Consider the following 230,686-nt stretch of genomic DNA (forward strand, 5'->3'; position numbering starts at 1 on the left):
GAACGCTCGGCTTACGGCATTACGATGTGCAGCTCATGGGCGGTCTGGCGTTACTTGAAGGACAAATCGCCGAGATGGCGACCGGTGAAGGAAAGACGCTCGTTGCTTCACTCGCGAGCTTCACTCAGGCGCTTCACGGAAAAGGTGTCCACGTCATTACCGTCAATGAGTATCTGGCACAACGCGATGCGGAGCAAATCGGTCAGATTCACCGATTTTTAGGGTTGCAGGTCGGAATCAATTCCGCTGAAGCTACGTTTGAGGAAAAACGGATCGCCTACGCAGCAGACATTACATACGGTGTCGGAACTGAATTCGGGTTCGATTACCTGCGCGATCATCTGATCATGGAGCCGACGGAACGTCTGCAACGTCCGCTTCATTTCGCCTTGATCGACGAAGTCGATAGCATTTTAATCGATGAAGCGAAAACGCCACTCATCATGGCGGAACGAGACAGTGTCCACGAAGGGTTACAGCAACTCGTCCGTCATGTCGTCCAGACATTCGAAGACGAGCGGGATTATACGTTCGACGAAGAGATTAAAGCGGTCGCCTTGACTGACCATGGGATCGAGACGATCGAGGAGGCGTTTGCGATTGATCATCTGTTCGCTGCTGAGCACTCCGTCCTTTTCCATTACGTCATTCAAGCCTTACGTGCCCATGTCGTCCTCAAGCGAGATGTCGACTATATCGTCAAGGATCAAAAAATCGCGCTCGTCGACCTCTTCACAGGTCGTCTGATGGAAGGACGCAGTCTATCCGACGGGTTACATCAGGCACTTGAAGCAAAAGAAGGTGTTCCCGTCACGGAAGAGAACCGGACGACGGCACAAATCACGATTCAGCATTATTTCCGTCTTTATCATCAGGTGGCAGGAATGACGGGTACAGCGGCGACGTCACGGGAGGAGTTTCAAAAGACGTACGGCATGGATGTCGTGACGATTCCATCGAACCGTCCGAAAATCCGGATCGATGCGGAGGACGTCATCTTTGCGACGCGTGACGAAAAATTAGAAGCGATCGCGCTGGCGACGAAATCGGCACACGTCACGGGACGACCAGTTCTGATCGGTACTTCATCGATTGAACAATCCTTACGCGTCGCGAAGACACTTGATGCACACGGACTTACCTACGAGATCCTGAACGCAAAAACCGTCGACCAAGAAGTTCGGATCATCGCTTCAGCCGGACAAGCCGGTCGAATCACGATCGCAACGAACATGGCTGGTCGCGGAACGGATATCTTACTTGATGAAACGGCACAACAACAAGGCGGTTTGTTCGTCATCGGAACGGAACGCCATGAATCGATCCGGATCGATAACCAACTCCGTGGTCGGGCAGGTCGCCAAGGCGATCCCGGATTGACACAATTTTATCTCTCACTCGAAGATGAACTGCCTCGTCGTTTCGCGCGCGACCGTCTCGCACGCGTGCAACAAAAAGTACGGGATGCTTCCGGTCCATTGGCTTCACGTGACGTTCGGGATCTATTGCAGTTCGCTCAGTCGACGTGTGAATCCGTCAATCGGAGTGTTCGAGATGAACTCGTCCAGCTCGAAGAAGTCATCAGCGAACAACGGCAAGCAATCTATCATCTCCGCAACAGAATCGTTGATGCGACGTCACTCGAAGACATCGTCCAACCGTTTGCCGGACGTGTCTTGCCGTCGATCATCGACCAAACGCTTTCTGACGATCTCGTCCCGGAAGAATGGCCGCTGTCTCTCGTCACGACGGAACTCGAGCAACTGTTACATCAACCGGTCACGTTAGAACGACTGGAAACGATCGACGAGATGAAACGCCAACTTGAACCGCTGATTGCTGACACTGAAGCCTTGCTCGTTGCCCATGTTGCGGCTGAAAAAGAGACCGTCAAACGCTTCATCCTCCTTGCACTCGATGAGCAATGGACGCGCCACTTAACAGCCATGAACAGCTTAAAAGAAGGAATCCACCTCCGGAGTTACGGACAAGAACAACCGGTCCGCATCTTCGAACGGGAAGGCATGGATTACTTCGAATATGCCATTGCGAGTTTCGAAAAGCAGGTCCTTTCTGGCATCTGCCGCGTCGAACAGACATACGATAGCGAAGGAGAACTGAACCATGCACACGTCGAATGAAGTGTTTCGTCCCCCACTCTATTTCACGGAGGACATGCCGATCGTCAAGGAAGACGAATACGTCTTTCGTCACGTCGCGAAACAACTACCTGAGTTACAGGTCAATCAGATGGCGATCCATCTGTTTCAAGTCTTATCGCGTCGTCCGCTTCAAGTCATCGCCTTGTTCCAAAACACGTTGTCTCGGTCGTTCCATCTGAATGATCTTGTCATCCTTGCGCTCTCCGGTGACGAACTCGTCGCTCGGAAAGTCCTCAGTATCGAAGAAGTTCCCGTCATACTTCCGATGGCGACGTTGCCACTCTGGTTGACGTTCGAAGAAGATGATTGTTTCGTCGACCTCGAGCAGTTGACGGAGCCATTGCAGCTCGTCTTCTCAAGTGAGACGCTGACCGAGCTGTTCATCGACGAAGACTTCACGGAATCGGAACGACGCATCATCCGTCAAGTCGCTTATTCGCACCCGACACCCCCAGCAGATGGCTGGTCTCTCTTACCGGTCTCGATCATGCGCGAGCCGGATACTGTGACCGCGACCGTCCTTGTCCGTAATGCCAGCGATCAGACACTGACGCTCGAGGCGCTGGCGTTCGAATTGATGAATGACGAGACGCCACTCGCAGACGTCATCCATCCTGGATTGTCCTTACCCGCTCATAGCCAACATGCGATTCGTCTCCGTTTCTCCTGCACCGCAACAGATGTTCCTGCATTCGGTCTCCGTTATCTTCCTCCCTCTTCCTAAAAAAACGTCTCGGCACACAAGATGCCGAGACGTTTTACTTATCCTTTTAAGAGTCCGATGACGCGGACGTTGATCGCTTTTGGTTGGAACGCAAGCATGTTTTCCATGTCTTGCGCAATCCGTTCTTGGACTTTTCCAGCTGTCTTGATGATCGACATGCCGTATTTGATATGCACGGACAGACTGACCGTGATGTCGCCACCGACATCTTCGACTTTTACGAGTTTGACCATCTGTTTTTCCTGCAGTTTCGAATCATCTGCTGTAAAGGCGATGCCTTCCGTTTCTTGAACAGCTACCCCTGCGATGACCTCGATGACTTGTTGCGAGACGTTCACGACACCGTCCGCATTATTTAAATTATATGACATACCTTCCACGCCCTTCGTCTAGTAATCCATCTATCTTAAAGTGTAATGCATTCCGCCTTATTTTGAAAGGTCTTCCCGTTTCTCGACGATCGGGCGAATGTCAATCTCAATCAAAGGACGGAGGACACGGACGACGAGTGGGTGTATGATGATACCAACGATCAACAAGGCGACGCCAATCATGATCAGTAAAGCGAGCCACGGTTGCGGTACGAATGCATCCGTCACATATTGACGCCACGCCATGACGAAGAAGACATGGAGTAGATAGACGTAGAGGCTGAGTTCCCCAGCTCGTGTGATGAGCGGAAGACGACGCATCGGGATCAACATCATGAAACCGAGCGAGGCCGCGATCGACAAGACATAGATGACGCTATGCTTGAGTACACCAATCCACGTGTCACTGTCATACTGTTCAGCGTACGGGAAACGATGCTTGAAGGCATTCGCGAAATCGACGATCTCTTGCGGTGTGTCACGCCACGCCTCGAACAATAAGAAGCCCATGACGGCTGCGAACGTCACACCACCAATCAAGCGGACGTTCATCCGGCGCTTGAAGTTCTTCGGCATCTCGAAGATGCGGATGAATTCGTGTTCCGATAGGTAGTTCCCGAGCAAGAAATACGGATAGAACATGATCAGCTTCCGAAGTGCCAAGAATCCCGTGTTCTCGAGTTCGAATCCATACAGCAAGGCGAAGGCAAGACCGAACCAGACATATCCACGCAAGTGAACGACATACGGCGTCACGATATACCAGACGACCATGACGAACAGATACCAAAGTGCCCAGTAGGGACGTAGGAGATGCGTACCGATGTTTTCACCAGAAAAGAGCGGCAATCCTTCTCCAAGCGTCGCCCAAGATCCAATTAAGATTTGCCAGACACAGTAGACGGCAAATAGTTGGATGACACGTAAATACTTGTTTTCGCGGAAGAAATAACCGCTTAAAATAATGAATAATGGCATATGAAACGAGTAAATCAACAGATAAACCGTCTCAAGCAACTTTCCGTCATAATCAAACCGTAAATCCGTCAGCATGTGACCAATGACGACGAAAATGACAAGAAAACCTTTGATATTATCAAACCACGGATTCCGATTCATGTTACACTACCCCTTATACTCCCTCGAAAGGAACGAATGTTTATGAAAAAGACACTCCTGATTCTATCTGTCGTCTTGAACGTCGTTCTCCTTGCATTGTTACTGGGACGTAAACCGCTCGAACTATTCGAAAGCGTCTTACCTGCAACGAGTACGACTCCAGTCACGACCTTCCAATACGATAAGAACCCGAACTATGTCCGTCTGAATAGTCTATTCCATACTTATCAATACCCAAAATCAGCGAACGCTGTCATGTTAGGCGACTCGATGACGAATTTTGCTGATTGGCGTATCTTGATGGAAGACCCGACGATCGTGAATTTCGGGATTCCTGGTGATACGACAGAAGGCTTTTTGACCCGACTCGACTTGATCATCGAGATGAAACCAAAACGCGTCTTCCTGATGGGTGGTATCAATGATATTCGTCACTATACACCGATTCCGCAAATCACTGAGAACATGACGACGATTGTGACGACACTTCGAAAAAATAACATCGACGTCGTCATTCAGTCAACCGTTCCTGTCGCACCGAAGTATTCGGATTCCGTCCGAATCAATCGGGACGTCGAAGCGTTGAACCGAAATTTACAAAACCTTGCTCAATCGGTGGATGTTCCATTTGTTGATCTACGACCTGTCTTGACGAATAAACAGGGATACCTGCAAAATCGGATGACGTACGATGGACTCCATCTCGTCGGTGGCGGTTACCTGCGCTGGAGTGATGCGCTGAAACCCTATGCGCTGAAAACCGATTTGACAGCAAATAACTAAACGAAAAAGCGGCTCATCCCGATTTCCGGGATGAGCCGCTTTCGATTATTAGTCTTCTTGGTTTTTGACACCCATGTACGCTGCGACGCTCGATGCTGAGAAAACTGCAACGGCAACGATACCGACAGCAATCCAAATCACTTGATCCATCATTTCTTTATATCCCCCTTTATGTAACCGCTCACTTCTACATTTAGCGTACACGAATTTCGTCAAGAAAGAAACACATTTTCCATGTCTAATGACTAGACGATTCGGGAAAAAGTAACTATAGTAGAAGGACAACTACAAATTGTCAGAAAATTCGATTATTTAACAAGGAGGTGTTTCTGATGGCCACTTCATTGCTTACGCCGAAAGTGACGTTACGACATCGAAGTACTCTCAACTTTGGATATTGGCTTGTCATCGGATGCATAGGATGGGTGATGCTTGCCCTCGTCACGAATGTTGGTACCGTTCTTGGTCGTCTTCCTTTATATGAAAGCATTCCCCTCGCCATCCTTGTACTTGGCCTCACAGGTGTCGTACTAAAAATGGCGCGTGACGAGTGGTGGATTCGTTATCTTGAACGTCAGACCCAGTATTACATCGGACACGAAACCGTGACCGGTTGGTGTACCACGATTGATAGCATGTGGCTGATCCGTAAGACGATGCGCCGTGAACTTCGCCTGCTCTACCGACAACTTGCCAAGACGAAAGCATCGGAAGAAGTGAAACAGACGCTCGCCCTCCAGCTCGTCGAGCGTGGTGTGCTCATCGTCTATTCTCGACCAAAAAGCGATCATCCTGCTTGAAACGAAAAGAGGACTGCCCCATCATCTTCTATGAAAGAAGTAGATGGGACAGCCCTTTTTTTACTGTTTCAGCCAATCCGTTGCTGCTTCAATCGTTGGCATGACAAGTTGGTGACCATAATTCGACCACGTGACGTCGACTGATGCACCGGCTTGCTTCAAGAGTGCTGATAACTCTTCTGTTTCCTGAGCCGGACAGATTGGGTCATTGCTACCAGCGCCGATGAAGACACGAACGCTTGATAAGTCCGGTAACGTCACACCGCGACGTGGTACCATCGGATGCAGTAAGATGGCTTGTTTAAAGAGGGCTTCTTCAAACAACATGTTCGCCGCGATGTTCGCCCCGTTCGAGTATCCGACTGGAATCAGACGATCGAGCGCGAAGTCACGCTCCGCTGCCTGATCACGTAAAAACTGAATTAAACGTGCTGTCCGTAAAGCGAGATCTTCTTCATCGAAGACGCCTTCCGCGAGTCGTTTGAAGAATCGTGGCATCCCGTTTTCCGAGACTTCCCCGCGGACGGACAAGTAGCCTGCTTCCGAATCGAGCAACGAGACGAGTCCGACGAGATCTTGTTCCGTTCCGCCTGTGCCATGTAAGAATAAAAAGATCGGTGCGTCTGCTGTTTTTGGTGCTTGGTATAAATGAATCATACGAGTCTCCCCTTCGGTACAGTAATAGGTGTTACATGATTTGTGATTGCACTGCGATGTGCTTCGAATTGTTCCGGTAACTTCAAGTCTTCTCCGAGCATCTCGAACGCTTCATCGATTGCGAATCCTGGATTGTCGGTCGCAATTTCATGGAGGATCCGACCGCGGTCATGGAAGTAGATCGATGTGAAGTAATTGCGGTCCTTCACTTCAGTCGTCAGCAAACCGAACGCGTTGATGGCGTTCATCCAGTCGAGTTGTTCCTTTTGATCCGTTGCCCGCCACGCGATATGGTGAACCGTTCCCGTTCCCGGACGACCAACTGGCATTTGACCATGAACGACATCAACGACATTCCCGAACTCGCCTTCTGCGATGTACCGGTCAACGGTTTCCGTCCGTTTGCTGAGTGTCAGGCCGAATGTGTCTGTCAGTAATTTTGCTGTGTCTGATGGATTCCGTGACAGTAACGTCGCTCCCGCGAATCCTTTAATCGCGACCTCATGTGTGATGCCGTCGATTTCATAGCGACTGTCTCGTCCTGCCTCGCGTTCGACGAGTTCAATTTGAAGACCATGTGGATCTTCGAAGGCGATCTGCTGCTCTCCGAATCGAACCGTCTCTACAAACGAGACGTTTTTTTCTGTCAGCCGCGCTTTCCAAAAATCTGCTGCACCGACCGGAATCGCGTACGCTGTCGTTCCGACTTGTCCGGCACCGACTTTCCCTTTTGCCATGCCTTTAAACGGAAAGAACGTGATGATCGTTCCCGGTGCTCCGGATTCGTTTCCAAAATAGAAGTGGTATGTTCCTGGATCATCAAAGTTGACCGTTTTTTTGACGAATCGTAGTCCGAGAATGGTTCCGTAAAAATCGAGATTTTCTTGTGGATCGCCGACCATTGCTGAGATATGATGGATGCCTTGCGTTTTCATATGATGCGTTCCTCCTTCAGTCGTATCTATTAACACAATAATAGTAACTAAAGAACAAAAAGTAAACTAATAAGCCTTTCCTCGTTTTTTCTGGAACCTTTATCCAATTTAAACCGTAGGACACTAGGTAACAATGGTACACTTGTCGTGCAACAGACGTCTTTAAAGGAGGTTCATATGTTAGAAATCAAACACATCACGAAGCGTTTCGGCGATTTTACAGCCGTAGATGCTCTGACGATTGAGGTGCCACGCGGGCAAATCTTTGGTTTGCTTGGTGCGAACGGTGCCGGGAAGACGACGACGTTCCGAATGCTGCTCGGTCTACTGCAACCGACTGAAGGATCGATTACCTGGAATGGAGAGCGTATTCCGACTTCAAAAATCGGATACCTTCCGGAAGAACGAGGTCTGTATCCAAAAGTCCGCGTCGATGAACAACTTTTGTTCCTCGCAGAACTCCGTGATATGAAACGGAAGGATGCGAAGCGAGCCTTAACGGAATGGCTCGAGTACTTCCAAATTCCGCAGTATGAAAAAATGCGTGTTGAACAACTCTCAAAAGGAAATCAACAAAAGATTCAGTTGATCTCTGCTGTCCTACATAAACCTGAACTGCTGATTTTAGATGAACCATTCAGCGGACTCGACCCGGTCAACGCTGAACAATTAAAACGTGCTGTCAAAAAGTTAACCGTCGACGGAACGACGATCGTCTTCTCAAGTCACCGAATGGATCATGTCGAAGAACTCTGCGAACACGTCGCGATCCTCGATCACGGAAAACCCGTCGTTGCTGGCTATCTCCCTGACATCAAGGCGGGATACGGAAAAACACGTGTCCTCTTGACGACAGATGCCCCGCCACTACTATGGGATAGCTTGCCAGGTGTTCTACAAGTCGAGTCAGACAACAATGGGCATATCGTCCAAGTCTCTTCAAAAGAAACGGCTGATCAACTTCTCCAACATATCGTCAGTCAAGGACATCATGTCGATCGTTTCGTCTGGGATCAGTTATCCCTGCAGGATATCTTCATCGAGGAGGTCGGAAAACGTTATGAACCGTAAATTCCTGACTTTATATCGCTTCAATCTACTACAGAAACTGCGTGCTAAAAGTTTTTTGATCTCGACGGTCCTGATGGTTCTGTTCCTCGTCGGCTTCGGCAACATCGAACGGATTCTCGACTGGTTTTCAGGTGACGATCCGAAAGTTGCTCTCGTTAGTGAATTGTCGACCGATCTTCGTCCGGCCTTGAAGAAGGCTGGTGTCACTTCAGACATCACAACGAAGGAATATACGGTCGCACAAGCACGAAAGGCAGTCGACCGCGGAACATTCGATGCTGTGGCAATCGTTCAGGATTCGTATGACGTGACACTCGTCAGTGCTAGTCCTGAGTCTGAATTACAGACACAGGTCGCAACGGTCGTCAAACAAGTCCGTGACCAGGCCGTCATCACGGATGCTGAAATCGATCCGAACGTCCTTGCCTCGCTCGCTGAACCTGTTCCTGTCAAACAGGAGTTGACGTCGACGGGTGGGAAAAGTGAGGATGAACTCTTTGCTGCCTCGGCGCTCGTCTATGTCTTGTTGTTCTTGATGTACTTCACGATTGCAATTTACGGTGGGATGATCGTCACGGAAATCGCGAACGAAAAGTCATCACGCGTCATGGAGTTGCTGATTTCAGCAGCGAGTCCGATTCAACATATGCTGGCGAAGATCCTCTCGATCGCGACGGTCAGTCTCGTACAATTATCGATCCTCGTTGGTGTCGGCTACTACAGTGCTCAAAACAGCAGTTTATTCGATCAGTTATCACTTGATTCCTTGAGTGCCCGGACGATCATTTATCTGTTCGTCTTCTTCCTGCTCGGATACTTCCTGTACGCAACGTTACTCGCGGCACTCGGTTCACTCGTCAGCCGGGTCGAGGATGCGCAGCAAGTGACGTTACCGGTCATCTTGTTGATCGTCGCTGCTTTCATGATTTCGATGTTTAGTCTGAATGCACCGACGAACCAAGCCGTCGTCGTCCTGTCATTTGTTCCGTTCTTTACACCGATGGTCATGTTCCTGCGCGTCATGTTGACCGATGTACCGCTATGGCAAGTGTCGATTTCGCTCATCTTAATGCTGATCAGTATCTCGCTTGCCTTATTCGTCGGAACCAAATTCTACCGGGGTGGTGTTCTGTTCTATGGATCGAATCCACTCAAACAGTTGCGCCGGATCTTAAGTGGTCGCCGGTAACAGTTTACAAGACGAATCGTTTCCGCTATCGTTAGGTGAGAAAAAGCCTTTAGGAGGAACTACGTTATGCGGTCTCGTTTTTGGGCAGCGATCCTTTTCACAGCTGCTGCCATGGTCTCGTCACTTGTCATGTTCACGAAATTCCCGCAAGCGAGTGCGACATGGGAACTCGTCCTTGCCTATGGAGGCATGGCGTTCATCTCTAGCCTCTTTTGCTGGTCCTTCGTTGCGGTGCGCCGCCACTCTTCTCGTTTATACGGAAGCTGGGTCGGTGTCTTCATCGCCGGACTGACTGTCTTACTCGTCTGTATCGCGCGATTCGTCTTGCGTGGTGATGTGATGATGATTTTCAAATGGCAAGCGATGCTCGGTAGCTTAACTCTCAATTTCGGCTATGTCGGTTGGGTACTCGTCATTGCAAATGCGATCATTGGTTTCATCATCGGTCGAATCCGTCAAAAGACGCGTCGTCCACGCCCGATGCCACAACGTTAATAAAAAGTCGCTGTCTTCTGAACGTCAATCAGAAGACAGCGACTTTTTTTATTTGCGATGGTAGCGAGAACGACTTTTCCGGTCGCTGTAATCCGCATAATAGGTCGAACTGGATAAAGAAATACCGTCCGTCATGCGGTCGAGGTATTCATCGAGTTGCATCATCGATGGAAGTTTATCCTCGAACAACTCATACGTCTCTTCCGCTTGATCGCGTTGCAATTCCCCTGCTTCCATCACGGCTTCGACGAGCTCATGGAAGATCCGTTGCTCGGTCGCACTCATCGTCTGCTCAATCCGTTTGACGTCCTCGTCATACATTAAATCAAACAGACGCATCCGTTCTTCGAGCTGTTCTTCGACCCACGTCCCGTCTTGTCCGAGTGTCTGTTCATAAGCAAGCTTCATCTCTTCGAGCGGTGTGTTTTGCTGCATGATGAACTTCAATGACTCCCCCGTCCAGATATGCCGTGCCAAATAACTAGCGTCGATGTTCAAGACGTCCGCCAATGCTTCGATGTAGGGTTTGGTTGGATAGACTTCGCTGAGCTCCGTCCGGCGGATGAAGTATGGTGCGACGCCGAGTCGTTCAGCCAACTGTTCGATCGTAATCCCGGCACGCTCCCGTAAAATACGAATCCGGTCACCGTAACCCCGATATGGTGAATGGTCTAGCATACGATTCCCTCCCTTATTCCTATGGTATCATCATACCCTTGAATCCGGTGTCGGATACATCGAACTTTCGGATGAATTCCGGAACAGATGCCGTGGGTAACGCAACCAAATCGGTAGGACACTCAAGAAGTACCCGACCGTGACGATACTGATCCAAAAGACAGCTAAGTTAAGAAAAGATCCCGGCTGTAGTCCGGCTTGTGTGACGACGACTTGGAACAATAAAAAGGCATGAAAGACAGAAATCAGATACGGAATGAGCAGAACAGCGCCATACTTCATTAATAAGTAGCAGCGGATGTTCCTGGAACCGAACCCTAGCGCAAACAACGTCTTCATCCGCTTTTGTTCCTGTTCCGCCGTCATCTGCATCCACACATGCAAAAAACTGGCATTGATGACGAATAACCAGATCGTCAGGAGAACGACGACGAACGTGACGAGTCGCACGATTCGGATCCCGTCAATCTCATCTTCCGTCTCATTGATCAGTTGATAGGGCACCGGTTGCTTCTCATCTAGCTTTGCTGCCGACTGGATGTTGCGGACGATTTTCATCCACTGTTTCCAGTCCTTCGTTCCGTAATCATGGTAGGCTGGCGTATCGAAGACGACGATTTGCCGGACGGGTTGCTTGAGTGTCTGAAAGACGGCATCACTGACGACGAAGATCGTCTCGATTTGATAATTGTAACCAAATATTAAATCGTGAGAAGCAGCGGGAAGTAATTCAAAGTCTTCTTTCTCCATCGCCTGTTTCTCTTTTTTCATCGTCGGTGTATTCTCTTCGAGTTGTACCGGACGTGCTGGTACAAAGAAACTTTGACGTCCCGTCGCTGTCCGCTCCTTAAGATCCAGTTGCCGCATCATCTTGTTGTACGACGAGATCGGTAGGAGGATGCGTGTTCCTTCTGCCTTCACTTGGATATCCTGCTGGTAGCGATCCGGGAATGCCTCGGTCATCGTCTGCTTGATATCCTTCAATCGTTTCGTCGGTTGAGCGGATTCTTCGTAATAGACGAGCCCGAATTGGTTCTGTGATGATAAGTCGAGTCCAATCAATTGAAACAAGAAGACGAGTCCGACTGCTGTTAGCGCACACGATGTTAGAATCGTTCCGAGGGCAATGAGCGTACTATTCGTTCGCAATTGATTGGCGATTTCCGAGACAATCAGTTTCCGCAGCGACAAGCGACGTGGTCGATATAACTTGGTCAACCACGGTAAGACATATCGACAAATAAAGAAGGACCCGATGAAGATGACAAGCGGGAAAAATATATAAAATCCTTCCGTCCGAACAAAGGCTAAGGCATAACCATAGATCAACAGGAGTAACGCTCCGATTTGCGTCAGAATCCAGGCTCGTTTTCGAAATAGCGAACGGGAACGTGTCGGTCGATCGGGACGAAAGCGGTAGATCGCAAGGACCGTTGCCGTCAGCAACACAAGGAAGGCACCACCAATCAACGCAAGAATCGCATAAAAGGATAGTTCGAATTCGATTGCTGGTAAGAACATGACTTTGACAACGGACAGCAACAGCATCTTCGTCAAGACATTACCTAAAATCATTCCCGCAGTGATGGCTAAACCACCAACGATCAAGACTTCAATTAAAAAATACTTTAAGAAGTGTGACAGTCCACTGCCGAGCGTGCGCATCGTCCGTAAATCGTTCTTACGGTGCTCAAGCATCGTATAGGTCGTCGAATAAATGAACAAGACACTAAAGAAAAGGATGATCAGCTCCGCGATGAAGACGAAGAAGATCGTCATCTCGATGACTTGGTTCAATTGACTGAGGATTTTGGCGACGTTTTGGAATGATCCATTCGTCAACAAGTTCCAATAACTTGTCACGATCGTCATCGCGATGATGATTGTCAAGGCATAGCCGTAATACAAGCGCTGATAGCGCCGGATGTTACGTAGGGCGTATTGCAGATAATTGATGCTCATCCCCTCCTAACAACGATAGCGATTCGATGACCCGTTGGAAAAAGACACGGCGTGGTTCATCGCGGAACAACTCCGTTTGAATACTACCGTCTTTTAGGAATAAGACATGATTACAATACGACGCGACTTGCGGATCGTGGGTCACGATGACCATCGTCATGCCCGTCGCGTTTAACTCGGCTAGGACATCCATGACGTGTTTCGTCGCTTGGAAGTCGAGTGCTCCCGTCGGTTCATCCGCAAGCATCAGACGTGGTGTATGGATCAAGGCGCGACCGATCGCTGTCCGTTGCCGTTGTCCACCACTGACCTCATCGACCTGTTTATCAAGCAGATCATCAATTTGTAGACGACGCGCCAACTCTTCCATCTCTTCCCGCGCGAGCTTTGCTTTTTTCCCTGACAGCATCAACGGGACGAGCATGTTCTCACCGAGCGTCAACGAATCGAGTAAATTGAATTCCTGAAAGATGATGCCGAGCGTCTCGCGTCGGAAACGTGTCATCTCTTTTCGTTTGAACGTCGCTGTGTCGACGCCGTCAATCAGAATTGATCCCCAACTTGGTTCGTCGAGAGTCGCAAGCAAGTTAATCAGCGTCGATTTCCCACTACCGGACGGTCCCATGACCGCGACCATCTCACCTTCTTCGACTCGGAAATTCACATCCGTCAACGGTTGTTCCGTCACCTTTCCGGGATAGACCTTCCCTAATTGTTTGACCTCAATCATGTGCGCGACCTCCTACTAATCGAATCCGGCATGTCGTGCCGACCCCTTCCTCACTCTCGAGTTCAATCTCATGCCCAAGCTTCAAGCAAACTTGCTGGACGAAATACAATCCCATTCCGGTCGATTCCCCGTAACGTCGTCCGTTTTCGCCAGTGAAGAACGCATTAAAAACACGTGGGACGTCTCGTTTTGGAATCCCGACGCCGTCGTCTTGAACGGAAAGGACGACTTGCCCCTTTGTCACTTTTGCTGTCAGAGCGACTTCACGACCATGTCCCGTCGTGTACTTGATGGCGTTCGTCACGAGCTGTAGGACGAGGAAACGAAACCACTTCGCATCCGTGTAGACGTACACGTCTTCAGCGATATCAAGTTTCGGAAAAACCTGATTTTTGACGAATAATCGTTTTTCTTGATTGATGATGCTCGTGATGAGCGGCTTCAGTGCCAATCGTTCTGCCTTCAAATCTGTCTCGATTGCTTCTAAACGTGACGAATAGAGCATCTGGTCGAGTCCACTGCGCAATCGATCGACCTCTTGCCGTAAATCGGCCTGATACTGTTCTCCTGGATGTTCGAGGATCAGCTCGATGACGGACAACGGTGTCTTCATCTGGTGAATCCATTGGTCGACATACCGATGGCGTTCCTTTTCCTTTCGTCGTTCAGCAAACAGACTGTTTCGAAATAAGGTCTGTTGTCGCTCTAAAAATTGTTCGACGGCAACGGAAATCGGTTCTTCACTATCACTGCGAATCGGTTCTGCGACCGACTGGACCGGCTGTTGCATCCGTCGTAGTAACGGAAGCATGCTGAAGAAACGATAACTGAGATAAATCAAGAGACCGATACTGTTCAAGAGCACGATATAAAAGAAGGCTGCTGGGCGATAAAGATCATAGAGCCATAAGACGGCATATAAAATGAGCATTTGTCCAGTAAAGAAGATGATGCCTGGTATCGCGTGCCGTAAAAAGAGCTTCATGGTTCAAGGACCAGTTTATAACCGACGCCTCGCACCGTCTCAAGTCCAGCGACACCGATCTCGGCAAGCCGTTTGCGGACACGCGTGATGTTGACGTTCAATGTATTCTCATCGACGAATGCTTCGTCATCCCAAATCCGTTCGAGTAAATCGCCCCGACTGACGATTCGTGGACTTGCCGTCAGCAACATCTCAAGGATCAGTCCCTCTTTTTTTGACAGCTCAATCGACTGTTCCCCGTACTCGACGATATAACGGTCCAAGTACAGCGTGACACCTTCTTTCGTCACGGTCCGCTCATCTGTCTCGTTCGAGAGCGTGCCATAGGCCCGGCGAATCTGACTTTTAATCTTCGCGATGACGACCGCTCCTTGGAACGGCTTGACGATGTAATCATCCGCTCCGTATTCAAGCGCCATGACTTGATCCATCTCCCCGACCCGTGCTGAGATGAACAGGATGGGTGCCCGTGTCTTCATCCGCAATTGTCGACACCAATAGAAACCGTCAAACTTCGGTAAATTGACATCCAATAGAATGACGTCCGGATTCGTCTCTTCAAAGACCGCGACGACATCCCCTCTCCCATCTTCAACGACGACTCTAAAATCATAGCGTTCAAGTAATTCTCTCAATAATGTAGCAATCTTCATGTCATCTTCGACTAATAAAATCGTATGCATCGTTCCTATCAACTCCTTCTCCCTTTATCATAACGAACTCAAAAAGGACTGGAAACGATTATTCCGTTTCCAGTTCGGTGTACCCCTTTTTAGTTCATCACGTGACGATGCGGCGATACGCACGGACCGTAACGATATAGTAGATCAGATAGACGATCGTATAACAAACAATCGCAAGTAATGTCGGACGAACGATGTTGTAGTTCAACAGTTTCTGCAAGACTTGCATCGCAACTAAACTATGAACGAGTCCGAGCACGTACGGTAAGGAGAAGACGAATCCGACAAGGCGACGGATGATGCCCGTCTGTTCTTTCTCATCGACACCGATTTTCTGGATGATGGCAAACCGTTGTTTCGATTCTTCTGCTTCCGCGAGCATCTTGAAGTAGATGATTGAACCCGTCGCAAGCAAGAAGACGAGACCGAGGAAGCCGGCAGCAAACGCGAGTAAGCCGGTCGTTGCCGTCGTCATCGCATAGACAGGATAGTACGCCGCCATCTCCGTATCCGCTTGTTTTCCATATAGTTGTGTCAACTGTTTCATCAATCCATCGTCATGACGTTCATCCGAGAACTGATAATTCGTCAGCGTGAAGCCTTTTTCCGGCATCTTCGCGAACGCATCATCGTTTACGACGAAGGCGAGCCGCTGTTTCTCATAAAGTTGAGCGATTGGTAGATTCGTCGCAGCGGTGATGCGAAAGGACTCATGAACGTCCTTAATTTCAACACCGACCGGCGATTTGACTTTCATCTTCAACAAATCGTTTCCTTTGAATGTCTCAAGGACGATCGCTTCGCCTTGTTTTGGTTCTTTGATGACCGTTTTCCCGTTCGCTTTCGCGAGCTTGACGTAGTCCGAATAGTTGACGTAGCTGAATTGTCCCGGCTGGTCTTCATACGCATACGTCGCGTAGTAGCGTGTGAACGTCAGCGGGTTCGGCAGATCGGTCATCTCATGGTCAACGTTCTTGACGTTGACCATCGTCCGGCTGTCGATTTTCTGGTCGGACTTGGCAATTAGCTGTTCCGCTTCTGCTTGTTTACTCGCAATCGATAGACTGTACGGAACTTGCTCCTCAACAGTCTGATCGATGAAATAATAGATCGATGTCGCTGTACCGACCGTCGTCAATGTCACGGCAGTGATGACCGTGATCGTCGACAGCATGACGGCATTCGATTTGATTCGTGACAACAATTGCCCGTGCAGAATCAAATTCGTTCCTTTGAAGTGCCGCGCTTGATTACTTAAGACGCGCAATAAGAAGATCGTAAAGTAACTCATCGTTCCGAACGTCCCAAGAATGACGCAGAGCATCAAGAGCGGGGCAACGATTGTAAAGTGATCCATCAACGGTTGTCCGGTCAAATAGTAACCGACACCGATCAAGATGACGGAAAGGACAGCTAAGATCGGATGCACTTTCGGAAGCGATTCCGCTTGTTGTTCTGCCTTGAACAGTTCAATTAATGTAAAACGATAAATCGTCCGAGCAGAACGTAAAGCAATGATCAAGAAAATCAACAGGAAGACACCAATCGTCTGCATGACGGAAGTTCCGCTGATCGTAAAGGTCGCATCGACTTGCATCGCCATGACGGAAGCAAGGAGCTGCACGAAGTATTTCGAAGCGACGGTACCAATCGCAATTCCGAGAATTAGACCAATTACTCCGTACCCCATCGTCTCAAGGAAGATCAGGCGGGCGATCTGCCCTCGCTCTAGACCGAGCAACGCGTAGAGCCCGATTTCCTTCTTACGACGACGTAAGAAGAAGTCACTTGAATACCAGATGAAGATGGCAGAAAAAAGCGCTAGAATGACACTTGCTCCCGTAAAGACCGTTCCCAGTTTTCCGTACAATTCGTTCGCCTGAAGCATCGCTTCATTCGATCGAATCGCGAGAAACGTATAGTAAATCAGAATCGCAAACGTGACGGCACCGAGGTACATCACGTTTTGACGGATGTTCTTCAAATTTTGAAACGCCAGTTTAGACAAGCTCACGGACGGCACCTCCGAGTTCGCGTTGGACTTCCATGATCTGCTCGAAGAATTCCTTCTGCGAACCGAAGCGATGGACTTCCTTAAACAGCTCTCCATCCTTGACGAACAGAATCCGTTCCGCATAAGACGCTGTCATCGGGTCATGCGTTACCATTAAAATCGTCGCGCCTTCGTCGTTGAGCGCTTGCATCGCTTCGAGCAATCCTGTTGCCGACTTCGAGTCAAGCGCACCGGTCGGCTCGTCGGCTAAAATGAGCGACGGATCATGAATGATGGCGCGAGCGGCAGCCGTCCGTTGTTTTTGTCCACCTGATAGTTCGACGGGACGTTTATCGAGTAAGTCGTGGATACCAAGTTGACGCGCCACACGATCGACACGTTCTAAGATCATCTTTTTATCGACGTTCGCGAGTGATAGCGGTAAGGCGATATTTTCTCGAACCGTCATCGTATCGAGGAGATTGAAGTCCTGGAAGATAAAGCCGAGTTGCTCCCGACGGAAACGGGCTAATTGTTTTTCCTTCATCGCTGTCACGTCTGATCCGTTGATTAAAATCGAGCCGTCCGTCGGCTGATCGATCGTCGACAGCAGATTGAGTAATGTCGATTTCCCGGCACCGGATGGACCCATGATACTGACAAATTCTCCTTCGTGAACACGGAGCGTCGTCGGACGCAGTGCTTCGTGGCGCGCTGTTTTCGTTTGATACGTTTTTGAAATCTGTTCTGCTTGTAAGATTGCTTTCATCTGTAATGCCTCCTGTGTTTGATTCGTTACACTCAGTCTAGTCCTTCCATACTTTTCTCAAAATGGACTTTGCTTTCACTTCTCTTACAAAACGGTAAGACACGGGATGAGACGACAAAAAAGCCCCCATCCGCAAGGAATGGAGGCGTATCGTATCTTATTTGTGTGTTGCTTTGAAGAGCTCTGTGTCGCCTGCGACAACAGAAGTTCCTTCAGCTGGTACAGCTGAAAGCGTGAATTGATCGTGGTTCGTCACGATGATCGGTGTGATCGTCGATGGTGCGTTCGCACGGATGTAGTCAAGGTCGAACTCGACGAGGACGTCTCCTGCTTTGACTTTGTCACCTGACTGGACGTGAGCCGTGAAGCCTTCACCTTTAAGGTTAACTGTATCAAGACCAACGTGGATCAACAGTTCAAGACCATCTTCACCTTTTAGACCGATTGCGTGTTTTGTTGGGAAGATCGTTTCAACCGTTGCGTTGATCGGCGAGACGACTTTACCTTCAGTTGGTTCGATCGCGACACCGTCGCCCATCATTTTTTGAGAGAAAACTTGATCGGGTACGTTCTCGATGTTGACGATTTTACCTGTAAGTGCAGAAGCGATTTTCGCGTTTCCTGCGTCGTTACCACCAAACAATTTTTTTAAGAATCCCATGATACTATCCCTCTACTTTCTCGATCGTTTTTCTTCCGAATGGAAGTTTCGATTTTTTATAGGAGTAAGCTGTCAGACAGCTCGCTCACGTTCTCACAAAAAGCATACGTTTGTCCCTCTGGTTTTGCAAGTATTTTTGTGTGATAATAGTTAGAAATCATAAGGAGGCGCTTACATGTTACCATTTTCAGAAATTACATATGTCCGTCCTGACCTTGCCTTGCTTGAAACATCAATGAATCAAGCGATCGCTCGACTGACGGAAGCCACACAGGTAGATGAAGCAAACGCAGCCATCACTGAGATTAATACCCTCAGAAATCAATTTGAAACGGCAAGCCAGCTCGTCGAGATCCGTCACACGATCGATACGCGCGATACGTTCTATGAGACGGAACAAGGATTCTTTGATGAAGCGAGTGCGATTTATCAAGGATATGTCTCAAGCTATTATCAAGCGTTGACGACGCATCCACTCCGCAGTGAACTCGAACAGACGCACGGCAAACAGTTATTACTGATTGCGGAAGCGAGCCTGAAGACGTTCTCGGAAGAGATCATTCCGAAACTCCAAGAAGAGAATCGTCTCTCGAGTGAATATACGAAACTGATGTCTTCTGCTCAAATCGAGTTCGATGGCAAGACGCTTAACTTATCGCAGTTCGGTCCATATCTTCAATCACCTGATCGTGATGTCCGTAAAGCAGCTTCTGAAGCACGCTATGGCTACTTAAACGAGCATGGTGAAGCAATCGATACGATCTACGACAAACTCGTTCGCATCCGGACAGACATCGCGAAGACACTTGGTTTCCCATCGTTCGTCGAGCTCGGATACGCACGTATGCTCCGCGTCGATTATAACCAATCGATGGTCGAACAGTACCGCGAACAAATCCGTGAGACGATCGTTCCGCTCGCGACACAACTTAAAGAACGCCAGCAACGACGCATCGGTGTCGATCACTTGTACTACTACGATGAAGGATTTGCCTTCAAGTCTGGTAACGCGACACCTAAAGGCGAAGAGTCGTTCATCATTGAAGGTGGCAAAAAGATGTACGCAGAGATGTCACCGGAGACGAACGAGTTCTTCAACTACATGCTCGACCGGGAAGCACTCGATTTAACAGCGAAGCCTGGGAAAGCCGGCGGTGGGTATTGTACCTACATCGCAGACGAAAAACTCCCATTCATCTTCTCGAACTTCAATGGAACAGCAGGCGACATCGATGTCCTGACGCACGAAGTCGGTCATGCGTTCCAGGTTTATGAGAGCCGTCACCTGACAGCTCCAGAGAGTGCTTTCCCAACGTATGAAGCGTGTGAGATTCACTCGATGTCGATGGAATTCTTCGCTTATCCGTGGATGGAAGAGTTCTTCGGTGAAGAGACAGCGAAATACAAGTTCAATCACCTCGCAGGAAGCGTCACATTCCTTCCGTACGGCGTTGCGATTGACGAGTTCCAACACGTCATCTACAACCAACCTGAACTGACACCAGCAGAACGTCGTCAGACATGGCGAACGATCGAGAAGAAATACCTGCCGCATCGTGATTACGAAGCGAACGATTATCTCGATTCAGGTGCATGGTGGCATCAACAAGGACACGTCTTCGGTAGTCCGTTCTACTATATCGATTACACGCTCGCTCAAGTCTGTGCCTTCCAGTTCTATGCTTGGATGGAACAAGACCGGGAAGCGGCTTGGAAGTCGTATCTCGATCTCTGTCGTGCCGGCGGATCGGAAAGCTTCCTCATGCTCGTCGAACGTGCTGGATTGAAGTCTCCGTTCGCACCAGGTACGGTCGAGGCAGCGGTCGCACCGGTCAAAGCCTATCTTGAACAAGCAGACGACCTCGTGCTCGATCGCGTTTAATTCTTTGCGTGCAAGGTCGTACTGACTAAAAGTCAGAACATCTCGAGCAACATCAATAAAAGAAGAGGCGTTTTCCAGAATATCATCTGGAAAACGCCTCTTCTTTTTTGCTACATGATTATAGAACGTATATGTTCATCCTTGACTCCTACAGGAAAAGAAAGCATGACTTCCGCTTTCGTCAGGGTTAGGTAAGACCTGGCACACCGCATGGAGTGCGTGGTGCCGCGGCTTACCCCCCGCCTGTGGAAAGCAAGGATGACAAAACGTTCGTAAAACGACCACAGGGCTCATTTCATTCAGATAGAAGCTTTTCATGGTACCTCCCGTACCAGACCCGAAACTCGTCAGCTGGAATCGGTCTTGAATAATAGAATCCTTGCGCATACTCACAGTCAAGCACTCGTAAATGATCCGCTTGTTCAAGTTCCTCGATTCCTTCAGCGACGACGTCATACTTCAACGTATGAGCAAGCTTGATGATCGTCTCGATGAGCGGTGCGTTCGAACACGCATCCGGACCACTGATGAACGAACGATCAATTTTCAGTCGCTGGATCGGTAATCGACTTAAGTACGACAAGGAAGAATACCCCGTACCAAAGTCATCGATCGCAAGACGATATCCCATCTGGTGCAACGTCTGTAAGGCGTCAAATACGCGTGTGTCTGAAAAGACACCAAACGATTCCGTGATTTCAAGTTCCATCCGTTGTTCAATCCCCGGATGAATCTCTCGAACATCGGTCAGGTAATCGACGATCCGACCAGAGACGAGCTCTTTGACGGATAAGTTCGCCGAGACACGCAGTACCCCGAGTTCCGTGTCCTTCCACTCCTCGACTTGCCGGACCGTTTCGGCAACGACCCACATCCCGATTTCTTCAATCAACATCGATCGTTCGGCAATCGGAATGAAAATTGCTGGACTGATCATCCCACGTTCAGGATGGAACCAGCGCAGGAGAGCTTCACAGCCATCGACTTGACCTGTCGCAAGATTGATTTGTGGTTGATAGAACAGTTGAAGCTCGTTCTTTTCAATCGCTTCTCGTAATTCACCTTCGAGGACGACCGATTCAAGATACTCGGCACTCATCCAGGACTCGAACCAGACTGGTCCACCCTCTGTCTGTTGTTTCGCATGCTGCATCGCGATATCAACCGAGGACAACAAGGAAGTAACGGCTACTGCATCATCGGGATAGCGGACCATACTCATACTGATGCTGACATTGACGTATTCTCCGTTGATCTCATAGACATGTTCGATGACTTGCTTTAATTTTTGGTAATCGACGATATCCTGTTGTGCGACTAATACGGCGAATTCATCTCCACCGATTCGCGCCGCTTGTCCTGTTCCGATGAAATGATGCTTGAGGCGATTCGCGAGATCTTTTAGAATCTGATCCCCTGCACCATGTCCATAGATGTCATTGATCCGCCGGAATTGCCGGACGCTGATGGTGACGAGCTCTCCCGGTTGAGGTGCTTTTAACGCGTCTGCCATCTTTTGCTCGAAACCATTCCGGTTCAACAAACCCGTCAACATATCGAAGAGTGCGAGTTGTGTAATCCGTTCTTCCCGCCGGAACTGATCCGTTTCATCATGACAAGATAAGTAGAGCGCAACACCTGTATCGTCCTCTTTATTGGTAACGTGGATGATGTTGACGAACATATTCAAAATTTCTTCATTGAAGAGCATCTTACAGCGAATCGTTTGACTATGTCCTTCAAGCGATCGTCTCAATGCTCGCCGCATCCGATTCAAATCAGCCGGATGGATCAATTCTTCAATCGTCCATCCTGCCGTTGCCTCCGTCAATTGTCGAAAGCGTTCGTTTCCGTTTAATATCGTATAGTCGGATGATAAGGCAAGGATCGGGTCGGTATTCTGCGAAAAGAGTGACTCGATTTCTGCTTTCTTTTGTTTGATTTCTTTTGTCTTCGCATCGCTATGGTCTAATAAACCAGCAATGATAGCTGTCATCGTTCGAAACGCTTGAACGACGGGTTGAAAATCATTTCGCTCCGGTACGTCATAACCAGATTGCCGACGGTCTTCAGCAAAGGTATTCGCTTCTCCCTTCAATAAAGAAAGATCTTGGCGGAACGCACGTAATAACGATAAGGTCAACATCAGTAATCCAAGAATCAAGATGCTGGTTGCGCCAAAGAGGAGCCAGGCATTACGAATGATTTGATTTCCCCGATCCTGCATTTCTTGTGCGACTTGGTTGAGTTCTTGATCATACAGACGATACATGCTGGATTCATACTGTTCAGCTTGGTTTGCTAACGCAGCATACGTCCAGCTTTCTGGAGCGCGCAATAGGTCATCGAGCGTTTGTGTATAAGCATCCATCTGTTCCCGCATGATTGCGATATCCTGACGTCCTGAATCGTTGTGAAGCGGAATCACATCATACAGGGATTTAATGAGCGATTCCTGTCGCAATGGCAAATCAATCCGCATCTGTTGAATCCGTAACCGATCAATTGAGCTAGGTTCTTCTTTTTGTCGAGCATCCTTCAAGATTTCAGCGGACTTTCCAAGCTGTTCTTCCATCAGAATCAGATTGGAGAACACATTATAATAAGACCCCGTCTCTTTACTCAATACGAGCTGATTAAAGATGATTTCACTTTTGAAGTTCGTCATCGTCGTGAAAAAGCGATGATTCGATTCGTATCCTTGTCGTTGTAGTTTCTTAATCTCTGTTAGGACTTCTTCGCGTGTCGACTCGGTCGCTTTCATATTCGGAAGTCGATCCGTTAGTTGTTCTAGTGCTTGGTCGGCCCGCTTTGAAGCTTGCGTCAAATCGGCGTCGTCATTCAAAGATGAAAAATAATAGCGCGTCACTTCTTGTTCGGCATGATTAAAAGGTGTCACTTCAGCAATTGTTTTGCCCGATGCCTTGAAGCGATACCCTTCATCCAATGTTTTCGTCAAATGCTGACACGCGACGATCAATGCTAACAGACCGATGATCGCAATCATCCATGAGAACGTTTTATAGTAGGAGCGTCTTCGAAAAGCTTCTACGATGAAGACTGGTGATAAACGTCGCAACACATCGTCCTCCCTAAATTGTCATTATGCTTCTATATCGTCGCCTCCTCCCATTTCCTGAAGTCGTTTTGGGTCAATAAAAAGCACTTCTTTCCACATTTCTGTGAAAATCAGTGCTTTTTTTACTAGTTTTATTTTTTTTTAATAACTGACGTTCTCCCGCGCTACTTTTTTAGCAAAATAATCGATAATATCACGTCGACGGATGATCCCGATAAAATGTCTACCATCATCAATGACGGGCACGAAATTTTGATCCGTGATGACTTCAATCATCTCTTCCATTTGTGCTGTAATCGAAACTGGTTTATAACGGACACGTTGTTTAATATCAGTTAATCGTGTCTGCAAGACGTGGTCGTAATCGGCATGCTCGAGATTTGCTTCGAGCGCCCACAAGATATCACCTTCTGTCAGCGTTCCTGCGTATTTCCCTTTATTGTCAACGAGTGGGACCGACGTAAAACGATGATGTTTCATCTTTTCTAGTGCTTGTCTGACCGTTGACTCAGGATCTAAATATTTCACCTCATCTTTAGGTAATAAGAAAAAAGCAATATTCATTTCTGTTCCTCCCTAGCCACTCTGTGACACCCTTTTCATTTTATCATGAACCGCGCGTTGATTCATTTCTCAAATGATGAAAATCTCTACATAATTCCTTCATATTTAGTCATGCTATATGCCGCTATTCCAAGTAGAGAAAAGAACTGATCGTTGAACGACACGATTCAGATTCAAAAGACTCCTCAGTTCCTTCCGATCGACTTGATAGTGAAGCCTTTTTCGGAAGGCTTCGTTTTTTCTTGGTTCGTTCTCGACTATCCGCGAAAGAGGACATACACTAGAAGCAATCCACTTTATTTCGAAAGGAGTCGTGTCATGAATCGCTTGTCGACATCCGACTTGACGCAAATCGCAGAGCACCTTTACGGAATGACCGGTTTTTTCGTCACGTACCGAGATCGTAATGGTACTCCGCTTGCTCTACGTCCAGAAGCTCCACCTCATCCGGGAACCTTGCCGATTGAGAATGAATGGCCCGTCCTTAAAAAGACTCCTTTACTCTATACCCTGAAAGACGGTACAGCCTACCTCTTTTTGGACGTTCCAAAACAAGGTATGTATCGAATCGGTCCTGTTCTATTACAATCTGCTCTCTTTCGGGCGCATATCCAAGATGAAGCCTATCACCAGTTTTATAAGGTCTTGCCGCGTACGACGGAGAACCGATTGATTGACTGTGCTCACCTGATGTATCGCTTGTTGCACGGGGAACCATTGCCGAAGCGAGAAATCGAACAACTATCTGATATTCAGGAAGCTGAAATCCCACTCGTTGCGGATGCACCGTCCCATACAGGGGTGACCGCATACCGAAAAGCATGGCAACGGGAGCAGCAAATCATCGACTGGATCGCGACGGGTCAAAGCGAGCGACTCGCAACAACCTACTCTTTACCTGCATACGGTGAGTTCGGCACACTCGCACGGCATCAACCGTTACGCGCAGAAAAGAATCTGTTGCTCGGAACCGTCCTATTGAGCGCACGCGCTGCGATTCGCGGTGGACTAGAACCGGACGAAGCGTTCTCCCTAAGCGACCGGATGATTGAGACGATCGAAGCCGCGACGAGCATTGCCGAACTCCGGAATCGTCATGTCCGGATTACAGTTTCGTTCGCAGAAGCCGTCAAGGAACTCCAAGCGCTGCGGCACTCGCCTCATGTACTCGCTGCGATTCGCTATATTCAACAACACCTGTATGAACCGTTGTCCGTCTCATCAATCAGCCAAGCCATTCATGTCTCGTCCAATTACTTGTCCGTTCTGTTTAAGGATGAGACCGGTCTGCCACTCGCCCGGTATGTCATCCGGGAACGCATTCGGGAAGCGAAGCGTCTCCTACGCTCGTCCGACGACTCGTTGCTGACGATCTCAAATAAGTTGCACTTCTCAAGCCAAAGTCATTTCAGTCAAGCCTTCAAACAGACGACTGGCGAGACACCGACACATTACCGGCAACGAAGTGAATTTTAAGAGAGTCGTGCCTTTTTTTCGTTTTGTGATATCCTATTCAACAGGAACTATTTTCGTGAATCCGTTTTTGACGGATTCTTTCATCAAAAAGGAGAATCAACATGAACTCAATTAGTGTCATCATTCCTGTCTATCAAACTGAATCACAAACGAAGGCAGCCATTCAATCCGTTCTCGACCAGAAGGTGTCGATCCCGGTGGAAATCGTCGTCGTCTTTGACGGACCAAGCACATACATCGATGAGCTCCGTTCTCTCTATCCGACATGTACGGTCGTGGAACAGGCGCATCAAGGAACTTACGCAGCACGTCGACGTGGTCTTGAAGTCGCAACAGGTGACTACGTTACCTTCCTCGATAGTGATGATATCCTCGCACCACGTGCACTCTATACGTATATCAAAGCCTATGAGAAATCACGCGGTGAAGTCATCATCGGTAAGGTCTCACCTGTCTACAACAAGAAAAAATGGCTCATGCCGATCGATGATGATCGTTATTTCTTCTATACTCGTACGAAGTTCAATTCGCGTCATTTGACGACGATTCACGGCTGGATGATTAAAAAGGACTTGCTCAATGATCTACCTGTTCTTGAGACACGATGGTTCGCCGATACGATCATCGCCCATACCATCATTTCGAAACTGACGAACCTGACATCGGTCAGTTATGTCGTCTATGGTCGAAACTCACGTAGTACGCCACTTGAAGGACAATCGCTCTACCAAGCGCGTGATATCACGACATTATCCGATATCTCACGGATCTACGGTATGTTATCTGCCCATACGAAGGATAACGACGTTCAAAAATTCTTAAATACGTGGTACAAACGTTTCATCTCAAAACGTGGTCGAGCATTGCTTGAGCGCAGTACATCAAAAAGCCAGCAGACCGACGTCTTCCGTCATGTCGCTTACGATTTGAGACGGGCGAAGACACAAAGTAAGTATTTGCAGGCATGGTCGACGGGTTCGTATATCATGTTCCGTTCATATATCACTGCTGTTAAGACTAAACAGACATTACGGACGGCACGGCGTAAAAAAATCAAGAACGGTCTCATGCTCTATCGTCTGTTCCAAAAGATGCCGGTCAAAGAGAACCTTGTCTTATTCGAGAGTTTCCTTGGACGAAGCTACTCCGATAATCCGAAGGCTCTTTATCTGAAATTAAAAGAACAACGCCCTGAACTTGAGCTCGTCTGGATTTTCGCGAATGAGCCTTCAGATGACGTCAAGGAAGCTTGCCCAAACTGGGTGCTCAAAAACAGCTTCGCGTATTACCAAGCGATGGCACGTGCGAAGTACTGGATCTTCAATACACGTCAACCGCTCAGCTTAACGAAACGCGAAGAAACGATCTACCTTCAAACGTGGCACGGCACACCATTAAAACGACTAGGTCTCGACATGGAAGAAGTCCACATGGCAGGAACGAACGCGACACGCTACAAACGGAACTTCTACAATCAAGCACAGGAATGGAACTACTTGATTTCTCCGAATGCCTATTCGAGCGAAATCTTCAAGAGTGCGTTCGGGTTCCAAAATACGATGCTTGAGACAGGTTATCCGCGAAACGATCTCTTGTATGCGGACGATCAAGCTGGTCTCATCAGCGAAATCAAAGCACGTCTTGATATCCCAGCTGACAAGAAAGTCGTCTTGTACGCACCGACATGGCGGGATGACGAGTTCATCGCGCGCGGAAAATACCGCTTCGATCTCCAACTTGACTTGAATGAGATGCAGGCCCGACTCGGTGACGATTATGTCGTCTTGCTCCGGATGCATTACTTGATTGCGCAAAATATGGACATCAGTGGACACGAAGGCTTCGCCTACGACGTCTCTTCGTATGGCGATATCGCAGAGTTGTATTTGATCAGTGACGTCTTGATCACTGACTACTCGTCTGTCTTCTTCGATTACGCCCACTTACAACGTCCAATGATCTTCTTTACGTACGACCTGGAGAAATATGCGTCGACGTTACGTGGATTCTATTTCGATTTCGAAGAAGTCGTTCCAGGACCACTATTGAAAGAGACGGACCAAGTCATCGATTATATCGAACAAATCGATACGAAATCCGTCGCTTACCAAGAAAAATACGATCGCTTCCTCGAGCGATTCTGTAGTTTGGATGACGGTACGGCAAGTGAACGTGTTCTTGCTGAGTTGTTCCCGAATGCAAGCTCAGCAGATGCTGAAGATGCTGAATAAGGAGACACAATGAAAAAGGAGAAAGATGCGCTTTTGCGCTCTTTCTCCTTTTTCGTATCATCGTCTACGATACGGTGCAATCCGCTCTTCAAATTCAGGGTGAACGAAACTAGGGCGTAACGATAAGACGACCTCACCGAGGAGATGTTCTACCACGTCGTCCCATCGTTCGACGATCTCAGAAGAGGTCTTCGCAGATACATCCCCCTCTTCGAGTAATGCTGTCTCATCCGTCGTTCTCATGAAGACCCACGTATCATCAGATCGTTTGCGCCCCATCAGGGTGATACGTCCACCTTCCATCCGGTACAGAAGGATTCGCTCCCATTGATGCTTCCGACTCGGTACCATGACTTCACGATGTCGCGCGATGATTTGCTCTTTGATCGTTTCCCGGCTAGCAACGAGATTCGGACACAGATGATAAAAATCATCTATTCGTGGATGCTTGATACCAAAGTGCGGAATACCCGACGCTTCAAGACGCTTCAACCATTCTTCTTTCGCTTGTCGCAGATGTGTCCAGCAAACAAGATGACTTCGGACGCCCCATCCCGTGATCAAGAAAGGATGTCGACGCAATTCTTCGACTGACGCAAACAACGTCTGCTTTTCAAAAGAGGTTTCCTGACAGAGTTCTTCGAAACGATTGATCGATGTGACATCATTGCCATGTTGCATCGGGAATAGATTGTATAGATGAAAGCGTCCCGATAAGGCTTGTCCTTCGTAGATACCTTCTACGATCCAGATGATTTGTCGCATCGTCTCATCCAATCGACCAATTTGACCCGTCGCTTGTCCTGCCGTATCAAGTTGCTGACGTAATGTAGGATCCACCGTCGCAGAACCTGGATTCAACATCAGGCACGCACCGAGAGACGTCTCACTCTCACCCCACTGGATATATGTATGATAGCGATACAATACGTCTTGCTCTAGCCGGAATGTCGCATACACTTGAACATCGTTAGTCGTCATCATGAACCCTCCTATACTTTTATATACAACTTGATTATTTTACCATATAGAGGTTCTTATTTACTTTCATTTATACATCAGGTCAATCAAAAAATGAAGCTGACCCACAAGTCATTCTCTACAAAGATAAGGGTGGCAGAATGATGATCTGCCACCCTTATCTCGTAATAAAAAGAATGACGCGTCACACGCCACTCCTACAGGAAAAGCGCATTTATGCGCTGTCAGAGACGAACAAGACCCACTTTCCTGCTCAAACGAAGCAGGAAAACTGGCTTGTGTCTCGCCTGAGGAAAGGGCGTGAAAAGACGCGTCATTCTTTTTTAAGTCAGTCATATGAACGTTTTAGTTACGGACGAACAAGGCAACGCTCTCGACGTGTGTCGTATGTGGGAACATATCGACCGGCGTCACTTCGACGAGTGTATAACCGAGCTCTGTCAACAACTTCGCGTCACGCGCTTGAGTCGACGCGTTACATGAGACGTAGACGATCCGCTTCGGTGCAACATCCGCAGCAGCACGCAAGAATTCTTCGTCACAGCCTTTACGTGGTGGGTCGACGACGATGACGTCCGGTTGAATACCGGCTTTAACGAGATCCGGCATGACCTTCTCAGCTGCACCGTACTCGAATGTCACGTTCTTGATCCCGTTCGCTTGTGCGTTCCGGCGTGCATCATCGATTGCTTGCGGTACGATTTCGATACCGTAGACGTGCTTCGCTTGTTTAGCGAGTGACAAGGAAATCGAACCGATACCACAGTAAGCATCGACGACTGTCTCATCGCCTGTCAACTGAGCGTACTCGAGCGCTTTCGCGTAGAGTTTCTCTGTTTGCAACGGGTTGACTTGGAAGAACGAATGCGGTGAGATCTCATACGTCAATCCAGCGATTTGATCGCGGATGACGGACGGTCCGTACAAGACGACGTTCTTTTTCCCAAGGATGACGTTCGTATCATCCGGGTTGATGTTGTGCTGGATCGATGTAACGTTTGGTAACGCCTTTAAGATCCCTTCAACGATTTTATCAATCCCACGTAATTGTTTGACCTTCGTGACGAGCACGACCATCAACTCGTTCGTGTGATACCCATGACGTGCCATGATATGACGAATGACACCTGCTTTTTTCTTCTCGTCGTACGCTGGTACTTTTAAATCAGCAAGGACTTTACGAACCGCTTGGACGGCTTCGTCGTTTTCTTTGTTTTGAATTAAGCAGTAGTCCATATCGATGATCCGGTGACTCCGTTTTTGGTAGAAGCCAGCCATCAATTTGTTTGATTGGAATGCGACCGGAACTTGTGCTTTGTTACGGTAACCCCATGGATCTTCCATCCCGATCGTCTCGTGGACCGGAATTTCAAGACCTGCTAGGCGCGCGAAAGCGTCACGGACACGGTTGTGCTTGAACTTGAGTTCTGCATCGTATGATAAGTGTTGCAATTGGCAACCGCCACACTGGTTGTAAACCGGACAAGGCGGCTCGACACGATCGACACTCTTCGTCTTTTGACGGATGATACGACCGAATCCGTAAGACTTCGTCGTTTTCGTGATTTTGATCTTGACCTGCTCCGTCGGCAATGCGCCCGGGATGAAGACCGTATATCCATCGATGCGCGCGACCCCTGATCCTTCATGCGTCAGGTCGACGATCTCGACGACGTGTTCATCGTTCTTTTGTACTGGAATCATGAATATCCTCCTTAAAAACCTCGCTTCACGCGAGGTTCGTTTCTGCTTCTTGTAGTTGTGTATTGATTTGTTCCATCTCTTCGATCCGGAACTTTGGTGTCATGACTTCGAAATGAGAGCGAAGATTCGTCATCTCGCCTTCGCAAATGCCGCCAAACTCACCATCGATGTTCAAGCTCATCTCTGATGTATTCTTCATGCGGACGAATGAGGTCGTGACATGCTCGATGCAAGGGTCCGAGAAATGATCCCCTTTTAAGGCAAGACGCATGACACGAATCAGTTCGACGAGGTTACATTTCTTGAGAATGAAGAGATCGAACCGACCGTCATTGAGTGACGCGTTCGGTGACAATTTCTCGAATCCGCCGACAGAGTTCGTATTGGATGTCAAGAACAGCATGACTTCTCCTTTGAATATACCCTTTTCATGCTCCAGTTCGACATATGTCGGTCGGATTTGCGGAAGTTTCTCCATCCCTTTGACGTAGTACGCGAGCTGTCCGAGTGCCGTCTTCAGCTTCGAAGGCACTTCGTACGACAGTTCTGTCATGATGCCACCACCAGCGATATTGATGAAGTAATGGACGCCTGCCGATCCTTCGATCTTACCGATATCGACCGGCATCGTATGTCCTGTGCAAATGACATCCATCGCTCCTTCGATCGTCAATGGAATACGCATCGCCCGACCAAAGTCATTCGTCGTTCCAACAGGTAGTACACCAAGCTTCGGACGTTTGTTGTAGGCAGCCATTCCGCTGATCACTTCGTTCAACGTACCATCGCCGCCTGCTGCGACGACGAGATCAAAGTCTGCTTCGCATGCTCGTGCTGCTTCATACGTCGCATCGCCGACCGCTTTCGTCGAGTAGACAGATGTCTCATAACCCGCTGCTTCGAGTCGGTCGAGGATATACGGTAAATTTCGTTTAACCATCTCTTTCCCGGAAGTCGGGTTATAAATCACGCGCGCTCTAGGTCTCATAAGATTTTCTCCTTTTTGACTCAACCGTTCATTTGATACATAACTGTTTTATTTTACATGAACTCTCGAGACATTACAAAGCCAAAAAAGACAGCGTCCGTTTCCTCGCAGAAGTAAAGGAGGAACGAACGCTGTTTGATCAGGTACTTATTTTAATTTTTCAAGCTCTTCATAGAAGAGTTGATCAAGGAGGGCAGGGTTCGCCATTCCTTTTGTTTTCTTCATGATTTGACCGATGACGAAGCCTTTCTTCCGGTCACGTCCACCGAGTAATTCCTCGACGACGGCTGGATTCGCTTCGAACATCTCGACGATGAGACCACGTAGCAATCCTTCGTCTGAAATTTGTGCAAGACCGTTTGCTTCGACGTATGCACGTGGCTCGACACCTTCTTCGATGACGGCTGTGAAGACTTGTTTGGCGATTTTCGAAGAAATCGTACCGCTTGCGATCAAGTCGATCATCTCTGCCAGACGAGCTGGTGTCATCTTGACTGTTTCGAACGTTTCCGTCGATTTATTCAAGTGACCTTGGATCTCACCGATCGTCCAGTTGGCTGCTGCTTTTGGCTCTGCGCCTGCTGCCAGTGTCGCTTCGAAGTACTCTGCCATCTCACGTGTAACCGTCAATTGCTTCGCATCATACGCCGAAAGACCGAGTTCTTCTTGGTAACGAACGCGACGTGCATCTGGAAGTTCCGGGATACCGGCACGAATCGCTTCTTTCCAATCGTGATCAAGTACGAGCTTGACGAGGTCAGGCTCTGGGAAGTAACGGTAATCCGACGCCCCTTCTTTGACACGCATGAGGACGGTTTGTTTTTTCGTCTCATCGAAGCGAAGTGTTTCTTGACGCATCACACCACCTGCAAGCAACAACTTACGGTGACGATCTTCTTCGAACTCAAGACCTTTTAAGACGTTTCCGAATGAGTTCAAGTTTTTAAGTTCTGTTTTTGTACCGAACTTCTCTTGTCCGTATGGGCGAACGGAGATGTTACAGTCACAACGAAGTGATCCTTCTTCCATCTTGACGTCCGAGACGCCTGCATATTGCAAGACTTCCTTGAGACGTTCGAGGTAGGCGACTGCATCTTTCGGTGAACGCATGTCCGCTTCACTGACAATCTCGATGAGCGGCGCACCTGTCCGGTTGAAGTCGACGACTGAGTGATTAGCACCCGTATGGTTCATCTTACCAGCATCTTCTTCCAGATGGACACGTTCGATTCGGAAGCGTTTCGTTTCGCCATCGACTTCCGCATCAATGTAGCCATCGAAGCCAATCGGTTGATCGAACTGTGAAATTTGATACGCTTTTGGCGTATCTGGGTAGAAATAGTTCTTCCGGTCGAATTTCGTTTGATCGGCAACTTGGCAGTTAAGTGCCATTGCTGCACGAACAGCGAGTTCAACGGCTTTTTCGTTGATTTTCGGCAAGACGCCCGGATGTCCAAGACAAATCGGACACGTTTTCGTGTTCGTCTCCGCGCCGTATTCCCGAGCACAACCACAGAACATCTTCGTGTTCGTGCTCAGTTCGGCGTGGACCTCGATCCCGATGATTGTTTCAAAGTTCATGATACATTCGCTCCTTATAACTTCGGAAGCGCGAATCCACCTGTCGCAAGCTCAAACGCATGCGCAGCGCGATAGATCGTCGCCTCATCGAAATGTTTTCCAATGATTTGTAAGCCGACCGGAAGACCGTCGACGAATCCAGCTGGAACCGAAATTGCTGGGACACCCGCTAAGTTGATTGGAATCGTCAAGATGTCATTCGCATACATCGTGACGGGATCATCCAGTTGTGCACCGAGCTCGAATGCTGGTGTCGGTGCTGTTGGTCCGATGATGACGTCATAATTCGCAAGGACATCGTCGAAGTCTTTTTTGATCAACGTCCGAGCTTGTTGTGCTTTTTTATAGTAGGCATCGTAGTAACCTGAGCTGAGCGCGTACGTTCCGAGCATGATCCGGCGCTTGACTTCGTCTCCGAATCCTTGTGAACGGGAATACTTGAAGACATCTTCAAGTGCATCCGCTTCCGCACGGACTCCGTAACGAATGCCGTCAAAGCGCGCGAGGTTCGATGATGCTTCCGATGAAGCGAGTAAGTAGTACGTCGCAAGCGCATATTTCGAGTTCGGAAGTGACACCTCATCGACCGTCGCACCGAGTGCTTCTAGTTTTTGGATCGCTTCACGGATGTTGGCTTTGACGCCTTCACTGACACCCTCACCGAAATATTCTTTCGGAACAGCGATCTTCAACCCTTTGATATCACCTGTCAACGCTTGTGTGTAATCCGTTGTTGCGACGTTCGCAGACGTCGAATCCATCTCACAGTGTCCTGCGATCGCGCTCAAGAGATACGCATTGTCTTCGACTGTTCGTGTCAACGGACCGATTTGGTCAAGAGACGACGCGAACGCAACGAGACCGAAGCGTGAGACGAGACCGTATGTCGGTTTCAACCCGACGACACCACAATAGGCAGCCGGTTGACGAATCGAACCACCTGTATCCGAACCAAGGCTGAACAAGACTTCGCCTGCTGCGACAGATGCTGCTGAACCACCTGAAGAACCACCTGGAACGTGTTTCGTATTCCATGGGTTGCGAACCGGTTTGTACGCTGAGTTCTCGTTTGAAGAACCCATCGCGAACTCATCCATGTTCAATTTCCCGATCGTGATCGCCCCTGCTTCATGCAGACGCTCGACGACCGTCGCGTCATGCGCTGGTACGAAGTTCTCGAGGAATTTCGAACCACATGTCGTCGTCATCCCTTTCGTGACGATGTTATCCTTGACGCCGATTGGAAGACCAAACAATGGATTCGCTTCGTGTTTCGCGACATCATCCATTCGTTTTGCTTGCTCGAATGCTTCTTCGTTCAATGAAAGAAACGCACCGATTTTTCCATCGACGCGGTCGATTTGATCAAAGGATTCTTGGACGAGTTCAGAAACTTTGACTTCGCCATCCTGAATGAGTGTGTGTAGTGTTTTGACACCATGTTCAAAAAGTGACATCGGGTCATTTCCTCCTTATTCGAACACCGCTGGGACGCGGACTTGTCCGTCTTCCCAATCCGGTGCGAGTCGTTCTACTTCCGTACGAGGAAGTGATGGACGTACTTCGTCCTTACGTAGGACGTTCTTTAAATCGAGGACATGAGTCGTCGGTTCGACGCCTGTCGTATCAAGTTCATTTAATTGTTCAGCGAACCCAAGAATCTTCTCGAGTTGTCCTGTGAATTGTGCTACTTCTTCATCTGTCACGGCAAGGCGTGCCAAATGCGCCACGTGGCGGACTTGCTCCTCATTAATCTTTGCCATGTCATTCCACCTCCGGAACTTTTGCGATATATTTTACACTATTTCTAATCATAGCACTTTTCGTCCAGACAAAAAAGACGATGGTGCATCGGGGGGAGGTCCGCACCATCGTCCTATAGGGGTAGCAAAGCTTCCGGGCGGAAAGCTTCTAGTTATGAAATACCCGCTTTAAATCAGACGAAACAAAAATACTGAATATTCATACTAAGACATCGATGAGCAGATAGATATTGAAGACGATGACGATCGAGACGATCACCCATGCCAACGCGTTCATGAACCGACTGTTCCGATGTTCTCCCATGTACCGCTCACTCGCAGTCGCCCGAATCAAGGGAATCAAGGCGAACGGAATCCCGAACGATAAGGCGACCTGACTAAGGACAAGTGCCCGTGTCGGATCAAAACCGGAGAACAGCAACACAATCGCCGGCAACATCGTCACGGTCCGTCGAACGAACAATGGCAGTTGAAGATGAAGAAAGCCGCGCATGATCGCGTCACCTGACATCGTCCCGACGCTTGAAGAAGCGAGACCCGAGACGAGTAAAGCAATCGCAAACAGATATGGTGCGCTACCACCGAGCGTGACATGAAGCCCCTCGTAAATTGCTTCAAGCGAACCCGCTTGGTATGACGTGCCATAAAAAACACTTGCTGCGATGACGAGCATCGCTCCATTGACCGCTCCGGCAATCAACATCGCTCCCCAAATATCGAAACGCTGAATCCGTAACATCGATAATTTATTCGCAACGTGCCCCATCCGTCGTTTCGTTAAATCGGAATGGAGATAGATCGCATGCGGCATGACGGTCGCTCCGAGCATCCCGGCAGCAAGGACGATGCTCGACGTACCTTCAAATCCCGGTAACAATCCTGCCGATAGATCACGAAAGACCGGATGAACTTCAAATACTTCAATCGCAAAAGCAGCGGCGATGATTAAGACGAGTACGGCGATGACAGCTTCGAAATGCCGGAGTCCTTTTTGCTCGAAGCCAAGGATGACGAACGACAAGACCGCCGTCAATAATGCCGCCATCCGTAAATCAATTGCGAACAGTAAATGAAATCCGAGTGCCGCGCCGACGAACTCCGCGAGATCGGTTGCCATCGCGACAAGCTCTGCTTGTACCCAGTAGAAGAAGCGCGTGACCGGCGATAACTCCTCCCGGATTACTTCCGCTAAACTGAGATTACTGACGATTCCAAGCTTGGCTGATAGGAACTGAATGACGACGGCCATCAAGTTCGATGCAACGATGACCCAAAGCAGCAAATAGCCATACTGAGCGCCTGCCGTCATATTCGTCGCGAAGTTTCCCGGATCGAGATACGCGACGGCAGCGACGAACGCTGGTCCAATATATGTCCGTTTTTTCGGTAAATCTTGTGTAAGTGGCTGTGTCGCCATCTCGTTCACCTCACTTTTTGTTTTCATTATACGCTCATTTTGCACAAGCGCAACAAATATGTTTATGGTAAATAACAACGTATGAAGTGAATTAAAAAGGGATGTTTCCTGTAATCAGGAAACATCCCTTTTGTTAGTTAGACGATCTTCCGCTCTGGTTCTGCACCTTTTAGCTGTGCTTGCACTTGATCGAATTCATCATAGATCGCTTGACTCGGTTCCTTCGTCACGAGACTACCGACGACGAGCGCAACAGTCGAAGCGAAGAAGGCTGGAATCATCTCGTACATCTCAGAAATGTAGAATGGCAACCCTTCGACATTTTGTTTGATGAGAATCCAGGCGATGACGACGACAGATCCCGTAATCATCGAAGCAAGTGCTCCTGTCTTGTTCATCCGGCGCCAAAGCAAGCTGAACAGAACGACTGGTCCGAACGCCGCACCGAAACCAGCCCACGCATAACCAACGAGAGTCAAGATTGACTTCTGTGCACCGAACGATAAGAGAATCGCTAGAGCAGCGACGACAAGGACCATCACGCGCCCCATGACCATCAATTCACGATCCGAAGCATTACGCTTGAAGAAACGTTGATAGAAATCATTCGTTGCCGCACTCGAAGAGACGAGTAGCTGTGTCGAGATCGTCGACATGATGGCAGCAAGTAAGGCTGCAAGCAACAGTCCCGTAATGAAACCAGGGAAGAGATCGCGTGATAATTGAATGAAGACATTCTCTGGTTCTCCTAAAGGACTATTTTGTTGCGTGAAGTAGGCATATCCGATCAAACCTGTCACCATCGCTCCAACGATTGAGAACGTCATCCAGATCATCCCAACGCGACGTGCTGACTTCATCTCGTGTAAGTTCCGAATCGCCATGAAACGAACGATGATATGCGGCTGACCAAAGTAGCCGAGTCCCCATGCGAGTAGCGAGACGATCCCAATGACCGTCGTACCTTTGAATAACTCGAGCTTTGAACCGTCCGTCGACCGGATCGTTTCGAGCGTCTCGTTGATCCCACCGCTTAAAGCGAGGGCAACGCCTGGTACGATCAGCAACGCGATGACCATGATCATCCCTTGGACGACGTCCGTCCAACTGACGGCAAGGAAACCACCGAGGAAGACATAAGCGATGACGACGCCCGCTAAAATCCAAAGACCTGTCGTATAATCCAGTCCGAAAACCGCTTCGAACAAACGACCACCTGCAACAAAACCACTTGATGCGTACATTATAAAGAATATTAAGATAACTCCAGCTGAAACGGTACGCAAGACACCACTTTTATCGTGGAATCGTTTTTCAAAGTAATCGGGAATCGTGATCGCATCCCCTGCATGTGCCGTATAAGCACGCAGACGCGGCGCGACGAGTAACCAGTTGGCGTAAGCACCAAGCAATAAACCAACGACGATCCATCCACTGGACAGACCAGTTGCATACATCGCACCCGGTAATCCCATCAACAACCAGCCACTCATGTCACTTGCTCCAGCAGAGAGCGCCGTGACGACGGGACCAATCGTACGTCCCCCAAGCATGTAGTCATTCATGTTCTTCGTCCGATAATACGCAATGACGCCTAGTGCGACCATCAGTCCGAGATACAGCAAAATCGCAAACCACATTCCGTTCATCCTTGCTCCCCCTTTTTTTCGTGATATAAGAAAAACGGGCATGCAGGTCGCACACCCGTTTCATCTATTAAACACCATTTCAGAACATTTCTGAAGTTGTTTTTGCTTGAAGATGTAAAGTCAAGTAATCCGGTCCGCCTGCTTTCGAATCCGTTCCAGACATGTTGAATCCACCGAATGGTTGGTAGCCAACGATTGCGCCTGTGCACCCACGGTTGAAGTAGAGGTTACCGACGTGGAAGTTCGCACGCGCGTACTCTTGGTTCGTCCGGTCTTGCGTGATGACGGCACCTGTCAATCCGTATTCCGTGTTGTTCGCGATGTCGATTGCTTCTTTGAAATCTTTCGCTTTCGTGAACGCGACGACTGGTCCGAAGATCTCTTCTTGCATCAAACGATCCGTTGGTTGAACGTCAGCGACGACTGTCGGTGAGACGAAGAATCCTGTTGAATCATCTGCCGTACCACCTGCGACGATACGTCCTTCTTCTTTTGCGACGTCGAAGTACGACGTGATTTTCTTGAACGCTGCTGCGTCGATGACCGGTCCGACATTGTTTGAGACATCTGTTGGGTTACCGATGCTCAGTTTGTTCGTGTTCGCGACGACTTTTTCGAGCAACTCGTCATAGACAGAGTCGAGTGCGACAACACGTGAACAAGCTGAACATTTTTGACCCGAGAATCCGAATGCAGCTTTCGTGATCATGTCCGCTGCGTAATCGAGGTCAGCCGACTCATCGATGACCATCGTATCTTTTCCGCCCATTTCCGCGATGACGCGTTTGAGCCAGATTTGACCTTCGTTTAGTTTCGATGCCCGCTCGTTGATACGAAGACCGACATCACGTGATCCCGTGAAGCTGATGAAACGTGTTTTCGGGTGATCGACGAGGTAATCACCGACTTCTGCTCCTGAACCGGGTACGAAGTTCAAGACGCCAGCCGGAAGACCAGCCTGCTCCATCACTTCGACGAATTTCGCCGCGACGACCGGTGTCGTCGATGCGGGTTTCAAGAGGATCGGGTTCCCTGCCACGATTGCTGCGACAGCTGTTCCAGCCATGATCGCGAGTGGGAAGTTCCATGGTGAGATGATGACACCAACACCGAGTGGAATGTAATCGTAACGGTTGTATTCGCCTGGACGACTCTCGACTTTTTTGCCGTCTTTTAAGACGAGCATCTGACGTGCGTAGTACTCGAGGAAGTCGATTGCTTCTGCTGTATCGGCATCGGCTTCATTCCAAGGCTTCCCTGCTTCTTTGACGAGGTAGGCAGAGAACTCATGCTTCCGCTTACGGATGATGTTCGCTGCTTTGAATAGGACGTCCGCACGTACAGACGGATTGACGAATTTCCATGTTTCGAAAGCTGTGACTGCTGCTTGCATCGCTTCTTCTGCATGTTTCTGTGTCGCTTTCGAGACACGTCCGACGATCTCTTCTTTGTTAGCCGGATTGACGGAGACGATTTTATCTTCCGTCGTCACATGTTTTCCACCGATGACGAGCGGATAATCTTTGCCGAGTTCTTGCGTGACGAGTGCAAGTGCCTCTTCGAACGCTTTCTTGTTTGCTTCTTGTGAGAAGTCCGTGAATGGTTCGTGTTTGTACGGAATCATCTCTATTCCCCCTTTAATCTCTACTTTAAATCGCTTACATTCTCCATTGTACAGAAGCATGAGTCCGCTTACAATTATTCTAGTCAAAAAAATAGAGGAGCGACCGATTTGGTCGCTCCTCCGTTCTCAATTATTCCTTCGCTTGTGAAAAGACGATCTCTTCGTGTTCAATTGAAACTTTGACGTCTTGCCCTTGGAATAACCAATCATCTTGATCCGAGACGACGAAGTGAATGCCATCGACGACTTCTTCGACTGCTACCCGTTCGACTTCTTCCATATGAACACCAACCGAGAAACCTTGTGTTAAATCCGTTGAGCCACCATATTTTGCGAAGAAGCGAATCGTATCGCCTGATTTTGCTTCCATCTCATCTTTAAAGTATTGCAATGCCTCATCTGTAATATGAATTTTCATATCTATCACTCCCCTTTCGTTTAGTGTACCGATATCCTACTCAAAAAAGCGAATTTCCTGTATGGTAGAGACAAGATTAGCTATGGAAGCACCATGAAACATTCATCTTAGGAGGAATTCGAATGAAACGATCGCTCGTAGTGCTGCTTGCGACCAGTCTCGTACTCGTCGGTTGCGGAAACGATTCCCCGTCTTCTACAGATACCAAATCCCCGAAGACGACGGAAACGAAACAACAGAAGGCTGAACAAGCCGTTCTTGACGTCTATCAAACATACGAAAAAACACTCGGTCAATCCGGACGAGCAGATGCAAAAGACCTTGCATCGATTGAATATACGGGTGACGAAAAACAACTTGAACCGCTTGCCGTTGGTGCGAAAAACTTGAATGTCGTTCCCGGTAAGGTCGTCAAGTCGTTCCAAAAGGGCGACGTCGCCTATATCATCCACGAATTCAAGGATGCGAAAGGATCGATTCTCCCGAACCGAGGATCGAAGCTGTTATTGAAGAAAGACGACGAGTGGAAAATCGTCCTGACACCGACGACATTCGATCCGTCCGTCTTCTCGACACTTGGTGACATGTTCACTGGATTTAACGCTGATGAGTATGGTGTCAATGCGAAGGCGGCTGATGAGATCGGAAAAACCGATGAAAAAGAGCAAGATGCCGTCTTTTCTCGCGTCAATGCGCAAACCGATTATATGGCGCTCGAGATGAACAGTAACATTCTGATGATTTATGGTGAGGCGCTCAAGAACGAAGGAAACCCTGAGACGCTCGTTGATTACTATCAAGACTACGCAGACTGGTATGAAGAAGAACAGCCACTCCTCATGAAGACGGCGAAAGCCGGGACGGATTATGAGAAGTACTTGATCGCACTCGATCCATTAAAAGAGAGTCTTCAAAAGAAGCTTGAGAAATATGCGGATCAATTAAACATGGAATTAGGATAAGGAGGAATTTTTCATGCAAGCACCTACATTCACCCTTCCGAATGCACAAGGAGAACCGATTTCCCTCGAGGATTATCGTGGAAAAAAAGTCGTACTCTATTTCTATCCGAAGGATTCAACGCCTGGCTGTACGACCGAGGCATGTGATTTCCGCGATGCGACGCAAGCGTTCGAAGAGAACAACACCGTCATTCTCGGTGTTTCTGCCGATAGTCAGAAACGGCATCAAAACTTTATCGCAAAATATGAATTACCGTTCCAATTGTTATCAGATGTCGATCACGAAGTGTGTGAGCAATATGGTGTCTGGCAACTGAAAAAGAACTATGGAAAGGAATATTTTGGAATTGTTCGTTCAACGTTTTTAATTGATGAATCTGGTGAAATCGTCAAAGAATGGCGCAGTGTGAAAGTAAAAGATCACGTCGCAGAAGCACTTCAGTACGTCCAAAAGCAGAAATGAGATTATGAACCAGTTGTTTCATACAACTGGTTCTTTTTGTATTCAATAATTTTAAAAACTCCTAATTTTATCCTTACATAAAAATAATTTTTCGTAAAAAAACGTTGGTATTACACATAAATTTAATAATTTTGAAATAATCTGAAAATATTCTATTGATTTTTCTGAATATTGTATTTATTATTGATAACAAGTTGATCCGGTGCTTTCCACAGCTTAAGAATAAAAGGCGATGACCCCTCTTATTTTTAGTCGGACACCGGATCGCTATCCTATCGGTTCTTATCGTTTCACCAGATATATCTATTTCTTTTGGGAGGGATTTACTTTATGGAAAAGAAAAAGGCACTTGCACTCGTTGGAGCACTGACAATCGCTGGCTCAAGTCTTGCAGCATGCTCGACGACAGATGAAGGTTCAAAAGAAGGCGGTTCGACATCTGGAGAAAAATCTTCAGACAAACAAGTCTTGAATATCATCAGCGGTTCGGATATTCCAGCACTTAGCCCAACCGTCGCAACAGACTCTGTATCCTTCACAGTCTTGAACAACGTTCAAGAAGGTCTGTTCCGTCTAGACGAGAATCAAGAAGCAACACCGGGTGTCGCAGAAAGTGTTGATGTTTCTGAAGATGGACTTACATACACGTTCAAACTTCGTGATTCGAAATGGTCGGATGGCAGCGATGTCACAGCAAAAGACTTCGAATACGCATGGAAACGCGTCCTTGATCCGAAGAGTGGTTCACAGTATGCGTATATCATGTATATCATCGATGGCGCTGAAGCATACAACACAAGTAAAGGAAAAGCAGACGATGTCGCAGTCAAAGCGGTCGATGACAAAACGCTTGAAGTCAAGTTGACTCAACCGGCTGAATACTTCAAATCGTTGACTGGTTTCGGTTCATTCATGCCACTGAAACAAGAATTCGTTGAGAAACAAGGTAAAAACTTTGCTTCGAAGCCGGACACATTCCTTTACAACGGACCATTCGTCCTCTCGGATTGGAAGACGGATGTTGGCTGGAGCTATAAGAAAAACGATCAGTACTGGGATAAAGATAATGTCAAACTTGAAGAAATCAACACGAAAATCGTTAAGGAAGTCTCGACAGGCGTCAACTTGTACGAAAAAGGTGACATCGATCTAGCTGGTTTAACAAGTGAGTTCGTTGATCAATACAAAGACAAAGAAGACTTTGATACACGTCTTGATGCAGCAATGTACTATATCCAAATGAACTTCAAGAATGACCTCTTGAAGAACAAGGATATCCGTAAAGCGATCGATTCAGGATACGACAAGAAGCAGATGGCTGATGTTCTCTTGAACAACGGTTCAATCCCTGCTTACTACTACGTACCAAAAGACTTCGCGAAAGGTCCAGACGGTAAAGATTTCCGTGATGGCAACGAAGGTTTCGGTTCATATGACGCATCATCTGCAAAAGCATCATTCGAAAAAGGACTGAAAGCCGTCGGCAAGAAGTCTCTCAAACTCGAACTTCTTTCATACGATGATGACAACTCGAAAAAAATCTCGGAGTACCTCAAAGGCGAGTGGGAGAAAAACCTTCCAGGTCTTGAAGTTACAATCAAACAACAACCATTCAAGAACAAGTTGGATCTCGAGTCTAAAGGTGAGTTCGAGCTATCGTTCGCAGGATGGGGACCTGACTACCAGGATCCGATGACATTCCTCGATATGTGGGTAACTGGTGGACCATACAACCGTGGTAAGTACACGAGCGATAAGTATGATTCACTCATCAAGTCAGCTCAAAAAGAAGTAGATGCTGAGAAACGTTGGCAGGCCCTCAAAGATGCTGAGAAAACACTCCTTGAAGAGGATCAAGCGATCTCAGTTATGTACCAAAAAGGTGTTTCGCTTCTTCGTAAACCGTACGTCAAAGGAATCGTCAACCACAAAGTCGGTGCCGATACTTCGTACAAATGGGCTTACATCGAAGGAAAATAAGTCATACCCCAAGACCAGATTCGCTGACGAGCGTGTCTGGTCTTTTTTTCCATATGAGCCGTTTGTCCTATTTTTCTGAATAGAATTAAAATTTCGTGTCATTCTGTTTTCATTTCCATGACTTCCATTTATACTAAGCAAAGAATCCGATTCACTTTATTTACAATATTTTGCGGGAATTATTCATAATTAATGGAAATGTACCGATATATCTAATACAGAGGACTTTTGCCTCAATACTACATCGAACTAGGAAGGAGGACTCACTCATGAAGCAACGTGTACTTACGAGTCAACAGAGTTATACAGAAGAGCAGCTTGAGATGATTGAAGCCATCCGTGCGGTCGGTGAACTCATCCAGGACCGTCCACGCCGTACTGTCTATCGCCGTTATGCTTTAGTTAATGACTGGCCTCAGCCAGAAAACATCATCCGTCAATTTGGTTCGTGGCCAGAAGCCTTGTCTGCTGCTGGATACGAGTGGAATGTCGATCAACAGCCGGAGGAGCTTGAGCGGGCACCGAAATACACGAAAGACGAAATCTTAAAGTCGTTCGAACGGTACGCACAAGACGTCGGCTCTACGATCACACTCAAGAAGTACCAGATGTGGCGTAAATCCGTCCATCATGCACCGAGTCACTATCACATCGTTAAGATGTTCGGTTCGTGGCACGATGCTTGTACCGCTGCAGGACTCGAAGCGAGCGTCACCTATTCAAAAGCTGAACTTGCTGCTTCTCTGCGTCAAGCAATCGAGGAAGTCGGCTTTGCCCTCTCTTTTGAAGCATACCGGGAATGGGCAAAACGAAACAACAAACCATCGACGAAAGCCTTACTTCATCGTTACGGCTCTTGGTCAGCCGCGATTCATGCGATTGAAAACGAGATTCGCCTCAGCAAACAACAAGCTCAATGAACTTATTCTTTTTTGATCCTTCTCGTTCATCCGAACTGGGAGGATTTTTTACATCAAAAAAGAAGATAGCGTCTCTGCTACCTTCTTCTACTTGATTTAAATGACCTTCTCTTTCCACTCTTGATACGATGCGACACGGTCGCGTCCTTGGAACTTCGCTCCGACGTACATCGCACGGTCGGCATTTCGAATCAAACTCGCGAGATCACCAAGTTCTTTTAATGTATCGATGCCGATACTGGCCGTGATTCGGAGCGTATGCCCTTCGACTAAGATCGGATTCGCATGCAACGTCTCGCGGATTCGCTCTGCGACGATTTGGGCAGAATCAAGATCCGTATTCGGTAGTAAGATGACAAACTCCTCTCCCCCGTAACGCGCGACAAGATCTGTGATACGTGTTGCCTGCATCAATAACTTCGCAACTTCAAATAGGACGACGTCTCCGACTTCATGACCATACGTATCATTGATTTGTTTGAAGTGATCTAAATCGATCATTAAGGCCGAGAACGGATAAAGGTCGCGTTGTTTAATTCGACGATCGCCCCACTCTTGCAAGGCACGATAGTTCGGTAATTTCGTCATCGCATCTGTCCGGCTGTCAGTCAACAAGCGTTCTCGCTCGTGTGCCCGTTCCACTGCCCACGACAGGACACGAAGGGCACGGTATAGCTCATATCCAAAATCCTGCGTGAATTCACCACTTGCGTTCGAGGCAAGGAGCAACGAGCAGTTGATCGTCTCCGTCGCTTCCGGTTGAATGAAGAGGACCGACTGTGTCTCTTCCGGCAAGCTATCGTAAAGACGAATATCCCACTCCTGTTGCATCCCGTAAAGAAGGACTTCTTCTTTTTCGATGATGTCTTCAATGATTCGTCCTTCGACATGATCGGCTTTTAACTTTCGTCCGTCCTTCAACGAATAGTACACGCTTTGCTTTCCTTCTTTGAAATCAAACTTAATCCAAGCGATATCCGGTTTGACGAATTGATTGAGCTGTCGTAAATACCGCTCGATGATGAACTGGGCATCACCGTCTTTCCAAGCCGCCTCTTTCAATCGCTCGATCTGCTCCCAATGTTCGATCCGGTCTGTCGCTTCAACGGAACTTCCCAGTGCGCGCTTGATGATGAATAAGGCAAACGCCGCCATGACGAGTCCGCTATTTCCGTTCCCTTGAACGACAAGTGTACTGAAGATTCCGTATAACAATTCTGCTGTGATGACGACCGCTTCGAAACGTAGGAGTTGGAACATGACGTCACTTGGAATGTTTTCTCCAAGAAGAAATCGGGATAACTGATATTGCAATAAGAGGACGATCCAGAGAATCGCAACCATCGCCAGTAACGGAACGATGTTTTCTGTCAGCACGAATGCTTCGCCATGTGTCCCGCCAAGTGCATTATAGGCAAGACCTGCTGGAACGATTAAAAACAATTCGAGTGCGACGTTGAAGGGATAGTTATGTAACATCCGCCGACGTCCGATTGGTGTATGAATCGTTCGCAACTGATAGATGAGCATCGTCAATTGCCCAACACAAATCGCTGATAGTAATCCATACGTCAAAAATGTAAAGAGGACGAATCCAAAATGGAAAGTAAAACTCATATGACGACGACGGACAGGATCGACGACGAAAATCGTCGATAAGGCGGCAATCAATAAGAACGTAAACAAATCGACGCTGAGACTATAATCTCTCGACTTCGCAAAAAGATCGATGCCTATGACGATTACGAAAAAAACGACCCAGCTTCGAAGGAGATATTGTTGAAAACGACGCACAAAACATTCCCCTTCCTTTAAGTTATGTAGTTGTATATTACTGGAAATCGATATGTCCATTATTCTACTTTTCGAGCAAAAAGTCGAACTTCGATGGTCTCCTTTGATACAATTGACGCGAGGTGATTTTTTTATGACAAATACATTCACGCAACACGCATTTGATACATTTCAGATCGATGGACTAGAACCACGGATGGAAGCGATTCGCGAACGCATCCAGCCGGTCTTTCGAGACATCGGTCAGGAAGTCGCACCTGACTTAACGGTCGCAACAGCAGAAGATCTCCATGTTCACATCGCGCAACATGCACGTCGGAAGGTCAACCCTCCGAAGGATACATGGATGGCATTCTCACCCGATAAACGTGGATACAAAAAACATCCGCATTTCCAAGTCGGTCTGTTTGATGATCATCTGTTCATTTGGCTTGCCTATATCTACGAGTTACCGAATAAACAACAATACGCATCGAAACTGTTACAGCATACAGAACTGCTGACATCCCTTCCGGATGATTTCGTCGTCTCATACGATCATATGAAAAAAGACGCCGTCTCCGTTCATGAGACGGATATCGAAAAAGGATTACAACGTTTTCACGACGTCAAAAAGGCAGAATTCCTTGTTGGTCGTCATATTCCGGCAGAACAAGTGCATCACCTGTCACGCGAAGAATTACTCGACATGATTCGAAATACCTATTCGCATCTCGTACCACTCTACAAAACGATTAAATAAAAAGGATGGCCGAATCGGTCATCCTTTTTACATTAGTTATATTTTACTAGAATTGACATGACTTGTGTACGGTCGGAATTCAAATTTAGATAAATGTTGACCTGTTTTGAGGAAACGGTCATGACGTTGAATGTTTTATCGAGTTTCGCTGTCGGATACGCTTTTTTGACTTCCTTGACCGTCACAGTCCGCTTGACCTGCTTCGGATCATAGACGATGGCACTAACTTTCGCTTTTGTGTCCTTCACCCCATACGTGGAGCAGTAATGAAGGGCACGATCCGCTGAGGCAAGACCATTTCCGCTTTGACACCAATTCGAGTTCTTTTCCCCCTTATAGGATTTATGTACTTGGGCGAGTGTTGTTTTCTCAAGAACGACTTTTCCATCGAGTGAACGTGCTTGTTTCGCTTGTGTTTGAATTTCTTGCAGCCATTTGACGTCTGTCTGTTTTGTTGCTTCGACCGGTTGGTTATATGAAGTGCCTGACACGATGCTGACAGTGAGTGCGGCAGTTAAGATGATTCCTAAGACTTGTTTCATGATGATGTCCTCCTCGGCGCCTATGAAAGGCGTTGATAATAAACTGATTCCCCTATTTCAAAAAATTATTCAGTTTTTATAGTTTTTTTCTGGGAACTTATATTTATTTTTTTGATGAGAAATAAAAAAAGAACCTAGTGTCGCATGACACTAGGTTCTACCTCATTTCTTATGCATCTTAAACTCTAGGAACAACTCATTGTAATGCGCGAGCATTTTCTTTCCGAGGTTCTCATAGACTTCAAGTGTATCGGTAACTTGTTTATCAGGATAGAATCGCTCATCGGTCCGAACCGACTCGTCGAGCAGTTTCAAGCCTTCTTTGTTTGGTGTCGAATAGCCAACGTAGTCTGCGTTCTTCGCTGAAATATCAGGACGTAACATGAAGTTGATGAACTCGTGTGCCCCCTCGACGTTTTTCGCAGTCTTCGGAATGACGACATTATCGAACCAGACGTTTGATCCTTCTTTTGGAATGACGTAGTCGAGATTTTCGTTTTCGCTCATGATCTCGTTTGCATCACCAGACCAGACGACACCGAGTCCTGCTTCTTCGTTCGCGAGCAATAACTTGATTTCATCCCCGACGATTGCCTTGACGTTTGGTGTCAGGCGCATCAAGTTCGCTTTTGCTTCCTGTAGTTTCGACTCATCCGTTTCGTTCAACGAATAACCGAGACTATTCAAGCTCATCCCCATGACTTCACGGGCACCGTCAGCGAGTAGAATCTGATTCTTTAGCTTCGGATCCCAAAGATCCTTCCAGCTCGTCGGTTTCTTCCCATCAATCAAGTCTTTATTGTAGACGATACCGACCGTTCCCCAGAAATATGGAATCGAGTACTTATTGTTCGGATCGAATGATAAATCTAAAAAGCGTGAATCGATGTTTTTGAGATTCGGAATTTTTTGATGATCAATCGGAACGACGAGCTTCTCATCGATCATCTTCGCAATCGCATAGTCGGACGGAACAGCGATATCGTATGTCGTTCCTCCCTGTTCGATTTTCGTCAGCATCGCTTCGTTCGAGTCGAACGTTTGATAGACGACCTTGATGCCGCTCTCTTTTTCAAACTGTTTGATCAGTGCTGGGTCGATGTAATCGCCCCAGTTGTAGATGTTCAGGACATTTTTACCCGAATACCCTTGTGTCTCATTCAACTGATTCAAGGTGAATAGGATAACACCTGAAATCAAGAAAATCGCGGCGAACAATTGAATCAATTTTTTCAACGGTCATTTCACCTCCGGTCGCGAAAGCTTCGTAGCAGCACGTTGGTTCAAGAAGTAGTAGCCGATGACGAGTAGGAACGTAAACAAGAAGATGACAGTCGACAGGGCGTTGATCTTCATCGAAATCCCTTGACGGGCGAGTGAGTAGATCTCAACGGACAACGTTGTGAAGCCATTTCCTGTCACGAAGAACGTCACCGCAAAATCATCCAATGAGTACGTCAATGCCGTGAAGAATCCAGCAAAGATACCTGGTGTAATGTACGGTAAGATGACTTTCGTCAAAACATCCCAACGGCTTGCGCCTAAGTCACGCGCTGCATCAACGAGCGTCGGACTCATCTCCTGCAACTTCGGTAAGACGAGAATGACGACGATCGGTACCGAAAATGCGATGTGGGACAGTAAGACCGACGTAAAGCCGAGCTGGATGCCAAGTAGCGTGAAGAAAATCAAGAACGATGCCCCGATGATGACATCCGGACTGACGATCAAGATGCTATTTAGCGTCAACAACGACGTCTCGACCCGTTTCTTGCGGACGGCTTGAATCCCGATCGCTCCGAATACGCCAAGGATCGTCGAGATCGCAGCTGACAACAAGGCGATGACGAGTGTGTTTAAGACGATGATCAACAAGCGTGAATCTTGGAAGACTTCCTTGTACCAATCCCACGTGAACGAATCGAAGTTCGTCATATTGTCAGCGCTATTGAACGAATAGAATGCCAAGTAGAATATCGGAGCATACAAAATGATGAAGACTCCGATCAGATAAAGATTTGCTAGTTTCAGACGTTTCATCAAGTCGTCGCTCCTTTCTTCCGTTTCGTACTCGTCGAGGCAAGGATGATCGCCATCGCGATGATGAGGAAGACGGCGATCGTCGCTCCCATGCCCCAGTTTTGTGTCACGAGGAACTGCTGTTCAATCGCTGTACCGAGCGTGATGACGCGGTTCCCGGCAATCAGACGCGTAATCATGAACAGCGATAATGCCGGAATGAAGACGAGCTGACAGCCTGACTTCACACCGTCGAGCGTCAACGGGAAGACGACGCGCCGGAACGTCGTGAAGTTCGACGCCCCAAGATCACGTGCAGCGAAGACGAGTGACGGGCTCAGTTTTTCAATCGCGTTGAAGATCGGCAGGATCATGAACGGAATGAAGATGTACACCGAGACGAAGACAAAACTGAAATCGGTAAAGAGAATCTGTTGTCGTCCAATCCCAATCGCTTCAAGCGTTTGGTTCGCAAGACCATACGTACTGAACAACCCGATGAAAGCATAAGCTTTCAACAATAAGTTGATCCATGTCGGTAAGATGATCAAAAGTAGCCACAGCTGTTTATGCTTCGTTTTCGTCAACAAATAAGCGGTCGGATAACCGATCAAGAGCGAAAACACCGTAATCAAAAACGCATACCAGAACGAGCTGAGTGTCATCGTCAAATACGTCGACGTAAAGAAGTTCTGGTAGTTCTCAAATGAGAAGTTGCCGTCCAAATCAAGGAATGAATAGTAGACGACGAGTACGATCGGTGCGATGACGAACAAGGCAATCCAGAATAGATACGGGATGAGATACCAGTTACGTGATTTTTGCATCATAACACCCCGTCGTAGGATTCCAGACGCTTATCGAATTCTTCTTCCGTCTCGTTCAGTCGCATGACGTGAATCGCTTCCGGATCAAATGTCAGTCCGATCTGCTCACCAACCGTCGCCTTTTTCGTACTGTGGACGAGCCATTCGTTACCGACTTCATCCATACAAGCGATCTCGTAGTGCACGCCACGGAAGAGTTGCGAATCGACGGTGACTTGTAGTTTCCCCTGTGTCACGTTCGTGATTTCAAGATCCTCCGGACGGATGACGATCTCGACCGGTTCGTTCAATTCAAGACCACGGTCGACACATTCGAATTCCTTTTCTGCGAACCAGACCCGGTAGTCTTCCACCATGCGCCCTGGAATGATGTTCGACTCACCGATGAAGTCAGCGACGAAGCGGTTGATCGGTTCATCATAGATATCCGTCGGTGTGCCCGATTGTTGAATGACACCGTGATTGAGGACGAAGATTTCATCTGACATTGCCAGTGCCTCTTCTTGGTCATGCGTGACGAAGATGAACGTGATGCCAAGACGACGTTGCAAGTCGCGGAGCTCATACTGCATCTCTGTTCGCAATTTCAAGTCGAGCGCTGATAATGGCTCATCGAGCAAGATGACTTCCGGCTCATTGACGATTGCCCGGGCAATCGCGACACGTTGCCGTTGTCCACCTGACATCTCGGTGATTTCTCGTTTCTCATAACCGGACAAGTTGACGAACTTCAATGCGTCCGTTACACGTTTTGCGATTTCTGCTTCTTTCACCTTCTTGATGCGAAGACCGAAGGCGATGTTTTCGAAAACGTTCAAGTGCGGGAAGAGTGCATAGTCTTGGAAAACAGTATTGACTTGACGTTTGTTCGCCGGTACATCGTTGATTCGTTTTCCGTTGAAGATGATATCTCCTTCTGTTGCTTCCGAAAAGCCAGCAATCAGTCGTAAGATCGTCGTTTTCCCACAACCCGATGGTCCGAGTAACGTATAGAACTTCCCGCGTTCGATTTCAAAGCTGACTTGGTCGAGGACGGTCTGATCGTCATATCGTTTCGTAACGTCCTTGAATTGAATGATCGTAGTATCTGCCAATCTAGTTCCTCCTTTATAAGTATGAGTCAGTCGCGGTCACGAGGACCTTCGTCTCTTGTGTTGACTCATTGCGTAGTTGATGGATTTCTGAAGCCTTATAGTAAAGTGTCTCTCCTTGTTTCGCTACAAAAGACTGACGACCAAGCGTCAGCGTGACGTTTCCGGCGAGCACATAGACGAACGTCTCGGCACCCGATGGTTCATACGTCTTGAACGCTCCCCCCGGCGCGAGTGTCAATAGGACTGGTTCCATCTCTTTCTCATTCGATTCTGGAATGAGCCATGTGACATGATATCCTTGTTCCTCATCGGCATACGTCGTGACATCCTCTTCACCGTAGATGACTTTTTGATTGAGTGTGTCCTCATCAAAGAAATCCTTCGGTGAGATACCGAGGACTTCGAGGAGATGAAACAGCGTCTCGATCGACGGTGAACTGAGTTCCCGTTCGAGTTGCGAGATGTACCCTTTACTCAAGTCTGTTCTTTCCCCTAGTTCCTCTTGCGTCAATCCCTTTTGAAGACGGAGGTTCTTGATTTTTTGACCGATTGAGTACAATCGACGTCCTCCTCTCATCGGCTTAGTTTAGTATAAGATGACTAAAAGTTTACTAATCACGTACCGATTATAGCGTATTTCATTATTTAATCAACTAAAACGTTCAATATTTATTAATGTTCATTTGACAGCGAGAACGCTTACACCTACAATTAATATCAGGTACTAATTTAAGGAGGAACTTGTTATGCGGATCGCTTGGATCACTGATAGTACAACGATTTTACCGGATACGATCGCTCATCGTGATGATCTTTCGGTCGTCCCTTTACTCGTCATGAAAGATGGCGAAAGTTTCATCGATGGTGTCGACGTTGATGCGGAGACCGTCTATAGCTGGATTGACTCAAAACACAAGGTAACGACGAGCCAACCTTCGATCGGTAGTTTCACTGAGCATTATGAGCGGTTGAAAGAGGATTACGACGTTGGCTTCGCTGTTCACTTATCGAGCGAACTGAGTGGAACGTACAACGCCTCCGTTCAAGGGGCAGAGATTGCTGGCTTTCGTCTGATTGCGATTGATTCCCGTTGTGGCATCTACCCAGCTGGTCAACTTCTAGCGGAAGCGATTGAACTCGTCGAGGCGGGACACTCGATCGAATCCGTCGAACAGATCATTCTCGAGCGTCGTTTCGACCATCACATCGAATTCACGGTCGCGAACCTCGATCAATTACAAGCAGGCGGACGGATTTCTTCGACAAAGGCATTCGTCGGTAACTTGTTGCAACTTCGCCCGTTATTTCATTTCGAAGAAGGAAAGATCGTTCCTTACCAAACCGTCCGGACGTTCAAAAAAGCACATTCTAAGATTTTTGATCATCTTGTCGCAATCATTGAACGGGGGCAGGTCACGGATATTTCACTATTCCACGCGACAGCGTATGAACTGGCACTCGAGTGGAAACAACGACTCGAATCGCAATACGATGTGCATGTCCGCATCGATGACTTAACGCCGGTTCTCGGTTCGCATACAGGAAATCCAGCGATCGGAATGTCCTTTTTGAACCCGACGCGCCGACCGTGATGACTAATGAAAATGATTTTTGGGTAAACCTTCTTTAGAGAATAAAGGAGGTTTTTTGTTTGAAAACTAATAAATGGATTTGGCTCAACTGGGTCGGCTTCATCTTCACGATTGCCGTGAACGCTCTCGATGGTGGAAAGACAGGACGAATTTCCGATTCGATCATCACATTGTTCAAACCGGCTGGGTATGCGTTTTCGATTTGGGGATTGATTTATACAATTTTACTCATCTGGTTGATTTTGCAATCGATTCCGAAATTCAAGGAACACGAACTGGCGAAGAAAATCGGACCGTGGTTCTTGATCAGCTGTCTGTTCAACGCTGGCTGGATCGTCTCCTTCACGTTTGAACTGTTCGTCGTTTCCGTCGTCGTCATCGTCGGTCTTTTGCTGTCATTGATCGTCATCTACTCAAAAATTGATCGTGAGACGAAAGGATTACGCTTCAAGCTACCGTTCTCGCTTTATCTCGGCTGGGTATCGGTCGCGACGATCGCTGACATCTTCCTGACGATCAACGCAGAAGGTGTGACATCTTGGCTTGGAATTGGAGATGCAGGCTGGACGATGATCATGCTCGTCGTCGGAGTCGTCGTCGCTCTTCTCTTCATGTTTGCGAACCGTGATCCGATTTATCCGCTCGTCTTCGTCTGGGCGTATATCGCGATCAATTTCGAGTCCGATAACGGTCTCGTCGATACGACGGTTCTTGGTAGCGTCGTCTTATTGTTAGCCGGTTATATCTTCCTTCTCGTCCGGATGCGCCGCCAAGTCAGCGTGAGCAAGTGACGTTCCTTTCTTGTTCAAACGGCGTATACTAAAGGAAAGGAGTGAATGACCATGAATATCACATTTACACCGTCTGCTCAGGAGCGGATCCGCCAATTACGCGGTGAAGTATCCGGTCAACTGCACCTCTATTACGATACAGAGGGTTGTGGTTGCGGAAACTCTGGTATTTTCAGTATTCGCATCGTCGATGAAGCGACACCGGAAGACATGACGATTGATTCAAACGTCGGTCCCGTTCTCGTCAAGCGGTGGTCGAGTCATTTCCTCGATCAAGAAATGACACTCGATTACAACGCGGAGAAAAAAGCGCTCATCCTAAAAAGTGATGGACAATACTTTAATACGAATGTGCTCGTGACGGATCAAACAGGCTGCGTCCTAACGGTTCGTTCATAAGCGAAAATGAAAAAGGCAACTTCCACCGTGGAAGTTGCCTTTGTTTGTGTTCGAACAGACAGGTGCTGCGTCGAAAGCTGAGTTGATCGAGTATAGTCGAATGTACTGGATGTCTGTCTGCATCGTGCACGAGCTGGTGAAAACCTCCAGCGCTTGCTTTGCGTCCCCCCAGACGTCGCATGCACAATCCTCGCATGCTTATCTAGTATACGAACGGAAGTCACGTTTGGATTGCCTTATCCGACATTTAGAACCGTTTCTTCGATCGTCCGCTGGTTTAGATCCTTCACGTGCATCGGCTTACTGTAATAGTAACCTTGACCATAATCGCAACCGAGACGCTTTAAGAAAAGATGCTGTTCGAGTGTCTCGACACCTTCCGCGACGACTTCGATTCCAAGACTCTTCGCAAGCTGAATGATCATTTCTGTGATCGCTGTTCCCCGTTCGTCATGTGGGACTTCATCGATGAACGACTTGTCGATCTTCAGGATATCAATCGGAAGATGCTTTAAGTGTGTCAGTGAAGATAGACCCGTTCCGAAGTCATCGAGTGCAATCGTCAGACTGAGTTGCTTCAGTTCACCGAGCATCATCATCGCTCGGTCGAGATTCTCCATGACGGATGTTTCTGTGATTTCGAGCTGTAGTTGTAACTCGCTTCCACTCTTTAAGGAATGGTGAACGATCTCTTTAATCATCACGTTATGTGACTCGGATCGGAAGTGCATCGCGGATAAATTGACAGAGACTTGGCGAATGAAATAATCTTCCTTCTTCCAAATCTCCATCTGTGCGACGGTCTCCTTCAACACCCACTCGGTTAAACGATGAATCAGACTGTATTTTTCAGCAAGCGGGATGAACTCCGCCGGTGAGATGAAACCGAACTTCGGATGATTCCAGCGAATCAGAACTTCCGCCTGATCCACCTTTCCTGTCGCGAGTGCGATCTTCGGTTGATAGACGAGAGCGAACTCCTTGAAATCCGTCATCGCCCGGCGTAAGGAGCCGACGATCAATTGCTCCCTGCGATCGGAGTGTAGCGCATCATCGTACACGATGAATCGATCACGTCCCTCGTTCTTACCAGCACGTAGCGCACTTTCCATCTGACCAATCCGCATCTCAAGCGATTCCTTTGTGTTCGGTAAAATGACGCCCATCGTCGCTGTCAGATGGACTGCCTGATCTTCGAGGTCGATCGGTTGACGCACGTCCTCTAAAATCTGTTCGAAGACCTCCGTCATATCTTCCTGCGAGACACGTTTGATCAGGAAGAACTGCGTACCATTGTAACGGATACATGCTTCATCTTCCTTTAGCGTCCGTAGCATCCGTTCTGCGAACTGCCGAATGACCGCATCGCCCTTATCAAAACCGAATGTGTCATTGACCCACTTGTATCCATCCAGATCAAGCAAGGCCATCGCCATCTCCTGTTTCGCTCGACCGTAATGGGCATCGACCTTCGTCATATGATGGTCAAGCCACCTCCGATTATGCAGTCCGGTCAAATGATCCGTATACGCCATCATTTGTAGAGCACGTCGCTCCAAATGAATATAGAGTCCAGCAATCAAGATGACAATCAAGAAGACGGGGATTGCGACTTCGTTTAAGATGTTCGATGTGATGGGAGCGTCACCGATGATTCCGGCATTGGAAGCTGGGATACAAAACGATGTACCGAGCATTCCGACATAATGCATCGACGAGATGGCAAACCCCATCACGACCGCGATGGGAATCAAGATCCGTTTCTGATTGACATGTCTTAAGCGATGGAGCAGTAGCAAAGCGATATAAGCGACGGTAACGGCAATCAGAACCGATAAGAGGAATAATCCTGTTTCATACCGAACGGTTCCACCGAACTGCATCGCCATCATCCCGAGATAATGCATCGTGGCGATTCCGCCCCCCATCAGTGCCCCCGCTAAAATCACCTTATTTCTCGTAATCGTCGACGAGTACAAGAGATGGAAGGCAATGAAAGCAGCTAAAATGGCAGGAATGACGGATAAGAACATTAAAAACCAATCATAGCGAACCGTAACCGACAGGGCGAATGCCCCCATCCCGACGAAATGCATTCCCCAGATTGATAATCCCATCGTCAATGATGAGAGGAACAAGGCACGCTTCTTCAAGGAAGTCGCCTTCGCTAGACGCCGATTTAACTCTAGTGAACCATATGATCCGATGATGGCAACGAGCACTGACACTACGACGAGTGTCACTTCATAATGTTTCGTTAAGATGATCCATTCATTCATTGTATGAGGCCTCTCCTTAATAGACTGTCATTCTCCTAACTATCGTCTGCTCGGTCTCATTTCTTCAGTAAAAATTAGAAATTCATTCGATTTCTTATCATTTCAACGCGCTTTTGCTTATTCCATTGAGCACCTTGCACAAAAAAAAGCGAATCCGTAGGATACGGATTCGCTAGAGCTATCGATTATAATGCGACCGATGCGACGATTTCGCCCGTCGGTTTTTCTAAATCCGGTTCTGGTTCGACCGTGATGGCGACCGCGTCCACCTTGCCGTCTCCTTTAAGTGGGAAGACAGCTGCTGCTTCTCCATCTTTTTCGATGACACCGTTCGCAGTAGGTGTTTCCCCTTCGATCGTCCATAACTGATAAAGTTGCCCTTCTTGAAGCGGCGGTAAATCTTTCAACTGGACCAGCATGTACGATTTATCGTTTTGTGTGAAAATCATGCTTGATCCTTTAATGGACTCGGTGCTTTCGAAGTTCCCCATCCCTTTGATCTCATCCATCGCTAACGTCTCTGGTGTATCCGTATTTTCTTCCTGCGAGAGGAAGTAGGCATTCGCACCAAGTGAGAGAATCAAGGCGGCGGCGATACTCATCAACCAGCCGAGTGGGACACTCTTTTTCTTCGTTTGTTGCTGACGTGCTTGTTTGATGTCTACCGGGGTAGTCATCGGTGCTTCCTGAGGAGACGCCGTCTCTGCTGAACCAAGGACTTCTCCAAGAATTCGTGCTTTCATGCCTGCAGGAACGGGTCGCTCTGGGAGCGATTCAGCGATGGGAAGCATGAGTTCTTCCATTTCTAAAAGCGCTTCGCGACATTCTTCACACGTCGCAAGATGCGCCTCGAACGCGTCGTGGTCTGCTGCGGATAATGTTCCATTAAAATAATCGATTAAGTCATGACAACGTTCTTCCATCTCGTTCCCTCCCATCCATTCGTTTTCGTAATGCTTGAATCGCGCTCCTGATTCGCGTCTTGACCGTTCCAAGAGGTAAATCGAGCTGCTCTGAAATCTGTTGCTGCGTCATACCCTGGAAGTAAACGAGTTCAATCAGCTCTTGCTGTTCGGGTTTCAATTCACTAACCGCCCCGCGCACTTCAGCAGCTGTTTCCCGCTGCATGACCGTCCGCTCGACCGGCTCGTCGTATCCACCATCTCGTTCTTCGACTTCGATTGTCGGCTGTCGTTTTTCACGACGGAGACAATCAAGTGCCGCGTTACGTGTAATCGTTAAAATCCACGATGAAAACTTTCCTTTTTGTGTATCAAAATCAACACGACCATTCCAAATCTTCATCCACACTTCTTGTATGACTTCTTCGGACAACCGGTCATTATTCGTAAAGCGATGGGCGAATGAAAACAATAACCGCTCGTATTTATCGTACAATGTCTCGAGGGCTTGCTCATCACCGCTACGCATCAGATGATAAAGCGATTCATCGGATTGAGTGTGCATCCTTCTCCTCCTTCTGACGTCAGCCTTATCATATAGTATACGCAAGCTGACACCAAATCGTTTTCTATTTTATTCATTTTCTAAGTAAAAATCTTCACCACATCCATATTCCCTAATTCTAATAAAAGTATAGCTTAAAATTCTGCTGAATTGACAGTTATACCGTAATGGGCATAGCATAAAGATACTACATGACGTCAGGTCAACGGGAATCGGAGGAATAAAAATGGATTATGATCGGAAAATGAAGAACCGTGTTAGTCGGATTGAGGGACAGCTACGGGGGATTTTACGGATGATGGAAGAAGGGCAAGATTGCCGCGATGTCATCACCCAGCTCTCCGCTGCCCGTTCTGCGATTGACCGGACGATCGGCGTCGTCGTCAGTTCGAATCTAATTGAGTGCGTCAAGGACGCAGAACAAAACGGCGACGGACAAACTGAAGAACTCGTCAAGGAAGCGGTCAACTTGCTCGTTAAGAGCCGCTGATATAACGCTCGTACGGATAGTCTGCTTTGATAGCAGGCTATTTTTTAGACGTTTATTTAGTATACCAGCCGTTTGATCCAGGTTTGATTGCGCGCCAAAACAGGTATACTAAATTGTTATTATCTGGACTGCTCGTAAAAGGTGTCCACTTAGGAGGAAGAGTACTTATGACCGTTTCCCTATTCATTGATGTCGCATGTAAGACAGGCGAATCTCCTGTTTACGACGCAAAAACAAAGCGCTTTTATTTCGTTGATATTCCGAATCAACTCCTCTTTTCATATGACCTCGTCACAGAAGCACTTAAACCGTACACGTTACCAAGCGCCATCACATCGATTGCCTTGACCGATGCACCGGATTTATTACGTGTCACGGCTGAACACGGATTCGGGACGTTTGATCTCAAAGAAGGACACCTGTCTCTTGAGCATCAACTGTCGCTACCCGATTCCGACCGAATGAATGACGGAAAGCTTGATCCAACCGGTCAATATGTCGCCGGTAGCATTAATGAAGAAGACGGTAAGACCGCTGGATTGTTCCGTCTGCGTCACGATGGCTCCATTGATGTCTTACATGAAGACTTGACGAACTCCAATGGACTCGTCTGGTCAGAAGATGGCAAGACGCTTTATCACATCGATACACCGACGAAAAAAGTCTATGCCTTTGACTACGCTCCGGACGCACCACTTTCGAATAAGCGTGTCGCCGTTGATCTCGAAGAAGAAGAAGGGTTCCCGGATGGTATGACGAAGGACGCGGAAGGTCACGCTTGGATCGCGCATTATGCTGGATCATGCATCACCCGTTGGAATCTTACGACTGGTAAAAAACTCGCTCATGTCGACTTCCCGGTCGCAAATCCGACGTGCCCGATTTTCTATGAAGATCGATTGCTCGTCACGACGGCTGCAAACGGAGATGATGCGCCACACGCCGGTGCCGTCTTCGCTGTAACATTTGAATGATTCGTAGAGGAGGGATCATCTTTTTAGAGGTGATGCCTCTTTTTCCACACAATTCGTCTAGACGCCTATTCAAAAACAGACGATACTAAAGAAGAAGACTATTCATTTTTTGAAGGAGTGAAGCCGATGCGTGTCACGACAATCGAACGTTTACACCAATTGCAGACGACCCCATCCTTTTTCCCGGTCAACTGCTACCTGTTTGAAGAAGCAGACAGTTTAACATTGATTGATGCTGGACTCGGAATCAACGCAAAGGCGCTCTATCACTATATTCGAAAGCAAGAGAAACCACTCGGTGCGATCATTCTGACTCATGCGCACGCCGATCATGTCGGCTCACTGGACTTCCTTGCGAACGCCTTCCCTCTCGCTCAAGTCTGTATCAGTTACCGAGATGCTGCATTGCTCAGCGGGGATGAGACGCTACGAGAAGGCGAAACGACACCCTTAAAAGGGGGTATTCCGAAAAACATCAAAACACGACCGGATCGATTGCTCGAGAGTGGTCAACAAGTCGGAAGTCTCAGTGTCATCGCCTCACCCGGTCATACACCTGGTTCGATCTCGCTTTGGCATGAAGGAAGCCGGACGTTGATCGCTGGGGATGCTTTTCAGACACAAGGGGGACTTGCCGTCTCCGGTGATGTCCGTTGGCAATTCCCGTTCCCCGCACTCGCAACATGGGATCCGGACGTCGCCCTTCGCTCGGCTGATCAACTGACGGAACTATCTCCAGATATTCTTGCCGTCGGACACGGTCCCCTCATTCTCGGACCGAGTTACGAGATGCGCCAAGCTGTCGATCGATTCTCTCAGGTCTTACAGACGAAAAAATCATCTCTATTCAAATCACACACTTAAAACGGGACTGTATCATAAGTCAGTCTTTCCAAAGATAAGGGTGGCAGAATGAAAACCTGCCACCCTTATCTCATAACAAAAAGAATGACGCGTCGCACGCCACTCCTACAGGAATAAGCGCATTTATGCGCTGTCAGAGACAAACAAGACCCGTTTTCCTACTTGAATGAAGCAGGAAAACTGGCTTGTGTCTCGCCTGAGGAAAGGGCGTGAAAAGACGCGTCATTCTTTTTTTGAGTCAACCCCATTTTTTCGTCCAGTGGTTCAATTCTGTTCTGCAACAGAATAACGATAGACGCGTGCTTCGTAGGGACGCAAGATATCCGGGCTATCCGGATAGCTTGATACGAACAATTTTTCATGCGGTAAAATGAGGGCGGTCTGCATCGGTTCATCATGTACGTTGAGGACGATCCGCCAGACCTCTCCCTCTAGTTCCCGTTCATAAATATAGAGATACGGATCATGGAGTGCTAAGTCTCGGTACGTGCCGTAAACCATGATCGGATGTTGCTTTCGCATCTGAATCAGCGACTTGTAAAAAGCAAGCACGGACGATGGATCGGCTTCTGCCTGCGCAACATTGATGTCCTTATAATTCGGGTTGACGGCTAACCATGGTTTCCCACTCGTAAAGCCAGCTGCATGTGTACCGTCCCACTGCATCGGTGTGCGGGAGTTATCACGGGCGAGTAACTGCATCGATGAGAGTACGACCTCCGGGTCCTCTCCGCCAGCGACGCGCTCCGCGTATCGATTTCGAAAGGCGACGTCTTGATAGAGCGACGGATCCGAGAAGCGAATCCCCGTCATCCCGATCTCTTCTCCTTGATACACGTATGGAATGCCCGGTAACGTATGCAACATCAAACCGAGTAGTTTTGCGCTCTCGACGCGGTATCGTTCACTGCCGAAGCGCGTCACTTGTCGTGTATGATCATGGTTGTTGAGAAACTGTGAATTGACGCCTAGTGGGTATAAGACATCGTACCAGCGTTTCTGAATTTCCTTGAACCGTAAAAGATCCATCGCCTCCATATCGTCCGCGATCTCGAAGTGAAACAGCGTCCGAAGTTCTTCTCGATCTTCACTGACATATAACAGCCCGTCTTCTGGACCAACGAACGGAATCTCACCGACTGTGAATAACTCTTTCCCCGCAAGGACGTTCGCATGCATCTCCTGCAAGAAGTCATGTACGCCGGGCTGATTTCCAAGGTACGATAGATCAAACGGATTGGCGACATCCTCGAACGACCGTTTTTTGATCAAGTTGATGACATCCATCCGGAAGCCGTCGATCCCTTGAGCGATCCACCAGTTCATCATATCGTAGATCGCTTGCCTCACAGCTGGGTGCTCCCAGTTTAAGTCGGGCTGTTCTTTTGCGAAGGAATGAAAATAATACTGCCCGCGCTCTTCACTCCACGTCCATGGGCTTGGCGCAAAGTACGAGCGCCAGTTGTTCGGAGGCGTCTCTTTCGTGCCATCCTGCCAGATATACCAGTCATCCTTATCGTTGATCCGCTCCCGCGACTGACGGAACCAGTCATGCTGGTCACTCGTATGGTTCACGACTAAATCGAGAATGACCTTCAATCCACGGGCATGAGCGGACATGATCAACTCCTGGAGATCCCCCATCGTTCCCGCTTTTTCCATGATCTCGTAATAATCGGCAATATCATAGCCGTTATCGACGTCCGGGGAACGATAACACGGATTCAACCAAACGACATCGACACCAAGTGAAGCGATGTAATCGAGCTTGTCGATGACACCTCGCAAATCACCGATCCCATCTCCGTTCGAATCCTTAAAGCTACGCCAGTAGACTTGATAGACGACTGCCTCTTTCCAGTTAGCTCGCTTCATCTTCCCACTCCTCTCCCTACTCTTTATTCCCGCTCCACTTATCTGTACCTGTTTATCCGACAATTTTTTTGAATTTCGAAAAAGTTCTTTTCTTTTGACTGAATATTCGTTATCCTTGACGACAATACCACGAAGGAGGCATTCATCCATGAAACATTTCGCTCCATCCATCGCCATTGATCGGCTTCCTGCTCCCGTCTTCGCTGAGCTCGCAAACCGAATCGGTGCTGTAAAAGCTGCCGGACACGATGTCATCACACTTGGTCAAGGAACACCCGACCAGACGACGCCTGTACATATCCTCGATGCCTTAAAACAAGCCATCGACGAGCCAACGAACCTTCAATATCCACCGTTTCGTGGACATGATTTTCTAAAACAAGCCGTCGCTAGCTTTTACGCGACTGAGTTCGGTGTCACAATCGATCCAGCAACGGAAGTCGCGATTCTGCTCGGCAGTAAAGCCGGAATCGTCGCTTTACCGCAGACGATCGTCAACCCTGGAGAAGGAGTCATCGTTCCGGATCCAGGATACCCGGATTACCTGTCTGGTGCCGCACTCGCTGGCGCTTACCCGATCACGCTTCCGTTGCTCGAGAAAAACGGCTTCTTACCCGATTACGACTTACTTGATACGACGGACGTCGAGCGTGCCCGGATGTTGTTCCTCAACTACCCGAGTAATCCGACGGGTGCGACCGCGACGGCAGAAGCATTCGAACAGACAGTCGCTTTCGCCGATGCCCATGATATCTGTGTCGTCCATGACTTAGCATACGGCGGCATCAGTTTCGATGGTCCGACGCGAAGCTTCCTGCAGACGGAAGGGGCAAAAGACGTCGGGATCGAGCTATTCTCACTCTCAAAACGCTTCAACATGTCCGGCTTCCGGATTGCCTTCGCGATCGGAAATCCGTCCGTCATCTCAAGCATCGAAACATACCAAGAACATCTCTACGTCAGTGCCTTCACACCGATTCAGCATGCGGCGACCGTTGCCCTCACGAGTGACCAAACGTGCGTCCGCGAGTTAAGTAGCTTGTATGAAACGCGACGCGATGCGTTGTTCGCAAAACTCGATGCGATCGGTTGGAGTGGACCACGCCCGGGCGGTTCCTTCTTCGTCTGGCTTCCTGTTCCAGAAGGTTACACGTCCCAAAGCTTCACCGATCACCTGCTTGACGAAGCACACGTCGCCGTGACCCCTGGATCATTCTTCGGCGAATACGGTGAAGGCTACGTCCGGATTAGCTTGATTGCTGACGTCGAACGTCTCGAAGAAGCCGTCGATCGAATTGGAACGCTCAACCTGTTCCGGACACCTGTTGCGGAATAATTCTGAAAAAACATTTGACAGATGGGAATCATTTCCGTTAAAGTAAATCCCAACAGCATAACTACTTATCGAGAGCGACCGAGGGATTAGGCCCAACGACGTCCGGCAACCACCTGTAAGGAACGGTGCCACATCCTACAGAATGATTTTCATTCTGAGAGATAAGTTACGAAATCTTACACTTTCGTCGCTTTTTTCTGGTTGCTCTGCTACTAGGAAAAAGCGACTTTTTTTGTATGAGGAGATGAGCGGATGATTGAATTCAAACACATTACAAAACGGTTCGTTCGAGACCGGACCCCGATTTTTGCATTACGGGATGTCGATTTGACGATCCAAAAAGGAGAAATCTTCGGAATCATCGGTGAGTCTGGTGCCGGTAAAAGTACGTTGCTTCGCCTGATCAACGGGCTCGAGCATCCAACACAAGGAACCGTCAAGGTCGACGGTGTCTCGCTCGGCGGGATGTCAAAAGCAGATTTACGTCAACTTCGCTTGCGGACAGGAATGATCTTTCAGCATTTCCAATTGATCCAGTCACGCAACGTCGCGGATAACATCGCTTTTGCACTCAAGGCCGCTGGCGTCAAACGTGCAGATTTCCCGGAGCGAATTCGCGAACTCGTCTCGCTCGTCGGACTTGAAGGATTTGAGACGAACTTCCCGAGTCAATTAAGCGGTGGGCAGAAACAGCGCGTCGGGATTGCCCGGGCACTCGCAAACAATCCGACCGTCTTGTTATGTGATGAAGCGACATCCGCTCTTGATCCCGTTACGACACTACAGATTCTTGAACTGCTGAAGGATTTGAATGAACGACTCGGATTGACGATCGTCCTCATCACGCATGAGATTGATGTCGTCAAACAGATTTGCCATCGCGTCGCGGTCATGTCGCAAGGTGAAGTCGTCGAAGTCGCCTCAACCTATGACTTGTTCAGTCAAGCTAAGCATCCGGTGACGCAACATTATGTCGATACGGCATTACAAATCGAATTGCCGGAACGCATCTTACAGGCAACCCCAGGTAAGATCATCCGCTTGCAGTTCACAGGCGAGAAGACCGGTGAAAGTACGTTATCAGAAGCGATCCGCCGTTACGATATCTCAGTCAGCATCTTGCACGGCAAGGTCGACTACATTCAAGACGTCGCCTTCGGTGTCCTGATTGTCAGCTTGACGGGATCATCCGATCAAATCGCTCCTGCCCTTGACTGGCTCGCGACGGAACTTCACGCACTCGAGGTGATTCAGGATGTGGCTTGATCGTATTCAAACGATGTTACCGGAGCTCTTGAAGGCACTCGGCGAGACAGCATGGATGGTTGGTATTTCACTTGCTTTCGCATTGGTCGTCGGGATTCCGCTCGGAATTCTCTTGTTCGTCACCGACCGGGGATTATTTTTTCAAAACCTTGCCGTCCGCCGTGTTCTTGACTTCGTCGTCAACATCGTCCGGTCGCTACCGTTCATCATCTTGCTGGTTGCCCTCATTCCATTAACGAAGTTCTTACTCGACAATACGATCGGTCCGACGGCAGCGTCCGTCAGCCTTAGTGTCGCAGCGATTCCGTTTCTCGCGCGCCTTGTCGAAACATCACTCCGCGAGATTCCTCCTGGTTTGATTGAAGCAGCAGAAGCATGTGGGGCGAAACCCTTGCGGATCATCGTCAGTGTCCTCTTACCGGAAGCACTCCCTGGCATCATTCAGGGCATCACATTAACGACGATCAGCTTAATCGGCTTCTCAGCGATGGCTGGTATCGTCGGCGGCGGTGGTGTCGGTGACCTCGCGATCCGTTTCGGTTACTATCGCTACGATAATCTCATCATGATCGTGACGATCGTCGTGCTCATCGTCATCGTTCAAAGTATTCAAGCACTTGGCAATCAACTGGCGCGAAAAACAGATAAACGCTAATCATACATACAAAGGGAGAGTGGAATCATGAAAAAACGATATGCCTTTTTAGCAACAGCCTTACTTGGTGCAGGAGTCCTCGCGGGATGTGGAGACAGCAGTGCTGATGAAAAAGACAAGACGATCAAGATTGGTGCGACGAGTGGTCCGTATAGCGACATGGTCAAACAAGCGATCCAGCCGCAACTCGAAAAGAAAGGCTATAAAGTCGAAATCGTCGAGTTCAGCGATTACATCCAACCGAATATCGCCCTCGGTAGCGGGAACATCGACGCCAACTTGTTCCAACACTCGATCTATCTCAAGACGTTTTCTAAAGAAAAGAACCTCGATTTAAAAGGACTCATCACGGTTCCAACAGCACCGATGGGACTATACAGCAAGACAGCGAAGACACTTGACGACGTCAAGACAGGTGCTGAAGTCGCGACGCCGAATGATCCGACGAACCAAGCACGAGCACTGAACTTACTTGCGGAACAAGGCTGGATTGAACTGAAGCCGGATGTCGATCCACTAACCGTTTCAGAGAAAGATATCGTCAAGAATCCGAAGAAACTCGTCATTAAACCACTCGAGGCGGCTCAATTGCCACGCGCCGTCGAAAGTGTCGACATTTCAGCCGTTCCAGGGAACTTCGCACTTGCTGCGAAATTCGACTTACTTGATGCGTTAGCGCTTGAGACGATGGACGAACAATACCGTAACCTCGTCGCTGTCCAAACGAAAGATGCGGACAAACAAGTCGCAAAAGACTTAAAAGCAGCCGTCGAATCGGACGCTTTCAATACAGTCATCGAAAAATCATTCAAGGGCTTCAGTAAACCTGAATGGGCAAACTGATGTAAAAAACGACCGGAATTCAACGAGATCACCTCTCTTTGAATTCCGGTCGTTTTGTGTTAGAACCGATACCACATCAGTTCTTCATCATGATAGGTATCATCGATTTTCAGCGCCCGCGGTTCAATCGCGTATGATTCAAAACCAAGTGATCGATACAACGCTTTAGCAGCTTCATTCGTCCGGACGACCGAGAGATGGACTTGCTCAATCACAGGATGCTGCTTTAATGTACGTAATGCCTCTTGTACGAGTTGTCGTCCGACCTGTTGCTTTCGGGCGCTTGGCGCGACGTACATCGCAAATAGATTCGCTCGATGTCGCATCTTGAACGGCTCTAAGTTGACGATCGTGACGACACCGACGAGTTCATTTTCATGAAACGCACCGAACGTCATCGACTGTTCGCTTTCAAGACGAGTTGCGTACCGTTCGATGGGTCGATCTTTTTCTGCTTCGTAATCAGAACCGAATGCTTCCGGATGGTTTCGTAAGGCTTCTAACCGCAATGCTTTGTAACGAGTTGCATCTTCAACCGTCAATTGATGTATTTTCAACTGCTCCACCCCCTGCCTGTAGTATAGTACAAACCGCCCTACGAAAAAGAGGACGACATCGAGCGATATCGTCCTCTATTCTTCTATTTAAGGTGTTCGGAAATTAATCGTGAAGTACGGTGAATTATCTCGGAATGCTACACCGACATCCGCCTGCTTGAAGCTCTTTTGAAGGATGTTATCGCGGTGTCCTTTCGAGTTCATCAAGCCCCAATGCGCAGCAAACACGTTCGGATAGCCCATTGAGAGATTCTCACCGGCTCCCATGAACTTAATACCACCTTGTTCCATTCGATCGAACGGGTCACGCCCTTGTGGATCCGTATGCGAGAAGAAATTATTCTTCGCCATGTTTTCGCTGTGACCACGTGTGACCGGCTTCAGTGCCGTGTACGGTGCTAACGGATTCAACTTATAGTCGGCCCGTTCCCAGTTCATCAACCGAAGCATCAGTTTCTCATCTGTTGTTCGCAACGCATTCGATGCAGTACCGTAGAAGCCCTTTTTCTTCGCTTCGACGTCTTTTGGAATCGCAAGCGTTGCTTTGACCTTATTGCCGTCATGTTGATCGAAGAAATATGTCACGTAATTGCCTTTCTTCTCATAAACGGCGGCATGATCCAGATTCAACATGTAGTTCGTGTTGCCTTTACGGTAGGACTTCACTGCAGTCCACCCTTTTTTCTTCAAGGAAGATTCCGTATCCTTATTCAAGACCGCGCCTTGCGTCGTCACCCCGTTCTTGAAACGATACTTCCCGTAGTCCTTACCATCCTTCGTCAAGGCGACGAATTCCTCCGTTGATGTCCGTCTGACTTCCCAGTCGTATCCCGGATACTCACTGCTATATCGATCAATCAGCTTGCCGCCGCTTTTCGGGTAATCGGCTTCTGCTTGTTCCATTGGAATGTTTTCGTAGCCGAAAAAGGCTACTGCTGCTACTCCGATGATTAGCCATTTTTTCATGCCCTCGTTTCGCCTCCTTCTATTTCATTACCTTTATTTTAAAAGAAAATCATTCCTTCGAACAGTCATCGGCTCTCATTTGTCTAAATCACATCTTTCGTCCATAAATCCGACACATTTCATGAGAACGCTATCATTTAGACGTAATGCTTTTGTTTAGTCGATTCTTGAAAATATTTAGTACACATAATAAATGATTTTTCCCTTTTATTAAAATGTGTGAACATTCTTTTATTTCATTCTAAATGATTTTTGATTGCTCTCCGATTCTCGACTCGGTATCATTAGAATTCGTAAGCCAAACTTTCAATGCTTTTCCAAATAACATAATGATATGAAGGAGTTGACCTATGGTTTTACTGTATTTCATTTATGAATCCATTGCTTTTTTACCGATTCAACAATACTTATTTTCCGGCTGGATGATCCTTGTCGCGTTGACCGTATCGTTTAGCTTGGCTAATGCACATGAAGATGTCCGACTGAATCAACGGCTCGGTTTCGAGTTACTTGTTCCTGGATCGGGTATGCTACTTTCTAAGAAATTCATTCCTGGTCTTGCCATCATCCTTTTTTTAATCTTGATCCACTTCACGTATATGTTCCGCGTCATTCCTCTACCGATTGCTTTAATTTCGACGCTCTCCATCAGCACGCTCTCACTTCTTTCACTTTTAATTCCAGCACGCAAAAAAGCGGACCGCTAAGTCCGCTTTTTGATTTATTGATATTTTGTTGTTTCAGTTAGTTTATATTTGTTCGACAGTTCGAGCCAAATCGTTTTTCCTTTGATCGTCTTCACTTGAATGTATGGACGACCTTGTGAAACACGAAGTGCGAGCAATTCACCTTGTTGGTCGGCATGTGTTTCACTTGCTTTATCCCAGTTGCGTCCTAGTTTCCGTTCAATGAAGATATGTTTTCCTTTTTGAACAGCACGCCAGATGCCGACTTCTGCTTTTCCTTTGACAGGTACGACCGTCTCTGCACCTTGAATCGAGATGATCGCTGGATCATGGTCACTCGCGCTACCGTCTGCTTCCATATATTCTGAGTTGATGTTGACGATATCCGACGATGTATACGACTTCAAGTTGTTCGAAATCAAGATGTGGTCAAGCACTTGTGCGTTTCCGTTATAAACATACGAGTACCGCTCTGATTCCGGCAGATCGTCGACTGTGTTCCACAAGTTATCGCCTTTTAAGATATCAAGCGTCTTCGAGAACTGGAAGTCGTTCAAGTCACCAAGAACGACGACGTTTGAGCCTTTGACTTCCGCCTTCAATTCAGAGACGAAATCTTGAACGATGTTCGCAATCGCATGACGCTGGACTTCACTTTTTCGCACGACCGGTTGGTTCTTACCGAAGTCAGCTCCGTCGCCACCTTTTGAGTTGAAGTGGTTGACGATGACATGGTACGAATCACCGTTGAAGAGGAATTCCGCGACGAGCGGTTTCCGTGAACTCGCGAAGTTCGGATCCGTCGGCTGGATGCGACCCGGGTTTTTCGTCAGCTTGCCGTTCTCAACTCCCACGGCTTCCGTCGCGCCACCTTTTTCTCCTGGTGCGAGCGATACACGTGCTGGATTGTAGAGGAATCCGACACGGATGTTTCCGCCTGGCTGTCCGCCATCCTTCTTGTCTTCTGGTGCGATGTCCGTATAGGCATAGCGAACACCCGTTTTCGCTTCGATCGCCGCGATCAATGTCTCGAATGATTTCGAAGCATCGACTGTGCCGCTATCCGTTGCACCATCGTTATCCTGCATCTCTGTCAAACCAACGATATCCGGTGTCTTGAGGAACGTCGCAATCCCTTCTGAGACACGATCGACTTTTCCAATGTCTGCCGTTGAGGCAAAGTTCTCGACGTTGTACGAAGCGACAGTTAAACGTGATTCACCGGTTTCGATGTTCGTTGGTTGACGATCTGCTTCACGCGTGACGAGTGGCGGAAGGTCCGCTGCTTTTGAAAGGACTTTATACGCCGAATAGTTGTAGCTCATGACACCTTCGATCGTACCATCGAACGTATCACCAGCTTTTGCGCGATACGACGAACTGCCCATCTCGACAAAAAGACGCTCCGGATTGACATTATCCTTCGTCAGGATCGGCGTTCCGCGTTTCGTGTAGACCTTATCCGCCGTCTGCGTCCGAACTGGAATCGTCCGGTTTGCTTGCGGACCTGTGACGACTGCGTTCGGTAAAGCGACCCGCATACCTTCTAAGCTTTCGTATAAGTCGATCGCATCTTCTTCCGGATCAAACTGGGCGAACGAATCGTTGTCGACGACTTGCGTCGGAATCAAGACGCCTTCATCACCAAGAACGATACTTGCTGGTAATCCTTCGTTGAGTGCACCCTTCACGAGATTGACCGTACTGATTTCCGTGACCGCTAAGTCTGTATCGAATTTATCGCTGTAGCCGCCAAGCAACCACTCTTTGACATATCCTGTCGTCGCGACTTTTTGTCCAACGGCAGCACCATGGTTTTTCGCATAGACGAGAATCCCTTCTGATGTCCGGCTGTCGTTATCCGGATTCGGATCCTGCATGTAGAAGTTATTCGCATCGACGACGTACGTGACGACACCTGTCGTCCGGACGAGTTGATCTGCATAAGGCGACGTATGCGCAACGCCTTGGATGTTGCTGATTTTCGTGATTGGTGGTGCGATGTAATACTTGAATGTCGAAACCGCTGACGTTTTACCGTCCTTGACGGCAACTGCTTGAATCGTCACTTCATCGTTGATCGTGATGGGTGACGTGTACACTGGACTGTCGACAGTCGGTGTCGTGCCATCGACCGTATAATGAATCGTTCCTTCACCTGATAATGTCACTTGGTCTCCACGTTCGACTTCACCGACTGGAGAAGCTGTAGGTGCTGCAAGAACGTCGCCCGCTTCTGTCTGATGACTGCCGAGATTCGTCAGTGTATCAACCGGGAAGCTCGTCCACTGTGATGGTTCGTACGTTTTAGCACCTGATGTGACGCTAGATTTCCGGACGAGTGTCGTATCTTTTGCGAAATCTGTTGATGAACCGAGTGGTCCGATGATATCAAGAACGACGTCTCCTTTTTTAAGTGCGATTGGATCATTTCCATTGAAGTTCAATGATCCCGTCGTCAATTGTGCTTTTGCTTTGATGTCCGCATTCGCACTCGAATTCGCGATGACGAACGTCTTCCCTGGATCCACTTTCCCCGATAGTGTGATTTTCGCTTCTGACGGTCCACCGTTCGTATATTGAACAAGGGTATAGTCTGCTAAATCAATGATTTGCCCCGATCCATTGTACAGCTCGATTGCTTTGTTATTACTTGTTCCTTCTATGTATTCAGACAAGATGACGCCTTCGCCTTCTGCCCCGACAAGACCCGCTTGTGGAAGGATTCCTGCTGTTAACACTCCGGCCAATGCCCACTTTCCAAACGTACTGCCGTATTTCATGATGAGACCCCCTATTGAATTTTCTGACACTTCTTAATAATATCAGATTATATTCTCAATAGTGTATATTTTTCGTAAAAAAAGATACCATCCTTCGTAAATGAAAGAAATGGTATCGCTTACAACTTTTTATTGTTCGTCTTTGTGACTTTCGTACCATTTTTCAGCTTGCGATGTCGCGATCGGAATAGCGCGTCCCTCTTCATATCCGTCTTTTAATAACGCGTTCGCGATCTCGATCGCTTTCTTTCGAAGTGGCGGATCAAAGTTCTTGAATGACTCCGGATAGTCGTTCTCATTCCATGGCATGTCGTCACCCCCTTCTTTCAGCATTACCCGAAAAAAGGCACAAAAAAAACGCCTCATCAGCGTGTCGTTGTTTTGGTTGTCATGAGAATCGAGGATTACAGGTGATCAAAACACCTGAAACGACGAAAGCCCTACCTCTCTTTCGTTGTTACGGCTCCTTGGCCGCGCCAGCTGAATCAAGCATTTTAGCAAGAATCGTGATGCGTCTGCAACGGACGCATGATACTGGGATTTTTAGAAATAGCTCGGGAATGAGCGGAAAAGTATCGATTGGAAGGTTTATCTTGCTGGGTCAACTTCTCCTCGTAGTATGAAGAAGGACAAAATAAAAGCGATGACTTATGTCTGACTCATTTGTCAGTAGCGGTCTAAAAATCCTGACCTGTCGATTTAATTGTATGATATGGATTGAAGATTCTCACATGAGTGATCATCCCCGATTCATGACTTATATTAATCTACCACACTTTCTTTTATAAAGTCAATCTTTCTTTTGAAAAATCGTTTTCTCCTGTCTCAGAATTGGAGTTGCACCTGCCGTAAAAGCCGAGTATCGTGAAGAGGACTCATTACTATAGAAGAAACGAGGGAAATCCATCATGTCGAATCGACTTATCCATGAAACGAGTCCCTACCTATTGCAACACGCTCATCAGCCTGTCGATTGGTACCCGTGGGGCGAAGACGCCTTCACTGCCGCTCGGGAAAGCGGCAAGCCGATCTTTTTATCGATTGGTTATTCGACGTGCCATTGGTGCCATGTGCTGTCTCACGAAAGCTTCGAGGATGAAGAAACGGCACGCCTCTTGAACGAACGCTACATCGCAATCAAGGTCGACCGGGAAGAACGTCCTGACATCGACCATGTCTACATGACGGCGGCTCAAGTCATGAACGGACAAGGCGGCTGGCCACTGAGCGTCTTCATGACAGCGGACCAGCAACCGTTTTATATCGGTACGTATTTTCCGAAGACGCCTCAGTTCAACCGCCCGAGTTTTCGTCAGGTGACGCTTCAGCTCAGCGAGCAATTCCGCCGTTCACCAGAAAAAATCGCACAAGTCGGTCAGAACATGTCGCAAACGCTTCGCGACGTATTGCAGCCTACGACGTCTACCCATACTTGGAATGAATCCATCATTCACGAGACGTTTGATCAAGCGATGCGCCAATTTGACCGTCAACACGGTGGATTCGGGGGGGCACCGAAGTTTCCGTCGCCAGCCCTGCTTAGTTTCTTGCTTGATTATTATCAATACGCGGAAGACGAAACAGCGCTCCATATGGTCATGCGTTCATTAATCGCGATGCGTGACGGTGGGATGACCGATCAAGTCGGCTACGGTCTATTCCGCTATACGGTCGATGCCAAGTGGGAAATTCCTCATTTCGAGAAGATGCTGTACGACAATGCTTGGTTTGCGACCTTATGCATCGAGACGTACCAAGTGACCGGACAGATCCGTTTTCGACGTTACGCGGAAGAAGTCCTCTCGTTCACAGAGCATGAGATGACTGCACCGGACGGCACCTTCTACGCCGCACTGGATGCAGATAGTGAAGGCGGCGAAGGACACTATTATACCTTCACGGCAGCTGAACTGACGGACTTGCTCGGACCAGACGCACTGTTCCCGCGCTTCTATCATGCTTCATCATCAGGAAATTTTGAAGGACGAAACGTCTTTTACCGGACGGGACGAACACTTGAGGCATTCGCATGTTCTGTTCACTTGTCGCCTGCTGAGACAGCGGCGCAACTCGAACGCGAGCGCCAGCTTCTTCTTCGTGCGCGAAATGAACGTCCGCGTCCGTTTCGTGACGATAAGCGCTTGACATCGTGGAACGCGATGATGATCTCGACGTTCGCTAAAGCCGGTCGTGTCTTTGATGAACCGCATTATACACGTGTTGCAACGCGTGCGATGACATCACTCGAACGATTCGTTCGTACCGAACAGCAGCTTGCCGTTCATTACCGCGAAGGACAAGCGACCGGACACGGATTCCTCGATGACTATGCTTATTTGATTGACGCACATCTTGAACTGTTTCAATCGACACGACGAGCGCTTCATCTAAAGGAAGCCTTAGTACTTGCAGATGTGCTACAAGGTCAGTTCCAGACAGTAGATGGCTATTTTTATCTGACATCTTCACGCTCCGACGAGCTACTCGTTCGTCCACTTGATCTGTATGATGGGGTCACACCGGCTGCAAACAGCGTTGCCTTGCATGCCTTCTTCACGCTCAGTCGCCTCACTGGGCGTCTCGTCTATCAGGAAAGTGCCGAACGTGCTCTTACGGCATTAGTAGAAGAAGTCGAGCAACAACCAACGGGCTTCGCCTCACTTGTCAGTACGTTCACCTATCGGCAGATGGAACCGAAGGAATTGATCATCTTGATTCCTGAAGAGTCGGAGATCCCAATCGAAATCAATCAACTGCAACAGATGCGCTTACCGGAAGTCGCCTTGTTGATTGGGACGAAGCGTGACCTTCTACCGCTTGTACCACTGATCGTAGATTATCCTGAACCAAACGTACCTACCGCTTATCTCTGTCATGATTTTTCGTGTGAACGACCAACGACGAATCTGACAGAACTCCTCGCTCGTCTCAACATCTGATCATATCCCCTCTTGTTTAAACAAACAGGAGGGTTTTTCAAAAAACCAGACCCCTTTTTTCAAAATAATTCAATATCTTATTCATAAAAATCCGATATTGTCGATAGTAAGGATAGGCAATAGATTCCACAACTTAGACTTAGACATCCTAGAAGCCGATTCCGTCCATCCGGACGAATATCTACTAGGAGGAAAGATACTTTGAACACGACATCATTCTCGAAGACCTTGAAGGTGTTCGCGAGCTTTCTCATCGTTTTCAGCATCGTTTTAACATCTTTACCCGTAGCTGAAGCAGCGACGACGAAAGCAACGACCTACCGTCTGTCTACCGATAGTTATCTGTACGACAAGACGGCATCTTCTCGGAAACGCTTGTTGACGATCAAGACCGGAACTGTCGTTTCATCCACGTATGCTTCTGGCGCATTCAGAAGAGTGACATACGCTGGAAAAACGGGATATGTCGCGTCGAAATACCTCACGCTGTACGAAAAGAAACAAACCGTTTCTGGACAGCGCTACCTCGTCCTCAAAAAAACACCGATCAAAAAGACGGCAGTGGATACTGCAGCGACGATCGGTACGTTGAACGAAGAGGATGTGTACTACACGTCACAACGTGTGACAAATCCATATGGCGAAACATGGTACCGCGTCAAATATGACGGGAAGACGGGCTATGTCGCTGCTGGTGCAAAAGCAGTTGCCTATAAAAAGGTGACGAACACGACGTCAAGAACGGTCGACGCTTATATCTTGCGCCAATACGCTGGAACCGGTTATCCAAAAGTTCAGACCATTCCATCTGGAAAAAACGTCAAAATCGTCGGTCGGATCGAGGACTGGGTCAGCGTCCAGTACGATGGGAAAAAAGGCTACATGCATCAAGAGGCGTTCGCCTCTTCTGAAAAGCAAAGTTTGACCCTGATCCCAAAAACACGGTATCAGACGAAAAGTGTGACACCCCTTTACAGCCAAGCGGAAGCGAAGAATAGCTTAGCCAGTCTTCCGAAAGGCACGATTGTCACATCTAGCGCTAAGACGGCAACGTATCATCAAGTCACATACGCTGGTAAGACGGGTTATGTCTTATCCGCTACATTGGCAGAGTACACAGAAAAGACGAAACTTCCGTCTTCACGCTTCTTGTTGACAGCATCACTCGCCATCAAGACGACACCTGCAACCAATGGAAAAACACTTGCGACACTAAGTGCCGGAAACGTCTACTACACGAAGACTCGTGTGACGAATCCACTCGGTGAAACATGGTATCAAGTATCGAAGGAAGGTAAGACCGGTTTCGTATTAGCGAATCAGGCAACACCAATCGCTTACGAATCACAATCAAACCTTTCATTGAAAACGACAGCCGCAACAACGATCCGCTCGTATGCAGGTCCATCGTATGCAACAGTACAAACGATCCCGAACAATACAGTCATCAAGATTTCTGGACGGATCGGCAATTGGTACCGGGTCAGTTATAACGGTAAAACGGGATATGCTGCTTCTAGCACCTTTACGACGCTTGCAACGAAGCAGAAAATTGCAGGTGCACGCTTTGAACTTGAAAAAGCGGTTTCGATCAAATCTTCACCAGATGCAAAAGCATCCACGCTTGCAACACTTCAGAGCGGTGACATCTACTACACGACACAACTCGTCACATCAAACGGTCAGCAATGGCATCGTGTGAGCAAGGATGGAAAGACAGGCTACATTCCTGTCGGTCAAGGCAAGAGTGTTCGTTATCAATCGGACCGGATCGTCATGCAGACGACGACTTCGACTCCCCTCCGTTCATATGCTGGAAACACTTACGCGACCGTCAAAACGATTCCTTCTGGTACGAGCATCACGGTCACTGGAATGATCGATGATTGGTATCGTGTGACGTACAACGGGAAAACAGGTTATATCGCTTCACGTTACGCTAAGGAAAAAGTCATGACGCAATCGATTCCATCTTCTTCTTATCGCCTTGGACGTACCGTCGAAGTAAAAACGTCGCATCAAGCGACAGCTGACACTCTCGTTCGCCTCTCTTCTGGAGACGTCTACACGACGAATCAAGTCGTCACGACTGGTCGTTCGGAGCAATGGCATCGCCTGACGGTTGACGGGAAAACCGGTTACATTCAAATCAATCAAGGTTCACCTGTCACATACGAAAGTGTCAATAACCACCGCTATCAAGCAACGACGGATACGACACTCCAGTCGGATGCCGGTTCAGCTTATGCGACGGTGACGAAGCTGCCAAAAGCAGCCGTCGTTCAAGTAACAGGTAGTCTCGATCAATGGTTAAAAATCAGCTACGCTGGTAAAAACGGCTATGTCTTAAAATCAACACTGACACCGTACACGGAAACGAAAAAGATTACGGGTGCACGCTTCTTGGCGAACCAATCACTTGTCGTCAAACAAGCACCGGACGATCAAGCAGCAACTGTAACGACACTCTCGTTCGGAAATGTCTATTACACATCTTCTTTGATCACGTCCTACACAAACACCTCGTGGCATAAAGTGACAATTGATGGCAAAACGGGTTACATCCGGACGGGACAAAACACGTCATCAATCAAATACGAAGCAAAACAAAAATTGTACGTACGGGCTACATCAAACGTTGCGTTACGCTCTTACGTCGGTAGCTCATACAATGTCATCAAGACGATTCCTCAAAATCTCGTCGTCACTGTCTCTGGTCAAATCGGTGATTGGTATAAGATTTCCTACGATGGGAAAAGTGGATATGCGTATAAGGGGGCGTTCGTGACGACTTCTTCTAAATTAAACGTCTATAACTCCGTCGCGACACCGTATACGTTCGATAGCTTCATCAGCGCACAGATGAAACTGAATCCACCACCGCAAACGGATATCTACAAAAACAAATTGATGTACGTCAGTACGGGTTACGTCCGTCTCGGTGGTGCACTCGATCCAGTCAATGGAACGATTGCGACTGTCACAGCGACGACACCGCTCAACATTCGTTCAGGCGCTTCGACAGCAAGTCACGTCTACGGTCAATTCCAGCCTGGTCGGATGATTCGTGTCTATCAATCCGTCAGTGGCTTCTATACGACGTACCCACGTGTCTATTCGAACGCAACGAATTACTCGACGATCCAGTGGTTAAATGCACTCGAAACAGACGTCCGTAACGCTGCTGACCCACTCAAGGTCGACCGAAATTCTTCAGACTTCTATCAGTTCCTTGATCTATCGAAAACAACAGGTGCGACACCTGCGACACTCGATAAGATGTTAGCGAACGTGACGAAAGGCGAAGGAATCTTTAACAAGTGTAGCAATGGTAGTTGTGGTCAAGCGTTCATCGATGCTGGTCAAAAGTACAGCGTCAACGAAGCTTACTTGATCTCCCACGCTTTGCTTGAGACAGGTAACGGAAAATCGACACTCGCAATGGGTGTGACATGGAATGGACGCAAAGTCTACAACATGTACGGCATTGGTGCGTATGATTACGATGCAATCAACACCGGTGCTGCTTATGCGTACAGTCAAGGTTGGTTCACTCCGGAAGCCGCAATTGTCGGTGGTGCTGAATTCATCAGCACGAAGTACATCCACAATGTCTATGGACAAAATACGCTTTACAAAATGCGTTGGAGTCCGATGCGCCCTGGTAGCCATCAGTACGCAACAGACATGGGATGGGCCGTCAAACAGACGTCACGGATCTATTCACTCTATCAACAGATGGATAGCTATACAGCAACCTTCGATATTCCGGTCTTCGCTCGTTAAGGGATAGTTAAAAACATACACGCAAAGGAGTAGTTCTTCTCTTGATAGAGAAAGACTACTCCTTTTTCGTAATGTTTATTCATTGAAAAGTAAATGACGTCACTCTCGTTTTTATGACAGACGTTCCCGACATCCTCGCTTTCCACAGGCGGGAGGTAAGCCGCGACATCTCGCACTCCATGCGATTTGTCGGGTCTCACCCATCCCTGACGGAAGCGCTAACCGCACTTCCTTTTCCTGTAGGAGTCAAGGATGTACGGTTGCGTCCTACTAAAACATAACGAAATGAAATCGATAAGCGCATCATTTTTACGGCTAAAGTGGTCCTACAAAACAAGGTGTGCTGATGTGATGATGATCTCTCTTATCTATCAAAAGAAGTCCTTCTCCTTCTTCGTTTCTACTTTCTATACCCGGAAGAAAAAACGCGATTTGTTCACTCGAAATCGCTTCCTAGGGAAAAACAAGCAGGAGCGACCCTGCAACGAAGTGAAGCGGCGCGACGCTTGTCCCAGGAAAACGATGCGAGGTAAACAAAAAAGTGCAATCTTTCTCACTAAGAGAAAAACTACACTCTGCCTTCAGTATGAACAATGCTCCGAGATACTACGAAGCACTGTTACCTTTGAATGATACGAAGAGAACCCCTGCATTTACGCGGAAGGGCTCCCCTAGCGTTCCATGTCATCGGCAACGATTTGAATATCGATCCCGCGGACATGACGCATGATTTCATTGATGATCGATCCACGCCGGACTTCCTGCCAACGGGTCCGTGCAGATTGACCGAGGACGATTTGGGTGATGCGATGATGCTTGGCAGCTGCCGTGATTGCTTGGGCGATCGAGCGCTCCCCTTGGATTCGGATCAGAACTTCTGCTCCGAACAAGGAACCACTCTCGCGTACCATCGCTAAGACTTCTTTTTGTTTGGCATTCAATTGATTCTCTGCCGTCGGTAAAATCGTCAGCACATAAAGATCCGCTTTCAGACGACTCGCCATGCGAAAGCCGCGATAGATCAACTTCCGTGCGTTGTCGTTGAGCTGGATACAGACGAGAATTCGTTCTTGTAGCGACGCCGGATCCTTTTCAATCAACAAGCGCGATTGATAGACTTGATCGTCGACTTCGTCCGCGACCTGACGTAGTGATAGCTCACGTAAGCTCGCAAGATTCTGAAGCGAAAAGAACGAATTCAAGCTCTGTTCAATCTTTTCCTTCTTATAGATCTTTCCTTGCTCGAGTCGTTCCCGCAACGTTTGTGGCGTGACATCGACGAGTAGAATCTCATCGGCTTCCCCGAGAAACGGATCCGGGATGCGTTCCCGTACTTCGACACCCGTCACTTCTTTGACTTTAAAGAGCAAGCTTTCGAAATGCTGGATGTTGACGGCCGAATAGACATTAATTCCTGCTTCAAGCAATGCTGCGACATCTTGATAGCGCTTCTTTCGTACCGATCCTGGCGCATTCGTATGCGCCAGTTCATCAATCAGTACGATATCCGGGCGACGGGCAATGATCGCGTCCACGTTCACCTCGGGGAATGTCTTGTCCTTATAGATGACTTCAAGTAGCGGGACTTGTTCGAGTTGCCCGACCATCTCCGCCGTCTCTTTTCGACCATGCGTCTCAATCAGACCGATGACGACATCCTTGCCTTCAAGCGTCAATGTTCGTGCATCGGCAAGCATCTTATACGTCTTTCCGACACCAGGAGCTGAGCCGATGTACAGCTTCAGCTTTCCTCGTGTCATGACTTACTCCGATCAAGTGCTAAGTTCAAGCGCAGGACATTGACGTAATCATGGATTCCCGCTTCCTTCGTGATCAATTTCCGTACTTCTTCACGCGACAGGTCGCGCGCGATTGCGATACGCTTCGCCTGAACCAAAGCATAATCGACTGAGATGTGCGGATCGAAGCCAGAACCGGATGTCACGAGGGCATCGTCCGGAAGCGAAGCGCCGTCCACTTGGTTCTGTTTCTGTAATTCCGCCATCTTCGTGCCAAGCTCCGGGTTCGATGCTGCTAGGTTATCCCCAGCAGACGCTCCCGCTAATTGATCGACCGCTGATGGACGTCCGTGAAAATACTGTTTCGACGTGAACGGCTGGGCAATCAATTCCGATCCGATGAATTTTCCGTTTTCTTGTACTAAAGAACCTTCAGCTTTATCCGGTACGAGTAGTTGACCGAACAGGGTCAATAAAGCGGGAAAGACGATCCCGCATAACGCCGTGACGAAGACCGTCACACGAATGGCTTGTTTCATAATTCGTTTTCTCCTTAGAGGATGCTTGCAAGCAAGACATCGATGATTTTAATCCCAATGAATGGAACGACAACACCGCCCAGACCATAGATCAGTAAGTTACGACCGAGTAATTGATCCGCCGTCATCGGTTTGTAGGTAACCCCTCGCATCGCAAGCGGAATCAACATCGGAATGATGATCGCATTGAAGATCAAGGCAGACAAGATTGCACTCGTCGGGGAATCAAGACGCATGATATTGAGCACTTCCATCTGTGGAATCGCCACCATGAACATTGCCGGGATGATCGCGAAATATTTCGCGACATCGTTTGCGATCGAGAACGTCGTCAACGCCCCTCGTGTCATCAAGAGCTGTTTCCCGATTTCGACGACTTCGATGATCTTCGTCGGGTTCGAATCAAGGTCAATCATGTTCGCTGCTTCTTTTGCAGCTTGCGTTCCACTGTTCATCGCGAGACCGACATCGGCTTGAGCGAGTGCTGGTGCATCATTCGTACCGTCTCCTGTCATCGCGACGAGGTGACCGGCTGCTTGTTCCTGCTGAATGACACGAATCTTGTCTTCCGGCTTACATTCGGCGACGAAATCATCGACGCCTGCTTCGCGGGCAATCGTTGCTGCCGTCAACGGGTTGTCACCCGTACACATGACCGTCTTGATCCCCATCTCACGCAAACGATCAAATCGTTCGCGCATGCCCGGTTTCACCGTATCTTTCAAATAGATGACGCCAAGGATCGTTGCATCGATCGCAACGACGAGTGGTGTGCCGCCAAGACGAGAGACCGCATCTACTTTCTCTTGCAAATCATTCGGAATAGCGCCGCCTTGTTCCTTGACCCATTCTTGAATCGCTTGCCCCGCCCCTTTACGTACGCGGCGACCATCTCTTAAGTCGATTCCGGACATCCGTGTCTCTGCGCGGAACGGTACGATCTCTGCGCCATCTAACCAGTGTTGTTCCACCGGCATCGCACGAAGTTCAGCGAGTTCAAGAACAGAACGTCCTTCTGGTGTCTCGTCAGCAAGTGAGGCGAGGATCGCCCCCTCGAACGCCTGCTCAGCAGTACGTCCACCGACTGGCGTGATCTCCGACGCCATCCGGTTACCGAACGTTATCGTTCCTGTTTTGTCCAGGATGATCGTCTGGATATCGCCTGCTGCTTCGACCGCTTTCCCGCTCATCGCGATGACGTTGAAGCGGGTGACTCGGTCCATCCCGGCGATTCCGATTGCTGACAGTAAGCCACCGATCGTCGTCGGGATCAAACAGACGAGTAAGGCGATCAAGATTGGACCCGAAAGATCAAATCCAAGATAGTTCGTAAAGACCGGTAGTGTCATGACGACAAGTAAGAAAATCAACGTCAAGCTCGTCAAGAGCGTTGATAACGCGAGTTCGTTCGGTGTCTTCTGACGACTTGCGCCTTCGACGAGGGCAATCATCTGATCGAGGAATGATTCACCTGGATTACTCGTGATCCGGACTTCGATCTCGTCACTGACGACGAGTGTGCCGCCGATGACCGAGGAGAAATCACCGCCCGCTTCCTTGATGACGGGTGCGGATTCACCGGTGATCGCCGATTCATCAATCGAAGCAAGTCCTTTGATGATTTCACCATCACCCGGTACATACTCCCCTGCTCGGACGAAGACGATATCGCCCTTACGAAGAGTCGCAGACGAAACGCTTTGAATCAGTTGTCCGACACGTTTGCGTGCCATGACATCTGCTTTTGACGCTTTCAATGAGTCCGCCTGTGCTTTCCCGCGTCCTTCCGCGATCGATTCCGCGAAGTTCGCGAATAAGACCGTCAGGAAGAGGATAATACTGACCGTTAAGTTAAAGCCACGCATCTCGTCAATGAAGATCGTATAGCCGATCGCGAGCAAGCAGCCGATCCAGACGACGAACATGATCGGTTGTTTGACCATATTGACGGGATTTAATTTTTTAAAGGCATCGATCGTCGCTTGACGCGCGATCGAGCCACTGATTGCTGATTTGGATTGGTGTTCCGGCTCCCCGTTCGGTTGGTGTTCCTCGGGCGTCGGATGCATGATTCGTTCCATCATATGATTTTATCTCCTGTTCACATCGTCAGCCAATCCGCGACTGGTCCAAGTACGAGCACTGGCAAGAATGTCAATGCACCGACGAGTACGACCGTACCGAGGAAGACTGTTCCGAAGAGTGGTGTGTCTGTCTTAAACGAAAATTCATCTTGCGGAACCGATTGCTTCGCTTTAAGCGAACCTACGATCGCAAGCATCAAGATCAATGGGATGTAGCGTCCGAAGAACAACGCGAATGACGTCGAGACGTTCCAGTAGACGTTTGCGTCGCCGAGTCCTTCAAAACCGGATCCGTTGTTCGCCGTCGCGGATGTGAACTCATACAAGACTTGCGACAGTCCGTGATAACCTGGGTTCGAGATGCCGGCGACGCCTGGTGCAGCGTACATCGAGATTGCCGTTCCGACGAGAATCAGGAATGGCGGCACGAGTAGCGCGATCGCGATCATCTTCACTTCGAACGTCTCGATTTTCTTCCCGAGGAACGTCGGTGTCCGACCGATCAAGAGACCTGTCAGGAAGACTGCGACGAAGGCGTAAAGTAAGACGTTCAGGAATCCTGCACCTGCTCCACCGTAAACGACGTTGAGCATCATATTGCCGAGTTGGATCAATCCAGCAAGTGGATGCAGTGAGTCGTGCATAGCGTTGACCGCACCAGTTTCAGCTGCCGTCGTGATTGAACTGTAGAGCGCCGTTCCGATTTGACCGAACCGTAGTTCCTGACCGTGTGCCGTTGGATTCGCAAGCAAGCTCCCTGCCATCCCGACCGTCATCATGATGAAGAGAAGCTTCATGACACCAAGGAACAGTCGTCCTTGTTTCGCTGAACCGATGATTTTTCCGTAAGCGATTGGAAGTGACATCGGAATCAGCAACATCAAGAACATCTGGATGAAGTTGACGAACTGGTTCGGGTTCTCGAATGGATGAGCACCATTGACACCAAAGAAACCGCCACCGTTGTTCCCGAGCTGTTTGATGACTTCAAACGCAGCAACCGGTCCACGGTAAATCAACTGCTTCGCTCCTTCGAGCGTCGTGACGCTGACCGCCCCTCCGAACGTCTGTGGTACACCGAAGACGATCATGACCATCCCGAACACGAGTGAAATCGGAATCAGGATTCGCAAGATGAAGCGAACGAAGTCGGCATAGAAGTTACCGAGTGGTTTGTTCGCAAGACCACGAATGACAGCGATACAGACCGTGAACGCCATCGTTGGAGCGACGAACAACATCGTTCCAAGGACGAACGTTTGCGAGAGATATGAGAGTGCCTCGCCTGAATAGTGTTGTTGATCGGTGTTCGTCATGAAACTGATTGTCGTATGCAACGCTGTCGACCAATCGAGATTCACAGCACCGTTCGGATTCAAGGGTAGACTGCCTTGGAAACGAAGTAGCAAATAACCACCGATGAAGAAGAAAATATTTACAAGCAACAAACTTTTCGAGTAACCGACCCACGATTGATCGTGTTTCTTTTCATCGACGCCGAGTAACAAAAGAAGTCGTCGTTCGACCTTACCGATTTTATCGACCCGACGCTCTGCGACAGGTGCGAAGTATATCCCGATGTAGCGACCAAGCAAGACCGCCGCGCAAAGTGCGATGACGAGTAGGATCCAAAATTGGATCATGAATTGAGTCCACATGTTTTTCTTTTCTCCCTATGCGATTAGAATTTTTCTGGATACATCAGACAATAACCGAGATACAAGAAGACGAGGCAGCCCGTCGCTAGTAAAAACCATGTCATTTACGGTCACCTGCTCTCCACTGGACACGTTCGATCAGATGAATCATCCCGAACGTCGTACCGAAGAAGAAGGCAAGCAATACGATACTCCACAGCTCTCCCATTATGAAATTACCCCCATATTATTCAATATTTTTACAATTAGACACGACAAAAAGACGATGTGAGGCAATAAACGGCCCCAGCATCGCCTTTATACTTTGGCATACTGAAAAAGAGTCGTTCCCTCCTAAAAACGCCTGCGAGGTTAGCTGTCGGATTCGGGCATACCTAGGAATTCGCCCTACCTTTCCCGTTCGGAAAGGATTCACCCCGTGTCACGTGTCGTGACGGTTGGGTCCCCCGCTTCAATCATGAATTCGGCGTACTTTGAGATCGAAGCATTAACATGTTAGTGTTCGTTGATGAGATGGATATTACTCCGATTTTTTCGGGTTGTAAATAGAAAAGTTGAAAAAAAAATAGTCTGATTTTTTAATGACTTACTTTCGAAAAATAGCGTTTTTCACCTCTATGCTATAGAAGAAAAAAAACCGCAGAAATCGATTCCTTCATCTAAAATGGAGGAGCTCCATTTTAGCGAGAATCGTTCCGCGGTTTCATGAACGAACAATGATTATGATTGCTGATTCATTTTGGCATGGACCGTCAAAGGAGCTAGCATCGTCACCCATAGGGCAACCACTCCAGAAACAAGAATCACAATATCGCGTTCGAACCCAAGCGTCAGTAAGGTAATACAACTACTGACCAGGACGAGACAAAGCGTCGCGATCATAACGAACCGCGATTGTTTCAACATTTTTCTCATGTGGCATCTCTCCTTTCCTTCCATATTCCTTTTCATCGTAACAAAGATTCATCGAAAAAGCGTCGCTGACACCCGATTGTGATGTTTCTGTCATCTCGCAAGTAACGATAGAAGACGACGAGAAAACGGATTTGTTACACTGGAGAAGTACTTAAAAAGGGGGAATCGATATGTTACAAGATCATTCATTTCAACGCGTCGACGGAACGTCGGCATCCTTAAGTGACTACCCAGCTCAAGCATGGCTGATCGTCAATACAGCCAGCAAATGTGGCTTGACGCCACAGTTCGAAGGACTCGAGCAATTGCATCAAGACTATCGTTCGCAAGGGTTGACCGTACTTGGTTTCCCATGTAATCAGTTCGCGAATCAAGATCCGGGAACGGACGAGGAGATCCAGTCGTTCTGCCAAGTCAACTACGGCGTGACATTCCCCGTCTTCTCAAAAATTGATGTCAACGGTGAGCAAGCGCATCCGTTATTTGAGGAACTGAAAGCACAAGCACCAACGACGGACGGTGCAACAGACGTCGAGTGGAATTTCACGAAATTCCTCGTGACCCGTGATGGAGAAGTGACGCGGTTCTCACCAAAAACGAATCCAACTGATTTGACGGCTGCGATCGAACGATTGCTCGTTCAAGTCTAAAAAAATAAGCTTCCTTCCTTCTCTCTTGAAGGAACGGAAGCTTATTTTCATGTTGTTCCCGGCTCAAGATGACGGCTGATCATCTCTTCCGCCAATCGTTTGACGTCATCGATGTCGCGCATTTCCGTGAACGGATGTCCCCAGACGATCAGCTCTTCGATTTCTTCAATCGGTTGCGTCGTATAGCGTGTACCATCGGCAACGAACTCTTGCGCAATCGTAGATTCAAAAGCTGCGTATTTCAGGAGCCACGGCTTTTCACTTAAGATTTTTTGCGCATGTTTTGCTTGCTTGAACGCAACATCGCCGACGAGGACGACCGGATCGAATCGTTCATGGAGCGGATGCGTATATTGAACAGAGATCAGCAATCCATGTTGGTTCGTTTTTTCTTGTTGCCGGACATACGTCCGTGTTAAAAAGTGCGGCACGAGTGACTCCGCACTCTCCTTCGTCTGATGGATGCTCAAACCATGTTCCGTTTGGACGACTTCCGGGAGAACCGGTTCGTATCCACGGTTTGCTAATTGTTGATCGAGCTCTTTGAATAATAGCAGGGTATGTTCGACCAGTGCTCGGACTTGGCGAAACGATAATTGAATCGATTGATTGATCATACGATGACCTACCTTCTCTAAAAGTATGGCAATATACAGTTATTTACCCAAACTTTTCCGACTTCATCCCTGTTTCAGTGAAAGTTCCTCGAGCCACTTACGTGCTTGCTCGCTCATACGAGCCATCGTCTGTTCTCGCTCCAGCGTGATTGCTTGTCCGGCATGGATCGAGCGACAATCGAGTGCGTGCGGCATGTTTTCTTCGACGATTCCGGCAAGGATCAGACAAGGAACGTCAGCTGCTTTCGCCATCCGCGTGACCTCACCTGGTAACTTACCGATTTGACTTTGACGGTCGACGCGTCCTTCTCCTGTCCAGACATAATCGGCTTGCTCCATCCGCTCTGCTACGCGAAGATGTTGCAGGATCGTCTTGGCTCCCGGAACGATCGTGCCGCCCAGCGCATAGACCGCTCCCCCGAGTCCACCGGCTGCTCCAGCTCCTTTAACATTCTCTAGTCCAAGTAACCGCCCGATCCGTTCAAGTTGCTGATCGAACTTTACGATGTCTTCTCGAAGCAGTCCTTTTTGGGGACCGAACAGATACGCTGGACCATCTGGACCATGATAAAGGGCTGTCACATCGACGAGCGCTTCCAGTTGAACAGGATACGCCGGGCATTGAATAGCATACGTCTCAAGTAACGGATTCGTTTGAAACGAAATCGGATCACCAGACGCATCTTCAAGCCGACAACCGACTTCCGCGAGTAAACCGAGTCCGCCATCCGTCGTACCAGTCCCGCCTAAAGCCAGTCGGATATGCGTGATTCCCTGATCGCGTAACTGAGCAATCAAACGACCGACACCACGCGTATTCATTCGAACGGGATCATCCTCGCTTCGCCGCATCGGCAGTCCACAAATACGCGCGACTTCGATGACGGCATCTGTCCCCTTGACAGCGTACTCTACTTCACACGGACGACCTGCTAGATCGATCGTCATCGCCGTCTTCACGTCATATCCGAGTGCAAGATAGACATCGAGCGTTCCCTCCCCGCCGTCCGCAACAGGCAAGGAATCGATGATCGCTGTCGGATCATACGCCCGGATACCGGAGGCGACAGCTTCTGCCGCCTCGCTCGAAGAAATACTCCCTTTGAATGCATCCATCAAAATCAAGTGACGTCCCATCTGTACGTTCCCCCTAAAAAACTCATATCAAGTTTTGATTGCGTTTCCAATTAATGTTACGATGATACTAATTTTAAATTACCATTACCTTATCTGACATTTCATTTTACATACACAGGAGGTCTTATTTCATGGAACGCTGTTCGTTATGTGGTACACCACTTCGTCAACACGATACGACTTGTTCTCATTGCCAACATCCTGTCATCAAGAAAGAACGACCAGCTGAACCACCCGCTCCGTCCTCTTCACGCACTTGGCTCATTAGCACCTGTCTTTTGCTCTTTCTCGTCGGAGGAGCCGGTTTCCTGTGGTATTCGTTAAAAGATCCCGTTTCGCCGGAAGCCAATCAGACGCCTAGCGTCGAAGCACTCGCTCTTTCTGAATGGTCCGATGAACAAACGGCTTACAATCAAACGTATTCGAAAGATCGGCCTCCGACGTCCTATGATGTCCTTCGTTTCGTCCGCCAATACACACGAACGATTCCAGAACTAGCGACGTATTCGAAGAAATACGATTCCATCGAGACATTTTCCGCCATCCAGTTTACGACCTTGAAGGTGTTCGAATCCGAGTTCGACCATCTCGAGCGATTGACGAATGCCGCTGATGCCCCTGTCGCTCCAAGTGTTCTTGCCGTGACATTCCAAAAATTTACGTCAAAAGGTACCACGTATCACTTGCGTACACAGGAAACGTACCAAATCGCGACAGCAACGGGTTCAAAGCCTGTGACCTACCGCGTTCATTATCGTTTGAAAGTGCATACGGATCATCTGCAAATCATTGATGTCAATCGAACGGAGGTGACCTCATGAAACGAGTGCTCCTCTGTCTGCCCCTTTGTCTCCTGATGGCGTGTTCGCCCGAAACATCCAAAATTCAAGATCAGTTCGAACAGCAAACTTACACCCGCGCCGTCGAACAATCGAAACAAGACATCGACGAACCGGCTGCTCGGCTAATGGTTCAGCTTGAGCGACAGCTTGCCGGTTATCAACTGCGTGATGTCTTAAAAACGGCGGAGGCGATCGAACGTCTTCAACTCGCAACGGATCACCCTGTCCGAAAACGAGCAGAAGCCATTGCCCTCAGTGCAAGAGAGACGTTGCAACAGGTCAAACAGTTCGAAGGTACGTATGAAGTTGAACGAAGCACGCTCGAAGATGAGCCGTTCGACGGAACCGGGCGCATCCATGTCTCTTTTGATGAGCAAGATACGTTCATCGCGACGCTTCGCTTTGATCAATTCGGTCTCCCGGACGCGCTCCGAAACGATGAAGAAATCATTCGTTTTGAACCCGATCTCTCCGCTCGTGTCAGTTTATCTGGAGGACAAGTCAGCTATCGCTTCGTCCGTTCGACACTCCGCGTGACGTTCGAAGGACCAGGCGGTAAGCGAATCTATCAACTCAAACAACTGTCAGATAAATAACCAGTAAAATGCCGCTTCACTTGAGACAATCCTCGAGGGAAGCGGCGCTTTTTTTATGATTTGAATTTAACGTGTTGCTTGAACCTGCTCATACACCTGTTGGCATAATTCATGTGTCGCGAGGCTGTCAGAAGCTACGACCGACTCGGACGTTTCCCCCTTGACTGTCCGGAGGAACGCGTCCAGCATATCGACGAATCCACGGCGCTTTAATGTCGCTTCCCAGTTATCGAGCGGATATCGAAGCGTGCCTTGTTTCGTCAATTGATCGAGTGTCGTCACGTCCGTTGCGATTCGTTTTTCTTCCGGTCCCATCACTTCGACGCGTTCTTCCGTAATGCCGTTATTGCGGTTCATGACACCGATTGCCGTGATTCCGTTTGAGACGAATTGAATCGTCACGTGATGCAGACCGCTTGCGTCTTGCTTACTCTTGACGTGTAGGTCTTCAATCTCGCCGCACCCTGTCAAGAAACGAAGCGTATCTGCGACATGGATGAAGTCGTCGAACAGAAACGGCTTAGCATCTTCGATGAACGACGTTCGATTCTTTTGCATGAGGACGAGATTTGGATCGTTCACCTCAAGCAAGCGCTGATGCGCCGAAGCGAAGCGTCGATTGAATCCCGTGATGAACGGTAACTGTTTCTCCTCTGACAGACGTGTCAATTCACGAATCTCTTCGATTTCCATCGAGACCGGCTTATCAACATAGACGGCGATTCCTGCTTCTAACGCTTGCCGTGCTTGCTCCGCATGGACGATCGTCGCTGAATGGATCATGACCGCATCGATTCCCTCCTGTACGGCGTCAGCAAATGTCGCGTATGTTCCTGCAAAGCGATACGCCGCTTGCAATCGTTTTGCTTTCTCTTCATCTCGCGAGATCAGATACACCTCGATATCGGATCGTTCGGCATAGACGGGTAAGTAGGCTTTTTGTGCGATGTCCCCTAGACCAATGACTGCTAATTTCATGTGAACTCCTCCTTTTCCTCTGTTGCTTACATTCCCTATGATACGTCAATTGACACGAAAAGATGGAAATTGGCTCGTTACAGGATTCGAATTCCTTTTTTTGAAAAGAAGTGAATTTCCTTTTTTTGTTTTATGATAAAACCATATTTGAACAAGGAGGGAATGAGTTTTTATGAAGCGCTTGCTCCGTACTAGTCTTACGCTCTTATTATTGTTCGCTTTATGTCTTCCTGCCATACCTGCAAAGGCAGCCAGTTACCAAGTCGTCGTCACTTCGACGATTGGGGCGAACATCCGCTCAAAGCCGAGTACAGCCTCGTCTGCGACAATCGTCCGACGTGCCGCGTACAAGGCAAAATTCACAGCCGTCTCGTATACGAATGGCTGGTATAAGATCAAGGACGGAGGTACATATCGTTATCTATCGAACCAAGTCGCTAAAAAAGTGTCGAGTAGTTCCGTGAAGACGTACAAAATCGTCGTCTACTCGAAAGCTGGAGCGAACGTCCGGACATCACCAAGCACGGCCTCATCAAAGAACATCAAACGACTCGCATCCTACAACTCGAAGTTCAATGCAGTCTCTTACTCAAACGGTTGGTATAAGGTCAAAGGGAAAGTCAATTATTATTACGTCTCTAGCCAAGTCGCCCGTAAAGTGACGACGAGCAGCCCTAAACCGTCAAGCGGGAGTTATCCGGTTGCCTCGATGCGGTATTTCAAGCTTGGATCGTCAAGTTATCAATTGACGAAAGAAAGCTTCGTCCGCCGTTATCCAGCGAGTACGACTAAACTGTTGACGGGAATCGTCGCGTATGACGAAGCAGCACGTAAAGGCACGCTCGATCAAACGTTCACCCTGACGTCTTCGATGTTATCCGTTCCTGCAGGTAGCAGTGTCGCTGGCTTCCGTGCTGGTGATAAAGTCACGATGCGTCAACTCTTGAACGGGATGCTGATCCGTTCTGGTAATGATGCAGCAAAAGCGATCGCTGTCCGGACAGCAGGTTCTGAATCGAAGTTCGTCTCGTACATGAACAGTCGCGCCCGTTCGATCGGGATGAGTGCGAGCCATTTCATGAACCCACATGGCTTCTATCATCCAAGTCATTACACGACGGCTGCTGATATGCAAAAACTCGCGAATACATATGCGAAGTACAGCGCGCTCATGACGATCAGTGGACGAAAATCATACCAGACGACCGTCAAAGGACCGTATGCACGGACGTTGACGTGGTATCACACGAACACCTCACTTCCAGGTGATACACGTGTTTATGCGAGCAAGACCGGTTACACTCCGGAATCTGGCTACACACGTGTCTTCTTCATCAAAAAAGGCTCGACGCGATATGGTCTTGTCACACTGAAAGGATCGTTGTCTCAAACCGAGACGACACTCCGTTCTGTCTTGAACCAATGATCTTTTAATCAACAACCTGATTCCCTTTCCGGGAGTCAGGTTGTTTTTCGTTTTGTCTCTAAAATTATGCTTGCGCTGAAAACGAATTCATCTTAGAGTTAAGTTTAGAATCAGACGTCTGACGTCTTAATGAAGGAGAGTTTTACGTGGGAAATGTCAGTTTGTTATTTGGGGGCGTCGCGCTCTTTTTAAATAGTTTGACCTTGTTCGGAAAAGTCGATCTCCGTAGCGCGGGTGTCTTCAGTCTCATCACCGGTTTATTGCAGACGTTCATCGCGACCTATCTCGTCATCGGTGCCGCTGGAGATCCAGCGTTGACGTTCGGATACGCGAGCATCTATCTGTTTGCCTTTACGTACGTTTACGTCGGGATCACGTTCTTGTTCAATCTCGACGGGAGCGGGGTCGGTTGGTTTTCCTTGTTCGTTGCGATTGCCGCATTGTTTTATGCGTTCGTCAGTTTCACGACGAATGACATCATCGGTGGTGTGACCTGGTTGTTCTGGGCATTGCTCTGGAGCCTGTTCTTCCTCGGCATGGGAATGAATCGTCCGATTGATGCGATCACTGCCCGTGTTGCTCTCGTCTTGAGCTGGTTGACGTTGATCGTACCGGCACTGATCGGGCTTCGATTCGGCTACTTCAGTTCGGCATACCAGTGGTTATGGAGCGGCGCTGCTGTTCTGACTGCTGTCTATTTCCTCTATACGATGATGAAATTCTCGATGCTTCGGACGATTCGGTCGTCGTGATACGCTAATCGATTCATCAAAAAAAGATGTCCATTTTCGGTTATGAATCGGAGATGGACATCTTTTTTGTTCTATTTGCAGTACACGTCAAACGAAAAGCAAAGTAATTTGTTCGCTCGACATCGCTTCCTAGGGAAAAACAAGCAAGAGTGACCCTGCAGCGAAACGAAGCGGCACGATGCTTGTCCCAGGAAAACAATGCGAGACGAACAAAATGTACGTTCGTTCTTCCCTCATGTCATTTCAATGCTTCCTGCAGTTGAGCCTGAACTTCTTTCAATGACTTATCCGTCGGATGCCAATAGTAGATGCCATCCGATTCGATGCCACCTTTTCCGTCGAGTGATAAGGTCTCGACATTTCGTAAAGCATCCCGGTAATCTGTCGCGACGGTCCGGGCAACGGAAAACGGTACGTTCGTCTTAACGTTTTTCCCGAGTGCTTCCAGGACAGCATTGAAGCGACGAATCGAAAAGTCCTCCGTCATCTTATCAGCGACCGCCTGAACGACTTGCCGTTGACGAATCTGTCGTCCGAAATCTCCGCGTGGATCATCATAGCGCATCCGCGCATAGGCGAGTGCTTCCTTCCCGTTCAACGACAGTTCCCCTTTTGGAAATTGCATCTCATAGTACGAGAAATTGATATCGTTCTCGACGGTGACACCATCGACGGCATTAACGAGATCCGTGAAACCATCTAGATTGATTTCTGCGAAATAGTCGAGTCGGATATCAAGTAGATGACTGACCGTATCGAGTGCCATCTGTGGACCACCGAAGGCATAGGCATGATTGATTTTATCGTTCGAACCATTGCCGATGATTTCTGTCTTTAAATCACGTGGGATACTGATCATCTGGCTCTTATTCGTCTTCGGATCAATCGTCACGACGATGATCGTATCACTGCGTCCCGTCTCGTTTTTTCGTTGATCCACCCCGAGTAAGAGAAACGAGAGTCCTTTTTTCTGTTCGACGGCCTTCTCTGTCTCGACGCTTGCCTTGACGGGCACCTGTACTTGGACTTCTTGCATCGTCCGACTCGCTTTTTGATAAACGTATCCGCCTGAACCGAAGAGAAGGAGCAGGCATATCCCCGTCAGTGTCAACACGATCCATTTCCACTTCTTCATCATCCATTCTCCTTTTCTTCGATCTGAATTCAGGACGGTCTCTGCGCTTCAAGTACGAGCAAAGCATTGCGCCAGCTACCGAACAAGGCGGTGATGACACCGATGCTGGGTGCATCACGACCGATGCTGAATCGTTGGTAACTTGCGATCGTCAGATTTTCCGTTTCTTGCGCGGCTGTAGCAAGTACGTCGAGTACTTCCTCTTCTCGCCAGCGTTTCCGCGGGAATTCGATGCCGATGATTTCAAGGGCGTTTGACCAAGAGCCGTACCGGCGGGCAATCGTTGCGACGGTCGGACGATTTTGACCAGCCGCCCACTTCGTGTAGGTCTGGCTCGTCAAGACCGGCAAGGCACCTTGCGCTTCAAGTAATGACTCGATGATCCGCTGTTCCATTTCCTGGACGCGTTCCTTCAAGATATCTGCTTCTGACAATGCCTGCTGCCACGAGTTGAATTGATGGACGATATCCGTCAGGCTTGGTGCTTGCTTTTGTTGCGCCCATTCGCGGTACGTCGCGCTCGTGAAAGGATCGAGTTCCTCCCGTGCCTGACGCAAGGCGTCAATGATTTCCGACTTCGTGAACGTCAAGCGGGCATGTCCGATGCCAGCTCGTTCCAAGGCGATCTGCCACGACCCAAACAGCATCAGGATTTCCGCGACGCTTGGATGAGTGGTGTTTAGTTGCCAGCGGAAATAGGTATTGGCCGTCAATTCATTTTTCCCGTTCGCAGCGAGACGGAGTGCGTGGATCGCTTCCTCCATATCGCGCATGACGATGTCCCCTTCCCATATATTCATGACTGGACGTTCCGGCGTACGGTCGTCTGCAAGGCGTGACGAACGTTTCGGATGACGACGGCTTGTTCGGTGAACGTCATTTGTGAAGCAGACGGAAGGCAGATTCCGTCTTCAAATAGGCGACGACTGATATCATCTCCTTCTGCTGTGACGAATGGTACGTCGCGATAGACGGGCTGTAAGTGCATCGGCTTCCAGACCGGACGGGATTCGGCATTCGCTTGTTGGAGCGTCCGGATCATTTCGTCGCGTTGCACTTGACCGCCTGGTAAGAGAAAAGCACTGAGCCAACGGTTGGCGAATGTTCCGGTCTGCTCGACTTGCGACGTGACGCCGTCCGGTGCAAAGGCACGATCGTAACGATCAAAGATTTTTCGCCGTGCGTCGACGCGTTGATCGATCACTTCGAGCTGTCCGCGTCCGATCCCAGCAGCGACGTTGCTCATCCGGTAGTTATAGCCGACTTCCGTATGCTCGTAATGGATGACCGGTTGCCGTGCCTGTGTTCCGAGATAGAAGGCACGTTCGATCAAGGCTGGATCATTTGCGACGAGCATCCCGCCGCCTGACGTCGTGATGATCTTGTTGCCATTGAAGGAATAGATCCCGAACGTCCCGAACGTTCCCGTCATCCGTCCGTTGACGCGTGTTCCGAGTGACTCTGCCGCATCTTCGATCAACGGAACATCGTATTCTTCACAGAGCGCAGCGATCTCCTCAATCTGCGCTGCAACGCCGTACAGATGAACGACGATGACGGCTTTCGGAAGTTTTCCTCGTGTTGCCGCCTGGATCAACGCGCGTCGGAGTGCGACGGGTGACATATTCCACGTCTCTTCTTCCGAATCGATCAGGACAGGACGGGCACCAACGTAGCGAATCGGATTCGTCGAAGCGATGAACGTCAAGGACTGACAGAAGACATCATCCCCCGTCGTGACACCAAGCGTCGCGAGTGCCAAGTGAATGGCTGCAGTACCACTGCTCGTCGCAAGCGCTGCGCGAGCTCCCGTGTAGGCGCGCATCTCTCGTTCGAAGGCGTCGACGTTCGGTCCAAGCGGTGCGACCCAGTTCGTCTCGAGTGCTTCCGTGACGTAACGTGCTTCTTGACCACTTAAGTGCGGGATGGAGAGCGGGATGTGTTTCATGATGTTTCCTCCCTTCGAGGTGACAGCTGACGGAGCGGCGTCCGGTAGATCGGGAACCACTGTCCTGTCTCGACTTCCGGATGTTGTCGTTTGATTTGTCGTGCGAGCCGGTCATAAATCGTCGGATCAAGAATCGATGTCCCGAGTCCGAAAAACGTTCGATTCGCTTCACCAAAAGATCGTTTGTAGGCGAGTAAGCTATCCTCATCGGATCGTGTCGTTCCGCCACCGAGATGCAGCGCTTGAAGACCAGCTTGTTTTGCCCAACGAATCATCTCCGCAAATAAGAGGTGATTCGGGCGAAGCGACAAGTAGGCAGGATCTGAAGCACCGAGATGATAATGTGCAAACTGGCGACCCGTCAAGACGATGCATCCAGCGATGATCCGTCCCTCTTGTTCGGCAAGCAACAGGACATTTTTGATCCGTCCTTCGGCGAAGTGATCGAAGTAGGTCTGATTAAAGTAATACCGCGCATCGGCTTGGTGTTTATCCATCGTCATCTGGTAAAGACGGGCGAAGTCCGAGTACTCTTCCGGACGTCCGAGGCGAATCGTGACCCCTTCGCGGCGCGCCTTCCGGATGTTACGGCGTGTCATTTGCGAGAATCCACCTTCGATCGTCTCGAACGGATCCGTCAGCTCAAGGGTCACGGTCGGCTGCAGGATATCCGTTTGATGACACCAGTGTTGACCAAGTTCCTGGTTGTGTAGCAAGGGGTGGAAACGAACCGTCTCGGTGACGATTCCAGTTTCACTACAGTATTGTTCGAATCGCTCACGGGCTTCGCGAATCTGATCGAGTGACCAGATACCCGTGAAATAAGGACCACCGTAGCCGTACGGTGTCGTGATGTCTTCAAAGCGTGTGCCTGGAATCGGTCGCCGCAAGTACGGATAGATCAACGTTCCGAACTCCGTCGGATAATAAAATAATTCAGGAATCTCACCTTGCTCTTTTGCGAGTTCGAAGTAAGCATGTTCGTAGTAACAATCGAGTTGATAGGTTGCGACGAGCGCGTCCCATTCGCGCGGATCCCGAATCAATCGTTCATCGCTTAGCGACATCATGGGGAACACCTCCGTCGAGACCCTTGAACTCACCCATGCCGGTCTGGTGAGCTGTTGAGTTCCCTTCTGACGAGATGACCATCTTAAACGTCTTAAACAGGATGTAGAGATCGAGTCGGAACGTATGATTCGCCGCATACCATTGATCTTGCTCGAGACGTTGTTGCCACGTCGTTGCGTTGCGGCCGTGAATCTGCGCCCAGCCTGTCAGACCAGGCAGGACATCATGCCGTGTCATCTGCTCCTTCGTATAGTGATTAAGATAACTGACGAGCAACGGACGCGGTCCGACGAAACTCATCTGTCCGCGGAGGATATTAACGAACTGCGGAATCTCATCAAGGCTTAAGCGACGGATCCACTCGAGCGATGCTGGAATCCGGTCCGCATCCGGAAGGAGATTCCCCTCGGCATCTGTTTCGTTCGTCATCGTACGGAACTTGTAGATTTTAAATAACTCGCCTTTATAGCCAGGGCGGACTTGATTGAAGAAGATCGGTCGTCCGAGTTTCGTATAGATGACTAAGGCGACGACGGCATACACAGGAAGTAGAATGAGGATGGCGATAAGACTAACCGTGAAGTCGAATAGGCGTTTCATGATGACGTCCTCCTTTTACATAGCTGAAAAGAGATCAAGTTGTCGTTTGATGACGTCGGCTTCGTTGAAATGTTTCATGGCACGGTCAAATCCATTCCGCCCCATCTCATTGGCACGGTCCGGATGTTCGACAAGCGTGTTCATTCGTTTGGCGAGCTTCGCGATGTCGCGGACTTCGACGAGATAACCTGTTTTCCCCTCGACGACCTCTTCGCGGCAGCCACGAATGTTTGTCGCAATGACGGGCTTTGCACTCGCCATCGCTTCAATGATCGATCGTGGGACACCTTCGCGATGCGACGGTAAGACGAAGGCATCGACTTGTTGGAACAAGCTCGGTACATCTTCGACGAATCCGAGGTAATCGATATTCGGAATCTCACGGATCCGCCGTAAGAAGAGATGTTTCGTCGTCTGATCGCGCTCGCTTGCCATCATCTCACCGGCAATGACGAGACGGGCTTCCGGATGACGATAGACGACATCCTCGAACGCATCGAGCAGTTCGAGAATCCCCTTCTCTTCGACGATCCGACCGATGAAGAGGAACGTAAACGGTGCGCCTGCTTCACGCGGGCGTGGATAGAAGCGCGTTAAGTCGATCCCATTTCCAAGGTGCATCAGACGCGTATTTGCTTTGAAGCGTTTGCGCTGGGCGAGTTGATAATCTTCCTCGCTTTGAAGGAGCAGATAATCGGTTGCGAAACGCGCAAGCCACTTCTCGACGGAGTATGTCAGCTGATACGTCATCCGCCCCATCTTCTCGTGAAAGTAAAAGCCGTGTGCCGTATAGACGATATGCTTCGTTCCGGCCCGTTTCGCGGCAACGCGTCCGAGGGCGGCTGCGACCGGTGTGTGGACATGGACGGCGTCGTAGCCGTCCTCCTTCAAGATTCGCGTGATTTCACGGATCGTCCGCCAATTACTCGTCCAGTCGATCCGGCGCTCGATCGGAATGTCATGCATCCGGAATCCATTCGCTGCGAGTTTTGCTGAGGCACCGGTGTCGGCACAGGCGATACCGACGTCGTGCCCGGCGTTTTGTAAAGCGAGTAAGAGCGGCTGCAACATCGTCTCTGCCGTCGTATCAAGAGCACAGACTTGAAGGATTTTTAGAGGCGCCATACGTGGACCCCCTCTGGCTGTTCTGACCGTGGCAACATCCCTTTGATGTCGACGACGATGCCGCGTCCGACTTTGAGTAGATGTTGTGCAAGATTCCAACCGCCTTCGACGTATTCTTCGTGTGAGACAGCGAAGATGACGACGTCGGCTGGTTTGAGTTCGCTCATCTCGAGTAGATCAATCCCGTACTCACGTTTCGCTTCACTCTTTTCGACGAGTCGATCCGTCACCTGGACGTCGATGCCGAACTCTTCGATTTCGCGGACGAGGTTCGCGACTTTCGAGTTCCGGATATCGCTGACGTTCTCCTTGAACGATAAGCCGAGGATCGTGACACGGGCGCCGAGGACCGGCATGTTTTGTTTAATCAAGTTCTTGACGAGCGCTGTTGCGATGAAGCGTCCCATCGTATCGTTGATCCGGCGTCCGGCAAGGATGACTTCCGGATGATAGCCGAGTGACTCGGCTTTCATCGTCAGATAGAATGGATCGACGCCGATACAGTGACCACCGACGAGACCTGGACGGAACGGAAGGAAGTTCCATTTCGTTCCGGCTGCTTCGAGAACTTCGAGTGTATCGATGTCCATCCGGTCAAAGATGATTGCTAGTTCGTTCATCAAGGCGATGTTGAGATCGCGTTGTGTGTTTTCGATGATTTTTGCCGCTTCCGCGACCTTGATCGACGACGCACGGTGGACTCCGGCTTCAACGACCGCTTCGTAGACTTCTGCGACGATGTCGAGTGTCTGTTCATCCTGGGCAGATACGATTTTTTTGATCGTCTTGAACGTGTGCTCATGGTCGCCCGGGTTGATCCGTTCCGGTGAGTAGCCGACGAAGAAGTCAACGCCAGCGCGTAAGCCGGATGCTTCTTCAAGAACGGGGATGCAATCTTCTTCCGTCGCTCCCGGGTAGACCGTCGACTCGTAGACGACGATGTCGCCTTTATTGAGCTGGCGACCAACAAGATGTGAGGCCCGCAAGAGTGGCGTTAAGTCCGGCTGGTTCTGCGCATTGATCGGTGTTGGAACGGCGATGATGATGAAGTCGCTTGCTTGAAGAGCAGAAGGATCCGAGACGTAATCGACGGTTGCGTTCTTCAACGTAAACGGACTCAGTTCGAGTGTTGCGTCGATGCCTTCTTGCAGTTCTTGGATTCGTTGTTCCTTGATGTCAAAGCCGACGACGCCTGTTTTTTCACCGAACGCGACGGCGACGGGAAGTCCGACATACCCGAGTCCGACGACGGCAATCGAACGGTTGGCAATGGGAAGTGAACCAGTTTGGGCTGCTGTCGTATCTACGATGTGTTTGACTGCCTTGTTCATGGTGGATTCCTCCTATTTCATCGACTGTTTGACGATCAACGTTTTTCCGTTTGGCTCTTGTTTCACTTGTTCGACCGGCTCAAGGACGATTTTCATCTCGGAGCCGAGTAGCTTGCGCATCTCGTTTAAAAGAATCTGTTCGTGTTTCGGATGGAAACGTTTGGCGTCTGGAATATACCGGAGTGTCACGTGATTCAACGCGTGCTGCTCGACTTGAAGTCGCAAGACCGAGTTCGGTAATTCGCGGGCAATCGTCGTGATGTCCCCTTCGAACACTTTGCCCCGCTTTTCGCTGACGATGTAACTCGTTCCCCGTCCATCGATCGAAGCGATGACCGGTCCGTTTAGTCCACAACTACATGTCTCGTCACTCAGTGTCATCCGGTCACCGATCCGGTAACGAATCAGTGGCGTGCCGCGTGTCGTAAAACACGTGACGACGACTTCGCCGTCCTCTCCATACGGTTCGATGATGCCCGTCTCATGATGCAGATGAAGTTTTCGATGACTGCATTCTGAAATGATCGGTGCGCCTTCCGATGAACCGTATTGATCAAAGACCGGTGCGTTGAAGGCTTCCTCGAGAACCGAGCGCATCTCCTCCGTCACCGTTTCCGAAGTCGGGAAGATGGCAATCAGCGGGCTCTCCAGTCGAATGTGATGCTTTAGCATATAGCGTGCGATTTCGACCATCGCCGTCGGTGTGCCGTCGAGCGCTCGTGGCTGAAAGCGATTCAGCTCCTCGATATAAGCTGGGAAGTTTTCTTCCTTCATGTGAAAGATGGAGACGAGCAACTGATTGAGTGGTCGGTTCATCCGCCAGAAGATTGGTTTCTTTTGATCGACGGCCGTCAGCGTCCGACCGGTGAAGCTCGCTCTGCGCATCCCGGCATGGAAGCCATGACGTTCCTTGAAGTAGTCGAGATGCGCCATCCGTTCCTGGACGTCCTCGCGCATGAACGCGACTTGGAGCGACTTTCCGCTCGTTCCGCCCGTCCGTCCTCGAACTGGTGCATCGACGCGGGACATGAACGCATCGTTGTTTTGGCGAAGCGTCTCTTTTTCAAGGATCGGAATCGTCTTCAGCTGCTCGAGTGACGTCAACGGTAACTGGATGTCATGTTCGTAAAAGAGTTGTGTGTAGTACGGTGTATGCGTCACGACGAAAGCGAGGAAGGCATTCAGGCGATCGAGTTGTTCCGCTTTATAATCCTGCGTCCGATCCTTCATTCGAAGTTCCTTCATCTTCTGTTCATAGAAGGGACCGTATCGTTCTTGCATCAACTTGCGACCGTATAACGATGTCAGCCAATTTTGGATGAAGATCGGAGAGCGGTAGTAGAATTCCTCCTTAAGCGCCATCTTGGATTTCCCCCTTCAGCAAGTAGTGACTCTCGTACCAGTCGATGAATGCGTTGACGCCGGCTTCGACCGTCGTCTGTGGTCGGTACCCAATCGTCTCGAACAGTGAGGAGACGTCAGCGAAACTTTCCGGAACATCACCCGGTTGGAGCGGCATCCCGTTCTTGATCGCGGTCTTACCGAGGCGTCGTTCAATCAAGGCGACGAATTCATTTAAGCGAATCGGGCTATGGCTGCCGATGTTGTAGACGCGATACGGGACGTTGCTGCGATCCGGTAAGGGATTCGAGGCATCGAACGCTTCGTCGACTTCCGGTTCAGTCTGGAACAGGCGATAGATGCTTTCGATGATGTCGTCGACGTAAGTGAAGTCCCGTCCCATCTCACCGTAGTTGTAGAGATCAATCGGTTCGCCCTTCGCAATTGCCTCTGTGAACTTGAACAATGCCATATCCGGGCGTCCCCACGGACCGTAGACGCTGAAGAAGCGAAGTCCTGTCGTCTTGATCCCGTAGAGACTACTGTAGGTGTGAGCCATCAGTTCATTCGCTTTCTTTGAGGCGGCGTAAAGACTTAGCGGATGATCGACGGCATCCGTCGTCGCAAACGGCATCTTCGTATTCGATCCGTAGACGGAACTTGAGGAAGCGTAAATCAGTTGTTCGACTGGGTAATGCCGACACGCTTCTAGAATCGAGAGAAAGCCGACGATGTTTGACGTCATGTAGACGTCCGGTCGATCGATGCTGTACCGTACCCCTGCTTGTGCTGCCAGGTGGAGAACGAGATCGATCGATTCCTGTTCGAAAATCTGCGCGACGGCTGCCGTCTCTTCGAGTGAGACCCGGTAAAACGTGTAGTTCGTTCCGAGTTCAGCGAGCCGTGCTTCTTTTAACGTCGGGTCGTAATAGTCGTTCACTTCATCGAGTCCGATAACCCGGTAACCCTCCCGGATGAAACGACGTGCGGCGTGAAATCCAATGAAGCCTGCGATACCTGTAATTAAGATCGTTTTATTCGGCACGGTGTTCGACCTCCTCGAAGTAGTGGCGCGCTTGCCAGCGCATGTAGTGAACGGATGTGTAGACGATGAGTAACATCGGGAACAACTTATACCGGTGTCGGATGGCCGTTCCGACATTGCCGGTTCCAAGACCGAAGATGACGGCGTTAAGGGCGAAGAGAAGGAAAAAGAAGAAGAGGACGCTGCCGAACGGATGCTGACGGATCAGTTTAAAGGACCGGACGATCGCAAAACAGGCGATGAAGTAGAAGATGGCGTCAAGGAAGAAAATCAGAATGTTCATGACGCTCGACCATTGCCACGGGAACGGTGAGAACAAGAAGTAAATCGTCCGAATCGGCGAGTAGAGAATCATGTCAGCTGGACCTGTCACCATCAATCCGTTCAGATAAGCGGAGCCGCCACGGTCGTAACTCATCCCGCTGAATAACTGTCCGTTTTCTGAGACGTGAGTGAACTTCGCGAACAAGACGTCCTGGAAGCTGTAGACGATGAAGCCGACGATCAGTACTTGAAAGATCAGTCGCTGTACCTTAGTCGGTTCAAAGTCCATTCGTCGTGTCTCATGGCTATAAAATGAGAAATAGACGAGTAAGACGATAATCCCGACAGCAAGACCGGAGTGGAACATCGTACTGACGAAGTAGCCGAGATACGCGAGCGCCATATACCATCCGGACTTCTCTTCCGTCCAGCGCACCATGTAGTAAAGTGTGTAGACGATACCAAGGGCGACGATCTGGTCACGCAAGAGAATCGGTGAGAGCAACAATCCTTGTGGGAAGAACGCGAAGATCAGTGTTGCTGCAAACACGTAGCGTTCCGGTAAGCGTAACCGTTGCAGCGTCTTCGCTAGGATGACGACAGCGACGACACCGAGGATGACGTTCAAGAACTGAGCGAGAATCCGTTCCGGACCGAACATCAAGTAGAAGATTCCGAGAAACTTGGAATAGGTGCCGCGAACGACATCATTGAAGGTCGACGGATCGGTGAAGATTTGGACACCTTCGAGATGAAAGGCTTCCGTGTCGTCACCACTGTGTGGCGGTAAGCGGAACAGCTCGAGATCGATGAACATCAGGACCAATCGGACGAAGAAAGCTGTGATGAAAACGAGAAAGAGTGGCGTCGTCTCTGCCTGATGGAGCAGATAATACAGAAACAACACCGCGTTGATGAGCAGCAAGGCGGTCACGTAGGTGTCCGGGAAGAGCGACCGGGCAAATTGGCAAGCAAGCGCTTCGAGAACGATGAGTAGTAGGATTGGTCGCATCTTCTTCCCTCCTTAACTGCTTTGTTCGACGACGAGCGTAACGTCCCGTGGATATAAAGACCGATACAGTGCTGGTAATAGCAGGACGATCTGAGTGACGGCGCAGAGGGTGTAAGCGATCGTCGCACCGTATAGACCATACAGCGGAATCAACAGGCTACAGGCGATGAGATTGACGACGACACTGCCGAAGATCGAGATCGTCTGGATCCGGAACTGCTGGAAGCCGGTCAAGAGTGCCTGAATGACGGTCGAGTTGTAGAAAAAGAGTGAGGCGACCATCATCAAGACGAAAATCAGATGATATTGAACGAACGACGCGTTATAGAAAATCGTCAAGCCCCACTTACCAAAGAAGATTGCTCCGATGATCAACAGGATCCCGACGACGTTCGTCATCAGTAACATCGAACGAGTCAGCTTGCGCAGTTCCGGTAAACTTTGGCGTTCACCCGTCTCAGACGAGAAGTTCGGTAGCAAGACGGCAATCAAGGAGTGAATGAACAGACTACCAAGTACGAGTAGATAGGCGATGCTGGCGTAATAACCGAGCTCTTCCGTTCCGATTGCGTGACCGACGAACAATCGTGGGATGTTTGCGTTCAAGGCGATCAGGAGAGCGACGAATCCGAGTGGCATCGCCTTAAGGAACAGCTCCTTACCTGATCGGTACCGTAAGTCGAGTGCTTGATTGTCAAAGCCGCGACCGACGCGGCGAATCGTCGGTAAGTCGTATGCGAGTAGCATGATCAAGTTTCCGGCGATCAAGGCGAGTACGAATCCATGAATCGAATGGGTCGTAAAGAGGACGAGTGCTGCGCCCGAGACGTTCAAGAGACTCCGGAAGATTTTCGAGACGGCGACTTCCTTGAAGGCAGTGTGTCCTTGCAGGAAACCATAAGCGAGATCAGCGAATGACTCCATGTATTTATTGAGGTAGACGAGCAGTGTCAGGAGTAAGATGTCCGCTTCACCGAAGAAATAATAGACACCAAGGAGGACGAACACACCTGCCGAGAGGAGTGAAAAACGAGTCTTGATGAAGAGCCAGAAGTTCGTCAGACCAGCCCGTTCTGCCGTCAGGATCGTACTGGCGTTCAGCCAACAGAACATGACGATCGGTGCGGTGATGGCAAGGGCGTAGTTGAAATAACCGATGTTGAGCGGTGTACTCCATTTGATCAGGAGCGTCAAAATCATCCATTGATGAAGCGAATACGCCGTATCGGCAATGAAGATGAGATTGAAGCGGGACAGCCGGGCCGTTTTCATCGTTCTCCCTCCTCTCTATTTGCGAGCGATCCGCATCGTCGGTGCGACCGGGTCGGCATCGGTTTCGTTCGTGACGTCTAACAAATACTGGCGAAGTACCTCGTCCTGTCCGAGCGCTTGGGCGATCTCACGCAAGTACGGGTCGACGGATCCGAAGGGACGTGTCTTACCGACAAGAATCTTGTCGAAGACGAGTTCGTCATGCACTTCATCGCGAGCGAGCAGTTCCTCGTATAGTTTCTCGCCTTTTCGAATGCCGCTGTAGACGATTGGGATCTGCTCTTCCGTGAATCCACTCAAGTGAATCAAGTTCTTCGCTAGTGTCGTGATGTGGACCGGTTCACCCATATCGAGGACGAACACTTCGCCACCTTTCGCGAGGACACTCGCTTGAATGACGAGACGACTCGCTTCCGGGATCGTCATGAAGTAACGTGTCATCCGGGGATCGGTGATCGTAATCGGTCCGCCTTTCGCGATTTGTTCTTTGAAGAGTGGAATAACGGAACCGCGGCTCCCGAGGACGTTGCCGAATCGGACGACAGCGAACGTCGTCTCGCTGTTACGCGCCATCTGCTGGATGACCATCTCGGCGATTCGTTTCGTCGCCCCCATCACACTCGTCGGATTGACGGCCTTATCGGTCGAAATCATGACGAAGCGTTTGACACCGGCTACTTCCGCCGCTCGAGCGACGTTGCGTGTTCCATAGATGTTGTTCTTGACGGCTTCGCTTGGGTTATCCTCCATCAGCGGTACGTGCTTGTGGGCTGCCGCGTGATAGACGAGATCTGGTTCGAACCGTCGCATGACTTCAAGCATCCGGTCACTGTCCTGAACATCGGCGATGACGGATTCGAACTGGATGTCTCGACTGAGACACTCGAGCTCCCGGCGGATCAGGTAGATGCTGTTTTCGCCGTGTCCGAGAAGGATGAGCCGTTCAGGACGGAAGCGAATCAGTTGCCTGCAAATCTCGGAACCAATCGAACCACCAGCACCGGTGACGAGGACGGTCGCGCTATGAACGCTTCGTTCGATTTCCGTAATATCGAGTTCGACCGGTTCTCGACCGAGTAAATCGGCGATTGAGACTTCACGGATTTGTTTGATCGAGACCTTTCCGGACGCCAGTTCGACGAGCATCGGTAACGTATGCGCTTCGACTTGGGTTTGTTTGATCCGGTTCAGCAATTCAACCCGCTGCGGATAAGGTAACGATGGGATTGCCAGGACGACCGCTTCAATTTTTTGTTCCTCGATGATGCATTCGAGTTGGTCGATTGCTCCGATGACGGGAACACCGTGAATCCGCATCCCGCGTAGTTCAAGCGAATCATCAAGTAAGCCGACGACGTTTAAGATGTGCGACTTCTTTTGCTTCAGTTCTTTTGTGATCATCTGACCGGAAGCACCGGCACCGATAATGAGTGTTCGTTTGCCGAGCGTCTTATTGTCAGGAACGAGTCTTAAGCTACGTCCACGAATCAACAGACGGACGAATAAGATACCGTTCAAGACGAGTCCGGTCTGCAAGAAGATCGCTCGTTCGACCGCGAAGTCGAACAACGCGTATTCAAGACCAAGTAAGACGAAACTGCTGGCGAGAACGACGACGAGGAGAACGGCGAGATCACGAAGACTCGCGTAACGCCAGATGATTTGATAGAAGCGCATCCAGTGTGCAACGAACGTAAGGGCGACCCACTGGATGAGAGCGATTTCGAGTGCGTCCTGCAACTCGAAGTTGACGGTGAGATGGAGCGGATTAAAGAAGTAGAACGTAACGACAGTCGCGAGTGCGATGATTCCGGCGTCGATCAGGCGAAGGAGTCCGATCTTCAACTGCCGACGGTACGGGGTGAGCGGGGAATGCTGCATGACGGTGTCTCCTCTCCTCTCTCATGAATGACTGCGGGGAATCGCTTTCGGATAACTATCAGTGGATTCACGTGTCGCTTCCTTTTTGCTTAACGAGCGAGAATAAACGATCAAGAGTCCGAGCATCAGACCAAGGACGCCACCGATGCCTGTATTCATCAGAATGTTCGGTGACACGGGTTTCGTTGGAATCCGTGCGCTCGAGAACACTTCCGTCTTACTCGTGTTGATCAGTTGCGGGAGGTAATCCTGGAAGACTTCCGTCATCGTATTCGCCTGGATAGCTGCCTGCTCCGCTGAACGATCCTTGACGGATAAGGCGATGACTTGCGAATCGAGATTGCTCGAGACCGTCAGACGATCCGTCAAATCGAATAACCGCTTGTCGGTGACGTTCATCTTTTGGGCGACCTGATCGACGACCTCTGGGCTTCGTAGGATATCTTGATAGGTACTGACGAGTGTCGGCGTCGATGTCGCCTCTGCGTTCGCTTGAGGAACGACGAGGATGTAGGCTGTCGCCTCGTATGTCTTCGGGATGACATACGTGCTAAGCGCATATCCGGCTCCCGCAAAGAGAATCATGAAGAGTGCGAGTAACCACCAGCCGCGTCGGAGCGTCGTCAAATGGTCTCCGAAGGTTTTTCTTTGATGCATCGAGCTCACTGTTGTTCACCTCTTTCTGACTTGACCGAATGGATGGACATTGGTTATGTCTACACCTTATTTCCAATCGGTTCCTAAAACAATTAGAGCTTGGTGGAAATGATTATATTTTTTTCGGTAGCTATCTCGCTTGCGTGACACTAGTTCACAGCATGAATTCATATCACAAAAAAAACGCGATTCACGAAAAAATGATCACGGTTTCCTTAATATTTTTTCATTTATCTGCATGATGTTTTGAAAGATAAGGGTAAATACCAATTTGATGATTAAAAAGTGCTTAAATCGGTAATAAGTCCTATATGAAGGGTGGATAGTCTTTAGAAATCATGTTAAAATCAGCCAATATACCCACATCGTTTGCCTTATCCATCCTAGTCGTTTGGATCATGCTCGATGCTTGGATTCGTCCCTTATCGTTTACGGACGAAGTGTTGCCGAAACAGTGGTCTCTTTGGTTGCTTCCCATCTATATCGTTCTGTTCAGCGTCTGTTGGTTCATCTTACGACCGTTCTATCGTGCCAATCGAGCGACTGGGCATCAAATTGTAATCATTTTTCTGATTTATCTGACATTTCATATCATTTTTTTCTTTTTTAACGCGAATACGGATCGTGTTCTCGCTTCGCTTTACCTCATCTCGACTTGGCTATTCGTTGGCATCGTCTCTTCGCTCTCGCGTACATCGATCGAACAATGGCAACGGCTTTTGTGTCACTTTCTTTATGGACAGGCCGTCTTTCTCGCTTCCTATGCCCTCATCGTCTCATTTGGTTCAGAGTATATCCCGGTCGAAAACCTGCAATGGCTTCGGATCGGTCCCTTATCGTTTCCACAATTGTACGTCGGGGAACAAGGCTCATTCCTTCGCCTCGCTGGTCTGATGAACAATCCGAATACGTTTGCAGCGTGGCTTGTTCCAGGCGGACTGTTTGCTTGGTTCTATCTACTCAAACAGTTCCCACGTCGGCAAAGCTTTCTACATGCTGTTCTCCTCCTTCTCATCACCATCGCCCTACTTCGAAGTGGTTCGCAGACAGGAATCTATTCTTTTCTCCTCCTTGCTCTCTTGACGAGTATTCGAATGGTTGAAGGGACGAGACGCAGGATGCAGGTGACAGCATGTTACGTAACGGGAAGCTTGATTCTCCTAGCTGTCTTTGTGTTTCAAGGACTGCTTCCCCGTTTGCTCAGTCTCAACGGACGATTTACGCTTTGGCAAGCAGGATGGCGCGCTTCCACTGATTCGCTTTGGTTCGGACACGGGATTGGAAGTGCCCCACGCGGTCTGCAGGAACAACTGAACGAACAAGTTCTCTATACGTTCCACAGCACACCGATCACCCATCTTTATGAATTCGGACTCATCGGTTGTTTGCTGTACGGTGCAGTCTTTCTGTATCTGTTCTATCGACTGTTTCGGATTCAGACGACGGATCTCACTTTTCTCGCCCTGTTGCTTACTGGCTGGCTCGGACTACTTCAATTCACGGAAAGCATTCTCGTAAGACCGAGTGGATTTTATTTCATTTGGCTCAGTCTTCTCGCTTATACGTCGCTTCGTCGACTTCCACCTCACGACAGTACCCACACCTAGAGCACCTACACGAAAGGGGTATGACATCATGAAGAAATGGACAGAACAACAAGTCATCGATAGCCTAATCGAAGCTAGTATCGAATATCCCGCTCTCGACGCAAAGACGTATGCACGTTGGTCGATTGGAAAAGATATTCCGTCGATCACGACGATCATCAATGTATTCGGCTCTTGGCGTGAAGCACTCCAAGCGGCCGGTCTCTCATCGATTCGTCCGTACTTTTCAGATGAAGAGATCCTTGCTTTCATCAAGGAAGCATCGACACGCTTACACCCTTTCCATAGCAACAGCTACCGGGAATGGGCAAAGGCGAAACATGGACCATCCTTGACATTGATCAACTTACGTTTCGGTTCTTGGTCACGTGCGCTCGAAGAAGCACAGATCGAGATGACACGTTCCATCTCGATGACGGAAGAACGCATTATCACAGCCTTACTCGAAGCTTCCGATGTCCTCCCCCGTCTGACGACACAGACGTATGCAATTTGGGCACAGGAAAATGGACATCCGACAGTCGCGACGATTGCCCGTAAATACGGTTCATGGGCAGATGCCCTCGCTTGCCTCGACATCGCACCGCCTCGCCGGAAATGGGTCGAAGAAGATGTCCTTGAAGCACTGCGGCAGGCGCAAGAAGAATTACCTTCCCTCAGTATCATTCATTACCGGAAATGGGCAGAAGGTCGCTCGGTTCCGAGTACCTCGACGATCAACGCCCTCTTCGGTAGCTGGACCTCCGCCGTGCAATGCCTCAAGCGTGCACGCGTCTCTCTTTCTTGATTCTGCTCTTCTACCTAAAAGGAGTGACCCGGTATCACTACCGGGTCACTCCTTTTTCGCGCGCTTATGGTTTTTTAATTTGCTCAAGCAGAGACGCAGGCAACAGCGTCACCGTGTCGTGTTTCAATAAATAGATGTCTTCCGCATAAGCTCCGATGCGTCGGGAATTACGTTGTCCCTGCAGATTGTTTCGGATCGCTTTCGGAAAATTGACGCCGCATTCATAAGCATGTGGATATCCCCCACCGAATCGCGGATTGATCTCTGATAAGTAGAGCGTTCCGTCAACATCAAACAGGTCGAAATCAAGCGGACCGACAAGACCGGTTCCATGTAAAACGTGTTCGACCAGTTCAAAGACATCGTCGCGTTTGATGGAGCGACTCTTATCCGTTTCCCCTGCACGCATGACGAGTTTCTCCTTAATGAAGATATCCGTCACTTCATGCGTCAACCAGTCGACATAGACGTCAACACCGAGCTCCTGTCCTCTTAAGTATTCTTGAATCAATAAATCCGGATGAACAGCAAACAGTCCTTCAACGACTTCAAGGGAGGAGACCGCCTGGACATGGAGACTGGCACTCCCATTGCGTGGTTTGACGAAGACCGGGAACTGGACCTCCCCTTGCGCAAGCGCGCTCCGGAATGCTTCGAGCGTCACATATGTCCGCGCATGCGCAATCCCTTCCGCGACACAATACGTATACATCGCGTACTTGTCGAAACAGAGACGACAGGCATCCATCGGTGAGACGAGGACCGTGACACCGATGGCTTCAAACCGTTCCGTCGCCGCTGCGAGCAATTCCAGTTCAGGATCAATCAATGACAATAGCGCCGTCACCTGTTCGCGCTGACACAACTCTAGCAAATGATCGATATAATCCGGTGCATCAATGCAGGGAACGAGATGATGGCGTTCTGTCATATAGAGACCCGGTGCGAGTGAACTACAATCCGCAGTACTGACGTGACCGTCCGGCATCTCACGGACGAAATACTCGACTAGCTTCGTCCGGCGACCGACGCTCGTCATCAACAAATGGGAAGTCTTCATAGGGCAGTCTCCTTCGTTAAAAGTGATGCCTGTTCTTTTCGTGCTGGAAGGAAACACTTCCTGCTTGGCGTCGTACTTTTTTCCTATAGATGAGTAAATAACATCCGATTCCAATCAAGGCGCCAGTTCCATCGAGTAAGACGTCTTGGATGAGTCCCGTCCGGTCCCCTGTCAAGATTTGATGAAATTCATCAAAGACAGCGACCATGATCGCTAACGAATAGGCGAACAAGACGGCAAGTCCTGGTGTCAGACGACGACGTGTCAAATCAATCAATCCGATCCCTAATACGAGAAATGTCGAGACATGGGCAGCTTTTCGGATGAAAAACTCAATGAAGCCACTTCGTCCAAGGGCAGCGACACTAACTTCTCCATGATAGGAAAAGGAGATGAAACGCAGATGATCGACGAATCCTAACGGAATGAATCGTGATAACCCTGGTTTGATGGATTGCGCTTGATACGGCATCGAACTTGAGATGAAGAGGATCAATAGAACGGCAAGGACGACGTAGCCGGACCACGTGATTTTTTTCATGAAGACACTCCTTTTTTAATATCATTTTACAATAGCATAGACCCCAGAAAATTGGCGGATTCTTTCTAAAATTCAATTTCTAGTTTAACCCATTTCATTTTTTTAGTTTCCTTGAAAAACGATATTTTACATTTCACAGGTTTCTTTTATAATGAAAGTGGTTAATTAGTACTATACACGATGACCTGAAGAATAGGAGTGGAGTGCCATGAATCGTGCACTAGGTAAAAAAATCATGCAATTGCGCAAACAACACAAGTATACTCAAAAGTTTTTAGCTGAACGGTGTGGGGAAACAGCAACGGACATCTCCGCTTACGAACGTGGTCAGCGCATGCCCTCTCCTCAAGTCCTAGAACGATTAGCTCTTGCTTTAGACACGACGGTCATTGATCTCATCGATCCGAAGTATGTACAGCATCCTTCGTTGAATGAATTCATGCAACAAGCGCTTGAACCCTCGCAACCGCTTGATCTGAAGCTCATTCTCGAGGACTTACTCGTTCACCTGAGTTTATCGAAGGAAATCTATTTTGATGGTCGCCTCGTCTCAGCGGACGTCCGAGATGAGATGGCGACGTCCATTGATCAGGCATTAAAACGAGGGCTTTCCTCCATCGAGGCGTAAAAAAAGGAATCAAAATCAGCAGATTTTGATTCCTTTTTCTTATTCCGTTTGAACGATATGGTCAATGTACAATTGTCCGTCTTCATATGTCGCTTCTAGTAACTGACGAAAAAACGTATTCTCACTTGTTTTCTCGGATACGAATACGCGTGCGTAGCGCTGATGCGCCTGCGCGAGTACGCTGAATTTCAGGGTACGGACCGGTGAAGAGAAGAACAATTGTCGACCGGGATGCCCAAAGGCGTCCGTTGCTTTCGATTCTTCTAAGAAGTAAAAAGATTCATCTGGAAACAAGGTCTCAATGAACGATAAACAGCTTTGCTGAAAGGTACTTCCGCTCTGATTTTCCATGATGTGTCCGGCTCCTCTTTCTCATGATGTACTTCGAATCGTGAAAAGGAAACTACTGTATCCAATTACCCAGTCTTTAGACCTATTCAAACCAGTATATTACATATATTTTTCTTTTTATTATCACATTATATTTTATACTTATTGTTTTTCGAACTCCAGCACGAGTGTCGTCTTTCCTTCGTACAAAAATTGTCCACGATAGCGCGATAGCGTCGCAAATTCAAACAGCGTGTTCGGTTCATACAAATATTCGACCGCATAACTGATTTTTTCCTCATTCCCCGATTTGAGATAGGCGTTGAACAATAAACGTTCACCGTCGACTTGATAGCCATAGAACAGCAAAGTTTTTTGAAAACGTCGCGTCGCGATCGGATGAGCGATCGATTTTAGATGATCGACGCGATACAAGGACACGAGCAAGCGTCCACTTGGTCGCAGCAATTGACGGATGTTTCGAAAGAACAACAGCAGTTCCCCGCGCGTATAACGTAAAATCGTCGTTCCCGGTAAGATGATCCGGTCAAAGTACTCCGGCCCGACGACGTCCGTCACGTCATGACTCCAGCCGTAAATCTTATGTTGATACTTCTCCGCAATCTGTTTCGTCCGGGCTGCTTCCGGTTCGATCAGGTAAAGATCGTATCCTTCATCCGACAAAAGATTAAAGAGCGCCGGATCAAACGTTCCATGAAACAGGATTCGCTCGCCTTTTCGTAAATAACGCCGATACAGCATCAGCTCATCGACTTCATTTAACTGTTGCGCTTCCTGATACAGTTGACCGAATCGTTCATCTGCCTGAACATGATTCAGTACCTGGACGCGCGAGTAGCTCCCTTTACGCAAGAATGGACCAAATAAGACATCACCCATGATACATCAACTCCTTGTAGTGCTGAATCGCTTCTGCATAATCTGCGCCGAGTCGCTCCGGTAATACGTCGAACTGTTCCTTTTGATCCGCTTCGAGAATCCAGAGAAATGCTTCGTTCGTCTCAAATAAACGTAACGTCGTCCGGTCAAAAGCAAAACAGCCTTCCTCGTTTTGAATACCGATTAACGTCAATGGTCCGATTCGCCCGGACGTCCGAGGCAATTCGAGATCAGAGTACGGTGTGATGAAACGGCTCGTTCCCTGAAACGTTCCTGCCAGTTGATACAGTAGAGGAAACAGCTCCAGTTCAGTTTGTGATGCAAGCGCTTCAGGTTGAGGTTGCTGTTCTCGGAATGACTCGATATCAACGGAGATATCTGCACTCAACTGAATCGTCTTCTGTCGATCGGCGTAAATCCCGTCCGCAAAGAAGAACAGTCGATGCGAAACACGTATTCCACTTAACGTCGCATAGTCGAGGATTCCCATCGACTGATCGTTTTGAATCCGTCCCGTTTGTTGCCAGTCCGCTAGTCGCTCTGCTAGCGCGTCACGCGATAAGACCGTTAGTTGCGAATCAAGCGAGGGAGAAAGACGATCGGAAAACGTCAACAGAATCGGTGTCCGACTCATCAGTTCGATGATCGGTAGATCGTGGCGCATCGGATGATCAAAATAGATGACGCTGTTGATCGTCATCGCATGAAAGCTACTAGCTGGAATCCGCTCTAGTAATGAGCTGTCCTCGATGTAGACATGACGTAACGGTTGCGGATGATGTGGCACCGACGCTGGGTACACACCTGTCATCAACGAGAGGAGCGCATGATGGACAGCTGGAACGGATGCAGAATCAGGCATGTCTTCCTGCGGTAAGAAGAGACCATTCAGGAAATCCGGTTGGCCAAACAGGACTTCTCCATTTGGACGAATCAAGTGGAACTGAACATGCAACATCTCGTGTTGCAAATACGCAACGAGTCGTAACGTCCGTTCGCCTTCCCCTTGGAGGACGAAGACGTAATGCTCATACTCCTGAAAATCCATATAGTCGAGTAAATCATGGAACGTATGTGTGTCGTAATCAAACGCGTCGAGCGAAATACGGTGCGTCTCACAAAACGTTTGCAGATCAAGCGATGGTAGAGAACGTTGCAGCCAGCCGTCTTGTTCCGATAAAAGCGATAATCCGATCATGTCCTCTCTCCTTTCTCATCAAATGATTGAAAAAAGGGCTTCATTCTAACATCCGAATGAAGTCCTTTTGTGTGGATTAAGCCGATTTAACGTTTGCCTTAGGTTTCGTAGCAGTCCGGTCCATTTCCCGATGAGCGAGGGGGGCGACGGAGACGGTAGCAGGATTGAGACACCAAGCGCATGAAGTCATGTTACGTCGCGTTTCTTTTAAGATGAGTGTCATGGTTGTACCCCTTTCTGAATCAAGTGTGATGGTCTTTGAAACATTGATACGAAATCAAGTAAATCAGTAGTATCTCGTCTTGTTCGCTTCTATAATAGAAGTTGATACCCTATACCAGTTCAATCTCCACGAAAGGACGAGGAGCCGATGGATCAATTCATGTCACCGCAAATCGGCTTAGCATTACGCCGATTGCGGAAGAAACACAATCTGACCCAAAAAGATTTAGCAAACGGAATCTGCAGTCAAGCAGAGATCAGTAAGATTGAGAGTGGCACACATTCACCGACAGTCGAATTGCTGTATGCTTTATCAAAGCGATTACAAGTTCCATTATCAGCGTTCTTAGACCCTACAAATCAACAAACGAATTTACGAACGATTGACGAAGAATTACTTTATAAATTTAGAAATCAGGACTTTGAAGGCATTTATAAACAAAGTAAAGTCGCACTATCTAATGCTAATACTTCATTTGAACATTCATTATTGTATAAATATTACTTCTTCATTTGCTCATATCGTCTAGGAAAAATCGATTACCGTACATGTATAGTAGAACTTCAAAATCTATCTAATGAATACTCCACTTCATATTATTCACCAAATATGCTAATTCGAATTAAATCTGCGATTGCGAATCTATATTCTGAAAATAGAAGTTTTCAATATAGTATCAATGTTTATGAAGAAATATTAAATCTCAACTTTGACAATGATGATTTAATCGTCGATCGAATTAGAATTTCGTATAATTTTTCAAAGATTCTTTTAGAATTCCAAAAACATAATCGAGCACTTACTATAATTGATGAAGCAATTGAAACAAGCTTAAAATTTAAAGATATGTCGTTACTCGGACAATTATACTCTCAAAGAGCTGCTTGTTTAGATAAATTAGGTGCTCCATCACAAGAAATCATTAGAACTTTTGATAAATCATATTTTTTGTTTGAATTATTAGGAATGAAAGAGTATCAAAAAATTATCACAACGATGAAAGAAGAATATCTAGCCAAATAGCTGTATCAGTGTATGAATTTCAATTAAGCTCGTTTTACTGCGTACTCAAGTGGAATTCCATCAATAGCCACATCTGTTTTTTGTGAATATTCTAAAGGCAATCCTTTAATCGCTACATCGAAAGCTGGAGCATACTCAAGTGGTAATCCTTTGATCGCTAGGTCTGTTTTTTCTGAATACTCGAGTGGCAATCCTTTAATCGCTACATTAGTTTCAAGCTGACTAGCAACGCCAGCACCAACAGTAACAGATAATGATAAAGCTGCAATCGCTAAACCTAATTTCTTTTTCAAGTTCATTTAAATAACCTCCTATTATTTTTCGTATGGCTTCGTAACAACATCATATAACCTTAGACCCCCTCTGAATATTCGAATACGAATAATTATGGTATTTTACACATTATCTTCACTTTGTATGACTTTTGACTCGAGTCATATGTCCTGATTACTGCTTGTTTTTTACAAATCATCCATCAATGTGTCGAACTTGTGTATGAAAATAGATTTTTTTGAATATTCCATCATGATGAAATTCCGTAACAGACAAAAAGAGAGCTCATCCAACTCCTACGAGTCGAACGAGCTCTCTTTATTTTGAGGATTGTCGTAACGCGATGACGTAAAAGATACCGAGGACGACAATCACACCTAGTAGTATTGAACTAATCGTCGTTCGCGTTGACGTATCCGGCATCCATATCCCAAGTCCTAAATTGATTGCTGCGATAATTAGGACGAGCCAAACAATCGTACGTGGTCGCATATCAATCTCCTTTCTGATCTACTCTGCCGTCCGATCACCGAATATGCTATGGTGAAGATAACGAAGGAGGTTCTGTTTCATGAATAGACTTGCTGTATTTTGTGGTTCCAAAGATGGTGCTAGCCCAGTCTTTCGCGAGGCAGCGGGTACGCTTGGTCAAGCGCTCGCCGCGCACGGTATCGGACTCGTATACGGCGGTTCCCGCGTTGGAACGATGGGGGCTGTCGCGGACGCTACGCTTGCTGCTCAAGGTCAGGCCATCGGTGTCTTACCTCATTTTCTACAAGAAAAGGAACTTGCTCATCCAGGATTAACTGAATTACATCTCGTTCACTCGATGCACGAGCGGAAAGCGAAGATGTCAGAACTCGCTGACGGCTTCATCATTCTTCCGGGTGGTCCCGGTACGATGGAAGAGTTTTTTGAAGTCTTCACGTGGGCGCAACTCGGTCTACACGAAAAACCGTGTGGTGTACTCAACATTGAAGGATACTATGATCCCTTGATCGCCCTATTTGACACGATGGAACGTCAAGGATTCCTGATTCCAGAACACCGTGCGATGCTGATCGTCGAGTCAGATCCTGATCGTCTTCTTGAACGCTTCGCGACGTATGAAGCTCCACACGTCAAAGCCTATATGGATCGCTCACAAACCTGATGCAAACGGAGTCCTCGACTCCGTTTTTTTGTATGGATTCCCAGCTCTTGCGATTCTACTTCTCTCTCGTTACTCATTTTCTCTACACTGACGTAAGAATCCTACTTTACAGCACAAAAAAACCAGATGCACGTTGGCACCTGGTTTAACATTAAAAGAACTTCAAGATCGCGTCACTGAGGTTCGTCAAAGACGGTGTCTCGTCAATGACCATCAAACTCCCTGCTGCGAGAACGATGAGACCAAGACCCGACAAAATCCAACCTGGGTGTTTGACCGTGTCCGCTGAATCTGCGTTTTCTTTACCAGACCGCGCATTCGCTGCTTGTTCTTTTAAGCGATCGCGACGGTATTGATGTTGTTCCTCTTTCGTCCACTTCTTATATTCAGCGAGAAACTTCTTATACTCCGGCAAGACATCCTTCGTCGTTCCGTCGAGGCGGACTTGACCGTATTCGAGCCAGACGACCCGCTCACAGAAGCTCTTGATTTGCGAGAGCGAGTGACTGACGAAGATGATTGTCTTCCCTTCCTCCTTGAATTCGTTCATCTTATCGATACAACGGTTGTAGAAAGTTTGGTCCCCGACCGATAACGCTTCATCGACGATCAGGATGTCGGCGTCGACATTAACCGCGATCGCGAAGCCGAGGCGCGACTTCATCCCACTCGAGTACTTCTTGATTGGCTGATCGATAAAGTCACCGATATCCGCGAAATCGATGATGCCGGGCATCCGACGCTCGATTTCTGCGTCGTCCATCCCAAGCATGAGACACTTCAAGCGAATGTTCTCCCGCCCCGTCAGGACGTTCTTCAACCCTTGTGAGACGGCGATGATCGCAACTTCACCATTGATCGCGACGTCTCCTTCGTTTGCATAGATGATACCTGAAATCAAGTTCGATAACGTCGATTTACCGGATCCATTGATACCGACGAGTCCGACAACTTCTCCCGATCCGATCTCGAGCGAGACATCCCGTAATGCAGTAAATGTTTTAACGCTCTTGCTTTGATTCTTGAACAAGAGCTTGAATTTTTCTTTCGTAGTCGTGACCATGTCGAAGCGTTTCGTGACATGGTCGAGTTTAATCATAGACATGGCGATTTCCTTCCCTTAAACGAGCTCAGTGAATGATTTACGGAACTTAATGTGCAAGAATGTTCCCGCTGTGAACAACAGGAGCGTCACACTCCAGAAATACAGACCGGTCGGCCACTCCTGCCAGACCCAATGCCCTCCGAGCAAGCTCGCCCGGTATCCCTCGACGAGATAAAAGACAGGGTTCAAACGAAGGACGCCGTGTAAGAAGTCCGGGAACCGTTCAATGTTCCAGAGGATTGGTGTCATATAAAAGAGCATCCGCATCATCGACTGCAAGAAGAGCTGGATGTCTTTAACAAGTGTGATGAGTGTTGAAAAACAAAGTGAGAACGCATAGACGAAAATGTACGTCGCGATCATATAATACGGCAACTGGAGTAACTTCCATGTGATCGGGATACCGTTTGCGATGATGACGATGAAGACGATCAAGAGCATCGCAAAATGTTGATACATCCGCGATAAGATGACATACGATGGAATCGCGCTCATCGGGAAACGCATCTTCGTTACCATCGCGAGACGACTGTTGATCGAGTTTGATCCACGAAGTAACGCGTCATTGATGAAGAACCAGACGACGATCCCACAAAGGAGCCAGACGATGAATGGAATATCGCCATCCACGTTCTTATTTCCTTTAAGACCGACCCCGAAGACAAACCAATAAATGAAGATTTGGAGACCCGGATTGAGGAGCTCCCATAAAAGGCCAAGGCGTTGTTCTGCATGCGCTGATTTGATTTCATATCGCGCCAACCGGCGAATCAGTGGGAAATTCTCCACCTGTTCCCGGATGATACTTCTCATTTCTTTCAGCATAAGTGTAAGTTCCTTCCGATTCATGATACATGTATTTTATTTTCATATTCGTTGATTCCACTCAAAAAAAGACAGATGCCGTCCGCGATTGCTCAAACGAACGCTCTCTCTGCGTGAACGGGTCCTTGCCCGGTCGATTCCGACTCGCCTCCTTTGTCCACTCATTCGTGCATGGCAGAAGCAATACTTCCTATATACACTTAATCAATTCTAGCTATCGTGAAAAAGCGTGTCAATGTATTGGACGAACCGACACCAAACTGTAGTTTTTCAGGCACGACAAAAACCGGCGGGTCCACCACCGGTCATCTCCTAGTTTGTTTCCTTACGCATGATTAAAATGTGGAAACTCAATCGTCGTCGGTGGTGATGCGAGCCCCCATACGAGGAGGACGGTGATCACACAAATAATGCCGACGAGGACACCGCCTCGAATCGTATCATTCATCTATCGTTGCCTCTTTTCATCCGAACTGTCTGTATACTGATATCATACAATATTTAGCAATTCAGGACCACTAAAAAATCGACATTTAATGGGAATGATTAACGATTGGTAATATTCTTTCGTTTCATTTTTATTTGAGACAAGATATAATGAAAGCGTTATCATTTATCTATGAAGACGAACGTTCGGATTCTAAAGCTTACGAGCAAACGACTTCCGTGGGTTGTCTTGTCGTCGGACCTAAGAATTTACGTTATTTACAAAAGGTTCATCCCACGAAGCTTTCCGAACCCTTTATAGTAGAAGAAGAGGTCAACGATCGCATCGCGACCTTGCATTCATACCCCACTCTTGAAGGAGGATTTTTACGTATGTACAAATCAAAACCGCTTTACGCGGCAGCTGTTGCTGTCGCCCTGACGACATCGGCAATCGTGCCAGTTGCTCAAACGACAGTTTCGGCTGCAACACATGTCAAAGTCAAAACGGTCAAACTCAAGTCACTCGTCTTCACGAAAGGTGCTCCGGTCAAACTCCCTGCTACATATAAAGGTGAGAAGATCACGTGGAAATCTTACGATCGCCATGCGTTCAACCGTTATCAAACGGTCAAAGGCACATACGGCAAGAAAAAGAATCCAATCGAAATCAAAATCTACATTCAGAACTACGCAGTGAAGTTCGTCGAGAAGGTCGCAGATCAGACAATCTATGTCGATCAAAAACCAGAATTGCCGAAAACACTAGCTGTTCTTTATGCAACAGGTCGCATCTATGATAAGCCAGTCCGCTGGTCGAAAGTTGATACGAGCGAAGCGGGTGTGAAATATGCGGTCGCAAGTTATACGCGTCTTGGTAAGACGATTACATTAAAAGCAAAAATCACGGTGCTCGACGTCAACACGGATGACTTCTCGATTGGTTTGATGCATACGAACGATACGCATGCAAACCTCGATAAAGCACCAAAACGGGCAACTGTCATTAAAGAACTACGCGCTGCTTACCGCTCAGAAGGTAAACCATCGCTTCTTTTAGACGCTGGTGACGTCTTCTCCGGATCACTCTACTTCAACAAGTTCCTTGGACAAGCTGATCTTGAACTGATGAACTACATGAAGTACGACATGATGACATTCGGTAACCACGAGTTCGATCTCGGTGATACAGACAACAACATCGCTTTGAAAAACTTCGTCACGAAAGCGAAATTCCCATTCATCACGGCGAACGTCGATTTCAGTAAAAACGAACTCTTCAATGGTCTACAAAAGAAAACGATCACAGCCGGACCAGAGCGTGGCAAAATCTATCAAGGGATCATCAAGGAATACAAAGGACAAAAAATCGGCTTCTTCGGTTTGACGACTGAAGAAACTGCTGATATCGCAAGCCCAGGTACGGTGGCGTTCGCGAACTACATCACGAGTGCGAAAGCGGCCGTGAAGAAACTCGAAGATCGTGGCGTCAATAAAATCGTCGCCTTGACACATATCGGATTCGATGACAACGAAGCAATCGATAACGATCAACTGCTCGCACGTAACGTCGACGGGATCGACGTCATCGTCGGTGGTCACTCGCATACGAAACTTGAAAAACCAGTCGTTGTCGACGAAACGGTCGTACCAGGCAAAACAGAACCAACGATCATCGCTCAAGCATACCAATACGGTGATTTCCTCGGAAATCTTGATTTGACGTTCGACTACAAAGGGAAGTTGACGGAGTACAACGGATCACTGATCGACGTTTCAAAAGCAGTTGAAGACGTTCGTGCAGCTGAAATCCTCAAACCATATGCAGATCAAATCGCTGAATTGAAAAACGAAGAAGTCGGTGCGAATATCGTTAATGCTCTTCCAAACCCACGTGGTGAAGTCAGTGTCCGTAACAGCGAAACAGCTCTCGGAAACTTGATCACGGACGGCATGCTCAAAAAAGCAAAAGAATACAATACAGATACAGTCATCGCGATGCAAAACGGTGGTGGTATCCGTGCTGCTATCGATGCCGGACCACTCACAGTCGGTGAAGTCTTAACGACGCTTCCATTCGGTAACACGCTTGCGACAGCTAAAATGACAGGAGAAGAAATCAAAAACCTTCTTGAAATCAGTGTCGGGATTGCACCAAAAGAAAATGGTGGTTTCCTCCATGTCTCTGGTATGAAATTCGAATACGATAGCACAAAAGCGGCCGGTGCACGCGTCACGAAGATGGAAGTGAACAATAACGGCACATTCGAAGTCATCGATCCAGCGAAGACATATGTCATCGCAACGAATGCCTTCACAGCTAAAGGTGGCGATGGTCTCACACCATTCGAGACGGCTTACAAAGCTGGTCGCGTCACGGACCTCGGTCTCTCTGACTGGGAAAACCTACGTGATTTCACGAAATCACTCGGTCAAGTCGACTACAAGATTGAAGGTCGCATCGTCGATACATCAAAACTTCCAAACTAATTAGACACAACAAACAACCGCAGGTCTTCTCGATTCGTTCGAGAACGCCTGCGGTTGTTATGTTATAGTGTCTGCGCTGAGTTTTGCTTCAACAGCTCAATGATTTCATCGAGTTCATACTCTTGTGCCAACATAAGTGGCGTGAAGCCATCTGCGTTTTTAATCGTCGGATCAGCGCCATGCTCAAGTAAGAGTTTGACTGTCTCTTTCCCTTCCCCTTCAACAGCATGATGAAGAGGCGTGAACTTGTCGGCATCTTGTTGATTGACCTTTTCGCCTCGCTTCAAGTACAGGTCGACGAGTTCATCGTTGTTACTGAAGACTGCCGTAATGAACGGTCGCTCGCCGAACTCATTGACAGCATCGACATCACTGCCTGCTGCAAGTAATTCCTTAAAGACCGATTCGAGTCCCGTGCTGGATTTACGATATCCGAGGTAATGCAACGCCGTATCGCCATCGGCATCGACTGCCTTCATATCACTTTCCGGAATCAGTCGATGTATGTCTTCGAGCTTCCCTTTTTGAATCGCTGCCATCAACTCTGTCTCGTTGAGATCCTGACCATTCGTCTTCGTCGTGACGTTCTCGTCACTCGTTTCTTTTTTTGCCTCAATCGCCCCTTCGTCTAACAGCATACCTGCAGTCGTGCTGACAAGGAATATTGCCATTAGAATGCTACCTGCGACGACGAAGCCTTGACCATATCGAAAGAGTGGGCGCGGACGTTCGATTGGCTCACCCGTTAAGTGCAACCGTTCGAGTAAAGAAAGTTCGGTTCGTAACGCTTCATACAATAAGATGGAAAACGTCCGTCGCTGCCGTTTCTCCTCGATATAGACCTCTGTATCTGTCGTTGCTAGAAGTGTTGGTCCGAGCACATCCTCAAACATGGCTTGTCGCGCGTATATAGGCGAAATAAGTGGTAGGACCATCTGATGACGGGTTCGAGCACATGCCCGCATGTAAACCGGACGTAAAAACGGAATCCAGCTGCCAATCCATAGTAAGATTTGCTTTTCCTGATGGTTCCGTTTGATCCGTGCCAGTTCAAGCAGTAACCGAAAACGACGTGTTTCTGTCAACTCCAGATACGACGTCGGTAGGACGATCAAATACTTTTGGAATAGTCCAATGACGTGCGGTCGTTTCACGTCATCTTGGAAATAGATTTCTGGCATCCGCCATAGTTGCAACTGTTCTGTATGTATACGGACTTGCTCGAACAACTCTGGGAACTGCTCGGCACTCAAGCGAACCCCTTCACTTCGAATCCGTGACACCCGTTGCCACTGGCGTAACCAAAGTAGTAACAATAGGATCACTAGCGCAAACATGGCATAAATACCGCTCTCGCCGGTTTCAAACACTAACCCAATGATGCCACCCACTGTCAAAATGGCGATGCCTAACAACAAACTAAAGTAGACGGTTTCTTTGCGGGTCACCGCTTGCCTGATCCGGTGCGCGGGATCGATTCGTTCATGCATCTCCTGCTCCATGTGTCATCTCCCTCATCTGTCACGTAATTCATCGTTTTCTCTTCCTTCTTATCTTAACGGTTATTCCATTGAAGTTCCAAGGGAATCCTTTCCTGACATACCAAAAGACTATTCAGATAACTTATATTTTCGTCAATCTGTTGATAACGCAATATTTTTTCCTGAATATTCATTATATATGTAATAAAATTTCATATATTCTATTTTAGAGCGGTTTTTATTGATTTTTCAGCATTTATACGCAATTCACACAATAAAGCAACCTGTCATTCGAACCACTAACATTTTATTGATGGGTAGGACAATAGTCACTTTTTTTAGATTGCAGAAAAATTTGGAATACCATATAATAACTAACAGGAAGAAGAATATGGGAGTGAATTTCTTGGGTTTATTTAATTTAATGAAAAAGGACTATACCGTCCAGTATCAAGTATTACGCGGAGATGAGATCGTTGATACGGATCGACTCAACATCCGGGCAGGCGATCACACGACAGCACGAAAGAAAGCCGACAACATGTTAAGAAAAGAATTCGGACGTACTCAGTATAAGATTGAATGGGTACAACGGTTCTAATCGCTAAAATAACCCATCGCCTCAGTCATGATGATTGAGACGATGGGTTATTTTCATGCACGCTGTTGTTCTTGCTCTCGCACAATCTGGTCAGCTTTCAAATAAAGACGAATCGCTGTATACAATACGATACCAATCAATGCACCACTGCCATCGATCAACACATCGCCGACGAGTGGGGTTCGTCCACCCGTCAATTGCTGATGGAACTCATCCATGACACCAATCGTCATTGCCGTCGTAAAGGCAAAGAAGGCAGCTGATAATGCCGCATAGCCTCGTCCACGCAAAAAATGAACGATACTAATCCCAAGAATGAGGAACAAACCAGCGTGCATTCCCTTTCGAATGAAAAACTCAAGGAACGCCGCAGGTCCAAGCGATGCAACGCTAATCGGAACTTTATAATGAAACGACACGAAGGAAAATGCATACACCCAGTCGAGTGGGATACGCTGTGTCAAAAACGAAATCAAGGATTGTTGCTGGTACGTCATCGAACTGAAGACGAATAAGGAAAGTAAGATGGCTACTCCTACATAAGCAGCAATGGGTATCCGGCGCATCAGGCACTCTCCTTTCTATTGTACATCCTACCATGGATGCTCATCGTGAACATACGCCAAAAGACGGACTTACCTTACTCTCATTACCTGTTGATTCCCTCTTTTGCTTCAAACACAACAAAAAACACCTCGTCCAAGTGGACGAGGTGCAGTTCCTTACAACGATGACGTCTTCGGTTCGCGTAAGAGATGTTTGATGTCATGGAACGTCACGAACGTTCTGTTCTTCGCATCATATAGTTTATAGCGAAGCGACTTCAGACTCGAGAATAAACCAATCTTCGTCGCCTTCTGAAGCGGTGGCGTCGAGACGTGTGCTTTTTCGAGATGATAGTTCGGAACACGTGGGCTGAGATGGTGGACGTGGTGGAAGCCGATGTTTCCTGTCACCCATTGCAAGACCTTTGGTAACTCGTAATACGAACTACCTTCGATTGCTGCCTTGACGTAATCCCATTCACTTTCATCTTCAAAGTACGAGTCTTCGAACGTGTGTTGAACGTAGAATAACCAGATCCCAAGTACGCCTGCTGTGAACATCGTCGTTCCTTGGATGATCAAGAAGGCCTGCCAGCCGATGAAGTAAATCAGGATACCGTACAGGACGATAAGCGACGCATTGATGACATGTGTGTTGACTCGTTCTTTTTTGCGAGCATCCTTCCGGTTGAATCGGCTCGATACGAGAATCAACAAGAGCGGTCCAAGACCGAACATGACGAGTGGGTTCCGGTACAGACGATACTTGAGACGTGTGAAGCGTGACGCTTCGATGTACTCCTCAATTGTCATGACCCAGATGTCACCGACACCGCGCTTATCGAGATTTCCACTTGATGCGTGGTGGATTGAATGCTCTCGCTTCCATTTCTCATACGGGAATAACGTCAATATCCCAGTGATCGTACCGACGATGGCATTCGCTTTCTTATTCTTGAAGAATGAACCGTGCGTACAATCATGGAAGATGATGAACATCCGGACGACGAATCCAGCGGCGAGGATCGCCACAGGAATCGCGAGAAACACAGATAGCTTCAGGGCCTGATATGCCAGAAACCATAGGACGAGAAATGGCAGGATCGTGTTGATCATCTGCCGGACGCTGGCTTTGATGTCTGCCTTTTCAAACGGCGACACATGTTTGCGCAGCTGGGCAATCTTTTCTTTACTCATAGTGGTGCTTCCTCCTCGGGTTGTTTCAGCGTTCACGACGCTAAGTAAAATAGTGAAACTAAAATATGAAACCAGTGAACGGTGGTCGTGACGGTGCCTCTACAACACGATTCAAAAGCGGCACTCTAATTGTTTAGCACTAAAATATTTTTATTACCAGGTAATTATAGCACATATTATAAATCGACTCCGAATTATTTTAAAAATAAAAAAGCAGAGACAAGTGCCTCTGCTTAATCGATTGATTTGAGTGGGTTGACGGCTGGTCCTTCTAGTACCTCTCCTGTCGGACCAAATCGTGAACCATGACACGGACAATCCCATGACCGTTCTGCTTCATTCCATTTCGTATCGCACCCCATATGGGTACAAGTCGTCGAGACGAGGTGAAGATTCCCTTCCGAATCGCGATATCCACCGACCGTCTTCCCGTGATGAGTAACGAGTCCTCCTTCGTCTGGCTGTAACTCGTCAGCATGACGACGTGCTTTGGTCAGCTTCCCTTTGACGAGCTCAATGGCGACGTCCGCGTTGTTCTTGACGAACTGAGTTGCATCCTTCGTTTTTAGCTTCGAACGGGTCGGGTCAAATAAATGGCGAAAACGATTAGGTGTTCCCGTCAATAAATCGCTCAGCAACAGTCCGGCTGCGATACCGTTCGTCATCCCCCACTTCGCAAAGCCGGTCGCAACGAACACGTTCGGGTCATTCGCCGCCATCTGTCCGATATAGGGAATCTTATCGAGCGTGATCAAGTCTTGCGCTGACCAAAACTGCTCGAACGCCTCGACATGGAACTCACTTCTCGCAAAGTCAGCAAGATGCTCATACCGTTGCATCGTCTCCGTCTCGTGACCGGACAAATGATTCTCGCCACCGAACAGACCAAGCAGACGACCATCGTCTGTTCGCGTGTGACGTAAAGAACGACTCGGTTGATCGGCACTCATGAACATCCCGTCCGGAAACGCCTCGTCGACCTGACCCGACACGATATACGAGCGATGGACTTCGAGTTTTGAAAAGTATAAGCCCTTGAAGTCATGAAACGGAAAATGGGTCGCGATGACGACCTTCTTCGCCTCGATCCGGTGACCGTTTTCCAGGATGACAGTTGGGGTGCGATTCGACTCGAGTGATATAGCACGTGTCTGTTCATACAATTTTCCACCTTGATGGACGATTTGTTGCGCAAGTCCTTGAAGATATTTGACGGGATGGAACTGCGCTTGATCGCGAAGGACGACAGCTCGTTTGACATCGTATGGCAACTTACTTCGGACTTCTTCCGTTGCTTCGCCACCGTTTAATCTCAACCGTTCATAGGCACGGACTTCCCGTTCCATCGCTTGCTCTTTTGATGTTGCCGCGTAGAGATAAGCGTCTTGCGTTTCAAGTTCGCAGGCAATGTCGAGTCGTTCCACCTGATGACGTAAAAACGAGATCGCTTCCTCGTTCGCTTCATAATATAGTCGCGCTGACTCCTCGCCGACGGTGCGTATCAGCGTGTCATAGATCAAACCGTGCTGTGAGGAAACTTTAGCCGTCGTATAACCCGTCGTACCGGCAGCCACGTCACCTGCTTCGATCACCGCGACGTCATATCCTCGTTCCGTCAATTGCATGGCCGTGACGAGTCCAGCAATCCCAGCCCCAATGACGACAACATCATGCTTAGCATCTTGATTGAGAGCGGGATATGAAGTAGCAGGTGCGCTTTGTTTCCAATAAGACGACGGAAATCCGGATAAGTAAGGCATCAAAAAACTCCCTTCAAAAAAGAAAACCAACAGATCGACATGGTTAATCGTTCCCTGAACGACGCAAAAACATGCAGAAATCGTATTGTTTTTAAACAATAACGCTAATTAAGAGGAATTAATTTACTTTAACAAAATACAATATGGGATAATTAGGTTAAATTTTAGTTATACTAAGGTTAAGAATCATAAGAAAGGAATTTACTTCATGAAACTGGGGCGCCATATAATTGAAACCTTTCGTCGTTTTACGCTTGCAACAAGTATTGATGAATACGACCTTGCAAGTGCGCTGACAAAGGAAATTCCAGAGCTGACAGATATTTGTGTCACGATTCGACCGACGCATCTTCACATTCAAGCCGCTGTACCATTGATACGTTATGGTATAGAGCGTGACTTACCAGTCGAATTGACGCTTCAATTGCGGGCAGTCGATAAACGTACCGTCACGTTCGAAGTCTTTGACGTCTGTCCTCATGATACCGAATCCTTTAATGAAACCTACCTCATTCGTCCTCCTTATCTGCGTTATGCAAATCGACTTCTGACTGTTGATCTTTCCTTCTATCTTCCTTTCCGTCATGCCCGTTACCGCTCGATTCGTCACGTTAAACTTGAAGAAGGTTTGCTGCTTGCTTATTTGTCTCATTAAAAAAGAGAGCACCTTCTCCTACATTAGGCGAGGGTGCTCGTGTCTGTTACGAACTCAACTTATCCGCTTGACGCTCTAGCAATCCGAGGCGACGAATCTTTTTCTCCTCGACGACAGCGACGATCGCAAGGGCGATCAAACCGAACAGTAACGCCGCATTGAAGATGATGAACGTATCGCTCCAGCCGTGTAACGTAACCGAACCAATCGTTAGACCGTTCGTCTCCGGATCAGCGATTTTTGCTAGACCGACTTTTGCGATTGAATCACCGAACAAGTAACCGAACGTACCGACCATCCCGTTCGTGACCGTCGTCGCTTGTTTTGGTGCGAAGCTGATGACCGAGACACCGATCAAGAGCTGTGGTCCGTAGATAAGCGCACCGAGTGCAAATAGTGACGCGTAAATCATAAGTTCACTCGTACCGTAACGATAACCGAGGACCGCGACGGCCGTCAGTAAAAGACAGATCGCTGCGACGAGCGCCCGGCGTCCTTTGAGTAAATCGGACACGTAACCCCAAATCATACTGCCGCATAACGCACCAATTTCAAAGAAGAAGATCGTATTGACAGCACTCTCTGTGCTGAAGTGCAAGTGTTCCGTGACGTAGAGTGGTGCCCAGTTATCAATCCCGATCCGGACGATATAAACGAAGACGTTCGCGATACAGAGCGTCCAGATCCAGGGGTTCGAGATGACGTACGTTTTGAAGATTTGCCACTTCGTCATACTTTCAGCAGCGATGTTTTCCGGTTCGATCGGTTCCTCGAAGATTTCTTCACTCCGATTCCACCCGAGTTCCTCCGGATCATCCTTCCCGATGAATAGACCGACGATCCCGATGATGAGCGCGATTGCAGCTGGGAAGATGAACATCCCGACGACACTTCCGTTGAAGAAGACGTTCGCTCCCCACAGTGCGAGACCACCGGCAATTGCTCCACCGATGTTGTGCGAGACGTTCCAGAAGCCGAGGTAGCGTCCACGTTTTTCAAACGGTGTCCAGCGGGCGATCGTCGAATACGACGATGGTCCCCCGACCGATTGGAAGAACCCACTGAGTCCCCATAAAACCATCAATAAACCGACCGGACTTCCGCCGGCACTCATCAAGAGTCCCATCGCGGTGACGATTAAGGACGAGAGAATCAATAAGAACGAGATGACGCGTTTCGTATTTTTCCCGTCAACGAAATAACCGAGCAACGTTTTCCCGATTCCGTATGTAATTGAGAAGGCGAAGCCGATATATCCAAGTTCCGTCGTCGTAAAGCCCAGTTCTTCTTTCAAGAGCGGTTGCGCTGCTTTGAAGTTGTTTCGGATGAGATACATCGCCATATATGAGAAGAAGACGACTAAGAATGCCTTTAAGAATTGTTGTAACCATTGTTTCCGTTGTACTTCGATTGGTATGCCGGCATTCGGCAATTTTTTGATGCTGAAGAAGCCCATCTTCCATTTCCCCTATCTGAATCAGAGTCTTCGCATCATTTGTCCTGGAGCTGATTGAATCGACGGAGGTAGTCGCGGTAATCGGCGACGATGTCCTGCCCGACGTTCTGCTGGATCGGTTGTGTCTTCGCGATCGCATAGGTCGGCGTACCGAATGAGACCTTCCTCAGAATCGCCTGACCGTCCGCCGAGAGTACGAAACGCATGAAGGCGTTCGCCTGCTTTTGTTGCGTTCGTCCTTTCAGCTTTGAGATCGCGTTGATCGAGTACGTATCGAGCGGGATGCTTTTGACCGGATAATACTTCTCGCGCAGTGATTGTTGATCCCCGATGAAATTGACCCCAAGCATCGCTTCCCCACTGGCGACGTACGACGTCGGTGCAAAACCGTTCGCCGTGAATAGTCGCGTTCGCTCGATGAGCTCGCGTAAGACATTTTCAGCTTTCGTCCCGTATCCGTCAAAGACCGCTTGCAGGATCGTCGCACCGGTACCAGAATGATTCGGATCCGGCAAAATCAACTCGTTCTGATATCGCTTCGCCGTCAAGTCAGCGAGCGTTTTCGGATAAGTTGCTGCCCCGAACCGCTCGTTCCAAACGTCTGTATTGATGACGATTGCTAAGCGTTCGACTTCATAGCCGATCCAGTAGCGGTCCGGATCTTGTAGTTCCGCTTGATCCATGCCGCTCGGGAACGGTGTCGACAACCCGCGTTGCTTGAGCGTCTGGTGAGCATCCCACGTTCCGCCGATGATGACGTCGGCGCGCGGATGATCCGCTTCCTTCGTCACACGCCGGACGAGTTCTTCCGTCGACAGGCGCACGAACTCATACGTACAACCCGCCTGCTCACAATATGACGACAGCAAGGCGCGACCGATATCCTCTTTCGCAGAGACGTACGCCGTCAAATGCGGAACGGTTTCCCGCGCGGCTGTCCCCTGCTTCGTCTGTTCATTGTTGCGGACGATCCAAATGCTCATGAGACAAATGATACTCAGCAAGAAGAGCATTCCTTTTCTCATCGATCTGCCTCCTTCCCGGTCGGCAGGAGTTGTCCTTTTAAATAGAAGGTGTTTCCATTGTCATCATCCATGTACTGGACGCTGAACAATGTCTCATACACAGTAATATTCATTAAGTTGGCACGCGTATTCTGCTCATTCTTGAACCGCTGAAGCTTGAGAATGCGCGGCTGTCCCTGACTGGCATCGAGCGCTTGACCGACCTCTTCATAGTCCGTCATCGGCTCTGCTTGCGTCAGGCGACGCTTAACGTCTTCTCGTTCGCGTGCAGTCAAAGAACGAGAACGTCCTGCTGCATACACGGTCACGACTTCCCCCTCAGCGAACTGATGCGCGAGCTGTTCTGGTTCGTGATAGGCGTTCAAGAATCGTGCTTTCAGTGACGTCGTTTGGGTGCTAGGACGTTTTGCGACACATTTTCCATTTAGCGTCATACTTTCTCCGAGCGAGAACGTCCACGTCGTTCCGTTTAAGAAACGGAGCGTCCCGTTAAATGTCGCCGTTCCCGCCGGACAAGTCCCGTTTGTCACCGTCTTCATTTGCTTCAATAGCGTCGTGATGCGCTGGACTTCCGTTCCGTCTTCTACCGTCTGCTCCCCCCATGCCCGGTGACGTAACGTCAACTCGGTCGGGAGCGAGTCATCGGAAGCATTCAGTCGTTTCGGTCCATCAAGGACGTGTAAGCGTCCGAAGACCGTCTGCTGAAGCAAAAGAAGACCGAGGGCAAACAAGATGCCCATCAGGAAGAGATAAGCGATGGTCGATGCTTTCATGATTCCTCTCCTTGCTTGATTCTTAGATTACGGGGCAATTGTTTCGTAAATCCGGTCGAATTGTTTCGTAAATGTATCATTTGTAAGCGATTACATTAAGTCTGATTCGCTAATCGAAAAGTTAATGTGATACGTGTGCCGCTTACATCACTTTCAAGTTCAAAATCGCCACCTTGTTCCTGCATCAGACGCCGGCAGAGCGGTAGACCGAGTCCATTCCCACTCGCCGTCGTCAGACTATGCTGCTCCTTCTCCCATTCGGCAAGCACTGCTGGATCAACACCGATCCCATCATCCGTCATGATGAATTGGAGGGTCGTATCTGTACTGACGGTCGAAAACGTCACCGTCATCGCGTCACTGTATTTGACGGCATTCTCGAGAAGATTCAACAAGACTTGTTTCGTCTGATCCGGTTGACCGAGCACGTAGATTGACGGAACATCCTGTTCAACTTCAATTCCTTGTCCATTAAGACGCAATTGCATGATGAATAAGGCGTCGGCAAGCAAGGCGTCGAGCGCGAACATCGTCGACGTCACGTGACGTTCGTTGCGCTGTTGTTTCGCCTGTTCGAGATTATGCGAGACGAGTCGTAACAAGCGCTGGCTCTCGACTTCGATGTAGTGATAACAATGCGCCGCTTCATCTGGGGGTAGCTTGGGGATCAACTCGACATAGCCCATGATGGCCGTCATCGGTGTCCGGAGTTCATGAGTGATGTGATCGATGAACGTCTGTTGGTCGCTTCGTTGTTGTTCGAGCTGTCCGATGTTGTGCTGAATCGCGTCAGCCAGCGTCGAAAAGTCAGCCGCCAGTCGGTTCAATTCCTCATATGGATACGCTGGTAGCACGTTTGCATAGTGTCCTTTCGTCAAGGCGTGCGAGACGCTCCGTAAATCATCGATCGGTCCAATCAATGTCTTCGCCATCCGACGCGCTGTCCAAACAGCAATCACGATCAAGATCAGAAATACGCCAGTGAAGACATAGGTGAATTGCCGCAGCAGTTCGGCTTCCGTCCGCAGATCGACGAGAAAACGGACCGAGCCGATGACGTCCGTTTTGCCATACAGCGGACTCGAGAAGAACAACACCGGAACATCGGTTTCTTTCAGAAAGAGATAACTCGACTTCCCTTTTAACGCTTGATCGATGTCTCCCGCGAGAAGCGGCAATTGATCGCGTTCGGAATCAGCGAGCAGTTCTGCGTTTGGTCCAAACAGTTGGACGCGCGCATCGAATCGGTCCGCGAGATAGGAAGCAATCGGGACTGCCGTATCGGCGAGCGAGTCCGTCTCTTCACTTGCAAGGTAGTTCATCGTATAGAGCTCCGCTTCCCGACTCAGTTTTTGGACGGACTCGACGGCGTTCTCATATAGGTTCGATTGGATGAAGGCATAGAGAATCAAGAAGAGGACGAGCAGTGCCGGAACGAGGAGCAAGACGAAGTTTTCCGTGATGACTTGGCGTAGCTTCATGCGTCGATCCACTTGTAGCCAACACCGTAAATCGTCTTGATTCGTTCGCCTTGCGCTCCGAGTTTCTTCCGTAAGCGCTGGACCATGATATCGACGGCTCGGGTCTGACCCGAGAAGTCAAAGCCCCAGACTTGTTCGAGCAGTTCATCTCGCTCGAAGACCCGTTTCGGATGCGTCAGGAAGAGTGCGAGCAATGCATACTCCCGGTACGTCAGTGGCAATGGTTGACCGTCGAGCCGAATGACTCGTTCTTCGGAATCAACAGATAAGAACGGGTCGGTCGCGACAGGCACTGGTGGCGCGACCGTCTTCGTGCGTTTCAACAGGTTTTTGACACGCAAGACGAGCTCCGTTCCGTTAAACGGTTTAGTCATATAGTCATCCGCTCCGAGCTGTAGCCCGATGATCTTATCGTTCATCTGATCACGCGCTGTCAGCATCAAGATCGGTAAATCAGGCGTCGTCTGTCGAAGTTTTGGAATCAATTCGAAACCGGTCGTATCCGGTAGCATCAAATCGAGGACTATCAAATCAAAGGTTTGTGTCGCCTGTAGGGCAAGTGCATCAGCTCCATTGGCTGCCGTCTCGACCGTCTGACCATCGAGTTCGAGTTGAAGTTTGACGAGATGCTGGATGCTCGCCTCATCATCGATGACAAGAATATGCATAGGAATTCCTTCTTTCTAGGCAGGTTTTTCTGTCCCCTAGCGTATCATGAAATCGTTTGCAATCACACCGAGAGAACAAATGCAAAAACAACAAACAATATTACAGACAATGAATCTGTCATTTGAAGCGATTCGAGATTTATTCTTATCAGATTATGACAAAAGAACTTTAGCTACAGAATCGAATTTTGATGACATCCATCCTCAATGATCGTATCAGCATAAAAAATACCCCTTGATCATTAAATGACCAAAGGGTATCAAAAAACTTTCTTATTCCATTACAAAATAAAATGTTAAACTACTCTATCTCTTACGGTATGTGTAACAACGTCAGTTTCTCAACTGGGACACGATGTTGTCGTTAGACAACTCTTTCTTCATTTTCCGAGTAATCAATAGCTTCACGAATCGTTTGTTCAACACAATCAAGAGTGACAATAGAACGACTAATCCAGCGACCATTATCAGAAGTGGCTGAATTCCCATGTATTTCCACATCCCTACTGCAAATAATGCAATCAGAGCATAGGAATACAGATATATTTTTTTATTCATGGATTCGATGGTTGAATAAAATTGTCGAGAAATTTCTTTACTCGATAACCCGTTGATATACAATGACAACAAGTCTCTATTTAGTGTTTTGATCAGTGCATTTAAACTATTTCTATAGAAGATAAAGACGATAGCAAGTAACACTACTTGGAAGAGTATCAACAGATACATCGACATTTTAGAACCTGTTACAAGTTTTTCTAATCCTTCCGCTTGATAGTATACATATGCTTTTTCTTCATCAAACATGTTATTAAAATCTTGTACAAAATCGTAGATATACTCTGTTTTCGTAATATTGACTAACAACGACTTAGCACTAGAATAATTATCTGATTTACTTATTTCTTCAGCTAATTTCGCGCTAGTTTGAGGTGCTAGATAACATTTATCCTTTAAAAAGAAAATACCTGACCCTTCGTAGTAGGATTGTTTTAAGGATAGTGGTTTGTTCTCCATATCCGTGAACTTCAACGTGTTCCCTTTAAATGAATCAGGTAGAATGATTTCGTTTCCTTTGACCGGTTTATGATAGTTGATAGCATCTCGTGTCGTTGGATTTAGCGTCAGACAGTTCATGAAATCCTGTTCACCGTCGCCATTTGAATACGATAATGGAATCTCATATTCGTACGACAAATCTTTAACATTATCCAACTTTTTTATCTTTTCTGTATCGTACGTAAACTCACCGTTTTTAGTGTATCCGTTAATAAGTACCATGGAAAGCCGCTCATTGTTTAAAATGTTATTTCGAATATTTTCTGTTGATATAAAAATTGTAAAAACAGAAAATAACAGTAAAATGATAAGGAGAAAATTTAATGTAGTCAATTTTTTTAGCTGTTTCATATACTTCTTCTTCATGTAATGAAAAACGGTCATTTTCATACTGCAATTCCTCTATTCAATTCATTGAAGTTAAATGTTTGATCCGATTGGCAAACTACATAATTAGAATGCGTAACGATTAAGATGATTTTATCAGACTTAATTTCCTTTAATAAATCCATGATCATTTCAATGTTTTCTTTGTCTAGATTATTTGTTGGCTCATCTAGCAAAATCAATTTGTATTCAAAAATCATTACTTTTAGGAAAGCAGCCCGTTGCCGTTCTCCTCCTGAAAGATTGTTGACAGGTACATCTAATTTCTTCGACATTCCGATTTTTTCACTGTATCGCTTTAATCTTTCTTCATCAATATTTTGATGATTAATCAACGATATGATTTCGAGATTTTCACGCACGGTTAATGCTTCAATGAGATTTAAATCCTGAAAGAAATAAGCGATTTGTTTACGCGCCTCATCAATCTTTTCTTTATTCGAAAAATCTAGCGTTTGATTGAACAATACTACTTCTCCATGCGTAGGAGCCTGTATCAACGACAAGATGTTAATCAAAGTCGTTTTACCGCAACCACTTTTACCAAATAGTGAATAAATGCCTGGCTTTTGAATTTCTAAAGAAAAGTCATTTAAAATTTCTTGATTTCCATAGCCGAAACTTACGTTATTTACGTTTATTGACATCATCGAATCATCGAAACCTCCTAGCAATTTCGTCACCCTCTAAAATATTTAAGATATTATTCAGATAGACACTCATTTCGAATGAATAGTTTCCTGCTTTCTCACAATAACCAAGACCGCATTCTTTCTCTTTTATACGCTCTTTGATCTTCTCAGTATCCACTTTTAATTCATGCTCCGTGATCATACTGCTATACACATTCAAAACGACATAATCATCTTTCCCATCATATTTCAAGACAGTTGGAAATAATGACTTCACTTCTTTTTTCTGTGAAGAGGTCAATGTAACGCTATCATAAATCAACAATTTTGTTAATAATTTGTTTTCTTCTAATAAATTCTTTTCATTAAAAAGATCATTTTCATCTTGGTTTTTCCCACAATAATATCTCTCCGATAGATTGTTCAAATCGTTACAATTCACATCTGGAAACTCACTCAAATCTCGATTTTCATTTTTTAAAATTTGATCTATGACAGATATGAAGTACAAATTTTGTTGCGTCTTCTTTTCGCTTCCTAAGAGGGTATCGAGGCGGGAATTAATCACCTCGATGTATTGTTCTGTATGTTTCAATTTATTACTAGCAAATAAGTTAGACATCAGATACAGATTTCGAATACTGTCTAAAGAATGATAAAAACTAGTGTAAGGTTTATTTTGATTCAATAAGTTTACGAATGCTTTTTTTCCTGCATCGTTCTCCATAACCATCTCGACAATTTGTAATTGTATCCAGTATGTGATTTCATCACAAAATAGTAGTGTGATTTGGTTTTGTTCATTCTGATAGAGAGATTGGAGACGTTCTAACTTTATTCCCCATTTATGACTATCGTTTAATTTTAATGCTGCATACAACAAGATAGGACGGTTTGGATCCATCAAATCTTGACTAGAGTATTCGTCAATGATTGTTTTTATCGTTTCTTTTGTCAGAGAAGTGCTTATATTAGAATCAAGTTCAAGCGATAGGAGTGTAAAGTATAAATATTCAATTTGATCACCTTGAACGGGTTTTCTCATTTGGTGAATATGCTCTTTTATGTCTTGAATCATGCTGACTTCTTTGATTGAATTTGCAGTTTCGTATAAAAAATAGAGATCAAAAAATGAGTCGATTTTTGAAATTTGTTTGCTATTCAATGTACCTTCACCGTTAATTTGCATAACAATCAAGTCACAATAAAACTTGTTTCTCTTTTCATTACATTTTTGAATCGAATAGTTCTTTGACTTCTTTTTTAGAAAACGATAGGTACTGTTATTTTTAATAGCTGAAGATTCACTAAACTGACTATCTACTTCAAAGACAGAGCCACCATCTGATGTTTTTAGATAAGAAGATGCAGTCTTCACTAAGTTTGAATTATGTATATCTCGATTGATGAACGTTTCACCTTGGCTACAACCAGCTAATATGAATAAAAAACTGATACAAATAAGGATTATTTTTTTCATATGGTTTCGATACTCCTGTTCATAATACGAAAGGTTAGTGTAAAAGGAATGATTAAATTATGTTCGAATGATCAAATCTTTGCAGTAGCTGTATACGTTCGGTTGCTATAATCCACATGTGTAGTCGTGTTCATCCCTAAATAGAGTGTCAATCCACTACCACACACATTTCCTGAACTATAGTATGATTTACTCTTTGTTGATTTCGTGTACCCTGGGCTTGTTCCGCTACCGCTAACGCCGGCACCTGAGAATGAAACACTTCCTCCAACTGTCGTAAATGTGACGTGGTGCTTTAAACTTTTAAAGCCTGTCCGTGTAGTAGAGCTATAGGCTTTATAATTTCCGCAGCCACTAAAATCAGAGAAGTAAGGTAAATCTGCTTTTGACGTGACACTGCTCACAGTTTTGGTCGCTCGGTAAGCATCTGCTTGAGGTGCGAAAGCAAGCGTACAAGCGAGTGTCGATACTGCAGTTAACGTAAGTACTTTTTTCATTTTACATTTCCTCCTAAATTTTCATTTCCTTTTACACTTACCCTTTCGTAAAAATCCTATCATAAATTTTCAGATAACAACCATCAAATTAGAAAAAAATTTCCATTTTTCGTTTTTCTACCATCATTTATTTACCTTATAATTTATTTGTTTTTATATATTATTTTGAAACACCCTTTAGTAATGGTGCTAAACTTTTTCTTCTGACAAGCAATGGATAACTATAAATAAAAAAGAGCCTCCCATTATGGAACCAAAAGTCACTCCTAATGCCTTAAATGAATGTCATCAATTCGTTGCAGACTTACCATTTTCTCTTATGGTGAAGCAATCATACAGCTTTGCCTTCGCATAAAAGAAAAGTTCTTTTTTTGCTGCTGTAAATTGTTTTTTAGTAATTAGTATTTGACATGGTTTTGAAATAGGGACGAGCAACACCAAGATCATGACGAGTATGATGAGCCCTATCCATCTCATTTGACGATTCCTTCTTTGTCACGGATTCCGACCAATTCAAAATTTATCCGTTTTTATTCCATCGCTGTGTTTCAAATAACATCAATCTACTTTTGAAATCTATTTTCTGTTTCTAATGAAAAAAACTCTCCCTAAAAAGGAGAGGTATCTGACGATCAATCAAGCGAAAAAATGCTCACGCGTTACTTCTTTCAAATATTTTAGACTTGATTGATTACAAAAAGTACTAGAACAACTCCAATCAACAACAGCGAATCGTTCATTCCGTTATCCTATCTCCACCAGCCTTTTCCCTTGTTGTTTAATCGCTTCATCATGCGTGACGAGGATGATCGTCTTTCCTTGATCGTTCAACTCTTGTAAGAGCGCCATCACCCGCTCAGCATTCACTTGATCGAGCGAGCCCGTCGGTTCATCCGCTAAGATGATGTCACACTGCTTCAGCATCAATCGAGCTAATGCGACCCGTTGCTGTTCCCCACCTGACAACATGAAGACTTTTCGATCGATTTTGTCGCTTAATCCAACAGCAGTCAGCACTTCTTCGATCGTCTTACCGGAGCGATAGCGTTTTTGAACGATCTCGAGATTCTGCCGAACCGTTTTTTGGTCGACGAGTGCGAAGTTCTGAAACAAGAAGCCAAGCTTCGTCCGAAAGTATGCCAGTTGATTGTGCTTGTTCGTGATATCCTTTCCGTCGACGACAATCGTTCCGGTATCGATCGGCTCTAGCGCCCCAATCATGTTAAGCAGCGTCGTCTTCCCGCATCCACTTGGACCGGAAAAGATGACGAAGTCGCCCTGAGAAATCGTTAACGATAGGTTTTCGAATAAGGTTTTCCCTTGAAACGACTTGCTCAGTTGCCGGATTTCAATCATAGATTTCCCCCCTTTAAAATGCGCTGGACATTTGCCCGTTCAATCTTTCGAATCAGCCAAATTAGCAAGACGCCTTCTGCCACTAGTAAGGATCCTCCGCCAGCTAACAGTAGCCCGGGTGAAGAAAACTCAAGGATATAGGCAGTAAGCGCTACAGCCAGTGTACTGACAAGCGTAATCCCCATCGTCGATACGATCAGGCGTCGGTTTTTCTGCCAAATGCTGTATCCCATCACCTTTTGAACCGACAACTCAATTGCGTTCACTTGATACTCGAGTCGTAGCACCGTCCAGATGACGAGTAACTCCAGACTAAGAATCAGAATGACAAAGATCAGGTTCATATTCATCAATCGTTTCGCTGCTTCCCAGATGCCAAGATACTTCTCCCACGCATTCGTCTGCAAAACGAGTTCATTTGTCATCTGTTTCTCCGCCACATAGTCTTGAAAGGCTCCTTGATCAAGCTCATACATGACGTCAGCGAGTAAGACATTCGACAGTTGTTTCAATGCTTTCGGTTGCTTTGCTTCATTGACGACGATGAGTAACGGATTATTGATGAGCGTACTCCCGCTAGTAAGATTTTGATCGATCGCGACGGTTTCGACATCTTCTTTATAATGGACGACCGGGTAGGAATCTGCGAGATACGCCCCGAGTCCGAGTTCACGAAGTCCACTATCAATGGTCGACTTCGCTGGAATTGATACCCCATCGGGTGCAAAGAACGTCAGCTCATGCTTCAAGACGGAAGAACTATTCGCAAATTGCCCGGCCACTTCATTAAATGCTGTCCGGTTCATCAAGACAGTCGGTTGGTCTGCCGTCGTGAAGCTATTAATCGGGGTACTCAATGTCACTTTGAAGTCATCATAAAAGCGTGTGTACAGTTCCGTTTGGATTCGTTCCGCGATGTCGGAACTTTTCTCGTCCAAATAGTGCGGAGAGGTTACTTTGTGACCGATGTAGGTATACGAATAGGTTTTCTTCGCTTCAAAGAACGGCCGTTGTTTATAGATTGTCACGGCTTCAGCGATGACCGTGATACTGGTTGAGAGCATCAAGATCGTCAAGAAGGTTGTTGCGAATTTCATGCCATATGTAAAGACAAGTAACTTATTCGACCGCTGACCGTTTGAGAACGCTTCTTTGATCGTCAAACGTCGCAATCGAAGATAGACCAGTCCGTTGACGACGAGTAATCCAACCATCAAACCACTGAACAGCATCAGGTATGGATCAATCGGTGTGAACGAACGGAGTGTCAAAAAACTAACGATGAACGCAAGCAACAAAATGCCGGAGTCCATCAGAATCGAACGTGTTACCCATCGCGCTAACGATTCGCCCATCGATAGACGAACGAGTAATTCCTTTCTGACGACAGCCAGCTCATAGAAGGTCAGTAACACGGTGATGATCGCGACGAGAGCGAATACGCCTAAGATACGGTACAGTTCTGCTGACTCGTTATAACCCGGTTGCGGATGATTCCCCGCGTATGTATCAATCAACTCCATCTTAAACGCTTTTACGGCAGCAGCTGAACCAATCCCGTAAAAGTTTGGTGTATAAGCAACGGCAGGATGCTCGGATAACGGCTTGAACTGGAACGTAATATCACCGAGAAAGACGCTTTGATAGACCTGCTCTTGGATTGAGCGGGTAGCAAACATCGCTTTAGTACCCACCGTTCCGTAAATCGTCTTCGTACTTGAGAACGTCTGATTAGGCGTCTCTTCATAAGTGAAGACATCGACTTGATGTTTCTTCGCGGCTCGCTCGATATCTGCTAGCATCTGTTGTTCCGAAATCTTCGGATTCGGATAGATCGTCGTCGACACGAATGATTCAGCGAATCCTTCAAGTGTCAGCATCCGACTCTCTCCAATGATGAACAGACTCGTAAACACCATCACGGTTAGAATCATTAACTTCAAGCGTTTCATCCGGTTCCCTCCCATCTTTTAGTAATACGTTCAGATTACCTTGAAACATGAATAACCAAAAGATGTAATTTTATCAAGCCATCCGACAAAACGCGTCTTTTAAAAACAATAGCCATCTATTCCTTAAAATCAGCAGCTTCGCTTCTCTTTTGCGACTAGGAATCTAAGAACTATAAGCGAATTAGGAAGATCGCTTCTTTAATTTTCTTTTCTCCCATGACTTACTCCCTATCTTTCGATTGGTAGAACGATACTGATTTCTTTTTTTCCGAACACCCCAGCGGATAAGTAGAGTTATCCTGAAAGCGATCGCGCTAGAATGCGGGTTTATCTGAAGCGAATGGACGGAAGGATGGGAAATCACATAGCTTACGCTCATCGAAAGTTAAAGAAACCGTTGGCATGATTGAAGAAATGGAGCGTTGCGCCCAGCGGATAACTCTACTTATACTAAAACTACCGCGGAATACATAACAGATATGCATATCTGAAGAAACGGATACCCATGAACGATTTACTACGTAACTGGATTCCCCTCGTCAACTCCCTCCTGTCCCGCCTCTCGATCCACCCGAACGAACATGATGAATGCCGGCAAGCTGCCCTACTACGACTTTGGAAATCAATTGAAGAAGGAAAGGTCATGACCGTCACCTTCGCCCGGATCCGGGCAAAAGGGGCGATGCTCGATTACTTAGCGACCCGCAACCGGACGCTTGCGACTGAAGTCGCGGTCGAGACGATGCCGGAACTCCCTCGGACCCCGAACGTCTCCTTTCATTATCTCCTCAGCGAACTCAAACGGGATTTGTCGAATAAAGAGTACACGTTTCTCGAAGCCTTGATGCACGGCACGGAAGAGACGCTCGGTTACTCCCCGGCGCGACTGCGCTCATTGAAGTCGGAACTCCGGCAGAAAGTCCAATTCCTCCTCGGATGATGACCTATTATCAAGAACGCTTACTTGCGATCATCGAACAGGCGGACTATCGTCCCTTGACGAAAAAAGCCTATCGCTCGGATGTACGGCATCTCTGTCGCCATGTCGAACGGATCGATGTTCCGTCGCTCCAACGCTACGGTAAGTTCCTACGCGATACTTACGCTCCAGCAACTGCCGCTCGACGACTGCATGCTCTCTCAATCCTGTTCGATCAACTGGTCGCTGAACGTTCGCTCCAGACGAATCCATTGGTGCGTGTCAAAAAACCAGTTCCCGCACCCTACCGACGACTTGCCTTCACGTATGACGACGTCCACCGTGTCCTCGAGACGATTCGTGACGAGGCTGTCTACGCCTTTAGCTTTCTTCTCCTGCACACGGGACTGCGGTTTTCGGAAGCCCGTGACTTACAGCTCGCAGATGTCGACTTTGCGCGCGATCAGGTACTCGTCCGGAGTGGTAAAGGCGATCAATCACGTCAAGTTCCGCTGCATCATGCATTGCGTGATGTCCTGACGCGTTACATCGAGACGATCCGTCCTGATGTCCTGCCGTTGTTTTGTGAAGATAGTGGACGACCGGTCAATCCGGCAAAGTTTCGTCGTGTCTTAAAAGAAGCAAGTGAACGATGTCTCGGACGGATCCTGCGACCGCATGACATCCGGGTCACGTTCGCGACGACACTTTATCACGTGCATCAGACGGACATTCTGACGATCATGCGCTTACTCGGTCACAGCGATGTTCGGACGACCCAACACTACGTTTTACCATTGCACGATATTGCCCATACGTCAGTCAATCGCCTCAAGCGGACAGACGATTAAGAACGTCCCGGACGTGATTCGTCTGGCTACGGATATATCCTTCCGTCGTCGAGATGCTGGCGTGACCAAGCAGACGCTTTATATCGAGTAACTTCAACCCTGCCTGCTGATAGAGATAGGTCGCATAGGCGATCCGGAGCATATGCGGACGGACGTGACGCTTTAAGGACGTAAATCCGACCTCGCGAAGCGCCTTCCTTGCCGCATGTTCATTGATCATCCGTTCCGTGACGGATTGAAACAAATAGCCGGTCGTACGATTTGCTAGAAACAGAACGATCTTTTCGCAAAGGGTCTCTCCGATCGGAACGGTCCGTGTCCGCCCACCTTTGCCGTGACGAACATACAGTTCATTCTTCGCTAAATCAAAATCCTGCACCGTCAACAAACGGGCCTCCATGAAGCGGAGGCCCGTTTGGCTGAGCACCTCGAAGAAGAGGCGATAGGTTGGATCTTGAATCTGTCGAATTACGGGGATCAACTCTTCACTATCATAATAGGTCTCATCTTGAAGACGTTGATGGACGATCGGACGGATCTCGACCATCGGATTCTTTTTGATCCGTCGTCGCTCAACGAGGACATTTCCGAGCCGGTGTAAGGCATGATACCGTCGCAGGATCGTCGACGGCTTATAATGTGCTTTCATCCAGTGAAAGTAGCGTCGTAAGGACGCGACTGACCAATCGATTTGATGCAAACGCATTTGCCGAAGATCACTCCGATATGCTTTGATCGTATGAGCTGACCGCGAGCAGTCGGTCAATAAATACTGATCGAGATAGTCATAGTGGGTCATAGCTGGTTCCTCCTTTTGTAGGGACTGACATGACAGCCGATGGAGTACACGATTGATTTCTGATGAAATATCAAGAATCGCTTTCCCTAAACAATCAATGAACGAAAAACAAAAATAAGGAAAAAAGTTACAATCATATTGAATCTATGTTCTGCAGATCAGGAGAAAAAGCATACCTTTCTTTACCCTGAACGACAGCGCATTGATTCCCTCCACTAATCGATAAAGGAGCTTACATATGAATACGGATAACGACTATCTTGGCAATCCAACAGATATTCTCGTCACGACGTATGTGACGGAAGAAGACTTGCGCGACATCATCGCAACCGAATTTAAAGATTTTTGGCACCCGAAACTACGCATCACCCCACATGAACTCGTGATTAGCGGATCGACCGTCTCAACAGAACATCGATTTGCCCATCATAAATCGTTCACCCTCACGATTGCCCCGTTTCGCATCCGTCATAACATCATCTCGTTTCATATCTATGACATCAGCCCAGCATCCCAAGAACAGACGATTTTGAATCTGCTAAAGGCAAACCCCAACTTGTCTTACAGCTATCACATGATTCATGTCCATCTTCAACCATGCGACTTCGGAAATCCGTTTTTCCATACGCTTCAGTATACGAAATTAATGGATCATAAAATCCTCGTCGGTCTTCATCTATAATTGATATGCTTTGATGTTTCCTCACCTGCAGATATTATTTGAAAAAAATGTATATGATTGAATGAAAAAGGGTATCTAGATTACACCTTTACCATTCGATTAAACATTCCACTCTGCCGAGGTGACTCCATCCATCATGCCAAACCATACGATGCATGCTCATACTGACTTTTTACTTGTCACGTTATCTTATCTGATTGCTGCAACATCCGCCTATATCGCAATTGAACTCTCGGGACGCGTCAAAACGGCGACCGATCGTTCGAAACATCTTTGGTTGATTGCTGGTGGATCGATTTTAGGTCTTGGTATCTGGTCGATGCATTTCGTCGCGATGCTTGGTCACGGTACCTTGAAGGATGCGACCTACTCGTTCCCGCTCGTCTTTCTATCGGTCATCATCGCGATGACAGGATGTATCCTCGGCTTTTATCTCGTCGCCCGCCGCATGTCCCGTGAATCGTTCGTTCTTGGCGGTTTTTTGATGGGAAGTGCGATTGCCGGCATGCATTATGTCGGGATTGCTGCTTTACAGGGAATGACCCTGCAGTATCATGCTGGGTACGTCTTACTCTCGATCTTGATTGCGATTGCTGCTTCTTGGACCGCACTCTGGATCGGTTTCTTTTCGCGTTACGCAAAACAACAGATGCTGGTACAGACGAAAGTCTTCTTTGCTCTCATCATGGGCATCGCGATCTCCGGGATGCATCACGTTGGGATGCTCGGTTTAGAGTTTCAGATGATTCCATCATTCACGAGTGATCAAGTCATCGAACCAGCGATGCTGTTGACACTTGTTTCAATCGTCACGCTCTTTTTATTCATCGTCTTCTTCGCTTCCGTCTTGTTTGACCTCCAGTTACGTAAGCGTGACTTCATCCAAGCGACGATTCTTGAATCCACTGAAGATGGTGTCGTCACGACGAATCCTGATGGTCTAATCCAATATGCGAACTCGCTGTTCCATGATTTTTTCCCGGAACGTCATCCATACTTAACGGAGCATGACGTAGCTTTACGTCTTGATGTACCCGATCATACGAAACAGATGCTACACGTCGACGAACGTATCCTTGAAGTCGTCAATCATCCGCTAAAAGGAGAGAACTTGAATCAGACACTATGGTTCTTCCGCAACGTCACGGATCAAGTTTCGTCTCAGCAGCAACTCGAACACCTTGCCTTTCATGACCGGTTGACGGATTTACCGAATCGAGACAAGATCACGCTCTTCATCGAAGAACAGATTAGACAAGGAATTCCGGTATCCTGCCTTTCGCTCAGTATGGACCGTTGGCGTTCTCTGAGTGATATGCTCGGACATAAAGGTGTTGAGAGTCTATTGCTGCAGATTGCAGAACGTCTACAAGCAACGATTCACGCGCGTGATGTTCTGGCACGTCTTGATTCATCGGAATTCCTTGTTCTCCTCGTTGACGAACGCAGTCATCTGGCGACTCAAAAAGCTGAGAAGTGCTACACTGCCTTATCGCAACCATTCGATATCGATGGAACGGTCATTACGCTGACGATGCGCGCTGGGATTAGTCATTACCCAGAAGACGCAACAACAGCAGAAGAACTGATCGAGTATGCAAAACTAGCACTACATGCTTCGTTTACTGAAGCGCAAAACACGATCAAGGAATTTAAGGTCGAGAATCGAAACGATATCTTACGGACCGTCCAGATCGAAAAATTCATGACCGAGGCACTCGAAGCAGAAGCCTTCGAGCTCGTCTATCAACCAAAGATTGCAGTAGCTACGGAACGCATGACGGGTGTTGAAGTGTTAGCACGCTGGACGCACGATGAGCTTGGGTTCGTCTCACCGGCAGAATTCATTCCAATCGCTGAAAATACCGGAGCGATTCATGCCCTAGGTGACTGGGTGTTACGTACCGCCTGCCTACGCTGGGTCGCGTGGCAAGACTTGACACCGGAACCGTTTTCGATTGCTGTCAACGTCTCCCCACTTCAGTTCGCGAGTCAAAAGTTCTTACGTCGCGTCGAAAAAATTCTCGAGGAGACAGGAATGAATCCAGCATACCTCGAGCTCGAAATCACGGAGTCCGCCGCCTTATCGTATGAGACGGCTACCTATGAAAAATTAGCACGACTACAGGAACTCGGTATTCGTGTTTCCCTTGACGACTTCGGTACTGGTTACTCGTCCTTTAAACAACTTCGTTCATTACCAATTCAGTTATTGAAGATTGACCGTTCATTTATCAGTTCGTTATTTGATGGTAAGAACCAACAAGCGATTGTTCAATCGATGATCCAACTTGGTCATAACTTAGAAATGGAGGTCTTGATTGAAGGAGTAGAGACAGTTGAACAGGCAGACTGGCTTGCGCGTGAAGGTTGTGATTATTTCCAAGGCTATTATTTCAGTCGACCACTAAAAGAAGATGATTTTTTCGGATATGTAAACATGTTGCGGTCGAACGGAAGCGCCTAATTTATTAACCATGAATTCCGCAGTGAAGCTTTTTTGATAATCACCTTACCATTATAATAAGAAAAGCACCTGAATCTGTATATCCAGGTGCTTTTCTATAAGTACTGATAAATTAACCAAGCATCAACAACAATTCAATATCTTGATTCATACCTATATATAACTCATTAATTGATTTTTTGATATCTGCTTTACTAGAAAAAGAATCTTCGATAGTTTGATTTGTATTGTATGAATTCACTTGAAGATGGTTTTTTAATTCTATGAGGTAAGATCGCTGATTTTCATTGAAGTACTCCGGTTGATATCTTACATGATGTCCGATATTTTTGACTAAATCGTTCATCTCACTCAATAATTTTAGTAAGTCCGATTTTTTAATTTCTTCTTTTTTCAATGTTGAAGAAGCGAGAACGTTCTCAACCTGAGCACTTATTTTTTCGTTGTATGATTGATTTTCTGACAGAGTTGAAACATTTGCAGACAGTTTTTTTAGATTGTTCATATAACGAGTTGTTGTTTTATTTTGATCTACTTCAATTTTCTTATTCACACTTAAAGCGCTATACGGATACATATAATTAATTACTAGTGCAATAACAATAACTATGATCATAGCGATTCCTATGTATTTTTTTGTATTACTTTTCAATTTCCCCACCATCCTTTTCAGAACAACTACTATGTTATGAAAAATGTAACACGTATTAATTTGATTACAAAGCTAACCTTATTAATAAAATCATTCTTTTTTATTAATAATCTACAGCCATAGAGATAAAAAATATAGATACTAAATTGGAGTGATTCTTGGTCAACGTGAAACACTTGATATTTTGATGAATATCGCACAGTTCAATTAGTCTAGTTAACAAATGGTATCCGTATTACGTACTCAAAAACAATGGAGTATAAACTTTTCAAACTTCCTTGGAAATCCATACAAAAAGAGTGCACTTGGGTGAACAGTTCGTTTCATCCAAGTGCACTCTTTCGATTATTCTTTAATCTCTACTGTACAAATCCCGCGTATAAACCTTCTCTTCCACATCACTCAACTCTGGATGCATCCGATTCGAAATAATGATATCCGATTCTTGCTTGAACGCTTCAATGTCACGAATGACACGTGAGTTGTAGAACGTATCTTCCGTCAAGACTGGCTCAAAGACTGTCACTTCGATTCCTTTCGCCTTGATCCGTTTCATGATACCTTGGATCGATGACGCACGGAAGTTGTCCGAATCTGTCTTCATCGTTAGACGATAGACACCGACGACTTTCGGATTTTGTTTAATGATTGTATCCGCGATGTAGTCTTTCCGTGTCCGGTTAGCTTCGACGATTGCACCGATGATGTTATTCGGAACATCCTCATAGTTCGCAAGCAGCTGCTTCGTATCTTTCGGTAAGCAGTACCCACCATATCCGAACGAAGGGTTATTATAGTGATTCCCAATCCGGCTATCGAGACCAACACCTTCGATGATTTGCTTCGTATCTAAATTTCGTACTTCCGCATATGTATCAAGTTCATTGAAGAACGCGACACGCATCGCAAGATAGGTGTTCGAGAAGAGCTTGATCGCTTCTGCTTCCGTCGAGTCAGTCAATAAGACAGGAACGTCTTTCTTCACTGCTCCTTGCAGTAATAAGTCAGCGAACTGTTGCGCACGCTCTGACCGTTCACCAACGACGATACGCGATGGATAAAGGTTGTCATGTAACGCCTGTCCTTCACGCAAGAACTCTGGTGAGAAGACGATGTTCGGTGTATCAAATTTTTCTTTTAATTCTTCTGTATAACCGACGGGTACGGTCGATTTGATGACCATCGTCGCATCCGGATTAATCGCAAGTACCGTAGCGACGACGCTTTCAACTGTCCGTGTATTGAAGTAATTACGTACTGGATCATAATCCGTCGGTGTTGCAATAACGACGAATTCTGCTTCTTTATAAGCTTCGAAGTTGTCCGTCGTCGCATGAAGATTCAACTCTTTATGTTGAAGGAAGTTTTCGATTTCTGCGTCAACGATTGGTGATTTACGGTTGTTGACGAGTTCGACTCGCTCTTTAATGATGTCAATCGATGTGACTTCATTATGCTGGGCGAGTAATACGGCCATTGAAAGACCGACGTATCCAGTTCCTGCAACGGTAATTTTCATAATTTAATACCTCGTTTGCGATAAATTGTTGTTTTTATATATTTTAAAAGTAAAAAACACACTAAATAAAATCATATAAAGCAATAAATCAGAGAAAAATTGAGTTATTCTCAAATTCGAAAGTTGGAAACTTATAATAATATTTGCATAAATAAGGATAGAAAAAAGGTTATATTCATTTTTTATCATGTATTCGTACGATTGTCTGAATATAAGACCTAATAAAAACATACCAATCAATACTCCTATAAACCCGAAATTCAAATACATATTCCCAAAAGTTTCAGGAGGTAAAGAAGATTTATACAGAGTGGTGTAAGGGGCATTTGGAGCTATGTTCATTCCCTCTACTAAGCTTTTAACGTAAACCCCATCATCAACAGGCGGTTTATCAGGATAAAAACTTCTAGGAATCACAACAAAAAATAAATCCTTAAAAGTTTTTCCTAACCAAAATTCATGATTATCAAAATAATTAATAATAAACAAATAATGTCCTACATAACTAACTTCAGTAATAATTGATGTTAGATTAGATAATACTTCTTTAGAGAACCCTCCTATATCAGTTATATATCCCATAATATCTTGACTAGTTCTTAATATTGGAATTGCAATCATATAAAAAATCGCTAAAGGTGATAAAAGTAATATTTTTTTCTTTAAATTTTTTATTTTTCCTATTTTGTAATTCCAAATTATTATACAAAATATTACAAACTCTAAAGACGATTTTCTTCCTCCTAAAGTTGTTAAAATTATAAAAGTAAATAACACTAGTGAAATTAATATGATTTTTTTCAACATATTGTTTTTAAAGTTAAATGTTCCTATGTAAAAATAAACACTGATAGGTAGTAAACTGATAAATAAAGTAGAGTACCCATTACCTGTAGTAAATGCAGCTCTGTTTGCGATATTATTGAGCCAAAAAGTAAATCCACCTACAGATTGAATAAAATCGATATAAAAGATCAATCCTAATGAAAAAACTAAAATCGTAGCAGTTAAATATCGAGCTTCGCTTTCAAGATTAAAAAAGTGAAAACCTCTGTTTTTATTTATTTTTTTCATTTTTCTTTTTCTAGAGAAGTTTATACCGAGATATAAAGCAAAGACACCAAAAATCATATACAAAATATAAATAATCATAGTTGAATCTAAATCTTCTACTTTTGCATCAATTCTTGAATCAATAATGTTCTTATCAAAATAATAATTAATTATAAAGGGAACATTGTAAACAAACAAAAATAAAGTGGATAATTTTACAGGGGAAAAAATATCTTTATTTTTTTTGCTATCTACTACATACATTAAAACTAGAATTAAAGACAAAATTAAACTAAGAAAAATTATCATTTCATCATACCTTTTTTAGAGTAATACTCTAATTTCTCTACTGGAATATATCCTATATACTCTTTATCATCTTTCCAATTTTCACACTGATCGATATCTAGCTTTTTTATAATTTTCGCTGGATTACCGGCAATGATGCAATAGCCCTCTTCAAAACTTTTAGTGACTACTGCCCCAGCACCTACTATTGTATGATTACCAAGAGTTACTCCAGGTAATACAACTGCATTCATACCTATCCAACAATAGTCTCCTATTATAACTTCTGATTGTTCATGTTTGTTATAGTTATAAACACTATGATTAGCACTTACAATTCCAGAATTCTGAGCCATTATAGTGTAATTTCCAATGCTTACTTTGCCAATTCCTTGAACATAGATACCTTTATTAGCTCCTACATTACTGTTAATACCAATCGTAACATCTCCAAAAACGTGAGATGTTTTATGAACTGGCCAAAATACATTTCCTTTGAAACGAGTGAGCTTTAAAAAAATATATTGAGGTATATTCACATAAATTTTGTTATCTAATACATTGAACATATCTTTAAAAAACGGTATCTTCCTCATTATAATTTGTAGTTTTTTTTTCATTTTTTTACTAAAACCCTCCATAAAAATTCGACTATTTCTTTATTGATAGTAAAACTGTATACAATAAATAAGAGAATTACATTTATGAAAATAAAAATTAGTGAAGTTAGTGGATCATAGCTATACAGCAGTTTATAAATGATGAATATACTACCAGATATAATTAATCCAATTAAAAGTGCCTGAAGAAATTTTTTTAATGGGTATATTTCAAGGATTGAGCAATCCAAATATTTTTTTAGTTGGATATTCTGACGAATCATTAAGCTGATATTTGTAAGTAGCATAGCTAGTGCTACTCCATAAATACCAAAAATCCATCCAAAGAATACGATTAAAATACTGTTAACAATCAAATTTATTACTGTATTCATTAAATAAACTTTGTTTTTTTCAAGTGCTAAAAAAATAGTGCTATAAATATATATTCTAGAAAGAGCACTTAATTGATACATTATAAATACCAAATATGCAGCCTCGTATTCCTCCGAAAACAGAATCGATAAAGTTTCTTTTGAGAAAAAAATTAAGGGAATTATTATCGAAAAAATAATTACTATCATTATTTCTCCAACTCTATTCCATAAAATTGTTACCTCTCTTTTATTATGTTGTAAATTTCTAATTTTTGGTATTAAAGTATTAAACACTGCGTACCCTAAAAGTGACATTATAGGGATTTCGTAAGAAGCATTTGCTAAAAAAGCAAATTCTTTTTTAGTGAAAAAAATAGAACCATATATTTTATCTATATTCATATTAACAACTGTAACTAAACTCGCTATAAATAGAGGTATTATAAAAGCAATAATTTTATTTAAATCACTTTTATTAATTTGTACTTTTAAGTCTTTTTTTACTGAAATTAAGAAAATAAAAAAATATATTAGTTTAATTAATTCTCTGATTAACATTGCAATAAACACTTCTTTTAAATCCCAATTAAAAAAATATGTTCCTATTGCTATAGAACATATTAAAAATCCATTAGCAGAAACATTACTAGAAAATAACAATCGAATTTTATCATAAATAATGTAAAAATTATCTTGCCATAAACTTAATAAATTTAAAAGAAATACTAAAATTAATACTATCATTAAACTTAAACTATAATCTCCAATTAACAACAAAAAAATTGTATAAACGACTGGTGATACAAAAGAGATCATTGTAGTCAAAAATAAAAGTTCATTTAAGAATGCATTATTATTTTTATTCAAGAAGTACATAATAGCAGACGGTATACCGAAAGTTAAAATTGTATTCAATATTAACAAATATGTTGTTAATAATCTATATTCACCATATTCATCAATAGATAAGCCTCTTGATAAAATCATTAGCAATAATATGTTAGAGGATAGAATTATTACTTTATTAACCCCTAGAAAAATACTTTTAAGTTTCAACGAATTCATAATTCTTCCCCTAACACACATTAATATTTATTGAAAAATTTTTTTTGATAATTCTATATTTCTATTTCTTTCCGAGTTCAGTTTAACGATAAACTTCTCAATTGCTGAAATTCTTTCGTTATATTTTTCTTGATTCTCAGATAAACATAAATTTATTGACTCAACCCATTCTTTTTTATTTGTCAAATCGATATCGAATCCTATATCTAAATCTTTAAGATTTCGCCAAGGAGTTTGATCGCTAATAATTACAGGAGTTTTAGCAAGAAAAGACTCAATTATAGCGTGACCATAATTCTCACCTAGTGTTGGTAAAATAAAATAATGATAGTCTCTAATAGTATTGCTTACTTTAGAATTTTCTATATGACCTTTGTAATTAACACTCAAATTTTTATTACTTTTTAACATTTTCATTGTTTCATTAAAATACTCTTGACTCTCAATAGGTCCAAAAATATCTAAATTGACTTTACCCTTTATATTTTCAAAAATACTATTAAGGAAATGTAAATTCTTTTTTTGACTAATTCTTGAGATGAATATTAGATTAAGTTCATTCTCATTTTTTGTTATTATTTTATCGATGTTAGTGTAAGGATCAGGTAAATTAGGTGCCAAATAAATTTTCTTATTATGAAATTGATTGGTAATGTGTTTTGTTTCTAATTTATCTGTAGAATGAAATTTAAAATTAAAAGGAAGCAAATTAAAAAAACTTAGGAATATTCTTTTTTTATTCTTTTTTATATTTAATGCTCCTGGAGAAAACTCACCACGAGGCGCTATTATAATCTCCGGATTTATTCCTAATAGTAATCTACACAAATAAACTTTTACACTTAAAGGAGAAAAAAAACTATTTAAGTATATATAGTCAGGATTGACCTTATTAATCATTTTTTTTATCTCAATAATGTTTAATTTTGTTAAATCAGTGTACAGTATATTTCCCCATTCTCGATTGTAAAAAATATCAGAATCTATATTTGAATAACTGCATTCATCACCTAAATCTTTATTTTTTGTGATAATGGTAAAATTGAAGTGGTCTTTTAATGAATCAACCATGTTTTTAATAGATTTAATTGGTCCGCCAGCTTTATAACCAGGTTCAAAATACTCTGTGAAAATTAATATTTTTCTCATTAAGCCTTTCTCCATATTTCTCTATTAATAATTGAAGTATAGCTTTGGATTATTTTCACAACCTTAATTGATACGTTCTCATCTTGATAATCTACCGGAGACTTTGTGATTTCTTCATACTTTACTGAATTCGATGCGATATTTATACTATTTTCAATAGTTTCCTTGTTCAAGCCACTAATGACGATAGATCCTTTATCTAAGACTTCAGGTCTCTCAGTAGAAGTTCTAATCAAAACACCTGGAAAACTTAAAATTGATGATTCTTCTGATAACGTTCCACTATCTGATAAAACGCAATATGCATTTTTCTGTAAAGCATTGTAGTCATTAAATCCAAATGGCTTTAACTTCATAATATTTTTATTTAATTCGACGTTATTTTCCTCTATCTTTTTCCATGTTCTTGGATGAGCAGAGAAAACTATTTTTTTATCGAATTTTTTAGCAATATAATTTATAGAATCTATTAATTGATTAAAGTTTTGCTTATTGTCTATATTTTCTTCTCTATGAGCAGACAATACCATGTAGTTATTTTGTTCTAAGTTTAGTTCTGCTAATATATTACTAGAATTTATTTTGCCTTGTTGATTTTTTAAAACCTCTGCCATTGGAGAGCCAGTTACCATAATATGATCTTTTCGAATTCCTTCACTAATTAAATTACGTCGGCTATGCTCCGTGTATGTTAAGTTAATATCTGATGTATGATCCACTATTTTACGATTAATCTCTTCTGGAACATTTTGATCATAACAACGATTTCCAGCTTCCATATGGAATACAGGAATTTTTAAACGCTTAGCAGAAATTGCTGCTAGACAGCTATTCGTATCGCCTAAAATTAATAACGCATCTGGTTTTTCTTTTTTCATTACCTCATATGATTTTTCAATGATGTTACCCATGGTTTCACCCAAATGATTACCAACAACATTTAAAAAGTGATCTGGTTTTCTAAGTTCTAAATCTTCAAAAAACACTTCATTTAAGCTGTAATCCCAGTTTTGCCCAGTATGTACTAAAACTTGATTGAAAAATTCGTCACAACGTTTGATCGTTGCTGATAAACGAATAATTTCAGGTCTTGTTCCTATGATTGTCATTACTTTTAATTTAGTCATTTCATTACCTCATTCATATAAGTATCTGGTTTTTGCGTATCAAACTGCTCATTTACCCAAAACAACGTAATCATTTCAGTTGATCCAATATTCTCGATAGAATGTGTGTATCCTGGTGGAATATCCACTACTGTTACATTTTCGCCAAAGACCTCATATTCTAATACATCATTTCGCTCTATATGTCGAAAGCGAATCATTCCTCTACCTTGAATGACGATAAATTTCTCAACTTTCGTATGATGATAGTGATTTCCACGAGTAATCCCTGGCTTAGTGGTCGAAACAAACATTTGTCCCATATGCGGTGATTTGATTAATTCGCTTAGCCAACCACGATTATCTTCATGCTTCGTCAAAGAATATGAAAACTTTGATTCTTTTAGATAAGATAGATATGTTGTATATAGTTTTTTAACGAAAAAATCACTATAATCCGGAAGTTGTAAATTATCTCGCATAGCTTTAAAGCTTTGTAATAAATCAACTATTTCCTGAAGCGTTTTTGTGTATGTGAAAGTCACATCAGCAAAAATCGCTTGAGGTTTTTTTACTTCTAAATCATTAAATAACACGTTTATTATTGCTTCTATAACGTCATCAATATAAGCGAGTGTCACTTTGATTGAAGGGTCGTGTACATTGATTTCTAAATCATTTGCAATGTTGTTGCAAAATGTGGCAACTGCTGAGTTGTAGTTCGGTCGACACCACTTACCAAACACATTGGGCAATCGAAAAATATAGGAATTGGCTTTAGCATCTTGACTATATTGAATGACCGCTTTTTCAGCCGCATATTTACTTCGACCGTAAGCATTATCTAAATCAGCTTGAATTGATGAGGACAAAACAATCGAAGGTTTTTGTTCAGATTGAAGAGCATACTCAACTAATTGACTCGTCAATTCTTGATTGCCTTCAGTAAATTCCTTCTCGTTAACGGGACGATTAACGCCTGCTAGATGAACAATCTTATCTGCTTGATTGACAAGTGCTTTCAAATCATTCATTGTCTCATTTCGAGTAAATGACAGCACTTCTATTTCTTGATTTTCTTTTAAATGAGCGACTAAATTTCTACCGATAAATCCATTTGCACCAGTTACGAGTACTTTCATTTTCAAACTCCTCACATTAACTCAATAATGCTATCTGTTTTGACTGTTTCTTGCTTCCATTGACGTAATTCATGTTGGATATATGGTAACTCCATCAACATCTCTTTTACTTGATCTACAGTGACACGATTCGTATTATCAGAATTATATTCTAAATGATCTCGAACCATTTCATTTCCTTCTGTAAAGAACTTTTCATAGTTTAGATCGCGAGTGTCAGCTGGAATTCGATAATACTCACCATGGTCTTCTGCTTTTACGAACTCTTCTTTCGTTAATAACGTTTCGTATGATTTTTCTCCGTGACGAGGTCCAATGATTTTAAATTCGGCTGTTGAATTAAAAAGCTCTTTTAATGCAGTAGCTAATTCGAAAATAGTGCAGGCAGGTGCTTTCTGAACGAATATATCTCCTTGCTTTGCATTGTTGAAAGCGTATAAAACAAGATCAACTGATTCTTCTAAAGACATTAAATAACGCGTCATACTTGGATCTGTAATCGTTAAATCTTTTCCTGCTTTCATTAAGTCTACAAAAAGTGGAATGACAGATCCACGTGATGCCATTACATTTCCGTACCGTGTAGAACAAAAAACTGTTTCGTCTTCAGATACATTTCGTGAAGCTGCGACCATACACTTCTCTGCCATTGCTTTTGAAATCCCCATAGCATTAACTGGATATACTGCTTTATCTGTACTTAGTAAAACAACTCGTTCTACTCCATGATATTTAGCGGCACGAAATACATTGTCCGATCCTTGAACATTTGTTTTAATTGCTTCCATTGGATAAAATTCACATGAAGGCACTTGTTTTAGTGCTGCTGCATGAAAAACATAATTAACACCCTTCATTGCATCTTCGACACTATTGTAGTCACGTACATCACCAATATAAAATTTTACTTTTTCATTGTTAATTAATTTTCTCATATCATCTTGTTTTTTTTCATCACGGCTAAAAACTCGAATCTCTTTGATATCTGTATCAATGAAACGCTTTAGAACTTGATGTCCAAATGAGCCTGTTCCACCTGTAATAAGCAATACTTTATCTTTAAACATTATATTTACCCCATTCTAAATAGTTTTTTCAAGTTCTCGATCCATTTGGTCTAGTAACATGTCTTTATGAAAATGCTTTTGATAGTATTTTTTTGAAGATATGCTCATTTCATTCAAATCTTGTTTAGATAAATTAGCAAACGAATGTATATTATGTACAAAGCCTTCAATATCTCCCGATGAACTACTCATCCCTGCTTCAGATTCTTCAATAATTTTTGCACTTTCACCATTTACAGACCCAATTATCGGCATTCCACATGCCATATATGATTGTAACTTCGCTGGAATAGTCATTGAAAATAACTTATCGTTTGCCAATGTGAGTAATGCTATATCATGTTTACTCAAAATCATAGGAATTTGTTCAGCTGGTTGTCGATCAATAAAAGTAAAGTACTCCTCTACTTTTTGATTAATAATTAACTTTTTTAGTTCACTTTTATATCTTCCGTCCCCAACAAGAGTAAATACTATTTTTTTAGGTAAGTTCATATCTTTTAATTTAGCTGCTACCAATGGTAATATTTCTAATCCTTGAGCAGTACCAATATTTCCAGTGAAAATAATTGATAATTTTTCTGCTATTTTATTATCAGATTTATTGCTAATTTCTTGATAAAAATCCTCTGCATACTGTGGCCAAAATTGTATTTTATCTCTTGGTACTCCACGATTTTCGATAGCGTTTATAAAACTATTTGAAGTTGTTAATATTTTTGTTGAATGCTTATATATATAATCAACCATTTTCCCTATTGATTGAATAATGAGCGGATTTTTAATCCCAGTTACAATTTCCACGTTTTCCGGCCATAGATCTTGAACGTATAAGAGACATGGAATATTTTTTCTTTGCGCAAACCAGACTCCAGGCAATGCCTGTGTCATTGGAGATACTTCAAAAATGAATACGTGTGTCGGTTTCACTTTGGAAAAAAGGGACCAAATTCCTCCACTTATAACGAAAGACAAGTAATTTAAAACTAATCGAATCGAGGAATTACCTCTCGCAATAATTGGTAAACGTATAATGTTAATTCCTTCATACACTTCATTTCTTTTCTTGAAAAATCCGTACCCTTTGAAGAATTTACCTTGAGGATAATTTGGAATTCCTGTTACTACTGTTACCTTATATCCTTTAGAAACCCACTGCTTGCAGATATCATTGATCCGAAAATTTTCCGGAAAAAAATACTGACTAATTACTAAAATATGCTTATTTTTTTTCATACTTTATCCCTTCGGTTATAAAAATACTTTCATGAAAATCATATATACAATAATCCGTATTTCCATTTAGTCGAGATAGTTCTTGATCATAGATGAATGTACCAAATAATTTGTTTGCTACTTCAAACCTTTTAATCATGAGCTTTATAAATAGTTGAAAACCAGGAATTAGGAACACTTTTTTATTCTTACTTTTAGCTATCACTTGAACCATTTCTGACGTATTTACATATGAGTTATTCTGTGGAAAAAACAATCCTTCCGATTGACTCTCAATAATTTGATATAAAAACATCGATAAATTGTCTACGAACAACATACTCCGTTTGTTAATAAAATGAGGAAATAAAGGTGTAATACTTGCTAAACGAGATAGTCGACTATAATTACCTTTAGATCCTTCACCATAAATCATTGGCGGTCTAATGACTGCTACTTTAAATTCGTTATTTTTAAGAGTATTTAACAAACTTTCTGCCTGTAGTTTACTGTCTCCATAAAAAGTAGCTGGGTTCGGAACTGTATGCTTGTCAATTATCGTCTCCCTTGAATCGGCGTCTCCGTAGACAATAATGCTACTCATAAAAATGAATTGCTTTACACCATATTTTTTGGCATGTGTCGCTACTTCAAAAGTTAAATCACGATTTATTCGATAATATAAATCCTTATTACTAGCATGTCTTGAGGAATGAGCTATACCAGCTAAATGAAGCACTGAATCGTACATAGAAAAATCTTTAGTTCTCCATTCATCATTTCGAACACTTAAAAATTCTACAGAAATTTGATTTGGAAAATTAGCTAAAACCCAGTTACTGAATTGATTTCCTATATATCCATTTTCACCAGTAATCAATATATTTTTCATCAACTTACTCCTTTGTACTGGCAACTTCTTTTTTAGAAACGGCACCCGTTCCACCTTCAACTACTCCATCACTTTTCAATACGCTAAAGATTGTAGCAATGAAGCAATGTGAGTCCATTAAAATCCCCATACGTTGAACATATTCACCGTCAAGTTTTGCTTTTACTTCAATCGGTAATTCATCACGACCATTGATTTGAGCCCATCCTGTTAAACCCGGTAATGTATCGTTCGCTTTGTATTTATCGCGCTCATCAATCAAATCATATTGATTCCATAACGCAGGACGCGGTCCGACAAAGCTCATCTCACCCTTTAAGATGTTAAACAGTTGTGGTAGTTCATCTAAACTTGTTTTTCGTAAGAACTTCCCGACACGCGTAATATAAACATCCGGATCAGCAAGCAAATGAGTCGGTGTATCTTGTGGTGTTTCAATATACATGGTCCGGAACTTCAAAATGTTGAAATGACTTTTCTTCAACCCAACTCGTTTTTGTTTGAAGAAGACAGGTCCTCTTGATTCAATCTTTATCGCTCCCATGATGCATAAAAACACTGGTATCAATACGATACATGCCACAAGTGCTAGGATGAATCCTAACAACCGTTTCACTTTCATATAACTCATTTGCTTTAGCTCCTTATGTTCATACTAATTTTTGTTGTTTCATCGCAACGTCATTGGCGATATCCAGTAACGTATTGCGTAACTGCAATGGATTTAGTTGATGATTTTCTACCATCAGTAATATTTCTTCGATTGGTTCAGCTTGTTTCGTTCGACCGACGAAAATTTTCGGATAAATCGCTTCTGGATCGACTTCTCCATCTTTTAGTAATTCTTCATACATCTTTTCTCCAGGTCGGATTCCTGAGAAGACAATTGGCATCTCGTCTTCCGTAAAACCACTTAACTCAATCATATTTTTTGCAAGATCAACGATTTTGACTGGTTCGCCCATATCAAGGACGAATACCTCTCCACCGTCAGCTAGAATACCGGCTTGAATGACCAATCGACTCGCTTCTGGAATCGTCATGAAGAATCGTGTCATTTCTGGATGAGTCACCGTAACAGGTCCACCGGCTTCAATTTGCGACTTAAAGAGTGGAATGACAGACCCTCGACTACCAAGGACGTTACCGAAACGAACGACAGCGAACTTCGTCTGACTTCGTTTCCCCAAATCCTGAATGATCATCTCGGCAATTCGTTTCGTCGAACCCATGACGTTCGTCGGATTGACCGCTTTATCCGTTGAAATCATGACGAATCGTTCGACCTGATGACGGTCGGCTACTTCTGCGACGTTCTTCGTTCCATAGACATTATTTTTAACTGACTCATACGGATTTGCTTCCATTAAAGGCACGTGTTTATGAGCCGCTGCATGGAAGACGACATCCGGTCGATGTTGTGCAAACACTTCATCTAAACGCATCTGGTCTTGCACATCGGCAATGATTGGCACTAGATTGATTGCTGTCTGTAAACTACGAAGTTCCCGTTCAATCAAATAGATGCTGTTCTCACCATGACCGAGTAATACTAACGTCGTCGGATTGAATTGAATGATTTGGCGACAAATTTCTGATCCAATCGATCCACCGGCTCCTGTAACAAGGACCGTCCGTCCTTCAATCTCACTTCGAATCCCCGAGATGTTCAGTTCAACCGGTTCGCGTCCGAGTAAGTCTTCAATCGATACATCGCGAATCGCGTTGACCGAGACTTTCCCCGTCACAAGTTCTTCAATCATCGGTAAGGTTTGAACGTTCTTACACAGTGTCTTTGCCTCGGTGATCAGTTCGATCCGCCGTTGCTGTGACAACGATGGAATCGCTAAGACGATGGCTTCAATTTTATGTCGCTCGATGACTGCTTTTAAGTCCTCCGTCGTTCCTGCAACTTCGATTCCTTGAATCACGAAATGCATGTTTTTTGGATCATCATCGACAAAAGCAACCGGCTTTAATTCATGGAATGGTGATGCATAGAGTTGACGAACCAATGCCCGTCCTGCACGTCCTGCCCCGATGACCAACGTCCGCTTTCGCGACTTGATCATACGACGAGGTAAGGCATACTTCCGCCAATGTTGACCGATCCCAAGGAGACGTAAGCCTACTCGGATTGCTCCAAGTAGCAGTAAAGAAATACAAAAACTTAATAGCGTGATGCGTTCTAAGACTTGTCCGAAGAATAGAACTTGATACACTATTAAGCCGATTGAGCTGAGTCCCAGGGACAATGATAATGTCATTGCTTCCTGTACACTCGCATATTTCCAGTTAACACGGTACAGTTTCATGAGAAACGCGACAGTGATGAAGAGTAGGGCAAATACCGTCGCTGACTGAATTACATCACGACTGTCGATCAATAAAAATAATTCCTTTGGATACAAGAAAAAATATGTAAAGCTCATCGCCACCATCAATGCACAGGCATCCATACATGCCAGTAAAATCGTCCGGTAATAATAATACTTCTTCACGAACATTCACTCCTTTCAACTAATATTTGACATACTGATTTTCAGACAAGCGATTGTGATTTGTGTGCCTGTAACAACTCTTCCATCATCGCTGCTACGTCTTCCCCTAAATCTTCACGGTTCAAGGCAAATTCGAGTGTTGTTCGAATGAATCCTAATTTTTCACCAACATCATACCGTTTACCATCAAATTCGTAGGCAAAGACCCGCTGCATTTCATTGAGTCGTGTAATCGCGTCCGTCAATTGAATTTCGCCACCGGATCCGATTTGTTGTGTTTCAAGATATTTAAAGATTTCTGGCGTGAGTAGATAACGCCCTAAAATCGCTAAGTTCGATGGGGCTGTTCCTGGTGCTGGCTTTTCGACGAAAGATTTTACCTTATGTAATTGCTCTGAGATGCTCGTACTTGGATCAACGATTCCGTAACGATGTGTATCTTTTTCTGGAACAGGTTGCACACCAATGATCGAACTATTCGTGATTTCATATTGTTCGATTAACTGTCGCGTACAAGGCACTTCAGCCTGAACGATATCATCACCAAGCATGACGACGAATGGTTCATTACCAACGAATGCTTTCGCTTGAAGAATCGCATCCCCAAGACCTTTTGGTTTTGATTGACGAATGAAATGAATGTTAATCTTCGTTGTCTCTTCGACTAAGTAAAGTAATTCTGATTTATTTTTCGAAATCAGGTTCGCTTCTAGCTCCGGTACGGAATCAAAGTGATCTTCGATCGCGCGTTTCCCTTTACCAGTAATAATCAAGATGTCTTCGATTCCTGATTCGATCGCCTCTTCAATGATGTATTGAATCGTTGGTTTATCAACGATCGGTAACATTTCCTTTGGCATCGCTTTTGTCGCCGGTAAAAAACGTGTTCCGAGCCCTGCTGCTGGAATGACTGCTTTTTTAACTCGCATCATCTAGTTCACTCCTCATTCCAAATTCTAATTGGAAATTTATATTATCAATCCCATTCTTTATGTAAAATACAATAACACAGGAAACATGTCATTTTCCATAAAGTTTTCCATATTTTAATAATGTAAGCGTTAACATAGAAAAAAGAGAGTGCCAATTCACTCTCTTTCCCTTACCTTGACAAAAAATGTTACACCCACTGTCCTTTCCAATTCTTCTCGACAGGACTCGGGGGATTGATTGTCACGAGTTGGTTCAAGAGAACGGCTTCATTGTTTTCATAAATCTCATCGATCAACCAATCTTCGAATGTTTTCTCAAGCATCCGTTCGCATTGCTTCCAGTAGAATGGACGTTTCTCGAGGTGATGCGCATCACTTGCCACAAGATGGGCTAGCCCATTCTCAAGCAAGGCAATCGCAAATCGCTGAACATCCTTTCCGTACTTCCCGATCAAACTGGCACACGTCACCTGACTGATCGCACCGTTTGAAATCAATTCAAAAAGTAACGATGGATTTTGAATGATTGCTTTATTCTTTTCTGGATGGGCAACGACCGGGATATAACCATCGGAAATTAATTCTGCAAAGACTTGGCGCGCATACGATGGAATTCCGCTTGATGGAAACTCGATCAAAATATAGCGTGAATCGTTCAGCGTCAGCGCTTGTCCTGCTTCTAACGCTTCCATCAACTCACCGATCAACCGGATCTCATGACCTGGATAGACGGTTAACGGAATATCACGTTGTTTCAACAAGACATTGAACTCATCGACCGTCAACTGGACATCGACATCTTCTGTTTCGAATTGTGGATGATAGAGGTGTGGAGTCGCGATGATCCGCGACACCCCCTCTGCGACGGCTTGTTCAGCTAACTGCAAGGCATGTTCGACACTGGCCGGACCGTCATCGACGAGCGGCAAGATATGACAGTGGATATCAACCATATAGATGTCCCTCACTCATAGGAATAGTAGTATTGGTATGCTGAATCATCCGTCAGTTCACGACGGTTCAAGACGACACCGAGAATTTTCGCTTCGGCCAGTTCAAGCTGTTCTTTCGCTTTTAACACTCGTTGACGATCAGATGTCGTACAACCGACGACAAGGACAACACCATCCGTTAGTTTCGAAGTAATCCGACTATCGGCGACTTGTAGTAATGGCGGTGCGTCAAAGATGATGATGTCGAATTCTTCACGTAGTTGTTCCGTTAGATGCTCCATCGCACGTGACGACAAGAGCTCCGCTGGATTCGGCGGAATCGGACCGGCTGTCAAAATTGATAGGTTATCGACTTTCGTTGGTAAGATTGCCTTTTCTTTTTCCGCTTGGCGAGTTAAAAGACTCGAAAGTCCAAGACCATTCGCAACACGGAACGTATAATGAACCGTTGGGCGACGCATATCTGTATCGATAATCAATACTTTTTTCCCTTGTTGCGCGTAAGCGACGGCCAAGTTTGATGACGTCGTTGATTTTCCTTCACCTTGTGTTGCGGAGGTGACAAGAATTGCTTGAATCTCACGATCGACAGCCATGAATTCAATGTTCGTCCGGATCGTTCGATACTGCTCAGCAACAGGTGACTTCGGTTGCGTGACCGTAATCAGTTTCCGTGCATCTTTGTTCATTTTGCTCTTCTTAGCCATATTGTTTGACCGCCTCTCGTTTTGCTGCTTTTGACGATGACTTGAATACTTTACTGTCGATATCCGGGATACTACCGAGTACCGGGAGATCAAGAATTTGTTGGACCTGATCTTCTGTCCGGATGCGACGATCGAGTACTTCACGTAAGAAAGCAAGACCGACACCGAGTAAGAATCCAACGACTGCTGCTATTACTGTGTTCAAAATAATATTGGGACTGACAGGTGACGTTGGGATACCTGATGTCGACAAGACCGTAACGTTATCAACACTCATTAATTCTTGAACGTCTGAACTAAAGACTTCAGCAATCGAGTTCGCCAAGTTGGATGCTAATGCTGCATCGGTACTTTGGACCGAAACGTTAATGACCTGAGAGTTTTGCTCACTTTCGACCGTGACCATGTTGTTCAAAGCATTCATATTCGTTGGTGCGTTCGGAACTTCCTTTTGAACCTGTTCTAAAATCGCCGGGCTCTTGATGATGACCCGATATGTATTAACCAATGTGACAGACGACTGGACAGACTGTGCATCAATGACTTCATTGTCTTGTTTCTTCGGTGTGACGAGAATTTGCGTCCCTGCTTGATACGTCGGTTTAATCAAAAAGCTACTGACGGCAAATGAGATGAGGGCGGCGACAATCGTCAACGCCAAGATGCGCCAGAACGATTTACGTAAAATCGAAAATAATTCCTGCAAGCTAATCGTTTCATTCATGGTCTAATTATTCTCCTTTATTTGTCTAATTCAGTGACTTTCCTACATCAACTAGGACTCAGTATAACAAATATTTGGGAAATGGTTGATGTTTTTTTAGGAAATGACATACGTTTATTGAAAAACATTGCGTATAATAAAAGATGAATTGTTACTTTTTACATTCATTTCCGTATCTCGACATAGGAGGAATTTCTTTATGCATCGCTCGTTACAAGCGCTACAATTCTATACATCTCACTCGAAGGAAGATATCGCACGACTTCATGAACGGATTCGTTCGAGTCTTGCTTCGACGGAATCCTTGACGGATACGATGATCCGAATTACCGGTCAACCGCCACTGATTCCTTATGACGAAGATACCGTCACGGTCGACGAATGGAATGCATTTCTCGCCGGAAAACATCATGCGACATTAGCTGACTTTTACGGTACATTAGTCGCTCGTCCAATCTTGGACGAAGATGGTCCACTCCCGGACGAGGCAGAAGAACCACTTCCGACTCTTTCACGGAGTCAACGCGAACCGGAACCAAAACGACGTAAAAAAGAGAAAGAAATCAAGCATGCTGGAGCAAAACGACCGTTACCTTGGGGCTGGATCGCGCTGTTGATTCTTTGTTTCTTACTTGGAGCCGGTGGAACTTACGTCTACTCGACATACTTCGTAGGATCTGCAGATACGACACCAAAGGCTACTGTCGAAAAACCGGTCACAGTTGAAAAAACGAAGGAAAAGAAACCAACAGCACCAGAAGAGACTGCCGCTGTTGATGATGTCCTATACGTCAAAACACGTTCGAGCAACATCTATCGGGAAGAGTCGATGACGACATTGCTGTACGAAGCCGATTTCGGTGACGGATATCGCATCGTCAAGAAAAATGACGGCGTGACTGAAATCGAATTGTCGGATGATTTAACGGGGTATATTAAAACGTCCGATACAACAAAACAGCTTGAAGGTGAACCACTTGCTGATGAAACGCTTTTGACGTGGGTCAACGATCAGCTCGATACGAGTTTTGTTACCGGGACCCTCATTGACCTTATCGGCAAAAGTAGTGAAGAACTGAATAGTCTTTATGGACCAGCCGATCGGACTTTCAATGATGAATTGCATGACTACCTGTTTTACGGAAATCACTTTTTTGTCTTGAAGGACAACAAGGTCATCGCCATTGACTGGACGGAGACGACTATTACGAATGAGCAATTAGCCTCACTCGCCCCACTTCAACTAGAAACGGAATCGACAGGACTCGTCACGAGTAACTCGTATCGTCTCCAACGTTTTGCAAAAGACGGAACGATCAGTCGGATTCGTCTAGCGGAACAATCGTTCTAAACGAAAAGCACCGAATCCGTGAGATTCGGTGCTTTTGTTCATTCCATATCGAGTGAATAGCGTAATGCCGTTTGTGTCTCTTTTAATGAATCTTCTGTCGGGTGCCAGTAATAAATTCCGTCGCCTTCTTTTCCACCCGTTCCTTCGAGTTTCAAATTCTTCTGGTTACGGAAGGCATCCATGTAATCAAATGCTAAAGTACGCATCGGTTTAAATGAAACGTTCGTTTGTGCGTTCTTCCCGACGACATCCATGATTGCATTAAAATTACTGACTGATACATCGGATGATAATTTGTTTGCGACTTGGGCGATGACTTCCCGTTGACGCATTTGTCGACCAAAGTCTCCACGTGGATCTTCATAACGCATGCGTGTGAATTTCAATGCTGATTTTCCATCTAAGTTAACTTTACCGACCGGGAAGTGTGTCCCACTGACCGTAAAGTCGATGTCGTTATTGACCGTCACCCCACCGACTGCATCAACTAGGGACGTGAACCCTTCCATGTTGATTTCTGCATAGTAATTGATTGGGATATTAAGAAACTTTTCGACTGTCTTGATTGCCATCTCCGGTCCACCGAATGAATACGCATGGTTGATCTTATCATTTGTTCCTTTTCCGACGATATCAACCTTCGTGTCCCGAGGAATACTGATCAATCGACTTTCGTTTCGTGTCGGGTTCAATGTCATGACCATGATTGAGTCACTGCGTCCGCGCTCTCCTGGACGTTGATCGACACCAAGTAACAGAACCGAAACCGGCTTTTGCTCTTCGACGACTTTGTCTCCCGTATTCTTGACGGGGGATTGAATTTTTTTGACCGTTTGGTCGACTTGATAATATGTATAGCCGATGAATCCGCCGACACCGACGACGAGGACAAGTGCAATCAATAGCATGATTTTCAGTGGTGTCCAGCGTTTTTTCACCTTACGTCTTTTTTTGACTCGTTCCAACTGCGTCCATTCCCTTCTGTGTTTTGCTTCTCGTTAGTATCGGTCATCCATGAAAAAACTTACAGTCCGAGTATAACGAAATTTGAGAGCGATTTGTCAAAAACGGGAAAAGATGAAAAAAAGAGCCTATCGTTCAGATAAGCTCTTTCGTTCATTAGAGTGATGTTTGACTTTCTACCGTATATGTTTTTTTCTCATAGTCATAGTTCATAATGACGAGTTTACGTTGTGTTGTCGAAGTCGGGAATACGTATGTTTTAGAGAGTGCCTTGATTCCGAGTCCATAGTCTAGTTCTTGTTTCGTTTGAATCGATGTCCAGTCAATCGAGTCTACTCCTGTCCACTCGCCAAGACCTGAACCAGATAATACTGCATCCAATTGTTTCTCCGTCATACCCGTCTTGATTTTCTTTCCTTTGAGCAGTTTCATCTTACTTTCACGAGCACCTGAGTAACTATCAACACGAAACAGATCTAGTGATTTTCCTGTCAAACGATAGACTGAACTATTTTTTTTCGTCATGAACTGAAACACAGATATGTTCGTAAAGTTCTTTTCATCAGAGAACGTGTATGCCGTTGTTTTTTGACCTTGTGATACGGTCGTGAATTCCGCCTTTTTCTTTAGTACCGTCGAACCACTTTTTTTCGTCAGTTGTTTCTTATAATCTTTCCCATAGATGACTTTTGCTGCTTGCTCGATTGTCATCCCCGCTTTTAATGCGGTGTAACGATCGGTTACTTTCGTTTCGTCTTTCGTCGCAGCCGATGCCGCTCCTCCGAATAAAGTCGTTCCTGCGAGTACTGTTGCTACTGCAACTTTCGTAAATGTCATTTTCATGTTCCTATCTCCTTTTTAGAATGTCTCGTGATTTTCAATAACGTAGGCTTTCTTTTTCGTGTCATAACTCATCTCAACGTAAACACGTGATTTCGTCGATTTTTGGAAGACATACAATTTTCCTTTAAACGCTTCAATCTCATAGTCTTTGATTTCTTTCGCACCGAAGACGCTTCGTGCATCTTCCTCAAGCAATCCAGCCCATTCCCCAAGACCAGACCCCGAGAGCACACCATCGAGTTGTTTCTCCGTCATTCCTGTCTTGATTTTAGCGCCCGCGTTTAACTTCCGTGTACTCTCTCGGTATTCGGAATATGTATTCCGTCCCATTTCGACTTGTTTCGAAATAAGACGATACACGGAATCGTTCTTTTTCGTCATGAAACCGAGCGACATCAAAGTCGGAGGAATCTTTGCCTTCCGATCATAGATTTCGTAATAAATTTCTTTACGCTTATCTTCAACGTCCTTAAACTCTTCTTTCGTCTTCAATACTTGTGAACCGCTTTTCGTCGTTAATTGTTTTTTGTAGTCTTTGCCGTATAAGACTTTTGCGACCTGCTCCATCGTCATACCCGCTTTGAGTGCTGTGTATTGATTTGTCGCTGTTGTCTCGACTTTCGTCGCCGCCGATGCCGTTCCACTAAAGAGTGTTGATCCCGCGATGATTGTTGCCACTGTGATTTTCATGAAGGTCGTGTTCATACTCTACTCTCCTTTTTAGTACTGACTATGATCTTCGACACGATACGCTTTCTTTTTCGTGTCATAGATGAAAAAGATGTATTGCCATTTATGTGTTGCTGTCGGAAAAACGTATGATTTCGTATGAATGATCGTTGCTTTCCCTGCTTTGACTTCTTTTTTTCGAAGAACGGATGTCGTATCGACGTGACCGAGTGTCCCGAATGCTCCGAGCCCTTTCCCCGTCAGTAATCGATCAACTTGTTGCTCCGTCATCCCGTTCTTGATTTTCGCACCTTTGATCAGTTTACGATCGCTCGTCCGGAATCCGGCTGCCGTGTCACGTTTGAACTCCATTTGTTTCATCGTCAGCCGATACTTCGTTCCGCCCGTCTCCGTCATGAACATCAGGACACCGATCGCTGACGGGAATTCCACTTTTCGATTCACAAGATCATAGAGAAGGACGTTCCGATCCCATTCCTCCATCTCAATTTCTGTGTTCAATCGTAAGACTTGTGAACCGTTTTTCATCTTCAGTTGTTTTTTATACGTCTTGCCATAGAGGACTTTGGCGACTTGTTCCACCGTCACCCCGGGCTTTAAAGCACGATATTGTTTCGTGGCGATCGTCTCAGCCTTCGTTGCAGCACCCGCCGTTACTGGATGTAAAGAAACTATTGCGACAAGTACCATGAGAAGCCATCGTTTTACGTTCCACTTCTGCATCCATTTCACTCACTTTCTGTTGCACGTGCTTTAGTTTTTTGTCTTAATCGTCCGAATATCACTGACCTGGTAGGTTCTTTTTTGTTCGCTATACGTCAGTTCGACATGTTTCCACTTGTTCGTCGTCGATCTAAAGACATATTCTTTGATCCGAGACACTTCAGCAAATCCTCTTTTTTGTTCGTCCAGCGTATAAGCAGACGCTGTATCCATATGACCGAGCATCGTCCAGTTACCAAGACCTTTCCCCGTCAATTTCGCATCCAGCTCTTTTTCCGTCATCCCGTTCTGGAGTACGGCACCTTTGACGAGCGTCCGTGTGCTTTCACGATATCCTGTCTTCGTCTTCCGTTCGATGAACAAGGCTTTCGTCACCAAGCGATACTTCGCACTCTTCTCTTTCGTCATGAATTGTAAGACCAGTTCAGTCGGGAGATGGGGTGTTGCCGAATCGGAGAGGACATGGATCAATTGTTTATGTCCTTCTTCGTCTCCTTCGAAGTTGATTGGAAGTTTAAGAACAGTCGATCCGTTTCTTTTCTTCAGGTGTTTCTGATACGACTTGCCATACAGGACTTGCGCGACTTGTTCCATCGTCATTCCATTTTTCAAGCCTTTGTACTGTGACGTCGCAAGCGTTTCTGCTTTTGTTGCTGCGGATACTGTTCCTGGAACAAACAGACCAAGCAACAGTACTAAACAGAGTGACCATATCATGATGCGTTTCATATCTGTTTCCTACTCTCCTCGATGACTCCATGAATCATCCTTATTCATTTTTCGTATTTCAATGAAATCCCGATTTCTGTATCAACCTCATATCGCTTTTTCTGCTTGTTATAGGACAAGGTGACGACCTGCATCTTTTTCGAATGTGGTCGATGGAATTGATAGATTTTGTAGCGCCCCGTTTTCATCGGACTTTCTTTGAAAACGGACGAAACGTTCCAACTAAAATACATTGACACCTGTCCAAGCTTTTTGCCGGACACCAGTTGGTCGAGTTGTTTCTCCGTCATCCCGTGGCGTAATGACGCTGACTTCATGAGTGTCCGGCTATTTTCATACAACCCGTTTTCCGTATCGGCTTGATAGTACAGCGCTTTTTGTGTCAGATAATATGTCTTCTGGTGCTGTTTCGTACTAAATTCAAGAAGCGTTGTCGTTGGAAGGTTTTTAGAGGGGCGATCAAGTACGTATCCGAGGGACCGATACCCTTGTTCGTTATCGGTCGTTCCCGGTTTTTTCGTAAAGACGACGCTACCATTTTGTTTCTTGATGTATTTCCGGTACTCTTTTCCGTATAACGTCTTTGCGACTTCCGTTAGCGTCATACCGAACTTAAGTGCTTTGTACTCTTGTTTGATCTGTAGTGCTTCTTTGGATGCTGCCGATGCTGTAGTTGGAGCAAAAATTGACATCACTATGATTACGAAAACCATCAGTTTTGCTAGTACTTTCATTTCTATTTTCCCCTTCTAATTGTTCCTTCATGATGACTGTTAGACATGATTGTCTGCTTATTTTGTTTTAGGAGCTTCAATCGGAATGAGTCTATAGTTGTTGACCTTATATTGCTTCTGCTGATCATCAAACTTCATCGTCATATCGATTTGCTTCTTTGGATTAGAGCTTTGGAAGATATAAATCTTGATCCGTCCCTTATACTTATACGCTTTCCGTTCCTGTTTCGTCTGGACGGATGTAAAGTCCCATGACCAGCGCATTCCAACCTGACCTAATCCTTTTCCTGACAACAGTGCGTCGAGCTCTTCTTCTGTCTCATCTCCCTGAACATACGTCACATGCTTCAGTGTCCGCGTGCTCTCCCGAAGTCCCGTATTCGTATCCGCTAAAAATTGAATCGCTTTTTGAGCGAGATAATACGTTTTTCCATTTTTCTTCGTATAGAACTCAAGTGTCGTCCGACTCGGAAGGGTCTTCGACTGATCCACGAATGAATACGACCGGGACCGATATCCTTTATCCTGCTTCGCCCAATTCGCTTTTTGTTTCAAGACCGTTGCACCATTCTTTTGTGTTAGATGTTCCTTGTATGATGAACCGTAGACGACTTTTGCGATTTGCGTCAGTGTCAGTCCGAACTTCAACTTCCGATAATCGTTTAATGTTTGCTGTTCTTCTTTTGACGCTGCCTGTCCTTCGAGTGTCCCGCTTATACAGAGGACACCAATCAGAAAGACACATAAGATACGTTTCATCGTTTAACCTACTTTCCTTATTTCACGAGTTGGACGGCACGATCAGCATTCAAGCGACCATACCCGTACGTCGTGTCACGGCCTTTTTTGCCGAGGTCCTTCGCTGACTTACGAAGAATCGATTCGACGTCCATCACTTTGATACTTGGCTTTAAGCTATAGAGGACACTCGCGACGCCGGCGACATGCGGTGTCGCCATCGATGTGCCACTCCAAAAGATCGATTCGCCGTCTTGTAAATAACTCGCGATATCTTGCCCTGGTGCGACGAGATCGAGTCCTTCGCCGTAGTTCGAGAACGACGCTCGTTTATCGAATCGGTTCGTCGCCCCGACTGAGAACGCATATTTCGAGCGTGCCGGATAGGACAGTTTCGACGCGCCTTCATTGCCGGTTGCTGCTGCAACGAAGATTCCTTTCTTGCGTGCTTCCGCTAGCGCATCTTCAATCGCTAAGGAAACACCGCCACCACCAAGACTCAAGTTGATGACTTTTGCTTTTTGTTTTACAGCGAACAGAATACCTTTAGCGATATTCGAGTTCGACGCATAGTTATTGCGCGAGATGACCTTGATCGGAATGATGCTTACTCGATCGTTGATCCCCGTCATCCCATACCCATTGTTTGATGTTGCAGCAATGACACCGGCAACGTGTGTTCCGTGCCCGTGATCATCGTAAGCAAGTTGACGTTTATGAACAAAATCATATCCGAGATCCATCCGGACGCGTCCGGCGAAATCCGCATAGGTCGGATTGATCCCCGTATCGACGACTGCCACACGAACGGTTGAACGTGACTTGTTGGCAATCCGCTTGACCATCGCGTGATAACCGATGTCCGCTCCTTTGACGCCTCCGCGTTGTCCGGTGTTTTTTAATGCCCACTGGACGGACTGGAACGGATCGGTGCTGAGTAACTTCATCGGTTGATCGAGTTCGACGTAACGCACGCCCTTCATTTTTTCGAGTTGCCGTTTAGCTGCCATCGCTTGGATGAAGCTGTTGTAGGAGAACTTCTCGAGCCGTAGCGTACTGTCAATCGTTTCGTGATCAGTAGCCCGTGACGTCTGTGACAACGTACTTGCTTTCGTCGCCCCGTTCAGACGGACGACGAGACTCGTCGCTTGTCCGGTTGTCGTTGATTTTGTCGCGTATTCGCGAATGGGTTCGAGGCGTTCGAGTTTATAGGGAATCGTAAATGCTTTATTCTTCGTTCCCGTCACTTCGATGTATTGTCGTCCACTCCATGTCAGTGGGAAAAAGAGTGTCTTTTTACTATTCGCATACCGCGCATATGGATCTTTTTGTTTGTATTCCGTCTGCGACGTATAAACGGTCGCTTTTTTGGAAGCGTCAAAGGCGAACTTCAAGTGTGTTCCACCTGACAGATACGTCTTCGTATCAAAATAGAACAAGGCTTTCCCGCTCGCATCGAACGTTCCTTTGATGTAGCCTTTTTTCGTTTTGGCTTCGATGGCTGGGACTTTTTTCGCCGTTGTCGCTGCCTCTGTCGTATCCCATGTATATGTACCAAATGCACTCACGAGGAGAGCACTGACGATGACCTTTTTCATTTGATTTCACTCCTTATCGTTGTATCCTTTTTCATTATAATGGAAAAAATTGATTTTCCTAGTTCTTTTTACCTCTATCAATCAATGAATTGACTGAAAAAAAGAAGCCCTGTTCGCACAGGACTTCTTGACTGCATTAAGGGATCAGTTTGACGGCGTTATCGGCATTCAAACGACCGGCACCATAACTCGTATCATAGCCTTTTTTACCGAGATCCTTCGCTGATTTCTTGAGGATACTTTCCACACTACCTGCCTTCAAAGAAGGCTTCAGACTGATCATAAGACTCGCGACACCTGCGACGTGTGGCGTCGCCATCGAAGTCCCACTTCCATATAACAACTCTCCATCTGCGAGGTAGCTTGGAATCGAGACGCCGGGAGCGACGAGGTCTAGACCCGTTCCATAATTCGAGAACGACGCTTTTGTATCCTTTCGTCCGGTTGCACCGACCGACAAGACATATTTCGAACGGGCCGGATATGCGACCGTTCCGCGTCCTTCGTTCCCGGAAGCAGCGACGATCAGGATGTTCTTCTTGACCGCTGCGGCTAATGCCGACTCGATCGATTTCGAAGAAGAACTACCACCGAGACTCATATTGATGACTCGGGTACCTTGTTTTGTCGCATGCTGGATGCCTTTGACGAGTCCCGAGACCGAACCAGCCCCTGACTCATCGAGCACCTTAATTGGAATCAACGTCGTCATCGGATTGATACCGGTCATCCCGTACGTATTATTTCCACCTGCTGCAATGATCCCGGCGACGTGTGAACCGTGTCCGTTATCATCCCAGGCTGTCTTATCGCCATTGATGAAATCATAGCCGAGATCCATCCGGACTTTACCAGCGAAGTCGGCATACGTTGGATTGATGCCGGAGTCGAGGACTGCGACTTTCGTTGCAGACAGCTTCTTGCCTTTGATGCGTTTTTGCATGGCGACGAAGCCGATGTCTGCTCCCTTCAGTCCCTTCTTTTGTCCCGTGTTCTGCAGCGACCACTGATGTTTTTGATAGGCGTCGATACTGAAGGCTTGGATCGGTGCGTCGAACTCTGCGAACGCAACGCTATTCGATCGCTCGAACTTTTTCTTCGCTGCTTCAGCGTCAGCATAGGAATTATAGACGAGTCGTTCGATGCGAAGCTCAGACGCTAGTGGTTCGACTTTTGAGGCACCGAACGATTGCGCCCGCATTGCACCAGGACGTGTCTGAACAAGTAACGCTGGTTTGACTGCTTTGACGGCAGCTGTCATCGATTCCTCGATCGGTTCGTAACGTGAGATGTAGGCAGGAACAGAATAACGATCGCCCGGATAGCCTTCGAGAACTAAGTATTGGCGTCCGCTCCAACTGAGTGGGAAGTAGAGTGTATCACCCGTAACTTGATAGTAGCGGTTGTAGACGCGACCTGCTTCCGCGTCCGCTTTACTGGCGAACATCGTTCCGTACGTATCGTAGTCGAGCTCGAACTCAAAGTGCGTTCCTTTTGCGACAAAATTCTTCGCATCAAAATACCAGACCGCAAATCCATCCGAGTCAAAGCGACCTGTTAAGGCGCTGCCGGCTTGTTTCGAAAACGTGGGGACTTCCTTTGCCTTCATTAGTGTTGCCGGACGAATCGTTTCCTGCTTTTCAAACGCATTGACTGGTACCGTACTACAGATCAAACCAAGTGCTAAGCTCCCTGCTATCCATGTTCGCATCATTGTTCCTCCCTCTAGGTCTTTCTTACTAATACCCGGATTAGATGGAATTATGTGGAATATAGTAAAACATTGATGTGAATCAAAAAAACATCACTCTCGCAGGGAGAGTGATGTCTAATATTACTTGACTGTGACTGTGAATGTTTTGACGACTTTGTAGTTTCCTACTGTCGTGTATGTGACACGGATCGTCGTCTTACCTGCTTTGATTCCTTTTACGTTACCACGTGACGAGACTTGCGCGACTTTTTTGTTTGCTGATGTATACTGAACAGATTTGATCTTATCCGTTGCTGACGTATACGCGATACGTGTCGTCTGGTTCTTCTTGAGTGTTGCTTTTGTTGCTTTCAGCGTGACGCTGTTTGCTTTTGTTTCGATCGGTAAAACTGTTTTCAAGACAAAACCGTCTTTTAACGTAACTGTTGCTTCAACCGTCGTCTTACCTGTTGCTTTACCTGTCAGGCGACCTTTTGAATCAACTGTCGCTTTTTTCGTATCAAGGACACGGTAGCGTGTTGACGCAACTGCTGATGTCGTGTTCGCGACTGTCGTTTTCAAGTCGAGTGCTTTTCCTTGATAAACTGCACCGGCTTTGGTCGTTGCGACTGGTGCCTTTGTTGCTTGTGGAACGAAGACGCCGACGTAACCGTTGACTTCAGCTGTTTTGATGCCTTTGACTGGAACCGTCAAGATACCGTTCTTATCTGTGACGAGTTTCGTGTTCGTGACGCCACTAGCATCGACGAAGACTTGGTTCGCGTGTGTTTTACCCATGTTGACTTGAACTGTCGTATCAAGCGCTGCGTTTTTCCCGATGACTGTCGCGACACCTGTGTTGCGGTCTTTTCCGAAACGGACGCTTGAGATCAAGTCTTTACCCGCTTCTTTTGACGTGTTCGACGTGTGGTACGCAACGTGTTGTTTACCATACGCATACTGTTTACGGACTTTTAGGAGATTCGTGATTTCATCATAGTACGGTGTCGTTTTCGACATGTACGATGCATCCGTCTGGTAGAGATCACCGTAGTAGACCGTTGGCACCGTGTTTTTGTTCGAAAGAAGGAACGCGTATTGCGCGACGATGTTTTCCGTCGAGTATTTCTTTGTCGGACTAGCAAGCTCTTTGTTGTAGATTGCCAATGCTTCTGCTTCTTTTTCTTTCGTGTACAGCTTCTCAAACGACTTCGGCTGATCCGTTTTACTGTATTGAGCACCAGCCTTGATGCCAAACATATCGAGCATGATTTGGTTGACGCGGTTTTTCTCTTGGTCATGGTTATTGACGAACGACCAGTTCGGTTGAACATCCGTCGCTCCATAACCTTCACGGTCTACGACTGAAAGTTTCGTAAGATCACGAAGTGGACGTTTTTGCGAAGCTTTTAGTGCCGAACGTAATGTGAAGTACAAATCAGAGTCCATGATGAGTTGTTCGTTGTTGTTTGCTTTCATGTATGAACGTTGAGATGCTTTATAGCTTTCAATATAGCTCAAGTAATCTTGTTTTCCGAAATGCGCTTTCGAAATTTCCGCTTCTGCTTTGAGAATCGCTGTATCATAGTGCGACGCCGCATCAATTCGGAATCCGTCGAACTTATACGTTTCAAGCATCCACTTCATCCAGTTTTTCTGCTCCTTGATGACTTCCGGGTTCGAGTTCGCGAGGTCAACGCCGACTAGGAATTCATCATTTCTTGCCATCGTGTTGTTGATCGTCTGCGTCGGCGTTCCCTTTTCATCGACGAAGAGGAACTGATCTTCTGTATCGATTCCTGAGTTATCGTTTTGGAACGAACGTTCTTCCGAACCGTAACCATACTCCGCTTTTGTACTCATGTATTGATTTGTTAAATCTGCAATTTTTCCATTATCCCCAGATGCTAACAATACTTCTTTTGATGCAAAGCCATTCTTGAGCATGAACGGAAGGTAGCCTGTATCTTTTGTATACTGCGTCAACATTGGCTTCCAGTTATCTGGCGATACTTCATACCAGCCATCTGTCGCAAGATATGAATCGACCGTGTTGATATGTCCCGTTTTTGCCGCTTCAAGCAACCATTCTGGTAAATAGTTGTCTGCGTGATCGACACCAAAGAAACGATATGCTTTCCCGTCTTGGTCTGTCATGATCCGTCCAAGCCCCTGCCCTTGAAGAGAGGTTCCGTTGAGATATGATTTGTTCCATTCTTTGATGTAGCCATATTTCGCTTGCCCCATACCGCCACCTTTTGTGTAAGCGAGGTAAGGAGTCGCAAGGGTCTTCGTCGTTTCGCCACCTGTGAATGGATTCGCGAACGGTTTACCTGAACCTGTCGCACGACGAACGTAAACCGCTTCCCGTTGACTTAGACCAAGCATTTGGTTCGGTACGAGATCCATTTGGACTTTGATGTTATCGTCATGCAACATATCGACCATCATCTCGAGTTGTGAGGCTTTTCCGTACTTTGTCGGAATCGTACCACCCGGTCCTTGCGGGAATTCACCGAGGTCATATCGATCGGCAATCGCATATCCTTCTAAATAACGAGCCATATCAAATGAACGATACGCTGGTGGAAGCCAGACATCTGTCACGCCCCACGCGTTCAGTAAATCTCCTTTTTTCGCAAGCGTCCGGTACATGTTACTTTCATACGGTTGGAAAAGGCTAAAGCTTTGGAAAATGACACGGTTGTCGAGTTTTTCACCTGCTGTGAATGCTTGGGCACGTTCGGATGCGTATGTGAGCCCACTTGTCGCGACGACTGCTGCTAACAACCCAGCAGATACTTTTGTTGTTTTGCTCATGGATTAAATCTCCTTTATCTCTGTATGTTTTTAAATATTTATACCTGAATTTCCAAATAACATCACATAATTTAACATTTTATAATGATGAATATACGCCCGTTTTTTTAAAATAAGTAAATAGGTTTTTTAAAATGCAATCGATTGCGCTAATACCTCGAAAAAACCTCCTCCTACCGAAGTAGGAAGAGGTTCGCATTTCTTAGTTCAGTCCGAGAAGAACTGCTTTCTCGTAACCACCAGTCAAGACAGAGTTGTCATACGACTGAAGCTCTTTGTTGACCGTGATGACGTTCGACAATGTTTTAAGTGTCCCTTCTGGAACTTTGATCTTAACGATGTCGAGACCGTTCGTGATATCATCATCCGAATCTGCAAGCGAGATGCTTGTGCCGACTGGGAGATTTTTTCCGTTCAACGTGTACTGTGCAGTGTTCGTTGCATCGTACATTCCAGTGTATTGAACACCTTCAGAGAACTTGATACGGATGACGTCTTTTTCATCTTTTGCGTTAGCTGTGACTTTAGCGATTTCGAATGGTGAAGCCACTGGTGTGACTGGCGTTTTCGAAACTTTGAAGTCGTGTGTCGCTGTAGCGACAGTGTTTCCGACATCGTCAGAGAGTGACTTGACGACGACTTTCCACTCTTCGCCGTATCCTTCTTTGTCGACGAGATACTGAAGGTTATCATTCGCAGCGACGCGGAAGTTCATATCTGAGCTATCCGTGTAACCAACGACTGATCCATCGATCGTAACGGTTTTACCGTTTTTATCTTTACCGATGAACTCAACTGTTGTTTTTGGCGGAAGTACTGTACCTTCTGCGTTGATGAGTGGTGTATCCGACTGATCAAGACCACGAAGTTTAACCGGCTCGCTCATCATGACTGTGAAGTCGTTCGTCAAGAGGTAACGGTCAATCGTCGTGATTTCCGCACTCTTCAGATCTGGAGAGTTGAGCGGTGAACCAGCATAGTTGAGATCAAGCGACAACGCGTCGTTTTTCTCGCCGTTTGCTTCTGCTTTGACAGAATCTTTTGCGAGCGAAAGTTTGAACTTATCGTTGTAGTAGTTCTCTTTCGTGTTGACTGTATCGTAGATTTCCGTCCAGTCCTTATTGAGTTCGAGGAGAACTTCGCCTGTCTCTTCATCGTAGTACGTGACATCAGCATACTGGCTGAAGTCTTCGTACAACTTCGTGTTCGAGTTGTAACGCTCGAGTTTCAACTTCTTCGAAGCAAGCAATGCTTTGACCGCATCAAGATCAAGACCTTTCAGCTGTTTGCTGAACATGATACGGAACTGTTCTGGCGACTCAACAACGACACCAGCTGTCGGCTTGACTGTATCAGCAGCGACTGTGAAGTCGAGGTTTTGTGTCGTTCCGATGTTCGACTCATCCGAAAGGGCTGCGAAGTCCATCGCGTTCCAGATCTGGAGTGAGTGTTTACCAGGCGTGAAGTAGCCTTTCTTCGGTCCTGGGTAAGCTTCTTCTGCTTTTGCACCCATCATCATCTGCTCATCGTTCAACGTGATGATGACTGTATCACGGCGATCGACGCCTGTTTTGTTATCAAATCCGAGGTATTCGACTTTGAAGTACTTCTCGCCGTATTGACCATCGATTTTGAACTTCGCGTCTGCGATCGCTTCAGAGAATTTCACTTCAAGTTGGTTCAGACCGACTGATTTGACCGAAGTGACTTCTGGCTGACGTGCATCCGTCAACTTGAAGCTTGCTTTTGACTTCACTTCTGTATCCGTGCTACTTGTGATTTTCGCAAGTACTTTAACAGTTGCGTTGTCTTGGAGTGGTGTTTCTTTATCAAGGATCAATTCGAATGCTTTTGGATTCGAAGGAATCGATTTGATACCGATAACACGTTTCGAACCGTCGAACTGCTCGATTTGGATGTTGTCGTTTGCGAGGTATTCGCTCTCGTCAACAGTCGGTAATTTCTTATCGAGACCGAACGATTTCAAGAGAAGATCACGTGAGACCGCTTTATCGAGGAAGATCGTCACACGATCCGCTTGGTTCGATTCCGCTGCAAGGACGTTGATCAATTCAACTGGTGCTGGCGTAACCATGACCGTGCTGAACTTGACTTTCGCTTGTCCATCGATCTTACCGATCAAGTCTTTGTACTCACCGTTGACTGTTTCGATGATTTGCGCGTCGATTGTTGCTTCGATGTCTGTGTTGCTGAACTCAGACGTCAAGAGAACCGTCGCTTTACCATCTTGAATCGTGACGCGTTCTTTCGCGAGTGAACCGAATGATGTCGATAATTTCAAGACGATATCGTCTGCTTTCGTATCGACTTCACCTGTTGCTTTGTTTTTCAACTGGAATGTGACTTCCGTGTTGTCTGATCCGTTTGCAAGGATCGAAGACGCTTTTGGTGTCACTTCAAGCATCCAGATGTTTTCGACGCTTTGCGTCATGAAGCTGAGTGAACCGAGGTCTTTCGCAACGCCACCAATCAAGATGCCTTTTGCGTCAACTGAGTAGTCCATGCCGTACTCGAGTCCTTCGACTTCAAGAACTGCTGACTTCTTGTCTGCGCTAAGTGTCGCTGACTTGACTGTCGCACCTGCGATTTTAAAGTTGTCTGCTGATACAGAGTCAACGGCACGCGAGAATGAAACTTCGACTTTCTCTTTGCCGATTGCTTTCGCTGAAGCGAGGACCGTGTTTGCGATCGTGAAGTCCATCGGAGCTGATTTGACATCGCCGACTTTGACGACGTAGCTGTGCGTTCCTTCTGGAATGCCACCTTGCGACGCCATGAACTTCCCTTTCGAGAGCGTTCCTTTTGCAACGATTGGCGTCGTTGATAAGTCTTTACCTGGGTAGATTAAGAGTTCTGCCGCTGCGCCCACTGCTGGGTACATGACATCTGCTTTGACTGAAAGCATCTGATCATCGACGCTTCCCATGACGTTCGAGATGCTTGCTGCCTTGACTTCGTAGTTGATGTAACCTGTTACGACAGAGTTAGCACCTTTGTACGAGTAAGCCAGTTTATATTTTCCTGCTTTTGAAGTCGATGGAGTTTTGAGATTGAACTTGCTGATTGGGCGTTTAACGATGATACCTGATTTGTACTGGATGCTGATCGTGCTTGGCAATTGAACTTTTCCGCCAACAGCGACCGGCTCGAGGACTGGTTCGAGGACATCAACTGGGTAGTTTTGAAGTTCGACTTTAAGAACAGCTTTCTTTGTCGTACCTGCTACCTTACCGTAAAGGACTTGGTATTTGTTGATGTATTTCTTTTCGAATTTGACAGAACCGCTCCATTTGACTGAGCGCATTTCGTACTTGCCGTTTGAAAGTTTGACTTTGACTTTCGTCGGAAGCGTCAATTTCTTGACTGCATATTTCGAACCACCAGCGTGCTTCATCAAGATTGGAGAGATGTATTTAACCGAGACCTTCGATGCTGCATCAGCAGCAACCGGTGCTACGACAGACGCCGTGACTGCGAGCGCAGCTGCAGCAGCGTACAATTTGTTCGTTTTCTTCGAATAACCCATGTTTACTATTCCTCCTCTTTTCTAACAAATCAAAAGCGAAAACCCCAATTTTAAATCTACAATATAAGTAAAATATAGAAATATTTTACTTTAAAGCAGTTAAAAAATTCTTTAGTCGTCTTAGGAGGAGTACGTTCTGTTTCACGTGCGACTTTTCGTCTATCATCAAGACGATCCATTCGTGAGCCATTATGTATCCGATTGGGATGAACTAAAGAAACTGCCGAAATCGCTCCAAGAAGCCATTTCTGATTGTAGATTCGTACGTTCAACCGTTTCGTTTTTGAGAATCGGTAGAAACGCTACAGGTCAAATATACAAAACTAGGAAAGACGCTACAATAGATTTTTTGTAAAAAATAGGTGAATAGTAATAAAATAAAATATATTTACATAGGCTGTGCATGGAAATTAAATTTTGGATTCACCCCTTTAAAGAAAACGCTTACATTTTATTATATTTTTGTCTCATTTTCGTTTTACTAAAATAAAGTTTCGATTTCACGAGATGAAATGATCTGCTTTTTCGATTGCTCGGAGGAACGATTCCCGGTGTAAGCGATGGACATCATCGGCCCACATTTCGATCTTCGCTCCACGTCGCTTGAGTTCAATCGGTAATCCGCGACCAATCCAATCGAGCTGCCGTTGCAAGACATGACGTTTTCGTCCTTCCTGTCGTTCTGCCTCCGTGAACTGACGCAGGTACTGCAAGACATAACCGAATCCGAACTCGATCGGAATCCGCAGTTCCGCTCCTTTATCACGGATTCGGATGATCCCGGCTCCATAATGGATGGCTCGAAACAATTCCTCATTGATACGCTGATACCATGTTCCTTGAGTCAGACAGTGCGGCTCTAGTGCGCCTTTTTTCCCACTCGGTAAGACTGCGAAATAATCAATGACCATGCGTCTACTCCTTTTCATCAAAAATAGGTGAGTCCGCGGGGGGCTCACCTATCATGACAGGTCAAACGGTTCGATTGTTCGAAAATGATTTAGCCGGTCTTCCAATACTTTCGTATTGAACATCTCCCGGTTGATCCGTGAATGACCAACAGTTACGTCCATCAACGACACGTGGTTGACGCATCTGACGAACGAATTGCTCTGGTTTAATATTGCGGAGTTCTTCCCATTCCGTCATGATGACCGCGACATCTGCACCCTTCAGCGCTTCTTCTACCGTTTGTTTTTGGTCGAGTAACGTCCGGGCAACTGGATCATAGCCGGTTACACTGACGCCAAGTTGCTCCAGTCGTGTTGCGAGACGTAGTGCTGGCGCGTCTCGTAAGTCATCCGTTCCTGGCTTAAAGGCGAGACCGAGTAGCGCCACGCGCATCCCAGTTCGTGGTTGGATTTTTTGTAAGACATAATCTAGTTGAGCTTCATTCGTTTTATCTGCTGCTTCAATGACATGAAGTTGTTGCTCATGTTCACGAGCGAGCGTCGTAAGCGCTGCGATATCTTTCGGGAAACATGATCCACCGTATCCGGCTCCAGCTCGCAAGAATGAGGAACCAATCCGTGGATCGAGACCAATTCCTTTTGCAACATCCGATACGTCAGCCCCAACAGCATCCGCTAGTCGCGCGATTTCATTGATAAAACTGATTTTCACTGCCAGAAAACTATTCGCCGCATATTTCGTTAACTCAGCCGTCGTCGGGTCGACTGCAACAAGAGGTGCTGTCGTCGCAAATAATGTCGCTAGTTCTTGCGATAAATCGTCATCGTTGGTTCCGATGACGACTCGATGAGGATTCCGCATATCAGCAAGAGCCGTACCCTCCCGTAAAAACTCAGGGACCATCGCAAAGCGTAGCGTCGGATACTGCATCGCTAGTTGCATCGTCGTACCAGGTGGAACTGTCGATTTAATAATGACAGCCGCAGTTGGTGCGATTCGTTCAATATGAGCGACGACAGCTTCTACTGCCGACAAGTCACAACTCCCGTCCGCTTTCTCCGGTGTTCCGACAGCGACAAGATATGTCTTTGCGACTGGGTATTCCGTCGTGAATGTCATTCGTTGTTGATTCGCGACTAGCGCTTCTTCGATCCCCTCTTCTTTAATCGGCGGGATCCCTCGTGTCAATTGCGCCATCCGTTCAGCATTCAAGTCAACGCACGTTACGTGGTGTCCGTTTTCCGCCAGTCCAATTGCAGTCACGAGACCGACATATCCTGTTCCAATCACTGTCAGTTGCATTCCATCACGTCCTTCGATAGTTTCTCTGTCTCCACTATACGGGAGAGCAGAAGATTTGTGCATCGAAAAAGCTTTCTGAATACGCTATACTGGATTACGGGAATGGGAGGAATGCTCGTGGCTATCATTATCTTTTGCCTCGTCTGTCTCATTGCGTATCGGATCCGCAAGCTTCCCGAAGCACTACGGACGATTTTACTCATCCTCGGTTTAATTAGTGGATGGTTCGCGCTCTTTGAGATGATCAGCTTCATCGAAGCTAACCCGTACTTGGCTGCAATCCCAATTGGACTGGGACTTGCTTACTGGTACTGGTACCGTAAAAAGAAACAAGCAAACGACAAAACCCCTTCCGACTCGTGAAGTGGGTTTTTCTTATGGTCGAACGAAAAAAAGCGATGTCTCCTCAATTGGGGACATCGCTTTTCGTGTTCAGGACTGAACTTTCCGTTCGATTGCTGCGATCTTCTCTTCAATCTCAAGCAACTTCAGTTCGTGCTCAAGTTCGAGACGACGTTTTTTGCGTTTTAGACGATCGAGTTCTTCTGCGAGTGACTCGTTCGATGCTTCCGGCTTTGGAGGGGCTTGCTCCATCGATTGACGGAGTGGGTCAAACAAGTTTGATTTCGCAAACTGAGCCGCCTCCGGTCCGAACATATCTTGGATGAGTGGGAGAATCTTGTTCATCGCGGTTCCTGGAATCTGCGACTTCTCATCGACGAGACGTTTCAGCGCCAACTCATCGACGAGATACCCTTTTCCGTCCTGTTCGGCATGCAATTCGCCCGTCCGAATCCAGCGACGGACCGTTTCTTCTGAGACACGTAACAATTCACTGATCTGTTTTGTCGTTAACATCGTCATCCCTCTTTCCCTCTAGTAGTACCTTTACTATACACACATGTGTGCGTGTGTGTCAAAGTATACACACATCAAAAAAGAGACCCTCGTATAGAAGGTCTCTAATCGTTATGCTCCCCGACGAACGAGTAACCAAAGGCCGACGATAGCAAGTCCTACTCCCGTTGCTGCATATGGGAACGGCTTGTCTTCACCTGCTTGTGGTAATGTGCCCGTTGCTGTCGTTGTCGTAGGTTTCGATTGTTTTTCAGCCGAATCGACTGTCTGAACAGATGTTTCTGTTGACGTTGGTGTTGGCGTCGGTTTTGCGACCGGTTCTGCTTTCGCGATTTCCGCGAGCAAAATCGTACCGAGGCTGCCGTCTTCGATCGTCACACCCGCTTCCGGTGATTTTCGCTCGAAGTACTTCAACAATTCATCAATCATCTCTTGTTCTTCCGGCGAGATTGCTTCTTCATCGCTCGCCATCAGTTTCATCGCTTTCGCTTGCTGAGCGAATGACTCATAGTCTTCATACATCTCTTCGTCCATATCCATCATCAAGTCATCCATGTCAAGGTGATGCATCGCTTTGACCGTGTAACCCGCTGCGACTTCCGTCTTGATCGTGTACGTTCCCGGATCAAGTTGGAGCATCATTAAATCATCTTTTGCGATCTTTTCCTGATAGACGTCCTTTCCTGTGATCGCATCCGTCACCGTATACGTCGCAGGAAGTGTTCCTTCATCAAAATCTGGCTGTTGGTTTCCGTTTGCATCAAAGAAATTGACAACGGCTAACCAATGCTCGAACGCACCGTCGAGCTCTTCGTCGCCGTAAATCCCAGCGTCGATCACTTCCGTCTGACCTGCGACGAGACGGACTTTCTTCATCCCAAAGTCTTCATCGACATCGGAGTCGATCGTCCGGTCGTCACCAACGTTTTGCTCGGAATAGAAATAGTACCCCATGTCATATCCGTCGACTTCGACTTCATATGTTCCTGGTTTTAAATCCTTGAAGCTGTATAGACCATTCTTCGTGTATACTTCATCGATGACATCTTCATTCCGGTCCATCAAATAGACGACGACATCATCGAGACGTGTTTCCTTCTCTTGGCGAATGCCGTCTTCGTTCTCATCGAACCAGATCGTTCCTTCGATCGTTGCCGTCGTCGGTACCTCGACTGGTGTCGGTGTCGCGTCATCACCTGTCTCTGGCTCGTCTGTCGTCGGCTCTTCCTTGACCGGTTCTTCCGTCACAGGCTCTTCCGGTGTCGGTTCGTCTGTCGTCGGTTCATCCGTTGCCGGATCTTCTTTAACCGGTTCTTCTGTTACTGGTGTCTCTGGAGTTGGTTCTTCTGTCTTCGGCTCTTCTGGCGTGACAACTTTACCGAACTGGACAAGAATCGTCCGTTGTCCATCTGCTGAGACGACCTTGACGACAGGTGCCGTCTCTGCCGTGAACGTCACGACCGGTGTCTCTTCGATGTTGACGTCTTCACCTGTCACGCCATCTTCAAAGACGAGTGCCGTCTCCGACGTGATATCAACGATGCCTGTGCCTTCAAACGTCAACGTATATGGACCCGTGCCCGTCCCGGTGACGTCCCACTCGACAGTTTCTGCGTAGACCGGTAACTTCAGTCCGAACGCGACGACGAGTGCCATCAAAAGTAAGCTAAGTTTTCTCATGAGTGTATGTATGCTCCTATCGTGATTTAATATTACCTCCCTAAATAGTAAACAAATCCGCCAAAAATAACCAGAAAAAATCTTGAATTCCTGCTATTTTTTTATAATAAAAAAGCCTTGTCGAGAGACAAGGTCTTAGACGAGCTGACTACACGCTTGCGCACATGCCGTACACGCCTTCGCACACGCTTGGCAATGGTCATGATCGTGTTTACTACACTCAGCGGCACAGGCTTCACATATCTCCTGGCATGCCTTTGCAAGAACCGCGACATTCGAGCTGTTTCGAGCGATTGCTTGTAGCAAGAGGCTACAGATATCCGCACAATCCCGGTCGAGTCGAATACAATTCGCCATATGTCCGACATGTTCTTCCTTCAGACAGGCATCAAAACAATGATTACAAGCAAGAATACAATCTGTCAGTCGTTGCTGTACCGTGTGATTCATAATGATTCCTCCTTTGTATATGTTTTTTGTACCCTGACGAGCCGAAATCAAACAAAAATAAGACAGCACATGGAGCTAGAAGCTCGCTATGCTGTCTTATTTGACGATTTCAAGCGGAATCTCGATCCCACGCCCTGCTCCTGCATCAATGATGAGGACCGGAAGACGTTGGTCATCGAAGACTTCTTTTTCAATCGTCGTATTGGACGTATAGGTCCGGATTTCCCCCATCTTCTTCGCTTCGAAGGAGACGAACGGAAACGGAATCGATTGATTGGCGACTTCGAGCCGAATATCGACCTGTTGGTCATCGAGTCGAATGTCATTCGCTGTCCGGATAACAAGACGCATCCGGTCATTTTCCGTCAGAGTGACCTGAGCGGAAATGTTCTCGGTCTGTCCTGCACGCTTAACGGGATCTACGATGACCGTCGGGGAAGCGGTCTTCGCTTGTTCTGCGCGCTGACAACCAGGAACGACGAGTAAGGAAATCGCGAGGGGGAGAAGCCAGCGTTTCATGTTCGCTTCACTTCATAGCAAACGTCAGTTCAGCGACACAGGCGACTTCCCCATCGACTGTGGCTGTGGCACGACCTTTACCGATTGGTCCGCGGACCTTCGTCAATTCGACTTCGAGGCGGAGCTGATCCCCGGGCACGACTTGACGTTTGAAGCGGCATCCTTCAATTCCTGCGAAGAAGGCAAGCTTCCCTTGGTTCTCTTCCATCTTTAGCACGGCGAAGGCACCGACTTGGGCGAGTGCTTCGACAATCAAGACGCCGGGCATGACATTGTATTCTGGGAAATGGCCATTGAAGAATTCTTCGTTCGCCGTGACGTTCTTGATACCAACGGCACGTTTTCCCTCTTCGACTTCCAAAATGCGGTCAACGAGTAAAAATGGATACCGGTGCGGAATGACTTCCTTGATTTGTTCGATCGTATACATATTCGACAGCTCCCATCACTGATTAAATTAAGATTTCATCCAAAAATCGGTGATGCGGGTCCATGTGTCGAGCTTTAACACATCCATTGCCTCGCCACCACCAAACGTCGCATAACCCACCATTGCGCCGACGATCAGTGCTACGACGATGAGAACGAGAACGATCAGTACACGTACGATGATCGGAACTCGGCGTGTCGAATATGCACGAAGACGTCGCTCTGATTTGTGCTCCGGATTGCCGGTTTCCTGGTTTGAAGCCTGTTGCTTCTTCTTCAGGCGTTCACGCGTTGGCTGATCCGTGCCTGTTTGGTTTTGTACCATCTTGATCACCTTTCATTGATTCAGTCTGAGAACAGTATAGCATATTAGTACCTGGTATTAAATAGTTCCAAATTCGCTACAAAACGTGTTCCGCAACTAGTGTAACACGACCAGACAGGCAATTCCTCTAAAAAATTTTAGTTTGTGTATATAAGGAAGGCGAAAAACAGTTTCCCACGTTCTGCGGTTTTTTTACACTTTTTTAAATCCAAACTGAACTGTCCGGCGTAAGCTTTCCAGAACGACGCATCAACGGTTCTTGGGTGGCACGAAACATCACTTCAACAACTCATTGAAAAAATTAAAACTTTATGCAATCCAAATCACCCGACGTTGCGTAAGCTATTCAGAACAGGCAAGAAACACCTACCAAATAAACCAAAAACTGAGAGGAATGATTTAAGATGAAACACACGAAAAAATTCGCAGCATCAGCAATGGCAGCAGCACTCGTACTACCAGGAACGGCAGCATTCGCTTCCGGTGGCGGAGAAGACATGAAACAAGATGCACCGAAAAACGTCACGGTCAAAACAAAAGCCGCTGATCTTCGTGCAACACTCGATCAATTACTCTCTGAGCACTTCGTCCTTGCAGTCATGGACATGAAGAAACAATATGACGGTTCAAAAGACGCGCAATATTACGAAGCAGCACTTAAACAAAACGCACTCGACATGACTCCAGCAATCGCTTCAGTCTATGGCGAAGAAGGCGCAAAACAGTTCGAGAAAATCTTCGTTGATCACAACAAATATACGACAGACCTCGTCAAAGCTGTAAAAGCGGACGACCAAGACGGTATCAACGCTTCGAAGAAAGAAACAGAAGAGTTCGTCCAAGATCTCTCAAGCTTCCTCGATACAGCTACGGAAGGTAAACTCCCGAAAGCAGCTGCTGAAGAAGTTCTCCGTGCTCACGAAGCAGACGTCTACAAAACATTCCAGCAATATGCAGCTGGTGACTACGAAGGATCGTACAACACGTTCCGCGAAGGTTACAGCCGTATGTATGATATCTCAAAAGCACTCTCTGTTGCTATCACAACACAGATGCCTGAGAAATTCGACAACACGAAAGCTGACTCAAAAGCAGCAGACCTTCGTTCAACACTCAACAGCCTTGCAGCTGAACACGTTGCTCTTGCAAACCTCAGCATGACAGCTGGTGTCGACCAAGCGAAAGATTACGATGCAGCAAACTGGGCTGAAGATATGCATACAGCTGACTTCAAAGCAGCAATGAAATCAGTATACGGTCAAGCCGGTGCAGATCAATTCGAGCAAGTTTGGACGAAAAACCACATCGAAGCACAAGCTAATCTCGTCACAGCAGCAATCAATGACGACAAAAAATTGATGGGTGACGCACAAGATATGCTCAAAATGTTCTCGAACGACTTCGGTGCATTCCTTGGTGCAGCTACAGAAGAAAACCTTCCAACAAAAGCAGCACAAGAAGCCGTATCAGGTCACGAGACTTACGTCCAAGATACGTTCATGCAGTATGTTGAAGGCGACTACAAAGGTTCTGTCGACACATTCCGTGAGTCTTACGCTTACATGTACGGCGTAGGAGCTAACCTCGGTGATGCAATCGTTAAACAATCACCAGAGAAGTTCATGGATGGTACTCCAGGATCAATGCCTAACACAGGTAACGGTGGAATGAGCGACAACAACTCAGCTGCAACAACTGGTGCGATCGCAGTATTCGGTCTTGCACTCGGAGCAGTCGGTCTTGTCCTCGCACGTAAACGTCAAAACGCCTAAGAAATTGGGTATAATCAATAACAGGATAGCGACATGCTATCCTGTTATTTTTGTACATAGAGGGAATCCCTTCTCTCGGAAAGGAGATACGCGTTTATGAAACGTTGGTTATTACCAGCGAGCATCCTCTTGATGGTCGCATCGGTCGGAACACTGCTGTTCCTCTTGTTCGGTCAAACAAAACCGGATACATCAAACATCACGCAAGGTGATCCAAAAACAGAATCCGCGGCCTCTTCCGAGACGAAGGAAGAAGATCCGCTCAAGCCGTCTGAAATCTTCAAGAAGGAGTTCAAGGACCTCTCGGCAACGGAGGTCGAGCTTCCGAAACAACTCTTCATCCCGAAGCACGACATCAAGACGAAAATCGAACAGGTCGGGCTCGATAAAGATGGCGCGATGGCGACACCTAAAAACGAACAACAAGCCGGCTGGTACAAGTTCGGTCCGCGTCCAGGTGACGTCGGTAATGCCGTCATCGACGGTCACACTGATACGAAGACCGGTCCAGCAATCTTCTATAAGTTGCATGAGCTGAAGAAAGGTGATCCGGTCGAAATCACCGATGCGTCCGGACGGAAGCTCGTCTTCCGCGTCAAAGAGCTCGTCCAGTATGATCACTTAAAAGCACCACTGAAGAAAATCTTTGGTCCAGCCGATACCCGGAACCTCAACTTGATCACCTGTATCGGAACGTATGATGAGAACCAAGGCACGTATGATGACCGACTCGTCGTCTTCACGGAACTCGACGAAAAAGCATCGGATCCAGTCAAGACGCCACCAAAACCGGCGACGAACATTCGCGTCAGTGGTGGATTCATCAACTGGTATGCGTCAACCGATGAAGACGTCGTCAAATACAACGTCTATCAAGAGAAGGATGGAAAACGCAAAAAACTCGGTACGACAGAATCGATCGAGCGTAAAGCGTTCCCACTCCCAGAAGATGCAACAGGTCGTTTCGTCGTCACAGCGGTCAATAAAGCAGGAATCGAATCAGAAGACGCGTTCAGCGCCGTCCAGAAATGACAAAACGGGATGTCTCCAACTTGGAGGCATCCCGTTCTTTATTTTGCTGCTGGTAATGCAATCCGGAGTTGTTTCTTACCGGACATCGTTTCATAGAACAGACTGAGTCGTCCTTCCGTCACGCGGAGTTGCTCCGACGGAATAAAGACGATCCCGATCCGACTCTCATCCGGTTTGTATTTACCGTTCAAGGCATTAAATTGATCCGCAATCGTCACAATCTCGTCCTCTGTCTCATACTCCCCGATCTTCGGTAAGATTTCAATCTCGTCCGCTGACTGATTCGTCACTTTGACCGTGATCGCAAGCAACCGTCCCTGCTCCCCCATCACTTGGAGGAGCTTTTGTTTTTCGACCTTCATTTGAACGAGCGGTGTTTGTCGCGTTTTTTCCGTCGTATCGACGTCCAGCGTCTTCAGCTTCAATCCTGCCATCTCATAGACGACACCGAGTCGATCTTCGCGATCGAACTGCTTCAGCTGTGCTTCATTCAGTCGAATTGACGTCCGTGGTTTCGTTTCTTTTACCGGCTCCTCTGCCTGAAACCAACCGAAGAGTGGGACCATGAATTTCGTTACGATGAGGAGGACGAGCAAGCCCGACATCACATAAAACAATACTGTCTTCACACGTCGCCTCTTTTCTAAGCCTCGATCCGTTCCTTCATCCATCCCCGGTCGAGTCCATGTACACCGGGACGCCCATGTGTCGCAAGGTACTGGCAATACTGGACCGCGAGATACTCTGCCTGAAACTCGACATAGCGCGTACCAGGCAAGCTGTTGACCTCATAGAGATAGATACGTCCATCCGCACCAATCCCGACATCGATCCCGAGCGCATCGAGCGGATAGGCATAAAACGATTCGAAATAGGCTGGGAATCGTCGTGCAAAGTCAACGATCCGTCGCGAAATCGCTTCATGTTGATCCGGATAGTTCTGCTTCATGAAGATGTCCATCCGCGTCGTCGAGAACGCTCCGTGACTGAGATGGCTGACCGATTCTTGGTGATTGTTGCTGACAAACGGAAAATATTTGACGAGTTTCCATTGCCCGTTCGCTCCCTTCGCGACATGGATCCGCATGCAATACGAATGCCCATGAATCGTTTGCGAGGCGATGAACGGCTGGACGATCATCGGATTCCGTTTCGTCTCTTCTTCGATGCGGCTGATCAATTCCCCTGTCGAACAGACGGTCGACTCGAGTAGATGACTGAACCGGTACTTATCTCCCTCCTGCTCAATCGTATAAATCCGTTGTCCTTGTTTTCCGTTCGCCGGCTTGAAGACGATTTTTCCGTACTTCTCAACCAGCGGGAAGATCGCCTTTCCTTTCTTTACCCGATGCATCGGAATCAAGACATCTTGAAACGTCCCTTCTTGCGCCAGTTGACGTAAGACGACATTTTTATTCCCAATCCGGTGCGTCGTAAAGGGAATCTCGGCTGCAAGACGATTAAATAATTCCTTGTCTGCATCACTGAGTGGCAAATGATTGTAGATGACGTCCGGAAACTCATACATACTTGGATGCCACGCATCTTCGTCGAAGAAGAGTCCGCGGATCGTCCGGTTTTTGAAATCAACATCGCGCGGACGGAAAAAGAAGATGTCAACGCCCATCGAAGCACCGATGACGCAGGCAATCTTATCGCGAAACTGCGGATTCTCGTTCAGGCGTAAAATTCCGATTCGTGTCATGACGCATCCTCCTCGATCGGTTCAAAATAGATCAAATAACGTTCCGTACTGTCCGTGACGTTATAAAACGGATAACAGGTCGAAACGACGAGTGACTCCTGCTTCGTTGACTCAAGGACCCGCGTGTCTTTGTAATCAACAATCTCGCTCGATTGCATGACGTAGCGATAGGACCCGTTCGCGAGATAGAGGACGACCTCGTCGCCCTTCTTCAACTTACTGATTTTCGAGAACGTCGTATCGTTATGCCCGGCGAGGAAAATCCGGTCGCCTTGCCCTGGAAAGGCCGTCTCCGGATGATGGCCGACACCTTTTGCGAGTGTCGCATCATCGACGCCTTCAAGCACCGGTAACTCCATCTCAAGTGATGGCACTCTTAAATATCCGACCGTCTCACCGGTTCGGAAGAGGACATCCTTCGTCTTCTCCTTCGATGGTTTGCTCGTTGCTTCTGATTTTGATGTGGTCGATGACTTTTCTTCCGCCCGAACGACATCTTTTGCTTTTGCGAGTTCCGTCGTCAAGGTTTGCTGGACCGTCAGTTTTTGATATCCGACGTATCCAAGTAAGGCAAGTCCGATGACGAGTAACAGCGTTGATACGCGTCGCATCATGACGGCACCTCCTTCAGCATTCGTACCCATGCCCGGCAATACCCAGACAAATTATGCTCGACGTCATCGATCCGGACCCGCATCGAATGGTGCCGGATGTAAAAACTTCCGAGAATCCGACCGGGTTTTTTCATATACATCGCGACTTCCGGATAAAAGAAACCGTTTCGCTGATAAATCATCCGTCGTTCAATCGTCTGGTCGAGCCAGTCGAGTGGAAAGTCGGCTAATAAGTCGACTCTTCCAAGCGCTTCGATCCGGTCGATCATCTCGCGTGCAGCAAGCATCAGTTCAAGGAACGTCGGGTACGTCGTTTCCCGGTGATGAATGAAGTCGAGTTTCGGGGAGACGTTCTTGAGACCGAACTGGAAGTAACGCGCTTCCGGCAACCATTTCGTTAATTCGTTCGCACTGTAGCTCAACCAGTGATCGTGGAACTTCCAGTACGACTTAGCGATGAAATGATCAAATGATTGGACGACACTATCGAGCCAACGTGGATTGGGATCGAGTGCGTACAACCGCATCAAGGCGTATGTCGCTTCTCCTTCGTAATAGATGATCCGGAAGGCTTCCTTTAACGCAAACGACGGATACTCGAGTACATGCAGGTATTGACCCGATGGTTGTTGCAGTGAAAGAATGCCTGCTGCGAGTCGTTGACTGAGTCGTAACTCATCCGTCGTCTGAAACGTCTGCATGTATTCCGTCAATGCTAAGATCGCTGCAGCATTCGCACCGAGTTTGATTTCGTTTGATTCGCGATCAAGCACGAAGGAACGCTCCCCTTCATGTACGATCAGTTCCTCGACCAAATAACGTTTTGCTCGATCGATCGCTTGGCGTAATTGTTCGCTTGGTATCAGTCGATAGGCTTCAATCATCGAATAGAGTGTACTTGCATGACGTAAGCTGTTATAGAACTTGATCGGTTTATCAAAGCAGGGAAAATAACCATATTGGAAGCGACCATTCGCCCGGACTTGGCGAGCAAGGTACTCACTCGACTGGGCGACGATCGTCTTGATTTCAGAAGGAAGTGGGCTTGTCGTCTCACGGATTTTTTCGACATCACGTATGACTTCAAGTACATGTGGTGTTTCGTCTGCGAAGACACCGAGTGTATCAAAGAGGAGGCATGGACTTGTCGGTTGAAAGGCAATCCGCTCCGTCCGCCCTTGTTGGTACGCATAATTGCTCAAGTTCGTTAGATTGATGTGTAGTTCTTGATGCGTCGGATCTTTTGTCAAAACGGCATTGCCATTCAATTCTTCTTCTAGATAGGCACATTGCATCTTCCGATCAAACGCGATTCCGTATCGGAAGTAATTTTTCCGTGTGTCTTTCACCCGCTCGTTTAAGGTCTCAAACGAGAGTGCCTCAAAGTTTCGGGCGATGTCGAGCTTCAACCACGCTACTTCTGGTTGTTGGCGGAGCCAATTGCGTGCTTGATCTTTTACGGATTGTAGCCCTTTGCCTTGAAATCGAACGACATGGGCTCGCTCCGATGCTTGTCCGAGTGAGACGAATAACATCATCTGACGATTCCAGTAATAGATATCATCGGTCTTCATGTGTTGTTCCAGTACATCCATGGCAGTGGTGAATCGGTTGAGCAGATCCATGTTCAGCTTCACTCCTATTCTAAAAGGATGAATCGCAGTGAGGCACAGATGGCCCCACTACGATTAACTACAGCATGACTTACTCTTGTGGACGGCGACGGAACAGTTTCGTGAACAATCCAGCAGCTGTCGCAAGCATTCCCATGAGGGTGATCAAGAACAGATTTTCGGAAGTATTCGGTAACGTACCACCGACGATTCGTTTGACTGGTTGAGTGATCGGTTTTGAAACGAGTGGTGATTTCGCGGTTGATGCTTTAACCGAAGTGTTTGGTAACGTCGGTTTAACGCTCGAACTACTTAGAGAGCCTGATGAAGGTGTAGGCTTGATGTTTGATCCTGAACTCACTATTGGAGATGGGGTGATGACTGGTCCATTACTAGGCGGTGTCATAGGTGGTGTCACGGCTGGAATCGTTATGACGATATTATCATTGTCAGTATTAGTGTTTTGATTCGAAACATTGTTGGAATCGTCTCCACTATTTTCGTTGTTACCATTATCTCCACCATTAGTATTGTCAGTATTGTCGTCATTTCCACCATTAGCATTATCCTTGTCTCCATTGTTATCGTTATCCGCATCAGCATCCGCATCGGCGTCGGCATCCGCATCCGCATCAGCGTCAGCATCGGCATCGGCGTCGGCATCGGCATCCGCATCGGCGTCAGCATCGGCATCTGCATCGGCGTCAGCGTCGGCATCCGCATCCGCATCGGCATCAGCATCGGCATCCGCATCAGCGTCGGCATCCGCATCAGCGTCGGCGTCGGCATCAGCGTCCGCATCGGCGTCGGCATCGGCGTCAGCGTCGGCATCAGCATCGGCGTCAGCATCCGCATCGGCGTCAGCGTCGGCATCTGCATCAGCATCGGCATCAGCGTCGGCATCGGCGTCAGCGTCGGCATCCGCATCGGCGTCAGCGTCAGCATCAGCATCGGCATCCGCGTCGGCATCCGCATCGGCGTCAGCATCAGCATCCGCATCGGCATCCGCGTCAGCATCAGCATCAGCGTCAGCATCAGCATCGGCATCCGCATCAGCGTCCGCGTCGGCATCGGCATCCGCGTCGGCATCCGCATCCGCATCGGCGTCAGCATCAGCATCAGCGTCGGCATCGGCATCCGCATCGGCGTCAGCGTCGGCATCCGCATCGGCATCTGCGTCAGCATCCGCGTCGGCATCGGCATCCGCGTCCGCATCGGCGTCAGCGTCGGCATCCGCATCAGCATCGGCATCAGCATCGGCGTCAGCATCAGCATCGGCGTCAGCATCAGCATCCGCGTCAGCATCCGCATCAGCGTCTGCGTCAGCATCGGCATCCGCATCAGCGTCGGCGTCGGCATCAGCGTCCGCATCGGCGTCGGCATCGGCGTCAGCGTCGGCATCCGCATCAGCGTCGGCGTCGGCATCAGCGTCCGCATCGGCGTCGGCATCGGCGTCGGCATCGGCGTCAGCGTCGGCATCCGCATCAGCGTCGGCATCGGCATCCGCGTCGGCGTCGGCGTCAGCATCAGCATCAGCATCGGCATCCGCGTCAGCATCAGCATCCGCGTCGGCATCCGCATCCGCATCGGCGTCAGCATCGGCGTCAGCATCGGCATCCGCATCAGCGTCCGCGTCGGCATCGGCATCAGCGTCGGCATCCGCATCCGCATCGGCGTCAGCATCAGCATCAGCGTCGGCATCCGCATCCGCATCGGCGTCAGCATCAGCATCGGCATCCGCGTCAGCATCGGCGTCAGCATCGGCGTCAGCATCAGCATCAGCATCAGCATCGGCATCCGCGTCAGCATCGGCGTCAGCATCGGCGTCAGCATCAGCATCAGCATCAGCATCGGCATCGGCATCCGCGTCAGCATCAGCATCCGCGTCAGCATCGGCGTCAGCATCAGCATCCGCGTCAGCATCGGCGTCAGCATCTCCATCTGCCTCTTCATCAAAGACGATCGTATCTTGACCATCTAGATCGGCGAGCAGTTGTACATCGATTGCAGACGTATTGACGACAGATCCTGTAACAACAACTTCGTCTTGAGCAACTCCAGCCGGTTTATCAACGATGACATTGGCACTAACAGAAGTTGGTCCAAGTACTTGTACACCTGCGAGTTCATTCGACAAGTTCACTGTATCGTTCGTTACTGCCGTTAAAAGACTGTTCACACCTGGCAGTAAATTTTTGACTGGGTTTAAAACAGGATCAATTAAGTTTCCTGCTATTCCGGATAGTTTTAAATTCGTGATGGCGTTGACTAAATCGGTTAAGGCGTCTTGGACAACTTGTTTCGTTACCGTATCAAGATGCTGTCCTAAACCATCACTAAAATCGATGATGATTGAACCATCCGGATTAATCGTGACTGGAGCGGAGCCCTCATAATCTAGAAGGTCTGACAGTGCGGTATCTAAATTCTGTAGATTGTCCAGAGCATCCGTTAATTCTGTGAGCCCCTCCACTCTCAACAAACTACCTACGACTGGAGTACGTTGTAATCGATCGATACCCGCTAATAGATCAGTCACAGTATCTGCTACTGTTCCCGTCAACGGATCTAGCTGTCCTTTAAGCGTCGGTAAATCTTCAAGTGTGATGGGTAATAATTCAACACTGACCGACGCACTACCGTTCGCCTGCATTTTTCCCGCTAAATCTGGAATGTTGAAGACAGCCACCCGGTCCGGGTTCAATACTTCCGCATCGGCTAATCCGATTCCGGTTAAATTAAGGGCTAAATCATAGTTATTCGGTTGTTCCGTCAGATTTGCATTGACCGCGACATCCGTCAATAGTTGAACTTCAGCTAAGCTGACTCGATTCGGTCCTTGGACAAGCGAGTTTCGAACTGAGTTCGCGAATTGGCTTTGTTGCGTCTGAAACTTCTTTTCAGAATTCTCAGCTGCTTCGGTTTTCGTATAGGTGAATGAGATCGGAGAGAGGGCGAGAGAGGACGCTGCCAGCAGTTTTACTAGTCTTCGTGTGTGGTTTCTATGGTGTCGATTCATCTTCTTTCGAAAATCAGGTGCTTTTTTCTTCATTTCAACACTCCTTTTCTACGGAAAAAATAATCGTACACCTATTATTATGCATGCAATTACCATAAAAATATACAATTTTTTACAAAAGTAATGGTTGAATAGTTATTATTAACCAGTATTTTAGATATTAATTTACCATAAAAATATAAATAATATATATTATTAATAATAAACCACTAAAATATATTGTAATTTTATTTCATACTAGTTCTATCCATTTTGTGTAAAAACGACTTAATTTAATTTTATATGACCATAGTTTTAAAAAACGTAAAAAGACCTACGAGCATCTGCTCGTAGGTCTAGAACCCTGTTTTTTTAGTATCGAATGTGCTGTTTACTCCACCGAATCGATTCCTTGAACTGTCGGACGAGATCTTCAGCGGGTGCCGTTAAATAATAGGCAAGTCCGTGTACTTTCTCAGACATCTGTTGGACTACGAGTCCATCTTCGATCAATTCCTGTAACTGTTCGAGGATTTGACCGTGCGACTGATCGATCCGTTGCTCGAGTTCCCCGATCGTCAACGCACCATCACGCAAGAGATAAATGATGCTCGACTTCAAGCTGTTCTCGAAGTTGTGTTGGAATTTCTGCAATGCCAGTAAATCGGCTTGTTCTTCGGTATGACGTGAATCCATCTGATTCCTGCCCCCTTTTTCTTAGCTACCTCTTCAGTATGACGTACTTTTACGTGAATTTCAAAACTCAATCGCGCTCCGTGATGATCGTATCAAACGTCTTCTCTTCCTCTGTGATGACCATCTTCTTCTGCGACCGGAGATGATAGAGACGACGAATGTTCAGGATGACGACCTTCATGACAGCGTAGAACGGAACACCAAGCAAGACGCCGAAGAAACCGGCGATGTTACCAGCGACGAGCAAGACGATGATGATTGTCAACGGATGAACGTCAAGCGTCTTCCCTTGCACGAGTGGTGACATGATGTGCGAATCGATTTGCTGCGCGACCGTCATGACGATGATCGCATAAATCGCAAGAATCGGATCCTGGATGAACCCGACGATCAAGGCCGGAATGACACCGAGAACCGGACCGAGGAACGGAATGATGTTCGTTAGTGTCGCAAACAAAGCGAGCAATAACGCATAATCGATCCCGATGATCAGGTATCCGATGTAAGCTATAATCCCGACACCGATGCTGACGATGACTTGCCCGCGGATGTAGCTCATGATCGTCAAGTGGACGTCCCCGAGGATTTTCTTCGTTTCCTTATGGTACTCATACGGCATCAGCTTGACGAGATTGCCTTTGAGCTTATCGCCGTCAAGCAACATGTAGATCAACATGATCGGAATGATGACGATCGTCACGACCGTCGTCGTCAGGACACTGACGAATCCACCGACACCTGTGCCGATATTCTTCAGGAACGTCGAAGCGTATTCCGAGATGTTTCCCGAGAACTTATTGAATAAGTTGTCTTGCCCCGTCATGAATCGTGAAAAGAACGCACTGTTCTCCAGTTGTTCCCGAACGTCGACCAATTGCCGCTGGAACTGTGTCGCAAGCGTCGGAATCGAATTGACGAACTGTGTGATCTGCTCTGACAACATCGGACCAAAGATGAATCCGAGTGTCGTCAGTATACCAATCAAACCGACCAGCACGATCAAAACAGCCGGGCGCCGCTTCATCTTTTTCTCGAGCAACTCGACGATCGGTAGCAGGACATAATACAGAATTCCGGCAATCGCGAGTGGCGGTGCGACCATCTGAAGCAGAATCGCGATTGGTCGGAATAGGAACGTAACGTGATTACCAATCCAGACGATGATCAGTAACGTCATGACCCACCAAGCGAATCGGTACCATTTGTTTTCGAACATTTTTTGCATCTAACCACTTCCCTACATAAAATGATGAAGTTCAATATCCTCTTTAGTTTTCCTTAAAACGATACTTCTTAATCCTTATTCTTAGAAAATATATAGTTCGTTATCGTTTAACACATATATGATATATTTGTTTTAGTCAATTTTGCAGATTCAGATTTGCCGAGACCTTCAAATCTACGTAAGATAAGTGTATTCGGCATTTAAGAAATCTTTTTGATACATGTAAAAATAGAATACGGAGGATACCCCAGTGAAATGGATCAATCATACCATCGGTCGCCAATTGATGTTCGCCTTCTATATGGTGTTCGTCGCCCTCAGCATCACGTCTGCGATCGTTTATTTCTACACGGAACAGAAGATCGATCAGGCGAATGCGACGTTCGATGATTTGCGTGAACGACGGACGAATGCAAACGCACTCGCTAGCGAATGGACTGCTGCCCAAAGCAACGTCAAATCCTACTTATTGACCGGCTCACAAGAAACGCTTGATGCCGTCAAGACAAACCAACAGGAGATCAATCGCTTGACGACATGGTTTGAGAAGTATGCCGTATACGAGCAAGGTCAAGAATATGCAACCGCGACACGTCAAATGTATGACGATTATTTCGGAACGTCGCTTCCGCTCCTCAACGAATACGTCGAAGGAAAAAAAGATGGAAAGATCAACGAAGATTTTGTTGATCCGAATACACTCGCAGCCCTATCGAACGGAAAAGATTTGTTCACTGAAAACGGTACGTTACGCGGATCGGTTAGTTTATCCGACGCTGATGTCGACATGACACGGATTGATACGTTACTTGCTGATTATCTGACGCTGATCCAAGGGAAAGAAGTCGATGCGAAGAACGATCTCCTTGGCGAAATGCGTGTTGCTCAGTTCATCTGGCTCTCAAATCTCGTCGTCTTGATTCTCGTCCTCTTCTCGCTCGTACGCCCGTTCATCAGCCGCGTCACGAAGCAGGTCAATACACTGTCTCGCGACAGCGCCTTACTTGCGACGGGAGAAGACATTCAAGCGATTCCATTGCCGAAACGCAAGGATGAACTGCATACGCTGACGGCATCGTTCAATCAGATGGCGGCTTCGATTGCCGATAACAAGGTCCATATGCTGGCGAAGAACGAGGAACTCCAAGCGCAACAAGAGGAACTCGTCGCCCAACAAGAAGAATTGCAAGCGCAGCAGGAGGAACTCGAAGAAGCACTCGATATCACGCTTCGCAGTGAACAACACCTGAAGTATCGCAATGAATTGACGGAGACGCTCGCTTCTCGTGAGACGTTGACGGCTTATCCGGAAATCATCGAAAAGCTCGTCTCCATCACGCATTCTGAAATCGGTGCCCTGTTGTTCCTCGATCAACAAGAAGTCCGCTCGACGATCGATTACGGGATGACGGAAGAGATGGTCGGTCGTCTTGTCTCTGACGATCAGTCACTCTTGCACCGAGCGAGTCTCTTGAAGCGTCCTGTTCATTCATCAAAACAGGTCGCGCACGAGAGTCCGCTTCCGTATCCGTACTATATGTATGAGGTCGCGGTTCCTGTCATGGATCCGTCAAAAGAGCATATGATCGCCTGCATCTATCTCGTTCGTTATCGTGATGCCTTCACGACGGAGCAAATGAGCGACATCCTGTCGTTCTCGCATCAATTGTCACTCTCACTCCTACGGATGGGCATCTATGAGGAAATGATCCGTGAGAAAAACAAGACGACACAACTATTGAACTCGATTCGGGAAGCCGTCGTCTACATCGAACATGAGACAGATGAGTTACTCGTCAACGAACCGCTGATGACGTTATTCCCGGAAGTCCCGACTCAGTTCGAGGATGAAGAACGCTCCGCCTTCGAGCAAGCGATGCAGGCATTAGCTGACATCATTGATGAACCGGCAGCGTTCGAACGCTACATCGAACAAATCGTCGAACTCGATTTACCGAAAGATAGCTTGATTGTCTCGATTCGAAAGTATAGTACCTATATCCAGATTTACGCTGAGAAGATTGAAGTCGACGGCACATGGGTCGGTACGATGCTCGTTCTTCGCGACGTGACGAAAGAAACGGAAGCCGAGCGGATGAAGGAAGAGTTCGTCTCGACCGTCTCGCATGAGTTACGGACCCCACTCTCTTCGATTTATGGCTTCACGGAGCTGATGCTCAACAAACGGTTCGAGGAAGAACGGCAACGGAAATATCTGCAGACGATTCACTCCGAGACTGGTCGCCTGACGACGCTCGTCAATGACTTCCTCGACGTTCAGCGCATGGAGTCGAGTGAACATCGCTATGAGATGATGACGTTCGATGTCGTCGAACTCGCCCAGGACTTGATCGAGTTCTATGATGTCTCGCACGAGACGCATCAAATTGATTTCGAAGCCCGTGGACCAATCATGATTGACGGCGATGCAGAAAAGATGAAGCAGTTGCTGAACAACCTACTCAGTAATGCCGTCAAGTACTCCCCGAGCGGTGGTACGGTCTTGATACGGATTACAAATGAACTCGGTTTCGCTCAAATCCGGATCCAAGATGAAGGTATCGGGATTCCGCAAGACGCGCTTCCGAAATTGTTCGATAAGTTCTATCGTGTCGATAACTCCGAGACGCGAAAAATCGGCGGGACCGGTCTTGGTCTCTCGATCTGTAAGGAAATCGTCAAACACCACAACGGAACGATCGATGTCGAATCCGTCGTCGGTGTCGGATCAACCTTTACGATTCGCTTCCCGATCGCTGTCATCTCGACGATTCTCACATATGAAGATTAATCACCTGACCGTTCACATCACATGGACGGTCTTTTTTGTCGTTAGATTCAATCAGGCGCGGGGTATAGTCAAAAGCGCATTATTTTAAGGAGGAATCGACATGCAACTTGGATGGATTGGGTTAGGACATATGGGGGTACCGATGGCAACACGTCTACTTGACGGTGGGCATGGCTTGACCGTCTACAACCGGACGTATGAAAAGACAGCTCCACTGACTGAACGAGGAGCGACAGCTGTCAAAGAAGCACAGGACGTCGTGCGTCAAAGCGATATCGTCTTCGTCATGCTCGCGGACGGACCAGCTGTCGCATCCGTCATCGAAGACATCACACCCGCTCTTAGCGGTAAAATGATCGTTAATTTAAGTACGATCTCACCGGAAGAAACGAAGGAGATGGCTCGTCTCGTCGAAAAAAGCGGTGGCACGTACTTGGAATCGCCGGTCTCGGGCTCCGTTCCGGTCGCAGAAAACGGTCAGCTCGTCTTACTTGCCGGTGGTGACTCAGAAGTCGTCGCGACCTGTCAGCCATATCTTGACCTACTCGGCAAGGAAACGATTCATTTCGGACCACACGGAACAGGCAGTGCGGCGAAACTTGCCATTAATTTATTGCTTGCTGTCGTCGGACAAGGGGTCGCGGAGACGTTGTTGCTTGGAGAAGGTGCGGGGCTCGAGAAGGAGAAGCTGATTCAGATGATCAGTGCTTCCGGGATGAACACCCCGCTCTTCACCGGGAAACGCGACATGTACCGGAAGAACGACTTCCCGTCCGCCTTCCCGCTCCGTCTGATGGCAAAGGATCTCGGACTCATCACGGCGGAAGCAAAACGTCAACAGCTCGAACTACCACTTGCAGAAGCGACGGACGCTAGCTACGCTGAAGCAAAACCGACTTATGGTGATGCGGACATGGCAGCGATCTATCTCGCGTTACAAGAAAAATAATGAAAAGGGTGATACCTCTCGATATGAGAAGCATCACCCTTTTGCTGTGAGATTATTTAAGAGACGTGACGATTCCCATCATCTGATCACTCGTCATCAACGCTTTCGAGTTGAACTGATACGCCCGCTGCAGCTGTGTCAAGTTCGTCATCTCAAGTGCCATATCGACGTTTGATGTCTCGAGTCGACCGACCGTCAACGGATTGCCCGCTGCATTCTGGTATTGTCCGGTCGCCGTGAACAAACCACCACCGACTTCCGTCAACTCACCGTAGTTCGGGATGTCCGCGACACCCACTCGAGCGAGGACACGACGATCCCCGTTTAGGATCCCCGTGATGTTGCCGTCCTTATTCAGCTCAATCTCTGTCGCGTTCGCCGGCAAGACGATCGGATCATTCGCTTGGTTGATGACTGAGCGTCCGGCATCGTCCGTCAGCAAAACTTGTCCGTTCGCTTGCGGTGACAACTGAAAGTTCCCGTCTCGCGTGAACTTCGTTACGCCATCCGTATCGATGACACCGAAGAAATGGTGTGGATTCCCAAGTGCTGCGTCGAGTTTTCGGTCCGTCGTCCGGAACGTTCCGACGCCAAACCGTGTCGCTTCGTTTGCGACGTAGCCTCCAACACCGAGTCGAAGCCCTTCTGGTGTCGTCAATGGACCTGGTGTGAAGCCCGCCGCTTGGTTATTGATGTTACGGACGAGCAATTCATTGAACTGGGCATCCCGACGCTTATAGCCGTTCGTATCGACGTTAGCCAGGTTTTGACCGGTCGTGTCGAGCTGTTTTTGCAACTGTCCCATCGTACTTGCGGATGTATAGATTGATTGCATCGTATCCTCCTATTAGCGAACGCGTCCGATTTCGGAAACAGCCTTCTCCGCTGTCCGGTCGTACGCTTGAATGACTTTTTGATTGGCTTCGAACTGACGCAGACCAGCATTCATCTCTGCCATCGTCTGTTCAATCTCGACGTTCCCGAGTTCGAGTACACCTTGATCAACTCGGACGTTTCCGGCGTTCAATGGATTAGCGGAACGGAACAAGCCGTTTCCTGTCCGCTCAAGCGTCTCCGGTTGATCAGTTACGACAAGACCGAGGTTACCGATCGCCTGACCGTTTCCGTCTGTGACGGCACCATTCGCGTCAACGAGGAAATCTTCATTGACGACGTTGAGTGGTTGTCCGTTCGTATCTAGGACGAGATCATTCTCCGTTGTCCGGAGTAATCCATCCTGTCCGACGGCGAACTGTCCGTTCGTCGTATAAAGTGTCTCTTCCTCTCCCGTCAACGGATCCTGATGGCGAATCGTAAAGAGCGGTGCCCCGTCAAGCGAACTGATTTGCAAGTCCGTCGCATTGCCCGTCTCCGTGATTGAACCTTGCGTGAAGTTTGGCGTCGCTGCCTGCATGAAGACACCGGTCGCGAGTTTTCCGACCGTCGCGACTCCCCGCACACCTGTCCGTTCATTGTTTGCTGTCTGCTGGATCAGCATCTCCGGAAATGTCCGGAGTGACGCTTGATCGGCTCGGAAGCCCGGCGTCCGCGCATTGGCCAAGTTGTTACTGAGCATTTCCTGTTGGCGTTGTAATGCCTGCATCGCATTCGACGCCGTATACATTCCTCGTAGCATGCGTTCATCTCCTCATTGACTTCATGTTCAATTCTTTCCTCTCAGTATATCGGTCGCTTCTTCATCAATTATGAGCTTTTTTGAACAAAAAGGTAATGTTCGGAAGAGATGAATCAAAAGACCTATCAGAATCCCGTTCGCCTTTTTTTTAATAGATTACATATTAAAAATTGACAAATATTGTTATGCTATAAACAACAAAAACATGATTCTCGAGGTGAAACCTATGAGCTTCTTTAAAAACGTGCCACTGAACGAACTGTGCCTGGGTCTTTGGATTTATACACACTGTCCGACGTCACTTATTTTTTGGAAAATCATCCGGATGCCGTCTATACGATGGATACAAAAGGTCACTTCATTTCCTTCAACAATAAATTTCCGCTTATGCTCGGTTACGACCGGGATAGTCTTAAGCAACTCCATTTCGAAACGTTTTTAAAGCCCAATGATGTAGAGGAAGTCAACCAGTTCAAGAAACGGGTCTATTCGGGCGAAACCGTCCACTTCACGACGACGGTTCGTCATAAAGATGGGCATTGGTTGACGTTGAACGTCACGAACATCCCGATTTACGATCAACGTGTCATCATCGGTCTTTATGGGATTGCCCGTGATGTATCACAGCAACAAGAACTCCGAACCGATTACCAGCGCTTATTGATGAAAGATCGATTGACGAACGCAATCGAAGGAGTCAGTTTCGTTGAATACTTTCCAACGTCAAAAGAAATCGTTGCATCACCCTCTCTCGCTACACTATTACAACTTTCTAAGAAACACTTAGCGAAGATGGACACCTATGACTTTCTTGAAGAACTCCACCCAGAGGATCGAACGATTTTTCGCGAACAAAGTCTCGCGCTGCATATGGGACAAATTCCAACCTTCTCGATGCAGTTACGAATGGGGCGCAGAGGTCAATTCCAAAAGATCGTCCACTGTGAAGGGGTCGTTCAGACGGATACGATCCCGAGTTCACTTCTCTTCATACTCAAAGATGCGACACCCCTCATCCATCTCGAGCAAGAACGGGATCTTGCGATTGCCTCTCTTAAAAAGTTCTTCACGTCGCTGCATACTACTGCTTATGAGCATCGTTATAAAGATAATACCGTGACGTTTCATGCTGCCGGGTTCCTCGAACCGTACACCGATTATCTCCGACGAATCGAACAGGATCATCAATTGTGGACGAAACTCGTCTCATCCGAAGATCTCGTCCTCATGAAAGAGGCATATCCGAAAATTCGTCAAGGGGAAGTCGTTCGACTCGTCTATCGTTTAAACTATCCCGACCGCCAATTCTGGGTCGAAGAGACGTGTATCCCGATCATCGATGCACATGGTGAAGTTCTCGGTCACTATGGAGTCTCGACCGATATCACGCGTCTAAAGGAACAACAGCATGAGATTTGGCACTTGTCGATGCATGACCCGATCACTGATCTACCCAATCATGCCTTTACGTTAGAACAGGTTCGGGAATTATTGAAGCATCGTTCCCCCTTCACTTTATTAACGGTCACGTTTAATCAACACAGCCGTCTCGCTGAGCGATTCGGTCACGAAATCGGGGAAGAATGGATCCGCCAGACAAGTGCAACTGTGAAAAAGATTATCAAAAAAGAAGTATTCATCGGTCATCTATTTGGTGATAAATTCCTTATCATCCTAAAAGGTAAAATCGACGAAACACGGGCAATCGGACTTGCTAATCAATTGCTCGAGCTGACTCATCACCGGTTCGACGTCTTGTCCTATGAACTGTTTTCGAAGGTCTTCATCGGCATCACCTATTCCGTCCATCACGATCATACGGCAGAAGAGTTGATTAAACAGTCATATACAGCACTCCGTCGTGCCAAGTCGATCTCTAAGAGTAATTTCCAATTCTATTCGTCGAAACTCGACATCACGACATACCGTCGCTATCAACTCGAACGCGATTTGCGTCATGTCATCAAGAAGAATCAACTCTTCCTTGAGTATCAACCGAAAGTCGATAGCTGGAGTGGACGTATCGTTGGTGCGGAAGCGTTGATTCGTTGGGAACATCCAGAGTGGGGGCGACTGGCGCCAAAGGATTTCTTATCTCTGTCAGAAGAAAGTGATCTCTACATCCACATCGGTGACTGGGTACTCGATCAAGCCTGTCGATTGATTCGTGATCTACTCGATGAGCAACCGGAGCATGTTGTTCCGTTATCGATCAACTTATCACCGAAACGGCTGTTCTACGGTGATTTTGCGAGTATCGTCGAACGATATTTAAAAAAACACGGTGTTCCTGGACATCTGTTGGAGATTGAACTACTTGAGTCCGACGTGCTACTTGAAGGCGGACAAGTCCTCGAGACACTCGACCGTCTTGTTGATCTCGGTGTCAAACTATCACTCGATGATTTCGGAACAGCTTATTCATCGATTTCTTATGTCCAGCGTTATCCGGTGCATTGCCTGAAGATTGATCGATCGTTCGCAATCCATGCCGAACACGATCCAAAGAGTCTCTCCGTCATCAAAAACGTCATCTATATGGCGAAGGAGTTCGGTTTGACCGTCGTTGCAGAAGGCATCGAGAACATGCAACAGCTGAATCTGTATCGAGACTTGGAATGTGAGATGATCCAAGGCTATCTCTTCAGTAAACCCGTCGATATCGAGACTTTTAAGCAACTGCTTGCAAACGGCACTCTCTATCCGAAAGATACGGGCACCGCTCCACCGAAGGAGCCGATTCTTAGTCTGCATGCGAAGGTGACGATTTCGAAGCTGAATGGACAGTCGATCCAAGTCGGATCGTCTCCGATCTTGATTAATCGTTGTACGAATCGGACGATTTCTTTCTATTCCTCGATTCGTCTACCGGTGAATCATAAACTGGAGCTCTCCCTGCAACTGCATCACCTGACACACCCTTACATCTTCCTTGAACCGACGTCGATTTCTGAACTCGATAACGGTCTCTTCTACTATATGGCTGACTTCCAAGTCCGCGCGCTATCCCTCATCGTCCAAGAACAGTTAAATCATTCCCATCATTCCCGCGTCGACGACTTCTTCGAACAATCGACTGTATGAAAAAAGCTTCCATCCCCTTAATCAAACGGGAATGGAAGCTTTCCTTAGTTATTCGGATTTTTGTTCAAGACAGCGGTCTGTGTCCGCTCAAGCACGGCATTCGTGATGACGATCAAGCCGGTGAAGAGGAACAACGCTTCAAAGCCGAAGTGACCAGCAATCTGTCCACCAGCCAGTGGTCCGAGGAAATTCCCCATGAACTGCGCGGACTGATTATATCCAAAGATACGTCCTGATGCATTGGCTGGCGTATTCTTCCGGAGCAGTGCCTGTACCGACGGCATCAGTGCTGCTGTCGCAAAACCGATTCCCATCCGTAAGACAATCAACTGACTTGTATCCGTGACGAATGCTTGCGGAATCAAGAAAGCAGCAAAGACGAGTAATGCAAAGAATAAGACACGCTCTGCGCCAATCTTATCGGAGAGACGACCGAGTCGTTGCGCTGCAATCAAGGCCGCGATACCAGGTGCCGAAGCGACGATCCCGGATAGTAACGCCAGACGTTCTGTCCCCGGACTGAGTTCGCGGACGTAGAGCGACAGGATTGGACTGATCGATTGTGCCGCGAACTGAATCAAGAACGTCGTCAAAAAGAGGCTTAAGATGAGTTCCGGATGACGCAGCGACTGGATGATTTCCTTTGCGGACGCCATCTTTTTAACTTCCATTGGGACGAAATCTTCTTTGACTAAGAAGTAGGTCACGAGGAAGGTAATGAAGAGCGGTACGCTCGTAAAGAGAAAAACGGGTCGAAGCCCAACAACGTCGGCGAGGAATCCTCCAATGAGGGGTCCTAGCAATCCACCAGCAATCCCACCGGTCGACAGGGTGCCGAGCGCCCAGCCACTTTTCTCTTTTGGGGTTTGGGAAGCAACGAGTGTGATGCCGGCTGAGATGAATCCGGATACGGCTCCCATGACAAGACGTAAAAAGACGAGTTGATAGACGTCTTGGACGAAACTGATCAAGAACATGACGATCGACATACCGAGACTTGCGCGAAGCAACATCAGCTTACGACCTTTTCGATCGGCAAGACGTCCCCAGATTGGTGAGACGATCGCAGCGACGAGGAATGTAGCACCAAAGGCGATCCCAGACCAGGTCGTAATATCTTGTCGGCTGTCGACACCGAGTTCTTCAATGAATAAAGGCAAAAACGGCAATACGAGACTGAGGGCGGCGGCGGTCAAAAAACTACCAAACCAGACGACGACTAAATTTCTTTTCCACAATGGCATTGTGGCATCACTTCCTTTTAATTGACAATTCGTTTCAATGCAACAACTTTTAATATACACTTCACATTATGAAATGTCTAGGATTTGAACTGTCAAAGTGTAGAACGGGACCTTTGATGCATATAAACTAGCTGACTACGACCGATAGTAAGGTAATCCACACGAAGGAGTGAAAATGAAATGAAACGCTTTTTGATTAGCGTAGTCTGTCTATCGTTACTTCAATTCGGACTACCACTCAAGAGTTCAGCTGCCGTTTCCGTCACTCGTCACACGGTCATCTGGTCCATCCCAGAGGCCAAATCCATTTCAACGAAGATCAATCAGCTGGCAAACAGACAGATGAAACGTGTCTATCTGCATGTCGCTGTCGAGGGTGACCGTACTCTCTACCGAACATTCGTTGAAAAAGCGCACGCTGTCGGCATTGAAGTGTACTTTCTATTCGGACAGCCGCGCTGGATCACAAACGAAGGAACGACAGCTCGACCAAACGTCGAGGATCCGTTAGCCTGGATTTCGACTTATCAGCAAGAAACGATCAGTCATCCGGACGGCATCAGCGTTGATCTCGAACCGTATGCCTTACCGGAATGGGAGACGGACCAACCACGTGTCATCGCCTCCTATGAACGGATCTTACTTGCCTTTCGCGAGAAAGCGTCTGTTGAAGGATTACCGCTGCAACTGTTCCTTCCGTTCTGGTTCCATACCGTACAGGATGAAAGCGGTCGCCCTCTCAGTGAATGGGCAATGGAGCTCGCTGATGAAGTCACGTTGATGAGTTACCGAACTGTCTATGGTGGTGGGAATGGACTTGGTGCCATTACAATGACGGACGCGCTCTATGCCGCAAGCAACAATCACACTTTATCGTATGCGATCGAGTTCACTGAACTTCCTGAGACACCGGACATCACGTTCTATGGCAAGACGCGGACGCAGCTGAATCAGCTCGTCAATCAAACGATGGCCAGTTCACTGCCGCCAAGTGCGATCGTCTATCATGATTTTGAAGCGTACCAAGCGTTCATGCGTAGTACGCAGTGAGCTATCTTCATCTGTCTGCCCCCTTTGCTTTTCATCCGCTTTCCTCAGGCGAGACACAAGCCAGTCTTCACTGTTCGTATAACAGTGAAGCCGGGTCTTGTTTGTCTCTGACAGCGCAAAATCGCGCTTTTCCCTGTAGGAGTCGGATGAAGCACAAGGAGGCACATGATCATTTAGTACCATGGCATTGCATTATGTTTAAAACAAAGGGAGTCCAGTTTCCGATACGTACTTCGGAAACTGGACTCCCTATTGGTTTGATTCATATCGAACGAACTTGTCCATTCTCGACTCCTGCAGGAAAAGAAAGTGCAAGCAGCACTTTCGTCAGGGATAGGTAAGACCCGACAACTCGCATGAAATGCACGCTGTCGCGGCTTACCTCCCGCCTGTGGAAAGCGAGAAGGACAAGACGGTCGTTATAGGAATGAACTTTTACGAGAGATCATATCCTTTACGCTTACACGCTCTTACTTCCCAAGATTGTCGAGCATGATTCCTGTACCGCGCGCGACACATAACATCGGATCTTCTGCGATCAGAACCGGTAGACCGAGTTCTTTTGCAAGCAGTTGATCAATTCCGTCCAGCAACGCGCCCCCACCTGTTAAGATGATGCCACGATCGATGATGTCTGCTGCAAGCTCCGGTGGTGTCTTCTCGAGCACACGCTTCGTTGCTTCGACGATCTCCATCGCTGCTTCCGCTAGCGCATCGTGCATCTCTTCCGATGTCACCGTGATGTTGTGTGGTAAACCCGTCACGAGATTTCGTCCACGAATATCCATCTGCTCACGACGTCCGTCTTCTGATACAGTGGCAACCGTCGTCTTGACTGCTTGTGCCGTCCGTTCTCCGATGATGAGCTTATGTGTCTCCTTGATCGAACGAATGATGTCGTGGTCGAAACGATCTCCTGCGACCTTGATCGTCTCCCCGCATACGATATCACCCATCGAAAGTACGGCAACATCCGTCGTTCCGCCACCGATATCAATGACCATGTGCCCTGCTGGCATCCAAATGTCCATACCGGCACCAACTGCTGCGACCTTCGGCTCGACTTCAAGGAAGACCGTTTTTGCGCCTGACTTTTCACCGGCTTGACGAATTGCTTTCGCTTCAACTGTCGTAATGCTTGCTGGTGTACAGATCAACATCCGGACTCCACCGAACATCTTACGAACTTCAATCTTATCGATGAAATGGCGAAGCATCGCTTCCGTCATTTCGAAATCGGCAATGACACCGTCTTGAAGTGGTCGAATGGCTACGATGTTCCCCGGTGTCCGCCCTACCATCAAATGTGCTTCCGTACCTACCGCATGAATCTTACCTGTTGCCTTATCGATCGCGACGACCGATGGCTCATCGAGGACGATGCCTCTCCCTTTGACATGAATGACGACGTTCGCCGTCCCTAAGTCGATTCCGATATCTCTTGAAAACATCTCGTGTGCTCTCCTTTACCCACTGGCTATTCTTCCAAAATATAGAACGTCGTTTGGACGTCTAACCCATTTATGTATACATACCTTTCAATTCTAGCATATGCCCCCTCATGAAACGACTTTCTTTTTCCCCTTTTCGGATTTCATTGTCGTCATTTTCAAAAGACGACAAAAAAGAGCATTATCCCGCAAAATGGGATGATGCTCTCATATAAGTGCTTAAAGTTTTGTAGCAGCTGTTTCTTCAACGACTGTCGCTTCTTCTGTCACACGTTCTACGTCTGCACCAAGTGCTTGTAACTTCAAGTGGAAGTCAACGTATCCACGGTCGATGTGGTGAAGCGCACCAACGCGTGTTTCGCCTTCAGCGATCAATCCTGCTGTGACGAGTGCCGCACCTGAACGAAGATCCGTTGAAAGAACTTCTGCACCTTGCAACTGGACGCCACCGTTGATGATCGATGAACGACCTTCAATCTTGATGTCAGCGTTCATACGACGGAATTCTTCAACGTGCATGAAGCGGTTTTCGAAGACCGTTTCCGTGATGACTGATGTGCCGCCTGCTTTGAGGACGAGTGCCATCATTTGTGCTTGAACATCTGTCGGGAAGCCTGGGTGTGGCATCGTCTTGACGTCGACTGCTTCGAGTTTCGCTGGACCGACGACACGGAGACCTTCTTCTGTATCCGTGATCTTAACGCCCATCTCTTCCATCTTCGAGATGAGTGGACGAAGGTGTTCGCGCTCTGCGCCAATGACTTCGACGTCACCTTCTGTGATCGCTGCTGCGATCATGAACGTACCTGCTTCGATCCGGTCAGGAATGACATAGTGTGTTGCACCGTGTAATTTCTCGACGCCTTCGATGCGGATCGTTTCTGTACCTGCACCGCGGACTTTTGCGCCCATTGCGTTCAAGAAGTTAGCAAGGTCTACGATTTCTGGTTCTTTTGCGACGTTTTCGATGATTGTCGTTCCTTCTGCGAGTGTCGCGGCCATCATGATGTTTTCTGTTGCACCGACTGATGGGAAGTCGAGGTAGATTTTTGCACCTTGGAGGCGACCGTCGACATGTGCTTCAACGAATCCGTTTCCGATGATCGTTTTTGCGCCCATCGCTTCGAATCCTTTCAAGTGAAGATCGATCGGACGTGATCCGATTGCACATCCACCTGGCATTGCGACACGTGCGCGCCCGAGGCGTGCGAGTAATGGACCCATGACGAGAATCGAAGCTCGCATCTTACGTACGTACTCGAGTGGTGCCTCGTCTTTGAGATTCGGCTCTGCATTGACCGTCACCGTGTTCGCTTCTGCGTCGAATTCGACTTCTGCGTTCAAGTTGCGTAAGACGTTATTGATTGTATAGACGTCTGCTAGACGTGGTACGTTTTGAAGAACTGATTGTCCCTCTGATGCAAGCAATGTCGCGACGAGTGTTTTTAAGACCGCGTTCTTTGCACCTTCTACTTTGACTGTTCCAGCTAATTTACGTCCGCCACGGACAACGATTTTTTCCATTCTCCCTACTCCTCTGCTTCGTTTCTGTTCTAGTATGTTCAATTCGTGATTGGTGAGGATCATAGTTGGAATTCAACGAATGTTAGAAAAGAAACTTCCCTATAGTTGATCTCTTACTACAAAGCCAATACGACGTTTCGATTGTAATGTTAGATGATTGCTAAATGACTGTGTTCCTTCATTGAAAGAGCAGTGTCCTGTTCCATGGTAAAACAAATTACCATTTCAGGGTTTACAATGCAGTTACAAGTTCACCCGATTAAAAACTGAAGACGTTGTGCAAAACCGGCATAATCCAGTAAAAAGCGCGCTACGATGGATCCGAGTGCAATCGCAAGAATCGTTCGTAAGGCTACCGCATGCGGTCCTTTAGGATGTTGCAGGATTTTCTCCCATTTGACTGGTAACAAGGACCACCAAGCGAGCAAAATCGCTACGATATAGACCAGCATACTAACTAACGCACTCACACCAATAGATGTCACTTTCGTTGCACCTCTTCTTCATAGTTTCTTCAACTCTACTATGATTTCACAAAATGAATGATTGCGCAAACAAAAAAGAACACGCTGAATTAATTTTAGCGTATAAAATATATTTATTGAAGATAAATTTGGTCTTCTACTGAAAAAAGGTTGAAGAATTCGTGAAGACGAGGCATATAGTGTACTTTTACATATTTGCAGTATTTTAAACCTGTATCCTTCATCGTGTTGCGAAAACGGTTGCCATTCGAAAAATCATTGATGCGTCGTACAAAAAAAGACCCGATTCCTTAAAGGAAATCGAGCCTTTTCATCAAAATCAATCGCGACCGTAGTCTTTCAAGCTGAGACGGTTAACTGCTCGTTTCAGTGAAAGTTCAGCACGCTTGAATTCGAGTTCTGATAATTTCGTGTCCTGGAGACGACGTTCTGCACGAACCTTCGCAGCTGCAGCACGGTCGTAATCGACCTTGTCTGCTTGCTCCGCAGTTTCCGCAAGAACCGTTACAGTATCCTGGCGCACTTCCATAAAGCCACCGCTGATAGCGATCAACGTGCGTCCGCCATCTTCGTGGCGCAACTTCAAGATGCTGATATCGAGTGGTGTTACGAGTGGGACGTGGTGCGGGAGAACCCCGATCTCACCAGAAATCGTCTTCGCAACGACCATACGGATATCGCCATCATACACTTCGCCATCCGGGGTGACGATATTGACATGAAGTGTGTTCATCTCAAGTCCCCCTTATGCTTTGTCACTTAGACAAGCGCCTTCGCTTTTTCAATCGCATCTTCGATCGGACCGACGAGACGGAATGCTTCTTCCGTTAAGTCATCGTGTTTACCTTCGAGGATTTCTTTGAAGCCGCGGATCGTGTCCTTAACTGGGACGTACGATCCTTTTTGTCCTGTGAACTGCTCAGCTACGTGGAAGTTCTGCGACAAGAAGAACTGGATACGACGCGCACGGTGTACAGTCAATTTGTCGTCTTCTGACAACTCGTCCATACCGAGGATCGCGATGATATCTTGAAGTTCTTTATAACGCTGAAGTGTTTCCTGAACTTGACGTGCAACACCGTAGTGCTCTTCGCCGACGATTTCCGGTGAAAGGGCGCGTGATGTTGAAGCAAGTGGATCCACGGCAGGATAGATCCCCATCTCAGAGAGACGGCGCTCAAGGTTCGTCGTTGCATCTAAGTGAGCAAACGTCGTCGCAGGAGCCGGGTCAGTATAGTCATCGGCTGGTACATAAACCGCTTGGATCGATGTAACCGAACCTTTGTTTGTTGATGTGATTCGCTCTTGGAGCATACCCATCTCTGTTGCGAGTGTTGGCTGGTAACCAACGGCAGATGGCATACGACCGAGAAGGGCCGATACCTCAGAACCCGCTTGTGTGTAACGGAAGATGTTATCAACGAAGAGAAGAACGTCTTGTCCTTGCTCATCACGGAAGTATTCTGCCATTGTCAAACCAGTCAAGGCAACACGAAGACGTGCACCCGGTGGTTCGTTCATCTGACCGAAGACCATCGCTGTTTGTTTGATAACGCCTGAATCCGTCATCTCGTGGAACAAGTCATTTCCTTCACGCGTCCGCTCACCAACACCTGCGAATACCGAGATACCGCTGTGCTCTTGTGCGATGTTGTTGATCAATTCCTGGATGAGGACGGTCTTACCTACACCGGCACCACCGAAGAGACCGATCTTACCACCCTTGATGTAAGGAGCGAGCAAGTCGACGACTTTAATTCCAGTCTCGAGGATTTCAACTTTCGTTGAAAGGTTATCGAAAGTCGGTGCTTTTTTGTGGATCGGAAGACGTTCCACGTCAGCAGCGATTTCTTTTTCATCAATTGGGTTACCGAGTACGTTGAAGACGCGACCAAGTGTCGCTTCTCCGACGGGTACCGAGATTGGAGCATTCGTATCGATTACTTCAATTCCACGGCGTACTCCATCCGTTGAGTCCATCGCAATGGTACGGACGACGTCGTCACCAAGGTGCAGGGCGACCTCAAGCGTCAAGTCGATAGCCACTTCTTCTACAGTTTGCGGCGTATATTGAATACGAAGCGCGTTGTAGATGTTCGGTAAGTGTCCTTCGAACTTAACGTCGATGACAGGTCCCATGACCGCGACGACGCGGCCTTTTAAACCGAGTTCGTTCATCGTGTTTCCTCCTACCTATCGTTACGTCAGTCGGGATTACTGCTGCGCAGCAGCCCCACTGACGATCTCTGTGATTTCTTGCGTGATTGCAGCTTGTCGAGCTCGGTTGTAGACGAGAGTCAATCGACCGATCAAGTCATCTGCGTTATCTGTCGCACTTTGCATTGCTGTCATACGTGACGCATGTTCTGCTACTTTCGCGTCAAGAAGCGCACCGAAGATCAAGCTCTCCGCATAACGCGGGAGGAGTTCAGCAAGGATTTGTTCCTCGCTTGGCTCGTACTCATAAGTCGTCGAAGACGAAGCTTCGATTTCTCCGAGTGGGAGAAGAGTTTCGACTTTCACTTCTTGGCTGATGACAGATAAGAAGTGGTTGTAGCACAGCTTGAGCTCGTCGATTTCGCCAAGCGTGAACGCACTCACTGTGCGCTTCACGATTTCAGCGACGTCGACATACGAAGGAGAATCGTTCAAACCTGTGATCGCATCCGTGACCGTGATTCCGCGTGAACGGAAGAACTGGACACCAACTTTACCGACCACGAAGAGAACGTAACTGTCCGCAGTATGCTTTTCTTTGATTTCCCGGTAGACTTCACGCAGCACGTTGGCGTTATATGCACCAGCTAAGCCGCGATCCGATGTGATGACGATGTAGCCCGTCTTTTGGACGGGACGTTTCTCGAGCATCGGATGGCTCGCACCTGTCGTGCCATTCGCAATGGTTCCGAGTACCTCTTGCATTTTCAGCATGTAAGGTTGGAACTTCGCGCTATGTGCTTGAGCGCGGTTCAGTTTCGACGCCGAAACCATGTTCATCGCTTTCGTGATCTGTTTCGTACTTTTCGTCGAGTTGATCCGCGTTTGTATCTCGCGCAACGATGCCATTTCGATTCACCACCTTGTTAGTATCAAGAGCGTTCCGTCGGATTAAACCGTCGCTTGGAACGTTTTCTTAAATTCTGAGATTGCTGCTACGATCTCTTCGTCTGCTGGAAGGTTACCTGTCTTACGGATCTCATCGCAAAGTTGTTTGCGGTTTTGATCGAGCCAGAGGTTGAGTTCCTTTTCAAAACGACGAATATCCGTTACAGCAACATCATCAAGGTGACCACGAGTCAAGGCATAGATGATGATGACTTGCTTATCGACAGTAAGTGGTTGGTTCAAGTCTTGTTTCAAGACTTCAACTGTCCGCTCACCACGGTTAAGCTTCGATTGAGTCGCTTTATCAAGGTCAGATCCGAACTGAGCGAATGCTTCAAGCTCACGGTAAGATGCGAGGTCAAGACGGAGCGTACCCGCTACCTTCTTCATCGCTTTTACTTGAGCCGAACCACCTACACGCGATACCGAGAGACCCGGGTTGATCGCGGGACGGACACCTGAGAAGAAGAGATCCGATTGAAGGAAGATTTGACCATCCGTGATCGAGATAACGTTCGTCGGGATGTAAGCTGAGATATCCGACGCTTGTGTTTCGATGAACGGAAGGGCAGTCAAGCTACCTGCGCCAAGCTCGTCGTTCAACTTCGCCGCACGCTCAAGAAGGCGTGAGTGGAGGTAGAAGACATCCCCTGGGTAAGCTTCGCGGCCTGGTGGGCGTTTCAAGAGAAGTGAAAGCTCACGGTAAGCAGCTGCTTGTTTTGAAAGATCATCATAGATGACAAGAACGTGTTTGCCTTGGTCCATGAAGTGTTCACCCATCGCGACACCTGCGAATGGTGCGAGGTAAAGAAGTGGAGCTGGCTGTGAAGCCGCTGCCGAAACGACGATCGTGTAATCGAGGGCACCGTTTTTACGGAGCGTCTCGACGACGCCACGGACTGTTGATTCTTTTTGTCCGATTGCGACGTAGATACAGATCATGTTTTCTTCTTTTTGGTTGATGATCGTATCGATTGCGATCGACGTTTTACCCGTCTGACGGTCACCGATGATCAACTCACGCTGTCCACGACCGATTGGAACGAGGGCATCGATCGCCTTGATTCCTGTCTGAAGTGGCTCGTGTACCGATTTACGCGCCATGACGCCAGACGCCTTACGCTCGATCGGGTTGTAGTGTTCTGTTTCGATTGGACCAAGACCATCGATTGGCATACCGAGTGGGTTGACGACACGTCCGAGGAGTGCGTCTCCTGTTGGTACTTCCATGATGCGGCCCGTACGGCGAACAGAGTCGCCTTCTTTGATTTCAAGGTAGTCACCGAGGATGATGATACCGACGTTGCCTTCTTCTAAGTTTTGCGCCAAGCCCATTGTGCCGTTAGCGAATTCTACGAGCTCTCCCGACATGACGTTGTCGAGTCCGTGTGCACGAGCGATACCATCACCGATTTGGATGACCGTACCTGTCTCGTTCACTTCCATCGTAGAACCGTACTGCGCGATACGCGCTTTAAGCAGGGCGCTGATTTCTTCAGCTCTAATGCTCATGCGTTTCACCCCTATTTTCTTACGCTTTTAACAGCTCACGCTCAAGGCGCGTTAGTTTAGTTTCGATCGTACCGTCATATGTCGTGTAACCGATTTGAACGCGAAGTCCTCCGATGACACCCGTGTCGACGACGTTCTCGACTTCAAGCGTTTTACCTGATTTTTGGCCAAACGTCTCTTTCACTTTCGTGAGTTCCTCGTCTGACAATTTGTATGCACTCGTGACGATTGCCGTCGCGACATTGCGGTGTTCATTCAACAATGCAATGAAGTGTTCCGGTAATGTAACGATCTCTGCCGCCCGGTCGTTTTCGACCATGACGAGCAATGTGTTCAAGACGATCGAGTTGAAGCCAGTGAAGCTTGTTTGAAGAACTTGCTTGAGCTCTTCAGCAGAAATCGATGGGTTATCTAAAACCGAAGCGAGCTCTGGTGTTGCGTGGAGCACTTCGCCGAGCGTCCGCACATCAGCTTCTGCTTGCTCGAGCACATGGTGCTCAAGCGCAAGATCGAAGAGCGCTTTTGCGTAGCGTCCCGCTACGTGATCACGCATTAGTTCGTGCCCTTAGTATCAGCAAGGAATTGATCGACGAGTGCTTTTTGAGCGGCTTCGTCTGTCGCAAGCTGTGTTTTCATGACGTGGCGTGCTGCAGCGATTGCTTGAAGAGCGACATCGTTCTTCAAAGCAGCTTGTGCTTCAGCGCGTTCACGTTCGATCGCACGGCGAGCTTCTTCCTTACTCATTTCGGATTCAAGACGTGCCTGCTCCATCGCACGTGCTTGCTCTGCTTCTGCCTGACGGCGTGATGCTTCTAAAAGATCGCGTGCTTCCGTACGCGCCTTGTTTAATTCTTCGCGTTGTTGTTCTACGTAGACTTCAGCGTCTTTACGGCTCTTTTCAGCCGAGTTGATCTCGCTAGCCACATGCTCTTCCCGCGCTTTCATCATGTTGACGAGCGGGCCCCATGCGAATTTCTTCAAGAGGATGAGGAGCAAGAGGAAAACGACGATCGTGACGATCATGTTGGCTAGTAAGAGTTGGTTGCCTTCGCCGCCAGCCTCTGCCGCAAGATACGTTAGATTCATTCGATTACACTCCCCTCGTGGTTGGTTCAACTTCAATATCTACATAAGGGAGCCTAAGCTCCCGTGACGGTTCACTCAAACGTTGAACGAATAGCGCCCTATGTAGTCCGTTCTCGTTAATCGTGGATTAAGAGTTGAGAAGAAGGAAACCGACCGCTACACCGATGATTGGAAGTGCCTCAACAAGACCGATACCGATGAACATTGTTTGACGAAGTTCGTTTTTGAGTTCTGGCTGACGTGCTTGACCTAATACTGTACCGTTTACGATAAGACCGTTACCGATACCTGCGCCGAGTGCGCCGAGTCCGATGATGATCGCTGTTGCAATAAGATTCATGATAAATTGCCTCCCTAGAGTATGTTCATTGATTTGTCGTGCTGTTATCGGAAAAGCGGATGCTTTACCTTCGAATTAATGGTCGTGCGCTGCCTTATGTCCGATGTAAACCATCGTCAAGATAAGGAAGATGTACGCTTGGATACCACCGATGAAGAGTGAGAATCCTTGCCAGATCAACATCGGGATACCCGAGATGATCGCGCCGATTGGTCCGAGGAACTGGAAATCGTTCGTACCAGAGACGATACCGATCGAAAGAATGATTCCGATCATGATTTCACCAGCGAAGATGTTTCCGTAAAGACGAAGACCGAGCGTCAACGTGTTTGCAAACTCCTCGATGATGGTAATGATAAACATCGGCGTCATGAATGTTTTCGCATAAGCGCCGAAGCCTCGCATCTTCACACCGTAGTAATGACTTAAGACTACTACGAGAGATGAAAGTGCCAGTGTCACGTAAGGATCTGCAGTTGGTGAGTTGAACCAAATGTAGTGTCCCGTCACGACGTTGAATGGGAGACCCATGATGTTGGACACAAGGATGAACAGGAATAATGTCATTCCGAACGTAAGGAAGCGACCCCCTGTTTTCCAGTCCATCGTGCTGCTGATGATTCCGCGAACGAATTCAAGGAACATCTCCATCACGTTTTGAGCACCGGTTGGCTTCATCACAAGACGTCGCGTACCGGCCACGGCAATCAAGAAGACGAGAGCAGCAGCAATCAATACTGTGATCAAGTTCGTCCAGCTACCGTACAGAACGAAGTCACCCCAGAGTGGGATTTCGTAAAGTGGCATTTCGTGGTTCATTTGACTATTCACCTCTTTTCCCGCTTGAGTTCGTGAGTCAAGAACTCACAAAATTGTATGACGTGGCCGGCGAGAAGGCCTATTACCACCGCAGTTAATGACAATTCAGTTTGATATTTCAAACCGATCATCACACAAAGTACCGCGACCGCCATGCGTGAAACGGTCCCTCGAGACACTGGCTTGCGACCCGTCTCGATTACACGATACATCCGATCGACGCTAAGTCGTTGAAGCGTCAAGATCAGAAAGCTGCCAGTTCCACCAAGTGCTAGTCCATAGATGACTGGGTCACTCGGGCGTCCGATGAGCAGCAGGACAGCCAGGATTCCGTAAAAGAGTCCAAACCATCGTAAGTACGCACGATACAACGCATCTTGAAGGATGATGTTCATGTCTTCTCCCCTAACAAGTGCCTGATCATGGCGATCATGCAAAGAATGCCGATGAAAATCCCGATGAACACGGCGAACGTCGCACCCATTTTTTCCCACCATTGTTGTTGTTCCCCATAGTTCCCAACCAAAAAGCCAATGACGATCGGTGCAGCCAGTGCCGTCGAAATTTGCGAGGCCATGACCATACTCTTCGCGAGCCCACTTTGGCGCACTAGAGACGACCCCCTTTTTTCCCAATTGTGAGTTCTTTTTCTTTCCCACAATTTGCGGATTTTCATACTAGTCAAGAATACAATGAAGCAGCTTTCATAGTCAAATGAATTCACAATAAAAACAGAGCCGAAAAACCTATACATATCAACGATTGATAAGGTTTTCACAGATGTCTTCCATGCAAGTCATTTCACGAAGATGTGAAGAAAATATGTAGTACTATCAACGGTTAAAGAGATTGTTCATATGGTGAACAAAACCGTTGAATAGTAACGTTATATCGTGCCCGTTAAAGCGAAACAAGACCTCTAAAATTGATTTGTGTCGATTTTGTGAAAAAACATTTTTTGTTCACAATTGAAAACGCTTCCGAATCGGGACATAAAAACAGCTCTGACATCTGTTTGTAACAATACATTTCAGCGATTTCCATTTTTTCAATCGTGCGGTACGTCACAGCTTGAATCGTCATCGTTTCCTTTCCAGTTTCAAGGTCATCTGGTTTTACATTTTCTAAACAAATGGGCTGAATTTAGCGGAAATGGTAAGATTTAAAGATATTATTCCTATAAACTAAAACCTTTTGCCGTCATAGATGTACTAAAACAAAAAAGAATCGCTTATTTCACGCGACTCCTACAGGAAAAAGCACAAGTCTTTGTGCTGTCAGAGACAAGTGAGACCCGACTTCCTCGTCTAAGGACGATGGAGACGCGGCTCACGTCTCGCCTGAGGAAAGCAAGTGAATGTAAGCGATTCGGAGGGTGATCGTCGTTTCTTATTGTGTGAGTAACGGTGCCGGAGCTTCCCCTTGACCGAAGTGATGCAGGATTGCTTGGACGATGCGTTCGGACGCATGACCATCGCCATACGGATTCGAGGCATGCGCCATCTCTTGATAAAGTGTTTCGTTCGTCAAAAGTTCCGTTGCCATCTGATAAATCGTCTCTTCTTCCGTACCGGCAAGCTTCAACGTTCCGGCAGCAATCCCTTCTGGACGCTCCGTCGTGTCGCGTAAGACAAGCACAGGTACACCAAGCGACGGTGCTTCTTCCTGTACGCCACCTGAATCAGTCAGGATTAAATGCGCACGGCTCGCGAAGTTATGGAAATCAAACACATCGAGTGGGGCGATCAGAGAAATTCGATCATGCCCTTCAAAGACCGTCTTCGCAGCTTCTTGAACGACCGGATTGAGGTGAACCGGATAGACGACATGCGTATCCGGGAACGCATCGACGAGGCGACGAATCGCCCGGAACATCTGATGCATCTTCTCGCCTTGGTTCTCACGACGATGTGCCGTCATCAGGATCAGCTTCCGGTCCCCGACCGTCTCAAGCATCGGATGGACATAATCGGTTTGAACGGTCGTCTGCAGAGCATCGATTGCCGTATTCCCCGTGATGTAGACACCAGCGTGACGGTTCTCGGATGCGAGATTCGCTGCTGCTTGTGCTGTCGGAGCAAAATGTAAGTCCGCGAGCGTCGACGTCAACTGACGATTGACCTCTTCCGGGAACGGCGAGTATTTATTATACGTGCGCAGTCCCGCCTCGACGTGACCGACTGCGATCTGATTGTAATAGGCAGCCAGGCTTCCGACGAACGTCGTCGTCGTATCCCCATGAACGAGGACAAGATCTGGCTTGATCTCCTTCATAATCGCATCGAGTCCCTCGAGACCACGCGTCGTAATATCAACAAGTGTCTGACGTTGCTTCATGATATTTAAATCATGATCCGGTTGGATTTCGAATAAATCGAGCACTTGATCGAGCATCTCGCGGTGCTGGGCAGTGATCGTAACATGAACATCAAAAGCAGGGTGTTGCTTCAGGGCATTGACGAGCGGTGCCATCTTGATGGCTTCCGGTCGTGTCCCGAAAATCGGCATGACTGTAATCGGCATGGTGACTTCCTCCTTTTTTCCTTTTTTCATTAAAGCATACTTCAGCAGTCTTGCGCAGTTTACGAAATAGCAACGAAAAGACCGCAGATCATCGTCTGCGGTCTTTTTGTGTAGCTTGCTGTTTTTTACTTCGTTCCGAAGAGACGGTCTCCTGCATCACCGAGTCCTGGGACGATATATCCGTGGTCGTCCAACTTCTCGTCGAGTGCCGCGAGATAGATGTCGACATCCGGGTGTTCTTCTTGAACGCGTTTGACGCCTTCAGGTGCTGCACAGAGACATGCGAGCTTGATGCTCTTTGCCCCTTGTTTCTTTAAGGAGGAGATGGCGTCTGCCGCCGAACCACCTGTCGCAAGCATCGGGTCAACGACGACGAAATCACGTTCTGCGACGTCTGTTGGGAGCTTGAGGTAGTATTCCGTTGGCTCGAGTGTCTCTGGGTCACGGTACAAACCGATGTGACCGACTTTGACGTTCGGCATCATGCGGAGCATGCCGTCGACCATACCGAGACCGGCGCGGAGAATCGGGACGATCCCGAGTTTCTTGCCTTCGATCATCTTTTGCGTCGTCTTCGTGACCGGTGTCTCGATCGCGACATCTGTGAGTGGAAGGTCACGTGTGATTTCATATGCCATCAATGAAGCCACCTCGTCGACAAGTTCCCGGAATTGTTTCGTTCCTGTTTCGACTTTACGCATGATCGTCATCTTGTGCTGAATCAATGGGTGATCAAATACATGTACTTTACTCATTGTTTGCATCTCCTCTCCATTCTCTTTTCGCATTGTACTCTAAAAACGTACTGCTTGGGAACTGTTTTTTCGTCAGTTTCCGAGCGTACTCTTCCCTGATAGAATTGCTTTTGCGGCGTAAGACCATTCATTGTCCGGTTGTTTCGCGAGTTCTTGCAAGGTCGCACGATAATCACCTTTTTTATATTTTTGTTCATAGACCGCTTGCATCCAGAGGACGTCACTCATGTATCCGGACTTCGGGAAATCTTTCCGATAGGCAATATAATCCGCCTGTGTCGTCTGCTTGAGCTTTCCGACAGCGATCAACTTATAGAAGCGTGCCATACCTGCTGTCTCTTTGTTCGTCAAGACGGATCCGGTCAAGACACTGTCTGCTCGTTTGTAGTCTTTCGCCTGAACAGCAGCAACCCCTTGCTCGAGTGCTTCTTTCGGAGGTAGTTGCGTCTGCTTTGTTTCGGAAGAAGTCTCCTTCTTCTCTGGCTTAATCGCTTTCGCTTTTTCTTGCTCACTTGCCAGCTGCTCGTTTTTTTCTTTTAACTGTTCGACTTCCGTTTGCAGCGCTGCGAGTTGTTGCTCGACCTCTGTTTGTTTCGTTGCGACTGGTGTTGCGGGTTCGCTATCCAACTGTGTCCAGACGAGAACGAGAGAGACGACAGCAACGGCTCCACCAATCCACCATGGATTCAGTTTTCCGAGTCGCTTCCAGTCTTTCAATTGCGGATGATTCTGAACCGTCATGGGAAAGGATGCCAATCGCTTCTGGGCAAGACGCTTCCCACCTGCTTTTCCTGCGATCGCCAGGCGATAACGATAGACTTCTGCTGGCATCGGTAAGATCTTCCACTGTTCAAAACGAGCATCTGCCTGTTCATAAAATCCTGCCTGTTGCATGATGACGATTGCTTTGAAATCTTCGAGCATCCGGTAATATTCCCGGCGCTCGTGGCTTTTATGGGTGAACCATTCTGTCAGGCGTTCCGTTTGAATGGCTTGAAGTTCTGATTGGATCAAGGTTGATAAGTTCACATTTATTTCCACCTTTATCTTTTTTTACTACGGTTAAGTATAGCAAAGATAACGCTTCCGCAAATGGTTCGTTTCCCCTATCTTCTTGACGAAGCATTGAAAAAAACCTCTTGTTTTCGTACGTCGATGTACGAAAACAAGAGGATGAATCGTTTAACGATGAGAATAGGATCGGGATGCTGTTGCTTCCGTGATCCGCCCATCTTCAATCCGCCAAATCCGGTCACAGACGTCAAGCATCCGTTCGTCATGCGTGATGACGATGACGGTCTTGTTCGACTCATGCGCTTGTTGTTGCAACAGCTCCATCACCCGGCGACCATTCGGATAATCGAGACTTGCCGTCGGTTCATCCGCGAGTACAAGTCGTGGTTCATTGACGAAGGCCCGGGCAATCGCGACACGTTGTCGTTCGCCACCTGATAAGGCGTGCGGCAAATGGTCTTTCCGGTGCTCGAGTCCGAACACGGCGAGCGCCGCCGTCGCGTCAACCGTCCGTCCAGCCTCCTTTGCGACCAATTCGAGTTGCTCTCCTGCTGTCAAAAATGGTACGAGATGCGATTCTTGAAAGATGAACCCGACTTCCTCGAGACGCAAACGACGACGTTCTTCGTCCGCTGCTTCACTGACGCACGTATCATCAAAGTAGACGGCACCGTTCGTTGGTGTCTGTAACAATCCAAGCAACTGGAGCAATGTACTTTTCCCGCTACCACTTGGTCCGACGAGGGCAATCAACTCACCCGCTTCTGCTTGTAAGTTGATGTCATGTAGAACCGTCATCTCACCATAACTTTGCTCAATCTGATTTAATCGAATCATCCGTTCATTCCTCCCATCGCATCTGCCGCTTCGAGTTTCTTGACCATCCGTAACGGAACGAGCGCACCGAGGATTGCCGTTACGAGTAAAATGCCGCCGTACATCAGACTAGTCGACCATTCAAAACGGAATGGAAGATCCGCCGGTAAGAAACGACTTGTTAAATAGGTGATGGCGACGCTGACAGCAAAGGCGAGGCTCGTCAAGAGGATGACTTGTACGAGTAGACTCGCACCCATCGTCCGGGTCCGGGTGCCGATTGCCTTCAAGACACCGAGCTGTTTCATCTTTTGCATCGTCAAAATATAGAAGAAGGCAGTCAGAATCAATGCCCCGATGACGACGAGTGCGACCCGCATCATCTGGAAGGAGTTTTGCTCCGCTGCATAGCCTGGTACGTTCTCAACGACTGCTTGTTTTGAGAAGACGGCTTGATCCGTTTGCAACGACTGACCGATATACGCTGAGACGTATGATGCCCCCATCTTCGATTGCCATGCTTGCCACGATTCATCCGTCATCCAAAGGACCGGTGCGTGACTATAACGTCCGTCCGTTACTGTACCGGCAATTCGGAACGTCTCTTTCGTCCGAAAATCCGTAATCGTATCGCCAACACGGGTTCCGCGTTGCTCCGCGTACGCAGCATCAACGAGAACTTCACCTTTTTGCAATGATTGCAACTGTTTTGGACCATAATTCGTCGTCTCTGGTAACGCAAAGACCGTCACATCATCCTTCGTTCCATTCTTCTTCTCAAGCACCATGTTCTGGACACCGAGTGCTTCCGCGCCCTTTGGTGTCTCGTCCGCCTGTAAGAACGAACGCGTCAGCTGTCCTTCTGCATCTTTGCTCAGCGCAAACTGCTCGACCGGTAGATTCCGGACGGCAGCCCCATTGTCGTAGGCCAGCCCGTCCGCAAGACCGGTGATCATCAAAATCAATAAGACGATCAACATCGTCACGATCGTCATCCAACTGAATCGTCCTTTCATTCGGACGAGTTCTTTCCATCCTAACTTCATCGCGTGATCCCTCCTGTATGTTCGCTACAGGATTGATGATACGACTGCAATATGAACGGAACATGAACGCACGCGTCAAATGCGTAAAAAAGTCAATGTCACAGTCAGACTGGATGAATCAGACGACAAATTCGCGTCCCCACCAAGTTGGCGCATCGTCTCTTTAACGATCGCAAGCCCGAGTCCCGTCCCGCGCGACGTTCGGGATGCATCGCCTTGATAAAAGCGTTCAAAGGCATGTTCCATCTGTTGTTCGGTCATACCTGGTCCTTCGTCCTTGATTCGGACGATGACCTGATTCACTTGTTCTTCCGCTTGAATATGAATCGTCGCTCCTTCGGCTGAGACTGAGACGGCGTTTCGAATGACATTTTGGAAGACATGTTCGAGCGCACTGGCATCTGCTTGAATCTGTAGTGCTGGCGATACATCGAGTGCGACAGCGATGCCTTGCTCATCCAGCTGAAAGGCAAGTGTTGTGAGTGTCGTCTCTAGACTCGTTCGTAGATCGAGTGCTTGTCGTTTGAAGCGCCGTCCTTCATCGAGCTTTGCTAAGATCAATAATTGACGCGTCAGCTCCGACATTCGCGCTGCCTCTTGTTGAATGATTGCCCGTCTCCTGACGTCTTCTCCCGTCACGTCGAGTTGTCCAGCGTACCCCGAGATCGTCGTCAACGGCGACTGGAATTCATGCGAGACGTTTGCAACGAACCGGCGTCGTTCCGTATCGGACGCTTCAATCGCCATCGCCATCTCGTCAAAGCGTCGGGACAGTTCACCAATCTCATCGCGCGCCTTCGTTCCGACACGAATTCCATAGTCGCCGTCTGCCATCTGTTCCGTTGCTTTTGTCAGGCGCCGGATCGGACGCACGAGATACCGGATCGAGAAGACGAGCAAGAGAAAGCTGATCACGACAAGCAGTCCGAGGAACAGACCAACGAACAGGTGTAACTCGCGAATCTGCCGACTCAAGTCCGGACGGACGAAGATTGCATCCGTTCCTTGTGCCGTCTTGACCGACGTCCCGTACGTGTTGATGACTTCGTTATCGAATAGTCCAAGCAGGAAGAGATGAAACGGATACTCACGCATCCCGTAGTACGGTTGACCATTTTTCACTTGCTCGATGACTTGACTCGAGAGCGTTTCATTGCGAAATGTGTTTCCGTAACGCTCCGTTCCGTCATCTGTTCGAACATACAGTTGAAAGCCAGTTGCTTGTAACATCCGGTAAAACGATTCCGTCTTTCCGTCACCGTGCGTCTCGTAATAATCGATCGCTGTCTCGACCGCTTCCTCGACTTTTTGGCTATAGCTGTCCTGCCAAAACGAATAGTAGGCGATGTTACTGATTAAAAGAGCAAGCAGGGCGGACACGAGTAAGACGACACAGACGAGTCCGACGATTTTCGTATAGAGGCTCCTCATGCGTCGACCTCCAACCGGTACCCGAGTCCGCGAACGGTCTCAATCTTCACCTGATTCGTCTCCTTCAGACGTCCACGAAGTCGTTTGATGTGGACGTCAATCGTCCGATCGTCTCCCATGAAATCAAGTCCCCAGACGTGTTCGATCAATTCCTCGCGGCTAAAGACCCGTCCCGGAAAACTCGCCAACTGATGTAATAATTCGAACTCGCGCCGCGGGAGTGTCCACTCGGTCGACTGGATCGTCACGAGCTGACTGCGTTTATCAATCGTGACATCCCCGAGATGTAAGACGGGTTGCGCCGCTTTTTGATAGCGCCGCGCCACGGCGTGAAGCCGAAACACTAATTCTTCCGGATCGAACGGTTTCGTGATGTAATCATCAGCACCTGCTGCAAAGCCGTCCCGCTTATCTGTCAGTTCACCGAGCGCCGTCAGCATCAAGATTGGGATGTCCCCGTTTTGCCGTAACCGCTCACATAGGACGAGACCGGTCTGCCCGGGAAGTAGGACATCGAGCACGGCTGCCTCGAACGTCATCGTTTCAATCCAAGCGAGCGCTTCGTTTCCGTCTGCTGTCGCTCGGACGGAGTGTCCGTCGGCCTGTAACGTCGATACGACAAGTGATTGGATATGTGGGTCATCTTCAACGACTAAAATATACAATCGTACGCCTCCTTTTTTAGACAAACAAAAATCCCCTCCCCCTTCTCATAATGAAAAGGACGAAGGGGATGACAATCATCCGCGCTCTGGGTAGAGTGGGAAACGACCTGTCAAAGCAACGACACGCTCACGTGCTTGTGCGAGAACGTCTGCTTCTTCTGGGTGGTTCAAGACGAGTTCGATCAACTCGGCGATTTCTTTCATCTCGGCTTCCTTGAAGCCACGTGATGTCATCGCTGCCGTTCCGATCCGGATACCACTCGTGACGAACGGGCTCGCTGGGTCGAACGGAATCGTGTTCTTGTTGACCGTGATGCCGGCTTCGTCAAGCGCGTGCTCAGCAAGTTTCCCTGTGATCCCGAGCGGTTGTAAGTCGACGAGGAGCAAGTGATTGTCCGTTCCGCCTGAGACGATTCGGAGTCCACGCTTCGTCAATTCCTCACCGAGGACTTTTGCGTTCGTGACGACTTGACCGATGTAGTCCTTGAACTCTGGTGCAAGAGCTTCACCGAACGCGACAGCTTTCGCGGCGATGACGTGCATGAGTGGACCACCTTGGATACCTGGGAAAATGGCTTTATCGATTGCTTTCGCATGCTCTTCTTTACAGAGGATCATCCCACCACGTGGACCACGCAACGTCTTATGCGTCGTCGTCGTGACGAAGTGCGCATGCTCGACTGGGTTCGGGTGCTGACCTGCTGCGACAAGTCCAGCGATGTGTGCCATGTCGACCATCAAGTAAGCACCGACGCTGTCTGCGATTTCACGGAAACGTTTGAAGTCGATGACACGCGGATACGCCGATGCGCCCGCGACGATTAATTTTGGTTTATGCTCTTCTGCTAATTTCGCAACGACATCGTAATCAATCATCTCTGTCTCTTGATCGACACCGTATTCCACAAAGTTGTACTGGACACCGGAGAAATTGACGGGGCTACCGTGCGTCAGATGGCCACCGTGCGAGAGGTTCATCCCGAGGACCGTATCTCCCTGCTCGAGAATCGTGAAGTAAACCGCCATGTTCGCTTGTGCACCCGAGTGTGGTTGCACGTTCGCGTGCTCCGCACCGAAGATTTCCTTCGCGCGGTCGCGTGCTAAATTCTCAGCGAGATCGACATACTCACAGCCACCATAATAACGACGACCTGGGTAACCTTCTGCGTACTTGTTCGTCAAGACGCTGCCTTGTGCTTCCATGACAGCTTGCGAGACGAAGTTCTCGGATGCGATCAATTCGATGTTATCCCGTTGACGACCTAGTTCCTGGCGCATTGCCGAAAAGAGTGCCTCATCTTGTTGTTTCAGATACGTAAGCGGTGTTTGTTCCATCTGAATTCCCCCATTTCATTTCGATAGACCTATCTTAACACGAATGTTTCGTTCCCGGCATCCCTAAAAACAACATCAAAAAAGCAAGGGGTGCGCAACCCCTTGCATCAATCATTCGTATTTAGCACGTGCTCCACCGATTAATTTCGGTCGTGTCACGGCTGCCGTCACGTGTGCCTCACCGATTTCCTTGTGCGGCAAGCGCACGGGAATCGCAACAGCTTTCAAGTGCATCCCGATGAACGTGTCACCGATATCAATCCCGGCGTCTGCCTGAATCGCTTCGACGACGACCGGTGCCGAGAAGCGCTGATAGGCAGCACTCGCCATCGATCCACCGGCTTCCGGAACAGGAACGACCGTCACTGGATCGAGTCCGAGTCGTTCTGCCGTTTGCCGCTCAAGCGTCAGCGCCCGGTTGATATGCTCACAGCCTTGGAAGGCAAGATCGACTTGGTGCGACCGACGAAAGGCATCGAAAACATCGAACAACGCGTCTGCGACTTCCGGTGAACCGGCCTTGCCGATTTGTTTGCCGATGACTTCACTCGTCGAACAGCCGATCACGAGCAATTTTCCTTTTAAGGAAAATCGTTCATCCAGAGCGTTCAGTGCTTCTTCTAAATCGTGCTGGATGCGTGTCAAGTCCATTACTTCACCTCATAATCTGAGATTTTGCAAACGCGGTTCTCATGACGTCCGCCTTCGAATTCCGTTTCAAGCCAAAGCTGTGCGATCTCACGAGCCAGTCCTGGACCGATGACGCGTTCGCCCATCGTTAAGATGTTCGAATCGTTGTGCTGACGCGTCGCTTTCGCGCTGAACGTATCATGGACGAGTGCTGCTCGGATGCCCTTGACTTTGTTCGCTGCGATTCCGATCCCGATACCTGTTCCACAAATCAAGATGCCACGATCAAACTCTCCGCTTGCGACTGCCTCAGCGACTGGAATCGCGACATCCGGATAATCGATCGAGTCGGCTGAATGCGTACCGAAGTCCGTATAGTCGATGCCGAGCTCTTGTAAGAGGTCGTTGATTTCTGCCTTTAACTTAAAACCACCATGATCCGCGCCGATTGCTACTTTCATCTTTACTATTCCCCCGTTTGTTTAGGTTGTTTTTTCGGAAGTTTCCGTGTATCCGGAGCTTTTCTTCCGTTTCCGTTCTGCGTCAATTTTAACACAAGACGGTTGACGAGGGGTTCGAGTTCATTACGTACTTGCCGGTAGACGTTCATTGATCCGCCGTACGGATCGTTGATGTCCCGTTCAAGCCCTGTCACATATTCATATAAGGTAAACGTCCGTTCCTTCAGTTCCGGATAGCGTTCACCGACTTCCTGCTTGTGCTGACGCGTCATCGTCAAGATGATGTCAGACCAACGCCCGAGTACATCATCAAAGACTTGCGTATAGTGTTCGAGTTCGATCCCGCGCTCACGTAACACTTGTAAGGCGTTCTCGGACGCATCAAATCCTTGCATCGAACGTAGTCCTGCTGAACGGATGTCGAATTCCTGATCAGCGACTTTCGAGCGTAGTAACGCCATCGCCATCGGGCTACGGCATGTATTTCCTGTACAGATGAATAAAACGCGACG

General features: G+C 47.1%; 213 protein-coding genes, 1 pseudogene and 2 riboswitches (2 of these 216 running past the window's edge). Of the genes and pseudogenes, 55 read left to right on the forward strand and 159 right to left on the reverse strand.

What is annotated here, in order from left to right:
- Both secA2 and KNQ11_RS09925 read left to right on the forward strand, forming a co-directional pair.
- Nucleotides 1-2,141: the 3' portion of an accessory Sec system translocase SecA2 gene (gene secA2, locus KNQ11_RS09920; protein ID WP_214771402.1), read on the forward strand. Its footprint begins 223 nt before the window's first position; 2,141 of the gene's 2,364 nt are visible here — the last part of the coding sequence; its start codon lies beyond the left edge, outside the window; the stop codon is at nt 2,139-2,141.
- The gene (locus tag KNQ11_RS09925; protein WP_214771405.1) at nt 2,125-2,886 is read left to right on the forward strand and encodes an SLAP domain-containing protein; all 762 of its coding nucleotides are present in this window, start codon (nt 2,125-2,127) and stop codon (nt 2,884-2,886) included. The genes secA2 and KNQ11_RS09925 overlap by 17 nt, the downstream gene beginning before the upstream one ends.
- A 38-nt stretch (nt 2,887-2,924) precedes the next feature.
- Here KNQ11_RS09925 and KNQ11_RS09930 read toward each other — a convergent pair whose 3' ends face one another.
- On the reverse strand, nt 2,925-3,257 hold the full coding sequence (locus KNQ11_RS09930; protein ID WP_029342549.1) for an Asp23/Gls24 family envelope stress response protein: 333 nt from the start codon (nt 3,255-3,257) through the stop codon (nt 2,925-2,927).
- 57 nt (nt 3,258-3,314) lie between these two features.
- Nucleotides 3,315-4,376, reverse strand: coding sequence for an acyltransferase family protein (locus KNQ11_RS09935; protein ID WP_064299377.1), 1,062 nt, complete (start codon nt 4,374-4,376; stop codon nt 3,315-3,317).
- Nucleotides 4,377-4,418: 42 nt separating this feature from the next.
- On the opposite strand from KNQ11_RS09935, the gene KNQ11_RS09940 reads away from it, so the two are divergent.
- On the forward strand, nt 4,419-5,159 hold the full coding sequence (locus KNQ11_RS09940; RefSeq protein ID WP_050678748.1) for an SGNH/GDSL hydrolase family protein: 741 nt from the start codon (nt 4,419-4,421) through the stop codon (nt 5,157-5,159).
- A 332-nt stretch (nt 5,160-5,491) separates the two neighbouring features.
- Nucleotides 5,492-5,959 (forward strand): hypothetical protein, encoded by a 468-nt coding sequence (locus KNQ11_RS09945; RefSeq protein WP_133207725.1) that lies wholly within the window; start codon nt 5,492-5,494, stop codon nt 5,957-5,959.
- Between the two features lie 60 nt (nt 5,960-6,019).
- Here KNQ11_RS09945 and KNQ11_RS09950 read toward each other — a convergent pair whose 3' ends face one another.
- A complete protein-coding gene (locus KNQ11_RS09950; RefSeq protein ID WP_133207726.1) occupies nt 6,020-6,616 on the reverse strand; it encodes an alpha/beta hydrolase in 597 nt (198 codons plus the stop codon).
- Entirely contained in the window at nt 6,613-7,551 is a 939-nt protein-coding gene (locus KNQ11_RS09955; protein ID WP_133207727.1) for a VOC family protein, read from the reverse strand. Before KNQ11_RS09955 ends, KNQ11_RS09950 begins: the two co-directional genes overlap by 4 nt.
- Nucleotides 7,552-7,728: 177 nt before the next feature.
- On the opposite strand from KNQ11_RS09955, the gene KNQ11_RS09960 reads away from it, so the two are divergent.
- The 3 genes from KNQ11_RS09960 to KNQ11_RS09970 all read left to right on the forward strand — a co-directional run bounded on the left by KNQ11_RS09960 (nt 7,729) and on the right by KNQ11_RS09970 (nt 10,306).
- Nucleotides 7,729-8,622: an ABC transporter ATP-binding protein gene (locus tag KNQ11_RS09960; RefSeq protein WP_047393127.1), complete on the forward strand. Its 894-nt coding sequence runs from the start codon at nt 7,729-7,731 to the stop codon at nt 8,620-8,622.
- On the forward strand, nt 8,612-9,811 hold the full coding sequence (locus KNQ11_RS09965) for an ABC transporter permease (RefSeq protein WP_023469317.1): 1,200 nt from the start codon (nt 8,612-8,614) through the stop codon (nt 9,809-9,811). The genes KNQ11_RS09960 and KNQ11_RS09965 overlap by 11 nt, the downstream gene beginning before the upstream one ends.
- Before the next feature lie 66 nt (nt 9,812-9,877).
- Complete coding sequence (locus KNQ11_RS09970; protein ID WP_149427807.1) at nt 9,878-10,306, forward strand: hypothetical protein; 429 nt, start codon at nt 9,878-9,880, stop codon at nt 10,304-10,306.
- A gap of 48 nt (nt 10,307-10,354) precedes the next feature.
- Here KNQ11_RS09970 and KNQ11_RS09975 read toward each other — a convergent pair whose 3' ends face one another.
- The 8 genes from KNQ11_RS09975 to KNQ11_RS10010 form a co-directional block, all read right to left on the reverse strand.
- Nucleotides 10,355-10,984 (reverse strand): helix-turn-helix domain-containing protein, encoded by a 630-nt coding sequence (locus KNQ11_RS09975; protein WP_035410187.1) that lies wholly within the window; start codon nt 10,982-10,984, stop codon nt 10,355-10,357.
- A gap of 30 nt (nt 10,985-11,014) precedes the next feature.
- Nucleotides 11,015-12,946, reverse strand: a complete 1,932-nt coding sequence (locus tag KNQ11_RS09980; protein WP_214771408.1) for an ABC transporter permease — start codon at nt 12,944-12,946, stop codon at nt 11,015-11,017.
- The gene (locus KNQ11_RS09985; protein ID WP_064299373.1) at nt 12,912-13,676 is read right to left on the reverse strand and encodes an ABC transporter ATP-binding protein; all 765 of its coding nucleotides are present in this window, start codon (nt 13,674-13,676) and stop codon (nt 12,912-12,914) included. Before KNQ11_RS09985 ends, KNQ11_RS09980 begins: the two co-directional genes overlap by 35 nt.
- Nucleotides 13,669-14,661, reverse strand: coding sequence for a sensor histidine kinase (locus KNQ11_RS09990; RefSeq protein ID WP_214771411.1), 993 nt, complete (start codon nt 14,659-14,661; stop codon nt 13,669-13,671). Before KNQ11_RS09990 ends, KNQ11_RS09985 begins: the two co-directional genes overlap by 8 nt.
- Nucleotides 14,658-15,344 carry a response regulator transcription factor gene (locus KNQ11_RS09995; protein ID WP_214771414.1) on the reverse strand — a complete coding sequence of 229 codons (687 nt, stop codon included), beginning with the start codon at nt 15,342-15,344 and terminating at the stop codon, nt 14,658-14,660. Before KNQ11_RS09995 ends, KNQ11_RS09990 begins: the two co-directional genes overlap by 4 nt.
- Nucleotides 15,345-15,441: 97 nt before the next feature.
- Nucleotides 15,442-17,358, reverse strand: coding sequence for an ABC transporter permease (locus KNQ11_RS10000; protein ID WP_214771417.1), 1,917 nt, complete (start codon nt 17,356-17,358; stop codon nt 15,442-15,444).
- Nucleotides 17,345-18,106 carry an ABC transporter ATP-binding protein gene (locus KNQ11_RS10005; RefSeq protein ID WP_214771420.1) on the reverse strand — a complete coding sequence of 254 codons (762 nt, stop codon included), beginning with the start codon at nt 18,104-18,106 and terminating at the stop codon, nt 17,345-17,347. The genes KNQ11_RS10000 and KNQ11_RS10005 overlap by 14 nt, the downstream gene beginning before the upstream one ends.
- Nucleotides 18,107-18,263: 157 nt before the next feature.
- Nucleotides 18,264-18,767 (reverse strand): PTS sugar transporter subunit IIA, encoded by a 504-nt coding sequence (locus KNQ11_RS10010; protein ID WP_035396161.1) that lies wholly within the window; start codon nt 18,765-18,767, stop codon nt 18,264-18,266.
- Nucleotides 18,768-18,942: 175 nt separating this feature from the next.
- Between KNQ11_RS10010 and KNQ11_RS10015 the strand changes: the two genes are divergently transcribed.
- Nucleotides 18,943-20,649, forward strand: coding sequence for a M3 family oligoendopeptidase (locus KNQ11_RS10015; protein ID WP_214771423.1), 1,707 nt, complete (start codon nt 18,943-18,945; stop codon nt 20,647-20,649).
- 295 nt (nt 20,650-20,944) lie between these two features.
- Here KNQ11_RS10015 and KNQ11_RS10020 read toward each other — a convergent pair whose 3' ends face one another.
- Complete coding sequence (locus tag KNQ11_RS10020) at nt 20,945-23,731, reverse strand: putative bifunctional diguanylate cyclase/phosphodiesterase (RefSeq protein ID WP_214771427.1); 2,787 nt, start codon at nt 23,729-23,731, stop codon at nt 20,945-20,947.
- Nucleotides 23,732-23,869: 138 nt separating this feature from the next.
- Nucleotides 23,870-24,292, reverse strand: a complete 423-nt coding sequence (locus KNQ11_RS10025) for a CBS domain-containing protein (protein ID WP_029342568.1) — start codon at nt 24,290-24,292, stop codon at nt 23,870-23,872.
- Nucleotides 24,293-24,610: 318 nt separating this feature from the next.
- Here KNQ11_RS10025 and KNQ11_RS10030 point away from each other — a divergent pair, with 318 nt between their 5' ends.
- Nucleotides 24,611-25,768 (forward strand): helix-turn-helix domain-containing protein, encoded by a 1,158-nt coding sequence (locus KNQ11_RS10030; protein ID WP_214771430.1) that lies wholly within the window; start codon nt 24,611-24,613, stop codon nt 25,766-25,768.
- A 101-nt stretch (nt 25,769-25,869) separates the two neighbouring features.
- The gene (locus tag KNQ11_RS10035; RefSeq protein ID WP_214771433.1) at nt 25,870-27,999 is read left to right on the forward strand and encodes a bifunctional glycosyltransferase/CDP-glycerol:glycerophosphate glycerophosphotransferase; all 2,130 of its coding nucleotides are present in this window, start codon (nt 25,870-25,872) and stop codon (nt 27,997-27,999) included.
- A gap of 57 nt (nt 28,000-28,056) precedes the next feature.
- Here KNQ11_RS10035 and KNQ11_RS10040 read toward each other — a convergent pair whose 3' ends face one another.
- The 10 genes from KNQ11_RS10040 to KNQ11_RS10085 all read right to left on the reverse strand — a co-directional run bounded on the left by KNQ11_RS10040 (nt 28,057) and on the right by KNQ11_RS10085 (nt 40,124).
- Entirely contained in the window at nt 28,057-28,983 is a 927-nt protein-coding gene (locus tag KNQ11_RS10040; RefSeq protein WP_214771436.1) for a hypothetical protein, read from the reverse strand.
- A 342-nt stretch (nt 28,984-29,325) separates the two neighbouring features.
- A complete protein-coding gene (gene rlmD, locus KNQ11_RS10045) occupies nt 29,326-30,684 on the reverse strand; it encodes a 23S rRNA (uracil(1939)-C(5))-methyltransferase RlmD (RefSeq protein ID WP_214771438.1) in 1,359 nt (452 codons plus the stop codon).
- A 25-nt stretch (nt 30,685-30,709) separates the two neighbouring features.
- Nucleotides 30,710-31,672: a diacylglycerol kinase gene (locus KNQ11_RS10050; protein WP_023469333.1), complete on the reverse strand. Its 963-nt coding sequence runs from the start codon at nt 31,670-31,672 to the stop codon at nt 30,710-30,712.
- A 147-nt stretch (nt 31,673-31,819) separates the two neighbouring features.
- Nucleotides 31,820-33,253 carry an Asp-tRNA(Asn)/Glu-tRNA(Gln) amidotransferase subunit GatB gene (gene gatB, locus KNQ11_RS10055; protein ID WP_035396151.1) on the reverse strand — a complete coding sequence of 478 codons (1,434 nt, stop codon included), beginning with the start codon at nt 33,251-33,253 and terminating at the stop codon, nt 31,820-31,822.
- A gap of 14 nt (nt 33,254-33,267) precedes the next feature.
- Nucleotides 33,268-34,710 carry an Asp-tRNA(Asn)/Glu-tRNA(Gln) amidotransferase subunit GatA gene (gene gatA / locus KNQ11_RS10060; protein ID WP_214771453.1) on the reverse strand — a complete coding sequence of 481 codons (1,443 nt, stop codon included), beginning with the start codon at nt 34,708-34,710 and terminating at the stop codon, nt 33,268-33,270.
- Between the two features lie 15 nt (nt 34,711-34,725).
- Nucleotides 34,726-35,016, reverse strand: a complete 291-nt coding sequence (gene gatC / locus KNQ11_RS10065) for an Asp-tRNA(Asn)/Glu-tRNA(Gln) amidotransferase subunit GatC (protein ID WP_023469336.1) — start codon at nt 35,014-35,016, stop codon at nt 34,726-34,728.
- Between the two features lie 199 nt (nt 35,017-35,215).
- Nucleotides 35,216-36,460, reverse strand: coding sequence for an Nramp family divalent metal transporter (locus KNQ11_RS10070; RefSeq protein ID WP_214771469.1), 1,245 nt, complete (start codon nt 36,458-36,460; stop codon nt 35,216-35,218).
- A 110-nt stretch (nt 36,461-36,570) separates the two neighbouring features.
- Complete coding sequence (putP, locus tag KNQ11_RS10075; protein ID WP_149427818.1) at nt 36,571-38,082, reverse strand: sodium/proline symporter PutP; 1,512 nt, start codon at nt 38,080-38,082, stop codon at nt 36,571-36,573.
- 79 nt (nt 38,083-38,161) lie between these two features.
- Nucleotides 38,162-39,706: an L-glutamate gamma-semialdehyde dehydrogenase gene (gene pruA / locus KNQ11_RS10080; protein ID WP_149427819.1), complete on the reverse strand. Its 1,545-nt coding sequence runs from the start codon at nt 39,704-39,706 to the stop codon at nt 38,162-38,164.
- Between the two features lie 130 nt (nt 39,707-39,836).
- Nucleotides 39,837-40,124, reverse strand: coding sequence for a HesB/YadR/YfhF family protein (locus tag KNQ11_RS10085; protein ID WP_053454262.1), 288 nt, complete (start codon nt 40,122-40,124; stop codon nt 39,837-39,839).
- 122 nt (nt 40,125-40,246) lie between these two features.
- On the opposite strand from KNQ11_RS10085, the gene KNQ11_RS10090 reads away from it, so the two are divergent.
- The 4 genes from KNQ11_RS10090 to KNQ11_RS10105 all read left to right on the forward strand — a co-directional run bounded on the left by KNQ11_RS10090 (nt 40,247) and on the right by KNQ11_RS10105 (nt 44,449).
- Complete coding sequence (locus tag KNQ11_RS10090; protein ID WP_087681395.1) at nt 40,247-41,086, forward strand: hypothetical protein; 840 nt, start codon at nt 40,247-40,249, stop codon at nt 41,084-41,086.
- Nucleotides 41,087-41,099: 13 nt separating this feature from the next.
- Nucleotides 41,100-41,549: a thioredoxin-dependent thiol peroxidase gene (gene bcp, locus KNQ11_RS10095; RefSeq protein ID WP_149427820.1), complete on the forward strand. Its 450-nt coding sequence runs from the start codon at nt 41,100-41,102 to the stop codon at nt 41,547-41,549.
- A 330-nt stretch (nt 41,550-41,879) separates the two neighbouring features.
- A complete protein-coding gene (locus KNQ11_RS10100) occupies nt 41,880-43,529 on the forward strand; it encodes a peptide ABC transporter substrate-binding protein (RefSeq protein ID WP_149427821.1) in 1,650 nt (549 codons plus the stop codon).
- Nucleotides 43,530-43,798: 269 nt separating this feature from the next.
- Entirely contained in the window at nt 43,799-44,449 is a 651-nt protein-coding gene (locus tag KNQ11_RS10105) for a homing endonuclease associated repeat-containing protein (protein ID WP_047393045.1), read from the forward strand.
- Between the two features lie 96 nt (nt 44,450-44,545).
- Here KNQ11_RS10105 and KNQ11_RS16985 read toward each other — a convergent pair whose 3' ends face one another.
- Nucleotides 44,546-46,243 (reverse strand): GGDEF domain-containing protein, encoded by a 1,698-nt coding sequence (locus KNQ11_RS16985; protein ID WP_064299360.1) that lies wholly within the window; start codon nt 46,241-46,243, stop codon nt 44,546-44,548.
- Between the two features lie 133 nt (nt 46,244-46,376).
- Here KNQ11_RS16985 and KNQ11_RS10115 point away from each other — a divergent pair, with 133 nt between their 5' ends.
- The gene (locus KNQ11_RS10115; protein WP_214771471.1) at nt 46,377-46,985 is read left to right on the forward strand and encodes a YktB family protein; all 609 of its coding nucleotides are present in this window, start codon (nt 46,377-46,379) and stop codon (nt 46,983-46,985) included.
- A 32-nt stretch (nt 46,986-47,017) separates the two neighbouring features.
- Here the strand turns inward: KNQ11_RS10115 and KNQ11_RS10120 are convergent, their stop codons facing one another.
- From KNQ11_RS10120 to KNQ11_RS10145, 6 genes are all read right to left on the reverse strand, one after another.
- Nucleotides 47,018-47,527, reverse strand: coding sequence for a hypothetical protein (locus tag KNQ11_RS10120; RefSeq protein WP_058703798.1), 510 nt, complete (start codon nt 47,525-47,527; stop codon nt 47,018-47,020).
- Between the two features lie 162 nt (nt 47,528-47,689).
- Entirely contained in the window at nt 47,690-48,763 is a 1,074-nt protein-coding gene (locus tag KNQ11_RS10125) for an ABC transporter substrate-binding protein (protein WP_214729221.1), read from the reverse strand.
- Nucleotides 48,764-48,766: 3 nt separating this feature from the next.
- Entirely contained in the window at nt 48,767-49,567 is an 801-nt protein-coding gene (locus KNQ11_RS10130; RefSeq protein ID WP_029342587.1) for an ABC transporter permease, read from the reverse strand.
- Nucleotides 49,567-50,376: an ABC transporter permease gene (locus KNQ11_RS10135; protein ID WP_214771474.1), complete on the reverse strand. Its 810-nt coding sequence runs from the start codon at nt 50,374-50,376 to the stop codon at nt 49,567-49,569. The genes KNQ11_RS10130 and KNQ11_RS10135 overlap by 1 nt, the downstream gene beginning before the upstream one ends.
- Nucleotides 50,373-51,467, reverse strand: a complete 1,095-nt coding sequence (locus KNQ11_RS10140) for an ABC transporter ATP-binding protein (RefSeq protein ID WP_023469351.1) — start codon at nt 51,465-51,467, stop codon at nt 50,373-50,375. Before KNQ11_RS10140 ends, KNQ11_RS10135 begins: the two co-directional genes overlap by 4 nt.
- A gap of 13 nt (nt 51,468-51,480) precedes the next feature.
- Nucleotides 51,481-52,026, reverse strand: a complete 546-nt coding sequence (locus KNQ11_RS10145; RefSeq protein WP_064299356.1) for a helix-turn-helix domain-containing protein — start codon at nt 52,024-52,026, stop codon at nt 51,481-51,483.
- Between the two features lie 187 nt (nt 52,027-52,213).
- Between KNQ11_RS10145 and KNQ11_RS10150 the strand changes: the two genes are divergently transcribed.
- Genes KNQ11_RS10150 through KNQ11_RS10160 form a run of 3 tightly spaced genes read left to right on the forward strand, consistent with a single transcriptional unit; the run spans nt 52,214 to nt 54,249 of the window.
- Complete coding sequence (locus KNQ11_RS10150) at nt 52,214-53,059, forward strand: DegV family protein (RefSeq protein ID WP_214771477.1); 846 nt, start codon at nt 52,214-52,216, stop codon at nt 53,057-53,059.
- A 59-nt stretch (nt 53,060-53,118) separates the two neighbouring features.
- Entirely contained in the window at nt 53,119-53,850 is a 732-nt protein-coding gene (locus KNQ11_RS10155) for a hypothetical protein (RefSeq protein ID WP_050678116.1), read from the forward strand.
- A 51-nt stretch (nt 53,851-53,901) separates the two neighbouring features.
- Nucleotides 53,902-54,249, forward strand: coding sequence for an iron-sulfur cluster biosynthesis family protein (locus KNQ11_RS10160; protein WP_050678117.1), 348 nt, complete (start codon nt 53,902-53,904; stop codon nt 54,247-54,249).
- Between the two features lie 236 nt (nt 54,250-54,485).
- Here the strand turns inward: KNQ11_RS10160 and KNQ11_RS10165 are convergent, their stop codons facing one another.
- The 3 genes from KNQ11_RS10165 to KNQ11_RS10175 all read right to left on the reverse strand — a co-directional run bounded on the left by KNQ11_RS10165 (nt 54,486) and on the right by KNQ11_RS10175 (nt 57,995).
- The gene (locus KNQ11_RS10165; RefSeq protein WP_214771480.1) at nt 54,486-56,528 is read right to left on the reverse strand and encodes a bifunctional diguanylate cyclase/phosphodiesterase; all 2,043 of its coding nucleotides are present in this window, start codon (nt 56,526-56,528) and stop codon (nt 54,486-54,488) included.
- A 185-nt stretch (nt 56,529-56,713) separates the two neighbouring features.
- The gene (locus tag KNQ11_RS10170; protein ID WP_214771483.1) at nt 56,714-57,451 is read right to left on the reverse strand and encodes an anti-sigma factor; all 738 of its coding nucleotides are present in this window, start codon (nt 57,449-57,451) and stop codon (nt 56,714-56,716) included.
- The gene (locus tag KNQ11_RS10175) at nt 57,432-57,995 is read right to left on the reverse strand and encodes an RNA polymerase sigma factor (protein ID WP_029342596.1); all 564 of its coding nucleotides are present in this window, start codon (nt 57,993-57,995) and stop codon (nt 57,432-57,434) included. Before KNQ11_RS10175 ends, KNQ11_RS10170 begins: the two co-directional genes overlap by 20 nt.
- A 226-nt stretch (nt 57,996-58,221) precedes the next feature.
- Between KNQ11_RS10175 and KNQ11_RS10180 the strand changes: the two genes are divergently transcribed.
- From KNQ11_RS10180 to KNQ11_RS10190, 3 genes are all read left to right on the forward strand, one after another.
- Entirely contained in the window at nt 58,222-58,485 is a 264-nt protein-coding gene (locus tag KNQ11_RS10180; RefSeq protein ID WP_023469359.1) for a metal-sensitive transcriptional regulator, read from the forward strand.
- A 167-nt stretch (nt 58,486-58,652) separates the two neighbouring features.
- On the forward strand, nt 58,653-59,459 hold the full coding sequence (locus KNQ11_RS10185; protein ID WP_214724002.1) for an SMP-30/gluconolactonase/LRE family protein: 807 nt from the start codon (nt 58,653-58,655) through the stop codon (nt 59,457-59,459).
- A 126-nt stretch (nt 59,460-59,585) separates the two neighbouring features.
- Nucleotides 59,586-60,323, forward strand: a complete 738-nt coding sequence (locus tag KNQ11_RS10190) for an MBL fold metallo-hydrolase (protein WP_214771486.1) — start codon at nt 59,586-59,588, stop codon at nt 60,321-60,323.
- Between the two features lie 264 nt (nt 60,324-60,587).
- Here KNQ11_RS10190 and KNQ11_RS10195 read toward each other — a convergent pair whose 3' ends face one another.
- Nucleotides 60,588-62,198 (reverse strand): alpha-glucosidase, encoded by a 1,611-nt coding sequence (locus KNQ11_RS10195; protein ID WP_214771489.1) that lies wholly within the window; start codon nt 62,196-62,198, stop codon nt 60,588-60,590.
- Nucleotides 62,199-62,346: 148 nt separating this feature from the next.
- On the opposite strand from KNQ11_RS10195, the gene KNQ11_RS10200 reads away from it, so the two are divergent.
- The 4 genes from KNQ11_RS10200 to KNQ11_RS10215 all read left to right on the forward strand — a co-directional run bounded on the left by KNQ11_RS10200 (nt 62,347) and on the right by KNQ11_RS10215 (nt 66,298).
- Nucleotides 62,347-63,534 carry an aminotransferase class I/II-fold pyridoxal phosphate-dependent enzyme gene (locus tag KNQ11_RS10200; protein WP_050678123.1) on the forward strand — a complete coding sequence of 396 codons (1,188 nt, stop codon included), beginning with the start codon at nt 62,347-62,349 and terminating at the stop codon, nt 63,532-63,534.
- Between the two features lie 62 nt (nt 63,535-63,596).
- Nucleotides 63,597-63,702, forward strand: a riboswitch (SAM riboswitch).
- An 84-nt stretch (nt 63,703-63,786) separates the two neighbouring features.
- Nucleotides 63,787-64,800 carry a methionine ABC transporter ATP-binding protein gene (locus KNQ11_RS10205; RefSeq protein ID WP_058712982.1) on the forward strand — a complete coding sequence of 338 codons (1,014 nt, stop codon included), beginning with the start codon at nt 63,787-63,789 and terminating at the stop codon, nt 64,798-64,800.
- Nucleotides 64,790-65,455, forward strand: a complete 666-nt coding sequence (locus KNQ11_RS10210; RefSeq protein ID WP_023469366.1) for a methionine ABC transporter permease — start codon at nt 64,790-64,792, stop codon at nt 65,453-65,455. Before KNQ11_RS10205 ends, KNQ11_RS10210 begins: the two co-directional genes overlap by 11 nt.
- A 27-nt stretch (nt 65,456-65,482) precedes the next feature.
- The gene (locus KNQ11_RS10215; RefSeq protein WP_029342601.1) at nt 65,483-66,298 is read left to right on the forward strand and encodes a MetQ/NlpA family ABC transporter substrate-binding protein; all 816 of its coding nucleotides are present in this window, start codon (nt 65,483-65,485) and stop codon (nt 66,296-66,298) included.
- 59 nt (nt 66,299-66,357) lie between these two features.
- Here the strand turns inward: KNQ11_RS10215 and KNQ11_RS10220 are convergent, their stop codons facing one another.
- Both KNQ11_RS10220 and KNQ11_RS10225 read right to left on the reverse strand, forming a co-directional pair.
- Nucleotides 66,358-66,855 carry a GNAT family N-acetyltransferase gene (locus KNQ11_RS10220; protein WP_214771492.1) on the reverse strand — a complete coding sequence of 166 codons (498 nt, stop codon included), beginning with the start codon at nt 66,853-66,855 and terminating at the stop codon, nt 66,358-66,360.
- An 87-nt stretch (nt 66,856-66,942) separates the two neighbouring features.
- Nucleotides 66,943-67,821 (reverse strand): CAP domain-containing protein, encoded by an 879-nt coding sequence (locus KNQ11_RS10225; protein WP_149427830.1) that lies wholly within the window; start codon nt 67,819-67,821, stop codon nt 66,943-66,945.
- A 350-nt stretch (nt 67,822-68,171) separates the two neighbouring features.
- Here KNQ11_RS10225 and KNQ11_RS10230 point away from each other — a divergent pair, with 350 nt between their 5' ends.
- A complete protein-coding gene (locus KNQ11_RS10230) occupies nt 68,172-68,528 on the forward strand; it encodes a hypothetical protein (RefSeq protein WP_050678127.1) in 357 nt (118 codons plus the stop codon).
- A gap of 14 nt (nt 68,529-68,542) precedes the next feature.
- Here KNQ11_RS10230 and KNQ11_RS10235 read toward each other — a convergent pair whose 3' ends face one another.
- Nucleotides 68,543-71,290: a chitobiase/beta-hexosaminidase C-terminal domain-containing protein gene (locus tag KNQ11_RS10235; RefSeq protein WP_214771495.1), complete on the reverse strand. Its 2,748-nt coding sequence runs from the start codon at nt 71,288-71,290 to the stop codon at nt 68,543-68,545.
- 129 nt (nt 71,291-71,419) lie between these two features.
- A complete protein-coding gene (locus KNQ11_RS10240) occupies nt 71,420-71,599 on the reverse strand; it encodes a DUF2188 domain-containing protein (RefSeq protein ID WP_035396111.1) in 180 nt (59 codons plus the stop codon).
- A 599-nt stretch (nt 71,600-72,198) separates the two neighbouring features.
- Between KNQ11_RS10240 and KNQ11_RS10245 the strand changes: the two genes are divergently transcribed.
- Together KNQ11_RS10245 and KNQ11_RS10250 are read left to right on the forward strand one after the other, a co-directional pair.
- Nucleotides 72,199-74,229, forward strand: coding sequence for a thioredoxin domain-containing protein (locus KNQ11_RS10245; protein ID WP_251139652.1), 2,031 nt, complete (start codon nt 72,199-72,201; stop codon nt 74,227-74,229).
- A gap of 201 nt (nt 74,230-74,430) precedes the next feature.
- Entirely contained in the window at nt 74,431-78,015 is a 3,585-nt protein-coding gene (locus KNQ11_RS10250) for an SH3 domain-containing protein (protein ID WP_214771498.1), read from the forward strand.
- A 671-nt stretch (nt 78,016-78,686) separates the two neighbouring features.
- On the opposite strand, the gene KNQ11_RS10255 is transcribed toward KNQ11_RS10250, so the two are convergent.
- The 6 genes from KNQ11_RS10255 to KNQ11_RS10280 all read right to left on the reverse strand — a co-directional run bounded on the left by KNQ11_RS10255 (nt 78,687) and on the right by KNQ11_RS10280 (nt 84,950).
- Nucleotides 78,687-79,775 carry a universal stress protein gene (locus KNQ11_RS10255; RefSeq protein WP_149427834.1) on the reverse strand — a complete coding sequence of 363 codons (1,089 nt, stop codon included), beginning with the start codon at nt 79,773-79,775 and terminating at the stop codon, nt 78,687-78,689.
- Entirely contained in the window at nt 79,772-80,293 is a 522-nt protein-coding gene (gene kdpC, locus KNQ11_RS10260; protein ID WP_214771501.1) for a K(+)-transporting ATPase subunit C, read from the reverse strand. The genes KNQ11_RS10255 and kdpC overlap by 4 nt, the downstream gene beginning before the upstream one ends.
- A gap of 14 nt (nt 80,294-80,307) precedes the next feature.
- On the reverse strand, nt 80,308-82,377 hold the full coding sequence (gene kdpB / locus KNQ11_RS10265; RefSeq protein ID WP_149427836.1) for a potassium-transporting ATPase subunit KdpB: 2,070 nt from the start codon (nt 82,375-82,377) through the stop codon (nt 80,308-80,310).
- 17 nt (nt 82,378-82,394) lie between these two features.
- Entirely contained in the window at nt 82,395-84,035 is a 1,641-nt protein-coding gene (gene kdpA, locus KNQ11_RS10270) for a potassium-transporting ATPase subunit KdpA (RefSeq protein ID WP_214771505.1), read from the reverse strand.
- A gap of 23 nt (nt 84,036-84,058) precedes the next feature.
- Entirely contained in the window at nt 84,059-84,139 is an 81-nt protein-coding gene (locus tag KNQ11_RS16990; RefSeq protein ID WP_071908832.1) for a potassium-transporting ATPase subunit F, read from the reverse strand.
- Between the two features lie 221 nt (nt 84,140-84,360).
- Nucleotides 84,361-84,514, reverse strand: a riboswitch (cyclic di-AMP (ydaO/yuaA leader).
- Between the two features lie 241 nt (nt 84,515-84,755).
- On the reverse strand, nt 84,756-84,950 hold the full coding sequence (locus KNQ11_RS10280) for a hypothetical protein (protein WP_029342614.1): 195 nt from the start codon (nt 84,948-84,950) through the stop codon (nt 84,756-84,758).
- Between the two features lie 170 nt (nt 84,951-85,120).
- Between KNQ11_RS10280 and KNQ11_RS10285 the strand changes: the two genes are divergently transcribed.
- On the forward strand, nt 85,121-85,600 hold the full coding sequence (locus KNQ11_RS10285; RefSeq protein WP_058704508.1) for a glutathione peroxidase: 480 nt from the start codon (nt 85,121-85,123) through the stop codon (nt 85,598-85,600).
- Nucleotides 85,601-85,647: 47 nt separating this feature from the next.
- Here KNQ11_RS10285 and KNQ11_RS10290 read toward each other — a convergent pair whose 3' ends face one another.
- Nucleotides 85,648-86,217 carry a hypothetical protein gene (locus KNQ11_RS10290; RefSeq protein WP_047392959.1) on the reverse strand — a complete coding sequence of 190 codons (570 nt, stop codon included), beginning with the start codon at nt 86,215-86,217 and terminating at the stop codon, nt 85,648-85,650.
- A 63-nt stretch (nt 86,218-86,280) separates the two neighbouring features.
- Nucleotides 86,281-87,354 (reverse strand): glycerate kinase, encoded by a 1,074-nt coding sequence (locus KNQ11_RS10295; protein ID WP_214724018.1) that lies wholly within the window; start codon nt 87,352-87,354, stop codon nt 86,281-86,283.
- Between the two features lie 131 nt (nt 87,355-87,485).
- Here KNQ11_RS10295 and KNQ11_RS10300 point away from each other — a divergent pair, with 131 nt between their 5' ends.
- The gene (locus KNQ11_RS10300) at nt 87,486-88,175 is read left to right on the forward strand and encodes a hypothetical protein (RefSeq protein ID WP_064299334.1); all 690 of its coding nucleotides are present in this window, start codon (nt 87,486-87,488) and stop codon (nt 88,173-88,175) included.
- Nucleotides 88,172-88,792, forward strand: coding sequence for a hypothetical protein (locus KNQ11_RS10305; protein WP_214771508.1), 621 nt, complete (start codon nt 88,172-88,174; stop codon nt 88,790-88,792). Before KNQ11_RS10300 ends, KNQ11_RS10305 begins: the two co-directional genes overlap by 4 nt.
- A 66-nt stretch (nt 88,793-88,858) precedes the next feature.
- Here the strand turns inward: KNQ11_RS10305 and KNQ11_RS10310 are convergent, their stop codons facing one another.
- Nucleotides 88,859-89,770 carry a Gfo/Idh/MocA family protein gene (locus tag KNQ11_RS10310; protein ID WP_149427841.1) on the reverse strand — a complete coding sequence of 304 codons (912 nt, stop codon included), beginning with the start codon at nt 89,768-89,770 and terminating at the stop codon, nt 88,859-88,861.
- Nucleotides 89,771-89,942: 172 nt separating this feature from the next.
- Between KNQ11_RS10310 and KNQ11_RS10315 the strand changes: the two genes are divergently transcribed.
- Nucleotides 89,943-91,196: an SH3 domain-containing protein gene (locus KNQ11_RS10315; RefSeq protein ID WP_214724020.1), complete on the forward strand. Its 1,254-nt coding sequence runs from the start codon at nt 89,943-89,945 to the stop codon at nt 91,194-91,196.
- Between the two features lie 146 nt (nt 91,197-91,342).
- On the forward strand, nt 91,343-91,948 hold the full coding sequence (locus tag KNQ11_RS10320) for an AmiS/UreI family transporter (protein ID WP_050678141.1): 606 nt from the start codon (nt 91,343-91,345) through the stop codon (nt 91,946-91,948).
- A 238-nt stretch (nt 91,949-92,186) separates the two neighbouring features.
- Here the strand turns inward: KNQ11_RS10320 and KNQ11_RS10325 are convergent, their stop codons facing one another.
- From KNQ11_RS10325 to KNQ11_RS10385, 13 genes are read right to left on the reverse strand one after another with little or no spacing between them, the layout of a single operon-like run.
- Complete coding sequence (locus tag KNQ11_RS10325) at nt 92,187-93,083, reverse strand: LCP family glycopolymer transferase (RefSeq protein WP_149427843.1); 897 nt, start codon at nt 93,081-93,083, stop codon at nt 92,187-92,189.
- 29 nt (nt 93,084-93,112) lie between these two features.
- Nucleotides 93,113-93,883, reverse strand: a complete 771-nt coding sequence (locus KNQ11_RS10330) for a hypothetical protein (protein ID WP_231681772.1) — start codon at nt 93,881-93,883, stop codon at nt 93,113-93,115.
- Nucleotides 93,880-95,031 carry an aminotransferase class I/II-fold pyridoxal phosphate-dependent enzyme gene (locus tag KNQ11_RS10335; RefSeq protein ID WP_251133645.1) on the reverse strand — a complete coding sequence of 384 codons (1,152 nt, stop codon included), beginning with the start codon at nt 95,029-95,031 and terminating at the stop codon, nt 93,880-93,882. The genes KNQ11_RS10330 and KNQ11_RS10335 overlap by 4 nt, the downstream gene beginning before the upstream one ends.
- Entirely contained in the window at nt 95,028-96,101 is a 1,074-nt protein-coding gene (locus KNQ11_RS10340; protein ID WP_149427844.1) for a lipid II:glycine glycyltransferase FemX, read from the reverse strand. Before KNQ11_RS10340 ends, KNQ11_RS10335 begins: the two co-directional genes overlap by 4 nt.
- A complete protein-coding gene (locus tag KNQ11_RS10345; RefSeq protein ID WP_149427845.1) occupies nt 96,082-96,702 on the reverse strand; it encodes a sugar transferase in 621 nt (206 codons plus the stop codon). The genes KNQ11_RS10340 and KNQ11_RS10345 overlap by 20 nt, the downstream gene beginning before the upstream one ends.
- A gap of 15 nt (nt 96,703-96,717) precedes the next feature.
- On the reverse strand, nt 96,718-97,827 hold the full coding sequence (locus KNQ11_RS10350; RefSeq protein WP_214771510.1) for a glycosyltransferase family 4 protein: 1,110 nt from the start codon (nt 97,825-97,827) through the stop codon (nt 96,718-96,720).
- Nucleotides 97,815-99,158, reverse strand: a complete 1,344-nt coding sequence (locus tag KNQ11_RS10355; RefSeq protein WP_251133646.1) for a nucleotide sugar dehydrogenase — start codon at nt 99,156-99,158, stop codon at nt 97,815-97,817. Before KNQ11_RS10355 ends, KNQ11_RS10350 begins: the two co-directional genes overlap by 13 nt.
- Before the next feature lie 12 nt (nt 99,159-99,170).
- The gene (locus tag KNQ11_RS10360; RefSeq protein ID WP_214771512.1) at nt 99,171-100,520 is read right to left on the reverse strand and encodes a phenylacetate--CoA ligase family protein; all 1,350 of its coding nucleotides are present in this window, start codon (nt 100,518-100,520) and stop codon (nt 99,171-99,173) included.
- A complete protein-coding gene (locus KNQ11_RS10365; RefSeq protein ID WP_064299322.1) occupies nt 100,510-101,544 on the reverse strand; it encodes an NAD-dependent epimerase in 1,035 nt (344 codons plus the stop codon). The genes KNQ11_RS10360 and KNQ11_RS10365 overlap by 11 nt, the downstream gene beginning before the upstream one ends.
- Nucleotides 101,534-102,820: a glycosyltransferase family 39 protein gene (locus tag KNQ11_RS10370; RefSeq protein WP_214771515.1), complete on the reverse strand. Its 1,287-nt coding sequence runs from the start codon at nt 102,818-102,820 to the stop codon at nt 101,534-101,536. The genes KNQ11_RS10365 and KNQ11_RS10370 overlap by 11 nt, the downstream gene beginning before the upstream one ends.
- Before the next feature lie 12 nt (nt 102,821-102,832).
- Nucleotides 102,833-104,092, reverse strand: coding sequence for an oligosaccharide flippase family protein (locus tag KNQ11_RS10375; protein WP_023469399.1), 1,260 nt, complete (start codon nt 104,090-104,092; stop codon nt 102,833-102,835).
- A 15-nt stretch (nt 104,093-104,107) separates the two neighbouring features.
- The gene (locus KNQ11_RS10380; RefSeq protein WP_214771518.1) at nt 104,108-105,973 is read right to left on the reverse strand and encodes a polysaccharide biosynthesis protein; all 1,866 of its coding nucleotides are present in this window, start codon (nt 105,971-105,973) and stop codon (nt 104,108-104,110) included.
- A 21-nt stretch (nt 105,974-105,994) separates the two neighbouring features.
- The gene (locus tag KNQ11_RS10385; RefSeq protein WP_231884634.1) at nt 105,995-106,630 is read right to left on the reverse strand and encodes a YveK family protein; all 636 of its coding nucleotides are present in this window, start codon (nt 106,628-106,630) and stop codon (nt 105,995-105,997) included.
- 338 nt (nt 106,631-106,968) lie between these two features.
- Here KNQ11_RS10385 and KNQ11_RS10390 point away from each other — a divergent pair, with 338 nt between their 5' ends.
- Nucleotides 106,969-108,237, forward strand: a complete 1,269-nt coding sequence (locus KNQ11_RS10390) for an O-antigen ligase family protein (RefSeq protein WP_214771521.1) — start codon at nt 106,969-106,971, stop codon at nt 108,235-108,237.
- Nucleotides 108,238-108,265: 28 nt separating this feature from the next.
- The gene (locus tag KNQ11_RS10395; RefSeq protein ID WP_029342637.1) at nt 108,266-109,024 is read left to right on the forward strand and encodes a homing endonuclease associated repeat-containing protein; all 759 of its coding nucleotides are present in this window, start codon (nt 108,266-108,268) and stop codon (nt 109,022-109,024) included.
- 64 nt (nt 109,025-109,088) lie between these two features.
- On the opposite strand, the gene KNQ11_RS10400 is transcribed toward KNQ11_RS10395, so the two are convergent.
- Entirely contained in the window at nt 109,089-110,084 is a 996-nt protein-coding gene (locus KNQ11_RS10400; RefSeq protein WP_064299318.1) for an ATP-grasp domain-containing protein, read from the reverse strand.
- A gap of 16 nt (nt 110,085-110,100) precedes the next feature.
- Complete coding sequence (locus tag KNQ11_RS10405) at nt 110,101-110,625, reverse strand: VanZ family protein (protein ID WP_050678156.1); 525 nt, start codon at nt 110,623-110,625, stop codon at nt 110,101-110,103.
- A gap of 208 nt (nt 110,626-110,833) precedes the next feature.
- Between KNQ11_RS10405 and KNQ11_RS10410 the strand changes: the two genes are divergently transcribed.
- Entirely contained in the window at nt 110,834-111,253 is a 420-nt protein-coding gene (locus KNQ11_RS10410; RefSeq protein ID WP_064299317.1) for a helix-turn-helix domain-containing protein, read from the forward strand.
- 39 nt (nt 111,254-111,292) lie between these two features.
- Here KNQ11_RS10410 and KNQ11_RS10415 read toward each other — a convergent pair whose 3' ends face one another.
- From KNQ11_RS10415 to KNQ11_RS10430, 4 genes are all read right to left on the reverse strand, one after another.
- Nucleotides 111,293-111,604, reverse strand: coding sequence for a hypothetical protein (locus KNQ11_RS10415; RefSeq protein ID WP_064299316.1), 312 nt, complete (start codon nt 111,602-111,604; stop codon nt 111,293-111,295).
- A 141-nt stretch (nt 111,605-111,745) separates the two neighbouring features.
- The gene (locus tag KNQ11_RS10420) at nt 111,746-112,483 is read right to left on the reverse strand and encodes a class I SAM-dependent methyltransferase (protein ID WP_244290062.1); all 738 of its coding nucleotides are present in this window, start codon (nt 112,481-112,483) and stop codon (nt 111,746-111,748) included.
- Nucleotides 112,476-113,681 carry a hypothetical protein gene (locus tag KNQ11_RS10425; protein WP_214724030.1) on the reverse strand — a complete coding sequence of 402 codons (1,206 nt, stop codon included), beginning with the start codon at nt 113,679-113,681 and terminating at the stop codon, nt 112,476-112,478. Before KNQ11_RS10425 ends, KNQ11_RS10420 begins: the two co-directional genes overlap by 8 nt.
- 76 nt (nt 113,682-113,757) lie before the next feature.
- A complete protein-coding gene (locus KNQ11_RS10430; protein WP_156323178.1) occupies nt 113,758-113,904 on the reverse strand; it encodes a hypothetical protein in 147 nt (48 codons plus the stop codon).
- A gap of 147 nt (nt 113,905-114,051) precedes the next feature.
- Here KNQ11_RS10430 and KNQ11_RS10435 point away from each other — a divergent pair, with 147 nt between their 5' ends.
- Nucleotides 114,052-114,927 carry a helix-turn-helix domain-containing protein gene (locus tag KNQ11_RS10435; protein ID WP_133207769.1) on the forward strand — a complete coding sequence of 292 codons (876 nt, stop codon included), beginning with the start codon at nt 114,052-114,054 and terminating at the stop codon, nt 114,925-114,927.
- Between the two features lie 23 nt (nt 114,928-114,950).
- Here KNQ11_RS10435 and KNQ11_RS10440 read toward each other — a convergent pair whose 3' ends face one another.
- Both KNQ11_RS10440 and KNQ11_RS10445 read right to left on the reverse strand, forming a co-directional pair.
- Complete coding sequence (locus KNQ11_RS10440) at nt 114,951-115,226, reverse strand: hypothetical protein (RefSeq protein ID WP_047392874.1); 276 nt, start codon at nt 115,224-115,226, stop codon at nt 114,951-114,953.
- Nucleotides 115,227-115,518: 292 nt separating this feature from the next.
- Nucleotides 115,519-115,692 (reverse strand): hypothetical protein, encoded by a 174-nt coding sequence (locus KNQ11_RS10445; RefSeq protein WP_023469413.1) that lies wholly within the window; start codon nt 115,690-115,692, stop codon nt 115,519-115,521.
- A 79-nt stretch (nt 115,693-115,771) separates the two neighbouring features.
- Here KNQ11_RS10445 and KNQ11_RS10450 point away from each other — a divergent pair, with 79 nt between their 5' ends.
- A complete protein-coding gene (locus KNQ11_RS10450; protein ID WP_214771535.1) occupies nt 115,772-116,353 on the forward strand; it encodes an LOG family protein in 582 nt (193 codons plus the stop codon).
- Between the two features lie 151 nt (nt 116,354-116,504).
- Here the strand turns inward: KNQ11_RS10450 and KNQ11_RS10455 are convergent, their stop codons facing one another.
- From KNQ11_RS10455 to KNQ11_RS16915, 3 genes are all read right to left on the reverse strand, one after another.
- Nucleotides 116,505-117,458 carry an ABC transporter ATP-binding protein gene (locus KNQ11_RS10455; RefSeq protein WP_214771551.1) on the reverse strand — a complete coding sequence of 318 codons (954 nt, stop codon included), beginning with the start codon at nt 117,456-117,458 and terminating at the stop codon, nt 116,505-116,507.
- A 15-nt stretch (nt 117,459-117,473) separates the two neighbouring features.
- Nucleotides 117,474-118,271 carry an ABC transporter permease gene (locus tag KNQ11_RS10460; RefSeq protein WP_230088492.1) on the reverse strand — a complete coding sequence of 266 codons (798 nt, stop codon included), beginning with the start codon at nt 118,269-118,271 and terminating at the stop codon, nt 117,474-117,476.
- A 337-nt stretch (nt 118,272-118,608) separates the two neighbouring features.
- Nucleotides 118,609-118,731 carry a hypothetical protein gene (locus KNQ11_RS16915; protein WP_255359374.1) on the reverse strand — a complete coding sequence of 41 codons (123 nt, stop codon included), beginning with the start codon at nt 118,729-118,731 and terminating at the stop codon, nt 118,609-118,611.
- Between the two features lie 371 nt (nt 118,732-119,102).
- On the opposite strand from KNQ11_RS16915, the gene KNQ11_RS10465 reads away from it, so the two are divergent.
- The gene (locus tag KNQ11_RS10465; protein ID WP_214724036.1) at nt 119,103-121,199 is read left to right on the forward strand and encodes a 5'-nucleotidase C-terminal domain-containing protein; all 2,097 of its coding nucleotides are present in this window, start codon (nt 119,103-119,105) and stop codon (nt 121,197-121,199) included.
- Between the two features lie 62 nt (nt 121,200-121,261).
- Here the strand turns inward: KNQ11_RS10465 and KNQ11_RS10470 are convergent, their stop codons facing one another.
- Nucleotides 121,262-122,701 (reverse strand): ankyrin repeat domain-containing protein, encoded by a 1,440-nt coding sequence (locus tag KNQ11_RS10470; RefSeq protein WP_214724038.1) that lies wholly within the window; start codon nt 122,699-122,701, stop codon nt 121,262-121,264.
- Between the two features lie 385 nt (nt 122,702-123,086).
- Between KNQ11_RS10470 and KNQ11_RS10475 the strand changes: the two genes are divergently transcribed.
- Nucleotides 123,087-123,281, forward strand: coding sequence for a hypothetical protein (locus tag KNQ11_RS10475; RefSeq protein ID WP_214724040.1), 195 nt, complete (start codon nt 123,087-123,089; stop codon nt 123,279-123,281).
- Between the two features lie 53 nt (nt 123,282-123,334).
- On the opposite strand, the gene KNQ11_RS10480 is transcribed toward KNQ11_RS10475, so the two are convergent.
- The 3 genes from KNQ11_RS10480 to KNQ11_RS10490 all read right to left on the reverse strand — a co-directional run bounded on the left by KNQ11_RS10480 (nt 123,335) and on the right by KNQ11_RS10490 (nt 126,783).
- Nucleotides 123,335-123,847: a VanZ family protein gene (locus KNQ11_RS10480; protein ID WP_214771554.1), complete on the reverse strand. Its 513-nt coding sequence runs from the start codon at nt 123,845-123,847 to the stop codon at nt 123,335-123,337.
- 156 nt (nt 123,848-124,003) lie between these two features.
- Nucleotides 124,004-125,023, reverse strand: a complete 1,020-nt coding sequence (gene desA, locus KNQ11_RS10485) for a Delta(5) desaturase DesA (protein WP_214724044.1) — start codon at nt 125,021-125,023, stop codon at nt 124,004-124,006.
- A gap of 233 nt (nt 125,024-125,256) precedes the next feature.
- Nucleotides 125,257-126,783, reverse strand: a complete 1,527-nt coding sequence (locus tag KNQ11_RS10490; protein ID WP_214724046.1) for an FAD-dependent oxidoreductase — start codon at nt 126,781-126,783, stop codon at nt 125,257-125,259.
- A 208-nt stretch (nt 126,784-126,991) separates the two neighbouring features.
- On the opposite strand from KNQ11_RS10490, the gene KNQ11_RS10495 reads away from it, so the two are divergent.
- On the forward strand, nt 126,992-127,438 hold the full coding sequence (locus KNQ11_RS10495; protein WP_214724048.1) for a hypothetical protein: 447 nt from the start codon (nt 126,992-126,994) through the stop codon (nt 127,436-127,438).
- Nucleotides 127,439-127,484: 46 nt separating this feature from the next.
- Here the strand turns inward: KNQ11_RS10495 and uhpT are convergent, their stop codons facing one another.
- From uhpT to KNQ11_RS10520, 5 genes are all read right to left on the reverse strand, one after another.
- The gene (gene uhpT / locus KNQ11_RS10500; protein WP_214771571.1) at nt 127,485-128,894 is read right to left on the reverse strand and encodes a hexose-6-phosphate:phosphate antiporter; all 1,410 of its coding nucleotides are present in this window, start codon (nt 128,892-128,894) and stop codon (nt 127,485-127,487) included.
- A gap of 35 nt (nt 128,895-128,929) precedes the next feature.
- A complete protein-coding gene (locus KNQ11_RS10505; protein WP_214771574.1) occupies nt 128,930-129,919 on the reverse strand; it encodes an ABC transporter substrate-binding protein in 990 nt (329 codons plus the stop codon).
- Nucleotides 129,916-130,692 carry a DUF3919 family protein gene (locus tag KNQ11_RS10510; protein WP_214724054.1) on the reverse strand — a complete coding sequence of 259 codons (777 nt, stop codon included), beginning with the start codon at nt 130,690-130,692 and terminating at the stop codon, nt 129,916-129,918. The genes KNQ11_RS10505 and KNQ11_RS10510 overlap by 4 nt, the downstream gene beginning before the upstream one ends.
- A 95-nt stretch (nt 130,693-130,787) precedes the next feature.
- On the reverse strand, nt 130,788-132,173 hold the full coding sequence (locus tag KNQ11_RS10515) for a sensor histidine kinase (RefSeq protein ID WP_214771576.1): 1,386 nt from the start codon (nt 132,171-132,173) through the stop codon (nt 130,788-130,790).
- Entirely contained in the window at nt 132,170-132,841 is a 672-nt protein-coding gene (locus KNQ11_RS10520) for a response regulator transcription factor (RefSeq protein ID WP_214724058.1), read from the reverse strand. The genes KNQ11_RS10515 and KNQ11_RS10520 overlap by 4 nt, the downstream gene beginning before the upstream one ends.
- Nucleotides 132,842-132,920: 79 nt before the next feature.
- Here KNQ11_RS10520 and KNQ11_RS16920 point away from each other — a divergent pair, with 79 nt between their 5' ends.
- Nucleotides 132,921-133,052 (forward strand): hypothetical protein, encoded by a 132-nt coding sequence (locus tag KNQ11_RS16920; protein ID WP_256443266.1) that lies wholly within the window; start codon nt 132,921-132,923, stop codon nt 133,050-133,052.
- A gap of 122 nt (nt 133,053-133,174) precedes the next feature.
- On the opposite strand, the gene KNQ11_RS10525 is transcribed toward KNQ11_RS16920, so the two are convergent.
- From KNQ11_RS10525 to KNQ11_RS10550, 6 genes are all read right to left on the reverse strand, one after another.
- Nucleotides 133,175-134,251 (reverse strand): hypothetical protein, encoded by a 1,077-nt coding sequence (locus KNQ11_RS10525; protein ID WP_251133276.1) that lies wholly within the window; start codon nt 134,249-134,251, stop codon nt 133,175-133,177.
- 35 nt (nt 134,252-134,286) lie between these two features.
- A complete protein-coding gene (locus KNQ11_RS10530; RefSeq protein WP_214771589.1) occupies nt 134,287-134,937 on the reverse strand; it encodes an ATP-binding cassette domain-containing protein in 651 nt (216 codons plus the stop codon).
- A gap of 4 nt (nt 134,938-134,941) precedes the next feature.
- Nucleotides 134,942-136,399, reverse strand: coding sequence for a hypothetical protein (locus tag KNQ11_RS10535; RefSeq protein WP_214724062.1), 1,458 nt, complete (start codon nt 136,397-136,399; stop codon nt 134,942-134,944).
- A 71-nt stretch (nt 136,400-136,470) separates the two neighbouring features.
- Nucleotides 136,471-136,896: a hypothetical protein gene (locus tag KNQ11_RS10540; RefSeq protein WP_035410480.1), complete on the reverse strand. Its 426-nt coding sequence runs from the start codon at nt 136,894-136,896 to the stop codon at nt 136,471-136,473.
- 744 nt (nt 136,897-137,640) lie between these two features.
- On the reverse strand, nt 137,641-138,252 hold the full coding sequence (locus KNQ11_RS10545; protein WP_214724064.1) for an ABC transporter ATP-binding protein: 612 nt from the start codon (nt 138,250-138,252) through the stop codon (nt 137,641-137,643).
- Complete coding sequence (locus tag KNQ11_RS10550; protein WP_214771592.1) at nt 138,249-140,204, reverse strand: DUF1430 domain-containing protein; 1,956 nt, start codon at nt 140,202-140,204, stop codon at nt 138,249-138,251. Before KNQ11_RS10550 ends, KNQ11_RS10545 begins: the two co-directional genes overlap by 4 nt.
- 505 nt (nt 140,205-140,709) lie before the next feature.
- Here KNQ11_RS10550 and KNQ11_RS10555 point away from each other — a divergent pair.
- Entirely contained in the window at nt 140,710-141,144 is a 435-nt protein-coding gene (locus KNQ11_RS10555) for a sigma factor (protein ID WP_029342674.1), read from the forward strand.
- Complete coding sequence (locus KNQ11_RS10560; protein ID WP_251133275.1) at nt 141,144-141,974, forward strand: tyrosine-type recombinase/integrase; 831 nt, start codon at nt 141,144-141,146, stop codon at nt 141,972-141,974. The genes KNQ11_RS10555 and KNQ11_RS10560 overlap by 1 nt, the downstream gene beginning before the upstream one ends.
- Here the strand turns inward: KNQ11_RS10560 and KNQ11_RS10565 are convergent.
- Nucleotides 141,955-142,773 carry a tyrosine-type recombinase/integrase gene (locus KNQ11_RS10565; RefSeq protein ID WP_214724072.1) on the reverse strand — a complete coding sequence of 273 codons (819 nt, stop codon included), beginning with the start codon at nt 142,771-142,773 and terminating at the stop codon, nt 141,955-141,957. The two genes, KNQ11_RS10560 and KNQ11_RS10565, sit on opposite strands and share 20 nt — an antisense overlap.
- 238 nt (nt 142,774-143,011) lie before the next feature.
- On the opposite strand from KNQ11_RS10565, the gene KNQ11_RS10570 reads away from it, so the two are divergent.
- Both KNQ11_RS10570 and KNQ11_RS10575 read left to right on the forward strand, forming a co-directional pair.
- Entirely contained in the window at nt 143,012-143,455 is a 444-nt protein-coding gene (locus KNQ11_RS10570) for a hypothetical protein (protein ID WP_214771595.1), read from the forward strand.
- Nucleotides 143,456-143,591: 136 nt separating this feature from the next.
- Nucleotides 143,592-145,922, forward strand: coding sequence for a bifunctional diguanylate cyclase/phosphodiesterase (locus KNQ11_RS10575; RefSeq protein WP_251139653.1), 2,331 nt, complete (start codon nt 143,592-143,594; stop codon nt 145,920-145,922).
- A gap of 112 nt (nt 145,923-146,034) precedes the next feature.
- Here KNQ11_RS10575 and KNQ11_RS10580 read toward each other — a convergent pair whose 3' ends face one another.
- From KNQ11_RS10580 to KNQ11_RS10660, 17 genes are all read right to left on the reverse strand, one after another.
- Nucleotides 146,035-146,574, reverse strand: a complete 540-nt coding sequence (locus KNQ11_RS10580; RefSeq protein WP_214724076.1) for a hypothetical protein — start codon at nt 146,572-146,574, stop codon at nt 146,035-146,037.
- Between the two features lie 352 nt (nt 146,575-146,926).
- On the reverse strand, nt 146,927-148,093 hold the full coding sequence (locus KNQ11_RS10585) for a nucleotide sugar dehydrogenase (RefSeq protein WP_149427878.1): 1,167 nt from the start codon (nt 148,091-148,093) through the stop codon (nt 146,927-146,929).
- 3 nt (nt 148,094-148,096) lie between these two features.
- Complete coding sequence (locus KNQ11_RS10590; protein ID WP_214771598.1) at nt 148,097-149,431, reverse strand: O-antigen polymerase; 1,335 nt, start codon at nt 149,429-149,431, stop codon at nt 148,097-148,099.
- A gap of 20 nt (nt 149,432-149,451) precedes the next feature.
- Nucleotides 149,452-150,054 (reverse strand): acyltransferase, encoded by a 603-nt coding sequence (locus KNQ11_RS16925; protein ID WP_285800524.1) that lies wholly within the window; start codon nt 150,052-150,054, stop codon nt 149,452-149,454.
- A complete protein-coding gene (locus KNQ11_RS10600; RefSeq protein WP_214771601.1) occupies nt 150,051-151,475 on the reverse strand; it encodes an oligosaccharide flippase family protein in 1,425 nt (474 codons plus the stop codon). The genes KNQ11_RS16925 and KNQ11_RS10600 overlap by 4 nt, the downstream gene beginning before the upstream one ends.
- Before the next feature lie 27 nt (nt 151,476-151,502).
- Entirely contained in the window at nt 151,503-152,624 is a 1,122-nt protein-coding gene (locus KNQ11_RS10605; protein WP_214724083.1) for a glycosyltransferase, read from the reverse strand.
- Nucleotides 152,624-153,751, reverse strand: coding sequence for a non-hydrolyzing UDP-N-acetylglucosamine 2-epimerase (wecB, locus tag KNQ11_RS10610; protein WP_214724085.1), 1,128 nt, complete (start codon nt 153,749-153,751; stop codon nt 152,624-152,626). Before wecB (KNQ11_RS10610) ends, KNQ11_RS10605 begins: the two co-directional genes overlap by 1 nt.
- Nucleotides 153,748-154,872 carry a polysaccharide biosynthesis C-terminal domain-containing protein gene (locus KNQ11_RS10615; RefSeq protein WP_214724087.1) on the reverse strand — a complete coding sequence of 375 codons (1,125 nt, stop codon included), beginning with the start codon at nt 154,870-154,872 and terminating at the stop codon, nt 153,748-153,750. The genes wecB (KNQ11_RS10610) and KNQ11_RS10615 overlap by 4 nt, the downstream gene beginning before the upstream one ends.
- Nucleotides 154,873-154,883: 11 nt before the next feature.
- Nucleotides 154,884-155,939 (reverse strand): polysaccharide biosynthesis protein, encoded by a 1,056-nt coding sequence (locus tag KNQ11_RS10620; protein WP_214724089.1) that lies wholly within the window; start codon nt 155,937-155,939, stop codon nt 154,884-154,886.
- A 15-nt stretch (nt 155,940-155,954) separates the two neighbouring features.
- Nucleotides 155,955-157,175, reverse strand: coding sequence for a glycosyltransferase family 4 protein (locus KNQ11_RS10625; RefSeq protein ID WP_214724091.1), 1,221 nt, complete (start codon nt 157,173-157,175; stop codon nt 155,955-155,957).
- Nucleotides 157,162-158,046, reverse strand: coding sequence for an NAD-dependent epimerase/dehydratase family protein (locus tag KNQ11_RS10630; RefSeq protein ID WP_214724092.1), 885 nt, complete (start codon nt 158,044-158,046; stop codon nt 157,162-157,164). Before KNQ11_RS10630 ends, KNQ11_RS10625 begins: the two co-directional genes overlap by 14 nt.
- A gap of 4 nt (nt 158,047-158,050) precedes the next feature.
- Nucleotides 158,051-158,677 (reverse strand): sugar transferase, encoded by a 627-nt coding sequence (locus tag KNQ11_RS10635; protein ID WP_214724094.1) that lies wholly within the window; start codon nt 158,675-158,677, stop codon nt 158,051-158,053.
- A 19-nt stretch (nt 158,678-158,696) separates the two neighbouring features.
- Nucleotides 158,697-160,547 carry a polysaccharide biosynthesis protein gene (locus tag KNQ11_RS10640; RefSeq protein ID WP_214724096.1) on the reverse strand — a complete coding sequence of 617 codons (1,851 nt, stop codon included), beginning with the start codon at nt 160,545-160,547 and terminating at the stop codon, nt 158,697-158,699.
- Nucleotides 160,548-160,588: 41 nt separating this feature from the next.
- Nucleotides 160,589-161,476: a UTP--glucose-1-phosphate uridylyltransferase GalU gene (gene galU / locus KNQ11_RS10645; protein WP_214724322.1), complete on the reverse strand. Its 888-nt coding sequence runs from the start codon at nt 161,474-161,476 to the stop codon at nt 160,589-160,591.
- 191 nt (nt 161,477-161,667) lie between these two features.
- Nucleotides 161,668-162,447: a tyrosine-protein phosphatase gene (locus tag KNQ11_RS10650; RefSeq protein ID WP_244290065.1), complete on the reverse strand. Its 780-nt coding sequence runs from the start codon at nt 162,445-162,447 to the stop codon at nt 161,668-161,670.
- Complete coding sequence (locus KNQ11_RS10655; protein ID WP_050678204.1) at nt 162,444-163,139, reverse strand: CpsD/CapB family tyrosine-protein kinase; 696 nt, start codon at nt 163,137-163,139, stop codon at nt 162,444-162,446. Before KNQ11_RS10655 ends, KNQ11_RS10650 begins: the two co-directional genes overlap by 4 nt.
- Nucleotides 163,132-163,863 (reverse strand): YveK family protein, encoded by a 732-nt coding sequence (locus tag KNQ11_RS10660; RefSeq protein ID WP_214724098.1) that lies wholly within the window; start codon nt 163,861-163,863, stop codon nt 163,132-163,134. Before KNQ11_RS10660 ends, KNQ11_RS10655 begins: the two co-directional genes overlap by 8 nt.
- Nucleotides 163,864-164,062: 199 nt before the next feature.
- Here KNQ11_RS10660 and KNQ11_RS10665 point away from each other — a divergent pair, with 199 nt between their 5' ends.
- Nucleotides 164,063-165,214 (forward strand): hypothetical protein, encoded by a 1,152-nt coding sequence (locus tag KNQ11_RS10665; protein WP_214724100.1) that lies wholly within the window; start codon nt 164,063-164,065, stop codon nt 165,212-165,214.
- A gap of 38 nt (nt 165,215-165,252) precedes the next feature.
- Here KNQ11_RS10665 and KNQ11_RS10670 read toward each other — a convergent pair whose 3' ends face one another.
- The 13 genes from KNQ11_RS10670 to KNQ11_RS10730 form a co-directional block, all read right to left on the reverse strand.
- Nucleotides 165,253-166,152 carry an LCP family glycopolymer transferase gene (locus KNQ11_RS10670; RefSeq protein ID WP_231681775.1) on the reverse strand — a complete coding sequence of 300 codons (900 nt, stop codon included), beginning with the start codon at nt 166,150-166,152 and terminating at the stop codon, nt 165,253-165,255.
- 181 nt (nt 166,153-166,333) lie between these two features.
- Entirely contained in the window at nt 166,334-167,020 is a 687-nt protein-coding gene (locus KNQ11_RS10675; RefSeq protein ID WP_058704102.1) for a hypothetical protein, read from the reverse strand.
- A gap of 15 nt (nt 167,021-167,035) precedes the next feature.
- Nucleotides 167,036-167,725, reverse strand: coding sequence for a hypothetical protein (locus tag KNQ11_RS10680; RefSeq protein ID WP_214724102.1), 690 nt, complete (start codon nt 167,723-167,725; stop codon nt 167,036-167,038).
- Between the two features lie 15 nt (nt 167,726-167,740).
- Nucleotides 167,741-168,433: a hypothetical protein gene (locus KNQ11_RS10685; RefSeq protein ID WP_214771604.1), complete on the reverse strand. Its 693-nt coding sequence runs from the start codon at nt 168,431-168,433 to the stop codon at nt 167,741-167,743.
- 30 nt (nt 168,434-168,463) lie between these two features.
- The gene (locus KNQ11_RS10690; protein WP_214771607.1) at nt 168,464-169,162 is read right to left on the reverse strand and encodes a hypothetical protein; all 699 of its coding nucleotides are present in this window, start codon (nt 169,160-169,162) and stop codon (nt 168,464-168,466) included.
- A gap of 44 nt (nt 169,163-169,206) precedes the next feature.
- Entirely contained in the window at nt 169,207-169,857 is a 651-nt protein-coding gene (locus tag KNQ11_RS10695; protein ID WP_214771610.1) for a hypothetical protein, read from the reverse strand.
- A 96-nt stretch (nt 169,858-169,953) separates the two neighbouring features.
- On the reverse strand, nt 169,954-170,655 hold the full coding sequence (locus KNQ11_RS10700) for a hypothetical protein (RefSeq protein WP_214724110.1): 702 nt from the start codon (nt 170,653-170,655) through the stop codon (nt 169,954-169,956).
- Nucleotides 170,656-170,672: 17 nt separating this feature from the next.
- On the reverse strand, nt 170,673-172,232 hold the full coding sequence (locus tag KNQ11_RS10705; RefSeq protein WP_214724112.1) for a S8 family peptidase: 1,560 nt from the start codon (nt 172,230-172,232) through the stop codon (nt 170,673-170,675).
- Nucleotides 172,233-172,368: 136 nt separating this feature from the next.
- Nucleotides 172,369-173,943, reverse strand: a complete 1,575-nt coding sequence (locus KNQ11_RS10710; RefSeq protein ID WP_214771612.1) for a S8 family peptidase — start codon at nt 173,941-173,943, stop codon at nt 172,369-172,371.
- A gap of 123 nt (nt 173,944-174,066) precedes the next feature.
- The gene (locus KNQ11_RS10715) at nt 174,067-176,745 is read right to left on the reverse strand and encodes a glycoside hydrolase family 70 protein (protein WP_214771614.1); all 2,679 of its coding nucleotides are present in this window, start codon (nt 176,743-176,745) and stop codon (nt 174,067-174,069) included.
- Between the two features lie 202 nt (nt 176,746-176,947).
- The gene (locus tag KNQ11_RS10720; protein WP_214771617.1) at nt 176,948-180,292 is read right to left on the reverse strand and encodes a hypothetical protein; all 3,345 of its coding nucleotides are present in this window, start codon (nt 180,290-180,292) and stop codon (nt 176,948-176,950) included.
- A 500-nt stretch (nt 180,293-180,792) separates the two neighbouring features.
- Nucleotides 180,793-181,203 (reverse strand): hypothetical protein, encoded by a 411-nt coding sequence (locus KNQ11_RS10725; RefSeq protein WP_214771619.1) that lies wholly within the window; start codon nt 181,201-181,203, stop codon nt 180,793-180,795.
- 61 nt (nt 181,204-181,264) lie between these two features.
- Nucleotides 181,265-182,506, reverse strand: a complete 1,242-nt coding sequence (locus tag KNQ11_RS10730) for a UDP-glucose dehydrogenase family protein (protein ID WP_214771622.1) — start codon at nt 182,504-182,506, stop codon at nt 181,265-181,267.
- A gap of 111 nt (nt 182,507-182,617) precedes the next feature.
- Between KNQ11_RS10730 and KNQ11_RS10735 the strand changes: the two genes are divergently transcribed.
- Entirely contained in the window at nt 182,618-182,869 is a 252-nt protein-coding gene (locus tag KNQ11_RS10735) for a hypothetical protein (protein WP_230088487.1), read from the forward strand.
- 69 nt (nt 182,870-182,938) lie between these two features.
- Here KNQ11_RS10735 and KNQ11_RS10740 read toward each other — a convergent pair whose 3' ends face one another.
- The 6 genes from KNQ11_RS10740 to KNQ11_RS10765 all read right to left on the reverse strand — a co-directional run bounded on the left by KNQ11_RS10740 (nt 182,939) and on the right by KNQ11_RS10765 (nt 186,767).
- Nucleotides 182,939-183,364, reverse strand: coding sequence for a helix-turn-helix domain-containing protein (locus tag KNQ11_RS10740; RefSeq protein ID WP_029342712.1), 426 nt, complete (start codon nt 183,362-183,364; stop codon nt 182,939-182,941).
- 111 nt (nt 183,365-183,475) lie between these two features.
- Nucleotides 183,476-185,044: an SdrD B-like domain-containing protein gene (locus tag KNQ11_RS10745; protein ID WP_214771625.1), complete on the reverse strand. Its 1,569-nt coding sequence runs from the start codon at nt 185,042-185,044 to the stop codon at nt 183,476-183,478.
- Nucleotides 185,045-185,179: 135 nt separating this feature from the next.
- Entirely contained in the window at nt 185,180-185,494 is a 315-nt protein-coding gene (locus KNQ11_RS10750) for a four-helix bundle copper-binding protein (protein ID WP_214771627.1), read from the reverse strand.
- Between the two features lie 96 nt (nt 185,495-185,590).
- Nucleotides 185,591-186,013 carry a hypothetical protein gene (locus KNQ11_RS10755; RefSeq protein WP_029342715.1) on the reverse strand — a complete coding sequence of 141 codons (423 nt, stop codon included), beginning with the start codon at nt 186,011-186,013 and terminating at the stop codon, nt 185,591-185,593.
- 7 nt (nt 186,014-186,020) lie between these two features.
- Nucleotides 186,021-186,443 (reverse strand): 3-hydroxyacyl-ACP dehydratase FabZ, encoded by a 423-nt coding sequence (fabZ, locus tag KNQ11_RS10760; protein ID WP_029342716.1) that lies wholly within the window; start codon nt 186,441-186,443, stop codon nt 186,021-186,023.
- Between the two features lie 27 nt (nt 186,444-186,470).
- Complete coding sequence (locus tag KNQ11_RS10765; protein WP_029342717.1) at nt 186,471-186,767, reverse strand: DNA-directed RNA polymerase subunit beta; 297 nt, start codon at nt 186,765-186,767, stop codon at nt 186,471-186,473.
- A 404-nt stretch (nt 186,768-187,171) separates the two neighbouring features.
- Between KNQ11_RS10765 and KNQ11_RS10770 the strand changes: the two genes are divergently transcribed.
- Together KNQ11_RS10770 and KNQ11_RS10775 are read left to right on the forward strand one after the other, a co-directional pair.
- The gene (locus KNQ11_RS10770; protein WP_050678221.1) at nt 187,172-188,539 is read left to right on the forward strand and encodes a copper amine oxidase; all 1,368 of its coding nucleotides are present in this window, start codon (nt 187,172-187,174) and stop codon (nt 188,537-188,539) included.
- 96 nt (nt 188,540-188,635) lie between these two features.
- Nucleotides 188,636-189,571, forward strand: a complete 936-nt coding sequence (locus KNQ11_RS10775; RefSeq protein WP_214771630.1) for a class F sortase — start codon at nt 188,636-188,638, stop codon at nt 189,569-189,571.
- 38 nt (nt 189,572-189,609) lie between these two features.
- Here KNQ11_RS10775 and KNQ11_RS10780 read toward each other — a convergent pair whose 3' ends face one another.
- The 5 genes from KNQ11_RS10780 to KNQ11_RS10800 form a co-directional block, all read right to left on the reverse strand.
- A complete protein-coding gene (locus KNQ11_RS10780; protein WP_214771633.1) occupies nt 189,610-190,200 on the reverse strand; it encodes a hypothetical protein in 591 nt (196 codons plus the stop codon).
- 14 nt (nt 190,201-190,214) lie between these two features.
- A complete protein-coding gene (locus tag KNQ11_RS10785) occupies nt 190,215-191,276 on the reverse strand; it encodes a YheC/YheD family protein (protein ID WP_214771636.1) in 1,062 nt (353 codons plus the stop codon).
- The gene (locus tag KNQ11_RS10790) at nt 191,273-191,890 is read right to left on the reverse strand and encodes a class D sortase (protein WP_214771639.1); all 618 of its coding nucleotides are present in this window, start codon (nt 191,888-191,890) and stop codon (nt 191,273-191,275) included. The genes KNQ11_RS10785 and KNQ11_RS10790 overlap by 4 nt, the downstream gene beginning before the upstream one ends.
- Complete coding sequence (locus KNQ11_RS10795; RefSeq protein WP_214771642.1) at nt 191,887-193,515, reverse strand: hypothetical protein; 1,629 nt, start codon at nt 193,513-193,515, stop codon at nt 191,887-191,889. The genes KNQ11_RS10790 and KNQ11_RS10795 overlap by 4 nt, the downstream gene beginning before the upstream one ends.
- 79 nt (nt 193,516-193,594) lie before the next feature.
- Nucleotides 193,595-193,864, reverse strand: coding sequence for an LPXTG cell wall anchor domain-containing protein (locus KNQ11_RS10800; RefSeq protein WP_214771659.1), 270 nt, complete (start codon nt 193,862-193,864; stop codon nt 193,595-193,597).
- A gap of 102 nt (nt 193,865-193,966) precedes the next feature.
- Here KNQ11_RS10800 and KNQ11_RS10805 point away from each other — a divergent pair, with 102 nt between their 5' ends.
- On the forward strand, nt 193,967-195,484 hold the full coding sequence (locus tag KNQ11_RS10805) for a serine-rich family protein (protein WP_214771663.1): 1,518 nt from the start codon (nt 193,967-193,969) through the stop codon (nt 195,482-195,484).
- A gap of 33 nt (nt 195,485-195,517) precedes the next feature.
- On the opposite strand, the pseudogene KNQ11_RS16995 reads toward KNQ11_RS10805, so the two are convergent.
- The 3 genes and pseudogenes from KNQ11_RS16995 to KNQ11_RS10815 form a co-directional block, all read right to left on the reverse strand.
- A pseudogene (locus KNQ11_RS16995) lies at nt 195,518-196,555 on the reverse strand (adhesive domain-containing protein); the annotation flags it as partial.
- Nucleotides 196,556-196,873: 318 nt separating this feature from the next.
- A complete protein-coding gene (locus tag KNQ11_RS10810) occupies nt 196,874-197,197 on the reverse strand; it encodes a winged helix-turn-helix transcriptional regulator (RefSeq protein ID WP_023469481.1) in 324 nt (107 codons plus the stop codon).
- Between the two features lie 67 nt (nt 197,198-197,264).
- The gene (locus tag KNQ11_RS10815; protein ID WP_149427914.1) at nt 197,265-198,422 is read right to left on the reverse strand and encodes an AI-2E family transporter; all 1,158 of its coding nucleotides are present in this window, start codon (nt 198,420-198,422) and stop codon (nt 197,265-197,267) included.
- A gap of 250 nt (nt 198,423-198,672) precedes the next feature.
- On the opposite strand from KNQ11_RS10815, the gene KNQ11_RS10820 reads away from it, so the two are divergent.
- A complete protein-coding gene (locus KNQ11_RS10820; RefSeq protein WP_214771665.1) occupies nt 198,673-201,213 on the forward strand; it encodes a HAMP domain-containing sensor histidine kinase in 2,541 nt (846 codons plus the stop codon).
- 100 nt (nt 201,214-201,313) lie between these two features.
- Nucleotides 201,314-202,162, forward strand: a complete 849-nt coding sequence (locus KNQ11_RS10825) for an NAD(P)-dependent oxidoreductase (RefSeq protein WP_214771667.1) — start codon at nt 201,314-201,316, stop codon at nt 202,160-202,162.
- 52 nt (nt 202,163-202,214) lie between these two features.
- Here the strand turns inward: KNQ11_RS10825 and KNQ11_RS10830 are convergent, their stop codons facing one another.
- Both KNQ11_RS10830 and KNQ11_RS10835 read right to left on the reverse strand, forming a co-directional pair.
- Complete coding sequence (locus KNQ11_RS10830) at nt 202,215-202,997, reverse strand: flagellar hook-basal body protein (RefSeq protein ID WP_214771670.1); 783 nt, start codon at nt 202,995-202,997, stop codon at nt 202,215-202,217.
- A gap of 12 nt (nt 202,998-203,009) precedes the next feature.
- A complete protein-coding gene (locus tag KNQ11_RS10835; RefSeq protein WP_214771672.1) occupies nt 203,010-203,798 on the reverse strand; it encodes a flagellar hook-basal body protein in 789 nt (262 codons plus the stop codon).
- Between the two features lie 309 nt (nt 203,799-204,107).
- On the opposite strand from KNQ11_RS10835, the gene KNQ11_RS10840 reads away from it, so the two are divergent.
- The gene (locus tag KNQ11_RS10840; RefSeq protein WP_214771675.1) at nt 204,108-206,882 is read left to right on the forward strand and encodes a sensor domain-containing protein; all 2,775 of its coding nucleotides are present in this window, start codon (nt 204,108-204,110) and stop codon (nt 206,880-206,882) included.
- A gap of 44 nt (nt 206,883-206,926) precedes the next feature.
- Here KNQ11_RS10840 and KNQ11_RS10845 read toward each other — a convergent pair whose 3' ends face one another.
- Complete coding sequence (locus KNQ11_RS10845) at nt 206,927-208,126, reverse strand: multidrug efflux MFS transporter (RefSeq protein ID WP_214771678.1); 1,200 nt, start codon at nt 208,124-208,126, stop codon at nt 206,927-206,929.
- Nucleotides 208,127-208,306: 180 nt separating this feature from the next.
- On the opposite strand from KNQ11_RS10845, the gene KNQ11_RS10850 reads away from it, so the two are divergent.
- A complete protein-coding gene (locus KNQ11_RS10850) occupies nt 208,307-209,176 on the forward strand; it encodes a hypothetical protein (RefSeq protein WP_214771681.1) in 870 nt (289 codons plus the stop codon).
- Between the two features lie 470 nt (nt 209,177-209,646).
- On the opposite strand, the gene mreB is transcribed toward KNQ11_RS10850, so the two are convergent.
- From mreB to KNQ11_RS10970, 24 genes are all read right to left on the reverse strand, one after another.
- Nucleotides 209,647-210,627, reverse strand: coding sequence for a rod shape-determining protein MreB (gene mreB / locus KNQ11_RS10855; protein ID WP_149427919.1), 981 nt, complete (start codon nt 210,625-210,627; stop codon nt 209,647-209,649).
- A gap of 219 nt (nt 210,628-210,846) precedes the next feature.
- Nucleotides 210,847-212,151 (reverse strand): UDP-N-acetylglucosamine 1-carboxyvinyltransferase, encoded by a 1,305-nt coding sequence (gene murA / locus KNQ11_RS10860; protein WP_214771697.1) that lies wholly within the window; start codon nt 212,149-212,151, stop codon nt 210,847-210,849.
- A gap of 251 nt (nt 212,152-212,402) precedes the next feature.
- Nucleotides 212,403-212,603 (reverse strand): DUF1146 domain-containing protein, encoded by a 201-nt coding sequence (locus tag KNQ11_RS10865; RefSeq protein ID WP_230088486.1) that lies wholly within the window; start codon nt 212,601-212,603, stop codon nt 212,403-212,405.
- Between the two features lie 352 nt (nt 212,604-212,955).
- The gene (locus tag KNQ11_RS10870) at nt 212,956-213,369 is read right to left on the reverse strand and encodes a F0F1 ATP synthase subunit epsilon (protein WP_023469493.1); all 414 of its coding nucleotides are present in this window, start codon (nt 213,367-213,369) and stop codon (nt 212,956-212,958) included.
- A 26-nt stretch (nt 213,370-213,395) separates the two neighbouring features.
- Nucleotides 213,396-214,814 carry a F0F1 ATP synthase subunit beta gene (atpD, locus tag KNQ11_RS10875; protein WP_029342738.1) on the reverse strand — a complete coding sequence of 473 codons (1,419 nt, stop codon included), beginning with the start codon at nt 214,812-214,814 and terminating at the stop codon, nt 213,396-213,398.
- 36 nt (nt 214,815-214,850) lie between these two features.
- Complete coding sequence (gene atpG / locus KNQ11_RS10880) at nt 214,851-215,702, reverse strand: ATP synthase F1 subunit gamma (RefSeq protein ID WP_029342739.1); 852 nt, start codon at nt 215,700-215,702, stop codon at nt 214,851-214,853.
- Between the two features lie 42 nt (nt 215,703-215,744).
- Nucleotides 215,745-217,253, reverse strand: coding sequence for a F0F1 ATP synthase subunit alpha (atpA, locus tag KNQ11_RS10885; RefSeq protein WP_023469496.1), 1,509 nt, complete (start codon nt 217,251-217,253; stop codon nt 215,745-215,747).
- Nucleotides 217,254-217,272: 19 nt separating this feature from the next.
- Nucleotides 217,273-217,806 (reverse strand): F0F1 ATP synthase subunit delta, encoded by a 534-nt coding sequence (locus tag KNQ11_RS10890; protein ID WP_035410623.1) that lies wholly within the window; start codon nt 217,804-217,806, stop codon nt 217,273-217,275.
- Nucleotides 217,806-218,339, reverse strand: a complete 534-nt coding sequence (gene atpF, locus KNQ11_RS10895; protein WP_023469498.1) for a F0F1 ATP synthase subunit B — start codon at nt 218,337-218,339, stop codon at nt 217,806-217,808. Before atpF ends, KNQ11_RS10890 begins: the two co-directional genes overlap by 1 nt.
- A 127-nt stretch (nt 218,340-218,466) precedes the next feature.
- A complete protein-coding gene (atpE, locus tag KNQ11_RS10900; RefSeq protein ID WP_023469499.1) occupies nt 218,467-218,679 on the reverse strand; it encodes a F0F1 ATP synthase subunit C in 213 nt (70 codons plus the stop codon).
- 75 nt (nt 218,680-218,754) lie between these two features.
- The gene (atpB, locus tag KNQ11_RS10905; RefSeq protein WP_029342742.1) at nt 218,755-219,498 is read right to left on the reverse strand and encodes a F0F1 ATP synthase subunit A; all 744 of its coding nucleotides are present in this window, start codon (nt 219,496-219,498) and stop codon (nt 218,755-218,757) included.
- Between the two features lie 8 nt (nt 219,499-219,506).
- Nucleotides 219,507-219,893 (reverse strand): ATP synthase subunit I, encoded by a 387-nt coding sequence (locus KNQ11_RS10910; RefSeq protein ID WP_023469501.1) that lies wholly within the window; start codon nt 219,891-219,893, stop codon nt 219,507-219,509.
- Nucleotides 219,890-220,108 (reverse strand): AtpZ/AtpI family protein, encoded by a 219-nt coding sequence (locus tag KNQ11_RS10915; protein WP_023469502.1) that lies wholly within the window; start codon nt 220,106-220,108, stop codon nt 219,890-219,892. The genes KNQ11_RS10910 and KNQ11_RS10915 overlap by 4 nt, the downstream gene beginning before the upstream one ends.
- Nucleotides 220,109-220,887: 779 nt before the next feature.
- Nucleotides 220,888-222,021 (reverse strand): non-hydrolyzing UDP-N-acetylglucosamine 2-epimerase, encoded by a 1,134-nt coding sequence (gene wecB, locus KNQ11_RS10920; protein ID WP_214724159.1) that lies wholly within the window; start codon nt 222,019-222,021, stop codon nt 220,888-220,890.
- Nucleotides 222,022-222,146: 125 nt separating this feature from the next.
- Entirely contained in the window at nt 222,147-222,776 is a 630-nt protein-coding gene (upp, locus tag KNQ11_RS10925; protein WP_029342745.1) for a uracil phosphoribosyltransferase, read from the reverse strand.
- Between the two features lie 72 nt (nt 222,777-222,848).
- Nucleotides 222,849-223,805: a hypothetical protein gene (locus tag KNQ11_RS10930; RefSeq protein ID WP_214771700.1), complete on the reverse strand. Its 957-nt coding sequence runs from the start codon at nt 223,803-223,805 to the stop codon at nt 222,849-222,851.
- A 153-nt stretch (nt 223,806-223,958) separates the two neighbouring features.
- A complete protein-coding gene (locus KNQ11_RS10935) occupies nt 223,959-224,627 on the reverse strand; it encodes an ABC transporter ATP-binding protein (protein ID WP_214771703.1) in 669 nt (222 codons plus the stop codon).
- Complete coding sequence (locus KNQ11_RS10940) at nt 224,624-225,652, reverse strand: ABC transporter permease (RefSeq protein ID WP_214771706.1); 1,029 nt, start codon at nt 225,650-225,652, stop codon at nt 224,624-224,626. The genes KNQ11_RS10935 and KNQ11_RS10940 overlap by 4 nt, the downstream gene beginning before the upstream one ends.
- 75 nt (nt 225,653-225,727) lie before the next feature.
- Nucleotides 225,728-227,083 (reverse strand): HAMP domain-containing sensor histidine kinase, encoded by a 1,356-nt coding sequence (locus KNQ11_RS10945; RefSeq protein ID WP_214771707.1) that lies wholly within the window; start codon nt 227,081-227,083, stop codon nt 225,728-225,730.
- Nucleotides 227,080-227,748 (reverse strand): response regulator transcription factor, encoded by a 669-nt coding sequence (locus KNQ11_RS10950; protein WP_214771710.1) that lies wholly within the window; start codon nt 227,746-227,748, stop codon nt 227,080-227,082. Before KNQ11_RS10950 ends, KNQ11_RS10945 begins: the two co-directional genes overlap by 4 nt.
- 75 nt (nt 227,749-227,823) lie before the next feature.
- On the reverse strand, nt 227,824-229,083 hold the full coding sequence (glyA, locus tag KNQ11_RS10955) for a serine hydroxymethyltransferase (RefSeq protein WP_029342751.1): 1,260 nt from the start codon (nt 229,081-229,083) through the stop codon (nt 227,824-227,826).
- A gap of 111 nt (nt 229,084-229,194) precedes the next feature.
- Nucleotides 229,195-229,734, reverse strand: a complete 540-nt coding sequence (locus KNQ11_RS10960; protein ID WP_023469511.1) for a TIGR01440 family protein — start codon at nt 229,732-229,734, stop codon at nt 229,195-229,197.
- On the reverse strand, nt 229,734-230,174 hold the full coding sequence (gene rpiB, locus KNQ11_RS10965; RefSeq protein ID WP_023469512.1) for a ribose 5-phosphate isomerase B: 441 nt from the start codon (nt 230,172-230,174) through the stop codon (nt 229,734-229,736). Before rpiB ends, KNQ11_RS10960 begins: the two co-directional genes overlap by 1 nt.
- 5 nt (nt 230,175-230,179) lie before the next feature.
- Nucleotides 230,180-230,686: the 3' portion of a low molecular weight protein arginine phosphatase gene (locus tag KNQ11_RS10970; protein WP_214771713.1), read on the reverse strand. Its footprint extends 9 nt past the window's final position; only the last 507 of its 516 coding nucleotides appear in the window; the start codon falls outside the window, past its right edge — the gene reads right to left on this strand; it ends in the stop codon at nt 230,180-230,182.

This window comes from Exiguobacterium sp. s39 (genome assembly GCF_018618925.1).
In the GTDB taxonomy this organism is placed as follows: domain Bacteria; phylum Bacillota; class Bacilli; order Exiguobacteriales; family Exiguobacteriaceae; genus Exiguobacterium_A; species Exiguobacterium_A abrahamii.

Coding starts and splice junctions, on each gene's coding strand:
- KNQ11_RS09925 (WP_214771405.1), top strand. CDS start 2,125: ATGCACACGTCGAATGAAGTGTTTCGTCCCCCACTCTATTTCACGGAG.
- KNQ11_RS09930 (WP_029342549.1), bottom strand. CDS start 3,257: ATGTCATATAATTTAAATAATGCGGACGGTGTCGTGAACGTCTCGCAA.
- KNQ11_RS09935 (WP_064299377.1), bottom strand. CDS start 4,376: ATGAATCGGAATCCGTGGTTTGATAATATCAAAGGTTTTCTTGTCATT.
- KNQ11_RS09940 (WP_050678748.1), top strand. CDS start 4,419: ATGAAAAAGACACTCCTGATTCTATCTGTCGTCTTGAACGTCGTTCTC.
- KNQ11_RS09945 (WP_133207725.1), top strand. CDS start 5,492: ATGGCCACTTCATTGCTTACGCCGAAAGTGACGTTACGACATCGAAGT.
- KNQ11_RS09950 (WP_133207726.1), bottom strand. CDS start 6,616: ATGATTCATTTATACCAAGCACCAAAAACAGCAGACGCACCGATCTTT.
- KNQ11_RS09955 (WP_133207727.1), bottom strand. CDS start 7,551: ATGAAAACGCAAGGCATCCATCATATCTCAGCAATGGTCGGCGATCCA.
- KNQ11_RS09960 (WP_047393127.1), top strand. CDS start 7,729: ATGTTAGAAATCAAACACATCACGAAGCGTTTCGGCGATTTTACAGCC.
- KNQ11_RS09965 (WP_023469317.1), top strand. CDS start 8,612: ATGAACCGTAAATTCCTGACTTTATATCGCTTCAATCTACTACAGAAA.
- KNQ11_RS09970 (WP_149427807.1), top strand. CDS start 9,878: ATGCGGTCTCGTTTTTGGGCAGCGATCCTTTTCACAGCTGCTGCCATG.
- KNQ11_RS09975 (WP_035410187.1), bottom strand. CDS start 10,984: ATGCTAGACCATTCACCATATCGGGGTTACGGTGACCGGATTCGTATT.
- KNQ11_RS09980 (WP_214771408.1), bottom strand. CDS start 12,946: ATGAGCATCAATTATCTGCAATACGCCCTACGTAACATCCGGCGCTAT.
- KNQ11_RS09985 (WP_064299373.1), bottom strand. CDS start 13,676: ATGATTGAGGTCAAACAATTAGGGAAGGTCTATCCCGGAAAGGTGACG.
- KNQ11_RS09990 (WP_214771411.1), bottom strand. CDS start 14,661: ATGAAGCTCTTTTTACGGCACGCGATACCAGGCATCATCTTCTTTACT.
- KNQ11_RS09995 (WP_214771414.1), bottom strand. CDS start 15,344: ATGCATACGATTTTATTAGTCGAAGATGACATGAAGATTGCTACATTA.
- KNQ11_RS10005 (WP_214771420.1), bottom strand. CDS start 18,106: ATGAAAGCAATCTTACAAGCAGAACAGATTTCAAAAACGTATCAAACG.
- KNQ11_RS10010 (WP_035396161.1), bottom strand. CDS start 18,767: ATGGGATTCTTAAAAAAATTGTTTGGTGGTAACGACGCAGGAAACGCG.
- KNQ11_RS10015 (WP_214771423.1), top strand. CDS start 18,943: ATGTTACCATTTTCAGAAATTACATATGTCCGTCCTGACCTTGCCTTG.
- KNQ11_RS10025 (WP_029342568.1), bottom strand. CDS start 24,292: ATGAATATTGCTTTTTTCTTATTACCTAAAGATGAGGTGAAATATTTA.
- KNQ11_RS10030 (WP_214771430.1), top strand. CDS start 24,611: ATGAATCGCTTGTCGACATCCGACTTGACGCAAATCGCAGAGCACCTT.
- KNQ11_RS10035 (WP_214771433.1), top strand. CDS start 25,870: ATGAACTCAATTAGTGTCATCATTCCTGTCTATCAAACTGAATCACAA.
- KNQ11_RS10040 (WP_214771436.1), bottom strand. CDS start 28,983: ATGATGACGACTAACGATGTTCAAGTGTATGCGACATTCCGGCTAGAG.
- rlmD (WP_214771438.1), bottom strand. CDS start 30,684: ATGATTCCAGTACAAAAGAACGATGAACACGTCGTCGAGATCGTCGAC.
- KNQ11_RS10050 (WP_023469333.1), bottom strand. CDS start 31,672: ATGAGACCTAGAGCGCGCGTGATTTATAACCCGACTTCCGGGAAAGAG.
- gatB (WP_035396151.1), bottom strand. CDS start 33,253: ATGAACTTTGAAACAATCATCGGGATCGAGGTCCACGCCGAACTGAGC.
- gatA (WP_214771453.1), bottom strand. CDS start 34,710: ATGTCACTTTTTGAACATGGTGTCAAAACACTACACACACTCATTCAG.
- gatC (WP_023469336.1), bottom strand. CDS start 35,016: ATGGCAAAGATTAATGAGGAGCAAGTCCGCCACGTGGCGCATTTGGCA.
- KNQ11_RS10070 (WP_214771469.1), bottom strand. CDS start 36,460: ATGAAAACAAAAAGTGAGGTGAACGAGATGGCGACACAGCCACTTACA.
- putP (WP_149427818.1), bottom strand. CDS start 38,082: ATGAACGGAATGTGGTTTGCGATTTTGCTGTATCTCGGACTGATGGTC.
- pruA (WP_149427819.1), bottom strand. CDS start 39,706: ATGATTCCGTACAAACACGAACCATTCACGGACTTCTCACAAGAAGCA.
- KNQ11_RS10085 (WP_053454262.1), bottom strand. CDS start 40,124: ATGAAAATTCATATTACAGATGAGGCATTGCAATACTTTAAAGATGAG.
- KNQ11_RS10090 (WP_087681395.1), top strand. CDS start 40,247: ATGAAACGATCGCTCGTAGTGCTGCTTGCGACCAGTCTCGTACTCGTC.
- bcp (WP_149427820.1), top strand. CDS start 41,100: ATGCAAGCACCTACATTCACCCTTCCGAATGCACAAGGAGAACCGATT.
- KNQ11_RS10100 (WP_149427821.1), top strand. CDS start 41,880: ATGGAAAAGAAAAAGGCACTTGCACTCGTTGGAGCACTGACAATCGCT.
- KNQ11_RS10105 (WP_047393045.1), top strand. CDS start 43,799: ATGAAGCAACGTGTACTTACGAGTCAACAGAGTTATACAGAAGAGCAG.
- KNQ11_RS10115 (WP_214771471.1), top strand. CDS start 46,377: ATGACAAATACATTCACGCAACACGCATTTGATACATTTCAGATCGAT.
- KNQ11_RS10120 (WP_058703798.1), bottom strand. CDS start 47,527: ATGAAACAAGTCTTAGGAATCATCTTAACTGCCGCACTCACTGTCAGC.
- KNQ11_RS10130 (WP_029342587.1), bottom strand. CDS start 49,567: ATGAAACGTCTGAAACTAGCAAATCTTTATCTGATCGGAGTCTTCATC.
- KNQ11_RS10135 (WP_214771474.1), bottom strand. CDS start 50,376: ATGATGCAAAAATCACGTAACTGGTATCTCATCCCGTATCTATTCTGG.
- KNQ11_RS10150 (WP_214771477.1), top strand. CDS start 52,214: ATGCGGATCGCTTGGATCACTGATAGTACAACGATTTTACCGGATACG.
- KNQ11_RS10160 (WP_050678117.1), top strand. CDS start 53,902: ATGAATATCACATTTACACCGTCTGCTCAGGAGCGGATCCGCCAATTA.
- KNQ11_RS10165 (WP_214771480.1), bottom strand. CDS start 56,528: ATGAATGAATGGATCATCTTAACGAAACATTATGAAGTGACACTCGTC.
- KNQ11_RS10170 (WP_214771483.1), bottom strand. CDS start 57,451: ATGGAAGAACGTTGTCATGACTTAATCGATTATTTTAATGGAACATTA.
- KNQ11_RS10175 (WP_029342596.1), bottom strand. CDS start 57,995: ATGCACACTCAATCCGATGAATCGCTTTATCATCTGATGCGTAGCGGT.
- KNQ11_RS10180 (WP_023469359.1), top strand. CDS start 58,222: ATGGATTATGATCGGAAAATGAAGAACCGTGTTAGTCGGATTGAGGGA.
- KNQ11_RS10185 (WP_214724002.1), top strand. CDS start 58,653: ATGACCGTTTCCCTATTCATTGATGTCGCATGTAAGACAGGCGAATCT.
- KNQ11_RS10190 (WP_214771486.1), top strand. CDS start 59,586: ATGCGTGTCACGACAATCGAACGTTTACACCAATTGCAGACGACCCCA.
- KNQ11_RS10195 (WP_214771489.1), bottom strand. CDS start 62,198: ATGAAGCGAGCTAACTGGAAAGAGGCAGTCGTCTATCAAGTCTACTGG.
- KNQ11_RS10200 (WP_050678123.1), top strand. CDS start 62,347: ATGAAACATTTCGCTCCATCCATCGCCATTGATCGGCTTCCTGCTCCC.
- KNQ11_RS10205 (WP_058712982.1), top strand. CDS start 63,787: ATGATTGAATTCAAACACATTACAAAACGGTTCGTTCGAGACCGGACC.
- KNQ11_RS10210 (WP_023469366.1), top strand. CDS start 64,790: ATGTGGCTTGATCGTATTCAAACGATGTTACCGGAGCTCTTGAAGGCA.
- KNQ11_RS10215 (WP_029342601.1), top strand. CDS start 65,483: ATGAAAAAACGATATGCCTTTTTAGCAACAGCCTTACTTGGTGCAGGA.
- KNQ11_RS10225 (WP_149427830.1), bottom strand. CDS start 67,821: ATGAAAAAATGGCTAATCATCGGAGTAGCAGCAGTAGCCTTTTTCGGC.
- KNQ11_RS10230 (WP_050678127.1), top strand. CDS start 68,172: ATGGTTTTACTGTATTTCATTTATGAATCCATTGCTTTTTTACCGATT.
- KNQ11_RS10235 (WP_214771495.1), bottom strand. CDS start 71,290: ATGAAATACGGCAGTACGTTTGGAAAGTGGGCATTGGCCGGAGTGTTA.
- KNQ11_RS10240 (WP_035396111.1), bottom strand. CDS start 71,599: ATGCCATGGAATGAGAACGACTATCCGGAGTCATTCAAGAACTTTGAT.
- KNQ11_RS10245 (WP_251139652.1), top strand. CDS start 72,199: ATGTCGAATCGACTTATCCATGAAACGAGTCCCTACCTATTGCAACAC.
- KNQ11_RS10255 (WP_149427834.1), bottom strand. CDS start 79,775: ATGACACGAGGAAAGCTGAAGCTGTACATCGGCTCAGCTCCTGGTGTC.
- kdpC (WP_214771501.1), bottom strand. CDS start 80,293: ATGAAACAAGCCATTCGTGTGACGGTCTTCGTCACGGCGTTATGCGGG.
- kdpB (WP_149427836.1), bottom strand. CDS start 82,377: ATGATGGAACGAATCATGCATCCGACGCCCGAGGAACACCAACCGAAC.
- kdpA (WP_214771505.1), bottom strand. CDS start 84,035: ATGTGGACTCAATTCATGATCCAATTTTGGATCCTACTCGTCATCGCA.
- KNQ11_RS16990 (WP_071908832.1), bottom strand. CDS start 84,139: ATGACATGGTTTTTACTAGCGACGGGCTGCCTCGTCTTCTTGTATCTC.
- KNQ11_RS10280 (WP_029342614.1), bottom strand. CDS start 84,950: ATGAGAAAAATGTTGAAACAATCGCGGTTCGTTATGATCGCGACGCTT.
- KNQ11_RS10285 (WP_058704508.1), top strand. CDS start 85,121: ATGTTACAAGATCATTCATTTCAACGCGTCGACGGAACGTCGGCATCC.
- KNQ11_RS10290 (WP_047392959.1), bottom strand. CDS start 86,217: ATGATCAATCAATCGATTCAATTATCGTTTCGCCAAGTCCGAGCACTG.
- KNQ11_RS10295 (WP_214724018.1), bottom strand. CDS start 87,354: ATGGGACGTCACTTGATTTTGATGGATGCATTCAAAGGGAGTATTTCT.
- KNQ11_RS10300 (WP_064299334.1), top strand. CDS start 87,486: ATGGAACGCTGTTCGTTATGTGGTACACCACTTCGTCAACACGATACG.
- KNQ11_RS10305 (WP_214771508.1), top strand. CDS start 88,172: ATGAAACGAGTGCTCCTCTGTCTGCCCCTTTGTCTCCTGATGGCGTGT.
- KNQ11_RS10310 (WP_149427841.1), bottom strand. CDS start 89,770: ATGAAATTAGCAGTCATTGGTCTAGGGGACATCGCACAAAAAGCCTAC.
- KNQ11_RS10315 (WP_214724020.1), top strand. CDS start 89,943: ATGAAGCGCTTGCTCCGTACTAGTCTTACGCTCTTATTATTGTTCGCT.
- KNQ11_RS10325 (WP_149427843.1), bottom strand. CDS start 93,083: ATGAAGAAGTGGAAATGGATCGTGTTGACACTGACGGGGATATGCCTG.
- KNQ11_RS10330 (WP_231681772.1), bottom strand. CDS start 93,883: ATGAATATATGGGAAGGGGACATCGTCATGCGCGATATGGAGGAAGCG.
- KNQ11_RS10335 (WP_251133645.1), bottom strand. CDS start 95,031: ATGAAACACATCCCGCTCTCCATCCCGCACTTAAGTGGTCAAGAAGCA.
- KNQ11_RS10340 (WP_149427844.1), bottom strand. CDS start 96,101: ATGATGTCGCTAAGCGATGAACGATTGATTCGGGATCCGCGCGAATGG.
- KNQ11_RS10345 (WP_149427845.1), bottom strand. CDS start 96,702: ATGAAACGCCTATTCGACTTCACGGTTAGTCTTATCGCCATCCTCATT.
- KNQ11_RS10350 (WP_214771510.1), bottom strand. CDS start 97,827: ATGGCGCCTCTAAAAATCCTTCAAGTCTGTGCTCTTGATACGACGGCA.
- KNQ11_RS10355 (WP_251133646.1), bottom strand. CDS start 99,158: ATGAACAAGGCAGTCAAACACATCGTAGATACGACAGCAGCCCAAACT.
- KNQ11_RS10360 (WP_214771512.1), bottom strand. CDS start 100,520: ATGGCGCTTAAGGAGGAATTCTACTACCGCTCTCCGATCTTCATCCAA.
- KNQ11_RS10370 (WP_214771515.1), bottom strand. CDS start 102,820: ATGCGACCAATCCTACTACTCATCGTTCTCGAAGCGCTTGCTTGCCAA.
- KNQ11_RS10375 (WP_023469399.1), bottom strand. CDS start 104,092: ATGAAAACGGCCCGGCTGTCCCGCTTCAATCTCATCTTCATTGCCGAT.
- KNQ11_RS10380 (WP_214771518.1), bottom strand. CDS start 105,973: ATGCAGCATTCCCCGCTCACCCCGTACCGTCGGCAGTTGAAGATCGGA.
- KNQ11_RS10385 (WP_231884634.1), bottom strand. CDS start 106,630: ATGCATCAAAGAAAAACCTTCGGAGACCATTTGACGACGCTCCGACGC.
- KNQ11_RS10390 (WP_214771521.1), top strand. CDS start 106,969: ATGTTAAAATCAGCCAATATACCCACATCGTTTGCCTTATCCATCCTA.
- KNQ11_RS10395 (WP_029342637.1), top strand. CDS start 108,266: ATGAAGAAATGGACAGAACAACAAGTCATCGATAGCCTAATCGAAGCT.
- KNQ11_RS10400 (WP_064299318.1), bottom strand. CDS start 110,084: ATGAAGACTTCCCATTTGTTGATGACGAGCGTCGGTCGCCGGACGAAG.
- KNQ11_RS10405 (WP_050678156.1), bottom strand. CDS start 110,625: ATGAAAAAAATCACGTGGTCCGGCTACGTCGTCCTTGCCGTTCTATTG.
- KNQ11_RS10410 (WP_064299317.1), top strand. CDS start 110,834: ATGAATCGTGCACTAGGTAAAAAAATCATGCAATTGCGCAAACAACAC.
- KNQ11_RS10415 (WP_064299316.1), bottom strand. CDS start 111,604: ATGGAAAATCAGAGCGGAAGTACCTTTCAGCAAAGCTGTTTATCGTTC.
- KNQ11_RS10420 (WP_244290062.1), bottom strand. CDS start 112,483: ATGGGTGATGTCTTATTTGGTCCATTCTTGCGTAAAGGGAGCTACTCG.
- KNQ11_RS10425 (WP_214724030.1), bottom strand. CDS start 113,681: ATGATCGGATTATCGCTTTTATCGGAACAAGACGGCTGGCTGCAACGT.
- KNQ11_RS10430 (WP_156323178.1), bottom strand. CDS start 113,904: ATGACACTCATCTTAAAAGAAACGCGACGTAACATGACTTCATGCGCT.
- KNQ11_RS10435 (WP_133207769.1), top strand. CDS start 114,052: ATGGATCAATTCATGTCACCGCAAATCGGCTTAGCATTACGCCGATTG.
- KNQ11_RS10440 (WP_047392874.1), bottom strand. CDS start 115,226: ATGAACTTGAAAAAGAAATTAGGTTTAGCGATTGCAGCTTTATCATTA.
- KNQ11_RS10445 (WP_023469413.1), bottom strand. CDS start 115,692: ATGCGACCACGTACGATTGTTTGGCTCGTCCTAATTATCGCAGCAATC.
- KNQ11_RS10450 (WP_214771535.1), top strand. CDS start 115,772: ATGAATAGACTTGCTGTATTTTGTGGTTCCAAAGATGGTGCTAGCCCA.
- KNQ11_RS10455 (WP_214771551.1), bottom strand. CDS start 117,458: ATGTCTATGATTAAACTCGACCATGTCACGAAACGCTTCGACATGGTC.
- KNQ11_RS10460 (WP_230088492.1), bottom strand. CDS start 118,271: ATGAGAAGTATCATCCGGGAACAGGTGGAGAATTTCCCACTGATTCGC.
- KNQ11_RS16915 (WP_255359374.1), bottom strand. CDS start 118,731: ATGAATGATACGATTCGAGGCGGTGTCCTCGTCGGCATTATTTGTGTG.
- KNQ11_RS10465 (WP_214724036.1), top strand. CDS start 119,103: ATGTACAAATCAAAACCGCTTTACGCGGCAGCTGTTGCTGTCGCCCTG.
- KNQ11_RS10470 (WP_214724038.1), bottom strand. CDS start 122,701: ATGGAGCAGGAGATGCATGAACGAATCGATCCCGCGCACCGGATCAGG.
- KNQ11_RS10480 (WP_214771554.1), bottom strand. CDS start 123,847: ATGCGCCGGATACCCATTGCTGCTTATGTAGGAGTAGCCATCTTACTT.
- desA (WP_214724044.1), bottom strand. CDS start 125,023: ATGAGTAAAGAAAAGATTGCCCAGCTGCGCAAACATGTGTCGCCGTTT.
- KNQ11_RS10490 (WP_214724046.1), bottom strand. CDS start 126,783: ATGCCTTACTTATCCGGATTTCCGTCGTCTTATTGGAAACAAAGCGCA.
- KNQ11_RS10495 (WP_214724048.1), top strand. CDS start 126,992: ATGAAACTGGGGCGCCATATAATTGAAACCTTTCGTCGTTTTACGCTT.
- uhpT (WP_214771571.1), bottom strand. CDS start 128,894: ATGGGCTTCTTCAGCATCAAAAAATTGCCGAATGCCGGCATACCAATC.
- KNQ11_RS10505 (WP_214771574.1), bottom strand. CDS start 129,919: ATGAGAAAAGGAATGCTCTTCTTGCTGAGTATCATTTGTCTCATGAGC.
- KNQ11_RS10510 (WP_214724054.1), bottom strand. CDS start 130,692: ATGAAAGCATCGACCATCGCTTATCTCTTCCTGATGGGCATCTTGTTT.
- KNQ11_RS10515 (WP_214771576.1), bottom strand. CDS start 132,173: ATGAAGCTACGCCAAGTCATCACGGAAAACTTCGTCTTGCTCCTCGTT.
- KNQ11_RS10520 (WP_214724058.1), bottom strand. CDS start 132,841: ATGCATATTCTTGTCATCGATGATGAGGCGAGCATCCAGCATCTCGTC.
- KNQ11_RS16920 (WP_256443266.1), top strand. CDS start 132,921: ATGCAAAAACAACAAACAATATTACAGACAATGAATCTGTCATTTGAA.
- KNQ11_RS10525 (WP_251133276.1), bottom strand. CDS start 134,251: ATGAAACAGCTAAAAAAATTGACTACATTAAATTTTCTCCTTATCATT.
- KNQ11_RS10530 (WP_214771589.1), bottom strand. CDS start 134,937: ATGATGTCAATAAACGTAAATAACGTAAGTTTCGGCTATGGAAATCAA.
- KNQ11_RS10535 (WP_214724062.1), bottom strand. CDS start 136,399: ATGAAAAAAATAATCCTTATTTGTATCAGTTTTTTATTCATATTAGCT.
- KNQ11_RS10540 (WP_035410480.1), bottom strand. CDS start 136,896: ATGAAAAAAGTACTTACGTTAACTGCAGTATCGACACTCGCTTGTACG.
- KNQ11_RS10545 (WP_214724064.1), bottom strand. CDS start 138,252: ATGATTGAAATCCGGCAACTGAGCAAGTCGTTTCAAGGGAAAACCTTA.
- KNQ11_RS10550 (WP_214771592.1), bottom strand. CDS start 140,204: ATGAAACGCTTGAAGTTAATGATTCTAACCGTGATGGTGTTTACGAGT.
- KNQ11_RS10555 (WP_029342674.1), top strand. CDS start 140,710: ATGAACGATTTACTACGTAACTGGATTCCCCTCGTCAACTCCCTCCTG.
- KNQ11_RS10560 (WP_251133275.1), top strand. CDS start 141,144: ATGACCTATTATCAAGAACGCTTACTTGCGATCATCGAACAGGCGGAC.
- KNQ11_RS10565 (WP_214724072.1), bottom strand. CDS start 142,773: ATGACCCACTATGACTATCTCGATCAGTATTTATTGACCGACTGCTCG.
- KNQ11_RS10570 (WP_214771595.1), top strand. CDS start 143,012: ATGAATACGGATAACGACTATCTTGGCAATCCAACAGATATTCTCGTC.
- KNQ11_RS10575 (WP_251139653.1), top strand. CDS start 143,592: ATGCCAAACCATACGATGCATGCTCATACTGACTTTTTACTTGTCACG.
- KNQ11_RS10585 (WP_149427878.1), bottom strand. CDS start 148,093: ATGAAAATTACCGTTGCAGGAACTGGATACGTCGGTCTTTCAATGGCC.
- KNQ11_RS16925 (WP_285800524.1), bottom strand. CDS start 150,054: ATGAAAAAAAAACTACAAATTATAATGAGGAAGATACCGTTTTTTAAA.
- KNQ11_RS10600 (WP_214771601.1), bottom strand. CDS start 151,475: ATGAATTCGTTGAAACTTAAAAGTATTTTTCTAGGGGTTAATAAAGTA.
- KNQ11_RS10605 (WP_214724083.1), bottom strand. CDS start 152,624: ATGAGAAAAATATTAATTTTCACAGAGTATTTTGAACCTGGTTATAAA.
- wecB (WP_214724085.1), bottom strand. CDS start 153,751: ATGACTAAATTAAAAGTAATGACAATCATAGGAACAAGACCTGAAATT.
- KNQ11_RS10615 (WP_214724087.1), bottom strand. CDS start 154,872: ATGAAAGTACTCGTAACTGGTGCAAATGGATTTATCGGTAGAAATTTA.
- KNQ11_RS10620 (WP_214724089.1), bottom strand. CDS start 155,939: ATGTTTAAAGATAAAGTATTGCTTATTACAGGTGGAACAGGCTCATTT.
- KNQ11_RS10625 (WP_214724091.1), bottom strand. CDS start 157,175: ATGAAAAAAAATAAGCATATTTTAGTAATTAGTCAGTATTTTTTTCCG.
- KNQ11_RS10630 (WP_214724092.1), bottom strand. CDS start 158,046: ATGAAAAATATATTGATTACTGGTGAAAATGGATATATAGGAAATCAA.
- KNQ11_RS10635 (WP_214724094.1), bottom strand. CDS start 158,677: ATGAGTTATATGAAAGTGAAACGGTTGTTAGGATTCATCCTAGCACTT.
- galU (WP_214724322.1), bottom strand. CDS start 161,476: ATGCGAGTTAAAAAAGCAGTCATTCCAGCAGCAGGGCTCGGAACACGT.
- KNQ11_RS10655 (WP_050678204.1), bottom strand. CDS start 163,139: ATGGCTAAGAAGAGCAAAATGAACAAAGATGCACGGAAACTGATTACG.
- KNQ11_RS10660 (WP_214724098.1), bottom strand. CDS start 163,863: ATGAATGAAACGATTAGCTTGCAGGAATTATTTTCGATTTTACGTAAA.
- KNQ11_RS10665 (WP_214724100.1), top strand. CDS start 164,063: ATGCATCGCTCGTTACAAGCGCTACAATTCTATACATCTCACTCGAAG.
- KNQ11_RS10675 (WP_058704102.1), bottom strand. CDS start 167,020: ATGAAAATGACATTTACGAAAGTTGCAGTAGCAACAGTACTCGCAGGA.
- KNQ11_RS10680 (WP_214724102.1), bottom strand. CDS start 167,725: ATGAACACGACCTTCATGAAAATCACAGTGGCAACAATCATCGCGGGA.
- KNQ11_RS10685 (WP_214771604.1), bottom strand. CDS start 168,433: ATGCAGAAGTGGAACGTAAAACGATGGCTTCTCATGGTACTTGTCGCA.
- KNQ11_RS10690 (WP_214771607.1), bottom strand. CDS start 169,162: ATGAAACGCATCATGATATGGTCACTCTGTTTAGTACTGTTGCTTGGT.
- KNQ11_RS10700 (WP_214724110.1), bottom strand. CDS start 170,655: ATGAAACGTATCTTATGTGTCTTTCTGATTGGTGTCCTCTGTATAAGC.
- KNQ11_RS10705 (WP_214724112.1), bottom strand. CDS start 172,232: ATGAAAAAGGTCATCGTCAGTGCTCTCCTCGTGAGTGCATTTGGTACA.
- KNQ11_RS10710 (WP_214771612.1), bottom strand. CDS start 173,943: ATGCGAACATGGATAGCAGGGAGCTTAGCACTTGGTTTGATCTGTAGT.
- KNQ11_RS10715 (WP_214771614.1), bottom strand. CDS start 176,745: ATGAGCAAAACAACAAAAGTATCTGCTGGGTTGTTAGCAGCAGTCGTC.
- KNQ11_RS10720 (WP_214771617.1), bottom strand. CDS start 180,292: ATGGGTTATTCGAAGAAAACGAACAAATTGTACGCTGCTGCAGCTGCG.
- KNQ11_RS10725 (WP_214771619.1), bottom strand. CDS start 181,203: ATGGTCATTGATTATTTCGCAGTCTTACCGAGTGGGAAAAAAGGCGCA.
- KNQ11_RS10730 (WP_214771622.1), bottom strand. CDS start 182,506: ATGCAACTGACAGTGATTGGAACAGGATATGTCGGTCTCGTGACTGCA.
- KNQ11_RS10735 (WP_230088487.1), top strand. CDS start 182,618: ATGCTCGTGGCTATCATTATCTTTTGCCTCGTCTGTCTCATTGCGTAT.
- KNQ11_RS10740 (WP_029342712.1), bottom strand. CDS start 183,364: ATGTTAACGACAAAACAGATCAGTGAATTGTTACGTGTCTCAGAAGAA.
- KNQ11_RS10745 (WP_214771625.1), bottom strand. CDS start 185,044: ATGAGAAAACTTAGCTTACTTTTGATGGCACTCGTCGTCGCGTTCGGA.
- KNQ11_RS10750 (WP_214771627.1), bottom strand. CDS start 185,494: ATGAATCACACGGTACAGCAACGACTGACAGATTGTATTCTTGCTTGT.
- KNQ11_RS10755 (WP_029342715.1), bottom strand. CDS start 186,013: ATGAAACGCTGGCTTCTCCCCCTCGCGATTTCCTTACTCGTCGTTCCT.
- fabZ (WP_029342716.1), bottom strand. CDS start 186,443: ATGTATACGATCGAACAAATCAAGGAAGTCATTCCGCACCGGTATCCA.
- KNQ11_RS10765 (WP_029342717.1), bottom strand. CDS start 186,767: ATGGTACAAAACCAAACAGGCACGGATCAGCCAACGCGTGAACGCCTG.
- KNQ11_RS10770 (WP_050678221.1), top strand. CDS start 187,172: ATGAAACACACGAAAAAATTCGCAGCATCAGCAATGGCAGCAGCACTC.
- KNQ11_RS10775 (WP_214771630.1), top strand. CDS start 188,636: ATGAAACGTTGGTTATTACCAGCGAGCATCCTCTTGATGGTCGCATCG.
- KNQ11_RS10785 (WP_214771636.1), bottom strand. CDS start 191,276: ATGACACGAATCGGAATTTTACGCCTGAACGAGAATCCGCAGTTTCGC.
- KNQ11_RS10790 (WP_214771639.1), bottom strand. CDS start 191,890: ATGATGCGACGCGTATCAACGCTGTTACTCGTCATCGGACTTGCCTTA.
- KNQ11_RS10795 (WP_214771642.1), bottom strand. CDS start 193,515: ATGGATCTGCTCAACCGATTCACCACTGCCATGGATGTACTGGAACAA.
- KNQ11_RS10810 (WP_023469481.1), bottom strand. CDS start 197,197: ATGGATTCACGTCATACCGAAGAACAAGCCGATTTACTGGCATTGCAG.
- KNQ11_RS10815 (WP_149427914.1), bottom strand. CDS start 198,422: ATGCAAAAAATGTTCGAAAACAAATGGTACCGATTCGCTTGGTGGGTC.
- KNQ11_RS10825 (WP_214771667.1), top strand. CDS start 201,314: ATGCAACTTGGATGGATTGGGTTAGGACATATGGGGGTACCGATGGCA.
- KNQ11_RS10830 (WP_214771670.1), bottom strand. CDS start 202,997: ATGCAATCAATCTATACATCCGCAAGTACGATGGGACAGTTGCAAAAA.
- KNQ11_RS10835 (WP_214771672.1), bottom strand. CDS start 203,798: ATGCTACGAGGAATGTATACGGCGTCGAATGCGATGCAGGCATTACAA.
- KNQ11_RS10845 (WP_214771678.1), bottom strand. CDS start 208,126: ATGCCATTGTGGAAAAGAAATTTAGTCGTCGTCTGGTTTGGTAGTTTT.
- KNQ11_RS10850 (WP_214771681.1), top strand. CDS start 208,307: ATGAAACGCTTTTTGATTAGCGTAGTCTGTCTATCGTTACTTCAATTC.
- mreB (WP_149427919.1), bottom strand. CDS start 210,627: ATGTTTTCAAGAGATATCGGAATCGACTTAGGGACGGCGAACGTCGTC.
- murA (WP_214771697.1), bottom strand. CDS start 212,151: ATGGAAAAAATCGTTGTCCGTGGCGGACGTAAATTAGCTGGAACAGTC.
- KNQ11_RS10865 (WP_230088486.1), bottom strand. CDS start 212,603: ATGCTGGTCTATATCGTAGCGATTTTGCTCGCTTGGTGGTCCTTGTTA.
- KNQ11_RS10870 (WP_023469493.1), bottom strand. CDS start 213,369: ATGAACACACTTCATGTCAATATCGTCACCCCGGATGGCGAAGTGTAT.
- atpD (WP_029342738.1), bottom strand. CDS start 214,814: ATGAACGAACTCGGTTTAAAAGGCCGCGTCGTCGCGGTCATGGGACCT.
- atpG (WP_029342739.1), bottom strand. CDS start 215,702: ATGGCATCGTTGCGCGAGATACAAACGCGGATCAACTCGACGAAAAGT.
- atpA (WP_023469496.1), bottom strand. CDS start 217,253: ATGAGCATTAGAGCTGAAGAAATCAGCGCCCTGCTTAAAGCGCGTATC.
- KNQ11_RS10890 (WP_035410623.1), bottom strand. CDS start 217,806: ATGCGTGATCACGTAGCGGGACGCTACGCAAAAGCGCTCTTCGATCTT.
- atpF (WP_023469498.1), bottom strand. CDS start 218,339: ATGAATCTAACGTATCTTGCGGCAGAGGCTGGCGGCGAAGGCAACCAA.
- atpE (WP_023469499.1), bottom strand. CDS start 218,679: ATGAATCTTATTGCAACAGCGATCATCATCGGACTCGGCGCACTCGGC.
- atpB (WP_029342742.1), bottom strand. CDS start 219,498: ATGAACCACGAAATGCCACTTTACGAAATCCCACTCTGGGGTGACTTC.
- KNQ11_RS10910 (WP_023469501.1), bottom strand. CDS start 219,893: ATGAACATCATCCTTCAAGATGCGTTGTATCGTGCGTACTTACGATGG.
- wecB (WP_214724159.1), bottom strand. CDS start 222,021: ATGCCGATTACAGTCATGCCGATTTTCGGGACACGACCGGAAGCCATC.
- upp (WP_029342745.1), bottom strand. CDS start 222,776: ATGAGTAAAGTACATGTATTTGATCACCCATTGATTCAGCACAAGATG.
- KNQ11_RS10935 (WP_214771703.1), bottom strand. CDS start 224,627: ATGATTCGATTAAATCAGATTGAGCAAAGTTATGGTGAGATGACGGTT.
- KNQ11_RS10940 (WP_214771706.1), bottom strand. CDS start 225,652: ATGAAGTTAGGATGGAAAGAACTCGTCCGAATGAAAGGACGATTCAGT.
- KNQ11_RS10945 (WP_214771707.1), bottom strand. CDS start 227,083: ATGAGGAGCCTCTATACGAAAATCGTCGGACTCGTCTGTGTCGTCTTA.
- glyA (WP_029342751.1), bottom strand. CDS start 229,083: ATGGAACAAACACCGCTTACGTATCTGAAACAACAAGATGAGGCACTC.
- KNQ11_RS10960 (WP_023469511.1), bottom strand. CDS start 229,734: ATGGACTTGACACGCATCCAGCACGATTTAGAAGAAGCACTGAACGCT.
- rpiB (WP_023469512.1), bottom strand. CDS start 230,174: ATGAAAGTAGCAATCGGCGCGGATCATGGTGGTTTTAAGTTAAAGGCA.